The sequence below is a fragment of the Klebsiella sp. LTGPAF-6F genome (assembly GCF_001753185.1).
Taxonomy (GTDB): Bacteria; Pseudomonadota; Gammaproteobacteria; order Enterobacterales; family Enterobacteriaceae; genus Klebsiella; species Klebsiella michiganensis.
This window is the reverse complement of sequence record NZ_CP017450.1, coordinates 5,729,282-5,959,967: the sequence shown is the minus strand read 5'-3', so window position 1 is coordinate 5,959,967 and position 230,686 is coordinate 5,729,282. Positions and strand designations below refer to the sequence as shown.

The 230,686-nt window shown below is 57.1% G+C and carries 198 protein-coding genes, 1 tRNA gene, 1 other RNA gene, 2 pseudogenes and 1 riboswitch (1 of these 203 only partly in view); of the genes and pseudogenes, 104 read left to right on the top strand and 98 right to left on the bottom strand.

Annotated elements, in window-relative coordinates; genetic code table 11:
• Positions 1–376 precede the first annotated feature (376 nt).
• The 5 genes from BJF97_RS27915 to selB all read left to right on the top strand — a co-directional run bounded on the left by BJF97_RS27915 (position 377) and on the right by selB (position 5,910).
• Entirely contained in the window at positions 377–748 is a 372-nt protein-coding gene (locus tag BJF97_RS27915) for a DUF3302 domain-containing protein (RefSeq protein ID WP_032692970.1), read from the top strand.
• A gap of 3 nt (positions 749–751) precedes the next feature.
• Positions 752–1,888: an HlyD family secretion protein gene (locus BJF97_RS27910; protein ID WP_032692969.1), complete on the top strand. Its 1,137-nt coding sequence runs from the start codon at positions 752–754 to the stop codon at positions 1,886–1,888.
• A 91-nt stretch (positions 1,889–1,979) separates the two neighbouring features.
• Positions 1,980–2,588 carry a glutathione S-transferase gene (locus tag BJF97_RS27905; protein WP_014227226.1) on the top strand — a complete coding sequence of 203 codons (609 nt, stop codon included), beginning with the start codon at positions 1,980–1,982 and terminating at the stop codon, positions 2,586–2,588.
• A 95-nt stretch (positions 2,589–2,683) separates the two neighbouring features.
• A complete protein-coding gene (gene selA, locus BJF97_RS27900; RefSeq protein WP_032692968.1) occupies positions 2,684–4,072 on the top strand; it encodes an L-seryl-tRNA(Sec) selenium transferase in 1,389 nt (462 codons plus the stop codon).
• Entirely contained in the window at positions 4,069–5,910 is a 1,842-nt protein-coding gene (gene selB, locus BJF97_RS27895) for a selenocysteine-specific translation elongation factor (protein WP_014227224.1), read from the top strand. Before selA ends, selB begins: the two co-directional genes overlap by 4 nt.
• 113 nt (positions 5,911–6,023) lie before the next feature.
• On the opposite strand, the gene BJF97_RS27890 is transcribed toward selB, so the two are convergent.
• Positions 6,024–7,985 carry a glycoside hydrolase family 127 protein gene (locus BJF97_RS27890; RefSeq protein WP_032692967.1) on the bottom strand — a complete coding sequence of 654 codons (1,962 nt, stop codon included), beginning with the start codon at positions 7,983–7,985 and terminating at the stop codon, positions 6,024–6,026.
• Positions 7,986–7,995: 10 nt separating this feature from the next.
• Positions 7,996–9,396 (bottom strand): MFS transporter, encoded by a 1,401-nt coding sequence (locus BJF97_RS27885; RefSeq protein ID WP_014839776.1) that lies wholly within the window; start codon positions 9,394–9,396, stop codon positions 7,996–7,998.
• Between the two features lie 252 nt (positions 9,397–9,648).
• Between BJF97_RS27885 and BJF97_RS27880 the strand changes: the two genes are divergently transcribed.
• Positions 9,649–10,464, top strand: coding sequence for a helix-turn-helix domain-containing protein (locus tag BJF97_RS27880; RefSeq protein WP_014227222.1), 816 nt, complete (start codon positions 9,649–9,651; stop codon positions 10,462–10,464).
• Positions 10,465–11,010: 546 nt separating this feature from the next.
• On the opposite strand, the gene araD is transcribed toward BJF97_RS27880, so the two are convergent.
• From araD to yiaK, 8 genes are all read right to left on the bottom strand, one after another.
• Entirely contained in the window at positions 11,011–11,709 is a 699-nt protein-coding gene (gene araD, locus BJF97_RS27875) for an L-ribulose-5-phosphate 4-epimerase (protein ID WP_014839773.1), read from the bottom strand.
• Complete coding sequence (locus tag BJF97_RS27870; protein WP_032692966.1) at positions 11,703–12,563, bottom strand: L-ribulose-5-phosphate 3-epimerase; 861 nt, start codon at positions 12,561–12,563, stop codon at positions 11,703–11,705. Before BJF97_RS27870 ends, araD begins: the two co-directional genes overlap by 7 nt.
• Entirely contained in the window at positions 12,556–13,218 is a 663-nt protein-coding gene (ulaD, locus tag BJF97_RS27865; RefSeq protein WP_014227219.1) for a 3-keto-L-gulonate-6-phosphate decarboxylase UlaD, read from the bottom strand. Before ulaD ends, BJF97_RS27870 begins: the two co-directional genes overlap by 8 nt.
• Positions 13,215–14,720, bottom strand: a complete 1,506-nt coding sequence (locus tag BJF97_RS27860; RefSeq protein WP_032692964.1) for an FGGY-family carbohydrate kinase — start codon at positions 14,718–14,720, stop codon at positions 13,215–13,217. The genes ulaD and BJF97_RS27860 overlap by 4 nt, the downstream gene beginning before the upstream one ends.
• 77 nt (positions 14,721–14,797) lie before the next feature.
• Positions 14,798–16,117 carry an MFS transporter gene (locus tag BJF97_RS27855; protein WP_032692963.1) on the bottom strand — a complete coding sequence of 440 codons (1,320 nt, stop codon included), beginning with the start codon at positions 16,115–16,117 and terminating at the stop codon, positions 14,798–14,800.
• 52 nt (positions 16,118–16,169) lie between these two features.
• Positions 16,170–17,099, bottom strand: coding sequence for a DUF4862 family protein (locus BJF97_RS27850; RefSeq protein WP_032692961.1), 930 nt, complete (start codon positions 17,097–17,099; stop codon positions 16,170–16,172).
• 13 nt (positions 17,100–17,112) lie between these two features.
• Positions 17,113–17,577 (bottom strand): YhcH/YjgK/YiaL family protein, encoded by a 465-nt coding sequence (locus BJF97_RS27845; protein WP_014839767.1) that lies wholly within the window; start codon positions 17,575–17,577, stop codon positions 17,113–17,115.
• A gap of 11 nt (positions 17,578–17,588) precedes the next feature.
• The gene (gene yiaK, locus BJF97_RS27840; protein ID WP_014227214.1) at positions 17,589–18,587 is read right to left on the bottom strand and encodes a 3-dehydro-L-gulonate 2-dehydrogenase; all 999 of its coding nucleotides are present in this window, start codon (positions 18,585–18,587) and stop codon (positions 17,589–17,591) included.
• A gap of 218 nt (positions 18,588–18,805) precedes the next feature.
• Between yiaK and yiaJ the strand changes: the two genes are divergently transcribed.
• A complete protein-coding gene (gene yiaJ / locus BJF97_RS27835; RefSeq protein ID WP_014839765.1) occupies positions 18,806–19,624 on the top strand; it encodes an IclR family transcriptional regulator YiaJ in 819 nt (272 codons plus the stop codon).
• A 118-nt stretch (positions 19,625–19,742) separates the two neighbouring features.
• A complete protein-coding gene (locus BJF97_RS27830; RefSeq protein ID WP_025106779.1) occupies positions 19,743–20,231 on the top strand; it encodes a 4Fe-4S dicluster domain-containing protein in 489 nt (162 codons plus the stop codon).
• A gap of 150 nt (positions 20,232–20,381) precedes the next feature.
• On the opposite strand, the gene avtA is transcribed toward BJF97_RS27830, so the two are convergent.
• Together avtA and BJF97_RS27820 are read right to left on the bottom strand one after the other, a co-directional pair.
• A complete protein-coding gene (gene avtA / locus BJF97_RS27825; RefSeq protein ID WP_025106780.1) occupies positions 20,382–21,638 on the bottom strand; it encodes a valine--pyruvate transaminase in 1,257 nt (418 codons plus the stop codon).
• Between the two features lie 174 nt (positions 21,639–21,812).
• Complete coding sequence (locus BJF97_RS27820) at positions 21,813–23,843, bottom strand: alpha-amylase (protein WP_032692960.1); 2,031 nt, start codon at positions 23,841–23,843, stop codon at positions 21,813–21,815.
• A 315-nt stretch (positions 23,844–24,158) separates the two neighbouring features.
• On the opposite strand from BJF97_RS27820, the gene BJF97_RS27815 reads away from it, so the two are divergent.
• Entirely contained in the window at positions 24,159–24,986 is an 828-nt protein-coding gene (locus BJF97_RS27815; RefSeq protein WP_071881704.1) for a protein bax, read from the top strand.
• A 60-nt stretch (positions 24,987–25,046) separates the two neighbouring features.
• Here the strand turns inward: BJF97_RS27815 and xylR are convergent, their stop codons facing one another.
• From xylR to xylF, 4 genes are all read right to left on the bottom strand, one after another.
• Complete coding sequence (xylR, locus tag BJF97_RS27810; protein WP_004126484.1) at positions 25,047–26,225, bottom strand: D-xylose utilization transcriptional activator XylR; 1,179 nt, start codon at positions 26,223–26,225, stop codon at positions 25,047–25,049.
• Between the two features lie 122 nt (positions 26,226–26,347).
• The gene (gene xylH, locus BJF97_RS27805) at positions 26,348–27,529 is read right to left on the bottom strand and encodes a xylose ABC transporter permease XylH (RefSeq protein ID WP_014227207.1); all 1,182 of its coding nucleotides are present in this window, start codon (positions 27,527–27,529) and stop codon (positions 26,348–26,350) included.
• Entirely contained in the window at positions 27,507–29,048 is a 1,542-nt protein-coding gene (locus BJF97_RS27800; protein WP_032692959.1) for a xylose ABC transporter ATP-binding protein, read from the bottom strand. Before BJF97_RS27800 ends, xylH begins: the two co-directional genes overlap by 23 nt.
• Positions 29,049–29,112: 64 nt before the next feature.
• Complete coding sequence (xylF, locus tag BJF97_RS27795) at positions 29,113–30,105, bottom strand: D-xylose ABC transporter substrate-binding protein (RefSeq protein ID WP_014227205.1); 993 nt, start codon at positions 30,103–30,105, stop codon at positions 29,113–29,115.
• A gap of 374 nt (positions 30,106–30,479) precedes the next feature.
• Between xylF and xylA the strand changes: the two genes are divergently transcribed.
• The 3 genes from xylA to yiaB all read left to right on the top strand — a co-directional run bounded on the left by xylA (position 30,480) and on the right by yiaB (position 33,896).
• Positions 30,480–31,802: a xylose isomerase gene (gene xylA, locus BJF97_RS27790; protein WP_025106783.1), complete on the top strand. Its 1,323-nt coding sequence runs from the start codon at positions 30,480–30,482 to the stop codon at positions 31,800–31,802.
• 96 nt (positions 31,803–31,898) lie between these two features.
• Complete coding sequence (xylB, locus tag BJF97_RS27785; RefSeq protein WP_014227203.1) at positions 31,899–33,353, top strand: xylulokinase; 1,455 nt, start codon at positions 31,899–31,901, stop codon at positions 33,351–33,353.
• Positions 33,354–33,521: 168 nt separating this feature from the next.
• Entirely contained in the window at positions 33,522–33,896 is a 375-nt protein-coding gene (gene yiaB / locus BJF97_RS27780) for an inner membrane protein YiaB (RefSeq protein ID WP_025106785.1), read from the top strand.
• A gap of 93 nt (positions 33,897–33,989) precedes the next feature.
• Here the strand turns inward: yiaB and BJF97_RS27775 are convergent, their stop codons facing one another.
• On the bottom strand, positions 33,990–34,985 hold the full coding sequence (locus tag BJF97_RS27775) for an acyltransferase (RefSeq protein ID WP_032692958.1): 996 nt from the start codon (positions 34,983–34,985) through the stop codon (positions 33,990–33,992).
• A 180-nt stretch (positions 34,986–35,165) separates the two neighbouring features.
• On the opposite strand from BJF97_RS27775, the gene BJF97_RS27770 reads away from it, so the two are divergent.
• The 5 genes from BJF97_RS27770 to BJF97_RS27750 all read left to right on the top strand — a co-directional run bounded on the left by BJF97_RS27770 (position 35,166) and on the right by BJF97_RS27750 (position 40,992).
• Positions 35,166–35,471 carry a YsaB family lipoprotein gene (locus BJF97_RS27770; RefSeq protein WP_014227200.1) on the top strand — a complete coding sequence of 102 codons (306 nt, stop codon included), beginning with the start codon at positions 35,166–35,168 and terminating at the stop codon, positions 35,469–35,471.
• A gap of 127 nt (positions 35,472–35,598) precedes the next feature.
• A complete protein-coding gene (glyQ, locus tag BJF97_RS27765; RefSeq protein WP_004126458.1) occupies positions 35,599–36,510 on the top strand; it encodes a glycine--tRNA ligase subunit alpha in 912 nt (303 codons plus the stop codon).
• A 9-nt stretch (positions 36,511–36,519) separates the two neighbouring features.
• Entirely contained in the window at positions 36,520–38,589 is a 2,070-nt protein-coding gene (gene glyS / locus BJF97_RS27760) for a glycine--tRNA ligase subunit beta (RefSeq protein WP_025106788.1), read from the top strand.
• A 327-nt stretch (positions 38,590–38,916) separates the two neighbouring features.
• Positions 38,917–39,069 carry a type I toxin-antitoxin system toxin HokA gene (gene hokA, locus BJF97_RS27755; RefSeq protein ID WP_004106778.1) on the top strand — a complete coding sequence of 51 codons (153 nt, stop codon included), beginning with the start codon at positions 38,917–38,919 and terminating at the stop codon, positions 39,067–39,069.
• 303 nt (positions 39,070–39,372) lie between these two features.
• Positions 39,373–40,992, top strand: a complete 1,620-nt coding sequence (locus tag BJF97_RS27750; protein ID WP_014227198.1) for an ATP-binding cassette domain-containing protein — start codon at positions 39,373–39,375, stop codon at positions 40,990–40,992.
• A 99-nt stretch (positions 40,993–41,091) separates the two neighbouring features.
• Here BJF97_RS27750 and cspE read toward each other — a convergent pair whose 3' ends face one another.
• The 3 genes from cspE to BJF97_RS27735 form a co-directional block, all read right to left on the bottom strand.
• Positions 41,092–41,304, bottom strand: coding sequence for a transcription antiterminator/RNA stability regulator CspE (gene cspE / locus BJF97_RS27745; RefSeq protein WP_004126446.1), 213 nt, complete (start codon positions 41,302–41,304; stop codon positions 41,092–41,094).
• 260 nt (positions 41,305–41,564) lie between these two features.
• Entirely contained in the window at positions 41,565–41,858 is a 294-nt protein-coding gene (locus BJF97_RS27740; RefSeq protein WP_004106774.1) for an HTH-type transcriptional regulator, read from the bottom strand.
• A gap of 236 nt (positions 41,859–42,094) precedes the next feature.
• A complete protein-coding gene (locus BJF97_RS27735) occupies positions 42,095–43,453 on the bottom strand; it encodes an MFS transporter (protein ID WP_032692957.1) in 1,359 nt (452 codons plus the stop codon).
• Between the two features lie 441 nt (positions 43,454–43,894).
• On the opposite strand from BJF97_RS27735, the gene BJF97_RS27730 reads away from it, so the two are divergent.
• Positions 43,895–44,605 carry a DUF3053 domain-containing protein gene (locus BJF97_RS27730; protein WP_004126443.1) on the top strand — a complete coding sequence of 237 codons (711 nt, stop codon included), beginning with the start codon at positions 43,895–43,897 and terminating at the stop codon, positions 44,603–44,605.
• Between the two features lie 57 nt (positions 44,606–44,662).
• Here the strand turns inward: BJF97_RS27730 and ghrB are convergent, their stop codons facing one another.
• The 6 genes from ghrB to BJF97_RS27700 form a co-directional block, all read right to left on the bottom strand.
• On the bottom strand, positions 44,663–45,634 hold the full coding sequence (ghrB, locus tag BJF97_RS27725; RefSeq protein ID WP_009652700.1) for a glyoxylate/hydroxypyruvate reductase GhrB: 972 nt from the start codon (positions 45,632–45,634) through the stop codon (positions 44,663–44,665).
• A 24-nt stretch (positions 45,635–45,658) separates the two neighbouring features.
• Entirely contained in the window at positions 45,659–46,939 is a 1,281-nt protein-coding gene (locus tag BJF97_RS27720; RefSeq protein WP_004855346.1) for an MFS transporter, read from the bottom strand.
• Between the two features lie 101 nt (positions 46,940–47,040).
• A complete protein-coding gene (locus BJF97_RS27715) occupies positions 47,041–47,979 on the bottom strand; it encodes a sugar kinase (protein ID WP_032692954.1) in 939 nt (312 codons plus the stop codon).
• Positions 47,980–47,982: 3 nt separating this feature from the next.
• Positions 47,983–48,732, bottom strand: coding sequence for a sugar phosphate isomerase/epimerase family protein (locus tag BJF97_RS27710; RefSeq protein WP_004855342.1), 750 nt, complete (start codon positions 48,730–48,732; stop codon positions 47,983–47,985).
• 108 nt (positions 48,733–48,840) lie between these two features.
• Positions 48,841–49,857, bottom strand: a complete 1,017-nt coding sequence (locus BJF97_RS27705; protein WP_004855337.1) for a LacI family DNA-binding transcriptional regulator — start codon at positions 49,855–49,857, stop codon at positions 48,841–48,843.
• Positions 49,858–49,950: 93 nt separating this feature from the next.
• Positions 49,951–50,613 (bottom strand): OmpA family lipoprotein, encoded by a 663-nt coding sequence (locus tag BJF97_RS27700; RefSeq protein WP_004855336.1) that lies wholly within the window; start codon positions 50,611–50,613, stop codon positions 49,951–49,953.
• Positions 50,614–50,780: 167 nt separating this feature from the next.
• Here BJF97_RS27700 and BJF97_RS27695 point away from each other — a divergent pair, with 167 nt between their 5' ends.
• A complete protein-coding gene (locus tag BJF97_RS27695; protein WP_032692953.1) occupies positions 50,781–53,111 on the top strand; it encodes a molybdopterin guanine dinucleotide-containing S/N-oxide reductase in 2,331 nt (776 codons plus the stop codon).
• On the opposite strand, the gene BJF97_RS27690 is transcribed toward BJF97_RS27695, so the two are convergent.
• Both BJF97_RS27690 and tag read right to left on the bottom strand, forming a co-directional pair.
• Positions 53,074–53,520, bottom strand: a complete 447-nt coding sequence (locus tag BJF97_RS27690) for an N-acetyltransferase (protein ID WP_004137819.1) — start codon at positions 53,518–53,520, stop codon at positions 53,074–53,076. The two genes, BJF97_RS27695 and BJF97_RS27690, sit on opposite strands and share 38 nt — an antisense overlap.
• Entirely contained in the window at positions 53,510–54,079 is a 570-nt protein-coding gene (tag, locus tag BJF97_RS27685) for a DNA-3-methyladenine glycosylase I (RefSeq protein WP_032692952.1), read from the bottom strand. The genes BJF97_RS27690 and tag overlap by 11 nt, the downstream gene beginning before the upstream one ends.
• Before the next feature lie 160 nt (positions 54,080–54,239).
• Here tag and BJF97_RS27680 point away from each other — a divergent pair, with 160 nt between their 5' ends.
• The 19 genes and pseudogenes from BJF97_RS27680 (at position 54,240) to BJF97_RS27590 (ending at position 78,352) form a co-directional block, all read left to right on the top strand.
• Complete coding sequence (locus BJF97_RS27680; protein ID WP_032692951.1) at positions 54,240–54,884, top strand: hypothetical protein; 645 nt, start codon at positions 54,240–54,242, stop codon at positions 54,882–54,884.
• 342 nt (positions 54,885–55,226) lie between these two features.
• Entirely contained in the window at positions 55,227–56,429 is a 1,203-nt protein-coding gene (locus BJF97_RS27675; RefSeq protein ID WP_014227191.1) for an L-lactate MFS transporter, read from the top strand.
• Positions 56,430–56,670: 241 nt separating this feature from the next.
• Positions 56,671–58,359 (top strand): kdo(2)-lipid A phosphoethanolamine 7''-transferase, encoded by a 1,689-nt coding sequence (gene eptB, locus BJF97_RS27670; RefSeq protein ID WP_014227190.1) that lies wholly within the window; start codon positions 56,671–56,673, stop codon positions 58,357–58,359.
• A gap of 89 nt (positions 58,360–58,448) precedes the next feature.
• Positions 58,449–58,525: transfer RNA gene (locus BJF97_RS27665), tRNA-Pro, on the top strand.
• Between the two features lie 34 nt (positions 58,526–58,559).
• Positions 58,560–58,691: non-coding RNA, RtT sRNA (locus BJF97_RS27660), on the top strand.
• Between the two features lie 1,001 nt (positions 58,692–59,692).
• A complete protein-coding gene (gene dppA / locus BJF97_RS27655; protein ID WP_032694177.1) occupies positions 59,693–61,300 on the top strand; it encodes a dipeptide ABC transporter periplasmic-binding protein DppA in 1,608 nt (535 codons plus the stop codon).
• A gap of 107 nt (positions 61,301–61,407) precedes the next feature.
• Positions 61,408–62,427 (top strand): dipeptide ABC transporter permease DppB, encoded by a 1,020-nt coding sequence (gene dppB, locus BJF97_RS27650; RefSeq protein ID WP_014227188.1) that lies wholly within the window; start codon positions 61,408–61,410, stop codon positions 62,425–62,427.
• Positions 62,428–62,436: 9 nt separating this feature from the next.
• A complete protein-coding gene (gene dppC, locus BJF97_RS27645; RefSeq protein WP_032694178.1) occupies positions 62,437–63,339 on the top strand; it encodes a dipeptide ABC transporter permease DppC in 903 nt (300 codons plus the stop codon).
• A gap of 10 nt (positions 63,340–63,349) precedes the next feature.
• Positions 63,350–64,333 (top strand): dipeptide ABC transporter ATP-binding protein, encoded by a 984-nt coding sequence (gene dppD / locus BJF97_RS27640; protein ID WP_032694179.1) that lies wholly within the window; start codon positions 63,350–63,352, stop codon positions 64,331–64,333.
• Positions 64,330–65,343: a dipeptide ABC transporter ATP-binding subunit DppF gene (gene dppF, locus BJF97_RS27635; protein ID WP_014227185.1), complete on the top strand. Its 1,014-nt coding sequence runs from the start codon at positions 64,330–64,332 to the stop codon at positions 65,341–65,343. The genes dppD and dppF overlap by 4 nt, the downstream gene beginning before the upstream one ends.
• A gap of 713 nt (positions 65,344–66,056) precedes the next feature.
• Positions 66,057–66,635 carry a cellulose biosynthesis protein BcsO gene (gene bcsO, locus BJF97_RS27630; RefSeq protein ID WP_032694180.1) on the top strand — a complete coding sequence of 193 codons (579 nt, stop codon included), beginning with the start codon at positions 66,057–66,059 and terminating at the stop codon, positions 66,633–66,635.
• Between the two features lies 1 nt (position 66,636).
• Positions 66,637–67,429: pseudogene (gene bcsQ, locus BJF97_RS27625) on the top strand (cellulose biosynthesis protein BcsQ).
• A gap of 20 nt (positions 67,430–67,449) precedes the next feature.
• Complete coding sequence (gene bcsA, locus BJF97_RS27620; protein WP_050595143.1) at positions 67,450–69,561, top strand: UDP-forming cellulose synthase catalytic subunit; 2,112 nt, start codon at positions 67,450–67,452, stop codon at positions 69,559–69,561.
• Entirely contained in the window at positions 69,558–71,966 is a 2,409-nt protein-coding gene (gene bcsB, locus BJF97_RS27615) for a cellulose biosynthesis cyclic di-GMP-binding regulatory protein BcsB (protein WP_032694181.1), read from the top strand. Before bcsA (BJF97_RS27620) ends, bcsB (BJF97_RS27615) begins: the two co-directional genes overlap by 4 nt.
• Complete coding sequence (locus tag BJF97_RS27610; RefSeq protein WP_032694182.1) at positions 71,963–76,015, top strand: cellulose biosynthesis protein BcsC; 4,053 nt, start codon at positions 71,963–71,965, stop codon at positions 76,013–76,015. Before bcsB (BJF97_RS27615) ends, BJF97_RS27610 begins: the two co-directional genes overlap by 4 nt.
• Positions 76,015–76,491, top strand: coding sequence for a cellulose biosynthesis protein BcsD (bcsD, locus tag BJF97_RS27605; protein ID WP_032694183.1), 477 nt, complete (start codon positions 76,015–76,017; stop codon positions 76,489–76,491). Before BJF97_RS27610 ends, bcsD begins: the two co-directional genes overlap by 1 nt.
• A gap of 11 nt (positions 76,492–76,502) precedes the next feature.
• Positions 76,503–77,501, top strand: a complete 999-nt coding sequence (locus BJF97_RS27600; RefSeq protein WP_032694184.1) for a glycosyl hydrolase family 8 — start codon at positions 76,503–76,505, stop codon at positions 77,499–77,501.
• Between the two features lie 265 nt (positions 77,502–77,766).
• Positions 77,767–77,874 (top strand): type I toxin-antitoxin system toxin Ldr family protein, encoded by a 108-nt coding sequence (locus BJF97_RS34455; RefSeq protein ID WP_004855299.1) that lies wholly within the window; start codon positions 77,767–77,769, stop codon positions 77,872–77,874.
• 370 nt (positions 77,875–78,244) lie between these two features.
• The gene (locus BJF97_RS27590) at positions 78,245–78,352 is read left to right on the top strand and encodes a type I toxin-antitoxin system toxin Ldr family protein (protein ID WP_014227177.1); all 108 of its coding nucleotides are present in this window, start codon (positions 78,245–78,247) and stop codon (positions 78,350–78,352) included.
• An 83-nt stretch (positions 78,353–78,435) separates the two neighbouring features.
• Here BJF97_RS27590 and bcsG read toward each other — a convergent pair whose 3' ends face one another.
• From bcsG to bcsE, 3 genes are read right to left on the bottom strand one after another with little or no spacing between them, the layout of a single operon-like run.
• On the bottom strand, positions 78,436–80,112 hold the full coding sequence (bcsG, locus tag BJF97_RS27585; protein WP_032694185.1) for a cellulose biosynthesis protein BcsG: 1,677 nt from the start codon (positions 80,110–80,112) through the stop codon (positions 78,436–78,438).
• Positions 80,109–80,306, bottom strand: a complete 198-nt coding sequence (gene bcsF, locus BJF97_RS27580) for a cellulose biosynthesis protein BcsF (RefSeq protein WP_014227175.1) — start codon at positions 80,304–80,306, stop codon at positions 80,109–80,111. Before bcsF ends, bcsG begins: the two co-directional genes overlap by 4 nt.
• A complete protein-coding gene (bcsE, locus tag BJF97_RS27575) occupies positions 80,303–81,859 on the bottom strand; it encodes a cellulose biosynthesis protein BcsE (RefSeq protein WP_032694186.1) in 1,557 nt (518 codons plus the stop codon). The genes bcsF and bcsE overlap by 4 nt, the downstream gene beginning before the upstream one ends.
• Positions 81,860–82,026: 167 nt before the next feature.
• Here bcsE and bcsR point away from each other — a divergent pair, with 167 nt between their 5' ends.
• Genes bcsR through bcsA (BJF97_RS27560) form a run of 3 tightly spaced genes read left to right on the top strand, consistent with a single transcriptional unit; the run spans position 82,027 to position 85,582 of the window.
• Positions 82,027–82,215 carry a cellulose biosynthesis protein BcsR gene (bcsR, locus tag BJF97_RS27570; protein WP_004855289.1) on the top strand — a complete coding sequence of 63 codons (189 nt, stop codon included), beginning with the start codon at positions 82,027–82,029 and terminating at the stop codon, positions 82,213–82,215.
• Positions 82,216–82,226: 11 nt separating this feature from the next.
• The gene (gene bcsQ / locus BJF97_RS27565) at positions 82,227–82,964 is read left to right on the top strand and encodes a cellulose biosynthesis protein BcsQ (protein ID WP_032694187.1); all 738 of its coding nucleotides are present in this window, start codon (positions 82,227–82,229) and stop codon (positions 82,962–82,964) included.
• Entirely contained in the window at positions 82,961–85,582 is a 2,622-nt protein-coding gene (gene bcsA / locus BJF97_RS27560) for a UDP-forming cellulose synthase catalytic subunit (RefSeq protein ID WP_032694188.1), read from the top strand. The genes bcsQ (BJF97_RS27565) and bcsA (BJF97_RS27560) overlap by 4 nt, the downstream gene beginning before the upstream one ends.
• 79 nt (positions 85,583–85,661) lie before the next feature.
• Here the strand turns inward: bcsA (BJF97_RS27560) and BJF97_RS27555 are convergent, their stop codons facing one another.
• Positions 85,662–86,774: an RNA-guided endonuclease InsQ/TnpB family protein gene (locus BJF97_RS27555; protein WP_032694189.1), complete on the bottom strand. Its 1,113-nt coding sequence runs from the start codon at positions 86,772–86,774 to the stop codon at positions 85,662–85,664.
• Positions 86,775–86,901: 127 nt separating this feature from the next.
• On the opposite strand from BJF97_RS27555, the gene bcsB (BJF97_RS27550) reads away from it, so the two are divergent.
• From bcsB (BJF97_RS27550) to BJF97_RS27525, 6 genes are all read left to right on the top strand, one after another.
• Positions 86,902–89,244, top strand: coding sequence for a cellulose biosynthesis cyclic di-GMP-binding regulatory protein BcsB (gene bcsB, locus BJF97_RS27550; RefSeq protein WP_032694190.1), 2,343 nt, complete (start codon positions 86,902–86,904; stop codon positions 89,242–89,244).
• A gap of 3 nt (positions 89,245–89,247) precedes the next feature.
• A complete protein-coding gene (bcsZ, locus tag BJF97_RS27545; RefSeq protein WP_032694191.1) occupies positions 89,248–90,357 on the top strand; it encodes a cellulose synthase complex periplasmic endoglucanase BcsZ in 1,110 nt (369 codons plus the stop codon).
• Entirely contained in the window at positions 90,339–93,824 is a 3,486-nt protein-coding gene (bcsC, locus tag BJF97_RS27540) for a cellulose synthase complex outer membrane protein BcsC (protein WP_032694192.1), read from the top strand. Before bcsZ ends, bcsC begins: the two co-directional genes overlap by 19 nt.
• 613 nt (positions 93,825–94,437) lie before the next feature.
• Entirely contained in the window at positions 94,438–96,444 is a 2,007-nt protein-coding gene (hmsP, locus tag BJF97_RS27535; RefSeq protein WP_032694193.1) for a biofilm formation regulator HmsP, read from the top strand.
• A gap of 154 nt (positions 96,445–96,598) precedes the next feature.
• Positions 96,599–97,885, top strand: a complete 1,287-nt coding sequence (gene dctA / locus BJF97_RS27530) for a C4-dicarboxylate transporter DctC (RefSeq protein WP_014227166.1) — start codon at positions 96,599–96,601, stop codon at positions 97,883–97,885.
• 221 nt (positions 97,886–98,106) lie between these two features.
• Entirely contained in the window at positions 98,107–99,612 is a 1,506-nt protein-coding gene (locus BJF97_RS27525) for a M16 family metallopeptidase (protein WP_032694194.1), read from the top strand.
• Positions 99,613–99,806: 194 nt separating this feature from the next.
• Here the strand turns inward: BJF97_RS27525 and BJF97_RS27520 are convergent, their stop codons facing one another.
• Positions 99,807–100,736, bottom strand: a complete 930-nt coding sequence (locus BJF97_RS27520) for a sugar kinase (RefSeq protein ID WP_032694195.1) — start codon at positions 100,734–100,736, stop codon at positions 99,807–99,809.
• 196 nt (positions 100,737–100,932) lie between these two features.
• Between BJF97_RS27520 and BJF97_RS27515 the strand changes: the two genes are divergently transcribed.
• Positions 100,933–102,984: an AsmA family protein gene (locus BJF97_RS27515; RefSeq protein ID WP_032694196.1), complete on the top strand. Its 2,052-nt coding sequence runs from the start codon at positions 100,933–100,935 to the stop codon at positions 102,982–102,984.
• Between the two features lie 49 nt (positions 102,985–103,033).
• Here BJF97_RS27515 and BJF97_RS27510 read toward each other — a convergent pair whose 3' ends face one another.
• The 3 genes from BJF97_RS27510 to BJF97_RS27500 all read right to left on the bottom strand — a co-directional run bounded on the left by BJF97_RS27510 (position 103,034) and on the right by BJF97_RS27500 (position 106,827).
• A complete protein-coding gene (locus BJF97_RS27510) occupies positions 103,034–104,356 on the bottom strand; it encodes an MFS transporter (RefSeq protein ID WP_004126314.1) in 1,323 nt (440 codons plus the stop codon).
• Between the two features lie 270 nt (positions 104,357–104,626).
• Complete coding sequence (gene yhjD, locus BJF97_RS27505) at positions 104,627–105,658, bottom strand: inner membrane protein YhjD (protein ID WP_004134249.1); 1,032 nt, start codon at positions 105,656–105,658, stop codon at positions 104,627–104,629.
• Positions 105,659–105,927: 269 nt separating this feature from the next.
• Entirely contained in the window at positions 105,928–106,827 is a 900-nt protein-coding gene (locus tag BJF97_RS27500; RefSeq protein WP_032694198.1) for a LysR family transcriptional regulator, read from the bottom strand.
• Positions 106,828–106,946: 119 nt separating this feature from the next.
• On the opposite strand from BJF97_RS27500, the gene BJF97_RS27495 reads away from it, so the two are divergent.
• Both BJF97_RS27495 and BJF97_RS27490 read left to right on the top strand, forming a co-directional pair.
• Entirely contained in the window at positions 106,947–107,705 is a 759-nt protein-coding gene (locus BJF97_RS27495) for an SDR family NAD(P)-dependent oxidoreductase (RefSeq protein WP_032694199.1), read from the top strand.
• 348 nt (positions 107,706–108,053) lie between these two features.
• Positions 108,054–108,662 carry a response regulator transcription factor gene (locus BJF97_RS27490; protein ID WP_032694200.1) on the top strand — a complete coding sequence of 203 codons (609 nt, stop codon included), beginning with the start codon at positions 108,054–108,056 and terminating at the stop codon, positions 108,660–108,662.
• Here BJF97_RS27490 and BJF97_RS27485 read toward each other — a convergent pair.
• From BJF97_RS27485 to BJF97_RS27470, 4 genes are all read right to left on the bottom strand, one after another.
• A complete protein-coding gene (locus tag BJF97_RS27485; RefSeq protein WP_032694201.1) occupies positions 108,659–109,087 on the bottom strand; it encodes a lysozyme in 429 nt (142 codons plus the stop codon). The two genes, BJF97_RS27490 and BJF97_RS27485, sit on opposite strands and share 4 nt — an antisense overlap.
• Before the next feature lie 53 nt (positions 109,088–109,140).
• Positions 109,141–109,689, bottom strand: a complete 549-nt coding sequence (locus BJF97_RS27480; RefSeq protein ID WP_032694202.1) for a GNAT family N-acetyltransferase — start codon at positions 109,687–109,689, stop codon at positions 109,141–109,143.
• Between the two features lie 68 nt (positions 109,690–109,757).
• On the bottom strand, positions 109,758–111,410 hold the full coding sequence (locus BJF97_RS27475) for an alpha,alpha-trehalase (protein ID WP_014227158.1): 1,653 nt from the start codon (positions 111,408–111,410) through the stop codon (positions 109,758–109,760).
• A 266-nt stretch (positions 111,411–111,676) separates the two neighbouring features.
• On the bottom strand, positions 111,677–112,825 hold the full coding sequence (locus BJF97_RS27470; protein ID WP_032694203.1) for an iron-containing alcohol dehydrogenase: 1,149 nt from the start codon (positions 112,823–112,825) through the stop codon (positions 111,677–111,679).
• A gap of 121 nt (positions 112,826–112,946) precedes the next feature.
• Here BJF97_RS27470 and BJF97_RS27465 point away from each other — a divergent pair, with 121 nt between their 5' ends.
• Positions 112,947–113,570, top strand: a complete 624-nt coding sequence (locus BJF97_RS27465) for a glutathione S-transferase family protein (protein WP_014839737.1) — start codon at positions 112,947–112,949, stop codon at positions 113,568–113,570.
• Between the two features lie 52 nt (positions 113,571–113,622).
• Here BJF97_RS27465 and gorA read toward each other — a convergent pair whose 3' ends face one another.
• The gene (gene gorA / locus BJF97_RS27460; RefSeq protein WP_032694204.1) at positions 113,623–114,975 is read right to left on the bottom strand and encodes a glutathione-disulfide reductase; all 1,353 of its coding nucleotides are present in this window, start codon (positions 114,973–114,975) and stop codon (positions 113,623–113,625) included.
• A gap of 71 nt (positions 114,976–115,046) precedes the next feature.
• Positions 115,047–115,889, bottom strand: a complete 843-nt coding sequence (locus BJF97_RS27455) for a 23S rRNA (adenine(2030)-N(6))-methyltransferase RlmJ (protein WP_032694205.1) — start codon at positions 115,887–115,889, stop codon at positions 115,047–115,049.
• A gap of 309 nt (positions 115,890–116,198) precedes the next feature.
• On the opposite strand from BJF97_RS27455, the gene BJF97_RS27450 reads away from it, so the two are divergent.
• Positions 116,199–117,470 carry an acid phosphatase gene (locus BJF97_RS27450; protein WP_032694206.1) on the top strand — a complete coding sequence of 424 codons (1,272 nt, stop codon included), beginning with the start codon at positions 116,199–116,201 and terminating at the stop codon, positions 117,468–117,470.
• A gap of 111 nt (positions 117,471–117,581) precedes the next feature.
• Here the strand turns inward: BJF97_RS27450 and envZ are convergent, their stop codons facing one another.
• Both envZ and ompR read right to left on the bottom strand, forming a co-directional pair.
• Positions 117,582–118,943 (bottom strand): two-component system sensor histidine kinase EnvZ, encoded by a 1,362-nt coding sequence (envZ, locus tag BJF97_RS27445; RefSeq protein ID WP_004855221.1) that lies wholly within the window; start codon positions 118,941–118,943, stop codon positions 117,582–117,584.
• On the bottom strand, positions 118,940–119,659 hold the full coding sequence (ompR, locus tag BJF97_RS27440; RefSeq protein ID WP_001157751.1) for an osmolarity response regulator transcription factor OmpR: 720 nt from the start codon (positions 119,657–119,659) through the stop codon (positions 118,940–118,942). Before ompR ends, envZ begins: the two co-directional genes overlap by 4 nt.
• Before the next feature lie 237 nt (positions 119,660–119,896).
• On the opposite strand from ompR, the gene greB reads away from it, so the two are divergent.
• The 5 genes from greB to feoC all read left to right on the top strand — a co-directional run bounded on the left by greB (position 119,897) and on the right by feoC (position 126,039).
• A complete protein-coding gene (greB, locus tag BJF97_RS27435) occupies positions 119,897–120,376 on the top strand; it encodes a transcription elongation factor GreB (protein ID WP_004106676.1) in 480 nt (159 codons plus the stop codon).
• A gap of 101 nt (positions 120,377–120,477) precedes the next feature.
• Entirely contained in the window at positions 120,478–122,808 is a 2,331-nt protein-coding gene (locus BJF97_RS27430) for a Tex family protein (protein WP_014227151.1), read from the top strand.
• A 411-nt stretch (positions 122,809–123,219) separates the two neighbouring features.
• On the top strand, positions 123,220–123,447 hold the full coding sequence (feoA, locus tag BJF97_RS27425) for a ferrous iron transporter A (RefSeq protein ID WP_004126281.1): 228 nt from the start codon (positions 123,220–123,222) through the stop codon (positions 123,445–123,447).
• A 27-nt stretch (positions 123,448–123,474) separates the two neighbouring features.
• On the top strand, positions 123,475–125,793 hold the full coding sequence (gene feoB / locus BJF97_RS27420) for a Fe(2+) transporter permease subunit FeoB (protein WP_032694240.1): 2,319 nt from the start codon (positions 123,475–123,477) through the stop codon (positions 125,791–125,793).
• Between the two features lie 9 nt (positions 125,794–125,802).
• A complete protein-coding gene (feoC, locus tag BJF97_RS27415; RefSeq protein WP_014227148.1) occupies positions 125,803–126,039 on the top strand; it encodes a [Fe-S]-dependent transcriptional repressor FeoC in 237 nt (78 codons plus the stop codon).
• 232 nt (positions 126,040–126,271) lie between these two features.
• Here feoC and BJF97_RS27410 read toward each other — a convergent pair whose 3' ends face one another.
• Positions 126,272–126,541: a YdgH/BhsA/McbA-like domain containing protein gene (locus BJF97_RS27410; RefSeq protein WP_014227147.1), complete on the bottom strand. Its 270-nt coding sequence runs from the start codon at positions 126,539–126,541 to the stop codon at positions 126,272–126,274.
• Between the two features lie 109 nt (positions 126,542–126,650).
• The gene (bioH, locus tag BJF97_RS27405; protein ID WP_032694207.1) at positions 126,651–127,433 is read right to left on the bottom strand and encodes a pimeloyl-ACP methyl ester esterase BioH; all 783 of its coding nucleotides are present in this window, start codon (positions 127,431–127,433) and stop codon (positions 126,651–126,653) included.
• Positions 127,434–127,471: 38 nt separating this feature from the next.
• On the opposite strand from bioH, the gene gntX reads away from it, so the two are divergent.
• The 5 genes from gntX to rsmJ all read left to right on the top strand — a co-directional run bounded on the left by gntX (position 127,472) and on the right by rsmJ (position 133,453).
• On the top strand, positions 127,472–128,146 hold the full coding sequence (gntX, locus tag BJF97_RS27400; protein WP_032694208.1) for a DNA utilization protein GntX: 675 nt from the start codon (positions 127,472–127,474) through the stop codon (positions 128,144–128,146).
• Positions 128,147–128,204: 58 nt separating this feature from the next.
• Positions 128,205–128,780, top strand: a complete 576-nt coding sequence (nfuA, locus tag BJF97_RS27395) for a Fe-S biogenesis protein NfuA (RefSeq protein ID WP_004106660.1) — start codon at positions 128,205–128,207, stop codon at positions 128,778–128,780.
• Between the two features lie 332 nt (positions 128,781–129,112).
• Positions 129,113–130,429, top strand: coding sequence for a gluconate transporter (gene gntT, locus BJF97_RS27390; protein ID WP_004134706.1), 1,317 nt, complete (start codon positions 129,113–129,115; stop codon positions 130,427–130,429).
• Between the two features lie 209 nt (positions 130,430–130,638).
• Positions 130,639–132,681 (top strand): oligopeptidase A, encoded by a 2,043-nt coding sequence (gene prlC / locus BJF97_RS27385; RefSeq protein WP_032694209.1) that lies wholly within the window; start codon positions 130,639–130,641, stop codon positions 132,679–132,681.
• Positions 132,682–132,688: 7 nt separating this feature from the next.
• Positions 132,689–133,453, top strand: coding sequence for a 16S rRNA (guanine(1516)-N(2))-methyltransferase RsmJ (gene rsmJ, locus BJF97_RS27380; protein ID WP_004855183.1), 765 nt, complete (start codon positions 132,689–132,691; stop codon positions 133,451–133,453).
• A 138-nt stretch (positions 133,454–133,591) separates the two neighbouring features.
• On the opposite strand, the gene dtpB is transcribed toward rsmJ, so the two are convergent.
• On the bottom strand, positions 133,592–135,058 hold the full coding sequence (gene dtpB / locus BJF97_RS27375; RefSeq protein ID WP_025106828.1) for a dipeptide/tripeptide permease DtpB: 1,467 nt from the start codon (positions 135,056–135,058) through the stop codon (positions 133,592–133,594).
• 72 nt (positions 135,059–135,130) lie between these two features.
• On the opposite strand from dtpB, the gene BJF97_RS34845 reads away from it, so the two are divergent.
• A complete protein-coding gene (locus BJF97_RS34845) occupies positions 135,131–135,304 on the top strand; it encodes a hypothetical protein (protein ID WP_155774232.1) in 174 nt (57 codons plus the stop codon).
• A gap of 12 nt (positions 135,305–135,316) precedes the next feature.
• Here the strand turns inward: BJF97_RS34845 and uspA are convergent, their stop codons facing one another.
• Entirely contained in the window at positions 135,317–135,754 is a 438-nt protein-coding gene (gene uspA, locus BJF97_RS27370; protein ID WP_004126268.1) for a universal stress protein UspA, read from the bottom strand.
• A gap of 380 nt (positions 135,755–136,134) precedes the next feature.
• Here uspA and uspB point away from each other — a divergent pair, with 380 nt between their 5' ends.
• Positions 136,135–136,470, top strand: a complete 336-nt coding sequence (gene uspB / locus BJF97_RS27365; protein ID WP_004855171.1) for a universal stress protein UspB — start codon at positions 136,135–136,137, stop codon at positions 136,468–136,470.
• A 66-nt stretch (positions 136,471–136,536) separates the two neighbouring features.
• Here uspB and pitA read toward each other — a convergent pair whose 3' ends face one another.
• Positions 136,537–138,033, bottom strand: a complete 1,497-nt coding sequence (pitA, locus tag BJF97_RS27360) for an inorganic phosphate transporter PitA (protein ID WP_014227140.1) — start codon at positions 138,031–138,033, stop codon at positions 136,537–136,539.
• Positions 138,034–138,262: 229 nt separating this feature from the next.
• Here pitA and BJF97_RS27355 point away from each other — a divergent pair, with 229 nt between their 5' ends.
• The gene (locus BJF97_RS27355; protein WP_032694210.1) at positions 138,263–139,459 is read left to right on the top strand and encodes an NAD(P)/FAD-dependent oxidoreductase; all 1,197 of its coding nucleotides are present in this window, start codon (positions 138,263–138,265) and stop codon (positions 139,457–139,459) included.
• Positions 139,460–139,493: 34 nt separating this feature from the next.
• Here BJF97_RS27355 and BJF97_RS27350 read toward each other — a convergent pair whose 3' ends face one another.
• The 5 genes from BJF97_RS27350 to BJF97_RS27330 all read right to left on the bottom strand — a co-directional run bounded on the left by BJF97_RS27350 (position 139,494) and on the right by BJF97_RS27330 (position 145,819).
• Positions 139,494–141,377, bottom strand: coding sequence for a sigma-54-dependent Fis family transcriptional regulator (locus tag BJF97_RS27350; RefSeq protein WP_014227138.1), 1,884 nt, complete (start codon positions 141,375–141,377; stop codon positions 139,494–139,496).
• 142 nt (positions 141,378–141,519) lie between these two features.
• Positions 141,520–142,683, bottom strand: coding sequence for a metallo-dependent hydrolase (locus tag BJF97_RS27345; protein WP_014227137.1), 1,164 nt, complete (start codon positions 142,681–142,683; stop codon positions 141,520–141,522).
• A 12-nt stretch (positions 142,684–142,695) separates the two neighbouring features.
• Positions 142,696–144,090 carry a DASS family sodium-coupled anion symporter gene (locus BJF97_RS27340; RefSeq protein ID WP_004126262.1) on the bottom strand — a complete coding sequence of 465 codons (1,395 nt, stop codon included), beginning with the start codon at positions 144,088–144,090 and terminating at the stop codon, positions 142,696–142,698.
• Positions 144,091–144,156: 66 nt separating this feature from the next.
• Positions 144,157–144,855 (bottom strand): RraA family protein, encoded by a 699-nt coding sequence (locus BJF97_RS27335; protein ID WP_032694211.1) that lies wholly within the window; start codon positions 144,853–144,855, stop codon positions 144,157–144,159.
• Between the two features lie 10 nt (positions 144,856–144,865).
• Positions 144,866–145,819 carry a hydroxyacid dehydrogenase gene (locus tag BJF97_RS27330; protein ID WP_025106833.1) on the bottom strand — a complete coding sequence of 318 codons (954 nt, stop codon included), beginning with the start codon at positions 145,817–145,819 and terminating at the stop codon, positions 144,866–144,868.
• Between the two features lie 332 nt (positions 145,820–146,151).
• On the opposite strand from BJF97_RS27330, the gene BJF97_RS33160 reads away from it, so the two are divergent.
• A complete protein-coding gene (locus BJF97_RS33160; protein ID WP_032694212.1) occupies positions 146,152–146,484 on the top strand; it encodes a LysR family transcriptional regulator in 333 nt (110 codons plus the stop codon).
• On the opposite strand, the gene BJF97_RS27325 is transcribed toward BJF97_RS33160, so the two are convergent.
• On the bottom strand, positions 146,450–147,463 hold the full coding sequence (locus BJF97_RS27325) for a magnesium transporter (RefSeq protein WP_004855147.1): 1,014 nt from the start codon (positions 147,461–147,463) through the stop codon (positions 146,450–146,452). The two genes, BJF97_RS33160 and BJF97_RS27325, sit on opposite strands and share 35 nt — an antisense overlap.
• 56 nt (positions 147,464–147,519) lie before the next feature.
• Positions 147,520–147,703, bottom strand: a riboswitch (M-box (ykoK) riboswitch).
• Between the two features lie 253 nt (positions 147,704–147,956).
• Between BJF97_RS27325 and BJF97_RS27320 the strand changes: the two genes are divergently transcribed.
• On the top strand, positions 147,957–148,514 hold the full coding sequence (locus BJF97_RS27320) for a YagU family protein (protein WP_025106835.1): 558 nt from the start codon (positions 147,957–147,959) through the stop codon (positions 148,512–148,514).
• Positions 148,515–148,564: 50 nt separating this feature from the next.
• On the opposite strand, the gene nikR is transcribed toward BJF97_RS27320, so the two are convergent.
• The 7 genes from nikR to BJF97_RS27280 form a co-directional block, all read right to left on the bottom strand.
• A complete protein-coding gene (gene nikR / locus BJF97_RS27315; RefSeq protein WP_025106836.1) occupies positions 148,565–148,981 on the bottom strand; it encodes a nickel-responsive transcriptional regulator NikR in 417 nt (138 codons plus the stop codon).
• Between the two features lie 5 nt (positions 148,982–148,986).
• The gene (gene nikE, locus BJF97_RS27310; protein ID WP_032694213.1) at positions 148,987–149,757 is read right to left on the bottom strand and encodes a nickel import ATP-binding protein NikE; all 771 of its coding nucleotides are present in this window, start codon (positions 149,755–149,757) and stop codon (positions 148,987–148,989) included.
• Entirely contained in the window at positions 149,757–150,518 is a 762-nt protein-coding gene (gene nikD, locus BJF97_RS27305) for a nickel import ATP-binding protein NikD (RefSeq protein ID WP_032694214.1), read from the bottom strand. The genes nikE and nikD overlap by 1 nt, the downstream gene beginning before the upstream one ends.
• The gene (gene nikC / locus BJF97_RS27300) at positions 150,518–151,351 is read right to left on the bottom strand and encodes a nickel ABC transporter permease subunit NikC (RefSeq protein ID WP_004855132.1); all 834 of its coding nucleotides are present in this window, start codon (positions 151,349–151,351) and stop codon (positions 150,518–150,520) included. Before nikC ends, nikD begins: the two co-directional genes overlap by 1 nt.
• Positions 151,348–152,292 (bottom strand): nickel ABC transporter permease subunit NikB, encoded by a 945-nt coding sequence (nikB, locus tag BJF97_RS27295; protein ID WP_032694215.1) that lies wholly within the window; start codon positions 152,290–152,292, stop codon positions 151,348–151,350. The genes nikC and nikB overlap by 4 nt, the downstream gene beginning before the upstream one ends.
• Positions 152,292–153,860 carry a nickel ABC transporter substrate-binding protein gene (gene nikA, locus BJF97_RS27290; protein WP_032694216.1) on the bottom strand — a complete coding sequence of 523 codons (1,569 nt, stop codon included), beginning with the start codon at positions 153,858–153,860 and terminating at the stop codon, positions 152,292–152,294. Before nikA ends, nikB begins: the two co-directional genes overlap by 1 nt.
• A gap of 586 nt (positions 153,861–154,446) precedes the next feature.
• Positions 154,447–155,307 (bottom strand): LysR family transcriptional regulator, encoded by an 861-nt coding sequence (locus BJF97_RS27280; RefSeq protein WP_014227126.1) that lies wholly within the window; start codon positions 155,305–155,307, stop codon positions 154,447–154,449.
• Positions 155,308–155,404: 97 nt separating this feature from the next.
• On the opposite strand from BJF97_RS27280, the gene BJF97_RS27275 reads away from it, so the two are divergent.
• The 8 genes from BJF97_RS27275 (at position 155,405) to arnF (ending at position 163,689) form a co-directional block, all read left to right on the top strand.
• Positions 155,405–155,911, top strand: a complete 507-nt coding sequence (locus tag BJF97_RS27275) for a phenolic acid decarboxylase (RefSeq protein ID WP_025106840.1) — start codon at positions 155,405–155,407, stop codon at positions 155,909–155,911.
• A gap of 399 nt (positions 155,912–156,310) precedes the next feature.
• Positions 156,311–157,450, top strand: a complete 1,140-nt coding sequence (gene arnB / locus BJF97_RS27270) for a UDP-4-amino-4-deoxy-L-arabinose aminotransferase (RefSeq protein WP_004855110.1) — start codon at positions 156,311–156,313, stop codon at positions 157,448–157,450.
• 1 nt (position 157,451) lies between these two features.
• Positions 157,452–158,435, top strand: coding sequence for an undecaprenyl-phosphate 4-deoxy-4-formamido-L-arabinose transferase (gene arnC, locus BJF97_RS27265; protein WP_004126208.1), 984 nt, complete (start codon positions 157,452–157,454; stop codon positions 158,433–158,435).
• Positions 158,432–160,417, top strand: a complete 1,986-nt coding sequence (arnA, locus tag BJF97_RS27260) for a bifunctional UDP-4-amino-4-deoxy-L-arabinose formyltransferase/UDP-glucuronic acid oxidase ArnA (RefSeq protein ID WP_032694218.1) — start codon at positions 158,432–158,434, stop codon at positions 160,415–160,417. The genes arnC and arnA overlap by 4 nt, the downstream gene beginning before the upstream one ends.
• A complete protein-coding gene (gene arnD, locus BJF97_RS27255; RefSeq protein ID WP_014227123.1) occupies positions 160,414–161,316 on the top strand; it encodes a 4-deoxy-4-formamido-L-arabinose-phosphoundecaprenol deformylase in 903 nt (300 codons plus the stop codon). Before arnA ends, arnD begins: the two co-directional genes overlap by 4 nt.
• The gene (gene arnT, locus BJF97_RS27250) at positions 161,316–162,971 is read left to right on the top strand and encodes a lipid IV(A) 4-amino-4-deoxy-L-arabinosyltransferase (protein ID WP_032694219.1); all 1,656 of its coding nucleotides are present in this window, start codon (positions 161,316–161,318) and stop codon (positions 162,969–162,971) included. The genes arnD and arnT overlap by 1 nt, the downstream gene beginning before the upstream one ends.
• Positions 162,968–163,306 carry a 4-amino-4-deoxy-L-arabinose-phosphoundecaprenol flippase subunit ArnE gene (gene arnE / locus BJF97_RS27245; RefSeq protein WP_014227121.1) on the top strand — a complete coding sequence of 113 codons (339 nt, stop codon included), beginning with the start codon at positions 162,968–162,970 and terminating at the stop codon, positions 163,304–163,306. The genes arnT and arnE overlap by 4 nt, the downstream gene beginning before the upstream one ends.
• Complete coding sequence (gene arnF, locus BJF97_RS27240) at positions 163,306–163,689, top strand: 4-amino-4-deoxy-L-arabinose-phosphoundecaprenol flippase subunit ArnF (protein WP_014227120.1); 384 nt, start codon at positions 163,306–163,308, stop codon at positions 163,687–163,689. Before arnE ends, arnF begins: the two co-directional genes overlap by 1 nt.
• Positions 163,690–163,902: 213 nt before the next feature.
• Here the strand turns inward: arnF and acpT are convergent, their stop codons facing one another.
• The 20 genes from acpT to BJF97_RS27140 form a co-directional block, all read right to left on the bottom strand.
• A complete protein-coding gene (acpT, locus tag BJF97_RS27235; protein WP_014227119.1) occupies positions 163,903–164,484 on the bottom strand; it encodes a 4'-phosphopantetheinyl transferase AcpT in 582 nt (193 codons plus the stop codon).
• A gap of 1 nt (position 164,485) precedes the next feature.
• On the bottom strand, positions 164,486–165,715 hold the full coding sequence (locus tag BJF97_RS27230; protein WP_014227118.1) for a beta-ketoacyl-ACP synthase: 1,230 nt from the start codon (positions 165,713–165,715) through the stop codon (positions 164,486–164,488).
• Positions 165,712–166,443 carry a 3-ketoacyl-ACP reductase FabG2 gene (locus BJF97_RS27225; protein WP_014227117.1) on the bottom strand — a complete coding sequence of 244 codons (732 nt, stop codon included), beginning with the start codon at positions 166,441–166,443 and terminating at the stop codon, positions 165,712–165,714. Before BJF97_RS27225 ends, BJF97_RS27230 begins: the two co-directional genes overlap by 4 nt.
• Positions 166,440–166,916: an ApeP family dehydratase gene (locus BJF97_RS27220; protein ID WP_014227116.1), complete on the bottom strand. Its 477-nt coding sequence runs from the start codon at positions 166,914–166,916 to the stop codon at positions 166,440–166,442. Before BJF97_RS27220 ends, BJF97_RS27225 begins: the two co-directional genes overlap by 4 nt.
• Positions 166,913–168,082 (bottom strand): beta-ketoacyl-[acyl-carrier-protein] synthase family protein, encoded by a 1,170-nt coding sequence (locus tag BJF97_RS27215; protein WP_014227115.1) that lies wholly within the window; start codon positions 168,080–168,082, stop codon positions 166,913–166,915. The genes BJF97_RS27220 and BJF97_RS27215 overlap by 4 nt, the downstream gene beginning before the upstream one ends.
• 1 nt (position 168,083) lies before the next feature.
• Positions 168,084–168,668, bottom strand: a complete 585-nt coding sequence (locus BJF97_RS27210) for a DUF3261 domain-containing protein (RefSeq protein ID WP_014227114.1) — start codon at positions 168,666–168,668, stop codon at positions 168,084–168,086.
• Positions 168,661–170,982: an MMPL family transporter gene (locus tag BJF97_RS27205; RefSeq protein WP_032694220.1), complete on the bottom strand. Its 2,322-nt coding sequence runs from the start codon at positions 170,980–170,982 to the stop codon at positions 168,661–168,663. The genes BJF97_RS27210 and BJF97_RS27205 overlap by 8 nt, the downstream gene beginning before the upstream one ends.
• Positions 170,951–171,556 (bottom strand): LolA family protein, encoded by a 606-nt coding sequence (locus tag BJF97_RS27200; RefSeq protein WP_014227112.1) that lies wholly within the window; start codon positions 171,554–171,556, stop codon positions 170,951–170,953. The genes BJF97_RS27205 and BJF97_RS27200 overlap by 32 nt, the downstream gene beginning before the upstream one ends.
• The gene (locus tag BJF97_RS27195; RefSeq protein WP_014227111.1) at positions 171,553–171,975 is read right to left on the bottom strand and encodes an acyl-CoA thioesterase; all 423 of its coding nucleotides are present in this window, start codon (positions 171,973–171,975) and stop codon (positions 171,553–171,555) included. The genes BJF97_RS27200 and BJF97_RS27195 overlap by 4 nt, the downstream gene beginning before the upstream one ends.
• Before the next feature lie 3 nt (positions 171,976–171,978).
• A complete protein-coding gene (locus BJF97_RS27190) occupies positions 171,979–173,670 on the bottom strand; it encodes a glycosyltransferase family 2 protein (protein ID WP_014227110.1) in 1,692 nt (563 codons plus the stop codon).
• Entirely contained in the window at positions 173,661–174,014 is a 354-nt protein-coding gene (locus tag BJF97_RS27185) for an ApeI family dehydratase (protein ID WP_032694221.1), read from the bottom strand. The genes BJF97_RS27190 and BJF97_RS27185 overlap by 10 nt, the downstream gene beginning before the upstream one ends.
• Complete coding sequence (locus tag BJF97_RS27180; RefSeq protein ID WP_032694222.1) at positions 174,001–175,350, bottom strand: AMP-binding protein; 1,350 nt, start codon at positions 175,348–175,350, stop codon at positions 174,001–174,003. The genes BJF97_RS27185 and BJF97_RS27180 overlap by 14 nt, the downstream gene beginning before the upstream one ends.
• Complete coding sequence (locus BJF97_RS27175) at positions 175,347–175,928, bottom strand: hypothetical protein (RefSeq protein ID WP_032694223.1); 582 nt, start codon at positions 175,926–175,928, stop codon at positions 175,347–175,349. The genes BJF97_RS27180 and BJF97_RS27175 overlap by 4 nt, the downstream gene beginning before the upstream one ends.
• Positions 175,929–175,934: 6 nt before the next feature.
• Positions 175,935–176,186, bottom strand: a complete 252-nt coding sequence (locus tag BJF97_RS27170) for an acyl carrier protein (RefSeq protein ID WP_014227106.1) — start codon at positions 176,184–176,186, stop codon at positions 175,935–175,937.
• A gap of 12 nt (positions 176,187–176,198) precedes the next feature.
• Positions 176,199–176,456 carry a phosphopantetheine-binding protein gene (locus tag BJF97_RS27165; RefSeq protein ID WP_014227105.1) on the bottom strand — a complete coding sequence of 86 codons (258 nt, stop codon included), beginning with the start codon at positions 176,454–176,456 and terminating at the stop codon, positions 176,199–176,201.
• Positions 176,437–177,252: a lysophospholipid acyltransferase family protein gene (locus BJF97_RS27160; protein WP_032694224.1), complete on the bottom strand. Its 816-nt coding sequence runs from the start codon at positions 177,250–177,252 to the stop codon at positions 176,437–176,439. Before BJF97_RS27160 ends, BJF97_RS27165 begins: the two co-directional genes overlap by 20 nt.
• A complete protein-coding gene (locus BJF97_RS27155; RefSeq protein ID WP_032694225.1) occupies positions 177,249–177,971 on the bottom strand; it encodes a beta-ketoacyl synthase chain length factor in 723 nt (240 codons plus the stop codon). The genes BJF97_RS27160 and BJF97_RS27155 overlap by 4 nt, the downstream gene beginning before the upstream one ends.
• A 76-nt stretch (positions 177,972–178,047) precedes the next feature.
• Entirely contained in the window at positions 178,048–179,109 is a 1,062-nt protein-coding gene (locus BJF97_RS27150; protein ID WP_014227102.1) for a class I SAM-dependent methyltransferase, read from the bottom strand.
• Between the two features lie 63 nt (positions 179,110–179,172).
• Positions 179,173–179,562: an LptM family lipoprotein gene (locus BJF97_RS27145; RefSeq protein ID WP_014227101.1), complete on the bottom strand. Its 390-nt coding sequence runs from the start codon at positions 179,560–179,562 to the stop codon at positions 179,173–179,175.
• Positions 179,563–179,975: 413 nt separating this feature from the next.
• Positions 179,976–181,025 carry an AI-2E family transporter gene (locus tag BJF97_RS27140; protein ID WP_009654337.1) on the bottom strand — a complete coding sequence of 350 codons (1,050 nt, stop codon included), beginning with the start codon at positions 181,023–181,025 and terminating at the stop codon, positions 179,976–179,978.
• 132 nt (positions 181,026–181,157) lie between these two features.
• Between BJF97_RS27140 and BJF97_RS27135 the strand changes: the two genes are divergently transcribed.
• Complete coding sequence (locus BJF97_RS27135; protein WP_032694226.1) at positions 181,158–182,378, top strand: MFS transporter; 1,221 nt, start codon at positions 181,158–181,160, stop codon at positions 182,376–182,378.
• Here BJF97_RS27135 and BJF97_RS27130 read toward each other — a convergent pair whose 3' ends face one another.
• Together BJF97_RS27130 and BJF97_RS27125 are read right to left on the bottom strand one after the other, a co-directional pair.
• Positions 182,379–182,936 (bottom strand): DcrB family lipoprotein, encoded by a 558-nt coding sequence (locus tag BJF97_RS27130; RefSeq protein WP_004855087.1) that lies wholly within the window; start codon positions 182,934–182,936, stop codon positions 182,379–182,381.
• 73 nt (positions 182,937–183,009) lie between these two features.
• On the bottom strand, positions 183,010–183,675 hold the full coding sequence (locus BJF97_RS27125; RefSeq protein ID WP_004126198.1) for a 7-cyano-7-deazaguanine/7-aminomethyl-7-deazaguanine transporter: 666 nt from the start codon (positions 183,673–183,675) through the stop codon (positions 183,010–183,012).
• Between the two features lie 166 nt (positions 183,676–183,841).
• On the opposite strand from BJF97_RS27125, the gene tusA reads away from it, so the two are divergent.
• On the top strand, positions 183,842–184,087 hold the full coding sequence (gene tusA / locus BJF97_RS27120; protein WP_004106582.1) for a sulfurtransferase TusA: 246 nt from the start codon (positions 183,842–183,844) through the stop codon (positions 184,085–184,087).
• Positions 184,088–184,165: 78 nt separating this feature from the next.
• Here the strand turns inward: tusA and zntA are convergent, their stop codons facing one another.
• Positions 184,166–186,370, bottom strand: a complete 2,205-nt coding sequence (gene zntA / locus BJF97_RS27115) for a Zn(II)/Cd(II)/Pb(II) translocating P-type ATPase ZntA (protein WP_032694227.1) — start codon at positions 186,368–186,370, stop codon at positions 184,166–184,168.
• A gap of 78 nt (positions 186,371–186,448) precedes the next feature.
• Positions 186,449–187,075: a lysoplasmalogenase gene (locus BJF97_RS27110; RefSeq protein ID WP_004855080.1), complete on the bottom strand. Its 627-nt coding sequence runs from the start codon at positions 187,073–187,075 to the stop codon at positions 186,449–186,451.
• Positions 187,076–187,217: 142 nt separating this feature from the next.
• Between BJF97_RS27110 and BJF97_RS27105 the strand changes: the two genes are divergently transcribed.
• Positions 187,218–187,577: a DUF2500 domain-containing protein gene (locus BJF97_RS27105; protein WP_004855078.1), complete on the top strand. Its 360-nt coding sequence runs from the start codon at positions 187,218–187,220 to the stop codon at positions 187,575–187,577.
• A gap of 14 nt (positions 187,578–187,591) precedes the next feature.
• Here BJF97_RS27105 and BJF97_RS27100 read toward each other — a convergent pair whose 3' ends face one another.
• Positions 187,592–187,870 carry a DUF1145 family protein gene (locus tag BJF97_RS27100; protein WP_004106574.1) on the bottom strand — a complete coding sequence of 93 codons (279 nt, stop codon included), beginning with the start codon at positions 187,868–187,870 and terminating at the stop codon, positions 187,592–187,594.
• Positions 187,860–188,456, bottom strand: a complete 597-nt coding sequence (gene rsmD, locus BJF97_RS27095) for a 16S rRNA (guanine(966)-N(2))-methyltransferase (protein ID WP_014227097.1) — start codon at positions 188,454–188,456, stop codon at positions 187,860–187,862. Before rsmD ends, BJF97_RS27100 begins: the two co-directional genes overlap by 11 nt.
• A gap of 192 nt (positions 188,457–188,648) precedes the next feature.
• Here rsmD and ftsY point away from each other — a divergent pair, with 192 nt between their 5' ends.
• The 4 genes from ftsY to rpoH all read left to right on the top strand — a co-directional run bounded on the left by ftsY (position 188,649) and on the right by rpoH (position 192,999).
• On the top strand, positions 188,649–190,166 hold the full coding sequence (gene ftsY / locus BJF97_RS27090) for a signal recognition particle-docking protein FtsY (protein WP_025106847.1): 1,518 nt from the start codon (positions 188,649–188,651) through the stop codon (positions 190,164–190,166).
• Positions 190,167–190,168: 2 nt separating this feature from the next.
• Positions 190,169–190,837, top strand: a complete 669-nt coding sequence (gene ftsE, locus BJF97_RS27085) for a cell division ATP-binding protein FtsE (RefSeq protein ID WP_004106557.1) — start codon at positions 190,169–190,171, stop codon at positions 190,835–190,837.
• Positions 190,830–191,888: a permease-like cell division protein FtsX gene (ftsX, locus tag BJF97_RS27080; protein ID WP_025106848.1), complete on the top strand. Its 1,059-nt coding sequence runs from the start codon at positions 190,830–190,832 to the stop codon at positions 191,886–191,888. The genes ftsE and ftsX overlap by 8 nt, the downstream gene beginning before the upstream one ends.
• 256 nt (positions 191,889–192,144) lie before the next feature.
• Entirely contained in the window at positions 192,145–192,999 is an 855-nt protein-coding gene (gene rpoH, locus BJF97_RS27075; RefSeq protein WP_004106554.1) for an RNA polymerase sigma factor RpoH, read from the top strand.
• A 32-nt stretch (positions 193,000–193,031) separates the two neighbouring features.
• On the opposite strand, the gene pdxR is transcribed toward rpoH, so the two are convergent.
• The gene (gene pdxR / locus BJF97_RS27070) at positions 193,032–194,546 is read right to left on the bottom strand and encodes a MocR-like pyridoxine biosynthesis transcription factor PdxR (protein ID WP_014839712.1); all 1,515 of its coding nucleotides are present in this window, start codon (positions 194,544–194,546) and stop codon (positions 193,032–193,034) included.
• A 117-nt stretch (positions 194,547–194,663) separates the two neighbouring features.
• On the opposite strand from pdxR, the gene BJF97_RS27065 reads away from it, so the two are divergent.
• A complete protein-coding gene (locus tag BJF97_RS27065) occupies positions 194,664–195,929 on the top strand; it encodes a 4-aminobutyrate--2-oxoglutarate transaminase (RefSeq protein WP_014839711.1) in 1,266 nt (421 codons plus the stop codon).
• A 398-nt stretch (positions 195,930–196,327) separates the two neighbouring features.
• Here the strand turns inward: BJF97_RS27065 and BJF97_RS27060 are convergent.
• Positions 196,328–197,331 (bottom strand): annotated as a pseudogene (locus tag BJF97_RS27060) (IS110-like element IS4321 family transposase).
• Positions 197,332–197,404: 73 nt separating this feature from the next.
• Here BJF97_RS27060 and BJF97_RS27055 point away from each other — a divergent pair.
• Positions 197,405–198,649, top strand: a complete 1,245-nt coding sequence (locus BJF97_RS27055) for an aromatic amino acid transport family protein (protein ID WP_032694228.1) — start codon at positions 197,405–197,407, stop codon at positions 198,647–198,649.
• Positions 198,650–198,905: 256 nt separating this feature from the next.
• Positions 198,906–200,009 carry a branched-chain amino acid ABC transporter substrate-binding protein gene (locus tag BJF97_RS27050; RefSeq protein WP_145974713.1) on the top strand — a complete coding sequence of 368 codons (1,104 nt, stop codon included), beginning with the start codon at positions 198,906–198,908 and terminating at the stop codon, positions 200,007–200,009.
• Positions 200,010–201,012: 1,003 nt separating this feature from the next.
• Here BJF97_RS27050 and panM read toward each other — a convergent pair.
• Positions 201,013–201,399: an aspartate 1-decarboxylase autocleavage activator PanM gene (gene panM / locus BJF97_RS27045; RefSeq protein WP_025107865.1), complete on the bottom strand. Its 387-nt coding sequence runs from the start codon at positions 201,397–201,399 to the stop codon at positions 201,013–201,015.
• Between the two features lie 420 nt (positions 201,400–201,819).
• On the opposite strand from panM, the gene livK reads away from it, so the two are divergent.
• The 5 genes from livK to livF are packed head-to-tail and all read left to right on the top strand — an operon-like array spanning position 201,820 to position 206,688.
• Entirely contained in the window at positions 201,820–202,929 is a 1,110-nt protein-coding gene (gene livK, locus BJF97_RS27040; RefSeq protein ID WP_032694230.1) for a high-affinity branched-chain amino acid ABC transporter substrate-binding protein LivK, read from the top strand.
• A gap of 60 nt (positions 202,930–202,989) precedes the next feature.
• Entirely contained in the window at positions 202,990–203,916 is a 927-nt protein-coding gene (livH, locus tag BJF97_RS27035) for a high-affinity branched-chain amino acid ABC transporter permease LivH (protein ID WP_014227088.1), read from the top strand.
• A complete protein-coding gene (gene livM / locus BJF97_RS27030) occupies positions 203,913–205,193 on the top strand; it encodes a branched chain amino acid ABC transporter permease LivM (RefSeq protein WP_014227087.1) in 1,281 nt (426 codons plus the stop codon). Before livH ends, livM begins: the two co-directional genes overlap by 4 nt.
• Positions 205,190–205,957, top strand: coding sequence for a high-affinity branched-chain amino acid ABC transporter ATP-binding protein LivG (gene livG, locus BJF97_RS27025; protein ID WP_004855045.1), 768 nt, complete (start codon positions 205,190–205,192; stop codon positions 205,955–205,957). Before livM ends, livG begins: the two co-directional genes overlap by 4 nt.
• 17 nt (positions 205,958–205,974) lie before the next feature.
• Positions 205,975–206,688 (top strand): high-affinity branched-chain amino acid ABC transporter ATP-binding protein LivF, encoded by a 714-nt coding sequence (gene livF, locus BJF97_RS27020; RefSeq protein ID WP_004126158.1) that lies wholly within the window; start codon positions 205,975–205,977, stop codon positions 206,686–206,688.
• Positions 206,689–206,732: 44 nt separating this feature from the next.
• On the opposite strand, the gene BJF97_RS27015 is transcribed toward livF, so the two are convergent.
• The 4 genes from BJF97_RS27015 to BJF97_RS27000 form a co-directional block, all read right to left on the bottom strand.
• Positions 206,733–208,328 carry a UxaA family hydrolase gene (locus tag BJF97_RS27015; RefSeq protein ID WP_032694231.1) on the bottom strand — a complete coding sequence of 532 codons (1,596 nt, stop codon included), beginning with the start codon at positions 208,326–208,328 and terminating at the stop codon, positions 206,733–206,735.
• Between the two features lie 33 nt (positions 208,329–208,361).
• A complete protein-coding gene (locus BJF97_RS27010) occupies positions 208,362–209,672 on the bottom strand; it encodes an MFS transporter (protein WP_009654269.1) in 1,311 nt (436 codons plus the stop codon).
• 18 nt (positions 209,673–209,690) lie between these two features.
• Complete coding sequence (locus BJF97_RS27005; RefSeq protein WP_032694232.1) at positions 209,691–210,590, bottom strand: dihydrodipicolinate synthase family protein; 900 nt, start codon at positions 210,588–210,590, stop codon at positions 209,691–209,693.
• Between the two features lie 228 nt (positions 210,591–210,818).
• Positions 210,819–211,586 carry an IclR family transcriptional regulator gene (locus BJF97_RS27000; protein WP_014839703.1) on the bottom strand — a complete coding sequence of 256 codons (768 nt, stop codon included), beginning with the start codon at positions 211,584–211,586 and terminating at the stop codon, positions 210,819–210,821.
• A gap of 271 nt (positions 211,587–211,857) precedes the next feature.
• On the opposite strand from BJF97_RS27000, the gene ugpB reads away from it, so the two are divergent.
• The 5 genes from ugpB (at position 211,858) to ugpQ (ending at position 216,835) form a co-directional block, all read left to right on the top strand.
• Entirely contained in the window at positions 211,858–213,174 is a 1,317-nt protein-coding gene (gene ugpB, locus BJF97_RS26995) for a sn-glycerol-3-phosphate ABC transporter substrate-binding protein UgpB (protein ID WP_004855028.1), read from the top strand.
• A gap of 122 nt (positions 213,175–213,296) precedes the next feature.
• Positions 213,297–214,184, top strand: a complete 888-nt coding sequence (gene ugpA / locus BJF97_RS26990) for a sn-glycerol-3-phosphate ABC transporter permease UgpA (protein ID WP_004126134.1) — start codon at positions 213,297–213,299, stop codon at positions 214,182–214,184.
• Complete coding sequence (gene ugpE, locus BJF97_RS26985) at positions 214,181–215,026, top strand: sn-glycerol-3-phosphate ABC transporter permease UgpE (RefSeq protein ID WP_004116045.1); 846 nt, start codon at positions 214,181–214,183, stop codon at positions 215,024–215,026. Before ugpA ends, ugpE begins: the two co-directional genes overlap by 4 nt.
• Before the next feature lies 1 nt (position 215,027).
• A complete protein-coding gene (locus tag BJF97_RS26980) occupies positions 215,028–216,098 on the top strand; it encodes a sn-glycerol-3-phosphate import ATP-binding protein UgpC (RefSeq protein ID WP_025107858.1) in 1,071 nt (356 codons plus the stop codon).
• Complete coding sequence (ugpQ, locus tag BJF97_RS26975; RefSeq protein ID WP_014227082.1) at positions 216,095–216,835, top strand: glycerophosphodiester phosphodiesterase; 741 nt, start codon at positions 216,095–216,097, stop codon at positions 216,833–216,835. Before BJF97_RS26980 ends, ugpQ begins: the two co-directional genes overlap by 4 nt.
• A 23-nt stretch (positions 216,836–216,858) precedes the next feature.
• Here the strand turns inward: ugpQ and BJF97_RS26970 are convergent, their stop codons facing one another.
• Positions 216,859–217,179 (bottom strand): DUF2756 family protein, encoded by a 321-nt coding sequence (locus BJF97_RS26970; protein ID WP_004855016.1) that lies wholly within the window; start codon positions 217,177–217,179, stop codon positions 216,859–216,861.
• 120 nt (positions 217,180–217,299) lie between these two features.
• Here BJF97_RS26970 and ggt point away from each other — a divergent pair, with 120 nt between their 5' ends.
• Positions 217,300–219,042, top strand: a complete 1,743-nt coding sequence (ggt, locus tag BJF97_RS26965) for a gamma-glutamyltransferase (RefSeq protein WP_032694233.1) — start codon at positions 217,300–217,302, stop codon at positions 219,040–219,042.
• Between the two features lie 50 nt (positions 219,043–219,092).
• Here ggt and yhhY read toward each other — a convergent pair whose 3' ends face one another.
• Both yhhY and BJF97_RS26955 read right to left on the bottom strand, forming a co-directional pair.
• Entirely contained in the window at positions 219,093–219,584 is a 492-nt protein-coding gene (yhhY, locus tag BJF97_RS26960) for an N-acetyltransferase (protein WP_032694234.1), read from the bottom strand.
• A gap of 246 nt (positions 219,585–219,830) precedes the next feature.
• Positions 219,831–220,469, bottom strand: coding sequence for a bactofilin family protein (locus BJF97_RS26955; RefSeq protein ID WP_032694235.1), 639 nt, complete (start codon positions 220,467–220,469; stop codon positions 219,831–219,833).
• A 253-nt stretch (positions 220,470–220,722) separates the two neighbouring features.
• On the opposite strand from BJF97_RS26955, the gene BJF97_RS26950 reads away from it, so the two are divergent.
• From BJF97_RS26950 to glgX, 8 genes are all read left to right on the top strand, one after another.
• Positions 220,723–221,760, top strand: a complete 1,038-nt coding sequence (locus BJF97_RS26950; RefSeq protein ID WP_014227077.1) for an oxidoreductase — start codon at positions 220,723–220,725, stop codon at positions 221,758–221,760.
• Positions 221,761–221,881: 121 nt separating this feature from the next.
• Complete coding sequence (locus BJF97_RS26945) at positions 221,882–222,577, top strand: pirin family protein (RefSeq protein ID WP_025107853.1); 696 nt, start codon at positions 221,882–221,884, stop codon at positions 222,575–222,577.
• A gap of 114 nt (positions 222,578–222,691) precedes the next feature.
• On the top strand, positions 222,692–223,687 hold the full coding sequence (gntR, locus tag BJF97_RS26940; protein ID WP_004106498.1) for a gluconate operon transcriptional repressor GntR: 996 nt from the start codon (positions 222,692–222,694) through the stop codon (positions 223,685–223,687).
• 181 nt (positions 223,688–223,868) lie between these two features.
• Entirely contained in the window at positions 223,869–224,399 is a 531-nt protein-coding gene (gene gntK / locus BJF97_RS26935; protein WP_032694236.1) for a gluconokinase, read from the top strand.
• Complete coding sequence (gene gntU, locus BJF97_RS26930) at positions 224,399–225,739, top strand: gluconate transporter (protein WP_014227075.1); 1,341 nt, start codon at positions 224,399–224,401, stop codon at positions 225,737–225,739. The genes gntK and gntU overlap by 1 nt, the downstream gene beginning before the upstream one ends.
• A 452-nt stretch (positions 225,740–226,191) precedes the next feature.
• A complete protein-coding gene (gene asd / locus BJF97_RS26925) occupies positions 226,192–227,298 on the top strand; it encodes an aspartate-semialdehyde dehydrogenase (protein ID WP_004854992.1) in 1,107 nt (368 codons plus the stop codon).
• A 248-nt stretch (positions 227,299–227,546) separates the two neighbouring features.
• The gene (gene glgB / locus BJF97_RS26920; RefSeq protein ID WP_014227074.1) at positions 227,547–229,733 is read left to right on the top strand and encodes a 1,4-alpha-glucan branching enzyme; all 2,187 of its coding nucleotides are present in this window, start codon (positions 227,547–227,549) and stop codon (positions 229,731–229,733) included.
• Positions 229,730–230,686, top strand: partial view of a glycogen debranching protein GlgX gene (gene glgX / locus BJF97_RS26915; RefSeq protein WP_032694237.1) — the 5' portion only. The gene runs 1,020 nt beyond the window's last position; 957 of the gene's 1,977 nt are visible here — the first part of the coding sequence; the start codon lies at positions 229,730–229,732; its stop codon lies beyond the right edge, outside the window. Before glgB ends, glgX begins: the two co-directional genes overlap by 4 nt.

Genomic DNA, 230,686 nt, shown 5'->3' with positions numbered 1-230,686 from the left:
CATGAATATAGGGCGGTGATGGTCTTTTGTAGTGATCTCCATCACAAAATGGATGTGTAAAAAAACAACAGACCGGGTTTTAAGGGGGGATAATGCATTTTTATGTGATGAAAATCACAAATTTACTTTGACGTTTTGTTATTTGTTTGTGATGTTCATCACAAAATATTTTCACCAGGATTTAGCCCGGTGTGATCTCGCGCAGGTTATGCCGCGTTCCGCTTGCTGATACGTCACTCAGTAACGCAATCGCTTAAAGAACATTTTAGTCGTCAATGGCGAAAATGATACGGGTGAATTATGCTCATTTTGTCGGCCTTTTTTCATCCGGCCCGGCACACATCCTGAAAATAATTAGCGTAAATCCGAGGAAATTATGTTTCTCAATTATTTTGCGCTCGGCGTTCTGATCTTTGTATTTCTGGTGATTTTTTATGGAATCATCATTCTCCATGATATTCCTTACCTGATCGCGAAGAAACGTAATCACCCGCATGCCGATGCGATTCACGTCGCGGGCTGGGTGAGCCTTTTTACGCTGCACGTCATTTGGCCGTTTTTATGGATCTGGGCCACGCTTTACCGGCCAGAACGCGGCTGGGGCATGCAGCATCGGCGGGACGAGAGGCCGTCTGAGGCGGCGGAAGAGGGGGACGACATCAGCGAACTGCGCCAGCGGGTTATCGCGCTCGAGCAGCAAATAACCGGTCTCAGACCGTCAGCTCAACCTCCTTCGGTGGAGAAATAACTCATGGATCTGCTGATTATTTTGACCTATGTGGCGATTGCCTGGTCGATATTTAAAATATTTAAGATCCCGGTAAATAAATGGACGGTTCCCACCGCGGCGCTGGGCGGCGTATTTATTGTTAGCGCGCTTATCTTATTAATGAACTACAACCACCCGTATACCTTTACCGCACAAAAAGCGGTTATTTCTATTCCTATTACGCCGCAGGTTACCGGGGTGGTCAGCAGCGTCACGGATAAAGCCAATCAACGGGTTAAAAAGGGCGAGGTGCTGTTTACCATCGATCCGGTGCGTTATCAGGCTCGGGTGGACCGGCTACAGGCCGACCTTGTTACCGCGCTGCACAGTATCAATACCCTTAAAGCCCAGCTTTCTGAGGCTCAGGCCAACACCACGCGCGTTTCGGCGGAGCGCGACCGTCTGTATAAGGATTATCAGCGCTACCTGAAAGGAAGCCAGGCGCGGGTCAATCCGTTTTCGGAAAGCGATATCGATAATGCCCGGCAAAACTACCTCGCCCAGGATGCGATGGTGAAAGGATCGGTGGCGGAGCAGGCGCAAATTCAGAGCCAGCTCGACAGCATGATAAACGGCGAACAGTCGCAGGTGGTAAGCCTGCGCGCGCAGCTGGCGGAGGCGAAATATAACCTCGAGCAGACGACCGTGCGCGCGCCCAGCGATGGCTATATCACCCAGGTGTTAATTCGTCCTGGGACCTATGCCGCCTCGCTGCCGCTGCGTCCGGTGATGGTCTTTATCCCCCAGCAAAAACGGCTGATTGTGGCGCAGTTCCGGCAAAATTCGCTGCTCAGGCTGGAGAAGGGCGACGATGCTGAAGCGGTGTTCAACGCGCTGCCGGGACAGGTCTTTCGCGGCAAGCTGGTGAGCATCCTGCCAGTCGTACCGGGGGGAACATACCAGGCGCAGGGCACGCTGCAGGCGCTGACGGTGACGCCGGGCACCGACGGCGTGCTGGCGACCATTGAGCTGGAGCCCGATGCCGCCGTAGACGCCCTGCCTGACGGCATTTACGCCCAGGTGGCGGTCTACTCCGATCATTTCACCCACGTTTCGGTGATGCGCAAGGTGCTGCTGCGGATGACCAGCTGGATGCATTATCTCTATCTGGACCATTAGCGGGGTCGGTCCGGCATGAGGTGATTTCTCTCTCTGCTATTTGCCTGCGCCTGCGCCATACTTACTACTTTGTTGGCGAAAGGAGCAGGCAATGAAACTGATCGGCAGCTACACCAGTCCCTTTGTGCGCAAAATTTCCGTCATACTGCTGGAAAAAGCGATTCCCTTCGAGTTCGTCAACGAATTCCCGTACCACGAGACCAACGGCGTGGCGCAGTACAATCCGCTGGGAAAAGTCCCCGCGCTGGTCACCGACGACGGTGAATGCTGGTACGACTCGCCCATTATTGCGCAATATCTGGAGCTGCTCGGCATCGCGCCGGATATGCTGCCTGCGGCGCCGAAGGCTGCGCTGAAATTGCGTCAAATTGAAGCGCTGGCTGATGGCGTGATGGAGGCTGCGCAAACGCTGGTACGGGAGAAAACGCGCCCGGCGGCCCAGCAGTCGGAAAGCGAACTGCTGCGCCAGCGTGAAAAAATTGCGCGCGGGCTTGATGCGCTGGAAGGGTATGCCAGTGACGGGACATTACGTCCTGATGAGGTCAATCTGGCAACCATTTCCGCAGCCTGCGCCATTGCTTATCTCAATTTCCGCCGCGTCGCGCCGGGCTGGTGCGCCACCCGACCGAAGCTGGTGCGCCTGGTGGATTCTCTCTTTCAGCGCGCCAGCTTTGCGCGCACTGAACCGCCGGTGAGTTGACCCAGACAGGTAACAGTTTTTGCGCGGAGGCATTACAATTGCTGCTCATTTGTTGACTCCCTCTCCCGTCGGGAGGGGGGAAAATAGGTTCATTCATGACTAGCGAAATTCGTGCGCTTTATACCCGGCTTCCGGCCATCGACCGTTTACTCCGCGACCCCGCATTTTCACCGCTGTTGATGCAATACGGTCACGCCCAGACGGTGGCGCAGCTGCGTCAGATGCTGGACGAGGCGCGGGAATACATCCGCCTGAACCAGACGCTGCCGGACTGGTGCGAAGCGTGGCTAATGGAGACCTCGCGTCGTTTGACGCAGCGACAGCAGAGCGCGCTGCGCCCGGTGTTCAACCTGACCGGTACCGTGCTGCACACCAACCTTGGGCGGGCGATTCAGGCGGAAGCGGCGGTAGAGGCGGTGACCCAGGCGATGCGCGCGCCGGTGACGCTGGAATACGATCTTGACGATGCCGGACGCGGCCACCGCGATCGCGCGCTGGCCGACCTGCTTTGCCAGATCACCGGCGCGGAAGACGCCTGTATCGTCAACAATAACGCGGCGGCGGTGCTGCTGATGCTGGCGGCAACCGCCGGCGGCCGTGAGGTGGTGGTGTCGCGCGGCGAGCTGGTGGAGATCGGCGGCGCGTTTCGTATTCCCGACGTGATGCGCCAGGCGGGCTGCGTTCTGCATGAAGTCGGGACCACTAACCGCACCCACGCGAAAGATTATCGTCAGGCGGTGAATGACAATACCGGCCTGCTGATGAAGGTGCACACCAGCAACTACAGTATTGAGGGCTTTACTAAAGCGGTCGATGAAGCGGCGCTGGCGGAGATTGGCCGCGAACTCAATATCCCGGTGGTGGCCGATCTCGGCAGCGGCTCGCTGGTGGATTTAAGCCAGTACGGCCTGCCGAAAGAGCCGATGCCGCAGGAGATGATTGCCGCCGGCGTCAGCCTGGTAAGCTTCTCCGGCGATAAACTGCTGGGCGGCCCGCAGGCGGGAATTATCGTCGGTAAAAAAGCGCTGATCGCGCGTTTGCAGAGCCATCCGCTTAAGCGCGCCCTGCGGGCGGATAAAATGACCCTCGCGGCGCTGGAGGCCACGCTGCGCCTCTATCTGCATCCGGAAAAGCTGGCCGCTGAACTGCCGACCCTGCGTCTGCTGACTCGCCAGGCGGACGAGATCCGCCTGCAGGGCGAGCGCATGCGGGCCGCGCTGGCTGCACATTATGCTGATTTTGACCTGCGGGTCGAGCCATGCCTGTCGCAGATCGGCAGCGGCTCGCTGCCGGTGGACCGCTTGCCCAGCGCGGCGTTGACGTTGACTCCGCGCGATGGGCGCGGCAGTCGGCTGGAAGCTCTGGCGGCACGCTGGCGTCAGTTGCCCGTGCCGGTTATTGGCAGGATCTACGATGGCCGCCTGTGGCTGGACCTGCGCTGTCTTGAGGATGAATCCCGGTTTATGGAGATGTTATTGAGATGATTATTGCCACCGCCGGACACGTTGACCACGGCAAAACCACGCTGCTGCAGGCGATTACCGGTATCAACGCCGATCGCCTGCCGGAAGAGAAAGCGCGCGGGATGACTATCGACCTCGGCTACGCCTACTGGCCGCAGCCCGATGGGCGGGTGCTGGGTTTTATCGACGTTCCCGGCCACGAAAAGTTTTTGTCCAATATGCTGGCCGGCGTCGGCGGTATCGATCACGCGCTGCTGGTGGTGGCCTGCGATGATGGCGTGATGGCGCAAACCCGCGAACATCTGGCGATCCTCCAGCTTACCGGGCAGCCAACGCTAACCGTGGCGCTGACCAAAGCGGACCGCGTAGAAGCGGCGCGGATTGAGGAGGTGGAGGCGGAAATCGACGCGGTGCTGGCGGAGTTCGGCTTTACCGGCGCGACCCTGTTTGCCGTCGCGGCGACGGAAGGACGGGGCATCGCCGAGCTGCGCGAGCATCTCCTGCAGCTCTCCGCGCGCGCGCACCCGCAGCATCAGCGCTTTCGCCTGGCCATCGACCGGGCATTTACCGTCAAAGGCGCGGGGCTGGTGGTTACCGGGACCGCGTTATCCGGCGAGGTCAACGTTGGCGATACGCTGTGGCTGACCGGCGTGGATAAACCGATGCGCGTGCGCGGTTTGCACGCGCAGAATCAGCCGGTTGAGCAGGCCTGGGCCGGCCAGCGCATTGCCCTGAATATTGCCGGCGATGCGCAAAAAGAGGAGCTCAACCGCGGCGACTGGCTGCTGGCGGTACCGCCGCCGGAAGCCTCTGAGCGGGTCATCGTTGAACTGCAGTGCCATACGCCGCTTAGCCAGTGGCAGCCGCTGCATATCCACCACGCCGCCAGCCATATTACCGGCCGCGTGTCGCTGCTCGAAGGCGCGCTGGCGGAGCTGGTTCTCGATACGCCGCTGCGGCTGGCGGATAACGACCGTCTGGTGCTGCGCGATATTTCCGCGCGCCTGACGCTGGCCGGTGCGCGAGTGGTGACCCTCAATCCGCCGCGCCGGGGCAAGCGTAAGCCGGAGTATTTACAGTGGCTGCACGCGCTGGCCGCCGCGCAGGGCGATGACGTCCAGGCGCTGGATATTCACCTTCAGCGCGATGCGGTGCGCCTCGATGATTTCGCCTGGGCGCGTCAGCTCAGCCGCGATGGCCTCAACGCGCTGATTCACCGCCCTGACTATCTGCAGGCGGGAAATAGCCTGCTGAGCGCCCCGCTCGCCGCGCGCTGGCAGCGGAAGCTGCTCGATGCCCTGGCGCGCTATCACGATCAGCATCGCGATGAGCCAGGACCGGGCCGCGAACGCCTGCGGCGTATTGCGCTGCCGATGGAAGATGAAGCGCTGGTGCTGCTGTTGATTGAGCAGATGCGCGAAAGCGGCATTGTTCACAGCCACCACGGCTGGCTGCATCTGCCGGAGCATAAAGCGGGCTTTACCGACGAGCAGCAGGCCATCTGGCAGCGGGTTGCCGGGCTGTTTGCCGATGAGCCATGGTGGGTGCGCGATCTGGCGCGTGAAGCCAACGTAGAAGAGTCGTTAATGCGGGCGGTATTACGCCAGGCGGCGCAGCAGGGGATGATTACCGCGATCGTGAAAGATCGCTACTATCGCAACGATCGGATTGTGGCGTTTGCCAAAATGATCCGCGATTTGGATCTGGAAAGGGGCTCAACCTGCGCGGCGGATTTCCGCGATACGCTGAACGTCGGTCGCAAGCTGGCGATTCAGATCCTCGAATATTTCGACCGCATCGGTTTTACCCGCCGTCGCGGCAACGATCATATTCTGCGCGATAAGGCATTGTTCCTTTAGCATAAGCAGGTAGTCCCGGGTCGCGGCGTGAACGCCTTACCCGGGCTACGATAACGCACAAACCTTGTCGCCCCGGTAAGCGCAGCGCCACCGGGGAATGCTCACACTCACATTTACGCTTCCGCTTCGTTCACCCAGATGCGCATCTCGCCTTCGCCGCGGTTGGCCCAGCTAAACCACGGAATAAAGGTTAATACTTGCGGCTGGCGGGAGGACGGCGCGCGGTCATAGTGCCATAGGGCCTGGTTTTCGGCATCCTTCGCCGTTTGCTTATAGCCCGGCGCCTGGAGAAGTATCTTGCGGGCAAAAATCCCTTTGCCTTCGACAGCGCTAAACCGGGCGTCGCGCGGCAGCTGCAGGTTATGCAATTGCTCGCCGTTATCCGCCTGCTCCAGGCAGTAAACCAGCGGACCGCGCTGGACGGCGACCTGGCCTGCCTGGTGGCGCACCAGCGGGTTACCGTAAATGCGGCGCACCGGCATCGGCAGGGTTAACTGTAGCGTGTCGCCCTCCTGCCAGAGCTGGCTGATGTGCAGATACCCTTTGCGCACGTCCTGCGTAACCGGCGCGCCGTTGAGCGTGACCTGCGGCTTATCGCACCAGTCCGGCAGACGCAGCGCCAGGGTATGATTAACAGGTGAAGATGAATCGATGACTATCTTCACCTGTTCCTGCCACGGATAGTTGCCGCTGATGCGCAGGCGTAGCGCCTCATTGCCCACCGGGATCTCCACGCTGTTGCCGACATACAGGTTGATGTACAGGACGTCGTCGTGCGGCGTGTAGATATAGTGCCCCAGCGAGGTCAGCACCCGTGCGATATTCGGTGGACAGCAGGCGCAGCCGAACCAGCGCTGACGGACGGGCTTAACGTGATCGTAAATATGGTTGAATTTTAAGGATTTTGGATGCACTTCCAGCGGATTGACGTAGAAGAAGTGCTTGCCGTCGAGCGCCATTCCACCCAGCACGGTGTTATACAGCGCGCGCTCCATCACGTCGGCATATTGGCTGTCGGTTTCCATCTCCAGCATCCGGCGGGCAAACATCATCAGGCCAATGGAAGCACAGCTTTCGGCATAGACCGTGTCGTTTGGCAGGTCATAGTCGCTGCTGAAGGCCTCCCCGCTGCTCTGCGAACCGATTCCGCCGGTGATATACAGCTGACGCCGGGCCATATTTTTCCACAGGCGCAGGCAATCCCGGCGCTTGCCCTCGTCCTGACTTAAACGGGCGAGGTGGGCAACGCCGGTCATCAGATAGACGAAACGCACCGCGTGGCCGATGGCGACCGGCTGTTCGGAAATCGGCTGATGCGCCTGGCTGTAGGGTTTATCCATCACCATCCACGCCGGACCGTAGGTGTTCCAGTAGGAGGTTTTGCCGCGCTTCTCGTATTCGATATCGTAAAAATGCGGCTGCGTTCCGCGCGCCTCAACGAAGTACTTCACCAGCGCGATATAGCGCGGCTCCTGAGTGACGTCATACAGGCGCATTAACGCCAGCTCGATTTCCGGATGGCCAGGGTAGCCGTGCAGCTGGTTATCTCCGGGGCCAAACACGCTATCGATGTGGTCAGCGAGGCGGCAGACGACATCCAGCAGACGACGTTTGCCGGTGGCCTGGAAGAAGGCGACACCCGCTTCAATCATGTGCCCGGCGCAGTACAGTTCGTGGCATTCGGCGAGGTTGGTCCAGCGCTCCTCTGGCGCTTTGACCGTGAAATATGTATTCAGATAGCCATCTTCACACTGGGCGGCCGCGACCAGTTCAATCACCTCATCGGCGGTTTTTTCCAGCCCGGGGTCCGGCTTCTGACACAGCGACCAGGCCACCGCCTCCAGCCATTTCGCCACGTCGCTGTCCTGAAAGACCATGCCGTAGAATTCGCCCTCCTGTCGCCCGGCGGCGATGCGGAAGTTCTCTATCGCATGGCTCGGGTCCGCCTCCTCGATACGGTCGTTAAGCGCATCCCACTGATAAGGGATCACCACATCGCGCACCAGCTGCTGGTACTGGCCGAGGAACGGGTCGTTGATTTTCAGTTTGTGCAGATCGACTTCCATAACAGACATGGCGGACTCCTTAAGGCTGAACGTGACGCGTGCGCAGGTCGCTGGCAATGCGCGCCATCATAGAATTGTTGAGCTTGCAGGCGCGAATAGTGAAGGCCAGCAGCAGATGGAACAGGGCGGGCAGCAGGGTCTCCATGGAGGCGATACCCGCCAGTGATGATGCCGTTTGGTTTTCCACGCCCGGCTGATAGGCCACGTAGATAAACACGAGGCTGATAATGCCGGCGCTGGAGGCCCACGCCAGCTTGATAAAGAACAGGTTAAAGGCGAAGTTCATCCCGGAAGAACGCACGCCGGTTTTCCATTCGCCGTAGTCGTCGGAGAAGGCCATCAGCGAAAAGTGCAGCGGCAGGGTAAAGCCGAGAATAATGCCGTTGCCGAGGATGACGACCAGCCACAGGGTCTGGTACGCCTGCCCGGTTGGCAAAAACCACATCGCCACGGCCAGAGCGGCCAGCACCAGGTTGGTGTAGTAGTAGAGTTTGACGGTATCAAAGCGGCGCGAGAGCAGGTTGATGATGACGGAGCCCGTAATCGAGGCGAAGGTTACCATAGTGAAGAATAGCGAGGTGTAGCCGGTGGAGCCGCCCAGCACGTAGGTGATGAAGTACATGTAGCCGCCGCCGCGGATATTGAAGACGTTGATAAGCAGAAATGACATCACCAGCATCAGCAGCAGCTGGTCGTTTTTACGCAGCCCGGCGATGTGCTCGCGCAGGGTAAATTTCCCCATGACATCCAGCGAGACGCGTTCGCGAACCCAGAAGAAGCAGCACAGGAACATCGCCACCGCGATGGCGCAGAGTACGCCGACGCCGTACTGATACCCCTGTGCGGTATCGCCCTGGCCGAGCGCTTTTACCATCCACGGCAGCCCAACGGAGACTAAGAATCCCGCCACGCCGCACAGGACAAAGCGCCATGCCTGGCACGAGATAACCTCGCTATGACGCGTGGTCATCGTGTTGATCAGCGCGCAGTAGGGGACGTTTATCGCGGTGTAGCTCACCGACAGCAGCAGATAGGTGCCGAACGCCCAGGCGATTTTTACCCCCATGCTGGCGTCGGGCACGGTAAACGTCAGGACGCCGATAACGCCGATCGGCACGGCAATCCACAGCTGCCAGGGACGAAAGCGTCCCCAGCGGCTTTGGGTACGGTCGGCCAGCACGCCCATAATCGGGTCGGAAACGGCGTCGAAAACGCGCAGGGCCAGAAACAGGGTCCCGACCAGCGCGGGCGTCAGGCCGAAGACATCGGTATAGAAAAAAGTTAAAAAGTTCATGATCAGGCAGGTAATCACCGTCCCGCCCGCGTCGCCCAATCCGTAGCCTATTTTTTCCCGAAGGGATAATTTGTCGTCCTGGGCACGCTGTGCCAAATCAGTTGTGGTAATCGGAGCCGAAGTCATAAATAACTCCCGGAGATGATGTGCGAATAATATCCCGCTGAAGTGCGGGCTTTAATTGTGTTATTTGCAAATTACGTTATTTATTCTGCACTAAATGTTGGGGGCAACAAGGGAAGGAAAAAGTATAAAAAGAGGACGATTCCGACCTGATGGTAAAAATGTGATTTTGATCCAGCAGACGGCTATTTTATCGTGAATAATCAAAGGTAACAGGGGTTATTAATGCTATTAAAAGCGGAATATTGAATGTCTATGCTTGAATTGTCCATGTCACTTCCGATTAAGGTGCAAAATGGTGGATTGTTTATTTCCCGAGGCATCGGCAGCCATCCGGCTCGTCAGCTTCACTCCTGGGAAATAATCTTTGTGGAAAAAGGAACATTAACGATCCGCGAAAACAACGAGATTTTTAGCGTCAACGCCGGGGAAAGTTTATTGCTCTGGCCGCGGCGTTTACACGTCGGAATCGGGCAATTTCCGGCAGATTTAAAATTCTACTGGCTGCATTTTGAAGTGACCTCAGGTGAAAACGTTTCGCTGCCTGAGGCGCTGCTGTCGATTCCGCAGCACACGCGCGTCAGCGAGCCGCAGTATATTATTTCGTTGTTCCGCCAATTCTTACGCGAGCAGGAAAATATTCATCGTAGCGTGGCGCTGGAGCTGATCCTGCTGCTGATTCTGCAGCAAGTTTCGGCGGCAGCGGGCGAACAGCCCGCCGACAGCCCCGGCAACGCGCTGGCGTGGAGAGCGCAGCAAATCATTCGTACCCGGTTTCATTTGCCCCTTTCCGCATCCACGCTGGCGCAGGAGCTGCACTGCAACGCCGATTATCTGGGGCGGATTTATCGCCATGTTTTCCGGCTGACCTTAACCGAAGCGCTGCACCGTCAGCGGGTGAGGGCGGCGGAAAAGCTGCTTATCAGCGATTCCCTGTCGCTCACCGAGGTGGCGATGAAATGCGGATTTAACGATGTCGGCTATTTTCGCAAGATTTTCCGTAAGCATACCAGCCTGACGCCCGCGGCGTGGAAGCGTCGTTACTGCAAGGAACATATTAATTCGGCGTAGGGTTGATGGGTTTTCCCGCCGGGGAAGAGCAGCCCGGACAGATGCGCAGCATCGCCTCCGGGAAAATTCTGCAACATCCTGCACGTTTCCCCCGGGGGCGGCGCAAAGCGCCTGCCCGGGCTACGGGACCGCAGACCGCCGGGGACGCGTAGCCCGGACAGATGCGCAGCATCGCCTCCGGGAAAATTCTGCAACATCCTGCACGTTTCCCCCGGGGGCGGCGCAAAGCGCCTGCCCGGGCTACGGGACCGCAGACCGCCGGGGACGGGCAGCCCGGACAGATGCGCAGCATCGCCTCCGGGAGAATTCTGCAACATCCTGCACGCTTTCCCCGGGGGCGGCGCAAAGCGCCTGCCCGGGCTACGGGACCGCAGACCGCCGGGGATGCGTAGCCCGGACAGATGCGCAGCATCGCCTCCGGGAAAATTCTGCAACATCCTGCACGCTTCCCCCGGGGGCGGCGCAAAGCGCCTGCCCGGGCTACGGGACCGCAGACCGCCGGTAGCCCGGATAAGGCGTTAGCCGCCATCCGGGAGTCCCGCGGTGTTAGTTTTGCCCGTAATAGGCATTCGCGCCGTGTTTACGCAGGTAGTGTTTATCGAGCAGTTCAGACTGCATATCCGGCAGCTGTGGCGCCAGCTGGCGCGAGAACAGGCCCATATAGGCGCACTCTTCAAGTACCACGGCGTTATGTACGGCGTCGGCCGCATCTTTACCCCAGGCAAACGGGCCGTGCGAATGGACTAATACCGCCGGGATTTGCGCCGGATCCAGACCGCGCTGTTCAAAGGTTTTGATAATCACTTCGCCGGTCTGATACTCATACTCCCCGTTAATCTCCTCAACGGTCATCGGCCGGGTGCAGGGAATGGCGCCATAAAAATAGTCGGCGTGGGTGGTGCCCCAGGCAGGGAGATCGAGACCGGCCTGCGACCAGATCGTCGCATGGCGGGAGTGGGTATGCACGATCCCGCCGATCTGCGGATAGCGACGATAAAGGGCCAGATGCGTTGGCGTATCCGAAGAGGGTTTTTTAGCGCCTTCAACGATCTTACCGCTGGCGATCTCTACGACCACCATATCGTCGGCGGTCATCACCTCATATTCGACGCCGGAGGGCTTAATGACCATCAGACGGCGCGTTTCATCCACCGCGCTGACGTTGCCCCAGGTAAAGGTGACCAGCCGGTGCGCCGGGAGCGCCAGGTTTGCCGCCAGCACCTCGGCTTTCAGTTGCTCTAACATGTGAAACCTCCTTCCTGCATCCGTGATTCAATCCAGCGCCGGGCCTGGATAATCTCCAGCACCGGTTCGCTGGCCTTCTCCGTCCACATCTCAATCAGAAACGAACCGCGGTAGTTCAGCTCATGCAGCGTCTTAAAGATGCCGACAAAATCAACGCATCCTTCACCGAACGGCACGTCGCGGAACTGGCCCGGGCTATCGTCGGTCACGGGCAGCGTGTCCTTCAGGTGGATGGCGGCGATACGATCGATACCCAGTTTCAGCTCGGCGGTGACGTCGTTCCCCCAGGCGCTGAGGTTGCCGACGTCCGGATAGACGGTAAACCACGGTGACGAAAGCCTCTCGTCCCACTTTTTCCATTTGCTGATGGAGTTCATAAAGTCGGTGTCCATGATCTCCACCGCCAGCATCACCTGCGCGGCGGCGGCCTGTTCTACCGCCCAGGCCAGCCCTTCGGCAAAACGCTGCCGGGTGCCTTCATCGTGCTCTTCGTAATAGACGTCGTAACCCGCCAGCTGAATAGTACGAATCCCCAGATCGCGCGCCAGGCGGATGGCTTTGGTCATAATCTCCCGCGCCCGCTCGCGTACCGCCTCGTCGCGGCTGCCAAAGGGGAAACGGCGATGGGCGGACAGGCACATTGAGGGAATAGCGACGCCGGTTTCCAGCATCGCGCTCACCAGCGATGCCCGCTGGGCCGATGTCCACTCCAGGCGCGAAAGGCGTTCGTCGGTCTCGTCCACCGACATTTCGACAAAATCAAAACCGCAGCTTTTGGCCAGCACCAGCCGCTCAGGCCAGCTGAGATCCTTCGCCAGCGCTTTTTCATAAATACCTAACGGGTGGTTACGCATGCTGTTCTCCCCAGATAGCGTCGATTTGCGCGTGGAATTCGGCGGCAACCCGTGCCGGATGGGCAGCGCCTGCCAGCGCGCGCCCGGCAATAAACGCTTTGACGTTGATATCCTTGAACAGCGGCAGATCGGCCGGGGTAATCCCGCCGGTGATCGATAGCTCAAGGCCAATGTCGGAGAGCGCTTTCATGCGCGCCAGATCCGCCTCCCCCCACTGCTGCCCGCTGGCCTGGGCATCGCGCCCGCGATGGTAAATTGCCTGATGGACGCCGGTACGGTACCAGGCGCGGGCGTCATCCAGCGTCCAGTTGCCGAACAGCTCCATCTGAATTTCACCGCCGCAGGCCTGGGCCACGGCGTGGCTTTTCTCGACCGTAGCGAGCGGCGCGGCGCAGATGATGGTCATCCAGTTGGCGCCAGCGCCAAAGGCCTGCTGCGCCAGGGTTTCACCGGCGTCGGCGACTTTCCAGTCGGCGACGATGATCTTCTGCGGACACTGGGCGCGCAGGGCTGTAACTGCGTTAAGCCCCTCGGTCAAACAGAGGATGGTCCCCGCCTCCACGATATCAACGTGATCCTGTAGCAGGGCGACATCGCGCTGCGCAGCCTGAAGGCTGGTGTGGTCGAGCGCCAGCTGCAGTAATGGTCGGCTCATAATGCGTGCTCCTTAATACGGGCGTGATAGCCCTGTAGTGCTTCAATCAAATCCTGGTAGTGGCGGTATTTGCGCTGATAGCGCGCGTGGGCGGTCATATCGGGCAGCAGCGTGCGTACCGGGTGCAGCAGGGCGCGCCGGGCTTCGCTAAAGCTGCGGTATACGCCGGTGCCGACGCGCGCCGCGAGGGCAGCGCCAAAGCAGCCGGTCTCTTCCACCTGCGGCAGTTCAACGCGTAAGCCGCTGACGTCCGCCAGCATTTGCATCCAGACGTCGGAGTGCGCCGGGCCGCCGGTGACGCGCAGGGCCTGAACGCTTGTAAAGCGTTCGCGCATACGGTTGAGATGGGTCATATGGCTGAATACCACGCCTTCATAAACCGCCTGCAGCAGGTGCGCGCGGGTATGCAGCGCCTGCATGCCGTAAAAGCCGCAGGTCATCTCCAGCCCGGCGTTGCTGCCGTAGAGAAACGGCAGAAAAAACAGCTCGCTCCCGGCTTTCGGCAAACTGGCTACGGCCTGATTGATCTCATCAAACGAGAGATCGCCCCACTGGGCGGTAAACCATTCGAGGTTGCCGGATGAGGTCGGGCTGGCTTCGTGAACGATATACTGGCCGTCATTGACGTAGCGGCCATAGACGTAAGGGTGAGCCTCATGTTCGCGCAGACCGTGAGCGATACCGCTGGTGACGGCCCAGGTTCCCATCACCGCATTGAGGGTCGACTCATCCTCAATCCCGGCGCAAAGGGCGGTGGAGACCACGTCAAACAGGCCGCCAACGACGGGAGTACCCGCCGCCAGACCGGTTAAAGCGGCTGCCTGAGCGGTGATCTCCCCGCATATTTCGGCTGACCCTACAACGGGGGGCAGCGCGCTATCCACTTCGCCGATCCCCAGCCATTGGGTCAGACACGGGTCGTACTGGCCCGTGGACATGTTGTAGAGGTTGGACTCGGAGATGTTGCTCTCCTCGCAGCCTTTCACGCCGGTTAGGCACCAGCGCAGATAGTCATGCCCCATCATCACGCAGCCAATTTGCGCGTAGCGCTGGGGGTCATTCTCTTTGACCCAGCGCAGCAGAGAAGCCGGATGCCCGGTCCATAGCGTCTGGCGGGTAACGGGATAGAGCCGTTCGGGAATACGGTCCCGCTGCCAGCGCTGAACGATATTCAGCGCCCGACGATCGGACGAGAGGATGGCGTTACCCAGCGGCCGATCCTGCTTATCGAGGAGAAAGAGACCCTTACCCTGAGCGGAGATGCCCACGCCTTTAATTTGTTCACCGGATACCCCTGCCCGTTGTAATAGTCCGGCAATGGTTGCCGCGCAGTGTTGCCAGAGCTGATGCATGTCGCGTTCGGCGTAACCCGGCAGGGGCGACATCGTCTGTAGCGCTTGCCGCACAATGCCATGTTCATGACCTTCGGCATCATATAAACCGGCTTTCAGATACGTGCCGCCACAATCAATACCCAGCCAGAAGGCCTGTTTCTTGCTCATCTTTCGCATCTCATTCTTGCCGGGAGGACCCGGCATATTTCGCAGGCCCGGCAGGCGCAGCGCCGCCGGGCTCGATTTTACGCAGTGCGTTTATGTGGGTTTATCGTCTTTACCGGCGCAGCACCGGCATCGCATTTCGCCGGCAGCAGCAGCGCCATCAGCGCGGCCAGCGCCAGGGAGATCGCCAGGCAATAAACGCCGGCGTCTTTGCTGTACAGCGTGATCAGAACCCCGACCGCATAAGGACCACAAAATCCGCCGAGGTTGCCAAGCGCGTTGATAACCCCGCGCGCGCCGCCCGCCATTTCAGCGCTGAACAGACGTGCCGGGATGGTCCAGAACACGCCAGCCGCCGATTGCAGGAAGAATCCGCAGCCGACCAGCGCGGCATAGGAGAGCCATATTTGATTTTTCAGCGCCACCGACAGGAACATGCACAGAGCGAAGCCAATCAGCGGCAGGCAGACGAACAGCTTGCGTTTACCGGTTCGGTCTGAAAGAGAAGAGAACAGGAACATCCCGGCAATGGCGCCGACGTACGGCAGAATGGCGAGCATCCCGACCTGCCCCATGCTGCTGTGGGTTAATTCTTTCAGAATGGTGGGCAGCCACAGGGTGTAGCCGTAAATGCCGGTCTGGTAGAAGAAGTTCAGGGCGATAAGCTGCCACATGGTTTTGTCGGAGAGAACGGCGCTCAGAGAGGCGTTTTTCACTTCGGTGCCGGCAATGGCCCGTTGCTCTGCGGCCAGCGTCTCGACCAGATAGTTCTGCTCTGCTTTAGAGATCCAGCGCGCTTCCTGCGGACGGTCATAGATGGTGTAGGCCCACAGAACCAAAACAACCAGCGAGAGCAAACCTTCGATAATAAACAGCCAGCGCCAGTCGAGTACCGTGATGATCCAGCCTGAAAGCGGGGCGGTGATAATCCCGGCAATCGGCACGAACATAATGACAATCGCGTTGGCGCGACCGCGTTCCGCATCAGGGAACCAGTTACTGATCATGGTGAGAACAACCGGCAGCATGCCGCCTTCCGCCACGCCTAGTAAGAAGCGCAGGGCCAGCAGCTGGTACTGATTGGTAATTAACCCCGTCAGCACGGAGATAACCGCCCAGGCGACCAGCGACCAGCCGATAAATTTCTTACCGCTGCCGTGAACGGCAATTTTCCCGCCGGGAACCTGTAAAAATAGATAACCGATAAAGAAAATACCGCCCGCCAGCCCCGCCATAGTGGCGGAAATACCTAAGTCGGCGTCCATGCCGCCGGGCATGGCAAAGGCAATATTGACCCGGTCCATATAAGAAATAATACAGGTGATCAGTATTGGGGGAATAATTCTTAACCAGCGCTGGCGCGGTATATCTTTGGGTGTAGAGTTAGAGGTTATATTCATCTTTATAGTCTCGTAATATTAAAAAATATTCTGGCGATGAAGGTGGTTATTATTATTGTGCTTGTTTTAGTGCTGAGATGCCGTCGCGTAATATCGCGATGCGATGGTCAACGTTTGCGCTGGCAGTGATTTCCAGTAATTTGATACCTGAGAATTGCAGGGGATCGGCTCCTGCGCAGGCAAATAATTCACGAGCGTGGTCGGTGGTCATCAGGCTCTGCGGGCAGAAAGGCGCGAACGGCGCGTGTAAATCCTGCCATTCGCCGTACTCGCCGGTTTGCGTCGTGCCGGAAAACATCAGCGCGCCGAGCTTCCCTGCCCGTTTTGCCTGCTGCGTATGGGTGAGCGGTAGAACGGTATTCCGCCCTTCAATAGCAGAGCGCGCCCAGTTGATACAGATGCTGATGTCGTAGTCGGCAATGGCTTCCAGCACATTTTCTAACGGCAAAAATCCTTTGCGCGGCGCGGTGCCGGTCATCGCGTCGCAGTGCTCCAGAACCAGCTCGCAGGACCAGTCCCAGCGGGTAATCTCTTTTAATGAACGAGCAAAGGCGTCGGTAGCCTGCTCCACGTTGGCATTGCCCGCCAGCGGGGCGGCGTGAAGCTCAAGGGCAATGACCTTTCCGGCGGTCTTACCATTGATTTTAGCGATCTTCTGCTGCAGGTGACGATAGTACTCCACGCAGGCTTTGCGCTGCTCTTCGTCGCTGGATGCCAGCCCAAAGCCGCCGTTTTCACCGCGGCGGCGCATGGTTTCCATGATGGCGGTAACGACAATCTGCCAGTGTCCCGGGGTATGGCGCAATAACCACTCGTCGCCGAGCGGATGAAGATGTTCAAGGCAGGGTTGCTCCAGCCCGCGAATATCCGGGGTGTCGGAGAGCTGCCGCCAGAATTCCGTCTCTTCCTCTTCACTCTTTTGGTGAAATGAGGGTGCACAGGGGTACGCACCGATAATGTAACCGGTATTATTCGAATTCATTTTGTGCTCCTTATTATAAAACTGAAATAGCGACCTTAACGACTATTTTGCGGATCGGGGTGGCTACAGTTTTATTACATCCAGGACGATGCACATCTTGCGGGAAAAATATCGCATAGTTGCCTGGCGTCATTTCAAAGAACGATTCATGTTCGCTGTCGTGATAGAAAATAATATCGCGCTGTTCTAACAACGATTCGCTGATTTGATTATTGCCGGTATCAATGGCGATACCGATTTTTTCTTCACCCCACGCCAGAAACTGGATATCCAGATAGCGACGGTGAACCTCCGGACGATTGTCAGCGGCATCGCGGGTGGTTAAGTCAATAATCTGCGCGAAGATGTTCTTGCCGTCGATTTCCACGACGCCGGGTTCCAGCGCGTGAAAATCCGTCGTGCGCAGGAAATCAAGCGCCTGTTCAATGGCCGCGGGCAGACGACACGGATTCGGTTGAGCAATATGGCCAAAAATCATGGGTGAGCTCCTTACAGCGCCTGAATTTTGGCCCATACGCTGTCATCGACGGTGATACCGTTGCGGCGGTTTTCATCCAGCAGTCGGGTAAATTCATGGCCGGGCAGGCGGACCGCCACATTTTCATCGGCGCGTTCGGCGGTGGTGATGAAATCCATAATTCGCTGCAGTTTGGCGTCGCGGGTTGCGCCATCGATCAGCTTATCCACTTCTATGGCGATGAAGATCTGCGAAACGCCATATTCATCGCTGTTTTCCTGAGTCACTTCGGCAACGGAAGAGCCGTTGGAAAGCAGGGTGGCAATCATATCCAGCACAATCGACAGGCCGGAACCTTTCCAGTAGCCCATCGGCAAAATACGGCGGTTTTTCTCGATAACCCCCGGTTCTTTGGTCAAATGACCTTCATCGTCGAATCCGCCGTCCACGGGCAGCTCGCGGCCGGCAAGGCGGTTAACTTCCAGCATGCCGTAGGAGAACATCGACATCGACATATCCACCATGGTGATCGGCGTTGACGGAATGGCGACGATCAGCGGATTGGTGCCGATACGGCACTCCTTAGCGCCCCACGGCGGCATAACGGCGATGGAGTTGGTCCAGCAGATGCCGATGTAGCCTTTTTCCGCCGCCTGCCAGCCATAGCTGCCGCCGCGCATCCAGTGGTTGGCGTTACGTAACGCCACCAGGCCGATACCGTGATCGGAAGCCAGTTCGATGGCCCGGTCCATCATCTTTTTCGCCGTCAGGTTGCCGATGGAGCGCTGGGCATCCCACTGCTCGATGGCGCCGAGGCTGGTTACCCGCTGCGGTTTAGCCTCGGGGATGATGTCGCCGTTGTCCAGCTGCTGGATGAAGCGAGGAAAGCGGTTCACGCCGTGAGAATAGACGCCGGATTCGGTGGTGCGGGCAAACATTTCTGCGCAGGCATCGGCGGTTTCTGCGGTGATACCCCGTGCCAGCAGTACTCGATTGAATGCCTCTTTTAACTGCTCAAACGTTACTTTCATTCCTGTTTTCCTGGTCAGGGTTGATCGCTTTTTTATCTATAAATTTCACTATGCGAAATCTGATTTCAAATATAGCGATCAATTTTTATCAGATCAACGGGCAGCGTTATTTTTAAAAATCATAAAAATCATAAAGTTGTGTTTTTTCGGTTCAGATCGTGAACTGAAACACACTTTGCGCTACCATCTGAACGCGACAAAAACGGGGAGCGGAAACGATGGGCACAAAAGAGAGCGATGTAACGCAAGACAAGGAGAGGCCTGCCGGAAGCCAGAGCCTTTTTCGTGGGTTGATGCTGATTGAGATCCTGAGTAATTACCCAAACGGATGCCCGCTGGCGCATCTGTCGGAACTGGCGGGCCTGAACAAAAGCACCGTTCATCGCTTATTGCAGGGGCTGCAATCCTGCGGCTACGTGACGCCAGCCCCGGCGGCGGGGAGCTATCGTCTGACGACAAAGTTTATCGCCGTTGGCCAAAAGGCTTTGTCGTCGCTCAACATCATCCACGTCGCGGCGCCGCATCTTGAGGCGCTCAACCTGGCCACCGGCGAGACGGTGAACTTCTCCAGCCGTGAAGATGACCACGCTATCCTGATTTATAAGCTGGAGCCGACCACCGGCATGCTGCGTACGCGCGCCTATATTGGCCAGCATATGCCGCTGTACTGCTCGGCAATGGGCAAGATTTATATGGCGTTTGGCCATCCTGACTACGTTGAGAGCTACTGGAATTCACACCAGGATATTATTCAGCCGCTGACCCGGAATACCATTACCGGCTTACCTGCGATGCATGATGAGCTGGCGCAGATCCGCGAGCGTAATATGGCGATGGACAGGGAAGAGAACGAGTTGGGCGTGTCCTGCCTGGCGGTCCCGGTTTTCGATATTCATGGACGCGTGCCTTATGCCATTTCTATCTCCTTATCAACATCGCGCCTCAAGCAGGTAGGAGAGAAGAATTTACTCAAGCCGCTGCGCGATACGGCAGAGGCGATTTCCCGCGAACTGGGCTTTTCCGTGCGGGAAGGGTAAGGCAGATGACCAAATTGTCCCGGGCATCTGAGAGAAAACGCCGCTGACTCCATTCAGGATCAAGGCGCGGAAGCGGTTTTTTCTGGCACTCTGCGTTTTTATCCCCAGTGGAGCAAGGATGAACCGGTTTATTATCGCGGATGCGCAAAAGTGCATCGGCTGCCGTACCTGTGAAGTCGCCTGCGTGGTATCCCATCAGCGGGACCAGGACTGTTCTGGCGTTTCCGCCATGCGCTTTGCGCCGCGGATCCGCGTGGTGAAAAATGACGAACTCTCGACGGCGACGCTTTGCCGCCAGTGTGAAGATGCGCCCTGCGCCAACGTCTGCCCCGAGGGCGCTATCCGCCGGGAAAATTCGGTCTGGCGCGTGGATCAGCGCCGCTGCATCGGCTGCAAAAGCTGCATGGTGGCGTGCCCCTATGGCGCGATGACGGTGATGCGGGTGGAGGAGGGCGTACAGGCGCTGAAGTGCGATTTGTGCAGCCATCGTGAAGAAGGCCCGGCCTGCGTGGCGGCATGCCCGACGCAGGCGCTGCGCTGCATCGAACCGATGGAGCTGGAGAGAATAGCCGCTGAACGTCGCCAGCGGATGGCGCTGGCGATGTAGCGATGATGCCTTCTTACGGCGTGTTCCCGGAGGCGGCGCTGGCGCGCCTTGTCCGGGCTGTCTGTCCGCAGAACGCTGGAAGCCTGTAGCCCGGCTGAGCGCAGCGCGAGCCGGGAATATATCTGGATTATTCGGGATTCTGGTGCCCGTTTACGCGCCCTGTTCACCCCATGCGCGTTCAACTTCTTCGGCGAGAATCTTCACGCCTGCTTCAATCTTCTCCGGGTCCGGCACATAGTTCATGCGCATGCACTGATGCGTGTGCGGCCACGGCTTATCCAGGCCAGGGAAGAAATAGTCGCCCGGCACCATCAGAACGCCGCGCTTTTTCAGGCGCTGGTACAGCAGCTCGGTAGAAATCGGCAGATCCTTAAACCATAGCCAGAGAAAAATCGCGCCTTCCGGTTTATGAATCAGGCAGCGATCTTCCGGCAAATAGCGACGAATAATGGCGATAGTCTCCTGAACGCGCTGGTAGTAGAACGGCTTAATCACCGTTTCCGACAGGCGCAGAAGATCGTTGCGTTTAATCATCTCGCACATCATGGCCGGCCCCATTCCGCCGGGGGCGAGGCTGATAATGCCGTTCATATTGCTGATGGCGGTGATGATTTTTTCGTTAGCGATGATAATCCCGCAGCGGCTACCCGGCAGGCCCAGCTTGGAGAGGCTCATGCACAGGACGATATTCGGATTCCACAGCGGCCTGGCGTCGCTGAAAATAATCCCCGGGAACGGAACGCCGTAGGCGTTATCAATCACCAACGGGATGCCGTGCTGGTTGGCCAGCGCATCCAGCTTGATCAGCTCATCGTCGGTGATCACGTTGCCCGTTGGGTTGGTGGGGCGGGAAACGCAGATCATTCCCGTCTCGTCCGTGACCTGCAAATGTTCGAAATCCACGTGGTATTTAAACTGGCCTTCCGGCAGCAGTTCAATGTTCGGGCGAGTGGCGACAAACAGATCTTCTTCAAGGCCGGCATCGGCGTAGCCGATGTACTCGGGCGTCAACGGAAACAGCACTTTACGGGTGGTTCCATCCGCGCGACGGCCTGCGAAGAGGTTAAACAAGTAGAAAAACGCGCTCTGACTGCCGTTTGTTAGTGCAATATTCTGTGGTTCGATCTCCCAACCCAGTTCATCACGCAGCATCTGCGCCAGCAGGGCCAGCAGCTCGCTTTTACCCTGCGGACCGTCATAATTACAAAGCGCATCAAGGGCTTTACCGCTGTTCAGCATGTCGGCCAGCAGGCTATGGAAGTAATCATTCATTTCCGGAATCTGCGCGGGATTGCCGCCGCCCAGCATGATGGCGCCCGGGGTACGCAGGCCGTCATTGAGGTCTTCCATCAAGCGGGTGATGCCCGAATGACGGGTAAATTTGTCGCCAAAAAGTGAAAATGTCATCGCGATTAGTCTGTCGGTATTCCAGGAAAGTGGGTAACCATAACGCCAGCGCAGACAGGGTGCAAATCGAGGTATCAGTGAGATATTTTGTTTTTATGCTGATAAAGGAAGAGATTTTGGATTTTTGTTCTGAAGCGGCTCCCCCGAGTGTCAGGGGAGCCTTGGGTCAGAAGGCTACTGCTGACCAGCCCATACCACCATCACTTTGTCATCGCCGTTCTCGCGAATAAAGCCGTAGCCTTTCGCCATCGATAGGGTGGTTTGTTTACCCATGCCAATCGCCGGATGACGGGCGCGGAACTGGCCCAGTTTCTCCCAGTGGGTCACGCTGCGCGCGGCTTTGCCGCTGACGTCCTGCCAGTTCATATCTGAGCGCGTCCCCTGAAGCGGATCGGAGCCGGTCGGGCCGAACGGTCGCGAGGATTCATCGCCGTAGAAGATCTGCACTGCGCCAGGCGCGAGCAGCAGCAATTCCGCCGCCGTGCTGCCGCCTTCGCGGAACAGGCTGGTATCGTGCGAGGAGAGATAGCTTAACACATTGAAATCCTGAAGCTTCTCTGCCATATGTTGCCAGGTCAGGTCGATATTCGCCAGGCAGCTTGTCGCTTTCGCCGCCTGATCCTGATAATCAAAATTCAGCATTGCGTCAAAACCGTGGCGATAGTAGTCGCTCTGCATCACTCCGTGGCCCCAGGCCTCGCCGGTCATCCAGAACGGCGCGTTATCCAGCGCTTTATCCGGATTGGCTTTTTTCCATTCCGCCAGCGCTTCAGTGGCCTGGGTTTTTAACTGCAGCCAGGCGGCCTGCTCGACGTGCTTGGCGGTATCGACGCGGAAGCCGTCGATGCCGTAGTCGCGCACCCATTGGCTCAGCCAGTGGGTCAGATAATCGCGCGGCGTATAGCCGGGGATCGCTTTGGCCGCGGTATCCGGCTTATGGCGATAGAAGTTTGGCAGGCCGGATGGCGCCGTGGATTCGGTTTTCAGATCCGGCAGGAAGGCCAGCGACATCGTCAGGTCATCAAATCCGGGGTTGTCGTAATCGCCAATATCGGTGCGGATCCACTTTTTACCCCACCATTTTTCCCAACCGGCTTTGTCGCTGAAGTTAATGTAGTCGTTAAAGCTGTGCCAGCTTTGTCCCGCGCGGGGCTTCCAGTCGGTCCAGCGCTCTCCGAGGGTCTTTTTCAGCTCATCGCCCTGGATGTACAGCGAGCCAAACTGAAACTCCTGCATATCGGCCAGGGTCGCGTAGCCGGTATGGTTCATCACCACGTCGAACAGAATGCGGATCCCGCGCTTGTGGGCCTCATCAACGAGGCGGCGCAGATCGTCTTCCGTTCCCATATTGGCATCCAGCTTCGTCCAGTCCTGGGTGTAATAGCCGTGATAGGCGTAGTGCGGGAAATCGCCTTTCGTACCGCCGCCGACCCAGCCGTGGATTTGTTCCAGCGGCGAACTGATCCAGAGCGCGTTAACCCCGAGCTGCTGGATGTAATCCAGTTTGCTGGTCAGGCCCTGCAGGTCGCCGCCGTGGAAGGTGCCAATTTCCTGCATGCCGTCTTTGTGGCGGCCATAGCTATTGTCGTTGGCCGGGTTGCCGTTGACAAAGCGATCGGTCAGGACGAAATAGACGGTGGCGTTATGCCAGTTGAACGGCGCGGCGGCTTCCGTTTCCGCGCGTTCAAGCAGCAGCAGACCATTGCTGTTAAACGCCGGCTGGAGGGTAACTTTACCGCCGCTGACGGTCGCGATATTACCGCTATAGAAATCGCGAACTTTACTACCTTCGGCGAAGGATTTGCTGACGTCAATGGTAAGCGGCTTGCCATCCCATTTCGGACACTGCTTCATCTGCGGCGCGGCGGCGGCGGTCTGTTTCTCCTCCAGAGAGACCATCATGGTTGGCGTACCTGAACGGGTATCGACTTCCAGGGTATAGCGGCCATCGCGGAATACGCGCCACTGCGGCGCCGGATCGCGGCAAGGTTCCATAGACAGCATCTGGTTGAGCTTGATCGCGCCGGCAGGCTGCCAGCACTGTTGGTCAAAATTAATCCGCAGAGGGCGCGTACCCTTTGCTACCTCGTTTTGACTGATAAATCTGCCGGTGCCTTCTTCGGTAAAGGCGGGGAAATCTGCGGTAGTCCAGGCGGCGAAGGCCATCCCAGGCAACAGCAGCGACGCAAGCGCAGCGAGTTTCATTCCGGAGTCCTGTGTACGGTTTTTTGTTCAGTTTGCGCGTCTGGCTGTCTAATGAACTCATCCCACCGGCGCTTTTCCAGGGAGGATGAAAAAGGGTGAGTGATCGCGTTCAAAAAACAAGCAAAAAATGCGAGGGCTGTCGCATTTTTGTACTGTTGTCATGGGGCGGAAACCGATTTCAGATGACAGCTTTTCGGAATTGGACTATTTCTGTGGGTGCGTCATCTGGGTATTTTTGATACTATTCGCGATTCAACTATCGATTTTTTGTGAAAAACAAGGCGTTGGAATGATTGCATCCGACCAGGAGACCTAATGATATCGACTCCCATTCGACGATATGGGGCCGCGATACTCATGTTACTTACCTGCATATTTTCAGGTAGTGTGCTGGCAACAACACACACAGCAACAACGAGTCATAAAGCCCCAATAGTTAAGAAGAAAAGCACCGTTAAAGTAAGCAAGGTAAGCAGTAAACAAGAGTATTCTCGCAATAGTGTAAAGAGCAGTTCACTTCCTGATTTGCGAAAATACCCTTCCGGGACACCAAGGAAAAAAGCGTTTCTCCGGACGGTAATGCCTTACATTACGAAACAGAATCAGGTGATTACCGCCGATCGTAACTGGCTTGTTTCCAAGCAGTACGATGCGCGTTGGTCGCCGAGCGAGCGTACGCGGCTGAAAGAGATCGCCTCTCGCTATAAAGTGAAGTGGTCCGGCAATACTCGCCATATTCCATGGAATTCGCTGCTTGAGCGCGTCGACATTATCCCGAATAGCATGGTCGCTACCATGGCAGCGGCGGAAAGCGGCTGGGGAACGTCAAAGCTGGCGCGGGTGAACAACAATTTATTTGGTATGAAGTGTGGCGGTGGAAACTGCCGTGGTGCGATGAAGGGCTACTCCCAGTTTGATTCGGTGGAAGAGTCCGTTCAGGCCTATGTCCGAAATCTGAATACGCATCCGGCCTATTCGTCGTTCCGTAAATCGCGTGCGCAGCTGCGTAAAGCCGATCAGGAAGTGACCGCCAGCACGATGATTCATAAGCTGAAGGGCTATTCGACCAAAGGGTCGAGCTATAACAACTATCTCTTCGCGATGTATCAGGATAACCAGCGGTTGATAGCCGCGCACATGTAATTGCTCTTACATGTCATCATTGATGCCCGGTGCGTAAGCCCGGGCATTTTTCTTTGCGCGCTACATCATGACTTCGCTGTGCCGGTCGCGGTACTCCTTCGGCGTCACGTCGTACTCTTTCTTAAACACTGAATAGAAATACTGCAGCGAGGGATAGCCGCACATCTGGGAGATTTCGTTAATCGATAGGGTGGTTGATACCAGCAGACTGCGCGCTTTTTCCAGCTTCTCGCTGTGGATCACCGTATGAATGGTTTCGCCGACTTCCTCTTTGAAGCGCTTTTCCAGATTCGAGCGGGAAATACCCACGGCGTCCAGCACCTGCTCAACTTTAATCCCTTTACAGGCGTGGTTACGGATATAGTGCATCGCCTGAATGACCGAAGGATCGGTGAGCGAACGGTAGTCGGTGGAGCGGCGTTCTACCACGCGCATCGGCGGGATAAGCTGACGCTGAAGCGGCAGCTCTTCATTCTCCAGCAGGCGATGCAGCAGCTTTGCCGCCTGGTAGCCCATCTGACGGGTGCCCTGCGCAACGGAGGAGAGCGCCACGCGCGACAGGTAGCGGGTAAGCTCTTCGTTATCTATGCCGATAACGCACAGCTTTTCCGGGACGGGGATATGCAGCCGCTCGCAGGCCTGTAATACGTGGCGCGCGCGGGCATCGGTAACGGCGATGATGCCGGTTTGCGGCGGCAGGGTTTGCAGCCAGTCGGCGAGGCGGTTTTGCGCATGCTGCCAGTTTTCCGGCGCCGTCTCGAGACCCTGATAGACCACGCCGCGATATTTCTCTCTGGCGACCAGCTGGCAAAACGCGTGTTCGCGCTCGGCGGCCCAGCCTTTACAGCTGGAAGCGGGCAGGCCGTAAAAGGCGAAGCGGTTAATGCCTTTTTCCTTCAGATGCAGGAAGGCGCTCTCAACCAGCGCGGCGTTGTCGGTGGCGATATAGTGAACCGGCGGATAGCACTCCGGGCGGTGGAAGGAGCCGCCGACGCCGACAATCGGAACATTCACGTCGATCAGCAGGTTTTCAATTTCCGGGTCGTCGTAATCGGCAATAACGCCGTCGCCTAACCACTCTTTGATGTTTTCAATTCGTGCCCGAAAATCTTCCTCAATGAAGATATCCCATTCCAGTTGCGATGCTTGTAAATATTCGCCGACGCCCTCAACGACCTGGCGATCGTAGGCTTTGTTGGCATTGAATAACAGCGTAATACGGTGACGCTTTTCAAACATAGTGTTGTTCCTGGTCTCTCTTGCAGGCCATACAATACCGGCCAATGCCCGGATTTTTTCAAGCTACTTGTGCCTAAGTTTGGCGGTAGCGCAAATAATTCGGGCATTTTTTTTCACAGCCCTCAGCTTCGGCGTTTCGTGGCGGAATCCATCCATACCGCGAGCAATAAAATGACCCCTTTAACGATGTACTGCCAGAAGGTGGCGACGTCCATCATGCTCATGCCGTTGTCCAGCGCGGACATGATAAAAGCGCCCATGACCGCGCCCGCGACGCTGCCGACGCCGCCGGCGAGGCTGGTACCGCCGATCACGCAGGCGGCGATGGCGTCCAGTTCGGCGATGTTGCCGGCGGAAGGGGAACCGGCGCCAAGACGCGAGCTGAGAATCAACCCGGCAATCGCCACCATCAGGCCATTAATGGCGAACACCGCCAGCTTGGTGCGTTCCACGCTGATGCCGGATAGACGCGCGGCCTCCAGGTTGCCGCCGATGGCGTAGATGCGGCGCCCAAACGCGGTACGGGTGGCCATAAACATGCCCGCCAGCAGCAGCGCGGCGAGAATCAGTACCGGCGTCGGGACGCCGCGATAGTCGTTTAACAGCCAGATGGCGCCCAGTACAATAACGGCGGTAATCGTCTGGCGGCCAACGGCTGAAGCGGAGGCGGGCGTGGAGAGGCCGAGAGCCTGACGTCGCATACGGCCGCGCCACTGCCAGATGATAAAGGCCGCCATGCCCGCCACGCCGATACCAAAGCCAACGCCATCAGGCAGATAGCTCTGGCCGATTTGCGACATTGCCGGGCTGGTGGGAGAGACGGTGGTCCCGTTGGTAATGCCTATCAAAATACCGCGAAATGCCAGCATGCCGGCGAGCGTCACGATAAACGAGGGGACTTTACGATAGGCAACCCACCAACCGTTCCAGGCCCCCAGCAGCAGGCCAAGCGCCAGGGTGACCACAATGGTCAGCGGTAGCGGCCAGCCCAGCCAGACATCAAATATTGCCGCTGCGCCGCCGAGCAGCCCCATCATTGAGCCGACGGAGAGATCGATCTCGGCGGAAATAATCACAAACACCATGCCGACCGCGAGAATGCCGGTAATGGCGGTCTGGCGCAGCAGGTTGGAGATATTACGCGCGCTCAGATAAGCGCCTTCGGTGGTCCAGGTGAAAAACAGCATAATGGCCACGATAGCGGCGATCATCACGAATACCTGGAGGTTCATCCCCTTCAGCCCCGATAGCGCGCCAGCGGCAGGTGGGGTGAGTTTCATTTCAGACGACGTGTTCTTCGACATGGCGTTCGCTCCTCAGTGCGGCTTCCATCACCTGTTCCTGGGTCAGACCCTGGTTGATCAAATTAGCCTTCAATTTACCTTCATGCATCACCAGCACCCGGTCGCTTAGCCCCAGCACTTCGGGCAGTTCGGATGAAATGACAATGACGGCGATCCCCTGCTGCACCAGCTGATTAATCAGCTTGTAGATTTCGTACTTGGCGCCGATGTCAATGCCGCGGGTGGGCTCATCGAGTATCAGAATGCGCGGGTTCAGCAGCAGGCAGCGGGCGAGGATCGCCTTTTGCTGATTGCCGCCGCTCAGGCGACCGATCGCCAGCTCCGGCGATGAGGTTTTGATCTTCAAACGCTGGATGGATTGCTGAATACAGTGCTGCTCTCCGGCATCGTCAAGGCTGCTCAGCGGACCGGTAAACTGGTTTAACGCGGCGAGGGTGATGTTTTTACCCACCGCCATGACCGGCACAATACCGTCTTTCTTTCTGTCTTCCGGTACCATGGCGATGCCCTGCGCAATAGCCTGCTGGCAGCTGTGAATCGTCACCTGCTGGCCATCAATAAAGATTTTTCCCTGCCAGCGGCCCGGCCAGACGCCGAACAGGCACTGGACCGCTTCGGTACGGCCCGCGCCGACCAGCCCGGCGATCCCTAGTATTTCACCGCGCCGCAGCGAAAAGGAGACGTCATTGACCCGCTTAATATGGCGATTCACCGGGTGCCAGGCCGTCAGGTTTTCCACCCGCAGGATTTCCTCGCCGCAGCTGTGGGCTTCGCTCGGATAGAGGGCGGTAAGCTCGCGGCCGACCATCATGGTGATAATGTCATCTTCGTTCATGCCGTCAGCGTTACGGGTACCGATATGCTGCCCATCGCGGATCACGCAGATGGTGTCGGAGATGGCTTTGACTTCATTGAGCTTGTGGGAAATGTAAATACAGGCAATACCGTGATTTTGCAGATCGCGAATAATATTCAGCAGAATTGCCGTCTCCTGCTCCGTTAACGAGGCGGTGGGTTCGTCGAGAATTAACAACCGTACCTGTTTATTCAGCGCTTTTGCTATTTCGACCAGCTGCTGCTGGCCAAGGCCCAAATCGCCGACGCGGGTATCGGGTGATATGGCTAAATTGACCTGGGCCAGCAGCTTTTCGCAGCGTAAGGTCATGGTTTCGTAATCCAGCAGACCGCGGCGGGAGATCTCCGCGCCGAGAAAAATATTCTCCAGAACGGTCAGATGTTTTACCAGCGCCAGCTCCTGATGAATGATGGCAATCCCTTTGCGCTCGGTATCGCGTATATGGCCCGGCCGCAACGTTTCCCCGGAAAAAATAATCTCTCCCTCATAGCTACCGTGCGGATATATTCCGCAAAGGACCTTCATGAGCGTGGATTTACCGGAGCCGTTTTCGCCGCACAGCGAGACCACTTCTCCGGCGTTAAGCCGCAGACTGACATTATCAATCGCCTTCACCGTACCGAAGGTTTTAGTAATGTTTTTCATTTCGAGTAACCAGGACATAGAGACTCCACATAAGCGATATCCGGCTGGATGGGGCAACGCCCCCGGGAGAGGGCGTCAGAGATTACAGCTCGCTTTTTTTGTGGAAACCGTCTTTGATCACCGTCTGGTCAATGTTGTCTTTATTGACCTCAATGGGCGTCAGCAGCCGGGAAGGCACATCTTTGAGGCCGTTGTTGAGCGTGGCGTCGGCCTTCGGCTGCTTATCGTTGCCCAGTTCGACGGCGATCTCTGCTGCGGTGGTGGCAAGGTCAGCGATCGGTTTGTAAACGGTCATCGTCTGAGTGCCAGCGATAATGCGCTTCACGCCGGCGAGGTCGGCATCCTGCCCGGAAATCGCCACTTTGCCTGCGAGCCCCTGGGCGCTTAACGCCTGAATGGCGCCGCCGGCGGTGGCATCGTTAGAGGCGACGACCGCATCAATTTTGTTATTGTTGGCGGTCAGGGCGTTTTCCATAATCTTCAACGCATTTTCTGGCAGCCATCCGTCGACCCACTGATCGCCGACGACTTTAATTTTTCCTTCATCAATATAGGGCTTAAGAACTTTCATTTGGCCGGCGCGGAAAAGCTTGGCGTTATTGTCTACCGGCGAGCCGCCCATTAAGAAATAGTTGCCCTGAGGCACTTTATTGACCAGGCTTTGCGCCTGCATTTCGCCAACTTTCTCATTATTAAAAGAAATATAGAAATCAATATCGGCGTTATTGATGAGACGATCGTAGGCGAGAACTTTAATTCCCTCCTGTTTAGCCTCTTTTATCACATTACTCAGCACCTGACCGTTATAGGGAATAATAACCAGAACGTCGACGCCGCGATTAATCATATTTTCGATTTGCGACATTTGCGTTTCTTCGTTGCCATTGGCTGACTGGACGAATACTTTTGCACCTAATGATTCAGCTTTATTGACAAAAATATCGCGATCTTTTTGCCAGCGCTCAAGGCGCAGGTCGTCAATCGCCATGCCAATTTTGACTTCTTTCGCAATGCCCGACAGGCTGGTGAGGAGGAGTGAAGCACAGAGCGTTAGGCAAAGGTTCTTTATCTTCATAATAATAACACCTTTTTTGTAAAGTGCAGGATAAGACGAACGATAAAAATAAACGGCCTGATACGTAGCAGATTTTTAACGCGGAAAGGAGCGCTGGCAATTATCTATGCTTATTTTGCCGTTATGAAATTTTGTTTATTTGTTAATTTATGACCGCGATCGTACTTTAATAATTAGTTCTCATCGTATTTCATTGATCTCTCGTGGCGTAAGCAGCGAAGTGAGGGCGTTGTTCTATTGTTTTTGCGACCTGGCGCACGTTTGTGGATTCTCTCAATCACAGTGTGAAATAACGTAATTGAGGAAACTAAAAAGAGAATTCTATATTGGCTTATGACTTATTACTCGCCGCATCCCTGAATATGGAGTTCATTATGCAGACCTATTTTGATCAGCTCGATCGCGTTCGTTATGAAGGCCCGAAATCCGCTAACCCACTGGCTTTCCGTCATTACAATCCGGATGAGCTGGTCCTGGGCAAACGGATGGAAGAGCACCTGCGCTTTGCGGCCTGCTACTGGCATACCTTCTGCTGGAACGGCGCTGATATGTTCGGCGTGGGCTCCTTTAACCGCCCGTGGCAGCAGCCGGGCGAAGCGCTGGAAATGGCGAAACGCAAAGCCGATGTCGCGTTTGAGTTTTTCCACAAACTGAACGTACCGTACTACTGCTTCCACGACGTTGACGTTTCTCCGGAAGGGGCGTCGTTGAAAGAGTATGCCAATAACTTCGCGCAGATGGTGGATGTGCTGGCGGAAAAACAGCAGCAGAGCGGCGTCAAGCTGCTGTGGGGTACGGCAAACTGCTTTACGAACCCGCGTTACGGTGCCGGTGCGGCAACCAACCCGGATCCGGAAGTGTTCAGCTGGGCGGCCACTCAGGTGGTGACCGCGATGGATGCGACCCACAAACTGGGCGGGGAAAACTACGTCCTGTGGGGCGGCCGCGAAGGCTATGAAACTCTGCTCAATACCGACCTGCGCCAGGAGCGCGAGCAGATTGGCCGCTTTATGCAGCTGGTCGTGGAGCATAAACATAAAATCGGCTTCCAGGGCACGCTGCTGATTGAACCTAAACCGCAGGAGCCAACCAAGCATCAGTACGATTACGACGCGTCTACCGTCTATGGCTTCCTGAAACAGTTCGGCCTGGAAAAAGAGATCAAACTGAACATCGAAGCGAACCACGCGACGCTGGCCGGCCACACTTTCCACCACGAAATTGCGACCGCCATTGCTCTGGGTCTGTTTGGTTCCGTTGATGCTAACCGCGGCGACCCGCAGCTGGGCTGGGATACCGACCAATTCCCGAACAGCGTTGAAGAGAATGCGCTGGTGATGTACGAAATCCTGAAAGCGGGCGGCTTCACCACCGGCGGCCTGAACTTTGATGCTAAAGTGCGTCGTCAGAGCACCGACAAATACGACCTGTTCTACGGCCACATTGGCGCGATGGACACCATGGCGCTGGCGTTAAAAGTCGCTGCTCGTATGATTGAAGACGGCGAGCTGGATAAACGCGTCGCCAGGCGCTATGCCGGCTGGAACGGCGAGCTGGGTCAGCAGATCCTGAAAGGCCAGATGAACCTGGCGGACATTGCCCAGTATGCCACTCAGCATAACCTGGCGCCGGAGCACCAGAGCGGCCATCAGGAACTGCTGGAAAACGTGGTTAACCGTTACCTCTTTGATCGCTAATGAGGGCGATGATGCCCGGCGAGCCCGGGCATTGGCGATAACCGATGCTTTATTCGCGCCACGCTTAGCCGTGGCGCGTTAGTAAGGAGAGGCTGTATGTATATCGGGATTGATCTGGGCACCTCGGGCGTCAAGGCTATTCTGCTCAACGAGCAAGGCGAGGTCGTGGCTTCGCATACCGAAAAGCTCAACGTGTCGCGTCCGCACCCTTTATGGTCTGAACAAGATCCTGAGCACTGGTGGCTGGCGACGGACCGCGCGATGAAAGCGCTGGGCGCGCAGCACTCGCTGCGCGAAGTCAAAGCGTTAGGTATTGCGGGCCAGATGCACGGCGCGACGCTGCTGGATAAGCAACAGCGCGTCCTGCGCCCGGCGATTTTATGGAATGATGGCCGCTGCGGTGAAGAGTGCGCGCTGCTGGAAGAGAACGTCAGCCGTTCGCGGCAGATAACCGGCAACCTGATGATGCCGGGATTTACCGCGCCGAAGCTGCTGTGGGTACAACGTCACGAGCCTGAGATCTTCAAACAGGTCGATAAAGTCCTGCTGCCAAAAGATTATTTACGTTTGCGCATGACCGGTGAGTTCGCCAGCGATATGTCCGATGCCGCCGGAACGATGTGGATGGACGTGGCGCGCCGCGACTGGAGCGATGAGATGCTCGCCGCCTGCGGTCTGAGCCGCGATAACATGCCGGCGCTGTTCGAAGGATGTGAAGTGACGGGTTCGCTGCGCCCGGCCGTCGCGCAGTCGTGGAATATGCCGGAAGCGCTGGTGGTGGCCGGCGGCGGCGACAACGCGGCGGGGGCGGTGGGTGTTGGCATGGCGGATGCGGGCCAGGCGATGCTGTCGCTGGGGACCTCCGGCGTCTACTTTGCCGTCAGCGACGGCTTTCTGAGCAAGCCGGAAAGCGCCGTACACAGTTTCTGCCACGCGCTGCCCGGGCGCTGGCATCTGATGTCGGTCATGCTGAGCGCGGCTTCCTGCCTCGATTGGGCGGCGACATTAACCGGCCTCGGCACGGTTCCGGCGCTGATTGCGGCGGCGGAAGCGGCGAACGACGATGCCGATCCGGTCTGGTTCCTGCCCTATCTCTCCGGTGAACGTACGCCGCACAATAATCCGCAGGCCAAAGGCGTCTTTTTCGGCCTGACTCATCAACATGGTCCGGCGGAACTGGCGCGGGCGGTGCTGGAGGGCGTCGGTTATGCGCTGGCGGACGGTATGGATGTGGTTCACGCCTGCGGCGTGAAGCCCGAGAGCGTCACGCTTATCGGCGGCGGCGCGCGCAGCGCCTACTGGCGGCAAATGCTGGCGGATATTAGCGGCCAGCAGCTGGATTTCCGCACCGGCGGTGACGTCGGCCCCGCGCTTGGCGCGGCGCGGCTGGCCCAGCTGGCGTTGCATCAAAATATCGCGTTTTCCGATCTACTTCCTCAGCTCCCGCTGGAACAGGCTCATCGTCCTGATGCCGAGCGCTTTGCTCGTTACGCCCCTCGCCGGGAAACCTTCCGCCAGATTTATCAGCAGCTTTTACCGCTGATGTCCTGATTCTTTCGCCCCTGTCGATGGGGCGAATTCATCTCATGAATAATTTTAAATTCATGTAGTTATCGAGTGTATTTATATATTCTGAATTTATCGTTTCAGGGACGAAAAGTACGGATAAACGCGTTCTGCCAGTCCACAATGGGGCCTGTCTTATGCCAGGGAGGCACCATGAAAAACAATCTTATTGCAAGGCTGTTGATGTCTATTGGCGCACTGGTTTATCTGGTGGGAATCTGGCGAACCTGCCCATTATTTAGCGGTAAAGGCTATTTTCTGGGCGTTCTGGTCATGGGGATGTTTGCTGTGCTCACGCATCAGCGAACGGCGCAAGAAGCACAGCGAGACGGCGATTTTATCTCTCTGTGCCGGCTGGTGGTGCTGCTGTCGGCGGGATTGCTGCTGGTCGGCGCCTGGTTTGTCCCGGCTCCGTGGCGTGAAAAAAGTATTTACGTGATGGCGTGGTTTGTCTGTATGTACGGCGCGTCGGCAACGCCTTATCCCGCTAAAGTCACGGATAAAGCTCGCAATAACTCAGTGGAATAAGCTGTCAGCGGACAGCGAAGAGAGGTCGGCGCAGTCACGGAAGAGCCCGCTGAGTAAACGACGGCGCCGGCGTTGAACCGCAGGCGCCGTTTTTCAGCTCACCAGCCGGCGGCTGTCAATTCGCTGTACCAACATTGATAGCGCCAGGCTACCCAGCAGCGCAGCGCTGAATATCCAGGCAATATCCAACATTGGCCAGCGGGTCAGCTCCAGTCCGCTGGCGCGCAGCGCGTGAATAATCAGCGCATGAAATCCGTAAATGCCTAACGAATGGCGCGCAATAAGCGCAATAAACGGCAACTGACGCGTATTGAGCGTATTTTTTACCAGCGTCAGCAGGGCGAGCGCGCAGACAAAAACCGCGGGGCCGCAGTATAAATACCAGGTATCACCAAAATCGCCGCGCCAGCGCAGTTCGTGCAGCGTGCCGCGTGATATTACCCATACTCCCGTGATGAATAGCCCAGCGCAGAGCGCAGTCAGCCATTTTTTATCGGTATCCAGCGTGCCGATTGCCCGCCCTAATACGCCGTACATCACGTAGTAGAACGTATCGCCATTGATATAGAGATTGACCGGCAGCCATTCAACGCCTGCGGCTTTCACCGGGACCATATTGGGGTTTGCCAGAATACCCAGCACCAGCATCAGCGCCAGCAGCATCCTGCCGCTCACCTGTTTAACCTGCACCAGCGGAGAAAGCAGGTAAATGACTACGATAGCGAAGAAGAACCACAGATGGTAGAACACCGGTTTCTGCAGCAAATTTCTCAGCGACAGTTCAACGTTGATGTGGGTAAACAAGGTGATATAGAGCAGCGACAGCGCGCTATAAAAGAGAATGCACAGCGCGATACGCAGAAAATGGCGGGGCTGGGCGCTGCGCTCGCCGAAAAACAGATAGCCTGAAATCATGAAAAACAGGGGGACGCTGACGCGAGATGCAGAGTTGAGGATATTGGCGAGATCCCACTCCAGCAGGCTGATGGTGTGCGGATGCGTGATATACCAGGTGGTACTATGAATCATGACCACCATCATGCAGGCAATGCCGCGCAAATGAGTAATCCAGTGAATTTTTTCCTGCATCAGTGCCTCTGTTTCTCCTTCTCAGAAAGGGTCTGACCGCCCTTATACGCTGGTATCGCAGTGGAATAATCCGAGTTTTTCGGCATAGACTTGTCGAGGTGTGGCCCAATTCGCACAATGTGCCGATTATTTAACGTAACCTGCACGATAACAATTTACTAACAAGGCGGTCGAGAAAAAATGGTGATGAAATATGTGTTTTCTGGACTACTGCTGTGCCTGCTGGCGGGCTGTAGCGCGACGCCGTCTCCGCCAGTGCAGAAGGCGCAGAAAGCACGGATAACGCCGCAGGCTACCCTCAATATGGCGCAGCTTTGCAAGGATAATGCCGCCGTTCGTTATAGTACAGGCGTGCGCCAGGTTGACATCAGCCATTTCGAGCAGTTTCAGGGTAGCTACGAGCTTTCGGGCAAGACTGCGCGGAATGAACGTTTTATCTGTTCTTTTGACCCGGACGGACAGTTTTTGCATCTTTCCATGCGCTAAACGCGCCCACGGCGGCGCTTATTTCCGCAATTTTCCCTAAACAATCCCGTTTCATACTGTATATCTCGCAGCCAGCGGGTATACTGGCTCCTTCCTTTAAATCCACACGTATCCAGCACGAAATCATATGCAAAAGTTTGATACCAGGACCTTCCAGGGCCTGATCCTGACCTTACAGGATTACTGGGCTCGCCAGGGCTGCACCATTGTTCAACCACTGGACATGGAAGTCGGCGCAGGCACCTCTCACCCGATGACCTGCTTACGCGCATTGGGTCCCGAGCCGATGGCGACCGCCTACGTGCAGCCTTCCCGCCGTCCGACCGATGGTCGCTACGGTGAAAACCCGAACCGTTTACAGCACTACTATCAGTTCCAGGTGGTGATAAAACCCTCTCCGGATAATATCCAGGAGCTGTACCTTGGGTCTCTGAAAGAGCTGGGTATGGATCCGACCATCCACGACATTCGCTTCGTCGAAGACAACTGGGAAAACCCGACGCTGGGCGCCTGGGGTCTGGGTTGGGAAGTGTGGCTGAACGGTATGGAAGTCACGCAGTTCACCTACTTCCAGCAGGTTGGCGGTCTGGAGTGTAAGCCGGTCACCGGCGAGATCACCTACGGTCTGGAACGTCTGGCGATGTATATCCAGGGTGTCGACAGCGTTTACGATCTGGTCTGGAGCGATGGCCCGCTGGGTAAAACGACCTACGGCGACGTGTTCCATCAGAACGAAGTGGAGCAATCCACCTATAACTTCGAATATGCCGACGTGGACTTCCTGTTCTCCTGCTTCGAGCAGTATGAGAAAGAAGCCCAGCAGCTGCTGGCGCTGGAAAACCCGCTGCCGCTGCCTGCCTACGAGCGCATTCTGAAAGCCGCCCATAGCTTTAACCTGCTGGACGCGCGTAAAGCCATCTCCGTCACCGAGCGTCAGCGCTATATCCTGCGCATTCGCACCCTGACCAAAGCAGTGGCTGAAGCTTACTATGCTTCCCGTGAAGCCCTGGGCTTCCCGATGTGCAACAAGAATAAATAAGAGGCGGCCATGTCTGAGAAAACTTTCCTGGTGGAAATCGGCACTGAAGAGCTGCCACCAAAAGCACTGCGCAGCCTGGCTGAATCCTTTGCTGCGAACGTGACCGCAGAGCTGGATAACGCTGGCCTCGCGCACGGTAAAGTTGAATGGTTTGCCGCACCGCGCCGTCTGGCGCTGAAAGTGGCGAATCTGGCGGCTGCGCAGGCAGACCGTGAAGTTGAAAAACGCGGCCCGGCGATTGCCCAGGCGTTTGACGCCAGCGGCCACCCGAGCAAAGCGGCCGAAGGCTGGGCGCGCGGCTGCGGTATCACCGTCGATCAGGCTGAACGTCTGACGACCGATAAAGGCGAATGGCTGCTGTATCGTGCCCACGTGAAAGGCGAGAGCACCGAAGCGCTGCTGCCGAACATGATCGCGACCTCGCTGGCGAAGCTGCCGATCCCGAAACTGATGCGCTGGGGCGCGTCCGACGTCCACTTCGTGCGTCCGGTTCATACCGTGACCCTGCTGCTGGGCGACAAAGTAATCCCGGCCACCATTCTGGGCGTGCAGTCCGATCGCGTTATTCGCGGCCACCGCTTTATGGGTGAGGCGGAGTTCACTATCGACAATGCCGATCAGTATCCGCAGATCCTGCTGGAGCGCGGTAAAGTCATCGCCGATTACGAACAGCGTAAAGCCAAAATTAAAGCCGATGCGGAAGAAGCGGCGCGTAAAATTGGCGGCAACGCCGATCTGAGCGAAAGCCTGCTGGAAGAGGTGACTTCACTGGTTGAATGGCCGGTGGTCCTCACCGCGAAGTTCGAAGAAAAATTCCTTGCGGTGCCTGCCGAAGCGCTGGTTTACACCATGAAAGGGGACCAGAAGTACTTCCCGGTTTACGACAACGCGGGCAAGCTGCTGCCGAATTTTATCTTCGTCGCCAACATCGAATCGAAAGATCCGACCCAGATTATTTCCGGTAACGAAAAAGTGGTGCGTCCGCGTCTGGCGGACGCTGAGTTCTTCTTCAATACCGACCGTAAAAAACGTCTGGAAGATAACCTTCCGCGCCTGCAAACCGTGCTGTTCCAGCAGCAGCTGGGTACGCTGCGCGATAAGACCGATCGTATTCAGGCGCTGGCCGGCTGGATCGCTGAGCAGATTGGCGCGGACGTCAATCACGCTACCCGCGCGGGCCTGCTCTCCAAGTGCGATCTGATGACCAACATGGTCTTCGAGTTCACCGACACGCAGGGCGTGATGGGGATGCACTACGCGCGCCATGATGGCGAAGCGGAAGACGTTGCCGTTGCCCTGAACGAGCAGTATCAGCCGCGTTTTGCCGGCGATGACCTGCCGTCTAACCCGGTGGCCTGCGCCGTGGCGATTGCCGATAAGATGGACACCCTGGCGGGTATCTTCGGTATCGGTCAGCATCCGAAAGGCGATAAAGACCCGTTTGCGCTGCGTCGTGCCGCGCTGGGCGTGCTGCGTATCATCGTTGAGAAGAACCTGAATCTGGATCTGCAAACGCTGACTGAAGAAGCGGTGCGTCTGTACGGCGACAAGCTGACGAATGGCAACGTGGTCGACGATGTTATCGACTTCATGCTGGGACGCTTCCGCGCCTGGTATCAGGATGAAGGCTATACCGTCGACACGATTCAGGCGGTACTGGCGCGTCGTCCAACCCGTCCGGCAGACTTCGATGCGCGTATGAAGGCGGTTTCCCACTTCCGTACCCTCGAAGAGTCCTCTGCCCTGGCGGCGGCGAACAAGCGTGTATCCAACATTCTGGCGAAATCAGACGTGACGCTGAACGATATCGTTCACGCCTCCGTACTGAAAGAAGCGGCTGAAATCAAGCTGGCAGGCAATTTAGTCGTGCTGCGCGATAAGCTGCAGCCGTACTTCGCCGAAGGGCGTTACCAGGATGCGCTGATTGAGCTGGCGTCCCTGCGCGAGCCGGTGGATGAGTTCTTCGAGAACGTGATGGTGAACGCAGAAGACCAGGATGTGCGCGTAAACCGACTGACGCTGCTGTCCAAGCTGCGCGATCTGTTCCTGCAGGTAGCGGATATTTCCCTGCTGCAGTAAGTGAATGGGTAATAATAAAAAACCTGCCTGCGGGCAGGTTTTTTTATACTAAAAATATAAGTAAGTGAACCATTAATAATTCGCTGATTGATATTTTCTTTATTTTCATTGATTGCCGGGAATTATTTTAGGAATATGCCAACGTAGTCTGGTCAGATATTTACGGTAGAATGCTGACGGGTGCTTGAGACTGTTTGTCTCAGGCGTTCAGCGGGAGACAAACAGAGAAAAGCCCCACCTGATGATAAATCAAAGTGAGGCTCCCCTATGCATGAACACCATAAGAGTAGCCTCTTACCTGTTGAAAATCAACACGGGAGGCGAGGAATGCCGCAAAAGTATCTGTTGTTTAGCTTAATAGTGATTTGCTTCACTATTTTATTATTTACCTGGATGGTGCGTGATTCGCTGTGTGAATTACAGCTCAGGCAGGGGAATATTGAGCTGGTGGCGTTCTTAGCCTGTGGGATTAAAACGTAAGAGACGGTGGCGGAGAGCGATCTCCGCCATTCTTACGGCGTTAAGCATTCTTATAGCACCCTGTTTTTTTCATGAAATCATTTATTTCGCCTCCTGAAACCAGGAGGCTTTTTTTCCGGATTCATGGCCTGTCGAAAAAACAGGCTTGAAATGTATACCGGGGTATGGCTATCCTATGGCCCGACGAATCCCTCGTCTCACCGGAGAGCACGCGCCAAATGAACAAACACGACTGATGAATTTCACGCCTTGCTTCGCGCTATTTGCGAGCAGGGGAGGTATTGATTTCATTCAGGAGTGCTTATGGCTCATTGTGCCCGGTCCCCCTCTTTTCTTTTGCATCAGGTCACCTGTCAGTTAGCGACGGGAGATACGCTTTTTGGTCCGCTGAATTTATCGCTGGAAGGCACCCTCTGCGGGCTTGTCGGGCGCAATGGCGTCGGTAAAACCCGATTATTGCGTTTGCTGGCGGGCCTGGACTCGCCGTCGAGCGGCCATATCGAACGTGTGGCTTCGGTGAGCTACGTTGCTCAGCAGCATGTCATGTTTCCTGATACGACGCTGGCGGAATGGCTTGGTGTCGAATTCGTTTTTTCTGCTCTGGCTCGTCTTGAACGGGGCGAAGGGCGAGCCGACGATCTTGAACGTCTTGATGGCTTTTGGGATCTCCCGGAGCGCCTGAATGCAGGATTCCAGGCCGCTGGCTTAGGAGAGTTTTCCCCCGGACGGCTCGCCTCTTCGCTGAGCGGCGGGGAAAGAGTGAAGGCGCAGCTGTGCGGAGCGTTCCTGTCCGACGCGGATTTCCTCCTGCTTGACGAACCCACCAACCATCTCGACCGACAAGGCCGCGCGTGGCTATATCAGCAGCTTGAGCAATGGCGCGGAGGGGCGTTGATCGCCAGCCACGATCGGGAGCTACTGACCCAAATGCCGCGCATCCTCGAGCTGGCATCCGCGGCTTTGCGCAGCTACGGCGGCAATTATGCGGATTATCAGCAGCAGCGTGAGCTGGAGCAGCAGGCGGCTCGCGCCGCGCTGGAGCATGCGGTTACTGAAAGGCGACGAACCCGGGCGCGGATGCAAAAAGAGCACGATGCCTGCCGGCGCCGCTCGGCGCAGACGTTGCGCACTATCGACACGCTCAATATCGCTTCATTTGAGCGTGTTGCCTGGAAAGGGGCGGCAAAAGAGCGTCCCGGCACCCTTAAGCGCCAGCATCGTGAACAAAGCAGCATCCTCAACGATGCGATAGAGCAGGCGCGTGAGCGGGTAGAGGAAGACAACCCGGTGATGTTTACTCTGCCCGGTAGCCAGGTCGCTGCGGGAAAGCAGGTGCTGGAGCTGGACGCGCTGCGGCTGACCCATTCACCGATGGCAGCGCTGGACTGGCGTATAGATGGGCCGATGCGCGTGGCGCTGCGCGGCCCTAACGGCTGCGGTAAAACAACGTTGCTTAAAACGCTGCTGGGCCTGCAGCCGCCGCTCTCAGGAAGCTGCCGCTTATCGGTCAACGCGGCGTATCTGGATCAGCATCTGAGCCAGCTGGACCTGTCATTGTCCATCATGGCGCACCTGAATCTCGGTGATACGCCCTTAGAAGAAGGTGTGCTGCGCAGCCAGCTGGCGCAGCTACAGCTGGGGGCGGACAAAGTCCATCTACCGCTATCGGTTCTGAGCGGAGGCGAAAGATTAAAAGCGGCGCTGGCCTGCGTGCTCTGGCGACGGGAGGCTACGCAGCTGCTGCTGTTGGATGAGCCCACTAACCATCTTGACCTGGCGTCCACTCTGGCGATTGAAAAAGCGCTGGCACAGTTTCCCGGCGCGATGCTGGTGGTGTCGCATGATGAAGCCTTTTTACGGGCGCTGAAGCTGACCCATTGCCTGGCATGGCGGGAAGAGGGCTGGAGCGTTGAGAGGCTATAAATGCAAAAAACCGCCATCGATGGATGGCGGTGACTTAAGGCGCAAATAAAAAAATCCCCGCCGTTTGGCAGGGACTTAATAATTTTGAGCTTTTTAAGCTTACAGGCTGGTTACGTTGCCAGCTGCCGGGCCTTTAGCGCCGCTTTCGATGGTGAAGGAAACTTTCTGACCTTCGTCCAGAGATTTGTAGCCTTCGTTCTGGATAGCAGAGAAGTGTACGAACACGTCTTTAGAACCATCGTCAGGAGTGATGAAGCCAAAGCCTTTGTCAGCGTTGAACCATTTTACGATACCAGTCATTTTACCGGACATAGTGAATTACCTTTAAAAAAATAAATGAGCCTTGCGGCGTTACGGTCTGGACTACAGATTTAAAGCGATAAAGGGAAAGTTCACTACCGGGGTATCAACGGATAACCTTTGAAGGACTGCTCTATTCGAATGCTCTGTGGTCTTTACTTCAAACCTGCGAGCATTAACGCATGTTCACGTTGTGATAGCAAACTTTTTTTTCGTTGGCATGAAAACGGTCCTTTGGCAGGACCGCTAGCCGAAACCCATAAACGCTAAAATTATGAATCAATAAGCTGTCTTGAAAGCTGCGGATTCGCCTGGATCAGGCGCATCAGCTTAAGCTCTGTGGGAGAAGGCCTTACGCGTCTCGATTCCCACTCTTGTACCATTGCTACGCTGACGCCCATGGCGTTGGCAAAATCATCTATTTTCAGCCCGGTACCTTTACGTAGCTGGTCAAATTCAATGCATGCGGCGGGCTTACGCGTCAGCGAGGCCGCCTGAGCCTGATCTTTAAAAATAATTTGTTCAAGGTTGCTCAGCAGTTCAAATGCAGGATCTTTATATTCCATTGAGAACTCCTCTCTTTCATACGGCGGAGGGTGAATTATGTAGAGCCTCTTAAGAATAGTCGGAAAAAAAGGCCAGGAATGCTTACCCTGATAATTATTTATCACCCGAGGTTCTTTCGCGCCGCGTCGGACGATATAACATGCTGAAAAGTAATAGAGAGAGCCGATAAGCAAATTATTGTAAACAGATAAGAAGAAAAGCGGAAAAGGCCAGCGCGCGCCCGCTGGCCGGTGTATTACGCCTTTTGGAGCTTCTCCACTTCACCCTGGGCCGCCGGAGGTTGCCGTTGGCCAAGCTTATATTTGACCAGCAGCGCGGTGGCCGACAGGAAGGCCGGGATTGCCAGCAAGGAGAAAATCGTTTCGAAAGAGAGCTGGGCCTGCATCAGGAACGCGCCGCTAAAGGCGCCGAGAATGCCGCCAAAGCGACCAATCCCTAACATCCAGGCCACGCCGGTCGCGCGTCCCTGGGTGGGATAGAAACCGGCGGCCAGCGCAGGCATTGATGATTGCGCGCCGTTCATAATGCTGCCGGCGATAAATACCATTATCCCCATCAGCAGCAGGTTATGGGTCGAGAAACCAACCAGACAAACGAACACGCCGGTCAGCAGCCAGCCCACGGCCACCACTTTGTTTGGGTTGAACTTATCCATCAGCGCGCCGAGGATAAGTACGCCAATCCCGCCACCCAGCGGGAACAGCGCGGTGATAATAGAGGCCTGGCTCATCGTCGCACCGGTTTCGCGGATGAGCAGCGGCAGCCAGCTGGTCAGCAAATAGAAGATCAGCAGGCCCATAAAGTAGGTCAGGCACAGCATGACGGTGCCGACGGCGTAGCGCGGTGAGAAAATCACGCCGATGGACGATTTCTCCTTTACCTGGCCCGCTTCGCGTAGTTCAAATTCCGCCTGCTCGGGAACAGGCGCGATGTGGCGCAGGATCGCGGCGATACGCTGGGCAGGCTGGCGTTTAACCACCATATAGCGCGCGGATTCCGGCAGAAGAAAGATCAGCACTACCGCCAGCAGCAGCGGCATCACGCCGCCAAGCACCAGCACGCTTTGCCAGCCGTAATGGGGGATCATCCAGGCGGAGAGGAAGCCGCCCAGCGAGGAGCCCATCGGAAAGCCGACGAACATCAGGTTAACCATCAGCGCCCTACGCCGCTCTGGGGCGTATTCGCTCATCAGCGTCGCGGCGTTCGGCATGGCGGCGCCCAGCCCAAGGCCGGTAAGAAAACGCAGCAGCGTCAGCTGGTTAAGGCTGGTAGCAAAGGCGGTCAGCAGGCTGAAGCCACCGAAAACCACGATGGACATAATCAGAACTTTTTTCCGCCCAACGCGGTCGGCGAGCGGTCCGGCGGTCAGCGCACCGACCGCGAGCCCGACTAAGGCGGCGCTCATAACCGGGCCTAACGCCGATTTTTCGACGCCCCATTCCTGCACCAGGTCAGAGGCGATAAAGCCGATTATCGCGGTATCGAATCCGTCCATCGCGACGGTGATAAAACATAAGGCCAGAATCATCCACTGGTATTTCGTGAAGGGATGTTCATTGATAAAAGCCTGAATATCGATGGTTGTTTTCTTCATGCGGCATTCCTGGCTGGCAGAGCGGGGGACAGAGATAGATTATTGTTATCTCCCTCGCGGTCGTTGATGTTGTTTGTGCGATTATCGAACAAAAAGCCGTTAATCGCTCATTTAATAAAATCATCGAACGGCGGTTCAGGCAATGCAGGCGAAAAGGGAAGCGTGCGATTATCGTCCACTTTGCGACCCGCGCAGAAGAGAGAATAGATTAATAATAACAAAATCAATTTGTTAAGCGTTTCAGCCGAATACCGGATGATAGCGGTAATTGTGATGAACTTAACAGCCGACGCGACTGGCCGCTAAAACGCTAAAAAACCGGCTTTCAGGGAGGAAGATTGTCAGGAAAAGGTATCCTGCAAGGCCGACCTGGACTATCCTTGTCAGCGTCTGGCACGTGTGTGTCTGTTTGCGCTTTTTTTGGCTGAAAGGAGTAAAAAAATGGCGACAGGAAAGTCCTGCTCTCGCTGGTTTGCGGCTATTGCGGCCCTGTTAATGGTGGTTAGCCTGAGTGGGTGTTTTGATAAAGAAGGCGATCAGCGCAAAGCGTTTATCGACTTCCTGCAAAATACGGCAATGCGTAGCGGCGAACGTCTGCCGACGCTGACCGCCGATCAGAAAAAACAGTTCGGACCTTTCGTTTCCGATTACGCGGTGATTTACGGCTATTCACAGCAGGTAAGCCAGGCGATGGATGCGGGTTTGCGTCCGGTGGTTGATAGCGTGAACGCGATCCGCGTACCGCAGGATTATGTTACCCAGCGCGAGCCGCTGCGTCAGGCAAACGGCGCTTTAGGCGTACTGAGCCAGCAGCTGGAGAACGCAAAAATACAGGCGGATGCCGCCCACGGCGCGCTGAAACAGGGCGACGATCTCAAGCCGGTCTTCGACCAGGTCTATAACAAAGTCGTGACGGCGCCGGCGAATGCGCTACAGCCCTTAATTCCGGCAGCGCAGGTATTTACCCAACAGCTGGTGCAGGTGGGTGATTTTATCGCTCAGCAAGAAACCCAGGTCAGCTTTGTGGCGAACGGTATTCAGTTCCCGACTTCGCAGCAGGCCAGTCAGTACAATACGCTGATTGGGCCGCTGGCCGCTCAGCACCAGGCCTTTAATCAGGCGTGGACCGCGGCCGTTAACGCGACGCGTTAACGGCTCTGACAGCCCGGGCAAGGCTTCACCTTAGCCCGGGTTTTCTTTTTTCACTTCTCACTTCACCTGCGGATTCACGCAGTTCTTCTCAACGTTGCCGTTCAGGGCATCAATCAGATTATCCACCGCGCAGGCCGCCATGTTATAGCGGGTTTCATGCGTGGCTGAGCCAATATGCGGCACGGCGACCACGTTTGGCATATTCAGCAGCGGGGAGTCTTTCGCCAGCGGCTCTTGTTCGAAAACGTCGAGGCCGGCGGCATGAATTTCACCTTCCTGCAGTGCGGCAATCAGCGCCTTCTCATCCACCACCGGGCCGCGCCCGGCGTTAATAAAGATGGCCGAGGGCTTCATTTTGGCAAACTGCGCTTTGCCGAACAGATGATGAGTCTCGTCGGTCAGCGGCAGGATCAGACAGACAAAATCCGCTTCCTCCAGCAGGGTATCGAGATCGCAGTAGCGGGCGTTAAAGCGCTCTTCTGCCTGAGGGTGCTGGCGGCGGGCGTTGTAGAGGATCGGCATACCAAAGCCCGCGTGGGCGCGCTGGGCAAGCGCCATCCCGATACGCCCCATACCGACGATACCGAGGGTTTTATGGTGCACATCGTTGCCAAACCAGTCCGGACCGATGCTTTTGGTCCACTCGCCGGCCTTCACGCGGTTAGCCACCTCAACCACCCGACGCGCGGTGCTCAATACCAGCGCCATCACGGTATCGGCGACGGTCTCGGTCAGTACCGTCGGGGTGTGCATCAGCAGCACTTTACGCGCATTCAGCGCATCGACGTCGAAGTTGTCATAGCCGACGGAGATGGTCGAGGTCGCACGAAGCTTGGGCATTTTCTCCAGTAACGCGGTATCGACTTTTTCGCTGGAACCCAGCAGACCTACCGCTTCAGCGAACGCGTCGGCGTGCTGTGAAACGGTCTCCGGACGCAGGTTTTTCACCTGGGTGACGGTAAAGTGTTGTTCCAGACGCTGTTGCAGGTCGTCGGGAAGCGTTTTGTAGAGAATGACTGACGGCTTCATGCGGTTCTCCGTTGCGTTAAGGTTTCAGGCGTGACGTGCGCCGAGCGGAAGTTTTTGATTATTAGCAGGCTTAACAATCAAAGTAAGCCATACCGAGACGAAAAGCGCCACTCCCATGAAAATGTACGAGGCTGCGGGGCTGCCGGTGGTGCCGTTCAGGTAACCGACAAACCATGAGCCGAAGAACGAACCCAGCGCGCCCATGCTGTTAATCAGGGCCATGGCGCCTCCGGCGACGTTGCGCGGCAGCATCTCAGGAATGATGGCGAAGAACGGTCCGTAGGGGGCGTACATCGCCGCGCCGGCAATCACCAGCAGGGTATAAGAGACCCAGAAATGGTTGGCGCCAACGGCCCAGGAACCAATAAAGGCGAAGGCGGCAATCAGCAGCAGCGGCCAGACAAACAGCTTGCGGTTCTGCATTTTATCGGAGGCCCAGGAGACCACGATCATCGCGATGGTCGCCGCCAGATAGGGGACGGATGAGAGCCAGCCGACCTCGACCATGCCCATATTCTCGCCGCCGCTGCGGATAATTGACGGCAGCCACAGAACGAAACCGTAAACCCCGATGCTCCAGGCGAAATACTGCATGCACAGCAGGACAACGTTGCGCGAGCGGAAGGCTTCGCCGTAGTTGCGCACCGGTTTGATTCCCTGCTGTTCACGCTCCAGCTGCTCCTGCAACGCGGCTTTTTCGCTTTCCGCCAGCCAGTTGACCTGCGAAGGTTTGTCTTTTACCAGCACCCACCAGCAGAAGGCCCAAATCACCGCCGGAACGCCTTCGATAATAAACATTTCCCGCCAGCCGAAGGCCTGAATCAGGTAACCGGACACCACCGACATCCACAGCACCGTCACCGGGTTGCCGAGGATCAGGAAGGTATTGGCGCGAGAGCGTTCAGATTTAGTAAACCAGTTGCTGATGTAAATCAGCATCGCCGGCATGACCGCGGCCTCGACGACGCCGAGAATAAAGCGAATCGCCGCCAGCGCGGGAATATTGTGCACCATCCCGGTCAGCGAGGCGCAGGCGCCCCACAGGATCAGGCAGATAAAAATGAGTTTGCGTACGCTGCGGCGTTCGGCGTAAATCGCGCCGGGGATCTGAAAGAAGAAGTAGCCGAGGAAGAACAGCGCCCCCAGCAGGGAGGAGATACCTTTGGTGATCCCCAGATCTTCAGTAATACCGGCCGCCGAAGCGAAGCTGAAGTTAGCGCGGTCGAGATATGCCAGGCTATACGTGATAAACACGATAGGCATGATGTACCACCAGCGTTTTGTTGCATTCGTCGAACTATTCATAGGTTTGCCTCTGTGAGTGAGGTGACGCTCATCATAGAAAAGATCCGTTACGCCGCGCTGCATGTAGGGTACAGAACGGCCTGACGTTGTGCTGAATCTGCTTACTCGCCCAGCGCCTCACGCGTGGGTAAGCCTTCGCTATCGCCCTGGACCTGAATGGCCAGTGAGCCGATTTTGTTTCCGCGTTTCACCGCCTGCGGCAGCGGTTTTCCTTCCAGCAGGGCGCTAATCACCCCGACGGCAAAGCCATCGCCGGCGCCAACGGTATCGACGACGTTATCCACTTTTATCGCCGCAACGGCCCCCTGTTCGCCGTCGGCGGTTTTATACCAGGCGCCGTCGGAGCCGGTTTTTATGATGACCGCGCGAACGCCGTGGCTGAGATAAAAGTCCGCAATGGCTTCCGGCGTTTGCTGGCCGGTCAGAATCATGCCTTCTTTCAACCCTGGCAGAACCCAGTCGGCCTGAAACGCAAGGCGGTTAAGCTTCTCGACCATCTCGGCTTCGCTTTTCCACAGCGTGGGCCGCAGGTTGGGGTCGAACGAAATCGTTTTTCCCTGCGCTTTCATGGTACGCGCCGCGCGGTCCAGCAGGGCGTATGAGCTTTCCGACAGCGCGGCGGCCACGCCGCTTAAGTGCAGGTGACGGGCGCTGGCGAAGTATGATTCGTTAAAATCATCCGGCGACAGATGGCTGGCGGCGGAGCCTTTGCGAAAATATTCCACGATGGGATCGGTTCCATTTTCGACTTTAGATTTCAGCTGAAAGCCGGTAGCGTAGCGGCCATCGGTGCTCACGCCGCGGGCGTCGATCCCCTCTTTCGTCAGCGCGGTGAGGACGAAGCGGCCAAAGCTGTCCGCGCCGACGCGGCTTACCCAGCCGACGCTTAAGCCGAGGCGGGCCAGCCCGGTCGCGACGTTCAGTTCCGCGCCCGCCACGCGCTTCATAAAATGTTCTACTTCAGCCAGTTCGCCGGTTTCGGTGGCGACAAACATCGCCATGGCTTCGCCTATTGTGATGACATCTAACGCTTTTTTCATAACTTAATCCTCGCGTAACAGGTTGACGTAGCGGCGGGTCACGGCCGTCAGGTCATGGCCAGTCAGCGGAAATTCGATCCCGCGCGGGGCGTCTGCGGGCAGATTGTCGAGCAGCGCCAGCCAGCGCCCGGACGCTTCATCCGGCGGTACGGCGCGAAACTGCGAATGGTGCGGCTCAGCCGCCTTTACATGAATATAGCTGACGGCAGGCGCCAGGTGGCGCGCGGCCTCTTCCGGCGAGTCGCCAACCCACAGCCAGTTGCCCATATCAAAGGTGAGGGTGATCGGCAGCTGGTTAACCCGACAGGCGGCCTTGAAGCGCTGCATCGGCGCCAGCTGGCCGCAGTCGGTTTGATCGTTTTCCACCACCAGCGCCATGCCGCTCTCGCGCAGGATATCGCGCAGGGTGTCCAGATCGTTTTGGTGGGTAAAGCGGCCCAGCGAGAGCTTCAGCCACAATGCGTTAAGGGTTTGCGCTTCCTGCAAAAAGTCGGCGAGGCGCGGGTTGAGCGAGCCGTCTGCGGTAAACAGGGCTTCCGGCGCGGAATAGCAAACCAGCAGGCCGCGGCGCTCAATATCGGCGGCCAGTTCCGGCAGGCGGTTCAGCTCATCCGCGCTGAACAGTTCCCGGCGGATCTCTACGCCGTCGGCGCCGGAGCCGGCGATAAACGGCAGGACGGCGGACTGCCCGCCCAGCGCTTTAACATGGTCATTCCCGTACGCGGCGGTAACGACAATAATCTTTCTGGCCATCCCAATACTCCCGACGATAATCTGATGCGTTGTTTATTACGCTAGATGGTATCGGTTCCAAAGCAAAGGCCAGGATGTCTAATTTATGATCGCCATCACGAAGGATCGTTAGCGGGAGGTGGAGCCTCTGACGATCAGCTCGCCGGAAAACACCCGTTCGCAGACCGGGTCGTTGCTGCCTTCAATCCGACGCACCACCTGCTCGACGGCGGCGAAGCCAATCTGCCAGGTCGGCTGTTTGAGCGTGGTGATCCCCACGCCCGCCAGCTCGGCCCACTCCAGTTCATCGAAGCCCAGCAGGCCGATATCGCTGCCCCAAATCAGGCCAACGCGTTTAAGGGAGCGTGCCACTTGCAGGGTCAGCGCGCCGTTGGCGGAAATCACCGCCTTGCGCATGCCGCGATGGTGGGAGTGGAAGTGACGCAGGACGTTATCCAGCATCGCGCCATCGTTCAACGGTACTTCGGCGTTTTCCGCGACAATACCGGTATGGCGCAGGAGGGTCTGGCGAAACGCGCTCAGGCGCTCGCGGCGGGTATTGACCGAGCCGAGGGGTTCGCTAAGGAACAGCAGGGCTTCGAAGCCCTTTTCCACCAGGTGTTCGGTGGCGGTGGTGGCGGCCTGGGTATTATCGAGGCCGACGACATCGCAGGCGAATTCCGGAATTTTGCGGTCGATAAGCACCATCGGCAGCGCCGACTGCTGCAGGCGGTTGAGGCCGTCCTCGCGCATCCCGACCGCGTTGACCACGATCCCCTCCACCTGATAGCTGCGCAGCAGGTCGAGATAGTGCAGCTCCTGGTCCAGCTCATTGTTGGTATTACATACCAGCAGGGTAAATCCTTTTTCGCGACAGGCGGCTTCAATGCCGCTGAGCACGTTGACGGAGTAGGGGTTGGTGATATCGGCGATGATCAGGCCGATCAGCCGGGTGCGGCCATGCTTCAGGCCGCGGGCCATCAGGCTGGGACGATAGTCGAGCTCGGCAATGGCTTTTTCAATGCGCCCCAGCAGATCGTCGGAAAGCAGATGCTTCTCGCCGTTCAGATAGCGTGAAATGCTGGTTTTGCCGGTCTTTGCGGCTTTCGCCACATCGCTAATGGTTGCTCGCGCCGCTTTCGCCATGGTGGCTTCCTTTGCTGAAATCTGCACACACCTTAGCGCGAAAATTCGCTATATCAAGCATTTTGCCCGGCGAGTCGCCGGGCAAAGAGGGCATTACTGCAGCGGGCTGAGGGTAATTTCAACGCGGCGGTTCTGCGCTTTGCCTTCCGCCGTGCTGTTGCTGGCGATCGGGTTTGCCGGGCCCATACCGGTTGTGCGGATGCGATTAGCCGCCACGCCCTGGGTAATAAGCGCGCTGGCGACGCTCTCCGCGCGCTGCTGAGAGAGGCGCATGTTCAGATCCTGGCTGCCGGTGCTGTCGGTATAACCCACTACGTTAACGGCGGTTTTCTCATACTCTTTCAGCACCATCGCCACGCCGGTGAGGGTATTGGCGCCCGCGGGTTTCAGGTTGGCGCTGCTGCTGTCGAAAGTCACATTGTTCGGCATGTTCAGCACGATATTGTCGCCGTTTCGCGTCACGCTTACGCCGGTTCCCTGCATTTTCTCGCGCAGCTTCGCTTCCTGCACGTCCATATAGTAACCGATACCGCCGCCCAGCGCCGCGCCGGCCGCTGCGCCGATCAGCGCGCCTTTGCCGCGGTCATGTTTGGAAGAGGAGAGCGCCCCAACGCCTGCGCCGACTAACGAACCAATGCCCGCGCCGATCCCGGATTTACCCGCTTCGCGCTCCCCGGTATAGGGATTGGTGGTACAGCCAGAAATGGCCAGTGCGCCGCTAACGACAGCCGCAATCATGAGTACGCGTTTTTTCATCTTATTTCCTTAATCCTTTTTATTCTTTGCCACAGCGACCGTGACGGTTGATTATGACGCCCGAAACCGGAGAAAATTCCGCAGAGAGCATCTCAATTTGTAAATAACATTGAACGGCTGAATAACGTGCCGTCACCACACCTGCTATCGCTGACCAGGAGCCCGCATTGCCAACCTCATCTGCTACCAAAACTATCCTGACCGCAGCCCATTGGGGGCCAATGCTGGTCGAAACCGATGGCGAGAACGTCATCTCTTCGCGCGGGGCGCTTGATACCCCTTTCCCCAACTCGCTGCAAACCGCAGTGCGCGATCAGGTGCATAGCAAAACCCGCGTACGTTATCCGATGGTGCGTAAGGGATTTCTCGCCTCGCCAGAAAGCCCACAAGGCGTGCGCGGGCAGGATGAGTTTGTGCGGGTGAGCTGGGAGCAGGCGCTGGATCTGATTCACGCCCAGCACCGGCGCATTCGCGAAAGCTACGGCCCGGCGTCGATTTTTGCGGGCTCCTACGGCTGGCGCTCAAATGGCGTGCTGCACAAAGCGGCGACGCTGCTCCAGCGCTATATGAGCCTGGCGGGCGGCTATACCGGGCATCTGGGCGATTATTCCACCGGCGCGGCCCAGGCGATCATGCCGTACGTGGTTGGCGGTAATGAGGTTTATCAGCAGCAGACCAGCTGGCCAATGGTGTTGGAACATAGCGATGTCGTGGTGCTGTGGAGCGCTAACCCATTAAATACGCTAAAAATTGCCTGGAACGCTTCCGATGAGCAGGGCATCCCGTGGTTCGATCGTCTGCGTCAGAGCGGGAAGCGGGTGATCTGCATCGATCCCATGCGATCGGAAACGGCGGAATTCTTTGGCGACGCGGCGGAGTGGATCGCCCCGCATATGGGCACCGACGTGGCGCTGATGCTCGGTATCGCCCATACGCTGGTGGAAAACGGCTGGCAGGATGACGCGTTTTTGGCCCACTGCACCAGCGGCTATGACGTTTTCGCCCGCTATCTGACCGGGGAGAGCGACGGAACGGCAAAAACGGCGGAATGGGCGGCGGCGATCTGCGGCATTAGCGCGGAGAAAATTCGCGAACTGGCACAACTTTTCCACGAAAACACCACCATGTTGATGTCCGGCTGGGGAATGCAGCGCCAGCAGTTTGGCGAACAAAAACACTGGATGCTGGTGACCCTTGCCGCCATGCTCGGCCAGATAGGCACCCAGGGCGGGGGCTTTGGCCTTTCCTATCACTTTGCCAACGGCGGCAACCCTACGCGCCGCGCGGCGGTGCTGGCCTCAATGCAGGGCAGCGTGGCGGGCGGGACCGATGCAGTGGAAAAAATCCCGGTCGCGCGTATCGTTGAAGCGCTGGAAAACCCCGGAGCGTCTTATCAACATAACGGTATGGAACGCCGCTTCCCGGATATCCGCTTTATCTGGTGGGCGGGCGGCGCCAACTTTACCCACCATCAGGATACCAACCGGCTGATCCGCGCCTGGCAAAAACCGGAGCTTATCGTCATTTCCGAATGCTTCTGGACCGCCGCGGCGCGCCATGCCGATATCGTGCTGCCCGCGACGACCTCATTTGAACGCAACGATATGACCATGACCGGCGACTACAGCAACCAGCATCTGGTGCCGATGAAGCGGGTGGTCGCGCCGCGCGATGAAGCGCGCGATGATTTCGAGGTCTTCGCCGACCTCAGCGAGCGCTGGGAAGCGGGCGGGCGGGAGCGCTTCACCGAGGGTAAAAACGATCTGCAGTGGCTGGAGACGTTTTACCAGATTGCCGCCCAGCGCGGGGCGGCGCAGCAGGTTACGCTGCCGCCGTTCGCCCGGTTCTGGCAGGATAATCAGCTGATTGAAATGCCGGAGAACCCCGAAAACGCGCGCTTCGCCCGCTTTGCCGCCTTCAGGGCCGATCCGCAGGCGAATCCGCTGAAAACCGCCAGCGGTAAAATTGAGATACACTCGCCGACCATCGCCGGGTTTGCTTATCCGGATTGCCCGCCGCACCCGATGTGGCTGGAGCCGGATGAATGGCACGGCAATGCGCAGGAAGGCCAGCTCCAGGTGCTGTCAGCGCATCCGGCGCACCGCCTCCACAGCCAGCTCAACCATACGCCGCTGCGCGAACAGTACGCGGTGGCGGGTCGTGAACCGTTAACCCTTCATCCGCGCGATGCGCAGGCGCGCAATATCGCCGATGGCGATCTGGTGCGGGTATGGAATTCACGCGGCCAGGTGCTGGCCGGCGCGGTAGTGACCGACGGCATTCGTCCCGGGGTTATCTGCTTGCACGAAGGAGCATGGCCCGATCTCGACCCTCAGGCGGGAATTTGCAAAAACGGTGCGGTGAACGTGCTGACCAAAGATATTCCGACATCGCGGCTGGGTAACGGCTGCGCCGGAAATACGGCGCTGGCCTGGCTGGAAAAGTATACCGGGCCCGAGCTTACGCTGACGGCATTTGATCCGCCGACCAATGCATAATCCAGGTCGGATGCTGGGTTTCATCCTGCCATGCGCAGTCTTCAATGCGGAAGCCCTGCGCATGGTAGAAATTCACCGCCTGAACGTTTTTCTGGTATACCTCAAGGGTTAGCCAACCGTAGTGTTTTTTGACTTCGCCGATCAGCGCGCTGCCGATGCCCTGCCTGGCGGCATCCGGCGCGACGAACAGCGCGCCGATGAAGCGTGACTCCATCACGCTGATAAAACCCTTCAGCACGCCGTCCTGCTCCCATACCCAGGTTTGCGCGGAGGGCAAGTAAACGTCGCGCACTATCGCCAGGCTGTCATGCCAGTAGCTTTCGGCGATAAACGGATGCGCGTGGATCGTACTCTCAAGCCACAGCTCGAGCAGCGGGCCGGTTTCGTTAGCGTCCCAGTTACGAATCATCCTGGCCTCCTGAGCGACAGAAACAGTCGATGACGTGGTCGTTGACCAGACCGCAGGCCTGCATAAAGGAGTAGCAGATAGTGGAGCCGACAAACTTAAAGCCCCGTTTTTTCAGCGCTTTCGACAATGCGTCAGAAGCCGGGGTGGTTGTCGGGATCTCCGCCAGCGTGGCGGCGGCCGTCACCTGGGGGTGATTATCGACGAATGACCAGACGAAATCTGCGAAAGGTTCGCCATTTTTTTCCATCGCCAGGAAGGCGCGGGCGTTGCCGATGATGGCCTGAATTTTACCGCGATGGCGAATAATACCGGCGTCGAGAACCAGACGTTGAATGTCTTCTTCGTCCATTGCCGCGACGCGAACCGGATCAAACTGGTGAAAAGCGCGGCGGTAGTTTTCACGCTTTTTCAGCACGGTGATCCACGACAGTCCGGCCTGCTGGCCTTCGAGACAAATCATCTCAAACAGCTTGCGGGGATTCTTTTCAGCAACGCCCCACTCCTTATCGTGGTACTCAATGTATAAAGGATCCTGACTGACCCATCCGCAACGTTGCATCTGTCTCTCCCTTTTGTGATAAAAACTCAGTCGTTCAACTTGACGGCTGAAAGATAAAGATAATAGTTAATACAGGGTTATTATTCCCCAAGCAGGGATAGGACACCCATAAAAAAAACACAGCAACCTTGCCGTTTCGGCTCTTTTTGGAGTCGCATTAATGATAATAAAGAAATGCAATGGCCTCCGGGTATTCCTGGTCCCGGCGTGCGTATCCGTCTGGGCGTTGTGTGTTGCCGGGGCGAATGCCTGGCAACAGGAATATATCGCTATCGATACAAAAAGTAATACTGCGGAACGCTATACATGGGACAGCGATCACCAACCGCGCTATGAAGATATTCTCGCGGAGCGGATAAATGCGTCCGACGATCCTTCCGGACTGGCGTTTAATCAGGCGGTCTCTCCGGTGGATAGCGCACGCGGTATGAGCGTCGGCTGGAATTTCTCTCTGACCGAGGGGATGACGTCCGGCCCGGTCGCCAGTTTACATTCCGATCTGACGTCGCCGCCGCTTACCCGCAATGCGGCCGGAACCGGCTACGTGAATACGCTGGGCTGGCGGGTCGATTATCAGAAGCTATGGGGCGTACATCCGTGGGCTCAGGTGAGCTATAACCAGGAGTTGACGACGGATTTCGGCGGGGCGAACCGCGCGCAGGACGGTGCCTGGCGTGACGTGACGCTGGGCGCAGATATGTCGCTCAACTCTCATCTTGCCGCCTGGGCGGCGCTATCCCAGGCGGACAATTTACCCACCGGGGCAAACTATCTCTATTTAATGGGCGTGAGCGCCAATTTTTAATTTATTGCGGATACGCTGGCGGCGCTTGTGATTCGGCTCATCCCTGAGCCTCACCCGGATGGGGCTGCGGCATGCCGCCATTTGCCACTCGAGTTATTCAGGCTAAATATGTAGCATAGTTGATACGTTTAATTTACTTTATCATTACAGTAATGACGCATCTTCCAGCGGTAGCGGGCACTAACTTTCCGATAAATCGTTAAGGCGTGAATGTTTTGCAATGTCATTCATTCCGCCTTTAATGCATTTCATTCCGCGGTAGCGGCAGCTCATGCCTTTTTTCCCCAGACTTACAGGGGACTTCGTTATGGTGGCGGCAGTTAATTATTCAGGACAACTGCTATGAACGCTGCAAACCGTCAATACACCCGCTGGCTTACGCTGCTCGGCACTATCATTACGCAATTTGCGCTGGGATCGGTTTATACATGGAGTTTGTTCAATAGTTCGCTTTCCGCCAAGCTGGACGAACCGGTAAGCCAGGTGGCGTTTTCATTCGGCCTGTTAAGCCTCGGCCTGGCGCTCTCTTCATCCGTGGCAGGTAAATTACAGGAACGTTTCGGCGTTAAACGCGTCACCATGGCTTCCGGCGTCCTGCTGGGCCTCGGATTTTTCCTTACCGCGCATTCAAACAGCCTGATGATGCTGTGGCTGAGCGCGGGTCTGCTGGTTGGGCTGGCCGACGGTGCTGGCTATTTGCTGACGCTGTCGAACTGCGTCAAATGGTTCCCGGAACGTAAGGGACTGATTTCGGCTTTTTCCATCGGTGCTTACGGGCTTGGCAGCCTGGGTTTTAAATTTATTGACTCCCATCTGCTGGCGACGGTCGGCCTGGAAAAAACCTTTATTATCTGGGGCGCTATCGTGCTGGTGATGATCGTTTTTGGCGCGACGCTGATGACAGACGCGCCGAACCACACCGCTACCGCCAACAACGGCGTCGTCGAAAATGACTTCACCCTCGCCGAATCGATGCGTAAACCTCAGTACTGGATGCTGGCGGTGATGTTCCTGACCGCCTGCATGAGCGGCCTGTACGTGATTGGCGTGGCGAAAGATATCGCCCAGGGGATGGTGCATCTCGATGTTGCGACGGCCGCCAACGCGGTGACGGTGATCTCTATCGCTAACCTGAGCGGGCGCCTGGTTCTGGGCATTCTGTCCGATAAAATGTCCCGCATCCGGGTGATTACCATCGGACAGGTTGTCTCGCTTATCGGTATGGCGGCGCTGCTGTTCGCTCCGCTGAACGCCATGACGTTCTTCGCCGCTATCGCCTGCGTGGCCTTTAACTTCGGCGGTACGATTACCGTCTTCCCGTCGCTGGTCAGCGAGTTCTTTGGCCTCAATAACCTGGCGAAAAACTACGGCGTGATTTATCTCGGCTTTGGTATCGGCAGCATCTGCGGTTCGCTGATTGCTTCCCTGTTCGGCGGTTTCTACGTGACCTTCTGCGTCATCTTTGCGCTGCTGATTCTCTCTCTGGCGCTTTCGACAACGATTCGTCAGCCGAAAAGTGAAATTTACCACCAGGCTCACGCCTGAAACCGGGTGTTATCCCGGCCCCGATGATTAATTACCTAAGCTAATAGTGCCAATCCAACCAAATGTTTTGTAAATGTTTGGTTGGATCACATTCCCTCCTGATACTTTTTCCTTCCGCTGTGGTCTACTTATCGCGCTTTGTAGAGGTTTCTTATAACCAAGCTAAACGCACTTTATTAACCTGCTTACTTATATCGCTTAAGTCGGGCGGTTTTATCTCTTCGTTTTCCAGGTTTTTTGCATGAAATACATTAAAACGATGACGCAGCTGAAGCTCAGTATCTGGCTGGCGCTGTACATCGGCTGGTTTATGAACGCTGCCGTATTCTTCCGCCGCTTCGAGGGGTACGCTCAGGAGTTTACCATCTGGAAAGGACTCTCAGGTGCAGTTGAGCTGATAGGGACCTTTCTGGTCACCTTCTTTCTGCTGCGTATTTTGTCGCTGTTTGGCCGCCGGGTCTGGCGTATTCTCGCGACCATCGTCGTACTCTTCTCCGCCGCCGCCAGCTATTACATGACCTTCCTGAACGTGGTGATCGGCTACGGGATTATTGCCTCGGTGATGACCACTGACATCGACTTGTCCAGAGAGGTTATCGGCTGGCACCTGATTCTCTGGCTGGTGCTGATGAGCGCGCTGCCGCTGGTGCTTATCTGGAGCAACCGCTGTCGCTTCACCCTGCTGCGTCAAATTCGTACGCCCGGCCAGCGGATGAAGAATATTACTATCGTGCTGCTGGCTGGCCTGATGGTCTGGGGGCCTATTCGCTTGCTGGAGGTTCGTCAGAAGAACTTTGAGCGCAGTTCCGAAGTCGATCTGCCAAGCTATGGCGGGGTGGTGGCTAACTCCTATCTGCCGTCTAACTGGCTATCAGCGTTGGGGCTTTACGCGTGGGCGCAGGTGGACGAGTCTTCCGATAATAAATCCCTGATCAATCCGGCGAAAAAATTCACCTACGTTGAGCCGCAAGGGCTGGATGATACTTACGTGGTGTTTATCATCGGCGAAACCACCCGCTGGGACCATATGGGCATCCTGGGCTATAGCCGCAATACCACGCCTAAGCTGGCGCAGGAGAAAAACCTGGTCGCTTTCCGCGGATACTCCTGCGATACCGCTACTAAGCTGTCGCTGCGCTGTATGTTCGTTCGTCAGGGCGGGGCGGATGATAACCCGCAGCGGACGCTGAAAGAACAGAACGTCTTTGCCGTCCTGCACCAGCTCGGCTTTAGCGGCAACCTGTACGCCATGCAGAGCGAGATGTGGTTCTACAGCAACACGATGGCGAACAATATCGCCTATCGCGAGCAGATTGGCGCTGAGCCGAGTAACCGCGGCAAGAGCGTAGACGATATGCTGCTGGTGGATGAGATGAAGCGCGGTCTGGCGAAGAATCCCAATGGTAAACACCTGATTATTCTGCATACCAAAGGATCGCACTTTAACTATACCCAGCGCTATCCGCGCAGCTTTGCGCAGTGGAAGCCGGAGTGCGTCGGCGTCGATAATAAATGCTCGAAGGCTGAGCTGATTAACTCGTACGATAACAGCGTGACCTACGTCGATCACTTTATCGTCAGCGTGCTGGATCAGCTGCGGGACAAGAAGGCGATTGTTTTCTATGCGGCCGACCACGGCGAGTCCATCAACGAGCGCGAACACCTGCACGGTACGCCGCGCAAGATGGCGCCGCCGGAGCAGTTCCGCGTGCCGATGCTGGTGTGGATGTCGGATAAGTATCTGGCGTCGCCCGACCACGCAGCTTCTTTTGCGCACCTGAAGCAGCAGGCGGCCATGAAGGTGCCGCGTCGTCACGTAGAGCTGTATGACACTATTATGGGCTGCCTTGGCTATACTTCGCCGGACGGCGGGATTAACCAATATAACAACTGGTGCCACGTTCCTGACGCTGCGGCGAAGAAGGAGTAGCAGAGTGGCGAGTTTCTCGCCGCTTGAGCGACTTTTTCATAATAAGGCATTGACGGGTGTGTATCGCAGCAGTAAGATGCGCCCGCATTCGGTGATTGGCGCAGCCTGGTAGCGCACTTCGTTCGGGACGAAGGGGTCGGAGGTTCGAATCCTCTATCACCGACCAAATTCGAAAAGCCTGCTCAACGAGCAGGCTTTTTTGCATCTGAGGTTTGTGAGGATGAGAACCTCCGGGGGTAGAGGTTCGACTCGAGCGGAGCGAGAGAACGTTGCGTCAGCAACGGCCCGCAGGGCGAGCCACGTAGTGGCGAGTTATCCTCTATCACCGACCAAATTCGAAAAGCCTGCTCAACGAGCAGGCTTTTTTGTTTTTGTCGTCCTTACTGATATGCAGCATCGTTTCCGGGAAATCCAGCCGTACTGCACACCGCTCCCGGGGGCGGCGCAAAGCGCCTTGCCCGGGCTACGGGTTCAGCGTTGTCTGCGGGCCGGTAGCCCGGACAGATGCGCAGCATCGCCTCCGGGAAATTCAGCCGCACCGCACACCGCTCCCGGGGGCGGCGCAAAGCGCCTTGCCCGGGCTACGGGTTCAGCGTTGTCTGCGGGCCGGTAGCCCGGACAGATGCGCCAGCATCGCCTCCGGGAAAATACGCTGCTTGCTAAGAGTGTAAGAAAACGCCTCCACCCTCATTTCCTGGCGCCAATTCCCTATTTTGTGACATCTTCCATTGTATTTTTTTATATATACTCCGATCTTTTTTCGCGAAGCTTATGGATAACTTCAGCATTTTCCGCTGTGCGTTTTAACGTTCACGCTATTTATCGCTCACATATTGGTCACATCGCAAGAAATTTTTACCATTTACCATAATTGCTTATCACTGGCTGCTGGAAAATATTAAGGCGTTTATTCTGTCTATTGGCCGCTAGCATAAATTTCTCTGCTGGAAATAGCGCTTTGCACTTTTTTTAATCTTTGCCCGCCAATTCTCACACCGGATGTAAAACCAGGTTGGCTGTATTGACGTTTCCCCATTCTGTTGACAGATTGTAGGGCATGAGGGGCATTTCATGGAGAATCCGTACTGCAACTCAGTCGTTTTTGTGAAAGGAATCCCCATCTCTCTCAACGCTTTCGGGCACCACCGACCGGACCGGGTATATTCTAAATAGTTCGAGCTGCGGGAAGGCGGCAAGCGTGAGAATCTCCGGGAGCATATGTGACCGGGGTTATCGAGCGCAGCCAACGCATCCGTAGTTCGCAATATGACGAATAAAAATAAATAAAGGTCTGGCGGATATATGCAAACAACATCACATTTGGAGCAGAATAATGAGTATTTCCTTGAAGAAATCAGGGATGCTGAAGCTTGGTCTGAGCCTGGTTGCCATGACCGTCGCAGCAAGCGTACAAGCGAAGACCCTGGTTTATTGTTCAGAAGGTTCGCCGGAAGGCTTTAACCCGCAGCTCTTCACCTCTGGTACCACCTATGACGCCAGCTCAGTGCCGATTTATAACCGCCTGGTGGAATTTAAAACCGGCACCACGGAAGTCATTCCGGGCCTGGCTGAAAAATGGGAAGTTAGCGAAGACGGGAAAACCTATACCTTCCATCTGCGTAAAGACGTGAAGTGGCAGGATAATAAAGATTTTAAACCGACCCGCACGCTGAACGCCGATGACGTTGTCTTCTCCTTCGACAGACAAAAAAATACCAATAACCCGTACCATAAAGTGTCTGGCGGCAGCTATGAATACTTTGAAGGGATGGGATTACCTGACCTGATTAGCGAAGTGAAGAAAGTGGACGATAACACCGTCCAGTTCGTGCTGACCCGTCCGGAATCGCCGTTCCTTGCCGATCTCGCCATGGACTTCGCCTCTATTCTGTCAAAAGAGTATGCCGACAACATGCTGAAAGCCGGTACGCCGGAGAAAGTGGACCTCAACCCAATCGGTACCGGCCCGTTCCAGCTGCTGCAGTACCAGAAAGACTCCCGCATTCTCTATAAAGCCTTCCCGGGCTACTGGGGCATCAAGCCGAAAATCGATCGCCTGGTCTTCTCCATTACCCCTGATGCTTCCGTGCGCTACGCTAAGCTGCAGAAAAACGAATGCCAGATTATGCCGTACCCGAACCCGGCAGATATCGCGCGCATGAAGGAAGACAAAAACATCACGCTGCTGGAACAGCCGGGCCTGAACGTCGGCTACCTCTCTTTCAACACCGAGAAGAAGCCGCTGGATGATGTCAAAGTTCGCCAGGCGCTGACCTACGCGGTAAACAAAGAAGCGATTATCAAAGCCGTTTACCAGGGCGCAGGCCAGGCCGCGAAGAACCTGATCCCGCCGACCATGTGGGGCTATAACGACGACGTTAAAGACTACACCTACGATCCAGAGAAAGCGAAAGCGCTGCTGAAAGAAGCAGGCCTGGAAAAAGGCTTCACCATCGACCTGTGGGCGATGCCGGTACAGCGTCCGTATAACCCGAACGCGCGCCGTATGGCTGAGATGATTCAGGCCGACTGGGCGAAAGTCGGCGTCCAGGCCAAGATCGTGACCTACGAGTGGGGTGAATACCTCAAGCGCGCGAAAGCGGGCGAGCATCAGACCGTCATGATGGGCTGGACCGGCGACAACGGGGATCCGGATAACTTCTTCGCCACCCTGTTCAGCTGCGCGGCGGCAAAAGACGGTTCTAACTACTCCCGCTGGTGCTACAAGCCGTTTGAAGACCTGATTCAGCCGGCTCGCGCCACCGATGACCACAACAAACGCATTGAGCTGTATAAGCAGGCTCAGGTTGTGATGCACGATCAGGCTCCGGCGCTGATCGTCGCCCACTCCACCGTCTATGAGCCGGTGCGTAAAGAGGTCAAAGGCTACGTGGTCGATCCATTAGGTAAACACCACTTCGATAACGTCTCTATCGAATAATAACAGCGTGTTTCCCCTCTCCCCGCCTTGGGGAGAGGGAATTGACATTTGTGAGCAATACAGACGTCCTGTCACCAGGCGGGCCGTCTCCAGAGAGAATCCGGGTTATGTTGCAGTTCATTCTCCGACGTTTGGGACTTGTCATCCCAACATTTATCGGTATTACCCTTCTCACTTTTGCCTTCGTTCATATGATCCCCGGCGACCCGGTGATGATTATGGCGGGCGAACGTGGTATTTCCCCTGAACGTCACGCGCAGCTGCTGGCCGAAATGGGCCTCGATAAACCGATGTGGCAGCAGTACGTCAACTATATTTGGGGCGTTATGCACGGCGATTTGGGCATCTCGCTGAAAAGCCGAATTCCCGTTTGGCAAGAGTTTGTGCCGCGCTTTAAGGCCACGATGGAGCTGGGCGTCTGCGCGATGATTTTTGCCGTCATCGTCGGGATCCCGGTGGGCGTGCTGGCGGCGGTTAAACGCGGCTCTATCTTCGACCACACCTCCGTGGGCCTCGCGCTGACAGGCTACTCTATGCCCATCTTCTGGTGGGGCATGATGCTGATCATGCTGGTGTCGGTACAGCTTAACCTGACGCCGGTTTCCGGGCGCATCAGCGATACCGTCTTCCTTGACGATACCCTGCCGCTGACCGGATTTATGCTGATCGATACCGCGATTTGGGGCGAGCCGGGCGACTTTATTGATGCGGTAATGCATATGATCCTGCCCGCCGTGGTGCTGGGGACGATTCCCCTGGCGGTGATCGTGCGTATGACCCGTTCATCAATGCTGGAAGTTCTGGGCGAGGATTATATCCGTACCGCGCGCGCGAAAGGCCTGACGCGGATGCGGGTGATCATCGTTCATGCGTTGCGTAACGCGATGCTGCCGGTGGTCACGGTGATCGGTCTGCAGGTCGGTACGCTGCTGGCGGGGGCCATCCTGACCGAAACCATTTTCTCCTGGCCGGGCCTTGGCCGCTGGCTGATTGACGCGCTGCAGCGCCGCGACTATCCGGTGGTGCAGGGCGGGGTGCTGCTGGTGGCGACGATGATTATTCTCGTCAACCTGCTGGTCGACCTGTTGTACGGCGTGGTGAACCCGCGTATCCGGCATAAGAAGTAAGGGGCCATCATGTCACAAGTTACTGAAAATAAAGTTGTCGCCGCGCCGGTGCCAATGACCCCTCTGCAGGAGTTCTGGCACTATTTTAAACGCAACAAAGGCGCCGTCGTGGGGCTGGCCTATGTCGTGGTGATGATTATCATCGCCATCTTCGCCAACTTCCTCGCGCCCTATAATCCGGCGGATCAGTTCCGCGATGCGCTGCTGGCTCCGCCGTTCTGGCAGGAGGGGGGCAGCGTGAGCCACCTGCTCGGCACCGATGACGTCGGCCGCGATATCCTGTCGCGCCTGATGTACGGCGCGCGCCTGTCGCTGCTGGTCGGCTGTCTGGTGGTGGTACTGTCGCTGATCCTTGGCGTGGTGCTCGGCCTTGTCTCGGGCTACTTTGGCGGCGTGGTTGACTCGGTCATTATGCGCGTTGTCGATATTATGCTGGCGCTGCCGAGCCTGCTGCTGGCGCTGGTGCTGGTGGCCATCTTCGGTCCGTCGATCGTCAATGCCTCAATAGCGCTGACCTTTGTCGCCCTGCCGCACTACGTGCGTCTGACCCGCGCCGCGGTGCTGGTGGAGGTAAACCGCGACTACGTGACCGCTTCCCGCGTGGCGGGGGCAGGCGCGATGCGTCAGATGTTCATCAACATTCTTCCTAACTGCCTTGCGCCGCTGATTGTTCAGGCGTCGCTGGGCTTCTCTAACGCCATTCTCGATATGGCCGCTCTTGGCTTCCTTGGCATGGGTGCGCAGCCGCCGACACCGGAGTGGGGCACGATGCTCTCCGACGTGCTGCAGTTCGCGCAGAGCGCCTGGTGGGTCGTCACCTTTCCGGGTGTCGCTATCCTGCTGACGGTGCTGGCATTTAACCTGATGGGTGACGGTCTGCGTGACGCGCTCGATCCCAAACTGAAGCAGTAAGAGGTTCGAGATGGCGTTATTAAAAGTAGATAAACTCTCGGTGCACTTCGGCGACGAAGGGACGCCGTTCCGCGCCGTAGATCGCGTAAGCTACAGCGTAAATCAGGGCGAAGTGGTCGGTATCGTCGGCGAGTCCGGCTCGGGTAAATCGGTCAGCTCGCTGGCGATTATGGGGCTGATTGACTATCCCGGCCGGGTGATGGCTGAAAAGCTGGAGTTTAACGGTCGCGACCTGAAGCGCATTTCCGAAAAAGAGCGCCGCCAGCTGGTGGGCGCGGAAGTGGCGATGATCTTCCAGGACCCGATGACCAGCCTGAATCCGTGCTATACCGTCGGTTACCAGATTATGGAAGCCATTAAGGTGCACCAGGGCGGCAACAAGAAAACCCGCGTGCAGCGGGCGATTGACCTGCTGACGCTGGTGGGGATCCCCGATCCGGCTTCGCGTCTTGACGTCTATCCGCACCAGCTTTCCGGCGGTATGAGCCAGCGCGTGATGATCGCGATGGCCATCGCCTGTCGGCCAAAGCTGCTGATTGCCGATGAGCCCACGACGGCGCTGGATGTGACCATCCAGGCGCAGATCATCGAGCTGCTGCTGGAGCTGCAGCAGAAAGAGAATATGGCGCTGATCCTGATTACCCACGATCTGGCGCTGGTGGCCGAAGCGGCACACAAAATTATCGTCATGTACGCGGGGCAGGTGGTGGAAACCGGCGATGCGGAGGATATCTTCCGCGCGCCTCGCCACCCCTATACGCAGGCGCTGCTGCGCGCGCTGCCGGAGTTCGCTCAGGATAAAGCGCGTCTTGCCTCGCTGCCGGGCGTGGTGCCGGGCAAATACGACCGTCCGAGCGGCTGTCTGCTCAACCCGCGCTGCCCCTATGCGACCGACAAATGCCGCAGCGAAGAACCTGAGCTGAACCTGCTTAACGGCGGTCGCCAGTCGAAATGTCATTACCCACTTGATGATGCCGGGAGGCCTGGGCTATGAGTACGCATGAGGCCACCACGCAACAGCCTCTGTTGCTGGCCACCGATTTGAAAAAATACTATCCGGTGAAGAAGGGGCTCTTCACGCCGGAACGCCTGGTCAAGGCGCTGGACGGCGTCTCGTTTACCCTTGAACGCGGTAAAACGCTGGCGGTAGTGGGGGAGTCCGGCTGCGGTAAATCCACGCTCGGTCGTCTGCTGACGATGATTGAAATCCCCACCGGCGGCGAGCTCTATTACCAGGGACAGGACCTGCTTAAGCACGATCCGCAGGCGCAGAAGCTGCGCCGGCAGAAAATCCAGATTGTGTTCCAGAACCCCTACGGTTCGCTGAACCCGCGTAAAAAGGTGGGGCAGATTCTGGAAGAGCCGCTGCAGATCAACACCAGCTTGAGCAAAGAGCAGCGCCGGGAGAAGGCGCTGGCGATGATGGCCAAAGTGGGCCTGAAAACCGAGCACTACGACCGCTATCCGCATATGTTCTCCGGCGGCCAGCGTCAGCGTATCGCCATTGCCCGCGGTCTGATGCTTGACCCGGACGTGGTGATCGCCGACGAACCGGTTTCCGCGCTGGACGTTTCGGTGCGCGCGCAGGTGCTGAACCTGATGATGGATTTACAGCAGGATCTGGGGCTTTCTTACGTCTTTATCTCCCACGATCTGTCGGTTGTGGAGCATATCGCTGATGAAGTGATGGTGATGTATTTAGGCCGCTGCGTGGAGAAAGGGACGAAAGATCAAATCTTCAACAACCCGCAGCATCCGTACACGCAGGCGCTGCTGTCGGCAACGCCGCGTCTGAATCCGGATGACCGCCGCGAGCGCATCAAGCTCACCGGCGAGCTGCCGAGCCCGCTGAATCCGCCGCCGGGCTGCGCGTTTAACGCCCGCTGCCGTCGCCGTTTCGGCCCGTGCACCCAGCTTCAGCCGCAGCTGAAGGACTACGGCGGCCAGCTGGTAGCCTGCTTTGCGGTCGACCAGGATCAGAACGGCGAGAAGCCCCTGAGCTGATTCAGGCAATAGATAATCAAAGCCGAAGCCTGTGCTTCGGCTTTTTTTTAACCATAACTCAGCACTGTTGGAACAACCGACAACGAACAATACCGGCATTTTACGCCACAACCATTGCTATCCCGGGAGTCCGGGATAACTACATGAATGTATTTTACTTTATCTTGATTGTTTCTTTAGCCGGAGCAAATTAACAGCAAAAGCGATGCATAAAACTGTTCCTTGTTGTTCGGTCAACGCTTTATATTCCTGGTTTTTGGCTAACATCCTGAGCTATTTATTTTGGACGGGAACACTATTTTATTATTTTAATTAAGCGCGGTGAGTGATTTCTAAACGCCTTAAAAAATATTAAAATGTATTCTCTTTAGCCTTCCCCTGGCGTGTATTACGCCGTTTTTTAAAATGCAGACAGTATAAAAAACTACGATCTGCTAATAGCCTGGCAGGCTGCGGGGGGATTGACGGCGCAGCCGCCCAAAAAATGGGGCTATCATTTTGAAAAATAGCTGTTAGTGTAACCGCACTGCCACTATGGAATTACACCAGCCTGACCTATCCAAAATAATCAAAACGCGACTAAAGTTAGCGTATTGTGACGGCCGTAACGCCGGGTAAATGCCCAAAAAACAACAAATTAAACTACGCTTTAGTGGCGTGGGATGACAATTAAAACAGATTAAATATGACGTATTTAAATCATGAGGTTATCTATGAACCATTATGATGATTTGCAGCGCTTCAAGGAAAAGACGCGGACACACAGTCTAAAATTCAAGGACCTTTCATCAGAAGCCGCTGCCGGTGAAAAAGGGGATTGGGTTATTCTCAATCAACTTATTCCGGCGGAGGAAGCGTCTTCTTTGGCCATGGGTGGGTCAGTTTCCTTACCTCTGCCGCAGCGGGTTCCTGCCGATATGTTTCACAAGGTGGAGCCTGCGGTCGTTCATGCTCCACCGGCGCCCTCTTTGGCTACACCGTCCCTGATTATCCCGCCCTCCGCGCCGCAGCCCGCCCCCGTGACGGACATGACTGCTGCGGTGGCCGTAGAGCCTGCGCTGCCGCAAAGCCTGGCAGCGGCTGCGCCCGCCCCCCAGCCGGCGGTTTCTCAGGCTGCTGCGCAGCCGGTACCGGCCAGCGTCCCTGCTCCGGCAGTCAGGCCTCGTCCGGCGGCCGCGCCGACGACGGAGGGTTTTGCCCATCTTTTTGCGGCCAAAACCGCGGAGCCGGTAGCAAAAGATAAAGATCAGTCACTGAAATCACTCCTGGAGAGGATTGCGACATGCCGTTGATCTGCGTGTGTTCACCGAAAGGCGGCGTAGGAAAAACGACCCTGGCGGCAAATCTGGCCTGGGCGCTGGCCCGTGCAGGCAGTAAAGTTCTGGCCCTCGATTTTGATGTGCAGAACGCCCTGCGCCTGCATTTTGGCGTCCCCCTCAGCGACGAGCGTGGCTATGTCGCGAAAGCGCTGGAGCTCCATGACTGGAGCCAGTGCGTATTAAGCGCCGGCAGCAATATTTTCGTCTTGCCCTACGGCGACGTGAGCGACGCGCAGCGACAGGCCTTCGATGAACGCCTGAGCCATGACGAGCATTTCCTGACCCGCGGCCTGGCGGCATTACTCAATTATCCGGGACTGATTACGATTGCCGACCTGCCGCCGGGCCCTTCGCCCGCGCTAAAGGCGCTCACTTCGCTTGCCGATATGCATCTGGTACCGCTGCTGGCGGATACCGCCTCGATGTCCGCGCTGGCGCCCGTGGAAAAGCTGCGTCTGACCGGGGGCGAACTCAACCATAAACTCGGACACTATTTTGTGATCAACCAGAGCGATAACCGTCGCCAGGTCAGCCGCGATGTTACGGCGTTAATGGAAGAAAAGCTGGGCGATCGTCTGCTGGGAATCATCCATCGTGATGAAAGCGTGGTGGAAGCGAATGCTTCCCAGAAGTCTATCCTGGACTTTAACTCCTCCTCCGCAGCCGCCTTTGATATTGAAATTATTGCCAAAAAAATCTCTGCGCAGTTGGGTATCAATATTGGTGACGGCAAGGTGCATAGCCAGCCTCGCAGGTCAGGGCTTTAATTTAATTGCAGGGCTGCTGAATGAAAAAGACGCTTTTCTGGTTGCTGGTACTGGTACTTTCGCCCATTGCCGTGCTGGTGGTGATCACGCCGATGGACAGCCAAAAGCAGTATATTTTTGGCCTGCTGAGCATCGGTATTCTCTTTGTGATGGGGTTCAGTAAAAACCGCAGCGTTTCCGTCATCATGGTGGTGACATCGCTGCTGATGTCGACCCGATATATGTATTTCCGTCTGACGCAGACCCTGCATTTTAACTCCACAATCGAAGCGATTCTGGGGATGGGGCTGTTTCTGGCGGAAGTCTATATCTGGGTGATGCTGCTGCTTAACTACCTGCAAACGGTCTGGCCGCTAAAGCGTGAAATTGTCCCACTGCCGGATGATATGAGCAAGTGGCCGACGGTAGATATCTATATTCCCAGCTATAACGAACCGCTTGAGGTGGTGCGTGATACGGTGCTGGCTGCGCAGTGTATTGATTATCCAAAAGATAAATTAAAAATCTATTTGCTGGATGACGGTAAGCGCAATGAATTCGCGGTATTCGCCGCCGACGTTGGGGTTGGGTATATCACCCGTAACGATAACAAACACGCCAAGGCGGGCAACCTCAACCACGCGATGACGTTGACCAACGGCGAGCTTATCTGCGTTTTTGATTGCGATCACGTGGCAACCCGCGTCTTTTTGCAGGCGACGGTGGGCGGATTCCTCAACGATCCGATGCTGGCGCTGGTGCAGACGCCGCACTACTTCTATTCGCCGGACCCCTTTGAGCGCAACCTCTCCGTGGGCCGCAATATTCCTAACGAAGGGATGCTGTTTTATGGCCCGATTCAGCAGGGGAACGACAACTGGAACGCGACCTTTTTCTGCGGCTCCTGCGCCGTCATTCGCCGCGCCGCGCTGGAGCAGATCGGCGGCTTTGCGGTAGAGACCGTGACCGAAGATGCCCATACCGCGCTGAAGTTCCAGCGCCTGGGCTGGAAGTCGGCGTTCCTGGATATTCCTCTGGCGGCCGGCTTAGCCACCGAACGTCTGGTGGTGCACGTGATTCAGCGTACCCGCTGGGCGCGCGGGATGACGCAAATATTCCGTCTGGATAACCCGCTGCTGGGCCGTGGGCTGACGTTCCAGCAGCGCCTGTGCTATCTCAGCGCCATGCTCTATTATCAGTTCGCCCTGCCGCGGGTGGTCTTTGTCACCGCACCGCTGGCCTACCTGCTGTTCAACCTGAATATCATCTACTCCTCGGCCAGCCTGATTGTCTCCTACGCGCTGCCGCATCTGTTCCTCGCGATCTATGTCGGCTCGCGCATGAACGGCCGCTATCGCTACAGCTTCTGGGGCGAAATCTACGATATCGTGCTGGCGTTCCACCTGGTGCTGCCGACGCTGGTGACCATGATTTTCCCCAAACGCGGGAAATTCAACGTGACCGATAAAGGCGGCCTGCTGGACGTGGGCTACTTCGACTTTACCGTCGTCAGACCGCACCTGGTCGTCGCCTGTCTGCTGGGCCTGGGGGTGGTGGTCGGTATCGTCCGCGCCATCGGTCACGACTACTTTGGCTCAGACCCGAACGTTATCGCGCTGAACGTCGGCTGGGGGATTTACAGCCTGATCTTCCTGCTGGCCGCCATTGCCGTGGCGCGCGAAACCCGTCAGGTGCGAAAAACGATTCGTATTGATGTCGATATTCCGGTACTGATCCACTACACCAGCGGCATTGTCTCCCGCAGCCACACCGCGGACCTGTCCATGGGCGGCTGCCGCGTAAGCGCGCCGGATAAGCGTCACCTGCAGGATGAAATCGAAGAGATTGAGCTGATTCTCCAGTCCGGCGCGATTTCGATCCCGGTGCGCCAGGTCACCGCTGACGACCAGTTTATTCGTCTGCAATTTGATGAAAATATTCAGCTCTCCCGCCGCCGCGAGCTGGTGCGCGTGGTGCTGGCCCGCGCCGATGCGTGGATTAACCCGCCGCGCCCGCAGGACAACCCGCTCCGCTCTTTTGCCACCATTTTGCGCTGCGTATTCGAACTGTTCTGGCTGACGTGGAAGACGCGCCGTAGCCAGCGTCGTCAGCCGCCTGCGGCGAATCCCGCGCAGGAGGATGGCAGCCTATGAAACGTTTAACGACGCTTGCGCTGCTGGCCGGTATGCTCTCTGCGCCAGCGCTGCATAGCGAGGAAACGCCCTCTGACGCATTGCCGCCGCTTAATTTTCCGCTACCTGATGCGGAAGCCAGCGGCGCGTCGGCGCCTGCCAGCGAAGCGAATTCGCCCGCCACGACCGAGCCCGCGCCGGCAAATGTCCCTCAGCCGGCTTCGCTACCCGCGATGCCGTCGCCGGTTGCCTCTGGGGTCGCTGATACGGTGCCGCTAACGCCGATTGTCGGCGGAGACCTGAACCTCATGCAGATGGGCATGCCGGACGGCATCATCCTTAGCGGTGGACAAAACCAGGGCGGCGCCAGCTTTACGCTGCCCTCCGATCAGGTGGTCACCCATGCCCAGCTGATGCTGGATGTTAAGGTCTCGCCGGAGATGGCGTCCCGCAACGCCACGCTGCAGTTAATGCTCAACGGCCAGCCGCTCGGCACGCTACCGCTGGGCGCGGACGGCGAGGAGATCTCGCACTATCAGCTGGATATTCCGGCGGCGCTGATGGTCTCCAGCAACAACCTGAGCTTTAAGATTAACGACGGCGATGCAATGCAGTGCCGGCTCGATATTCACGACACCTCGCGGGTGACCATTTTGCCCGCCTCCCACTTTAGCTGGGAGAGCCAGCAGCTTAATATCAGCAACGATTTAGGCCATTTCCCGCGCCCGTTTTTCGACAGCATGCAGATGACGCCGGCGGATATCGCTATCGCGTATCCGGAGAAACCAACGGCGGATATCTTCAGCGCAGCGGCGCTGGTGTCGTCATGGCTGGGTATTCAGGCCGATTATCGCGGTATCGCTTTTGACGCGCTGCGCGATCGCCTGCCCGAGAAGCACGGTATTATCATCGGCCACCCCGGCGATCGGGTGGGCGGCCTGACGCTGCCGCAAACCGACAGGCCGCTGCTGCGGATCGTTGAGAACCCCGGCAATCCGGCCTATAAGCTGCTGCTCATCGTCGGCCAGAACGACGCGGCGCTGCGGATGGCCGCCTGGCGCCTGACCCGCGGCGATTTCGCCCCGCAGACGGCCAGCATGGATGTTGATCCGCAGACGATAGCCGTCAGCAAGCCGTACGATGCCCCGCGCTGGATCGCCACCGATCGGCCGGTAAAAATCAGCGAGCTGATCCGCCAGGATCAAAGTATGACCGTCAGCGGCGTATGGCATGAACCGCTACGCGTGGCCTTCCGCGCCGCGCCGGACCTCTACCTGTGGGATGGCGAAACCATACCCCTGCAGATCGGCTACCGTTTCCCGTCGGAGAGCTGGATTAACGAGGATAAGTCGCTGCTGAGCGTGACGCTCAACAACACCTTCCTCAACAACCTGCCGATGAATAAACAGGGTCCGCTGGAGAAGCTCTGGCGTCACCTGGGCGGCGACGCGCGTCAGGAGCGGTTCACTATCCCGCTGGCGCCGTATCTGATTTACGGCGATAACCAGCTCTCGCTCTATTTCAATCTGGTGCCGAAGGACAGCGCGCCCTGTTCGGTCCTGCTGAACAGCACGATTAAGAGCCGCATCACCGACGACTCGTGGATCGATTTGAGCGGTACGCGGCACTTCTCGCTGCTGCCGAATCTTTCCTATTTTGTCGGCGCGTCGTTCCCGTTCTCCCGGTTGGCGGATTATTCGCAAACCACGCTGCTGCTGCCGGAACAGCCTTCGGAAACGCAGGTCGCGACGATGCTGAATCTGGCCGCCCGTTCGGGTAATTCGACCGGTAAAGCGCTTGCCAATAACCGCGTGATGCTGGGCGTTCCTGACGACGGCGCGAATGCGCTGTTCCTGCGCGATCGAGATGTCCTGGCGGTGAGCGCCCTCGATCAGAAAGCGTTTAATCAGCGCCTGCTGGCCGATTCTCCCTATCAACCGGTCGATAACCTGCTGAGCGTACGTGAACCGGCGCTATGGACAAAAATTCAGCGCAGGCTGAGCGGCGACTGGGCCTCCGACGGCGTGGATGCCGATCGCTATTTCTCTTCCAGCAGCGCCTGGCGCGGGTTTATTAGCTATCGCTCGCCGTGGAACCCGCAGCGGGTGGTCGTGGTGGCGATGGCCAGCAGCGACGATCAGCTGGCGAAACTGGAAGACGATCTTAATTCACCGCGCATCAATGCCGGTATTCGCGGCGATACGGCGGTGATTACCAGCGATAACGGCGTGCGTAGCTTCCAGGTCAGTACGCCGTTCCCCAGCGGCCAGATGCCGTGGTACATGATGGCGGTGTGGTATGCCAACCAGCACTCCGGCCTGCTGGCGGTGCTGGGGTTAATCGCCACGTCCATTCTGGGTCTGGCGCTGACCGCGATGTTCAAACGTCATGCCCGCAAGCGCCTGGAGTCGGGAGATAGCCAATGAAAAGAGTCAGTAAAATGAATACGAAGGCGGCCCGTCAATTTTCCACGCTGTGCCTGTCCGGCGCGCTGACGCTCGGCGCCTTCGGCGAGGCGCAGGCGGCGGGTAACGATGCGGCGCTGCAGGCGCTGTTTGCGCAGGCCAACTACTGGCACGAAAAATCGCACGACGAGCTGGCGATGGAATCGCTGCAAAAAGTGTTATCGGTGGATGCCAACAACGCTCAGGCGCTGTACCTGATGGCGCTGTGGGCGCAGCAGGGGGGCAACCTGCAGGCCGCGGCCCAGTGGCGGGCGCGACTGGAGAAAGCGGCGCCCAACAGTCCCGGCTTGCAGGATCTGGATAGCGCCAAAAAAATGGCGCAGGTCCCGCAGGGGCAGCTCAACCTGGCCAGACAGCAGGCGCGCAGCGGCAACGTGCCTGCCGCGCTGGCGACCTGGCGGAGTATGTTCAACGGCAGCGTTCCGCCTTCCGGACTGGCGGCGGAATACTACATGACGATGGCCAGCGACAAATCGCTCTATCCGCAGGCGTTGAGCGAACTGCGTCAGTATGTCGCTCAGCATCCGCAGGAGAACGGGCCGCGCGTGGCCCTCGGCAAGGCGCTGACCTGGCGCGAAGAGACCCGCCGGGAAGGGATCGCCATGCTGGAGCCGATGGCCAGCGGCAGTAAAGAAGCCGATGCGGGACTGCGTCAGGCGCTGCTGTGGATGGGGCCGCAGCCGGGAGATGAGCCGTTTTACGATACCTGGATGCAGCGCCACCCGCAGGATAGCGAAGTGCAGAACTACTTCCGCGAACGGCGCAGCGGCCAGGCGCGCGGTCAGGGTTACGCTGACCTGAACAGCGGCAATACCGCCGCGGCGAAGCAGCAGTTTGAACAGGTCCTGCAAACCAATCCGCAGGATGCTGACGCGCTTGCCGGGATGGGCTATATCGCCCAGCGCAGCGGCGATTTTCAGGCGGCCTCTCAGTATTTGGGCCGGGCGGCGGATCTCGGCGGCGAGGGCTCTGAAACCCGGCGTCAGCAGGCGGGGGATGCGCTGTTCTACGGCCAGCTTGCTCAGGCGCAGCAGGCCTATAAGCAAGGCAACATTAGCCAGGCGCTGGCGCTCTCCGCGCCGCTGGCGCAGCAGAGCGGGACGCAGGGCTCGGCGGCGAAGCTGTTCCGCGCCGACGTTCTGCGCCACAACAAAGACCTGCCCCAGGCCGAACAAACGCTGCGGGCGCTGCTCAACGAGCAGCCGCAAAATGGCCCCGCCCGGGAGAATCTCTATTACGTTCTGCGTGAACAGAATAAAACTGCGGAAGCCCAGTCGATGCTGCGAACGCTGCCGGAAAGCCTGCAGCAAAAGCTGCAGCCGCGCGTGGTCACCGGGACGCCGGGAGACTCCCTGCGTCGACAGGCCCAGGAGCAGGCCAGCGGCGGTAACGTGTCCGGGGCTATCGCCACGCTGCGCCAGGGCGTTTCTCGCTATCCGGACGATGCGTGGATGCGCCTCGATCTGGCCCGACTGCTGCAAAAATCCGGTAACGACGGCGAGGCGAATGCGATGATGGGCGCCGCGTATCGTCCCGGCGCCAGCAGCAGCTCGCTGTACGCCGCCGCCCTTTTCGCCAGCGAGAACGGCGGCTGGCAGCAGGCGCAAACGCTGCTGGCAAGAATTCCCCCCGCCAGCCAGACCAGCCAGATGCGCGATTTGCACCAGCGGGTGAACTACAACCTGCAGCTGGCGACGGCCGAGGGGTATCTGGCGCAGGGTAATTCCGTCGCGGCGTCCAATACGCTGAGGGCGATGGCCGCGACGCCGCCAAAAGCCCCGGCGGATGTCGGTAAACTGGCGCGCCTGCTGGCCCAGAGCGGCGATGTCACTACCGCGGTATCGCTGGTGCGTAACAATATTAACGGCGGTATCTCCGGCAACGCCGGGGATTACGCCGATCAGGTGACGGTGCTTAACCAGGCTGGCCTGACCAACGAAGCGCAGAGGCTGCTCACTAATCCGCAGCTGCAGGCAAGCAGTACGCCGACGCAGCTGGCCAGCATTCGCAACGGCTATGTGATTAACGACGCGGATCGCCTGCGCGAGCAGGGTAACTACGCGGCGGCGTATGACAAGCTGATGGGCGCCATGCAGAGCGACCCGCAAAATACCGACCTGATGTTCGCCATGGCGCGTCTCTATCAGAGCGGCAAAATGAATAAAGAGGCCGGGGTCGTCTATGACTACCTGATGACCCGCGATACGCCGACCCAGGACGCGCGCAGCGGGGCTATTGATGTCGCGCTGTCGGCGGGCGATAACGACCGGGCGGCGCAGCTGGCAGGCGGGCTGCGCCCGGATAATTCGCCGGAGCGTTTGCTGCTGCTGGCGCGCGTGGCTGAATCGCAGGGCCATCATCAGCAGGCGATGGCCTATCTGCGCAGCGCTCGCGGCAGGCTGCTGGGATTACAGAGCAGCAACGGCACGCAAACGCCGACCGTGGGCGGCGTGCTGGCGGCGGATAATCCGTTCGTCGGCGTCTCGCGCACGCCGGCGGCGACGCGTACCGCTTCCACCTACGGGCAATATATGCCGTGGCAGGTTTCACAGGTATCGACGGGCGATGGCAGCACGCTGCCGGGGATCCAGCGCACCGATCTGCCGGTCGAAACCGCGCAGACCCGGATGCTGCGCCAGGTGGATACCATGATGGAGACGTTGCAGGAAAAAACCGGCACCTGGCTGCAGGGGGGCATGGAGGTTCGCGGCCGCGATGGCGAATCCGGCACCAGCAAGCTGACCGAAATCAAAACCCCGCTGACCTGGTCCTCCTCGCCGTTCGGTGATTCGCGTTTCGACTTTACCGTGACGCCGATTACGTTGAACGCAGGGACGGCAACCGGGGACGCCTGGCGGCGCTATGGCGCGAATCCGCTATCAAACGCGGTCTCCAATATGATCTCCACCGCCACCAGCGAGCAGGCGGCGATTGCGGCGATGACCGATACCGAGCGCACGACGTACTTTGCCAACAATCCGGGGGCGGAGACCTTGAGCGGTCTCGGCACGCTGAATGCTTCAGACTTTAACGCCACCACCAGCAGCGGCATGGAGAACCTGGCGAAGCTGGGCGCTTACGACTCCGGGCAGGTCGCCAGCTATCTGGCTTCCTCAAATCTGAAACCTAACGTTGATCGGGCCAGCGGCTCAACCGATTCGCAAAAAGCCAACGGCGTGGCGCTGGCGCTGGCGCTGAGCGGCGACGAATATCGCGTCGATATCGGCAGCACGCCGCTGGGTCAGGATCTGAATACCGTGGTGGGCGGCGTGAAGTGGTCGCCGAAGCTGACTAACTATCTGTCGCTGATTTTTACCGGCGAGCGTCGTTCGCTGACCGACAGCCTGCTCTCCTGGGTGGGGTTGAAGGATTCCTACTCCGGCAAAACCTGGGGTCAGGTGACCAAAAACGGCGGTACCCTGCAGCTCAGCTACGACGACGGCGATGCCGGTTTCTACGTCGGCGGCGGGGGCTATAGCTACCTGGGACAAAACGTCGCCAGCAATACCAGCATCAACGCCAACGCCGGAGTTTATCTGCGGCCTTACCACGATGAGTATCGTCAGCTGCAGACCGGGCTGAGTATGAGCTACATGGATTACTCGAAAAACCTGAGCTACTTCACCTACGGGCAAGGGGGCTACTTCAGCCCGCAGAACTACGTCAGCGTGTCGCTGCCGGTAAGCCTGACGGAGAAATATGATAACTGGACGATGAAGCTTGGCGGTTCGGTGGGGTATCAATCTTACAGCCAGGATAAGAGCGCCTATTTCCCGACCAACGCCGAGTGGCAGCAAACGCTCGAGACCGCTGTGAGCAACGGTTTTGCCAAAGAGGCCTACTATTCAGCCACCTCGAAGAGCGGCATCGGCTATACCCTGCGCGCCGGCGCGGATTACAAAGTCAATAAACAGATGACGCTCGGCGGCCAGGTGGGTTATGACACCTTCGGCGATTACAACGAGAGCACCGCCGGCCTCTATATCCGCTACATGCTGGGAGATCGCTGATCGTGACGGACAATAATAATGCGCTGGTAATGGCCTGGTTTCAGCAGCAGCAAACCCCTGCCGGGTGGTTCGATCTGCTGCTGATTATGGTTGATGGTATGGTCAATAACGCGGGCGAGCTGGAGAGCCAGCCCTTTCTGCGGCAAATGGGCGAGGCGCTGGCCGATGAGCATCCACTACCGGCGTCGGAAACGCTCGGTGAGCTGGAAGCCAATATGAATGCGCAGCTAAGCCGGTTTCAGTGGGGCGTAGTGAGCGTTGAGGTTAGCGATGACGGCCTGCGGTTACGCCATCAGGCGCTGCCGGTGAGCCGCGATGAAGCGCGCCGCGTCCGCTGGTGTAATGCGTTTTGTGCCATACTCGAGGGGCTTTATTCCCGCTGGCTACAGGGACAGGGCGGCGCGGCGCACGTGGTGTTACAGCGCGAGCGGCTGTTTTCGGTCTCTGACGTTCAGTTTCTTTACTTCCATCCCTGAAGGGTGAATTTATGTCCTTGCGTGCTTTAGCGACAGTCGTGGTGACGACGGTGATGATGCTTCCCCACGCGTGGGCCGATACGGCGTGGGAAAGCTATAAATCGCGTTTTATGATGCCGGACGGACGCATTATTGATACCGGCAACGGCAACGTCTCCCATACCGAAGGGCAAGGTTTTGCCATGCTGTTAGCGGTGGCCAATAACGATCGCCCCGCCTTTGACAAGCTATGGCAGTGGACCGATAAAACCCTACGTAACAAAGATAACGGGTTGTTTTACTGGCGATATAACCCGGTGGCACCCAATCCGGTGGCGGACAAAAACGATGCCACCGATGGTGATACCCTGATTGCCTGGGCGCTGCTGCGCGCGCAGCAGCAGTGGCATGAAAAATCCTACGGCAGCGCGTCGGATGCGATAACCGCTTCGCTCCTGAAGTCTACGGTGGTCACGTTTGCCGGTCGTCAGGTGATGCTTCCGGGCGCAAAGGGATTCTATCTCAACGACCACCTGAATCTTAACCCCTCCTACTTTATCTTTCCGGCGTGGCAGGCCTTCGCCGCGCGTACGCATCTAACCGCCTGGAGAAAGCTGCAGAGCGATGGCCAGGCGCTGCTGGGAAACATGGCGTGGGGGAAATCGCAGCTTCCCAGCGACTGGGTGGCCTTAAGAGCGGACGGTAAGATGGAGCCGGCAAAAGAGTGGCCGACGCGAATGAGCTTCGATGCGATCCGTATTCCACTGTATGTCTACTGGAGTGACCCAAAAAGCAGCCTGCTGACGCCGTGGAAAAACTGGTTCCAGCGCTATCCGCGTCTGCAGACGCCGGCGTGGATAAACGTGAATACCGATGAAGTGGCGCCGTGGTTTATGACCGGCGGGCTGCTGGCGGTACGCGATTTAACCCTTGGCGAAGCGCAGGCCGATCCGCAGATTACGCCGCAGGACGACTATTACTCCGCCAGCCTGAAGCTGCTGGTATGGCTGGCAAATAAAGACCAGGCGTAAACTATGGAATGCGCCTCGAATAACGCAGTCGAGCCGGGTGCTGAAATCTGAAGGGCGCCGTAGAATCGTCGGCAAGCCGGGCTTGCCCGGTGAGGCGCAATGTTGCGGGGGCTTGAACCCCGGCGGCAGAGATGAATTGGTTGCTGGAAAGAGAAAACCCCCGCACGTTGTTTGGTATCAACCTGGCAACGTATCGGGGGCTACTCTCAAACCTGAACAATTTGAGGATAGCCGCGAACGGTTGCCATTGCAACAAGGCGGCTGTATGACGCTCGCTCAGTTGGGCCTGGTGCTGTGGGACGATCTGGCGGCTCCGGTGATTGCTGGCATTCTGGTCAGCATTATCGTGAGCCGGATGGATAACCGGAAGTAGCCGGCCGGTGGGTATCTGCCTGCCTTAGTGGCAGCATGCGCCCGAACGGGGCCGCAGGGGTAACAACCTGCGGCCTTTTTCGTTGTATTGCTGCAACAAAAAAGTTTCCTGGAATGCGTCTCGCACCGCGCGTAATGGCGGAGTGCGGGTACTCGATCGGGCCAGTAGAATCGTCAGCAAGCCGGGCTCGCCCGGTGAGGCGCAATGTTGCGGGGGCTTGAACCCCGGCGGCATCGATGGATGGGTTGCTGGAAAGAGAAATCCCCCGCACGTTGTTTGGTATCAACCTGGCAACGTATCGGGGGCTAATCTCGAACCTCAACAATTCGAGAATAGCCGCGAACGGTTGCCATTGCAACAAGGCGGCTGTATGACGCTCGCTCAGTTGGGCCTGCTGCTGTGGGACGATCTGGCGGCTCCGGTGATTGCTGGCATTCTGGTCAGCATTATCGTGAGCCGGATGGATAACCGGAAGTAGCCGGCCGGTGGGTATCTGCCTGCCTTAGTGGCAGCATGCGCCCGAACGGGGCCGCAGGGGTAACATCCTGCGGCCTTTTTCGTTTATTGCGGATAAGGGACCCAGCTGCCGCCGTTCAGCTGAACATACGGTTTCCCCTGGTATTGAATGACGATGGCGTTGGAGTTTTCCGACACCGCCGCGCTCTGCGGCAGGTTGGCAATATACTGCTGCCAGTTGATGTCGTTTTCGTCAAACATCTTGCCGTCGAGGGCGCGGACCACCAGCTCAGAAATCGCCAGGTAGCTGCTTGGCTGGTTAATGATAATCGGCGCATCGGGGTGTCTTGCCTTAATGCCGAAGAATTTCACCGCCGCCGGTACGTTGGTAATGGATGGGCTGGGAATATCGCGCAGGCCGGAAACCTGCATTTTGTCGCCTTTCAATGCCGCACCGTGTTCCGGTACGACGATGACCAGCACCTTACGCCCCGATTTCTCCAGTTCGGTGAAGAAATTATCCAGCTCATCGAAGAACTTCTGCGCACGGGCTTTATAGTCCGCGGTTTTGCTCTGGCCCGGATAGTGGTTACCGTCATGCAGCGGCAGCGTGTTGTAGAAGGTCGCCGTGCGCGGCGTATTCAGCTTATCCAGCGTCTGCAGCCAGCGGTTCAGCGTTGCCTGGTCGTCATAGACCGGTGAGCCGTCAAAACCCTGCAAAATCACCGGCAGGCCGCTTTGATCCATCAGCGGGCTCTGGATCCCGCCCAGCGAGCGAAGCTCCTTCAGGAAGTCGCCGAAGATACCGTTGTGGCCGAGCATCAACTGCTGCGTGAAGCCCAGCTTCGCCAGGTTTTCAAACAGATAGCATTCGCTGCCCGATGGCTGATAAAGGTTCGCATGAGAGAGCTGGCCGCAGCTGGCGCGCAGCAGACGCGCCGCCGCCGGCCCGCTGTAAGAGGTCGCCGAGTTAAAGTTTTTGAACAGCAGGTCGAAATGCTTCCACAGCGGATGATCCATCAGCCCGGCCGCTTCAATATCCGACCATGAGAGCGAGCAGATGTTGATTATCAGCACATCAAACGGCTGGGCATCGGCCGGAAGCGCATCCGGGAAAGTGGTTTTACGTTTTTGCTCGGAAGCGTAAAAGGCATTCAGCCAGTTGGTCAGATTGGCCGACGTCGGCGGCTCGGTTTGCGGCGGAATATAGTTATTCGCCGGTGCAGTATTGGTCGCGATGGCCGTTCCACCGCCCGTATTAACGGCGGTGTTCGCCGCCGCGGTCGTCGGCTGACCTGCCGGCCACAGGGTGAAAGAGGGCATCAGCGGGCTGACAACCAGCCAGACCACGATCGCTGAAACGAAAACCGTCACTCGTAGCCACTGGCTGATAAACAGCCACAGGACCAGCAGCACGAAGAACGCGCCGACCATATTCCAGTTAATAAAGCGGGTCACCAGATCCCAGATATAGTCGGCGCTGAAGCCGGCAATCTGCGAGCCCTGGCTGGCAATGCTTTCCGGGCCGGGCAGCCAAGTGTCGTGCCAGAACAACATAAAACCCAGCGGGATTGCTATCCAGTGGCGGATGCGGTGCAGCTTATACTGCGGAATTGGCACCAGCAGGAAGGCCAGAAACACCAGGTTTAACATGGGATGAAAATTGAGGTATCCGCCCCATAGCAATGCGAACTTCACCAGAAAGTAGAAGTTCCAGCCAGATAAGCCTCGCCAGTACCGCCAGAGCGGAAGCGACGCGGTGGGTGTTTTGGGTTTGGTCATTTCGTTGATTTGCCTTGCCTGGATGTCGCTTCCCGGCGCAGCACGCCAGCCGGTTTGACATAACGGGGTTTAAAGAACATCAGTCTTAATGTGGTGCGAATACGCCGCTGGTAGTGGCGCGTCAGGTATCCCAGCGGGAAGAACAGCAGGGCGCACAGGACGACCAGCTGAATAATATCGGCGATAGACATCATAAGGTTGGCTCCCCATCAATGGACAGACGGTGCGCCTCGGGGTTGCGCCGCCAGCTTCGCCCGTCGTGGGTGGCGTTGATGGTTTCATTTTTGCCAAGCGAAATGGGCAGCGGCGTGTTCCAGTTCTCCGGCAGAATCCCGCGCATCTGCATGATTTCAGCCGTTATTTGCTTATCTTCAAACCAAATCATACGGTTAGAAAAAATATCGCCGGTTGGTAAAGGGAAAATATGGTTTAACGCGGTATCCAGGTCGTTCACCCGGCAAAATGACAGAAACAGCACCAGGCGATTGTTGCCGATGGTCATAATGTCGCCCATACGGTTGGGCTTACACAGCGTCAGCGCCTGCTCTACGCGCAGGCCGGGCGCCGGGCGCAGCGCCACCATCACCCCTTTGCCATCGGCGGGCAGCATGGTGTTGGCCATAATATTGTGCACCGCTTCGCAGAAGTCCCCCCATTTCTGATAGCCGCGCAGTTTTAGCGGCTGGCTCCAGGTCAGCAGAGTATTAAAATCTTCCGGAATATGGCGAGTAAATTGCTGTTTCTGAACGCTTTCTATAAGCGTGAGGCAGCGGGATAACGGCGCGCCGCTGGGAATAACCATATTGGCGCCGCTGCTCAGCAGCAGGCGTTCATCGGTGGCGCGCAGGCTCGGCGTTTGTTCGCGGACGACGATTTTTAACGCGCTGCCGCGCTGGCGGCGCAGGGTATGGATGTAGCGTCCCAGCTGTTCAATCTGTTCGTTCTGGGTAATGGAGAAGATCAGCGTTGCCGCCTGCGCCATCCTCCCGGCGTTGAAAACGGCGTCGTTGGTATCGAACAGCGTCCAGTATTCGGATAGCGCGGGGGCACCTTCCAGTACGCGCAGATTGCTAAGAATGACTCTTTCGTCGCTGCGCGGTTGCACCACCGTTTCTTCATCCTGCGCCAGCCGCCAGCCGTTTTCATCCTGAAGAACAATGAGCTGCTGCCGGGCGCTGATGCCTTTTTCACTCCCCCACCAGGCGATATCGAACAGGTGGTTATCCCCCAGGTAACGAATACTTGCCAGACCGGAAAGCGAGCGGTACTCGCGTAATAAAGGGGAAAGTTGCTTATCGATATCGTGCCCGGAATTAAGTACTAGTAATGAACAACGATGATAATTAGTCCATCGATACGATTTCTCAACCCAATTGCATAAATCATCGCTTTTTATATTCTGCCAGGCATTTTCAGCGCATAGCAGAATAAACAAATAATTGCCAGGTTCGAGGGAACAAACTAAATCGCGGTGCATTTCTTGCAGCCCCTCAGCACGGTTCGGCATGCTAAATAACGCGATCTTTTCTGGCCCGCGATTTTTTTCTAGTTCAATGATTTTATTTGGGTTATCACCCATGACTATCGCCGCAACCTGGCTCTGTTTATCCTGGGCAGCCAGCGTATGGTTGAGCAGGCTTACCGCGTCGGCATAGCGGTCGACATTCAGCCACCATACTCCACCCACGGGCATATGACGTACTTCGTCCCATAATGATGAAATACCCAAAGAATATACGATATCCACGGCGTCCCTCGTGAGACTTGATTTACACTTGATTAGTTTACTAGCGAAAGCGTCAGAGTAAACCTAACATTGAAATTAAAGGACATCAGTTTTAGCATGTAAACATATTTTAAGGATGATCTTACGCCTCTCGGTTTAATTTATTGTATTTTCCAACGGACAGAGAAATGCCAGCAAAAGAGCCTGCTGTACCCACCGATGCGACTTTGGGCTACACGTTTCAAAATGATTTCCTGGCGTTAAGCCGGGCATTTTCCCTGCCTGATATTCACTACCACGATATTTCCCGACGCGAGCAGTTAACCGCGGCGCTAAAACGCTGGCCATTACTGGCTGAATTAGCAGAGAAAAAGTAAGGAAGCCGTCGATGGCGATTCTGGGATTACAGGGCGTGCGCGGCGGTACCGGCACCACGTCGATTACCGCTGCGCTGGCCTGGGCGCTGCAATTACTCGGTGAAACCGTACTGGTGGTGGACGCCAGCCCGGACAACATGTTGCGCTTTTTTTTCAACGTCGATTTCAGCCACAAAGCGGGCTGGGCGCGCGCCACGATCGACGGCAGCGACTGGCGCGACGCCGGTTTGCGCTACACCTCGCATATCGATCTTTTGCCCTTTGGTCAGCTGACGCCGGGCGAGCGCGCGAACATTGACCAGCTTCAGCCGACGCTGGCGCCGATGGCCGGGATGGTGCAGAAGCTCCATCAGCAGGGCGATCACCGCTGGCTGCTGATTGACCTGCCGGACGGTTACTCGCCGCTGACCCGCTCCCTCATTGACGTCTGCGACCGCACGCTGGTCATCGTGCATCCGGACGGCAACAGCCATATTCGCCTGCATCAGCAGGCGCTGCCGGTCAATAGCGATATTTTGATTAACGATCTGCGCGTCGGCAGCCAGCTGCAGGAGGATTTGTATCAGCTGTGGCTGGAGAGCCAGCGCCGCATTCTGCCGGTGACCATCCATCGTGATGAGGCGATGGCGGAGTGTCTGGCGGCGAAGCAGCCGCTCGGCGAGTACCGGCAGGACTCTCTGGCGGCGGAGGAGATACTGACGCTGGCCAACTGGTGTCTGCTGCACTACGCCGGGAAGGGGGCGGAATGATTCGCCTGAGCACCCTACTGCTGGCGCCGCCGGTCGGGAAACGGCTGAACGAGCGCTATCGCGACTATCGCCAGCACGGCGCGTCGTGGCTGTCGGCCGCGCTGGGCTGCCTGTGGGCATCTCTGGCATGGGCGTTTATGCCGCTGGAAACGCCTCGCTGGCAGGCTATTCGCGAACGTCACGGCGAGTTTTTCCCGCATATTAATCCGCATCGGCCGCGCCCGTTGGACCCGATTCGCTACCTGCTGCAGTGCGTGTGGCTGCTGGCGACGCGGGTGCCGGAGCCGGATAAAAAGATCAACTGGCGTTCGCTGGCGGCGCTGGAGGGCGTCCAGGGGCGCTATGCCCAGTGGCTGGAAAAGCTGCCGGAAAAGGTTAACGCCCGCACCGGTCACCTGGATAAACATAAAGAGCTGGCTCACCTGTCGCCAAAGCTGCGGCGGCTTATTCTGGGCACGATAACCTTTTTCTCGCTAATCCTCGCGCTGCTCTGTATTACCCAGCCGTTTAATCCGCTCTCGCAGTTTATTTTCCTGCTGCTGCTGTGGGGCGTGGCGCTGCTGGTGCGCCGCATTCCGGGACGCTTTTCGGCCCTGATGCTGATCGTGCTGTCGCTGACCGTCTCCTGCCGCTACATCTGGTGGCGCTACACCTCGACGCTCAACTGGGATGATCCCGTGAGCCTCGTGTGCGGGATAATTCTGCTGTTCGCCGAAACCTACGCCTGGGTGGTGCTGGTGCTGGGGTATTTCCAGGTCGTCTGGCCGCTGAACCGTCAGCCGGTCCCGCTGCCGGAGGATATGGCGCAGTGGCCGACGGTCGATATTTTCGTGCCGACCTACAACGAAGACCTCAACGTGGTGAAAAACACCATTTACGCTTCCCAGGGGATCGACTGGCCGAAGGACAAGCTCAATATCTGGATCCTCGACGACGGCGGGCGCGAAGAGTTCCGCCAGTTCGCCAAAGACGTCGGGGTGCACTACATCGCGCGCACCACCCATGAACACGCGAAAGCCGGGAATATCAACAACGCCCTGAAGTACGCCAAGGGCGAGTTCGTGTCGATTTTTGACTGCGACCACGTGCCGACCCGCTCGTTCCTGCAGATGACCATGGGCTGGTTCCTGAAAGAGAAAGAGTTGGCGATGATGCAGACGCCGCACCACTTCTTCTCCCCGGACCCGTTTGAGCGCAACCTGGGACGATTCCGCAAAACGCCGAACGAAGGCACGCTGTTTTATGGCCTGGTGCAGGACGGGAACGACATGTGGGACGCGACCTTCTTCTGCGGCTCCTGCGCGGTGATCCGCCGCGGCCCGCTGGATGAAATCGGCGGCATTGCCGTGGAAACGGTGACTGAAGATGCCCACACTTCTCTGCGCCTGCACCGTCGCGGGCACACTTCAGCCTACATGCGTATCCCGCAGGCGGCCGGTCTGGCGACGGAGAGCCTGTCGGCGCATATTGGCCAGCGCATCCGCTGGGCCCGCGGGATGGTACAAATTTTCCGCCTTGATAACCCCTTGTTTGGCAAAGGGCTGAAGCTGGCGCAGCGCATCTGCTACGTCAACGCGATGCTGCACTTTCTATCCGGTATTCCGCGGCTGATCTTCCTGACCGCGCCGCTGGCGTTTCTGCTGCTGCACGCCTATATCATCTATGCGCCAGCGCTGATGATCGCCCTGTTCGTGCTACCGCATATGATTCACGCCAGCCTGACCAACTCGAAGATTCAGGGCAAATACCGCCACTCTTTCTGGAGCGAGATCTATGAAACGGTGCTGGCGTGGTATATCGCGCCGCCGACCTTTGTCGCGTTGATTAACCCGCATAAGGGCAAATTCAACGTGACGGCAAAAGGCGGACTGGTGGAGGACGAGTATGTCGACTGGGTGATCTCTCGTCCCTATATCTACCTCGTGCTGCTGAACCTGGTCGGCGTCGGGGTGGGGATCTGGCGCTTTATGTACGGCCCGGAAAACGAAATCCTGACCGTCTGGGTGAGCATTATCTGGGTGTTCTATAACCTGATTATTCTCGGCGGCGCGGTGGCGGTCTCGGTTGAAAGCAAGCAGGTGCGGCGATCGCACCGCGTGGAGATGTCGATGCCGGCGGCGATTGCCCGCGATGACGGGCACCTGTTCTCCTGTACCGTCCATGATTACTCAGACGGGGGCCTTGGGGTCAAGATTCACGGCGAGGCGCAGGTGCTGGAAAGCCAGCACGTCAAGCTGTTGCTGAAACGCGGGCAGCAGGAGTACGCCTTCCCGGTGCGGGTCGCGCGGGTCAACGGCAGCGAGGTTGGGCTACAGCTGCTGCCGTTAAGCAATCAACAGCATATTGATTTTGTACAGTGTACGTTTGCCCGCGCAGATACGTGGGCGCTTTGGCAGGATAGCTTCCCGGAAGATAAGCCGATGGAAAGCCTGCTGGATATCCTGAAGCTGGGGTTCCGTGGATATCGTCACCTGGCGGAGTTTTCTCCGCCGTCGGTGAAGGTTATTTTCCGCTCGCTCACCATGCTGGTGGCCTGGTTTGTCTCGTTTATTCCGCGCCGTCCGGAACGCGCAGCGGCGACACTCTCGGCAGAACCGGCGATGGCTCAACAATGTTGACGTATTCCCCCACCTTTGCGTTGACTCGACTCAGGAGCGGGATTCTTGCTTCACGGTGGTGACCTTAGCCCCAGGGGGGTTAAGGATTTACAGCCACTCCACAAGCTAACACGGCAAGCCCTGCCGCTTTGATATTACGGGCCGCGTTAATGTCGCGATCATGGTCTGCCCCGCATTCCGGGCAGGACCATTTACGAACATCCAGAGGCATCTTTTTCATGGTGAAACCGCAACAGCTACAGCGTTTTGAAGACGGGAAAAACCGGTCGATTGCGACCACTGAACGCCCGGCCCATTCGCCTTTGTACCGGAGCTGGCGCGTGAATTCACCCCAGCCTGCGTCTGCTATCGCTTTGGACAACGACGGGTTGCGGAGCATGTTCTTCACCTTCAGAGATTCGACGCAAACAACTTGGTTCTCGTTTATCAGTTTGCGGGATGCTTTGTGCAGGGCATCCAGACGGCAATCGGCTATTTTCGCGTGGAGTCGGGCCACCTTTAAGCGGGCTTTGGCACGGTTCTTTGAGCCTCTGGCTTTTTTGCTTAAACGGCGCTGGAGCTGCGCCAGGCGGGCCGCGTATTTAGCAGTATGGCGGGGATTGCCGGATTTAAATCCGGTATCAGTGACGAACAAATCTTTTAAACCCACATCAATTCCGACCGTTTTAGCGGTGATCGGCAGTGATACGGGCTCAAGCTCGCAGAGACAGGAGACGAAATATCGCCCGGCGACGTCTCTGGAAAGGGTGACGGTAGATGGAGTAGACGGCAATTCACGGCTCCAGCGCACGTCTAAAGGCGCTTTACTCTTTGCCATATACAGCTTGCCATTGCGATATTTGAATGCGCTGGCGGTCAATTCAGCGGCTTGTTTATGGCGCTTACTTTTGAATGCCGGGTATGCGGCACGCCCGGCGAAAAAGTTAGTAAAGGCGGTCTGTTGGTGGCGCAGCGACTGCTGTAGCGGCACGCAGGAAACATCATTGAGCCAGGCAAATTCCGGCTCTTTTTTTAGGGCCGTTAACCGGGCGCTGGCCTGGACGTAGCCCATTTTCTCCTTCCGTTCGTTGTAGGCATCAATGCGCCAGCGAAGGATTGAATTGTAGACGAAACGCACACAGCCGAACGTCCGGGCCAGAAGCTCAGCCTGCTCGGGCGTTGGATAGAATCGAAATTTATATGCGCGTTTCATGGTTTCGCAAGATACGCACAATTATGCGAGGGTTATTGATAGTGATCAAATATACAGTATTCATGCACGAAAACCGCCTCCACTCCTCTCTCACCTCCATAGGTGGGGGGATCCTGGGGGCATATTGATGAACAGAAAACTCTCTTTGATTTGTGCAGTAGCGGTGGGTATTAGCGGATGGTCTCCCTTCGCTTCGTATGCGGAACCGACGGCGGCGGCGACTCAGGCCGGGCCGACGACGATGGTCCCCGGTATCGCGGGTACGGTGGCGGACAGCCAGCCCACGGCGACGCTTGCCGATCCGGCAGCGCCGGTGGTGGTGCTGGATAACGCTCCGACCCGCGACGTGAAGCTGACCTTCGCCAAAATCGCCCCGCCTCCGGGCAGCATGGTGCTGCGCGGCGCGCGCCCTGAGGGGTCGGTAGAGTTCGGTATGCGCAGCGATGAAGTGGTGGCAAAAGCGCTGCTGAATCTCGACTACACGCCCTCTCCGTCGCTGCTGCCGGTGCAGTCGCAGCTGAAGGTGTATCTTAACGATGAGCTGATGGGCGTGCTGCCGGTAACCAAAGAGCAGCTGGGTAAAAAAGTCAGCGCGCAGATCCCTATCGATCCGCTCTATATCACCGACTTTAACCGCGTGCGCCTTGAGTTTGTCGGCCACTATCGCGATGTCTGTGAAAACCCGGCCAGCAGCACCTTGTGGCTGGACGTCGGTCGCGAAAGCTATCTGGATTTAACCTACCAGTCGCTGAACGTGCGCAACGATCTTTCGCATTTCCCGGTACCGTTCTACGATTCGCGCGATAACCGCCAACTGACGCTACCGATGGTCTTTGCCTCCGCGCCGGGTGTCCTGCAGCAGCAGGCGGCGGCCATCGTCGCCTCCTGGTTCGGCAGCAAGGCGGGCTGGCGCGGCCAGCAGTTCCCGGTGCAGTTCAACCAACTGCCGGACCGTAACGCCATTGTGTTTGCGACCAACGATAAGCGCCCTGACTTCCTGCGCGAGCATCCGCCGGTTAAGGCGCCGACGATTGAAATGATCGACCACCCGGATAATCCGTACGTCAAGCTGCTGGTGGTCTTCGGGCGGGATGACAAAGACCTGCTGCAGGCGGCGAAGGGGATAGCCCAGGGCAATATTCTGTTCCGCGGCAGCAGCGTGACGGTTGACGATGTCAAACAGCTGCAGGCGCGTAAACCCTACGATGCGCCGAACTGGGTGCGTACCGATCGGGCGGTGACCTTTGCCGAGCTGAAAACCTACGAACAGCAGCTGCAATCCAGCGGCCTGGTGCCGGATTCCATCAACGTGGCGCTGAACCTGCCGCCGGACCTCTACCTGCTGCGCGCCAACGGCATCGATATGAACCTGAACTATCGCTACACCATGCCGCCTATCAAGGACAGCTCGCGCATGGATATTAGCCTTAACGATCGGTTCTTACAGTCCTTCAGCCTCAACAGCTCGCAGGATGTGAATAAGCTGATACTACGCCTGCCGGTGCTTCAGGGGCTGCTGGACGGCAAAACGGAAGTGACGATCCCGGCATTGCGCCTCGGCGCCATGAATCAGCTGCGCTTCGACTTCCAGTATATGAACCCGATGCCGGGCGGTTCTATCGATAACTGTATTACCTTCCAGCCGGTACAGAACCACGTGGTGATAGGCGACGACTCGACCATCGATTTCTCGAAGTACTATCACTTTATGGCGATGCCGGATCTGCGCGTATTTGCTAACGCGGGCTTCCCGTACAGCCGGATGGCCGATCTCGCCGATACCCTGGTCGTGGTGCCCAAATCGCCGACCGAGGGCCAGGTTGCCACGCTGCTGGAGACGGCCGGCGGCATTGGCGCGCAAACCGGCCTGGCGGCCATTAACCTGCGCATGACCGACGACGGCAGCCAGATTAAGGACAAAGACGCCGACCTGCTGCTGATTGGCTCCATTCCGCAGGCGCTGAAGGACGACACGAAAATCAACCTGCTGGTTGACGCGACCAAAAGCTGGGTGAAAACGCCGATGCGCCACTACGATCTGGCCAGCATCTATCCTGATACCGAGGCCAGAACGCCGAATACCCGCACCGACGTCACGTCGACCGGGCCGATGGCGGCGATTATTGGCTTCCAGTCGCCGTACAACGATCAGCGCAGCGTCGTGGCGCTGCTGGCCGACAGCCCGCGCGGCAACGAACTGCTGACCCAGGCGCTTAACGACAGCGGTAAACGCGCGGCGATGTTTGGTTCCGTTGCGGTGATTCGTGAGTCGGGCGTCAACAGCCTGAGGGTGGGCGATATTTACTATATCGGGCACCTTCCGTGGTTCGAACGTATCTGGTTTGCGCTCTCCAGCCATCCGGTGCTGTTGGCGATTCTGGCGGCGGTCAGCATTGTTCTGCTGGCATGGGTGCTATGGCGCATGCTGCGTATTATCAGCCGCCGTCGCCTCCACCTTGATGATGAGTAATTGATGATGAACGCGGTGCGCGGTGTGGTGTTATCGGTATTGATGCTGGCGGCGGCGCAGGTGAGCGCCGCCTGCCAGTGGCCGGCCTGGGAGCAGTTTAAAAAAGAGTATATCAGCGCCGAAGGGCGAATTATCGACCCCAGCGATGCGCGAAAAATCACCACCTCGGAAGGGCAAAGCTACGGGCTGTTCTTTGCTCTGGCGGCTAACGATCGCGATGGCTTCCGCAAGCTGTTCGAGTGGACGCAAAACAACCTTGCCGAGGGCGATTTGCGCGCGCATCTCCCGGGCTGGCTGTGGGGGAAAAAGAGCGATGACGAATGGACGGTGCTGGACAACAATTCAGCCTCGGACTCCGATTTGTGGATAGCCTGGGCACTGCTGGAGGCCGGACGTCTGTGGGACACGCCTCAGTACACCGAGGTAGGCAAGGCGCTGCTGGCGCGCATTGCCGACGAAGAGGTCGCCACCGTACCGGGGCTGGGGCCGATGATTCTGCCGGGGAGAGTCGGCTTCGTCGATGACCGCGGCTGGCGTTTTAATCCCAGCTATCTGCCGCCGCAGCTGGCGACCTACTTTGCCGCGTTTGGCGCTCCCTGGCCGAAGATACGCGACGGCAATCTGCGTCTGCTGCTGGAAACCGCGCCGAAAGGTTTTTCGCCTGACTGGGTGCGTTACGAAAAAAGCAAAGGCTGGCAGCTGAAAGCGGATAAACCCATTATCGGCAGCTATGACGCCATTCGCGTCTATCTGTGGGTCGGTATGCTCGATGACGGCGATAAGCAAAAAGCTCGCCTGCTGGCGCGCTTTAAACCGATGGCGACCCGGACGATTGACCAGGGCGTGCCGCCGGAAAAAACCAACATCGCGACCGGTAAAACTACCGGCAACGGTCCGGTTGGCTTCTCCGCTGCGCTACTGCCTTTCTTGCAGAAGGAAGATGCACGCGCCATTCAGCGCCAGCGCGTCGCCGATAACTATCCCGGCGCGGATGCTTACTACAGCGCGGTCCTGACCCTTTTCGGCCAGGGATGGGATCAACACCGTTTTCGCTTCACCGCCGGTGGCGAATTACGGCCTGACTGGAACCAGGAATGCACAAGTTCTCACTAAGCTTATTCACCCTCTCCTTAGGCGTCGCGCTGATGCCGCTGGCGCACGCCGCGGCTACGCCTGTTCAGGAACATCTACTGGAGCAGGTCCGCCTCGGCGAGGCCAGCAAACGTGAGGATTTGGTGCGCCAGTCGCTCTATCGCCTGGAATTGATCGACCCGAATAACCCGGACGTTGTTGCCGCGCGGATGCGCTATCTTCTCCGCCAGGGCGATACCGCCGGCGCGAAGCAGCAGCTGGAGCGTCTGGCGAAGCTGGCGCCGGAATCGCCCGAGCTGAAAGCCTCGCGTGACGAAATGAAAAGCAGCACCGGCGACGGCCGCCAGGAACTGCAGCAGGCTCGTCTGCTGGGCGTGGCCGGGAAGGTTGATGAGGCCATCGCCGCTTACGAGAAGCTGTTTAACGGCGTTCCTGATGATGATGACGCGGCGATTGAGTACTGGACGCTGGTGGCGCGGCTGCCCGCCCGTCATAACGAAGGCATCAATCAGCTGAAAAAACTCAACGCCCGCTTGCCGGGCAACGTCCCGCTGCAAACGGCGCTGGCGAAACAGATGTTTGGCGATAATAAGCCGGAAGAGGGATTTGCTTATCTGGAGCAGATGTCCCGCTCGGCGGCGGGGCGCGGTATCGCGGCGGACATCTGGTTTAACGAAGTGAAAAGTATGCCGGTCAGCCGGGCCAGCGTGCAGGCGCTGCAGCGCTTTCTCATGCAGTTTCCCACCGGTTCCACCTCGGCGAATGCCCGCGTCTTGCTCGCTCAGCAGCAGACGCAGCTAAAAGACCCGACGTTCCGCGATCGCGCGGAGGGGCTGGCGGCGGTGAAGGCCGGGAAAGGTTCGGTGGCCGTGGCCGATTTGCAGCAGGCTGTGCGGGCGGATGCCAAAGACAGCGACGCGGTTGGCGCATTGGGGCAGGCGTACTCCCAGCGCGGCGATCGGGCGCGGGCGGTTGCCCAGTTGAGTAAAGCCATCAAAATGGACCCGGATAGCCCGAGCCGCGATAAGTGGGACAGCCTGCTCAAGACTAACCGCTACTGGCTGCTGATTAAGCAGGGCGATAGCGCCCTCAAAAGCGGCCAGCTGGCGCAGGCGCAAAATCATTACGCCCAGGCGCAGCGCATAGACAATACCGACAGCTATGCGGTGCTGGGGCTGGGGGACGTGGCGGCGGCGTGGAAAGAAAACGCGGCGGCGGAGCGCTACTACCAGCGCGCGCTGCGAATGGATCGCGGCAACAGCCTGGCGGTGCGCGGTCTGGCGAATCTGTATCGCGCCGAATCGCCGGAAAAAGCCAGCGCGTACATCGCCAGCCTGTCGCCGGGCCAGCGGCGCAGTATTGATGATATCGAACGCAGCCTGACGAACGATCGGCTGGAGAAACAGGCCGAAGCGCTGGAGAGCCAGGGCAACTGGGCGCAGGCGGCGGAAGTGCAGCGCAGACGGCTGGCGCTGGATCCGGATAGCGTGTGGATCGCCTACCGCCTGTCGCGGGATCTGGTCAGCGCGGGTAGCCGCAGCGAAGCCGATGCGATTATGCGCGCGATGGTCAACCGCCAGCCCGGCGATGCCGACCGGGTTTACGCCTACGGCCTCTATCTATCCGGGAATAATCAGGATGAGATGGCGCTGGCGCAGATTAACGCCCTGCCGCGCGGGCAGTGGACGGACAATATTCGCGAGCTGGAGGCGCGCCTGCAAAGCGATAACGTGTTGCGCCAGGCGAATCAGCTGCGCGATAGCGGCCAGGAAGCCCGGGCGATCGCGCTGATTAACCAGCAGCCGACGTCGGTGCGCTACGCGCTCACGCTGGCGGACTGGGCGCAGCAGCGCGGCGACAGCCAGACGGCGATTGCTGAATATCAGCGGGTGCTGGGGCAGCAGCCTGACAACGGCGATGCGCGTCTGGGCCTGGCGGAAGTGTATCTTGCCGATGGCGATAAAAACGCCGCCCGCGCCCAGGTGGCGCAGCTCAAGGGCGACGACATCGATTCTATCAATATGCAGCGGCGTATCGCCCAGGCGCAGGCCGGGTTGGGCGATCGCGCTCAGGCGCAGCAAACCTTCGTCCGCATCGTTCCGCAGGCGAAAGCGCGGCCGCCGTCAATGGAAAGCGCGCTGGTGCTGCGCGACGCCGCGCGTTTCCAGGCGCAGAACGGCGAGCCGCAGCAGGCGCTGGAAGGCTATAAAGATGCAATGGTGGCCTCCGGCGTCGCCCGCGAGCGCCCGCAGGATAACGACACGTTTACGCGGCTGACGCGTAACGACAGCAGCGATGACTGGCTGAAGCGCGGGATCCGCAGCGACGCGGCGGATCTTTATCGTCAGCAGGATCTTAACGTCACCCTCGAACATGATTACTGGGGCTCCAGCGGTACCGGCGGCTATTCCGACCTGAAAGCCCATACCACGATGCTGCATGTGGATGCGCCGCTGGCCGACGGGCGAATGTTCTTCCGTACCGATCTGGTTAATATGGATGCCGGGAGTTTTTCGACGAACAGCGACGGCAGCTATTCGCCGAGCTGGGGCACCTGCGGTGAAATCGCCTGTAGCGGCGGCAGCAAACATCAGAGCGATAGCGGCGCCAGCGTCGCGGTGGGCTGGAAGAACGATACCTGGAGCGGCGATATCGGCACCACGCCGATGGGCTTTAACGTCGTTGATGTGGTGGGCGGCCTGAGCTACAGCAGCGACGTTGGTCCGCTGGGCTACACCGTGAACCTCCATCGACGCCCCATCTCCAGCTCGCTGCTGGCCTTTGGCGGGCAGAAAGACAACCCTAACGACGGCCATACCGGCAAGACCTGGGGCGGGGTGCGCGCCGACGGCGGCGGTCTGAGTCTGAGCTACGATAAAGGCGAGGCCAACGGCGTCTGGTCTTCGCTGGGCGTCGACCAGTTGACCGGGAAAAACGTCGCCGACAACTGGCGCGTGCGCTGGATGACCGGCTACTACTATAAAGTGATTAACGAAGATAACCGCCGGGTCACCGTCGGCCTGAACAATATGCTCTGGCACTACGATAAGGATCTCAGCGGCTATACGCTGGGTCAGGGCGGTTACTACAGTCCGCAGGAATATGTCTCCTTCTCGGTGCCGGTTACCTGGCGTCAGCGGACGGCGAACTGGTCATGGGAGCTGGGGGGCTCGGTGTCGTGGTCCCACTCGCGCACCAAAACCGAGGCGCGCTATCCGCTGCTCAATTTGATCCCTTCGCAGTATCGTCATGATGCCAGCCAGCTCACGGAAGAAGGCAGCAGCAGTTCTGGCGTCGGCTATACCGCGCGGGCGCTGATTGAACGACGGGTGACCAGCAACTGGTTTGTCGGGGCGGCGGTGGATATCCAGCAGGCGAAGGATTACACCCCGAGCCATGCGCTGCTGTACGTTCGCTATTCGGCTTCCGGCTGGCAGGGCGATATGGATATGCCGCCGCAGCCGTTGGTTCCTTATGCCGACTGGTAGCGGATTAGGCTGAATTATGCGACAGGGCGCCACTCCGCGGCGCTCTTCGCGTATACTCGTTGCCTCCGGCCAGGCAGCCCGATTTCCCCTCCGGTGGTGCGGAAGCAGCGTAGCGCGCTGCATCCCGGAGGCGGCGCCAGGGGCGCCTTGTCCGGGCTACCGGCCCGATGGCGGTTGTGAGCGTGTAGCCCGGGTAAGGCGTCAGCCGCCACCCGGGAATGTTCCCCGGTCGCGCTGTGCTTACCGGGGCTACCGGCCCGCGCTGCCTGCGGATTTTGTAGCCCGGACAGGCGCATTGCGCCGCCTCCGGGAAAGCGTCCCGATGGCGGCTGTGAATGTGTAGGCCGGGCAATTTCTTAGCCCGGGTAAGGCGTTAGCCGCCACCCGGGAATGTTCCCCGGTCGCGCTATGCTTACCGGGGCTACAGGTCGGTGCTGCCTGCGGATTTTGTAGCCCGGACAGGCGCATTGCGCCGCCTCCGGGAAAGCGTCCCGATGGCATTGCTTCGCGCCTTGCGGGCGTGAGCGAACAATTTGAGTATATAATCAGCCTGATAACGATCGGTGAGAGGGACCTATACCCGATATGCGTTCAGTTTCAGTGGAGAACCCCGTTGCGCGTCAGCCGTTCACTTACAATTAAACAGATGGCGATGGTCGCGAGCGTGTCCATGGCGTTTGTACTGGTCTTCTGTTCTATTCTGCTGTTCCACTTTGTTCAGCAGAGTCGCTTTACCACGGCCACGCAGTTAGAAAGCATCGCGCGCTCCGTTCGCGAACCGCTGTCAGCGGCTATCCTGAAAGCCGATATCCCTGAGGCGGAAGCCATTCTGAGCCGTATTCAACCCGCAGGCATCGTCAGCCGGGCGGATGTTGTCCTGCCCAATCAGTTCCAGGCGCTGCGGATGCGCTTTATCCCCGAGCGCCCGGTACCGGTAACCATCACCCGTATGTTTGAACTGCCGGTACAGATTTCGCTGCCTATCTACTCCCTTGAACGGCCCGCTAACCCACAGCCGCTGGCCTATCTGGTGCTCCAGGCCGACTCATACCGCATGTATAAATTCGTCATGAGCGCGCTGGCGACGTTAGTGACCGCTTACTTGCTTCTGGTGCTGATGCTGACGGTGGCGATCACCTGGTGCATCAACCGTCTGATGGTACGACCGCTGCGTAAAATCGCCCGTGAGCTAAACGATGTCCCGCAGCACGAGCGTTTGGGCCATCAGCTCACGCTGCCGCGTCTCCATCATGACGATGAAATCGGCATGCTGGTGCGCAGCTACAACCGTAATCAGCAGACGCTGCTGCGCCTGCACGACGAACTCTCTTTGCAATCGACCCGTTTTCCGGTATCCGAGCTGCCGAACAAAGCCTTTCTAATGGCCATGCTGGAGCAAACCGTCGCGCGACCGCAGGCCTCGGCGCTGCTGATTATCGCCTGCGAAACGCTACAGGATACCGCTGGCGTACTGAAAGAGACGCAGCGTGAAATGCTACTGCTAACCCTGGTTGAAAAGCTGCGGGCGATTATCCCGGCGCAGATGGTGCTGGCTCAGGTGAGCGGCTACGACTTCGCGATTCTGGCCCACGGTATTGACGAACCCTGGCAGGCGGTGACGTTAAGTAAGCAAGTACTCACTGTCTTAAATGAACGTTTGCCGCTGCACGGCATCCAGCTGCGCCCCTGCGCCAGCGTCGGTATCGCGATGTTTAACGGCGAAATTAACGCCGAACAGCTCTACCGGCGGGCGTTTTCCGCCGCCGTAACCGCGCGTCGTAAAGGGAAAAACCAGATTGAGTTCTTCGATCCGCAGCAGATGGAAAAGGCGCAGCGCCGCTTAATGGAAGAGCACGATATTCTGACGGCGCTTGATAACCAGCAGTTTGCCATCTGGCTGCAGCCGCAGGTGGATACCCACAGCGGCGAGGTGTGCGGTGCGGAAGTGCTGCTGCGTCAGCGTCAGGCGGACGGCAGCTGGTCGCTGCCGGGCGATCTGATTGAGCGTATCGAAGCCTGCGGGCTGATGGTGCCGGTCGGCTACTGGGTGATGGAAGAGGCCTGCCGGCAGCTTGCCGCCTGGCAAAATCAGGGGATTATGTTGCCGCTGTCGGTCAACGTGTCGTTGCTGCAGCTGCTGCATCACGATCGCGGCGAGGAGATGCTGGCGCTGCTCGCGCGCTATCGTATCGCGCCGGGCACGCTGGTACTGGAAGTCACCGAAAGCCGTCGGATTGACGACCCGCAGGCGATTATTTCCCTGCTGCGTCCGCTGCGTGAAGCGGGCGTGCGGATTGCCCTCGATGACTTTGGTATGGGCTACGCCGGCCTGCGCCAGCTGCAGCATATTAAATCGCTGCCGGTAGACATCCTGAAAATCGATAAAGTCTTTATCGATATGCTGCCCGATGACATCAGCATGATGCCCGCGATTATCCAGCTGGCGCGGGGGTTGAATCTGCACATTGTCGCGGAGGGCGTCGAAACCGATACCCAGTATCGCTGGCTGCAGGAGGCGGGCGTCGAGACGGTGCAAGGGTATCTTTTTGGCTGCGCCATGCCGCCTGAGGTTTTTATGGCCCGTTTTTTACCCGGTGATGTTGAGGATGCAAGTTTGTAACAACATTGTTAGCTTATGCGAGTCAGTTCAAATAAATTAACAATTGCATTGCAATTTCATCACTCGTTATTTCTGAAATGTTTCATGGGTGTTATTTTTAAGCCACGGACGCAATATCCCCTCAAAGTCTGTGGTTATCTCCAAAGGACACCCTATGAAAATCTCTTTCTTTAAAAGCCTCTATGTCCAGGTTCTCTCGGCCATAGCGATCGGTATTCTGCTGGGCCATTTTTACCCGGAACTGGGTGCGCAGATGAAACCCCTCGGCGATGCCTTCGTTAAGCTGATTAAAATGATTATTGCCCCGGTTATCTTCTGTACCGTCGTGACGGGGATTGCCGGGATGGAGAGCATGAAAGCCGTCGGCCGCACCGGGGCGGTGGCGCTGCTCTACTTTGAAATCGTGAGCACAATTGCGCTGATCATCGGCCTGATCATTGTAAACGTGGTGCAGCCCGGCGCGGGAATGAACGTTGACCCGGCGACCCTCGACGCGAAGGCCGTGGCGGTTTACGCCGAACAGGCGAAAGATCAGGGCATCGTAGCGTTCCTGCTCGATATTATCCCCGGCAGCGTAATTGGCGCTTTTGCCAGCGGCAACATTCTGCAGGTGCTGATGTTTGCGGTGCTGTTTGGTTTCGCGCTGCATCGCCTCGGCAGCAAAGGCCAGCTGATTTTTAACGTTATCGAAAGCTTCTCGCAGGTGATCTTCGGCATCATCAATATGATCATGCGCCTGGCGCCGATTGGCGCGTTCGGGGCCATGGCCTTTACCATTGGGAAATACGGCGTCGGTACGCTGGTGCAGCTTGGCCAACTGATCGTCTGCTTCTACATCACCTGCATCCTGTTTGTGGTGGTAGTGCTGGGGTCGATCGCCAAAGCCACCGGCTTCAGCATCTTTAAATTTATCCGCTATATCCGCGAAGAGCTGCTGATTGTCCTGGGAACGTCTTCATCCGAGTCGGCGCTGCCGCGTATGCTCGATAAGATGGAGAAGCTGGGCTGCCGCAAGTCGGTGGTGGGGCTGGTGATCCCGACGGGGTACTCCTTTAACCTCGATGGCACCTCAATATACCTGACGATGGCGGCGGTGTTTATCGCCCAGGCGACGAACAGCCATATGGATATTTTCCATCAGATCACCCTGCTGGTGGTGCTGCTGCTCTCCTCAAAAGGCGCGGCGGGGGTGACGGGTAGCGGCTTTATCGTCCTTGCGGCGACGATTTCCGCCGTCGGGCACCTGCCGGTCGCCGGTCTGGCGCTCATTCTTGGCATCGACCGCTTTATGTCCGAGGCGCGCGCGCTGACCAACCTGGTGGGTAACGGCGTCGCGACCATCGTTGTCGCTAAATGGGTCAAAGAGCTGGACGCGAAACAGCTGGATGATGTGCTGAACAACCGTACTCCGGTAAGCAAATCGCACGAATTATCCTCATAAATCCATCTGTTAGGCCCGTTGTCCCTTGCTGGACTACGGGCTCCTGCGCATAATTAGGGGTCACTGTCGCTTGCGCGGCGGTGACCCTTATGTTTATTTCACGTCAACATGCGACATTTTCATCTCCGTGTGGTCTAACCGACGTACTTAACTCACCATATTTTTTCGGCGGCCCTCCCGTGGGCCGCTGTTGTAACCAGGATTGTTCATCAGGGGTTCACATGCAGGGCACAAAAATTCGACTCTTAACCGGTGGTTTGCTGATGATGGCGACGGTCGGTTATGTGCAGGCAGAAGCGCTCCAGCCGGACCCGGCCTGGCAACAGGGGACACTGGCGAATGGGTTTCAGTGGCAGGTTTTAGCCACCCCGCAGCGTCCCAGCGATCGTATCGAAGTTCGCCTGTCCGTGAATATTGGCTCGCTGAGCGAAAGCACTCAGCAGAGCGGCTTTAGCCACTTTATCCCGCGCCTCGCGCTGACGCAAAACGGTGGCCTCCCGACCATGCAGGCCCGTTCGCTATGGCAGCAGAGTATTGACCCGAAGCGTCCTCTGCCGCCCGCCATCGTCTCTTATGACTACAGTTTGTTTAACCTGAGCATACCGAATAACCGTAACGACCTGCTGAAAGAGGCGCTGAGCTGGCTGGCCAGCGCCAGCGGTAAAATGCCGATCTCCCCGGAAACCGTCAACCACGCGCTGCAGGGCGAAGACATGGTGGCAACCTGGCCTGCGGATACCAAAGAAGGCTGGTGGCGCTATCGGCTGAAAGGCTCCACCATGCTGGGGCACGATCCGGCGGCGCCGCTGAAGCAGCCGGTGGATATTGCTCAGCTAAAAGAGTATTACCACAAGTGGTACACGCCGGATGCCATGACCCTGATTGTGGTCGGCAACGTGGATAGCCGCAGCGTCGCGGAACAAATCAACAAAACTTTCGGCGGCCTGAAGGGCAAGCGCGAAACGCCGGTGGCGGTTCCTACGCTGTCGCCGCTGCCGACGACGCCGGTCAGCATCATGACCGATGCGGTGCGCCAGGATAAGCTGTCGCTGATGTGGGATGCGCCGTGGCAGCCGATCCGCGACTCGGTCGCGCTGCAGCGCTACTGGCGCGACGATCTTGCTCGGGAAGCGCTGTTCTGGCACGTACAGCAGAATCTGAGCAAAAGTAATATCAAGGATATCGGCCTTGGCTTTGACTGCCGCGTGCTCTACCAGCGCGCCCAGTGCGCGATCAATATCGAATCGCCGGGCGAGCGCCTGAACGCCAACTTAACGACCGTGGCGCGCGAGCTGGCGAAAGTCCGCGATCGCGGCCTGCCGCAGGAGGAGTTTGATGCCCTGATCGCGCAGAAAAACCTCGAACTGCAGAAGCTGTTTGCCACCTATGCGCGCACCGATACGTACATCCTGATTAGCCAGCGGATGCGTTCGTTGCAAAATCAGGTGGTGGATATCGCGCCCGAGCAGTATCAGAAACTGCGCCAGGAGTTTCTCAATTCGCTGACGGTCGACATGCTGAATCAGTACCTGCGTCAGCAGCTGTCGCAGGATATGGCGCTGGTGTTGCAGCAGCCGCAGGGTGAGCCGGAATACAACATGAAGGAACTGCAGGCGACGTGGGAAAAGCTGATGGCGCCCGCGCCAGCGGCCGCAGCGGCGTCGAGCGGCGCCGGTGATGTTGCGGAAGGGCGTAACGAAGCGACGGATATCCCGCCAGCGCAGTAAAGCAAAACCGGATAGCGTGGCTATCCGGTGAGGTTTATGGCTAATCTGTTTTACGTATTGCTGGGTTGGCCCGGTGATTTTCCCGGAGGCGGCGCTGGCGCGCCTTGTCCGGTCTAATGCCAGCGCCAGACAGTAGCCCGGCTACGCGCAGCGCAAACCGGGATTCTCGCAGGCGGGCGTAACGCAATCGAAAATTACTGCGGCATCGCCTCGCGCGGGATAATCGCGCCGCGATACTGGATCACCGTGCTGGCGGTCAGGTGTCCGCGTTTTGCCGCAGATTCGGCGTCGCCGCCGGTCAGGCGTACGGCCAGGTAGCCGGCGCTGAACGAATCGCCCGCCGCCGTGGTATCAACCACTTTCTCTTTCGGCAGCTTAACGGCCGGGACTTCCCGCAGCGGCTGGCCGGCAATCGCCACCAGGCAGGAGTCTGCGCCGCGCTTAACCACCACTTCTTCAACGCCGGCGGCGTGGGTGCGGGCAATCACTTCCGCAACCGGCTTCTCGCCCCACAGCGCGTCTTCGTCATCGAGGGTCAGGAACGCGATGTCGGTGCAGGCCAGCATCTGCTGATAAACCCGCTGCGTCTCCTCTTTGCTGCTCCACAGACGCGGACGATAGTTATTATCAAAGATAACCTTGCCGCCGTTCGCCCGGCATTCCCGCAGCAGGGTCAGCAGCTTCTCGCGGCTGGTCGGGCTGAGGATCGCCAGGCTGATGCCGCTAAGATACAGATAATCAAAGGTCGCCAGCTCTTCGCAGATGGCCGCAGACTGCTCGCTCTCCAGCCAGAACTTCGCCGCGGCTTCGTTGCGCCAGTAGTAAAAGGTGCGCTCGCCGCTCTCGTCGGTTTCGATGTAGTAGAGGCCCGGTAAACGGTCGGCCATGCGCTGAATCAGGTCAGTCTGAACGTTCTCGCTCTGCCAGGATTCGAGCATCTGCTGGCTGAAGGTGTCCGTGCCCAGGGCGGTAACGTAGTGCACGCCCAGCGCGCTGGCGTCGGTCTGGCGAGCGATGTAGACGGAAGTGTTTAAGGTGTCGCCGCCAAAGCCGCGATTAACCGCTGCGCCTTTCTCTGACAGCTCAATCATGCATTCGCCAATGACGGCAATTTTCTTCGACATAGTGATGACCTGAAATTAAATCAATATTAACCCTAGTGTGCGCTGGGGCGCTTTGATGGTCAATGATATTAAAACAACGTTCCATTATTTTTTTTGACCTGACGCGGATTATGTGACGAAAACCTCATTCGGCGGAGCAAATGGCGTTTCTCAACTATATTCAGGAGTGACGAGACGCAAAAGGAGTGCAGAAGGGATGAGCAGAACCCGAAAAACCGTGGCTATTATCCTGGGAACGATTGTCGTACTGATCGTTCTGTTTTTTATCGTGCTGGCGACCTTTGACTGGAACCGCCTGAAGCCGACGATCAACCAGAAAGTCTCTGCCGAGCTGAACCGCCCGTTCGCGATTCGCGGCGATCTGGGCGTCGTCTGGGAACGCCAGCCCGGCGAGAGCGGCTGGCGAAGCTGGATCCCCTGGCCGCACGTTCATGCCGAAGATATCGTCCTTGGCAACCCCCCTGATATCCCGCAGGTCACAATGGTCCACCTGCCGCGCGTTGAGGCGACTCTCGCCCCGCTGGTGCTGCTCAGCAAAACGGTCTATCTGCCGTGGATTAAGCTTGAACAGCCTGACGCGCGGCTGATCCGACTGTCGGAGAAGACCAACAACTGGACTTTCGACCTGGCTTCGGCGGGGTCGTCGGAGAAAGATGCGGCGCCTTCCAGCTGGTCTTTCCGCCTCGACAATATTCTTTTCGATCGCGGCAAGATTGCCGTTGATGACAAAGTGTCGCGCGCTGACGTGACGATCGTGGTTGATCCGCTCGGTAAGCCGCTGGCGTTCAGTGAAGTGACCGGCGAGAAGGGGAAAGGGCAGCCGCAGAAAGTGGGCGATTACGTCTTCGGCCTGCAGGCGAAAGGGAGCTACAACGGACAGCCGCTCTCCGGTAGCGGCAAAATCGGCGGCATGCTGGCGCTGCGCAGCGAAGGGACGCCGTTCCCCCTGCAGGGGGATTTTCGTTCCGGCAATACCCGGGTCGCGTTTACCGGCACGGTCAGCGATCCGCTTAACCTCGGCGGCGTCGATCTGCGGCTGAAGTTTTCCGGGGACTCGCTGGGCGATCTCTATGACCTGACCGGCGTGCTGCTGCCGGATACGCCGGCCTTTTCGACCGACGGGCATCTGCGGGCCACCTTCAAGGAGAAAAACGGTTCACGCTTCGCCTATCAGGATTTTAATGGCCGCATCGGCGAGAGCGATATCCACGGCTCGCTGACCTACACCACCGGTAAACCCCGGCCTAAGCTGGAGGGCGACCTTGAGTCCAGACAGCTAAGGCTGGCGGATCTGGGGCCGCTGATTGGCGTCGACTCCGGCGGTAAAGGCAGCCAGACCGAACGGCGCAAAGGCGAGACCTCCCCGCAGCCGGCCGGAAAAGTGTTGCCATATGACCGCTTTGAAACCGATAAGTGGCAGGTGATGGATGCCGATGTGCGCTTTAAAGGACGGCGCATTGAGCACGGCGGCACGCTCCCCATCAGCGACCTCTCCACCCACGTGATCCTCGAACGGGGCGACCTGCGCCTGCAGCCGCTGCGTCTGGGGCTGGCCAACGGCACGATTGCCGGCAGCATTCATCTTGAAGGGGATAAAAAACCGCTGCAGGGGACGGCGAACCTGCAGGCGCGCCGCCTGAAGCTGAAAGCGCTGATGCCAAACGTGGAGATGATGCAGAAAACCCTCGGCGAAATGAACGGCGATGTGCAGCTTCGCGGCACCGGCAACTCCGTCGCCGCGCTGCTGGGCAACAGTAACGGTAACCTGAAGCTGCTGATGAACGACGGTTTAATTAGCCGCAACCTGATGGAGATCCTCGGCCTGAACGTCGGTAACTTTATCATCGGGCAGATCTTTGGCGATGATGAGGTGCGGGTGAACTGCGCGGCGGCCAATATCGACGTGGTCAACGGCGTCGCCCGGCCGCAGGTGTTTGCCTTTGATACGGAAAACGCGTTGATCAACGTCACCGGTACCGCCAGCTTTGCCTCAGAGCAGCTGGACCTCACTATCGATCCGGAGAGTAAGGGCTTTCGCATTATCACCCTGCGTTCACCGCTCTACGTGCGCGGCACCTTTAAGTCGCCGAATGCGGGCGTGAAGGCGGGGCCGCTGATTGCCCGCGGCGCGGTAGCGGCAGCGCTGGCGACCCTGGTGACGCCGGCCGCCGCGCTGCTGGCGCTGATCTCACCCGCCGAAGGCGAGGCGAACCAGTGTCGGGCAATTCTGTCGCAGATGAAAAAATAGTCGGCAAGGAGACGCCCCTCGCCGGATGGCCAGGGGCGTGGAGGGAGAGTTACAGCGATTGGTGACGCGTTTCGTGAGTCAGCAGCAGCGCGATCATCGTCAGCGCCGCCATGGCGGCCAGATAGAGCCCTACCGCAGGCAGACCGTAGTTGCCCTGCAGCCAGGCGGCGATATACGGCGCCACGGACGCCCCGAGGATCGACGAGACGTTATAGGAGAACGATGCGCCGGTATAGCGAACTTCCGTCGGGAACAGCTCCGGCAGCAGCGCGCCCATGGGGCCAAAGGTCAGCCCCATCAGGCTCAGGCCAATCAGCAGGAAGGCAAAGACCAGCAGCGGGTTGCCGGAGCCGAGCAGCGGTTTAAAGGCAAACAGCGCGAAGAGGATGATCAGGGTCGTAATCACGACCATGCTCTTACGACGGCCGAATGCATCCGCCAGCAGGCCCGCCACCGGTACCATCACGCCAAAACCGATAACCGCCATCATCAGCATCCACAGCACTTCGTTACGCGGCAAGCCGAGGCCAATCGGCGCGGCGGCGGTGCTGAAGGTCATGGAGTAGACGGTCATGATGTAAAACAGCGTATAGGTCGCCAGCATGATAAAGGTGCCGAGAACGGTGACGCGCACGTGTTTGGTCAGCAGCGTGCCCAGCGGGATTTTGACCTGTTTTTTCGCGGCGGCTACCTTAGCGAACACCGGCGACTCGTGCAGCGAAACGCGGACGTACAGGCCGATAATGACCAGCACGGCGGAGAAGATAAACGGCATACGCCAGCCCCATTCCATAAACTGCTGGTCGGTCAGCAGCCAGGAGAGCAGCAGGAAGGTGCCGTTTGCGAAGAAGAAGCCGATAGGCGCGCCCAGCTGCGGAAATGAGCCATACAGCGCGCGCTTGCGCGGCGGGGCGTTTTCCGTTGCCAGCAGCGCCGCGCCGCCCCATTCGCCGCCAAGGCCGAGCCCCTGACCAAAGCGCGCCAGCGCCAGCAGCACCGGTGCCATAATGCCAATGGTTTCATAGCCGGGCAGCAGGCCGATAACCACGGTGGAGATCCCCATCGTCAGCAGCGAGGCGACGAGGGTCGCTTTACGGCCTACGCGGTCGCCGAAGTGGCCAAAGACCGCTGAACCGATAGGGCGCGCAATAAAGGCGATAGCGAAGGTCGCCAGCGATTGTAGCGTCGCGGCGGCGGGATCGCCCTGCGGGAAGAAAATGTGCGGGAATACGATAACCGCCGCGGTGGCATAGATGTAGAAGTCGAAGAACTCGATGGCGGTACCAATGAGTGAGGCGACGACGACTTTATTGCGTGAGTTAACCGGAACGGTGTCCTGCGCGTTGTCGAGTGTTGTGGCTGTGGCTTGCATAGATCTTTCTTATTTTTTGCGAACGAAAGGCCATATAGCCACAGCCTTGGGGACATTTCAATCTGTAACAAGGGGCGAGAGAGGCGAAAAAAGAAGCAAAAAGTGAATAATTTCTGTGCCAGAAAAATAACTTCTATGAAATGCTTCACAAAATTCAAATAATGGTCGATAAAACCAGGTTTAGGTTAAATAAAAGTTACATGTTGGATTTATATGCTGAAATGCCAGGTTGGGCTGAATTTTGCGTCTTTTATTCAGCCCAGTGATGGTTTAGTCGTGGGCTTTGCCCGGCATCCGGCGGTCGTCTTTATATTCGGCGGTGGCAATCCATGCGGCGCAGAACAGCGTCAGGCGGGCGAAAAAATAGAAGAAGGCCATTATCCCCAACACCGAACCGAATGCCGCCCCGGATGGGGATTTCACCAGCGCCGGTAGCGTCCAGGTCATAATGATTTTGATTATCTCAAAGCCGACGGCCGCAATCAGGGTGCCGCGAATCAGCGCCTTACGGCGAGGGCGGTGGCGCGGGAGCCGCCAGAAAATCCAGAAAAACAGCAGATAGTTGGCGAAGATGGAAATCGCGAGGCCAATCAGCCGCCACGCCGGTTTCAGCCACTCGATATAATCAAGATAAAGCGCCGAGATAATCATCTGCTGGGCCGAGCCGGCGATAGAGGTGATCGACAAGGTAATGACCAGCGCAACCAGCAGGCCGATCAGCGAGATAAAGTCGCGGAAATACTTAACCCAAATTTTCTCCTGATCCTGCGGCGTGCGTTCCCAGACGTCGCGCGACTGGGCGCGAATGGCCTCACGCAGGTTGCCCATCCAGTTAATGCCGGAGTAGAGCGCCACCAGCAGACCCACAATACCGACGGCGGTACGCTGCTGTACGGCGGTATTGATGGTATTTTTCAGCGTTGCCGCCAGCGTCGGGTCGCTAACGTTAAGCAGGATTTTATCGAAGATGTCCTGTAGCAGCGTGGGATGCGAGGCGAGAACAAAACCGGCGGCCGCAAAAGAGACCATCAGGATTGGGATCATCGATAAAAACGAGAAGTAGGTGATTGCCGCGCCAAACTGATTACCCAGCCTGTCGTTAAAGCGCTCCGCGGCGCGGATGATATGGGCGACCATATGGTTACGCTGAACTTTTTCCGCCGTTCCGGTGACGCTTTTCAGCGCCTGGTTGGCTTTTTTCGCCACGGTAGAGTCGTTTATCGCAGCCATCGCGCTTTTGTTTTTATCCGGCTGCTGGCCCGGATCCTCGGTTGGGCGTTGAGCGTCGTTTTCCGGCGTCATAAATTATTTCTTCCTTTTTTACAGCGATATTCTTCAAAAATTATATACGCAAAATCACGGATGGGGCGTATCGGGGGTATCGGGCGTCGGAATCTGCGAATCACTGAAGCGCTTTCTTGTGTTATTCCCCGGCTGCGCTGCGTTTGTATCGGCCTGGGAGAATTTGATAATGGCATGATATTGTTGGTTTTTACGCCATGCAAAGCGTCAGCCAGCACCCGGCAGGGAATATCGGCACGCTCTCAAATACAGATTTTTCATTATTCGGCCTAATCAACGTAGTTTTTCATTAAGCCGCCCAGCCACTCCATAAACAGATGTACCCGGCGCGAGAGATTACGCCGGTGCGGATAAATGAGCGACACCGGCAGCGGCTCGGCGCGGTAGTGGGGCAGAATTTCTATCAGCTCGCCGGTGCGCAGCCATTCCCGAACCCCCACCCGCGGCACCTGAATAATGCCCAGCCCCGCCAGGCACGACGCCTGATAGGTCTCGGTGCTGTTCACCGTCAAGACGCCGCCGGTTTTGATCCAGCGGACGGCGCCCTCGCTGACCACTTCGAATCCCAGCGGGCGCACCCCGAGGCTGCTTGCGTAGTGGATCAGCGCATGATCGGCGAGATCGTCCAGCGATTGCGGATAGCCGAAGCGCGTCAGGTACTGCGGGCTGGCGCAGTTGATTTGCGTTAGCTTGCCCAGCGGCCGCGCGATGAGCCCGGAATCTTTCAGCGTACCGACGCGCACCACGCAGTCAAAGCCCTCGCGAACCACGTCGACTAACCGATCGCTGCTGCTGAGCTCCAGTTCGATGCCGGGATACTTCTGCAGAAATGCCGGCAGCTGTGGAATGACCAGCTTTTTCGCTACGGCGACGGGCATATCAACCCGCAGACGCCCGCTGATGCTGGAGGGGTCAAGCTGAAACATGCCGTCCAGCTCTTCAAGATTGCTGAGCAGGTCTCTGGCGCGTTCGTAATAAACCATACCGTCCTGCGTCAGCTGTACCCGGCGGGTTGTGCGATGCAGCAGACGAACCCCAAGGTGGCTCTCCAGCGCCTGAATCTGGCGCGAGACGCTTCCTTTCGGCAGGCCAAGCGTATCCGCGGCGCGGGAAAAACTTTCCAGCTCCGCGACTCTGATGAACAGCTGCATTGCGTGAATTTTATCCATGCCGGCGGCCTATTGTTGTTTTTACTGAAACAGTAAAACGTAATTTGCCATATTTATTGTTTTTATAGCAGCTAATAAGCTCTTCAACGATGCAAACGCAACCAAGAAGGGGTTTTCTGATGACGCAACGTATCGCTTTAGTCACCGGCGGTAGCCGTGGACTGGGAAAAAACGCCGCATTGAAGCTGGCGGCAAAGGGAACCGATATTATTCTGACCTGGCACAGTAACCCGCAGGCGGCGCTGGACGTGGTGGCTGAAATTGAGCAAAAAGGCGTGAAAGCCGCGGCATTACCGCTAAACGTCGGTGATGTTGGCAGTTTCGACAGTTTTGCTCAGAAGGTAAGAGAAGTGCTTCAGCAGCGCTGGCAGCGGGAGACCTTCGACTATTTATTGAACAATGCCGGAATTGGCCTGAATATTCCCTTTGCTGAAACCAGCGAGGCGCAGTTTGATGAATTAATGAACATCCAGTTTAAGGGACCGTTTTTCCTTACCCAACGCCTGCTGCCGTTATTGCAGGACGGGGGGCGGATCCTCAACGTTTCCAGCGGACTGGCGCGTTTCGCGCTGCCGGGCTATGCGGCCTACGCCTCAATGAAAGGCGCGATGGAGGTGCTGACGCGCTACCAGGCGAAGGAGCTGGGAGAACGCGGAATTTCGGTCAATATTATTGCGCCCGGCGCGATTGAAACCGATTTTGGCGGCGGTGTGGTCAGGGATAACGCGCAGGTGAATCAGCATATTGCCGCGCAAACGGCGCTCGGAAGAGTGGGGCTGCCGGATGATATTGGCGATGCCATCGCCGCGCTGCTTAGCGATGAGTTGCGCTGGATGAACGCCCAGCGCGTAGAAGTCTCCGGTGGGATGTTCTTGTAATCCCGCGCCCCTCCATAGAGTATGGAGGGGCTAACGTATTTCATGCGCTTTCTTATTTCGTAACAGACTTTCCTCATTTCGCCATCGCCTGCGTTTCCGGCTTCGTTTAAACTAGAAAATTAGTATTATTTTATTTTTCCTTGCCCGCATAATTAAGGATTTCCTTAATTCAAATGTAATAAATATTGTGGATAAGTAATGGGGCCAATAAGCCCTGTAACTATTCATTGTTATGATATTTCGTTCATCTCCCCTATCGGTAAAATGCCCCAGGCCAAACGGCGCGTTGTTATTTATTTTGGCTGATGTTGCCCTTTCGTCGGGCATTTATTTATTGGAGCGAAACCCATGCAGGTACTCATGTTTGACAGGCAGTCGATATTTATTCATGGAATGAAAATTGGCCTCCAGCAATACATTCCAGAGATTGATATTTTTGGCACCTGTCAGGCTGAACAGCTCTGGCAGAAGCTGACGGCGCATCCTGAAGCGCTGCTCATGCTGGACGGGGATATGCACGGTGAGTTTTGCTGTTGGCTGCTGGAGGAAAAACAGCGTCGCTTTCCGCACGCTCAGGTCCTGCTGATCGTTTCTGACGATAATAAGGGCTGGCTACAGCGCGCGCTGTCTTATAATGTGCGGGCCATCGTGCAGCGCGAGGAAAGTTTGCCCACTTTCGCTCAGACTATCAATTGTCTCCGGCGGGGGCTGCCCTGCTTGCCGGACGATGGATTAATAATGGCGGAGGTGAGCGATAATAAACGGGTTCATTTGAGCCAGCGCCAGCGTGAGATTTTGCAGCTGCTGGCCGCCGGTGACTCTAATAAACAGATTAGCCGGACGTTAAATATCAGCACCGGCACGGTAAAGGCCCATCTTGAGTCGCTGTACCGTCGGCTGGACGTGAAGAATCGTACCCAGGCGGCGATGGTTTTTCATCGCGTCAGCGAAACTTAATCAGCTCTGGTTTTGAATTTTGCGCACTCTTCGCGCCGCTGTTCGCGGCCGCTGCAAATATTTTCCCATGCGCTCAGCGCGTCAGCGAACCGCTGATGGTTAAGATGGGTCAGGACGGTATCAAGCGCCGGAGACGCCGCCCCGCAGCTAAAGGCTAACGAGACCAGCGCATCATATTGCGCTTGATTAAGCGTGACCTGGAGCCTGCGCTTAAGTTCGCGCTGGCACTGCAGAAGGTCGACGATAAGCAGAGTCTCCGCGATCTCGCGCGTGAAGTGAGGGAACGATTCGTAATCATTGAGAACGTGGCCGTAGCCAATCACGCGCAGGCCGCTTTCGTCCCGATAGGGGGCGAGCGCTAACCCCTGCATTCGCTTAATAAACTCCAGCCCGTGCAGGCTTAGCGGCGGTATGGTTGGGGACATTTATCGCTTCCTCTGTTGTCGGCCTGCAGTGTAGAGGAAAAGCGCGTCGCGCCCTATTCGCCAGATGGCCCAGGCTGGTGGTAATCGCGGCGCAGCAGTCCAAACAGCCAATCGTTGTGCCAGCGACCGTTGAGCCAGTAGCAGTCGCGCAGCTCGCCCTCCTGGTGAAAACCGACCTTTTGCAGCAGATTTTTTGACGCCAGATTGCCCGCGGTGACGGTTGCCGTCAGCCGCCGGATGCCGCCGGCGGAGAAAGCGTAATCGCACAGCGCGCGCAGAGACTCATAGCCGTAACCTTTGCCCTGCGCCCGGGGAGCAAACAGAAAACCCGCTTCAGCGCTATCGGCAGCGTGATGCTGATAGCCGGTGAGGCCCAGGGGAGCGTGGGTGTAGCGGTCGCGCACTACCAGGCACAGCCAGTGGGCCGCGCCCGGCGACCACGCGGGAAGCCGGGCATCAAAAGCGTCGCGAATGTCCGCTACCGGGCGGGGATCCGCGACGTAAAGCATCACCTGGGGGTCTTGCTGTAAGCTGAGAAAAAAGGGCCAGTCGTCAAGCTGCAGCGGCGAGCAGCGCAGACGTGGGGTAACCAGTTCAGGCATAGCTGGGCTTCCGGCGAAAGTCGATGCCATGAACATAGCAGGACATCGACCGCGGGAATAGTCCGCTTTTACAACGGTTCGCCGTACAGGCCGATAAGCCGGCGCACCACGCCATTCGTCCAGCCAAAGCCATCCTGGAGCGGATATTCACCGCCTCCGCCTTCATGGGGCGTGGCGCTGGCGATATGGTACTTTTCAATCAGCTTATAGTGCTGTTTATAGAAATGATTCACCGTTTGCAGCCAGCTTTGGGCTATCTCATCGCCCAGCGGATCCTGGCCGTACATTTTAAAACCCTGTACCGCCATCCACTGCAGCGGCGCCCAGCCGTTGGGCTTATCCCACTGCTCACCGCTTTGATATTCCGTCGCCATAATACCGCCGGGGGTGAGCAGGCGGGCGCGTACCGCGTCGGCGAGCCTGTCGGCCTGTTCATGGGTCGCCATGCCGACATACAGCGCGACAAGGCTGGCGGCGGAAAACAGCGCCAGCTGCTCGCGGCGCCAGTCGTAATCGCGGAAACAGCCGCTTTCGTCATCCCACAGATAGCGGGTTACCGCCGCCCTGCGCTCGCTGGCCTTCTGGCGAAAAGCGGCCTCTGTTTCCCGGTCGCCCTTCAGGCCGGAGAGGTTGGCGATGGTGTTCTCCAGCTTGAACAGGAAGGCGTTCAAATCAATGGGGATAAACTGGGTGGTACGGATGCTCGCCAGCCGGGTGATATCCCGCAGCCAGCGGCTGGAGTAATCCCAGCCGGACTCCGCCCCGGCGCGCAGGTCGCGATAGACCTCGTTCGGCGGGCGCCCGGAGTGCTTCGCCGTTTCGACATCTTCCCGCCATGACTCATCGCGCGGCGTATCGCGATCGTCCCAGTAGCGGTTCAGCAGCGAGCCGTCCGGCATCCGCACCACGTGACGGTAGGCCTGGTTGGGGATCAGCGATTCCGCGCCGTCCATCCAGAAGCTGTACTCCATCCGCAGATGGTCAAGGTATCGTTTGGCGCCGCGAACCCCATCCTCTTCAAACAGTTCGACCATCAGGGCAAACACCGGCGGCTGCGAGCGGCTGAGATAGTAGGTGCGGTTGCCGTTAGGAATATGGCCGTAGATTTCAATCATCCACGCGAAGTTGTCGGCCATGCATTTCAGCAGGTCTTCGCGGCCGCTTTCCGCCAGCCCCAGCATGGTGAAGTAGGAATCCCAGTAGTAGGTTTCGCTAAACCGCCCGCCAGGCACAATATAAGACTGCGGCAGCGCCAGCAGCGACGACCAGGGAATATGATCCTGCGGCTCGCGGGTCAGGACGGGCCACAGATTATCAATATGCTCCTTTAACGATCGCGTGGGATCGGAGACGTAATCCTCGGCGCGGTTTTCCGGCAGCCAGAAGTGGTCTTCAACAAACTGACGGAGATCGAATCCGGGGGTGCGCCGGACGCGACGGTAGTGAATCAAAATATCCAGCGGGTCCTGCTTCGGCGCGCAGTCGGGGAAGGTTTTGCTATCGGCGAAAATTCGCGACTTCTGGACGTGAGCGAACAGTTCCAGATAGCGATCGGCAGGGGTCAGGGCATCCGAGGCGGGCAGCCCTTCGATGATCTCCGGTTCGGGTTCGGCGTCGAACATTTCATCCAGCTTTAACTCATACGGATCGGCTTCGTAGCACGGATCGATTTCGATCCTGAGCTCATCGTCATCAACGTTGCGTAATTTCTGGCTGAACATAGTGGTACGGACCTCCGGATTGCGTCAGTAGAGGATGCCGGGCGCGCCCGACCTGTCTATTAAGCTTAGACATTCGCAGCGGGAAACGAAAAGAGAAGTGTGCGGTAGATCACGCTTTGTTCTAAACCGTCAGCCCGGGGTTTCTGCTTTAACTCGTTGACCTGGCGCGTTAAAACCGTTTTAACCGCTTCGTATTGTGCCGAAAAATTCGGAGATTTCGTTTTGCAACAAAATCTAAATTTCCGGGCGCTTTAGCGATTAAGCCATTACTCCCACGCGGCCTCCAGCATTTCCAGCAGCTGCTCGCTGGTGAGCATAACCGGGTTAGCCTTCATGGAGGATGAGCTGCTGGCGGCGAGGGCCGCGGGTTCCAGCGCTTCGCGGGGGACGCCGAGCTCGCGCAGATTGCCCAGACCGGATCGCTGGCTCCACTCGCGCAGGCTCTCCCAGGCGCTGTTTGGATCGGCGTCCAGCCCGGCGGCCAGCCACTGGCGTACGTCGGCAAAACGCTGGCGGAGGCGTTCGTCGCTAATTTGCGTTTCATTGAGCGCCAGGCCGAAGGGAAGCAGGCTGCCGCAAAGCGCGCCGTGGGGGGCGTTGCTCAGACCGCCTAATGGACCCGCAAGACCGTGAATGACGCCGAGACCGGCGTTGGCTAACGCCAGCCCGCCGCACAGGCTGACCCATGCCATCTCATCGCGGCTATCCGGACACTCTTTGGCCATCAGCGTTCTGAGCGCTTTGATGCCGCGCGGGATCGCCTCCCGGCAGAGAGCGTCGGTAAAAGGATTCGCCCGGGCGCACAGCCAGGGCTCAATCACCTGGGTGAGGGCATCCAGGCCGGAAGCGAGGGTCACCGCGCGCGGGGTGTTGTCGGTGAGCGACGGGTCGACAATCGCCAGGTCCGGCAGCATGCGGTCGTCGCGCAGGCTGACCTTGCGCTGCTGCTCGGGGACGTTGATCACCGCGTTCTTTGTGACTTCCGCCCCGGTACCGGCCGTGGTGGGGATGGCGACGAACGGCAGCGGATTGGCTTCTAACAGGCGCCCGGTACCCACCACTTCCAGATACTCGATCGCGGGTCCCTGCGCGGGAACCAGCGCCGCAATCGCTTTGCCGGCATCTATCACCGCGCCGCCGCCGAGGCTGACCACCGCGCCGACGCCTTTTTCCCGCGCCAGACGAACGCCCCGTTCAATATCCTGCAGGTCGGGTTCATGGGCGATAGACAGCGTGGTGACGTTCAGCTGGTGAGCGTGGAGTTCGCTTAATAAGAACGCCGCGCGCTGCAGGCTGGCGCCGTGAATCAGCAGTATCTGTGCGGAGCGGGCGGCGAGCCAGGGGGCAGCGCTGCGAGCAAGGCCGCGTCCAAAGCGGATATTGCCCGGTGTTAAAACGTTAAAAGAGGTCAACATGTCGGGTAACCTGTCCTGGAGAAAAATCGTGCAATCCACTATACACATTATCCGGCTGTACATGCGCCGCCGATGCAGTATTGTGAAACAACCATCTCTTTTGATTGAGGAATTGCTGACAATGCTAAAAATACTGGGCAAACGCTCATCAATTAACGTGCGCAAAGTGCTGTGGACCTGCGAAGAGGCGGGGCTTGAATATCAGCAGGAGGATTACGGCAGCGGGTTCCAGTCGATTGAGACCCCGGAGTTTCGCGCCCTTAATCCGAACAGCCTGGTGCCCGTGCTGCGGGATGACGACTTTGTGTTATGGGAGTCGAACAGCATCTGCCGCTATCTGGCGCGCAAAGCCGGGCGGGAAGACCTGCTCCCCACGGCGCCGCGGGCTGCCGCCGAGGTTGAGCACTGGATGGACTGGCAGGCGACGGAATTTAATACTGCCTGGCGCTATGCCTTTATGGGACTGGTACGCAAGGACCCGCGCTTTCAGGATCCGACGGCTATCAAAGAGAGCATTGCCGCCTGGACCCGCTGCGTGCAGATCGTCAATACGCAGCTGCAGCAAACCGGGGCATGGGTCGCCGGTAGCGAGTTTACGCTGGCGGATATTGTCCTTGGCCTGTCGGTGCATCGCTGGAAAATGACGCCGTTCGCCCATCCTGAAATGGCGGAAGTGGAGCGCTGGTATATGGCGCTGAATCAGCGGCCGGCGTTTAAGCGTCACGGGAATAACGGCGTGGCGTAGAGGCAAAAAAAAGAAGCTCCGGAGAGCTTCTTTTTCAGGCATGGTGCGCGTCTTACCGCATCGTCACAAACTCTTCCGCGGCGGTTGGGTGGATCGCCACGGTATTGTCGAAGTCTTTCTTGGTTGCGCCCATCTTCAGCGCCACCGCGAAGCCCTGCAGCATCTCGTCCATCCCGAAGCCGATACCGTGAATACCGACAATCTTCTCTTCCGGGCCGACGCAGACCAGCTTCATGCGGCACGGCTGGCGGTGTGAGGTCACGGCGGTATACATGGCGGTGAAAGAGGATTTATACACTTTCACCGCTTCATCGCCGTACTGCTCGCGCGCCTGCGGCTCGGTTAAGCCGACGGTGCCGATAGGCGGATGGCTGAACACCACGGTCGGGATATTGCGGTAGTCCAGATGTTCGTCCGGCTTGTTGTTAAACAGACGCTCGGAGAGACGACGGCCTGCGGCAACGGCGACCGGGGTCAGCTCGACGGCGCCGGTATTATCGCCGACGGCGTAAATACCCGGAACGTTGGTGTTCTGGAATTTATCGACGACGATATAGCCTTTATCGTTGGTTTCCACTCCGGTCGCGGCGAGGTTGAAGTTATCGGTTGCCGGTTCGCGACCGATCGCCCAAATCAGGCAGTCCACGGTCTGGCTGCGGCCATCTTCCAGTTCCAGGGTCAGGCTGCCGTCGGCGTTCTTCACAACCGCTTTCGGAATGGCATGGGTATGCAGCTGCGGGCCTTCGGCGTTCATTACCTCAACCAGCGTTTCCACGATCAGCGGATCGAAGCTACGCAGCGGCGCGTGTTTACGCACGAACAGGTGCGTCTCCGCGCCCAGGCCGTTAATCACGCCCGCCAGCTCAACGGCGATATAGCCCGCGCCGACAACCGCAACGCGTTTCGGCAGCGCCGGCAGTTCGAAGAAACCATCGGAATCAATGCCGTATTCGACGCCGGGGATATTCGGATGGCTCGGGCGGCCGCCGGTGGCGATCAGAATATGATCGGCGGTTATCGTCTCGCCATTAACTTCGATGGTTTTCGCATCGACAAAACGGGCGAAGCCTTTAATCACATCGACCTTATTTTTGCCCAGCACGTTATCGTAGGAGGTGTGGATACGATCGATATAGGCGCTACGGCTGGCGATCAGTTTGTCCCAGTCGAAGTGATTGATAGTGGTATCAAAACCGTAATCCGGACCATACAGATGGATGGCTTCACGGATCTGCGCCGCATGCCACATGACTTTTTTCGGCACGCAGCCGACGTTCACGCAGGTACCGCCCAGGTCTTTGGCTTCAATCAGCGCGCACTTCTGGCCGTACATAGCGGCACGGTTAATGGAGGCGATACCGCCGCTGCCGCCGCCAATGGCGATATAGTCATAATGCTTGCTCATGAGTCTTATCCTTAATGTCTGATTGGCGCGATTGTATACCTGAAATCAATAGTTTCCACCGATGACTGCGATTACTCAGGCACGATCCAGCTGACGGTGGTATGGCCGATGCCGGTCGGCACCAGCTTTTTATGCAGCCACGGCAGAACGTTGTTCATCTGCTGCTCCAGCTTCCACGGCGGGTTGATGACGATCATCCCGGAGGCGGTCATCCCGCGCTGGTCGCTGTCCGGACGTACCGCCAGCTCGATTTGCAGAATTTTGCGAATGCCGGTGGCCTCTAACTCTTTGATCATGCGCTTAATCTGCGCCCGTAACACCACCGGATACCACAGCGCGTAGGTGCCGGTAGCAAAGCGTTTGTAGCCTTCATAAATACCGGTCACGACCGCCTGGTAGTCGCTTTTGATTTCGTAAGGCGGGTCGATCAGCACCAGTCCACGACGAGAAACCGGCGGCAGCTTCGACTTCAGCTGCTGATAGCCATCGGTTTTTTCAACCCGGGCGCGGTCGTCTTTCTGGAACTCAGCGCGCAGCAGCGGAAAATCGCTGGGATGCAGTTCGGTCATCTGCAGGCTGTCCTGCTCGCGCAGCAGCTGGCGGGCAATCAACGGCGAGCCGGGGTAGTAGCGCAGCTGGCCGCTACGGTTGAAGTGCTGAACGACGGAGATATACGGCTCCAGCTCGGCGGGCAGGTCATCCTGCTGCCAGATGCGGGCGATGCCTTCGAGATATTCACCGGTACGCTCGGCGTGTTCGCTGCTCAGCTGATAGCGGCCTGCGCCGGCGTGGGTGTCCAGATAGAGAAACGGTTTTTCTTTCTCTTTGAGCGATTCAATGATCAGGCTCTGAACGGTGTGTTTAAGAACGTCGGCGTGGTTGCCTGCGTGAAAGCTATGACGATAACTGAGCATGGATACGGTGATTCCGGGATTGAGACAAGATGACCGATAGTTTACCGCAGATCGGCCTGGATTACCGCCGCGCTGTTTCCATTCCGCTTAAAGCGTTGCAAAACATAACCGTGTCATAAAAGCGTCAAACAGAAGGGCTAGCGTCACGTAAAGGCAAGGTAATGGTTTGAATTTACCCGTCATACTTCAAGCTGCTTATGTGTTGGCTACGTTCGCTCACCCCGGTCACATAGTTATCTATGCTCCCGGGGACTCACTCCCTTGCCGCCTTTAAGCAACTCGAATTATTTAGGGTATAAAAGGAAAATAATGAAACTGCACATCACGCTTCTCGCATCGGCGCTCGTGCTGGCGCTGCCGGTTCTGGCGAAAGAGGTTCCTTTGAATCAGGCGGCGGCAATCGCCAACGGCGTGACGCCAGCCGCCGCCAGTCCGGCGTTTGACGCTCTGGAGAGCCAAAGCCTGTCGCAGCTGCGCAACGCGCTGAAGGGCGATGCGGCAACCCTGACTCGCGACCAGCTTGAACACGCCAGACAGAATAAAACACAGGCGGATACCGCGTGGCTGAAGGCCAGCGGTTATGATTTCCAGACAAAAGCCAACCAGCAGGCGGGAATCGAGCTGCTCTCAGCGTTCAGCGCGCTGCCGAAGGCGGTCATACAGCAAAACCTGGCGACGGTCACCGCCATCAACCGCGATGCCGTACAGACCTCCCGCCATCAGGCGCTGGCGGATGCCGAGGGCATCAGCTATCTCTACTTCCTCAGCGATGCGCTGGGGCCGCGTCTCGGCAAAGCGTTCCTCGCCGCCTACGACAAAGGCGAGCTCGGTAAGGCGGCGGCGCTGATCAAAGCTTCTGAAGTGAGTACCGGGGCGGCGAAAAAGCACTTTAACAACCCGCGCCCGTTCCTGATTCAGGGCAATACCATCCATCTGGTGCCGGACGATGTGGTCGTTAAGGACAATAAACCCTATACCGCCGACGGCGGCTCGTTTCCGAGCGGGCACACCAACACCGGCTATACCGACGCTCTGCTAATGGCGGAGATGATCCCGGAGCGCTTCGACGCGCTGGTGACGCGCGGCGCACGCTATGGCTATTCGCGCATCGTGCTGGGCGTGCACTATCCGCTGGACGTGATGGGGTCGCGGATGGTGGCGCAGCGCAATGTCGCCCACTACCTGAATGACGCGAAGTATCGCGGGCTGTTTAATGAGGCCCGCGACCAGCTGCGTACCGCGCTGGAGAAAGAGTGCGGCACGACGCTGGCGGAGTGCGCGAAAGTGCCTGCGAAAGACGATCCGTATCGCGACCCGGCGATGGTCGCGTTTTATCGCTTTACCATGACCTACGATCTGCCGCAGCAGAAGGGCGAAAAACAGAGCCTGAAGGTGCCGCAAGGGGCTGAAGTGCTGCTGGAGGCTGCGCTGCCGAATCTGTCCGCCGCGCAGCGTCGGGCGCTGATGGTCAAAACGGCGTTGCCCGCAGGGTATCCGCTTTCCGGTGATAATGACGCGCAGCAGTTCTGGCAGCGGCTGAATTTGCCAGCGGCGTATGCGATGGCGAATAAAGCGCATTAAACCTGGTGCAGTCCGGAGGCGGTGCTGGCGCACCTCTCCGGGATACAAGGGCAATGCGGCGGCGTACAGCGTGGCGCCGCCGGGCGTTTTAATGCGGGCGTACCGGCAGTACTAGCTCTCTTTGGCGGGCTTTATCGCGGGCAGGGCGCGCTGCATCGGCACCGGCAGCCAGGCGCGAATTAATAATCCGCCGCGTTCGCTGGAGCCAAGTTCCAGCTTACCGTTATGGTTATCGATAATGCGCTGAACGATAGCCAGGCCGAGGCCGGTCCCGCTAATCGTACGGGCGCTATCGCCGCGCACGAACGGCTGGAACAAATGCTCACGCTGCTCCGGTTTAATTCCCGGACCGTCATCTTCCACCTGGAACCAGGCCCGGTTCCCCTCGCTGCCGCTGCTGACTTTAATCCAGCCGTTGCCGTAGCGGGCGGCGTTGACCACCATATTCGCCAGCGCGCGCTTGATGGAGAGCGGATGCACGCGCAGCGGGATCTCGCCCGGCTGCAGGTCGGTGGCGATTTCTCGCTCGTAGCCGCTTTCCGCCGCAATCACTTCCCCCAGCACCGCATTAAGGTCCGTCAGCTCCATCGGCATCTCCTGGCCGGTGCGCAGGTAGTCGATAAACTGCTCGATAATGGCGTTACACTCTTCAATATCTTTATTAATCGACTCGGCGAGGTAGCCGTCCTCTTCGCCCATCATCTCCGTCGCCAGGCGGATACGCGTAAGGGGAGTGCGTAAATCATGGCTCACCCCGGCCATCAGCAGCGTGCGGTCATCCGCCAGCTGCTTCACGCCAGCCGCCATGTGGTTAAAGGCGCGGGTCACCGATCGCACTTCCGACGCGCCGTATTCGCGCAGCGGCGGGGGAATAATCCCTCGCCCGACCTGAAGCGCCGCGTGCTCCAGGTCGACCAGCGGTCGGTTCTGAATACGAATAAAGAGCCAGGCGCCGCCAATCGCCAGCAGCATGATCGCCAGGGTGTAGCGGAACAGCGGCGAGAAATCGCCCTGGTGGATTTCGGTCAGCGGTACGCGCACCCAGATATTGGGAGAAAGCCAGGTTTTCAGCCACACCACGGGGGAGCTTTTGTTTACCTCGACCCGCACTTCGGTTGGCCCGCCGAGCTGGTGCGCCATCTGCTGACTTAAGAATTCATAATGCTGCGCCCAGCGCAGGCCTGCGTCTTCCGCCGCTTCGTTGGAATAGAGCGAAATGCCCAGCTCGCGGTAAATCTCGCGGCGAAACGCCGGCGGCACCACCAGTTGAGTGCCGTCTTCCAGCTGGAGTTTATCGGTCATCAGCATACGCACTTCGTAGGCCAGAACCTTATTAAACTGCTGGAGACTGGGCAGGATCGCGAAATTCAGCACCACTAAATAGGTCGTCACCAGGCTGGCGAACAGCAGGGTGACGATCAGTAACAGGGTGCGGGCAAACGAGCTTCGCGGCGAAAAGCGCACGCGTTTCATGCCTTAGAGCCGTCCGGGACGAAAACGTAGCCCAGGCCCCAAACGGTCTGGATATAGCGCGGATGCGCCGGATCTTCTTCCACCATGCGGCGCAGGCGGGAGATTTGTACGTCGATGGAGCGCTCCATGGCCGAATATTCACGGCCGCGAGCGAGGTTCATCAGCTTATCGCGGGATAATGGTTCGCGCGGATGGCTCACCAGCGCTTTCAGTACCGCGAATTCACCGCTGGTCAGCGGCATAGGCTCATCTTCGCGGAACATCTCGCGGGTGCCGAGGTTCAGCTTGAACTTACCAAAGGCGATAACCGCTTCTTCCTGCGAAGGCGCGCCCGGCAGTTCGTTAGCCTGACGGCGCAGTACGGCGCGGATACGGGCCAGCAGCTCGCGCGGGTTGAACGGTTTTGGGATGTAGTCGTCGGCGCCGATTTCCAGGCCCACGATACGGTCAACTTCTTCCCCTTTCGCCGTGACCATAATGATCGGCATCGGGTTGCTCTGGCTGCGCAGGCGGCGGCAAATGGACAGGCCATCTTCGCCCGGCAGCATCAGATCCAGCACCATCAGGTGGAAGGATTCACGGGTCAGCAGGCGATCCATCTGTTCAGCGTTCGCCACGCTACGAACCTGGAAGCCCTGCTCGGTCAGATAACGTTCGAGTAGCGCACGCAGGCGCATGTCGTCATCGACAACCAGAATCTTATAATTCTCTTGCATTGTTTATACTCCCAAAGGTTCACTGCAATTGTCAGTACGTATTCTCAAAAAAGCCCGGGTCGCCCACCAGCGAAATCTGGTATATATTCCAGGCTAAATTGTTACAAAGCATATTTAACAGCAGCTTAAGTATACATTTAAGCATAAGACACATTATTTATCCTGTTGGTATGATGACGTGCGACGAATTGTGCGCAGCATTGCACAAAGATCTGTAATCAGGAGCCGGAACCTTCGATGAAAACGCCGCTGATCACCCGTGAAGGGTATGAAAAACTGAAGAAAGAGATGGATACCCTGTGGCGCGAAGAACGTCCGGAAGTCACCAAAAAGGTGACCTGGGCGGCGAGCCTCGGCGACCGCAGTGAAAACGCCGATTACCAATACAATAAAAAGCGCCTGCGTGAAATCGACCGCCGGGTGCGCTACCTGACCAAGTGCCTTGAGCAGCTGAAAATCGTCGATTATTCGCCGCAGCAGGAGGGTAAGGTCTTTTTCGGCGCGTGGGTGGAGATTGAAAACGATGCGGGCGAGACGAAGCGCTTCCGGATTGTCGGCTACGATGAAATCTTTGGCCGCAACGACTACATCTCCATTGATTCGCCAATGGCGCGCGCGCTGCTGAAAAAAGAGGTCGGTGATTTAGCTATCGTGAACACCCCCGCGGGCGAGGCGGCCTGGTACGTGAACGAAATTGAATACGTCAAAGCCAAATAGGTCCGGAACATTCCGAGAGGCTTGGGTCGCGGCTGGCATTTTAGCGTGCCAGTCCGTATAACTATCCCCCTGATTTTTGATCCTAAAGATGAATTAAACCGATGATGAATGATTCGCTCTGCCGCATTATTGCGGGTGAACTTCAGGCCAGGGCTGAACAGGTAGAAGCTGCCGTTCGCCTGCTTGATGAAGGGAATACCGTGCCGTTTATCGCACGCTATCGTAAAGAAGTCACCGGCGGTCTGGATGACACGCAGCTGCGTAATCTGGAAACCCGCCTGGGCTATCTGCGTGAACTTGAAGACCGTCGTCAGGCGATCCTGAAGTCCATCGGCGAGCAGGGCAAGCTGACCGAGGCGCTGGAAAAAGCCATCAACGGGACGTTGAGTAAAACCGAGCTCGAAGATCTCTATCTGCCGTACAAGCCGAAGCGCCGCACGCGCGGGCAGATCGCCATTGAGGCCGGGCTGGAACCGCTGGCCGATCTGCTGTGGAACGAACCCTCTCACGACCCGGAAACCGAAGCCGCTAAATATATCGACGCCGACAACGGCGTAGCGGACACAAAAGCCGCTCTCGACGGCGCGCGCTATATCCTGATGGAGCGCTTTGCGGAAGACGCCGCCCTGCTGGCAAAAGTGCGCGACTATCTGTGGAAAAACGCCCACCTGGTGGCGACCGTCGTCAGCGGTAAGGAAGAGGAAGGGGCGAAATTCCGCGACTACTTCGACCATCACGAACCGATCGCCACCGTGCCGTCGCACCGCGCGCTGGCGATGTTCCGCGGCCGCAACGAAGGCGTGCTGCAGCTCTCTTTAAATGCCGACCCGCAGTTCGACGAGCCGCCGAAAGAGAGCCATGGCGAGCAAATCATTATCGACCATCTCGGCCTGCGCCTGAACAACGCCCCGGCGGACGGCTGGCGTAAGGGCGTGGTGAGCTGGACGTGGCGTATCAAGGTGCTGATGCACCTCGAAACCGAGCTGATGGGGACCGTGCGCGAACGCGCGGAAGACGAAGCCATTAACGTCTTTGCCCGCAACCTGCACGACCTGCTGATGGCCGCGCCGGCCGGGCTGCGCGCCACCATGGGCCTCGATCCGGGCCTGCGCACCGGCGTCAAAGTCGCCGTCGTTGACGGTACCGGCAAGCTGGTGGCTACCGATACCATCTACCCGCATACCGGCCAGGCCGCAAAAGCGGCGGTGGCGGTTGCCGCGCTGTGTGAAAAGTACAACGTTGAGCTGGTGGCGATTGGCAACGGTACCGCCTCGCGTGAAACCGAGCGCTTCTTCCTCGACGTGCAGAAGCAGTTCCCGAAAGTGACCGCGCAGAAGGTCATCGTCAGCGAAGCGGGCGCGTCCGTGTACTCCGCCTCCGAGCTGGCGGCGCTGGAGTTCCCGGATCTCGACGTTTCCCTGCGCGGCGCGGTCTCTATCGCCCGTCGTCTCCAGGACCCGCTGGCCGAGCTGGTGAAAATCGATCCGAAATCCATTGGCGTCGGCCAGTATCAGCACGATGTCAGCCAGACCCAGCTGGCGCGTAAGCTGGACGCGGTGGTGGAAGACTGCGTAAACGCCGTTGGCGTCGATCTGAATACCGCTTCCGTCCCGCTGCTTACCCGCGTCGCCGGTCTGACCCGCATGATGGCGCAGAATATCGTCTCCTGGCGCGATGAGAACGGCCAGTTCCAGAATCGCCAGCAGCTGCTGAAGGTCAGCCGTCTGGGGCCGAAGGCCTTTGAACAGTGCGCGGGCTTCCTGCGTATCAACCACGGCGACAACCCGCTGGACGCCTCAACCGTGCACCCGGAAGCGTATCCGGTGGTGGAGCGCATTCTGGCGGCGACTCAGCAGGCGCTGAAAGATTTGATGGGCAACAGCAGCGAGCTGCGTCATCTGAAAGCCGCTGACTTCACCGATGAGAAATTCGGCGTGCCGACGGTGACCGACATCATCAAAGAGCTGGAGAAACCGGGCCGCGACCCGCGCCCTGAGTTTAAAACCGCCCAGTTCGCCGATGGCGTAGAGACGATGAACGACCTGCTGCCGGGAATGATCCTCGAAGGCGCGGTGACCAACGTCACCAACTTCGGCGCGTTCGTTGATATCGGCGTTCATCAGGACGGCCTGGTGCATATCTCTTCCCTGTCGAATAAGTTCGTTGAAGACCCGCACACGGTGGTCAAAGCGGGCGATATCGTGAAGGTGAAAGTGATGGAAGTCGACCTGCCGCGTAAGCGCATCGCGCTGACGATGCGTCTGGACGAACAGCCAGGCGACAGCAACGCGCGCCGCGGCGGCGGTAACGATCGTCCTCAGGGCAACCGCCCGGCGGCGAAGGCCGCTAAACCTCGCGGTCGCGAGGCGCAGCCTGCGGGCAACAGCGCGATGATGGATGCGCTGGCGGCGGCAATGGGTAAAAAACGTTAATTCTTTCCGGCCCCTTTTGCTAAGGGGCCGCATTTCTTCCGGCATTCGCCATATTGTGCAAACAAGCATCAGTATTTTCTTATAACGTCGTAATAAGCGCGAATTACGGACGGCGATATTATTATTTTCATTTCGTTAACTATAGAAACTTTAATTAAACATTTAGTCATTAAGAATAATCATCACCTCCGCGACGGCGACAAAATAGAGTTTGCTCAATATCAACAAAAGCTCAATTTTCTCTTTAAAAAGCGAAACGGCCGCATTATATGTATTGATGATAAAAACTATTCTCATTATCATTATTTGCATTGAGTATTTTTTCTTCTTCGTTAGCTACGGTCCCTGGCGCCGCGTCTCCGGCGCATACGGAAAACTCTCTTTTCAGTTGGCGATAAACAAGTAGGTCCTATGCAATTTACACCTGATAGTGCGTGGAAAATCACCGGTTTCTCCCGCGATATTAGTCCGGCGTATCGGCAGAAGCTGCTGTCCCTCGGGATGCTGCCGGGTTCTTCTTTCAATGTGGTTCGCGTGGCGCCGCTCGGCGACCCTATTCATATTGAAACCCGACGCGTTAGCCTGGTATTACGTAAAAAGGATCTTGCGTTAATTGAGCTGGAAGCGGTTGCACAATAATGCCTGACCGGCACTAAGAGTATGAATATGAAAAAATTAACCCTTGGCTTAATTGGTAATCCTAATTCCGGTAAAACCACGCTGTTCAACCAGCTCACCGGCGCGCGCCAGCGCGTCGGTAACTGGGCGGGAGTGACCGTTGAACGCAAAGAGGGTGGTTTCAACACCACCGATCATCAGGTCACGCTGGTAGACCTTCCGGGCACGTATTCCCTGACCACCATCTCCTCGCAAACCTCGCTGGATGAGCAGATTGCCTGCCACTATATTCTCAGCGGCGACGCCGACATGCTGATTAACGTGGTCGATGCGTCCAATCTGGAACGTAACCTCTATCTGACGCTGCAGCTGCTGGAGCTTGGCATCCCCTGCGTGGTCGCGCTGAATATGCTCGATATCGCGGAAAAACAGAAGATCCGCATCGATGTCGACGCGCTGGCCGCGCGTCTCGGGTGCCCGGTGATCCCGCTGGTTTCCACCCGCGGGCGCGGTATCGAGGCCTTAAAAATGGCGATCGATCGCCATCAGCAGAACCAGGCTATTGAACTGGTGCACTATCCGCAGCCGCTGCTGCGGGAGGCGGACAAGCTGGCGCAGGCCATGGCCGCGGATATTCCGCAGCGCCAGCGTCGCTGGCTGGGTTTACAGATGCTTGAAGGCGATATTTACAGCCGCGCCTACGCCGGTGACGCTGCCCACAAGCTGGACGTGTCCCTGGCGCACCTGAGCGAAGAGATGGATGACCCCGCGCTGCATATCGCCGATGCCCGTTACCAAAGTATTGCCGCCATTTGCGATGCGGTCAGTAACACCCTTACCGCCGAGCCAAGCCGCTTTACCGCGGCGATGGATAAAGTGATCCTCAACCGCTTCCTCGGCCTGCCGGTCTTCCTGTTCGTTATGTACCTGATGTTCTTGCTGGCGATTAATATCGGCGGCGCGCTGCAGCCCATTTTTGATGCCGGTTCCGTGGCTATCTTTATCCACGGTATTCAGTGGGTTGGCTATACCCTGCATTTCCCGGACTGGCTGACGGTGTTCCTCGCCCAGGGGATTGGCGGCGGTATCAATACCGTACTGCCGCTGGTACCGCAGATCGGCATGATGTACCTGTTCCTCTCTTTCCTTGAAGACTCTGGCTATATGGCGCGGGCGGCGTTTGTGATGGACCGCCTGATGCAGGCGCTGGGGCTACCGGGGAAATCCTTCGTGCCGTTAATCGTCGGTTTTGGCTGTAACGTTCCGTCGGTGATGGGCGCGCGTACGCTTGATGCGCCGCGCGAACGTTTGATGACCATTATGATGGCGCCGTTTATGTCCTGCGGCGCGCGGCTGGCGATTTTCGCCGTCTTCGCCGCCGCCTTTTTCGGCCAGAACGGCGCGCTGGCGGTCTTCTCGCTGTACGTACTGGGGATCGTGATGGCGATTGCGACCGGACTGATGCTGAAGCATACCATTATGCGCGGCGAAGCGTCGCCGTTCGTGATGGAGCTGCCGGTGTATCACGTTCCGCACGTGAAGAGTCTGATTATCCAGACCTGGCAGCGTCTGAAAGGCTTCGTCCTGCGCGCGGGTAAAGTGATCGTTATCGTCAGTATCTTCCTCAGCGCGCTGAACAGCTTCTCGCTGAGCGGTAAGATCGTCGATAACATCAACGACTCGGCGCTGGCGTCGGTCAGCCGGGTGATCACCCCGGTATTTAAACCGATTGGCGTACATGAGGATAACTGGCAGGCGACCGTCGGGCTGTTCACCGGCGCGATGGCCAAGGAAGTGGTGGTGGGGACGCTGAACACCCTCTACACCGCTGAAGATATCCAGAACGAAGCGTTTAATCCGCAGACGTTTAGCCTCGGCGATGAGCTGCTGGCCGCGGTAGACGAGACCTGGCAGAGTCTGAAAGATACGTTCAGCCTGAGCGTGCTGGCCAACCCTATCGAAGCCAGTAAAGGCGACGGCGAAATGGCAACCGGCGCGATGGGCGTCATGGGCAGCAAATTCGGTAGCGCCGCTGCGGCGTACAGCTACCTGATTTTTGTCCTGCTCTATATTCCCTGCATCTCGGTAATGGGGGCGATTGCCCGCGAGTCGAGCCGCGGCTGGATGATGTTCTCCGTCCTGTGGGGGCTGAATATCGCCTATTCACTTTCTACGCTGTACTACCAGACCGTCAGCTTTAGCCAGCATCCGCGCTATAGCCTGGTGTGCATTCTGGCGGTGGTGCTGTTCAATATCGTGATCTTTGGCCTGCTGCGCAGAGCGCGTAGCCGGGTGGACGTCTCGCTGCTGGCGACGCGCAAAACGCCGTCCACCTGCTGCCAGAGTCCGGCGGGCGATTGCCACTAAGGAGCGATGATGGCGTCATTAATTGAAGTCCGCGATATGCTGGCCCTGCAGGGGAGGATGGAGGCAAAGCAGCTCAGCGTCCGCCTGAATACGCCGCAGCCGCTGATTGACGCCATGCTGGGCCGCCTGCAAGCGATGGGGAAAGCGGTGAAAGTGACCGAAGATGCCGATGGCTGCCTCTCCGGCAGCTGTAAAAGCTGCCCGGAAGGCAAAGCCTGCCTGCGGGAGTGGTGGTCGCTGCGCTGATTGGACTGTGAAGGCAGGTTTCCCGGATTGCGGCTAACGCCTTATCCGGGCTACGAGTTTGTGCGGTTTTGGGTTTGGTAACCCGGGTAAGGCGTTTACGCCGCGACCCGGGAGATTCGACCACAGATTTGTACGGTTCTGGGGGGGGGGAGCCCGGACAGGCGCAACGCGCCGCTTCCGGGAACCGACTGCGGCATATACCGCAAGCGGGTCCTGAGACCCGCTTTCTGGCTTACTTGTAGACGTCCGCGTTAGCGTGAACCGTTTTCTCGTTCTTCTCGCCTGCAATCACCACAAAATAGGTGCCGCCCAGTTCATCCGCTTTTTTCGACAGATCGCGCTTTGCATCCATCGGAGAGGTTGTTCTGGAGGTGGTAATCGAACCAATTTTGGTCAGGTTCAACTTAGCCACTTCGTCTTTTTGAATTTCCTTGGCGGCGAACGCGCCGAAGGACAGGGAGCCAATCACCAGAGATGCAACAATTCCTGTAACAAGTTTCATAGCCTCTACTCTCCATTAGGTTTTTTTTTAGGTCACGGGGCCAGCGTGAAATAGTCAACCCCCGCAACAACCTAAGTATTGCTGCACCCTGCGTTTTTACCACGTCCCGCTAAAAAAATTTATCGATCTCACGCTTCAGCTCAATCAGCGGAGCGCAAAACGCCTGCGGATGTGAAATGAACGGCGCATGGGCGGCTTTATCGAAGACAATCGACGTGCTTTTGGGCCACAGCGCATCGAGAAGCGGAATGATTTTACGCGGTACCAGACCGTCCAGCCGACCGTACAGGCGCAAAAACGGCATGGCGAGGGCGGTCAACGGCTGGCGTAAATCGGCGGTTTTGAGGATCTCCAGCCCGCCGTTTAAAACGTCCGGCGACGGCATCGGTAGCGACAGCACCGTGCTCTTCAGCGCTCTCGCATCCTGACGCGCGCTTTCGGTACCCAGGGTTTGCAGCGCCAGAAAGCGTTCGACAGTGCGTTGAAAATCTTCGCTCAGCTGCTGCTGAAATCCGCTCAGCACGTCGGGCTTAATCCCGGGCCAGCTGTCGTGAGCGCTAAAGCAGGGGGAAGAGGCCACGGTGACCAGCGCCTGCACGCGATCGGGATGGGATAACGCGACCTGGCTGGCCACCAGCCCGCCGAGGCTCCAGCCTAGCCACATAGCTCGCTCCGGCGCGTTTTCCAGCACCCGCTGGGCCATCTCTTCCAGCGACATCGCGCCAAAGCCGCCGCTGCGGCCATAGCCAGGCAGGTCGACGAGGTGCAGCGTAAAATGCGAAGCCAGCTGCGGCGTGATGCAATCCCACACTTTGGCATTCAGCCCCCATCCGTGCAGCAGCACAAGATGACAATTTCCTTCGCCCGTGGTTTGCCACGCGATCGTTTTCATCAGTTACTGTTCTCTTTCCACCAATACGAGGGGGAAATATGCTAACAGCACACAGCTTATGCTGGCTATGCCAAATGCCGCTGGCCATCGCCAGCTGGGGGATCTGCTCGCGATGCGCGTCGGCGCTGCTGGCGTCTGAACCGTTGTGCCCGCAGTGCGGCCTGCCGGCCCAATCAAGCACGCTGCCCTGCGGGCGCTGCCTGCAAAAACCGCCGCCGTGGCAGCGGCTGGTGACGGTGAATGACTATCGACCGCCGCTGAGCGGCCTGATTCACCAGCTGAAATTCAATAAGCGGCCCGAGCTGGCCCCGGCGCTGGCGCGTCTGCTGCTGTTGCGCATTCGCCAGCGTCGGGATCTTCCCCGCCCGGACCGGATAATTAGCGTGCCGCTCTGGCAGCGTCGTCAGTGGAAGAGGGGATTTAATCAGAGCGATCTGCTGTGCCGACCGCTCTCCCGCTGGCTGGACTGCGCCTGGCGCAGCGATGCGCTAACCCGCCGGCGCCGCACCGCCACCCAGCATCAGCTCAGCGCCAGATTGCGCAAACGGAACCTGAAAAACGCCTTCCAGCTTGAATTGTCGCTCCAGGGCCACCATATCGCCATTGTGGATGATGTCGTCACAACCGGAAGCACCGTCGCCGAGATATCCCGCCTGCTTTTGCGAAACGGCGCCGCGACGGTTCAGGTATGGTGTATATGCCGTACCTTGTAGACCCCTGCTGATGGGCGTATAATAACCCAGTAAAATAGTCAACTATTAGGCCAACGCTATGATCCGTATTTCCGATGCTGCACAAGCGCACTTTGCCAAACTGCTGGCAAATCAGGAAGAAGGGACACAAATTCGCGTATTTGTGATCAATCCCGGCACCCCTAACGCCGAGTGCGGCGTGTCCTACTGCCCACCGGATGCGGTGGAAGATTCCGATACCGCGCTGAAGTTTGAGCAACTCACCGCCTACGTCGATGAGCTTAGCGCGCCGTACCTGGAAGACGCTGAAATCGATTTTGTTACCGACCAGCTGGGCTCCCAGCTGACGCTGAAAGCGCCAAACGCCAAGATGCGCAAAGTGTCCGACGATGCCCCGCTCATGGAGCGCGTTGAGTACCTGCTGCAGTCGCAGATTAACCCGCAGCTGGCCGGCCACGGCGGGCGCGTCACGTTGATGGAAATCACCGACGATGGCCTGGCGATTCTGCAATTCGGCGGCGGCTGCAACGGCTGTTCGATGGTTGACGTGACGCTGAAAGAGGGGATCGAGAAGCAGATGCTGAACGAGTTCCCGGAACTGAAAGGCGTACGCGATCTGACTGAACACCAGCGCGGCGAGCACTCCTACTACTGATTTCCCCGCCCGGCAGCCTTTTCGCGGCCGGGCGACTCCCCTCATGTTCCCGCGCAACATTTCCCGCTAAGCGACCCGGCAGAAACCCGGGAAAGAGTATGACTTAAGTCTCATATTTGAAATTTTCACCGCCCAGGTGATTCTCAAACTTCATATGTTACCCGTATCATTCACTTCAGGCGCCACAGATAAAAAAATAGCCAGCTATCCTTTCTCTGGGTAAGGATAAAGCCAGCTTCTACGGCGTCAGACATTTTTTGTTCCGGTCGGAACGGATGAAGTCAATGTTGAAACTATGACGTTACCCATAACAAATTAAGGCCAGGTAAATCATGCCATTAGTCATCGTTGCTATCGGGGTTGCCCTGTTATTGTTGCTGATGATCCGTTTCAAGCTGAACGGGTTTATCGCTCTGGTTCTGGTGGCACTTGCCGTCGGGCTCATGCAGGGTATGCCTCTGGATAAAGTTATCGTCTCCATCAAAAACGGCGTTGGGGGGACCCTCGGCAGCCTCGCGCTGATCATGGGCTTCGGCGCGATGCTCGGTAAAATGCTGGCGGACTGCGGCGGCGCGCAGCGTATCGCCACCACGCTGATTGCCAAATTTGGTAAACAACATATTCAATGGGCGGTTGTGCTCACCGGCTTTACCGTCGGCTTCGCCCTGTTCTATGAAGTGGGCTTCGTACTGATGCTGCCGCTGGTCTTTACCATCGCCGCATCCGCCGGTATCCCGCTGCTCTATATCGGCGTCCCGATGGCGGCCGCGCTCTCCGTCACGCACGGTTTCCTGCCTCCGCACCCGGGCCCGACGGCCATTGCCACTATTTTCCATGCCGACATGGGTAAAACCCTGCTGTTCGGTACGATTCTGGCGATCCCGACGGTTATCCTCGCGGGGCCGGTTTACGCACGCTTCCTGAAAGGTATCGATAAGCCGATTCCGGAAGGCCTGCATAACCCGAAAACGTTCACTGAGGAAGAGATGCCGGGCTTCGGCGTCAGCGTCTGGACCTCTCTGGTACCGGTTATTCTGATGGCCATGCGCGCCGTGGCCGAAATGGTTCTGCCGAAAGGTCATGCCTTCCTGCCGATCGCGGAATTCTTCGGCGACCCGGTCATGGCCACGCTGATCGCGGTACTGATCGCCATGTTCACCTTCGGTCTTAACCGCGGTCGTTCCATGGAGCAGATTAACGATACGCTGACCTCCTCGATCAAAATTATCGCCATGATGCTGCTTATCATCGGCGGCGGCGGCGCCTTCAAGCAGGTGCTGGTCGATAGCGGCATGGATAAATACATTGCTTCTATCATGCATGAATCCAATATGTCCCCGCTGTTTATGGCATGGTCGATTGCTGCGGTACTGCGTATTGCGCTGGGTTCCGCCACCGTTGCGGCGATCACCGCGGGCGGTATCGCCGCGCCGCTGATCGCCACCACCGGCGTGAGCCCGGAACTGATGGTGATCGCCGTTGGCTCCGGCAGCGTTATCTTCTCTCACGTTAACGACCCGGGCTTCTGGCTGTTTAAGGAATACTTCAACCTGACCATCGGCGAGACCATTAAGTCGTGGTCGGTGCTGGAAACCATTATCTCAGTGTGCGGCCTGGTAGGCTGTCTGCTGCTGGGGATGGTGGTATAAGCTGCTTGTCCGCCTAAAACGAGCCGGGTCGCCGCGAGGCGAACCCGGCTTTTTTATGCGCTCTGGCCACAACGGCCAGACTTATCGCAGTAATACCCGCCTGCGCGCGGCGCCTGACATTGAAATTCAGCAAACTATCCCCCATTCTAGATCTCATGCTATAGCGCCGGACGCGCGCTTCATTCACCCAATTCAACAGGACTGCGCATATGACCAATCCATTACTGACGCCTTTTTCATTACCGCCATTCTCTGCCATCAAACCCGAGCACGTGGTCCCCGCGGTCACTAAAGCGCTGGATGATTGCCGGGCGGCGGTAGAGCGCGCGGTGGCGCAAGGGGCGCCGTATACCTGGGAAAATCTTTGCCAGCCGCTGGCGGAAGTAGACGACGTGCTGGGGCGTATTTTTTCCCCGGTCAGCCATCTGAACTCGGTCAAAAACAGTCCGGAACTGCGCGAAGCCTACGAGCAGACCCTGCCGCTGCTTTCGGAGTACAGCACCTGGGTTGGGCAGCATGAAGGCCTGTACAAAGCGTACCGCGACCTGCGCGACGGCGACCATTACGCCACCCTGAATACCGCGCAGAAAAAAGCGGTGGATAACGCGCTGCGCGATTTTGAACTCTCCGGTATTGGCCTGGCGAAAGAGCAGCAGAAACGCTACGGCGAAATCGCCGCCCGCCTCTCCGAGCTGGGCAATCAGTACAGCAACAACGTGCTCGACGCGACCATGGGCTGGACCAAGCTGGTCACCGATGAATCTGAGCTCTCCGGCATGCCGGAAAGCGCGCTTGCCGCAGCGAAAGCCCAGGCTGAAGCCAAAGAGCAGGAAGGGTTTCTGCTGACCCTGGATATCCCGAGCTATCTGCCGGTAATGACCTACTGCGACAATCAGGCGCTGCGTGAAGAGCTGTATCGCGCCTATTCCACCCGCGCCTCCGACCAGGGGCCGAACGCCGGAAAATGGGACAACAGCCCGGTAATGGCCGAAATCCTCGCCCTGCGCCACGAGCTGGCGCAGCTGCTGGGCTTTGACAGCTTTGCCGACAAGTCGCTGGCGACCAAAATGGCCGAAAATCCGCAGCAGGTGCTCGACTTCCTGACCGACCTGGCGAAACGCGCCCGTCCGCAGGGTGAGAAAGAGCTGGCCCAGCTGCGCGCCTTCGCCAAAGCCGAATTCGGCGTGGATGAACTGCAGCCGTGGGATATCGCTTACTACAGCGAAAAACAGAAGCAGCATCTTTACAGCATAAGCGATGAACAGCTGCGCCCCTACTTCCCGGAAAACAAAGCGGTTAACGGCCTGTTCGAGGTGGTTAAGCGTATTTACGGTATTACCGCGAAAGAGCGTACCGATGTGGACGTCTGGCATCCGGAGGTGCGCTTCTTCGAGCTTTACGATGAAAAAAATGAACTACGCGGTAGCTTCTATCTCGATCTCTACGCTCGCGAACATAAACGCGGCGGGGCGTGGATGGATGACTGCGTTGGCCAGATGCGCAAGCTTGACGGCTCGCTGCAAAAGCCGGTCGCTTATCTGACCTGTAACTTTAACCGTCCCGTCAACGGTAAGCCGGCGCTGTTCACCCACGATGAAGTGATCACCCTGTTCCACGAGTTTGGCCACGGTCTGCACCATATGCTGACCCGTATCGACACCGCCGGCGTGTCCGGCATCAGCGGGGTACCGTGGGATGCGGTCGAGCTGCCGAGCCAGTTTATGGAAAACTGGTGCTGGGAGCCGGAAGCGCTGGCCTTTATCTCCGGCCACTATGAAACCGGCGAACCGCTGCCGCAGGAATTGCTGGAGAAAATGCTGGCGGCGAAAAACTACCAGGCGGCGATGTTTATTCTGCGCCAGCTGGAGTTCGGCCTGTTCGACTTCCGCCTGCATGCGGAGTTCAGCCCGCAGCAGGGCGCGAAAATCCTCGAAACGCTGGCGGAAATTAAGCAGCAGGTGGCGCTGATCTCCGGGCCGTCGTGGGGCCGTTTCCCGCACGCCTTCAGCCATATTTTCGCCGGCGGATACGCAGCGGGTTATTACAGCTATCTGTGGGCCGACGTCCTGGCGGCGGATGCCTTCTCGCGCTTCGAAGAGGAGGGTATCTTCAATCGCGAAACCGGCCAGTCGTTCCTCGACAACATCCTTAGCCGCGGCGGTTCGGAAGAGCCAATGGTCCTGTTCAAACGCTTCCGCGGTCGCGAGCCGCAGCTGGACGCGATGCTTGAGCATTACGGCATTAAGAGTTAATCCTGTTGTGAAAATTTGTTTAATTGATGAAACGGGCGCCGGAGACGGCGCCTTATCTGTTCTGGCTGACCGCTGGGGGCTGGAGCAGGATGAGGACAACCCGATGGCGCTGGTGATGACGCCGGCGCATCTTGAGCTGCGCAAGCGCGATGAACCGAAGCTTGGCGGCATCTTTGTTGATTTTGTCGGCGGGACCATGGCCCACCGGCGCAGGTTCGGCGGCGGCCGCGGCGAGGCGGTGGCAAAAGCGGTGGGAATCAAAGGTGACTATCTGCCGGATGTGGTCGATGCGACCGCCGGTCTGGGAAGGGATGCCTTTGTTCTTGCCTCCGTGGGCTGTCGCGTGCGGATGCTGGAGCGTAACCCGGTGGTTGCCGCGCTGCTCGACGATGGCCTGGCGCGCGGCTACGCCGACGCTGAAATCGGCCCCTGGTTACAGGAGCGTTTGCGGCTGATTCACGCTTCCAGCCTGACGGCGCTGACCGATATCACCCCGCGTCCGCAGGTGGTCTATCTCGACCCGATGTTTCCGCATAAGCAGAAAAGCGCGCTGGTGAAGAAAGAGATGCGGGTATTTCAGTCGCTGGTGGGGCCGGATTTAGACGCCGACGGTCTGCTGGCGCCGGCGCGTCAGCTGGCGACCAAACGGGTGGTGGTTAAGCGCCCGGACTACGCGCCGCCGCTGGCGGATGTCGCGACGCCTAACGCGGTGGTGACCAAAGGCCACCGTTTTGATATCTATGCCGGAACGGCGGTTGAGCCGCAGGGGTAAGCAACCTGCGTCAGGGCCCTTTCCCCGGGGGCGGCGCGATGCGCCTTGCCCGGGCTACGGGTTCTTGCGATCTGGGGGTTCTGTAGCCCGGATAAGGCGTTAGCCGCAATCCGGGAAACCTCGTCGACCGCTCCGTTTTTACGCGCTTTTTGTATTAATCATCCTGTTCAGCCACGGCACCATGATCGCCATGACCACCGTTACGCCCAGGGTCACCAGGCCAATTTTGCTGAAGACATCGGTATAAATCGGCAGCGTCTGTAGCGGGTCGGTAATATTATCCGGTACGGCGGTGAAGGTCGCCACGTAGCCGCCCAGCAGGAACGCGGCCGCCTGGGTTAAAAACCACATCCCAAGAATAAAGCCCATCAGATGCTGCGGCACCAGCGCGGCAACCATCGCCAGCCCCAGGGCGCTAATCAGCAGTTCCCCCAGACTCTGGAACAGATAGACCAGCACGATAAACCACGGCGAGGTCAGCCCCTGGGCGTCGGCAAACCACATTCCCGCCGCGGCTGCCGTGAGAAAGCCCAGCGCGCACAGGAACATGCCAAGGGTAAACTTCATCGGCATAGTCAGGTCTTTGCCCTTATTGCCCAAACGCGTGTAGATAGCGGCGAGGATCGGGCTGGCCACCACCACCCAGAACGGGTTTAGCGCCTGAAAGCTCACCGGGTTAATCGCGAAACCAAGTATTTCATGGTGAACGTTATTGATAGCAAAGAAGTTGAGCGAGGTGGGCATCTGCGCGTACAGAATATAAAACAGCACCGCTTCCAGCATCAGGATAAAGGCGACGAACATTTTGTTGCGCCCGGTTTTATCCAGCTTGAAGGCCTCGCGGAAGAAGAAAATCGTCACCACCACTGAGAGGATAATCAGCACCAGATTGGCGATTTTGACATTATGCATTAGCCAGGCGCAGAGAAATATCATGACCACAGTACCGGCCAGCACGTACAGTAAATTGCGCAGGCTCAGCGGTTTGTGGTCCGGCTCAGAGCCGATATCTTTCACCATACCCCGACAGGCGAAGTAAACCAGCAGGGCGACGATCAGACCGGCGCCGCACAGGTTGTAGGTTACCGCATAGCCGAACTTGTCGGCAATCACCGGCGCCAGCGACAGCGACAGCAGCGAACCGATATTGATCGACATATAAAACAGCGTGAAGGCGCCATCCAGGCGGGCATCTTTTGGCGGATAGCATTTGGACAGCAGGCTTGCCGGGTTAGCTTTAAACAGGCCGTTACCCACCGCAATGGTCCCCAGCGCGATGAAAATCAGATTGGGTTTGAGCAGCGACAGGCCGGTCATAAAGTAGCCTGCGGCAAGCACAATCGCGCCCAGAACCAGCGTACGTTTCGTACCCAGCAGGTGATCGCCGACATAGCCGCCGATGGAGATAAGGCCATATACCAGCGCGGCAAACGCGCCAAAGGTAATAAACGCCTGCTCCTGAGAAAAACCGAGCTGTTTAACAAAGAAAACGGCCAGGATCCCCTGAACGCCGTAATAGCCAAATCGCTCCCATAGTTCCACAAAGAAGATCATGAAGAATGGGCGAGGTTGCTGCAGCAAGCCTGTCGGTGCGGTTGAATTCATCTTTCTTCGCCTTTAAGTCCTGTCCGGAAAAGTATGAACGCGTATGCCAAAACGCGCTGAAAAAGGTTAATTTTGCGTAATGATATGATGTTTATCTATTTTGGCGAATTATTATATGGCTATATTGCTTTTGAAATGGTTGATCAACCTGGCATTGTGGCGATTATTTGGATTTATATGCTTTTTGCGGCGGGTGGGGGAAATAAAAACGCCCGCGTTGGCGGGCGTTGGTCATCAGCGAAATGAAATAACGTCCTGTTATTCGTCTTCTTCGTCGCGCAGCGGGACAATCAGCATATCCACGTGAACGGTGTTGATGAGCTGACGAGCCGAGGACATCAGTTTGCTCCAGAAGTCCTGATGGTGACCGCAAACCACGAGGTCCATATCATACTTTTTAATCGCATCAACCAGCACCTGGCCGAGATCGCCGCTGCCGCTCAGGGTCTCAGTGATCGGATAGCCAGCGTTGGTGGACAGCTCGCTTAACGCGTGGTGAGTCTCTTCGGAGATGCGTTTCTGCATGTCGCCCAGATTGACGTCAATAAGGCCGGTGTAGAGATCGGAGTAATTCACATCCACGTGGATCAGGGAAACTTTTGCATTGTAGGGGCGGGCCATAGAAACGGCTTTTTCTACCAGTACTTTGCTTTCCGGGGACAGGTCTACTGCAATGAGAATATGTTTGTAAGCCATGGTGTTACTCCTTCCATAAGTTGTCGATGACCGTTGGACCTGACAGCCAGCGCTGCCGCTTCGCCCGCGTCCTGCGTGCTACATTCGCGGGGGGGAGTCCTTAAGGACCTAATTGTAGAAGATATTTCTACCTTATAGCGCCCCTCGCGATCCGTCAATCCACCTTGTTCAGCGAATAGTTAAACAAATATATCCGACTTATGCATTGATAATGATTAACGTTGTGGTAAAAAAATTAACTGATCTCCTACACTATTTAATGAGCCGGTCGGATAAATAAACGTGATCGGAATCGCACTCTTTCACAGTACAGTCGGTTTGATATTGGGGAGCGGTAGTCCCGGAGGGAGCCTCCGAGGACGGGTCGCCGGGGAGGAGGTATGATCAGCACTGTTGCGCTGTTTTGGGCCCTGTGTATCGTATGTGTAGTGAATATGGCACGCTACTTCTCGTCGCTGCGTGCATTGCTTGTTGTGCTACGTGGTTGTGACCCTTTGCTCTATCAATATGTCGACGGCGGCGGTTTTTTTACGTCGCACGGGCAGCCCGGCAAACAGGTGCGCCTGGTGTGGTACATCTACGCCCAGCGCTACCGCGATCACCACGACGATGAATTTATCCGCCGCTGCGAGCGGGTTCGTCGGCAGTTTATTCTCACCAGCGCGCTATGCGGCCTGGTGGTGGTCAGCATGATTGCTCTGGCTATCTGGCACTAGCTTCACGATACAAAAAAAACGGGCCAGTTTCCTGACCCGTTTATCTTTCTTGTTTCTGATATTCGCTTAGATAATCTGCAGCGAGAGCCAGTACAGCGCGCCGGACAGCAGAATCGCCGCGGGCAGGGTCAGTACCCAGGCCATCAGGATGCTGGTGACGGTTTTCTTCTGCAGACCGCCGCCATCAACGAGCATCGTCCCCGCTACCGAGGAGGAGAGCACGTGGGTGGTGGAAACCGGCATACCGGTATAGCTCGCCAGACCAATCGATACGGCGGCGGTCATCTGAGCTGACATACCTTGTGCGTAGGTCATCCCTTTCTTACCGATTTTCTCGCCGATGGTGGTCGCCACGCGACGCCAGCCGATCATGGTGCCGATACCCAGCGCCAGCGCAACCGCCATAATAATCCAGATTGGCGCGTACTCGATGGTGCTCAGCATATCGGTTTTCAGCTTCTTCAGCAGACGCTTATCGTCAGCATTCACTTCCGGCAGCTTAGCCACTTTGTCAGTGGTGTCGGAGATGCAGAGCATAATACGGCGCAGATGGCTACGCTGTTCCACGGAGAGCGTGTCGTAGCTTTCGGTACCGGTCAGCATCGTCTTCACGCGGTCAAGCGCGTTGATGGTGTTTGCCGGGTGGCAGTGGAACTCGCCGTTTGCGGCAGCCCCTGCGTCCGGAGACGGGATGAGCTGCTCGGCGCCGGTCGCTTTTTTCAACAGCTCAGGACGCTGCTGGAAGAAGGTTTCCACGTTGTTGACCGCATCGCGGGTACGGGTGATTTCGTAGCCGGAAGCGTTCATATTGACCACGAAGCCAGCCGGAGCCACGCCGATCAGCACCAGCATCACCAGGCCAATGCCTTTCTGACCATCGTTCGCGCCGTGGGAGAACGCGACCCCAATGGCGGACAAAATCAGCGCAATACGCGTCCAGAACGGCGGCTTTTTCTTGCCGTCTTTCTTTTCACGCTCGGCTGGAGTCAGGTGGATACGGGCGCGTTTTTTGGTTCCGCTCCAGTAGCGACGCAGAATGAAAATCAGGCCGCCCGCCACGACCAGGCCAACGATTGGCGAGACGATCAGCGAGCCAAAAATACCCATGACTTTCGGGATGTTCAGCGCGTCCACCACCGACGTACCGGTCATCAGGGCATTGGTTAAACCAATACCGATGATCGCGCCGATCAGGGTGTGCGAGCTGGAGGCCGGAAGGCCGAAGTACCAGGTGCCGAGGTTCCAGATAATTGCCGCCAGCAGCATGGAAAAGACCATGGCGAGGCCATGTGCTGAACCCATGTTAAGCAGCAGGTCGGTCGGCAACATATGCACGATGGCATAGGCTACGCTGAGACCGCCCAACAGAACGCCGAAGAAGTTAAAAAGAGCCGCCATCGCCACAGCAAGCTGCGACCGCATTGCGCGAGTGTAAATCACCGTTGCAACCGCGTTTGCGGTATCATGAAAACCATTGATCGCTTCGTAAAAAAGCACGAAAGCCAGAGCAAGCAATAACAGTAATCCGGTATGTAAATCCAGACCGGCAAATAAATGTACCATAGGACGTTACGCCATTTTGAGGACATGAACGCGGCGCATTATCAGTGACTTTCGCGGCGCGGGCAAAGTGAAATATAGACTTTTTTTGATTTTCTTCCTGTTTAAGTTTTACCTTGTTGGGAGTATTCCTATATCTTTCAATGAGGTACGCAAATCTGTTTTTTTCAGTCTGGTGCGACCAGAATGAAAAATTTACAATTCCCGACAATCGGGATATGAGGAATGTTGTGTGGAAAGGTTTGATGCCATCGTAATCGGCGCCGGAGCGGCGGGAATGTTTTGTGCAGCGCAGGCGGGGCAGGCAGGCTGTCGGGTGCTGCTGCTCGATAACGGCAAAAAGCCCGGGCGGAAGATCCTGATGTCTGGCGGTGGCCGCTGCAACTTTACTAACATGTATATCGAACCCGCGGCATATCTCAGCCAAAACCCGCATTTTTGCAAATCTGCGCTGGCGCGCTACACCCAGTGGGACTTTATCGATCTGGTTAGCAAACACGGTATCGCCTGGCATGAGAAAACCCTGGGCCAGCTTTTCTGCGATGATTCCGCCGAGCAAATCGTTAACCTGCTGCTGGCCGAGTGCGAAAAAGGCGGCGTACACATTCGCCTGCGTAGCGAAATTATCAGCGTAGAGCGGGATGATGAGGGCTATACGCTACAGCTTAACGGCGAGACGGTGGCGGCGAAAAAGCTGGTGGTTGCCTCCGGCGGGCTATCCATGCCCGGCCTGGGCGCCTCGCCGTTTGGCTATAAGCTCGCCGAGCAGTTTGGCCTGAAGGTGCTGCCGACCCGCGCGGGCCTGGTGCCGTTTACCTTGCATAAGCCGCTGCTCGAACAGCTGCAGGTGCTTTCCGGGGTGTCGGTGCCGTCCACCATCACGGCGGAAAACGGGACCGTCTTCCGGGAAAATCTGCTCTTTACCCACCGCGGGCTGTCCGGGCCGGCGGTACTGCAAATTTCCAGCTACTGGCAGCCGGGAGAGTTCGTCAGCATCAATCTGCTGCCGGATTGCCATCTTGATGACTTCCTCAACGAGCAGCGCGCGGCGCATCCCAATCAGAGCCTGAAGAACACCCTGGCAATGCAGCTGCCAAAGCGGCTGGTCGAGTGCCTGCAGCAGCTGGGGCAACTGCCGGACGTCACCCTGAAACAGCTTAACATTCGCGAGCAGCAGGCGCTGGTTGAGACGCTGACCGCGTGGCGCGTCCAGCCGAATGGCACCGAAGGCTATCGCACGGCGGAAGTGACCCTCGGCGGTGTCGACACCAACGAACTCTCTTCGCGCACCATGGAGGCCCGCAAGGTGCCCGGTCTGTACTTTATCGGCGAAGTGATGGACGTCACCGGCTGGCTGGGAGGCTATAACTTCCAGTGGGCGTGGGCGTCAGCCTGGGCATGCGCGCAGGCTTTAGCGGAACAGAAATAACCGCCTGCTCTGTATCAGCGGACCCGGCTCCGCCTTATCCGCTGATATTGTGCTGCTTTAATTTGCGCCACAGGGTCGTGGGGCTGATGCCGAGCATCACCGATGCTTTGGTCCTGTCCCCGTCGGTTTTTTCTATGACATGGGTAATCAGCCGTTTCTCTTGTTTCTTTAATAAATCGGTTTCATCTGATGCCACGCCCGCGGCCGGGAAGTGAGAGCTCTCGTTGGCGTCATCCGGTGAAATTTGACCGATCTGCAGCAAAACGTCTTTGCTCACTCGATCGATGTCCAGCAGGACGATGAGCCGGTAGATAACCGCCTGAAGTTCACGAATGTTGCCAGGCCAGCTATAGCGATGCAAAAAATCCACCGCGTCGGGGGTAAATGTGATTTGCCTACCTTGCTGATAAAGCAGGTGCTGAATCAACAACATGATATCGCCCGGTCGTTGGCGTAAGGCCGGTAGACTCAACTCAAGAATATTTATTCTATAGTACAGATCCTGCCTGAACTCACCGCTGGCGACGAGCTGGCGCAGATCTTTATTGCTGGCGGTGATCAGGCGAAAATCGGCGGTGATCAGCGTATCGCCGCCGAGACGAGAGAATTGCTTCTCTTGTAACACGCGCAGCAGCTTAACCTGTACCGATAACGGCGCTTCGCTGATTTCATCGATAAACACCGTGCCGTTCATCGCCATTTCAAACACCCCCGGTTTTCCGCCCTTGCGCGCGCTGGTAAATGCGCCGTCGGCATAGCCAAAGAGTTCACTTTCCAGAATGCTCTCGGGAATGGCCGCGCAGTTAATCGCGATAAAAGGGCCGTGGCTTCTGGCGCTATGGTTATGAATACTCTGAGCGAAAAGCTCTTTACCTGTGCCGGTATCGCCCAAAATATGAATGGGAAGTTCGTGGCGGGCGCACAGTTTAGCTTTTTTTATTACATCGCGTATCGCCGGAGACTGGCCAATAATGTCGTCGAAAGACCAGGTTGTGGAAAAACCGCGGAGTTTACTTTTTTTGCTGATACTATTTTGCCAAAGCGAACTTTCCTGGTTTAATCCTGTAATAATGCTATAAGATGTTTGGCGGTTGGAAAAATGACGTATGGAAATGTAAATAGTTTGGCCGTTAATATCAATGGCCTGTTCTTTAATATCTAATTCGTTAATAATGCTGGGGTAAATATCTTTAAATGCCTCTTTTTTGAATATTTTATCTCCGACATGACACTGGAATAAGCTCAGGCCGATAGCATTAATATTGATGATCTCACCCAACTGATCAATACACATGATGCCCTCACGTGCTTGATTCAGCGCGGCGTGGCTCATGATGAGCTTGGTATTTTCTCGGTTGAGATATTTTAATAGGCTATCGGCTTCATTGATGGCCTGCTCAATCGAAATATTATCGGTGTCTCCCATAATAGCATTGAGGTTATATTTTTTAGCCATTTCAGCAACCGTAAGGCCGCCGATGACCGTATGGTAATCGTTCTCTGAAAGATTTTTTATAACGTTTTCAATATCATTGTGGTTGTATACCTGGCAAATTTTAAACTCTTCGTTAGTCATGTTCTGATAATGACGTAAGGCATTACAAAATTGGGGGAAACCAACCGCGGCGATTTTTTGTGATTTGATTTTGGCCTGTTGTAAAATGCGATAAACGCCGTGAAAATCATGGGCGATCTCAATGACCGGGATACTAATATTGTTACGCAGGAGGGCGGCGGTGCCGCCTCGGCTAATAATTATCTTAGCGCCGGACTGGATCATCTCATTCGCTTTATCGAGAACGTCAGAATAACGAAATTCATATACCGGAACATCGAGCTTCCTCTCAATAAGAACATTCATGATGCGTTGGGTTATTGTTTTGGAAACTGAAAAAATGACAATTTCATTATTCTTCATATATTATTCGCTCAGGTGTTCTGGGTTTGCAATGTTTATTATATGGTGAGCACAGGGAGAATCAATGAGGGTGGTCATATAATACGATATTAAGAATAAAAGCCTTACGCATAGCAAATGCGTAAGGCTAAGTTTTTAGTGATTAGAAACGCAGGCGGCGGTAGACAATTTGACCGTTGCATAAGGTAGCGCAGTTATCGATATAACGGTCACCTTCGAGTTTGACCCCGTGGGTATCTTCAAAAATGACGTTCTCTTTTCGCAGCTTAACAATCGAAATATCAGCACTGGCGCCGGGCGCCAGGGTACCAATTTGCCCCTGCATTTTCATTAAGCGGGCCGGCGTGGCGGTTACCGCGCGAACGATATCGAAGAAGGACATTCCCATATTGAGATATTTCGACATGACGTGGAGCAGACTGTAGACCTTATCCGTCCGTAAGCTATTTCTCAGGGTGAGATCGGTGCTGATGATATCGGGATAAAATCCCTGCTCCATGGCGGTTCTGGCAACGTGAAAATCAAAGTGGGCCACGCCGTTTGAACAGTCGAAGATAACCCCTCTGGTCTGCGCCTCTTTTATTGCCGCATAGACCTCGCCCTGTTCATTGAGAATCGAGTGGCCGGTACCGTGGAAGCAGTGGGCGTAAATATCATCGGCATTAAAATAGCGGATCAGTTCATCGGCGCAGAGAAGAGAGTCCGTGACGTGAACGCAAATCGTGGTATCCAGTTTACGCGCCAGGGAGACGGTAGAGAGAAGAGGGTCGCTGGCGTACTGTTTCCCTTTGGCGATATCCTGGCTGTAGCGTAGTTTCAATCCCAGAATATTGTCTCTGTTGCTATTCAGCGTTTGGGCGATTTTCTCCTCGTTGTAATTCGCCGGATTGGTATTTTCCAGATACCCGGTCGGCCCGCCCCCGAGGGTGGAAAGCCCGACGTTGACCACGTTCAAATAGCTTTTGATTTTCACCATGGCAGGATGAATCACGCTATTGCGAAAAAGCGGATAATTCACCCAGCCGCTGCTGCCGGCATCGACCATGCTGGTGACCCCGTTGGGCAAGCATACGATGTCAGGGTTGACGCTGATGGCGGTCCCGCCGTGAAAAACATGACCATGGAAGTCGATTAAGCCAGGCAGCACGATACAACCCGCGGCATCAATCACCGTTTCGGCCTGCAAATCGTCAACGGTATTTAAGTCCACGATGCGATCGCCGATAACGCCAATATTACGATTAATATAATCATGACCTTCGGGATCGGCGACCAGACCGTTTTTAATCAGAATATCCAGTTTCATTTTATGCTCCCGTTAAATGCCGATAAATTTCCAGTAGGGAATACCGATCAGGAAGAAGATTAATACGTTGACCACCACCATGATGGTGCCCAGCATCCAGAACGTTTTTTGCGGGACGTAGCCGCTGGAGAACGTAAATACGCCCGCGCCGTTGCCGTAGTGCGTCAGCAGTGCGCCATAGCCTGCGGAGAAAGCCAGAGAAAGCGCCACGTACATCGGGTGCGCCTGGGTCGTCATTCCCAGGGTAAAGAGTACCGGATAGAAAGAGACGACGAACGCGCTGTTCGAGACAAAGAAATAGCGGACGGCAAGGCTGATAAAGACCAGCACGGCAATCGCGCTGATTTCATTGAGATGCGACAGGTCGAGATAGTTTTTGATAACGTCCACCAGAAAGACGTAGAACCCGCCTTTTGATAGGGCAACCGCACAGCCATAAAACGCGCCATACCAGACGAAGGTCTGCCAGGCCGATTTTTCGCTCACCACGTCATTCCAGCTCAGCACGCCGAAAAGCAGCAGACAGGCGAGGAACGCCAGGCCGACGGGAATAAAGGCGATGCCGGTGATGGAACCGGTCATCCAGCCGAGCACGCCCAGGACAAAGAACACGATCAGCAGCTTCTCTTCACGTTTTACCGGACCCAGCTCACGCAGGCCCTTCTCGGCAATTTCATTGACGTTATCGATAACTTTCAGTTCCGGCGCGTAGATTTTATACAGTATCCACGGCGCGAGCAGCAGCACCAGTCCGGCTGGCACCACGGCGGCTTTAAACCAGGTCATCCATTCGAGATTCACCTTCATGATCTCGTTGGCCAGCGAGACGGTAATTGAGTTGGTCGCCATCCCCGTCAGAAACAGGCTGGAGGTTCCCATTGAGACGACGTACATCAGGATGGTCAGATAGGCGCCGATTTTGCGGCTACCGTCGTCGGGCTTCGAGCCCAGCGCTTCGGCGATGTTCCTGAAGATGGGATAGGTAATGCCTCCCGAACGGGACATATTTGAACCCGTTGCCGGGGCCAGTACGGTATCCGTCACCATCATCAGATAACCCAGGGTGAGGGTATTTTTTCCATAGCGTTTTAGCAGCAGATAGGCGATACGTTTACCCAGTCCGGTAATAACAAACGCTTTGCAAATAATAAAGGCGCTGATAATAAACCAGACCATAGGGCTGCCAAAACCGGCAAACAGGGGAGCGGGGTCGAGAACCAGAGAGGCAAACCCGAGAATAATCAGCATAATGACCGCATCGGTAAACGGGCGCAAAACCAGCCCGCACAGCATCGCCAGATAGATGCCAACCATATGCCAGGTCGGTGCGGAGACGCCTTCCGGGTGCGGTATTATCCAAAATAAAACGGGGAAAAAGATAATGGGCAAGAGTTTTAAATAAAGCATTTTTATTACCTTTGCTTTAAAGCCACGGCCCGTCAGGACGCCGCGGCCTGATATTATTTAATCAAATTAACGATACACGTCGTCGATAAACTCAACGCCGGTCTCATCCAGTGATTTTTTGACCCAAAGGCGATTCGCGGTGCCGTTTTTGGCGGCCTCTACTTTGCTGGCATCGAATTTTGCATACTCTTTGGCTTTATTCAGTACGGCTTCTGCGTCGCCGAGGGGAATAACTATCACGCCATCCGCGTCGCCGACGATCAGGTCGCCCGGACAAACCGCGACGCCGCCAACGGCGATCGGCGTGTTCACCTCCCCTGGACCTTGTTTAAACGGGCCTGCGGGGTTGGAGCCGGTAGCGAACAGCGGAAAATCGAGAACCGACAGCGCATCGATATCGCGGATAGGCCCGTCCAGCACGATACCGGCGATTTTTTTCATGCAGTGGGCATAGGCCACCATGATTTCGCCCATTAATGCCCGCGAACGGTCGCCTTCGTTGGAGACCACAATCACATCGTTCTCACCCGCCATATCCAGCGCGGCGTGCAGCATCAGGTTATCGCCCGCGCGGACTTTCACGGTGATGGCGAACCCCGCCATAATCGGCTTTTTCGGCGAAGAGATACGTTTAATGCCGTTACCCAGAACGGCAATACGGTTCATGGTGTCAGCAATATTCGCCGCCGGGAGCTGTTCAAATTCTTTAAGAAGATCGACGCTGCTGGTCGGACGCTTTAAAAAAATACGGTTACCAATAGTCATTTTTTTCTCCTTAAAAACCCGGGACCGGCCAGGACGGTTTCTTACCGGATAAGACTTCATCAATGCCAATCGCGGAATGGAGCGAGGCTCTGTCGGTCGCTTCAATGGTGGCGGCGCCAATATGCGGGGCAATCACGATATTGCTTAGCGAGAAAATCGGGTCGTTGGCATCAAACGGCTCTTTCTTTAAAACATCCACGCCCGCCCCGGCGATAGCGTGGGTGCTCAAGGCGTGATACAGCGCTTTTTCATCAACCAGCTTTCCGCGCGCGGTATTAATGAAATAGGCGGTAGGCTTCATCATGGAAAACTGTTTCTCTCCGACAAAATCGGTGGTTTCCGCCGTCGTCGGACAGTGCAGAGAAACGAAGTCGCTCTCTTTGAAAATACGGTCAAAATCGTTGGTAAGCTCTACGCCTTCGGGGATCTGCTGCTGGGTTTTATACGGGTCATAGGCGATAACTTTCATATTAAAGCCATGCAGCGCTTTGATTGCCACGCGTGAACCGATATTCCCGACGCCAATTAAACCCAGCGTTTTTCCATCCAGCTCCACTTTTGGCGTGCGCAGTTTTGCCCAGTAATAATCTTCAAGCATCTTTTCCTGTACCAGCTTGAAATTACGCGAGCAGTGCAGCATATAAAATATGGCCAGTTCGGCAACGGACATGCTGTTAGCAATTGGCGCATTTAATACCACGACGCCGTGACGTTTAGCCGACGCCAGATCGACCGTATCGTAACCGGCACCGTGACGCGCAACGACTTTCAGCTTTTTAGCCGCTTCAAATACGCGGTCGGACATTTTTGAAAGGCGGACGATAATACCGTCGCAATCGACGATGTCGCGAATGATATCTTCTTCTTCCATCCCTGAGCCGTTAATCAGTTGATAACCGCGACTTTCCAGATATTCTCTCCCTTCTGCCATGATTTCCTGCGGGAGTAAAATTTTGTACGTCATTTAACTATCTCCAGTGTTGATTACGTGGAGGTAATTGCATGGCGTGTGCCATACATTCATGCAAGATGAGTATTTTTTGTAATGCTTTGATATATATGTGTATTTTGTTTTTGTGGTCAACGAGTTGTGGTGATGTTCTTCACATACCTGAACGCCGGAGTGAGGCCGGTTATTTAATTATGAAATGGTTGAAATGCATAATTAAATGTGCGAATGGCGAGCTTCACATTTTATTTTATTTATATACGGAGAGCATTTTCTTGTAGCGATTGACATTGCCCGGTGGACAACTTAAAACGTAAGCCAAAGGTTAATCGGGAGAGGTTTCGGCAATGAATAAATCACAGGTGGAGATATTCATGCTTATGGTTCGGGAGGGGAATGTTCATTTTGTATCGCAGCGGCTGAGTATTGCGCCTTCGTTGATAACAACCAGCGTATGTGCGCTTGAAAATGAACTGGGTTTCAACCTGATTAAGCGCGGCAGGAATATCAGAAAAGTTATCTTAACGGAAAAAGGACACGCTTTTTATCGGCTTGCTCCAGAGTTACTGAGATTGCTTAATGCGATTGCGGATATTCGGGCGGGAATAAAACAGCCCGGCAAGTCCTTCCCGCCGGGCAAAATAATCAGTTCAGCCCCAGGAAATACTGGGCAATTTTGAAGTAGATAATCAGTCCGGTACCGTCGATAAGGGTGGCGATAAACGGCGCTGAAACTACAGCCGGGTCGATGCCGACGCGTTTGAGCGTCAGGGGGATCACCGACGACACCACCGCGCTCCACAGGGTAATGCATACCAGCGTCAGGCTGACAATCAGGGTGATCTCCATGCCGATGCCCATCATCCAGGCGCGCAGGCAGCCCGCCAGGCCGAGCGTAATGGCAATCAGCAGCGAGGTTGAGACCTCTTTACGGATTACGCGTCCCATATCGCGCAGCCGCACCTCGCCGAGCGCCATGGAACGCACGAGGGTGGAGGTGATCTGCGTCCCGCTATTGCCGCCGGTACCAATCAACAGCGGAATGAAAAAGGCCAGCGCAATCGCCGACTCCAGCGCTTCCTCAAAATGCTGCAACACGCTGCTGGTATAGGCTTCGGCGACAAACAGCAGCAGCAGCCATACCGAACGTTTTTTCCACAGCGCCCACGGGCTGGTTTCCAGGTAGGGCTTTTCCAGCGGCAGCGTCGCGCCCTGACGCTGAGCATCCTCGGTCACGTCATCTTCCAGCAGATGCGCGATCTCTTTTTCCATCAGGCAGCCGACCAGCTCGCCTTTTTCGACCACCGGCACGAGGTCGAGCCCGCGCTCGGCCAGTTCGGCGACCACCTGCGGCCGCGGGTCGTCAGGCCTGACGCGAAACAGGCAGCTATCCATTAAATAACGAATGGACTGGGCGGTATCGCTCTCCTGCAGCAGCTTTTTAATCGATAAACTGCCGCGCAGTTTTTTCCCGGCGACGACAAAAACCTGGCCGGGGATCTCATCGCTGGCCAGCTGAGAAACGAACAGCTCACGCGCTTCATGAACGCTGAAATGTTCCGGCAGGGTAATGAAATCGGTACGCATGTACTGGGCGATCGCGTCGCCGTCGAACGCTGCGGTAGCCTGATGTGCGGCGCACAGTTGAATGGAAGACATGGTGTAATTCCCTATAAAAAATCACTCATAGGGGCGAACAAGACAGGATGAGCACAGGCAGATCCCTACGTCCTGGTTTTAGCACTGCACAACGTATCTGCCCGGCATGAACGCCGTCAGAAGTTACCTTGGCAACACCTTGATTCGATGGAAGCCTGTATTTCCCTGAGTGGTCTCTCTCGATACCAACAGGGCGGTAACTTATGTTTATGCAGGAGCCTCGCCATAACGAGATCGTTAAATGAGGCCTGATTATTCGCGAAGAGAGATGATTAACCAAGCATATAATTCATGTGGTTTATTAATTGTTGAGAAAAGGCGAAAGTTTATTGCGATCAGGGCGATACGGGGATTTTTCCCTCTTAGGGTGAACAAAATTTTTTCAAACTATACTTAGCAATGGATGCGTTATAAATGCTATTTCCCGCGAGATTGTTGGTTGAAAAAACTGAGGTGACCCATCGTATAAGCGATATTTAAGAGGAACGCTGTTATGTTGAAAAACAGGATTAATCTTCAGGTTATTATCTGGACGACGCTCATTGGAGGGTTCATCAGCTCTCTGGTGAAGTCGGGAACGGAAGCTAATATGCCGCCCCGCGTGGCGGGCGAGATATCGCCCCCGGCGGCGCATATCGACGCCTGGCTCGGCTGGCTTGGCATTAATTCACACTCGCTGGACTACGTTTATCAGGGGGTGACAATCCCCGGCGCCGTCATGCTTTACCACTGGCTGTTCAGCTTTGCTTTTGCCTTTCTCTATGTCTTCATTTCCGCATACTGGCCGAAAATCCGGCTTTGGTACGGCGCGGCCTATGGTCTGATTATTACTCTCGTTATGCACGGCTTCCTCATTCCCGCGCTGGGCTTCAGGCATCCCGCCTATTTAAACGGGGAAACCGGGTGGCTGTGGAACCTGAATGGCTACGAGCTGTGGAGCGAAACCCTCGGACATATTTGCTGGTCGTTTTCGATTGAAATCAGCATGATTGCCGTTCTTGCACTGCTGGCAAAACCGATACGAGGCGCATGGGCCAACGAGTCGCCATAATGGCGTTAGCCCCGATCGCGCGTTAAAGAGTCATTTATCGCATCCCACTGCTATGAGTGGGGTGACTCCTTCTCCGTTGGCAAACACTGCAAATGGCCGTGGCGCACGCCGCGCTGGGCGATAACGTCATCGGCAAAATGCTGAACGTCGCCCATATCGCCTTTCAGCACGGCGATTTCCAGACAGTCGTCATGGTTGATATGTACGTGGAGGGTGGCGACGGAGAGGTCGTGGTGGTGATGCTGGGTGGAAACTAAACGGCTGGCTAAATCGCGCTTCTCATGTTCATAAACATAGGAGAGTACCGCGAAGCCCTGGGTGCCGTGCTCCTGAGCGCTTTCCTGGGCCAGCGCGCCGCGCAGAATATCGCGGATGGCTTCGGAGCGATTATGATAGCCGCGGCGCTGGCTCAGGCTATCCAGCGTGTCGAGTAAATCGTCATCAAGAGTAATCGTGATACGTTGCATCTGTTTTAAACCTTATTACGGCGCACGGGAAAGGCGGGAAGTACCGCATTTTGTAACACGCGACCGGCGTGGGAAGAAAACGTTAATTTGTCGCCCACGACCTGCGTCTCAACGATTTGCCCCTCATCCATCACCATCACCCGCTGGCAAAAACGCTCCACCAGACGTAAGTCGTGGGTGATAAACAGACAGGCGGTGCCAAACTGTCGCTGAAGCTTTTTGAGCAGACCAATGACGCCCGCCTGGAGCACCAGGTCGAGGTTAGACACCGCCTCATCAAGGATCAGCAACTGCGGCTCAACCGACAGCGCGCGCGCCAGGCAGACGCGCTGTAGCTGTCCGCCGCTCAGCTGCGGGGGGCGCTTATCGAGCACGCTATTATCGAGATCCACCGCCCTGAGCATGTCGCTTGCCCGGGCCAGCTGTTCCGCTTTCGTCAATGACAGCAGATGTCGCATGGGTTCACGCAAAATCTCGCGTACCGTTTTACGCGGATTCACCGCGCTGATGGCGTCCTGAAACACCATCTGAATATCCCGACGGAACGCCTTTTGCTTGGTGCGATTGAGCCGGGAGAGCGGTTCTCCCCGCCAGCAGACGCTGCCCTGAGTGGGGGATTCCAGGCCAACGAGCAGGCGCGCCAGGGTGCTTTTCCCGCAGCCGCTGCGTCCCAGCAGGGCAACGGTTTCACCGCTTTTTAGCGCTAAAGAGACCTCTTTTAGCACCGTTGAATCGGTATATAGATGGGTTATCGCGGATACGCTCAGTAATGTCATCAGGCCAGCTCCAGTCCGTAGAGGGCGAGATGCGCCGCCACCAGGCTGCGGGTGATGCTGTGCTGCGGAGCGTTGAACAGGCTTTCGACATCCCCCTGTTCCACAATGCAGCCGCTATCCATCACCGCCACATCGTCCGCCAGCCGCGCCACGACGCCCATATCGTGAGTGACCAGCAGCATCCCGGGCCCACGGTTTTGCATAACACCTGCCAGTAGATCGAGAATGCGCGCCTGGGCCACGGCGTCCAGGTCGGTGGTGGGTTCATCGGCAATGATAAACGGCGCCTCGCACAGCAGCGCCATGGCAATCATCATCCGCTGCAGCATGCCGCCGCTCATCTCGAACGGATAAAGCTTCAGGACGCGCTGCGCCTCCTCCAGCCCAACGGCTTCCAGTACCGCCGTAAGCGTGGCGTCGTCTGCGGGTTTACCCAATGCCCGGCAGGTTTCCCGCGCGTGGGTCGCCATGGTGTGCAGCGGATTAAAGGCGCTGCGCGGGTTCTGCATAATGGTGGCGATTTTGCTGCCGCGCAGCTCGCCGGGGGAGACCGGCTGGCCGTCGGCGAGGATCATCCCCGCCGTTTGCCGTACGCCGGAAGGCAAAATGCCCAGCGCCGCCGCGCAGGTTAGCGATTTTCCGCTGCCGCTGCCGCCAACCAGCGCCAGCACGCGCCCGCGTTTGAGCGTCAATGATACGCCGTGCACCAGCGGACGTTCGACCTGTAAGACGATGTTTTGCAGTGTAATTTGTTGCGGCATTAGTGGGCGTGCTCCGCGATCAGATGAGGATCCAGGCGATCGCGCAGCGCGTCGCCCACCATATTAAAGGCCATGACGGTGATAAACAGCGCCAGTCCCGGCCAGAACATTTGCAGCGGCTGGGTCCAGATATACTGGCGGGCGTCGTTAATCATCACCCCCCACTCGGCGGTTGGCGCGGTGACGCCGAGGCCGAGAAACGACATTCCGGCGACGTGCAGCATCATATGCCCGATATCCAGGGTCGCCAGTACCAGCAGCGACGGAATGACCGCGCCGGCCAGATGGTCGACGAATACCCGCACGTGTCCCGCGCCGGAAAGCCGCGCGGCGAGCACAAATTCGCGCTGGCGCAGGGAGATTGTCAGGCTGCGCACCATCCGCGCATACCACGCCCAGTGCGACAGGGCGATGGCGATAATTACGTTGGTCAGCCCGGTTCCCAGTACCCCCACCATAAAGAAAGAGAGGATTGAGGTCGGGAAGGTCATAAACAGATCCGCGACGCGCATGGTGGCCTGATCGACGCGGCCGCCGATAAGCCCGGCGCAGCCCCCGACGAGGAGTCCCAGCGCCAGCACCAGCAGCAGGCAGGCCATCACCGAGCCGAGCGATACGCGGGTCGCCGCCAGCAGACGCGAGAAGATATCGCGCCCCAGATGATCGGTACCGAGCCAGTGCTGGCTGCCGGGCGGCAGCAGGCGCGAAGGCAGATCGATCGCCTGCGGATCGTACGGCAGCCACCACTGGCTGGTGAGCGCAACGACCGCCAGCAGGGCGATGATAAGCAAAGAAATGCGGACGGACCCGCGTGAAGAGAGGAAAAAGTTCACGAGCGCGCTCCTTCATGGCGGCGAATGCGCGGGTCCAGCGCGGCGTTCAGCAGATCAACCATCAGGTTACAGACCACAAAAACGATCACCATCATCAGGGTGAAACACTGAATCACCGGATAATCGCGATTAAAAATCGCCGAGACGGCGTAGCGGCCCACGCCGGGCCAGGCAAAGATATTCTCGATAATCATCGTGCCGCCAATCAGCTCGCCGATATGCATCCCCACGGCGGTAATCATCGGCAGCGAGGCGTTGCGCAGAATATGGCGGCGCTCGGTTTGCCTGTCGTTCAGGCCGCGCAGTCTGGCCCAGGTTACGTGACGCTGCCCGGCGACTTCCAGCATGCTGGCGCGCAGCAGGCGGGCGTTGATCGCCAGCGACATAAAGGCGATCGACACCGCCGGCAGAATGATGTGCTGCCAGCCGCCATAGCCCATCGCCGGCAGCCATTGCAGATAAACCGAAAAGAACATCACCAGCAGGAAAGCCAGCCAGAAGTTGGGCATCGACACGCCGAGAAAAGCGATGATCCGCACAATAAAATCCGGCAGGCGGTCGCGGTGCCGCGCCGCCCAGATGCCCAGCGGTACGGAAGTGAGGAGGATCAGCACCAGCGCGGCGCCGGCCAGCTGCAGCGTGGCGGGCAGAAAGCTCAGCATGTCATCCAGTACCGGACGCTGGGTGGCGAACGAAACGCCAAAATCCAGATGCAGCGCCTGCCACAGCCAGCTGCCGTACTGGACGATAAGCGGCCGCTCCAGCCCCAGCATCGCGCGGGTTGAGGCCACCATCTCCGGCGTCGGCGGCAGGTTTGACAGGCGCAAATAGTCCAGCGCCGGGTCACCGGTGCCCAGGCGCAGCATTAAAAAGATAATCACCGAGGCGGCGAAGATCATCGGTATCAGCAGCGCGACCCGCCGCAGCGCGTAACGTAACATCAGGGTTTCACCGGCTTAATCTGTTCAAACGGAATTTCAGACGCGATCGGCGCGTAGGGAATCGCCCCCAGCTCCGGTCTGGCGACCACCATCATCGAGACGTAGCTGATGGGCAGATAGACCGCATCGTTGTGCAGTCGGGTCAGCAGGTCTTTGTACAGCGCCTGACGCTGCGTTTCGTCGGTGGTTTTCAGCACTTCGCCGATTTCTTTATCAATAATCGGTTTGTCGGCTAATCCCAGCTGCGCCTGAAAATCGGCGTGCGACGGTACGCGCATCGAACTCATAAAGGCGTGCGGATCGTAGGGGGCGCCCCAGGTACGGTTGAAAATCATGCCGAAGCGACTATCGCGCTGGCGGGCATAAATACTGCTCTCTTCCTCGCCGACCAGCGCCACGTCCACGCCAACCTGGCGCATATCGGCCTGAATGATTTCCGCCATCGATTTGCTTAGCGCGTCGGTACCGATAAACGACAGCTCAACGCGCAGCGGCAGGCCGTTTTTCTCGCGAATATCCTTACCCGCAGGCAGGACCCAACCCGCGTTTTCCAGCAGCGCCTTCGCCTGCTGCGGATCGTACCGGCGCGGCGTCAGGCCAATATCGGCATAGGGCACGGTGGGGGCGAACAGCGTATCGGCCACCTGCTGAGTGCCGTACAGGGCGTTATCAATCAGCGATTTTTTATTCACCGCAAAGTTCAGCGCTTCGCGCACCGCTAGCTCGTTGGTGGGGGCTTTGGCGGAGTTCAGCGCCAGCATCACCGTCTCTATCGGGCGGGAAAGCTGGGTACGGTAGGCCGGGTTGTGGCTGAAGCGGTCGAAGGTGTCGAGCGGCAGCAGCCCTTCGTTGCCGTAGAGCAGGTCAATATCGCCGGTTTCAAAGGCCACCGCGCGGGTCGTCGGGTCCGGGATCACCTTGACGGTAATTTTTTCAATCTGCGGCTTTTCGCCCCAGTAGCGCTCGTTACGCACCAGCACGTCGTACTGATTGAGTTTTGATTCCTTCAGCACCCACGGACCGGTGCCAATCGGCGCTTTAATGCCGTGCAGGGTCTCATTGTCTTTGAACTGCGACGGGGCGATAAAGCGGAAAGGGCGCGGCAGCGCCAGCTCCTGTAAGAACGGGTAATAGGCGCTTTTCAGGGTGATTTGCAGCTGGTTTTTGTCGAGCGCGTTGACCTCGACGATCTGATTGACCAGCTCCAGCCAGGCGTGGCGCTGGCGGTTATCGAGCACCACGCGGAAGTTCTCCGCGGCGGCATGGGCGTCAAACGCTTCGCCGTTGGAAAATGTCACGTCATCGCGCAGGGTGAAGGTCCAGACTTTGCCGTCCGCCGAGTGGGTCCAGCTTTTTGCCAGCCAGGGTTTTACCGAGCCATCCGCCTGATACTTTACCAGCGGCTCATAGACCATGCTCTGGGCGTACATCTGGTTGGGCGTATAGAGGTGCGGGTTGAGCGGCCCCACGTTGACCGGCCAGGCGGTGGTGATTTCATTGGACGCGGCGCAGGCCAGCAAAGGGGCGCAGGCGAATAGCGCCAGCAGGGTGGTGCGGATAATAGACAAGGCTTTTTCTCAGCGACAGGAAAGTATGACGATTTTAAAGATTCATCATACTTTCGGCGTAAGCTGGATCAATATCGGGCCTGAAAGTATAAGAAAACGGTATATCTCTTTTGGCTGTATGAGCTTACGAACCCGCCTGCAGCCCGGCTAAACGCAGCGCAAGCCGGGAAGCATCAGCTTCGGCACATTTCCCGGAGGCGATGCTGCGCATCTGTCCGGGCTACCGGCTCGCAGACGGCGGGGAACCCGTAGCCCGGGCAAGGCGCGTTAAGCGCCGCCCCCGGGAGCAGACCGCAGAGAGGCTGAATTTCCCGGAGGCGATGCTGCGCATCTGTCCGGGCTACCAGACCACAGACGGTAGGGAACCTGTAGCCCGGGCAAGGCGCGATAAGCGCCGCCCCCGGGAGCAGCGCGCAGAGAGGCTGAATTTCCCGGAGGCGATGCTGCGCATCTGTCCGGGCTACCAGACCACAGACGGCAGGGAACCTGTAGCCCGGGCAAGGCGCGATAAGCGCCGCCCCCGGGAGCAGACCGCAGTGATTCTGTAGCCCGGCTAAGCGCAGCGCGAGCCGGGTAAACAAGCCCATCAGGGCGCTCTGAACAGATCCAGCAGCGTGGCGACCTGCTCATCAATAGGTGTTAAATCACGCTTAACGATCAGGTGCAGCGGCGTTGCCCGCCGCGCGCCGTGTCCCAGCGGCAGCGCCTTCAGCACCCCTTGTTGAAGCTGTGGGCCAATGCGCTCTTCCGGCAGCCAGCCAAACCCGACCTGATACAGCACCGCATCGATGGCGGCATCAATAGTGGAAAACGTCCATGCATCGCGGGAAGATTGCGGGTCGTTGCTGCGGTCGGCGATGCGCACCAGCGGCCAGGGGGCCAGCGCGCTGTCGTCCAGCGGCCCCGCCAGCGCGGAGAGTGGATGATCGCGATGGGCGACGGCGACAAAATCAATGTTCATCAGCCATTCGCCGCGGCCGGTAATATCCTGACGGCGGGTCAGCACCATCACGTCCGCCTCGGTGCGGGCCGGATGCTCTTCCTCAACGTTTTCCAGCACTTCGGTCAACCTGACCTGAGTTTGCGGGTAGCGCTGTTGAAACTGGCGCAGAATGGCGAACAGCCGCTGGCGTGGGAAAATGCTGTCGACCACCAGATCCAGCCGGGTCCGGGCGCCGTCTCGCAGGGTGGCGGCATGGGTTTCGACATAAGAGAAGGCCTGCAGCAGCGGCTTAACCTGGCCGAGCAGCAGCTCGCCTGCCGGGGTCAGCACCGCGCGACGGCCCGATGGCGTCAGCAGCGTGACGCCCAGCCGCTCCTGCAACAGCGCGAGATTATAGCTCACCGACGACTGGCTGCGGTGGGTCTCGTCCGCCGCCTTCGCGAAGCTACCCAGCTCGACAACTTTCTCCAGCAGCGCCCATTGTTCCAGCGTAGTCTTGTGCATAATCCATCTAAAAAGTGAATGGGTTTAATCCAAACATAGCGTTATTCATCCATTTTTTAAAGCAGTATGCTTGTTCTCAACAAACAGAGGAGAACAGATTATGAGCACATTCGACAAACATGACCTGAGCGGTTTTATCGGTAAACATCTGGTTTATACCTATGATAATGGCTGGAACTACGAAATTTACGTTAAAAACGGCACCACCCTGGATTATCGCATTCACAGCGGTATCGTGGCGAATCGTTGGGTGAAAGATCAGCAGGCTTACATCGTTCGCGTCGGCGAAAGCATCTACAAAATTTCCTGGACCGAACCGACCGGTACCGACGTGAGCCTGATCGTTAACCTCGGCGATAAGCTGTTTCACGGCACCATCTTTTTCCCGCGCTGGGTAATGAATAACCCGGAGAAAACCGTCTGCTTCCAGAACGATCATATTCCGCTGATGGTCTCTTATCGTGAAGCCGGTCCGGCTTATCCGACAGAAGTGATTGATGAGTTTGCCACCATCACTTTTGTGCGCGATTGCGGCGCGGATAATGACGAAGTGATTAATTGCCCGGCTAATGAATTACCTGACAACTTTCCTGCCAACCTGTAATCATTTTGAAATAGTTTCGTGATTCGACTGGATTTTTTATATTTGCTGAACGATGTTTAAAGATAGCTTATTGGAATCTGGTTGAGCATCCGTTTACTTTTCGCCAATGCGTTCCCGCTATTTCTCCGTCAAGCGGGAACGCTATAGCGCCTTTTTCTGCAATAAATTCCAACCTATCTCAATGATTTTTAACAAAATCATCATGCATATCTAATTAATATTAATTTCTTAATATTATCCTAAGCAAAGCTGACTAAATTTAATAACATCTGAATACAAAATAATGAAATGCGCCATCGGACTGATTTCGCTTTCATTTTCATTTTGTTTAGGTCAGCAGGTGCAGGATATTTCTTATCGACCCGTTTTTTCGCGGGTCATTCACAGAACAGGAACATGATGAGCGATTTTTTGCCGTTTTCGCGCCCGTCGATGGGCGACGCAGAGCTGGCTGCGCTGCGTGAAGTTTTGCAATCGGGCTGGATCACCACTGGACCGAAAAATCAGGCGCTGGAAGAGGCGTTCTGCACGTTAACCGGCAACCGTCACGCCATCGCCGTCAGTTCGGCGACCGGCGGCATGCACGTCACGCTGATGGGGCTGGGTATCGGTGCGGGTGATGAAGTGATCACCCCTTCCCAGACCTGGGTCTCCACGCTGAACATGATCTGCCTGCTCGGCGCGACCCCGGTGATGATCGATGTCGATCCCGATAATCTGATGATTACCCCCGAAGCGGTTGAAGCGGCAATCACCCCGCGAACCAAAGCCATTATCCCTGTGCACTATGCTGGCGCACCGGCGGATATTGACGCCATTCGCGCGATTGGCGAGCGTCACGCTATTCCGGTGATTGAAGATGCCGCCCACGCGGCGGGGACGTACTACAAAGGCCGCCACGTCGGGTGGCGCGGTACCGCCATTTTTTCATTCCATGCGATCAAGAATATGACCTGCGCCGAAGGCGGGCTGGTGGTAACCGACGATGACGAGCTGGCCGCGCGCATTCGCAGCCTGAAGTTCCACGGCCTCGGCGTTGACGCTTATGACCGCCAGACCCTGGGCCGCGCGCCGCAGGCGGAGGTGATTTCGCCGGGCTTTAAATACAATCTCGCGGATATCAACGCCGCGCTGGCGCTGGTGCAGCTGGATAAGCTCGCCCACGCCAATCAGCGCCGCGCCGCCATTGCGCAACGCTATCTGCGCGAGCTGGCGGATACGCCCTTCAGGCCGCTGGTGGCGCCGTCGTGGGAGCATCAGCACGCCTGGCACCTGTTTATTATCCGCGTTGACGAAGCCGCCTGCGGCATCAGCCGCGATGCGCTGATGGAAAGACTGAAGGCCATGGGCATTGGCACCGGCCTGCACTTCCGCGCGGCCCATACGCAAAAGTATTACCGCGAGCGTTTCCCTGAAGTTTCATTACCGCATACGGAATGGAACAGCGCGCGCATTTGTTCCATTCCGTTGTTCCCGGATATGACCGATGACGATGTCACTCGGGTCATTTCCGCACTGCACCAGCTGTCAGGACGTTGATATGTTTAGCTACCCTCCCGTGAAAAAGGTCTCGGTCGTTATTCCTGTGTATAACGAACAGGAGAGCCTGCCGGAGCTTATCCGCCGCACCGACACCGCCTGCGCGACGCTCGGACGGCAATATGAAATTCTGCTGGTCGACGACGGCAGCAGCGACGACTCGGCGCGAATGCTCACCGAAGCCGCCGAGGCCGAAGGCAGCCACGTGGTGGCGGTCCTGTTGAACCGCAACTATGGTCAGCACTCGGCGATTATGGCGGGCTTCAGCCACGTTACCGGTGACCTGATCATTACCCTTGATGCCGACCTGCAAAACCCGCCGGAAGAGATCCCGCGCCTGGTCGAGAAGGCCGATGAGGGCTACGACGTGGTCGGTACCGTGCGCCAGAACCGCCAGGACACCTTCTTCCGTAAAAGCGCCTCGAAGATGATCAACCGCCTAATCCAGCGCACCACCGGTAAAGCGATGGGCGACTATGGCTGCATGCTGCGCGCCTATCGCCGCCATATCATCGACGCGATGCTCAACTGCCATGAGCGCAGTACGTTTATCCCGATTCTGGCGAACACTTTTGCCCGCCGGGCGGTTGAGATCCCGGTGATGCACGCCGAGCGCGAATTCGGCGATTCTAAATACAGCTTTATGCGCCTGATTAACCTGATGTACGACCTGGTGACCTGCCTGACCACCACGCCGCTGCGCCTGCTGAGCCTGTTCGGCAGCGTCATCGCTCTGCTGGGCTTCGCCTTCGGCCTGATGCTGGTAGTGCTGCGTCTGGTGTTTGGTCCCCAGTGGGCGGCGGAAGGGGTGTTCATGCTGTTCGCGGTGCTGTTCATGTTTATCGGCGCCCAGTTCGTCGGGATGGGCCTGCTCGGGGAGTATATCGGCCGCATCTATAACGATGTCCGCGCCCGCCCTCGCTACTTTATTCAACGTGTTGTTCGCCAGCCGGAAACGGCATCTCAAGAGGAAGATCGTTCATGAAAGCCGTAGTCTTCGCTTATCACGATATGGGTTGTGCAGGTATTCAGTCTCTGCTGGATGCCGGTTATGACATCGCCGCTATTTTTACCCATCCGGATAACCCTGGCGAAAACCATTTTTTTGGCTCCGTGGCGCGTATTGCCGCTGAGCAAGGCATCCCGGTATGGGCGCCGGAAGATGCGAATCATCCGCTGTGGATCGAACGTATTCGTGAGATTAAACCGGACGTGCTGTTCTCGTTCTACTACCGCAACCTGCTGTGCGATGACATTTTGAATATTGCGCCGCAGGGGGCTTTTAACCTGCATGGTTCACTGCTGCCAAAATACCGCGGCCGCGCGCCGCTGAACTGGGTGCTGGTGAACGGCGAAAGCGAAACCGGCGTGACGCTGCACCGTATGGTTAACCGCGCCGATGCCGGCAATATCGTGGCGCAGAAAAGCGTCGCGATCGGCGCGGATGACGCGGCGCTGGCGCTGCACCGTAAGCTCTGTTCCGCGGCGTCGGAACTTTTGGCTCAGGCGCTGCCCGCCATCCGCGACGGCAAAACCGAAGAGCGCGCCCAGGATGAAAGCCAGGCGACTTACGTCGGTCGCCGTACGCCGGAAGACGGTCGCCTCGACTGGGAACGCTCGGCCCAGACGCTGCACAACCTCGTCCGTGCGGTCTCCGATCCGTGGCCGGGCGCGTTCGGCTACGCCGGCGCGAACAAGTTTATCGTCTGGAAATCCCGCGTGCGCCACGATCTGGCCGCCGCCAAAGCGGGGACGGTGATCTCCGTTGCGCCGCTGGTGGTCGCCTGCCAGGAAGGGGCGTTAGAAATCGTTACCGGGCAGACCGAGCGCGGCGTTTATATGCAGGGTACGCAGCTGGCGCAGGCGCTTGGCCTGGTTGCCTGCGCGGTGCTGAGCAGCAAACCGGTGGTGGCGATTAAGCGCCGTACCCGCGTGCTGATCCTCGGGGTGAACGGCTTTATCGGCAACCACCTGACCGAGCGTCTGCTGCAGGACGACAACTACGAGATTTACGGCCTGGACATTGGCTCCGACGCTATCAGCCGCTTCCTCGACAACCCGCGCTTCCACTTCGTTGAAGGCGATATCAGCATCCACTCCGAGTGGATCGAGTACCACATTAAGAAGTGCGACGTGGTCCTGCCGCTGGTGGCGATTGCCACGCCAATCGAATATACCCGCAACCCGCTGCGCGTGTTTGAGCTGGATTTCGAAGAGAACCTGAAGATTATCCGCGACTGCGTGAAATACGATAAGCGCATCATCTTCCCGTCGACCTCGGAAGTGTACGGCATGTGCACCGACAATAACTTCGATGAAGATACCTCCAATCTGGTGGTCGGGCCGATTAACAAACAGCGCTGGATCTACTCGGTCTCCAAGCAGCTGCTGGACCGCGTGATCTGGGCCTACGGCGATAAGAACGGCCTGAAGTTTACCCTGTTCCGTCCGTTTAACTGGATGGGGCCGCGCCTCGATAACCTCAACGCCGCGCGCATCGGTAGCTCTCGCGCCATCACCCAGCTGATCCTGAACCTGGTTGAAGGTTCGCCGATCAAGCTGATTGAGGGCGGTAAGCAGAAGCGCTGTTTTACCGATATCAGCGATGGTATCGAAGCGCTGTTCCGCATCATTGAGAACAAAGACGGCCGCTGCGACGGGCAGATCATCAACATCGGCAACCCGGATAACGAAGCGAGTATCAAAGAGCTGGCGGAAATGCTGCTGGCCTGCTTTGAACGCCATCCGCTGCGCGACCGCTTCCCGCCGTTTGCCGGGTTCCGCGAAGTGGAAAGCAGCGATTACTACGGTAAAGGCTACCAGGACGTCGAACATCGTAAGCCGAGCATTCGCAACGCGAAGCGCTGCCTGAACTGGGTGCCAACGGTGGAAATGGAAGAGACCGTGGAACACACCCTGGACTTCTTCCTGCGCACGGTTGAGCTGACGGACAGCGGAAAATCATGAAACAGGTCGGCTTACGCATAGATGTCGATACCTTTCGCGGCACGCGGGACGGGGTCCCGCGGCTGCTGGCTCTGCTGAGCCAGCACGGGATTCAGGCAAGCTTCTTTTTCAGCGTCGGGCCGGACAACATGGGGCGCCATATCTGGCGCCTGATAAAACCGAAGTTTCTGTGGAAGATGCTGCGCTCAAAGGCCGCGTCGCTGTACGGCTGGGATATCCTGCTGGCCGGTACCGCCTGGCCAGGGCGCAGGATCGGCGCCGGGAATGAGGACGTTATCCGCGCCGCCGCGCAGGAGCATGAAGTCGGCCTGCACGCCTGGGATCACTATAGCTGGCAGGCGTGGAGCGGGGTCTGGCCGCAGGAAAGGCTGACGCTGGAGGTTGAACGCGGGCTGCTGGAGCTGGAGCGGATTATCGGTCGCCCGGTCACCTGTTCCGCCGTTGCCGGCTGGCGTGCCGATCAGCGGGTGATCAAAGCCAAAGAGGCTTTCGATTTCCTCTATAACAGCGACTGCCGGGGGACCGGGCCTTTTCTGCCGCAGCTGGGGAACGGCGCGCCGGGAACCGTGCAGATCCCGGTAACCTTACCGACCTGGGATGAAGTGGTGGGCAACGCGGTGGATAGTGCGGGCTTCAACCGCTATCTGCTGGACTGCATCCATCGCGACGCGGGGACGCCGGTCTATACCATCCATGCCGAAGTGGAAGGCATCGCCTTCGCGGAGCAGTTTGATGAACTGCTGACCATGGCCGCACAGGAAGAGATCCGGTTTTGCCCGCTAAGCCAGCTGCTGCCCGCCGATTTTAGCGTGCTGCCGCGAGGTAAAGTGGTTCGTGGTGAACTGGCCGGCCGGGAAGGCTGGCTTGGACGTGAACAATTACTCAATTCGGGTGTTTGATGAAAAGCATTCGCTACGGCGCCTCTCTGGTCGCCCTTTTTGTCCTCTACTATTTACTGCCGCTTAACTTCCGCCTGCTCTGGCAGCCTGATGAAACCCGCTACGCGGAGATCAGCCGCGAAATGCTGGCGACCGGCGACTGGGTGGTGCCGCATTTCCTCGGGCTGCGCTACTTTGAAAAGCCCATTGCCGGCTACTGGATCAACAGCATCGGCCAGTGGCTATTCGGCCACAATAATTTTGCCGTCCGCTTTGGGGTGGTGTTTTCCATTACCGTCACCGCTCTGCTGGTCGCCTGGCTGGCATGGCGTCTTTTCCGCGATAAACGCGTCGCGATCCTGTCTCCGGCGATCTTCCTGACCGCGCTGCTGGTCTACGGTATCGGCACCTACGCGGTGCTCGACCCGATGATCACCATGTGGATGGCGCTGGCGATGTGCAGCTTCTGGTGCGCGGCGCAGGCCCAAAGCCACGGCGGCAAAATTCTCGGCTATGTTTTACTCGGCGTGGCCTGCGGGATGGGGGTGATGACCAAAGGCTTCCTCGCGCTGGCGGTGCCGGTGGTCGGGGTACTGCCGTGGGTGATTGCGCGTAAGCGCTGGCGCGAAGTGTTGACTTACGGCTGGCTGGCGGTGGGCGTCTGCGCGCTGGTGGTGCTGCCGTGGGGTCTTGCCATCGCCAAACGCGAGCCGGACTTCTGGCGCTACTTCTTCTGGGTGGAGCATATCCAGCGTTTCGCGGAAAAAGATGCCCAGCATAAAGCGCCGTTCTGGTACTACATTCCGTTCCTGATTGCCGGCAGCCTGCCGTGGCTGGCGCTGCTGCCGGGTGCGCTCAAGCGCGGCTGGACCGAACGCGATGAGTCGCGCGGTGCGCTCTATTTGCTCGGATGGGTGGCGATGCCGTTCCTGTTCTTCAGCATTGCTAAGGGTAAACTCCCAACCTATATCCTGCCCTGTTTTGCTCCCCTGTCGATTCTGATGGCGCGCTACGCGCTGGACGCGGCGAAGGCGGGGGCGAAGGCGCTGAAAATTAACGGCGCGATCAACCTGGCCTTTGGCCTGATTGGCCTGGTCGCCGTGCTGGTGGTTTCGCCGTGGGGCTTTATGCACAAGCCGGTATGGAGCCATATTGAGCTCTATAAGTGCCTGCTGGCGGCGCTGATATTTGGCTGCTGGGCGCTGATGGGCTGGATGGCGATGAAGGACAACGGCCGCCGCTGGACCCTCGCCGCCTGCTGCCCGCTCGGGCTGGCGCTGCTGGTGGGCTTCGCTATCCCGGATCGGGTGATCGACAGCAAGCAGCCGCAGTTCCTGGTGGATATCGTCAGCGAATCGCTGACCCCGAGCCGCTACGTGTTGACCAATAACGTCGGTATCGCCGGCGGGCTGTCGTGGGAGCTCAAGCGCAGCGATATCATTCTGTTCGACAAGCAGGGCGAGCTGAAGTACGGTCTCTCCTGGCCGGACGCGCAGCACCAGTTTGTCGATCAAGCCCATTTTGCTGACTGGCTAGCGACGCACCGCCAACAGGGCCCCGTCTCGCTGGTTCTGCTGATGGATAAAGGAGAAAGTATGGCTGATTTAGCGCTACCGAAACCGGATAGCTCCTACGAGCTTGGGCGCGTGGTGTATATCCAGTATCTGCCGCAATGAGCGTCTGGATCTGTCTGGTTTTCGCCAGCCTGCTGAGCTGCGCCGGACAGCTGTGCCAGAAACAGGCGACCCGCCCGTCCAAATCCGGGCGGCGCGGGTACCATATCCTTGGCTGGCTGGGGCTCGCGCTGCTCTCTCTCGGCTGCAGCATGCTGCTGTGGCTTAGCGTGCTGCAGTCGATCCCAGTCAGCATCGCCTATCCCATGCTGAGCCTGAACTTCGTCTGGGTGACGCTGGCGGCGTGGGGGATCTGGCGCGAGCCGGTCGCGCGTCGCCACTGGCTTGGCGTGGGACTCATCGTCGTTGGGATCGTTATTCTCGGGAGCCGTATCTGATGGGCTTAATCTGGGCGTTATTCAGCGTCGGCCTGGCGAGCGGCGCGCAGCTGCTGCTGCGCAGCGCGATGGTCGAGCTCCCGCCGCTGACGGAGATATTCACCTTCCTCAACCATCTGCTGCATCTGCGGGCGGGCACGTTTGGCCTGGCGTTCGGGCTTATGGGTTACCTGCTGTCGATGGTCTGCTGGTACTTCGCTCTGCATCAACTGCCGCTGGCGAAAGCCTACGCGCTGCTGAGCCTGAGCTACATCCTGGTATGGGCCGCCGCCATCTGGCTCCCCGGCTGGCATGAACCTTTCCACTGGCAATCGCTGCTGGGCGTGCTGCTGATTGTCGCCGGGGTGCTGACGATCTTCTGGCCGGTGAAGCGGCTCAATTAGCCTGGCTAATATCACTGTTTCTTCCCGGTGGCGCTGCGCCGCTCGGGCTGCGGAGTTGAGCCGGCTGCTGGCCGGTAGCCCGGACAGATGCGCAGCATCGCCTCCGGAAAGTGTGGCGGGGCTGATGATTGGCATTGAATCTTTCCGGTGGTGCAGTGTTGACCGCGCTACGGGAGCGTGCAGTCTGGTGCCGGTTGCCCGCAGGGCTTGATTTTACGAGCGAACCCGGCTGATGTTCGCAGTGGTCAAAAGAAATGGTGTTGGCGTGCAGACCGCGAGGCTGAGCGATCCTATCTGAATCTGGCTCACCGACAGCGCGGAGGGCTGCGTGCTGTCGATACTGCGCATTTGCCAGGCGCTTCCGCCGTACTGCTTGATGATGGCTTCTTTGCGTGTCCAGATCCGCCAGAAGGCAGCTATCTGCCGTTCCGGGGGGATAGCCTCGATCTCAGCCTGTTCGCGGGGGCTAAAAACCGCGCTTACCAACGCGCGCCAGTTATCGCGCTGGCGTACAACTTCGATATCGCAACCCACTTCACCTTCGTCGCTCAGCAGTAACGCGATATCGTCGTTGCTGTGGCTCAGATTGAACCACAGTGGCGTACCGGCCGAGAAAGCAGGTTTGCCCTGTTCGCTATAGATAATTTCCGGCAGTGGCGAAACGGCATGGGAAAGCAGGGCACGCCCGGCCAGCCAGCGAGTTTGGCCGGCGCCCTGAGGCGCGCAGGAGATCAATGCAGACGGCAGATCGCCTGCGCTTAAGGCCGACACGTTTCCCAGAAAAAGCCGGTACATTTCAGGGCCAGCGCTGGATGATAATAGAGGTGTTAATGCCGCCAAAGGCAAAGTTGTTGCTTTGCAGAAACTCACAGTCAATTTTGCGGGCTTCACCCATGATGTAATCCAGTGCGCCGCAGTTGGCATCCGGATGATGCAGGTTCAACGTTGGCGCAAACCAGCCTTCGCGCATCATATGCAGGCTCATCCAGGCTTCCAGCGCACCGCAGGCACCCAGGGTATGGCCAAAATAACTTTTCAGGGAAGAGAAGGGGACGTTGTTGCCATAAATCGCCTCTGTTGCCAGGCTTTCTGCAATATCACCGCGATCGGTCGCCGTTCCGTGAGCGGAAATATAGCCAATATCCAGAGCACTCAGGCCTGCTATTTTCAGTGACTGCTCCATGCATATCTGCATGGTTTCTCGCTGCGGTTGGGTTATATGCGCCGCGTCGCAGTTGGTGGCGAAACCGATAATCTCACCGTAGATGGTCGCACCGCGCGCTTTGGCGTGCTCCAGTTCTTCCAGGATCAGCGTGCCTGCGCCTTCGCCAATCACCAGACCATCGCGTTGTTCATCGAACGGGGAAGGGGTGGTTTTGGGGGCATCATTACGCTGGCTGGTGGCGAATAAGGTATCAAACACTGCCGCTTCCGACGGACATAGCTCTTCTGCGCCGCCAGCCACCATTACTGTTTGATATCCGTGACGAATCGCTTCCCATGCGTAACCAATCGCCTGGCTGCCTGAGGTACAGGCACTGGATGTGGGGATAACGCGACCGCGCAATCCGAAAAACAGCCCGGTGTTGACGGCGGTGGTATGCGGCATCATCTGTACGTAGGTGGTGCCGGTGATGTTATTGGTGTGTTTTTCGGTCAGCATAGTGGCGAATTCACTCACTGGTCCGGTGCTGCCGGTTGAGGAGCCATAGGCGATACCAGTTTCGCCGTTGGTTAGCACTGCCTCGCCAATTAGCCCTGCCTGCTCCAGCGCCAGTTCAGTGGCGCGAGTGGACATCAGCGATACGCGGCCCATGGAGCGAATACGCTTACGGGTATAATGCTCCGGTGGGGTGAAATCATCGACCGGCGCGCCCAGCAGCGTATGCAGGCCGTCATAAACCTGCCACTCCGGCATTTTGCGTACTGCGTTCTCGTAGTCAAGCAGTCTGGTGGAAACGGCCTGCCAGCTTTCTCCAAAGGCGGTGACACCGCCCATGCCTGTAATCACCACTCTACGCGTCATAACATCCCTCCATTGATGGAAATCACCTGACGGGTCACGTAGCCCGCCACATCCGACATTAAATAGCTGGCAAGCCCGGCCACTTCGTCCGCATGGCCCATCCGTTTCATGGGGATCATCGACATCGCCTCTTTAAGCGCGGCCTCTTCCATTTCGATCATCCCGGTGTCGATAAGCCCCGGTGCGATGCAGTTGACGGTAATTTTGCGTTTTGCCAGCTCAGTTGCCAGCGCTTTCGTCGCCCCGATAATCCCCGCTTTGGCCGCGCTGTAGTTAACCTGGCCCCGATTGCCCATTACGCCGGAAACCGAAGAAAGCGTAATGATTCGCCCGCCCTTACGCGCGCTAATCATTGGCATGATGCACGGCTGAATAACGTTGTAGAAGCTATCCAGATTGGTGTGGATCACCGTATCCCAGTCGTTATCGCTGAGCGCCGGGAAGGCCGCATCGCGTGTGATACCAGCATTGCTCACCACGCCGTACCACGCGCTATGTGCCTCGATATCCTGCTCTAACACCTTGCGGCACTGCTCGCGGTTGGCGACGTCAAACGTCAGCAGGCGGCCAGCGCCGCCTGCGGCGAGAATCGCATCCAGCGTCTCCTGCGCGCCCTGCGCATCGCGATGATAATGGACGCCAACAATAAAGCCGTCCGCTGCCAGTTGGAGGGCGATAGCGCGACCGATTCCCTTGCTGGAGCCGGTAACCAAAACTGAACGATTCATGCGGACGCTCCTTGTTGAAATAGGGTGTTAAGTTCTTCAGATGTTGGCTGGAAGGTGTTAACCCTGCCAGTAGCCAACGTCTCTTCGCCAGCGGCGATCGTGCATTCAAAGCTGCCGAAGCGCTCATCCTGCATCAGCAACGTGACGGAGACATTCAGCGTTAATCCGGCGGGAACAATCCCCGCCGCGCAGACCAGTTCACGCGCGCCGAGTACCATACCTAAGGAAATACTCTCTTGTCCCTGCCGGTGGCGGTGCCAGCCTGACCAGACGCCAACGGTTTGCGCCATAAGCTCCAGGGCAAACCAGCCGGGGAGATGGCCTTCTGCATCGAGAAAGGGGGCCAGCGTGCCATTGGCCGATACCGTGACTCGGCAGAGGGTGGAGTCGTCCGTCACATTTACCACTTCATCAAGCAGCAGCATTGGCTCGTCGTGCGGCAGGTATTCGCCGGGGGGTAAATAGTCGCTCATGAGATCCTCCCGAGCAGAATACTGGCGTTATTGCCGCCAAAGGCAAACGAGTTTGACAGGATAACTGGACGTTCAAGCGGCTGCGGCTGCTCGATGATACCGCAGGGCGGCAGCGTTTCGTCGCGTGGCGAGGAGCTAAAATTCTGCGGCGGTAGTGGCAGGTTGCGTTGCAAAATTAGCATACCGATCGCCGCTTCGGTGATCCCTGCCGCACCCAGCGTGTGGCCGGTTAGGTGTTTAGTGGAACTGCATGGCACCGTTTCGCCGAACAGTTCGTGCACCACTCTGGATTCAATCTGGTCGTTAAGCGGCGTGGCGGTACCGTGCAGATTGATGTAGCCCACCTGCTCTGGCGTGATTCCTGCGTCGTGCAGCGCCTGATGAATGGCGCGGATCGCTCCTTCACCTTGTGGATGCGGCGCTGAAATATGGTATGCGTCGCTCGACTCGCCCACGCCCAGTAAAGCAATAGGCTGCGGTTCACGAGTCAGCAGCATCAACGCGGCACCTTCACCAATAGTAATGCCATTGCGGTCACGACCGAACGGCTGGCACAGCGTTGGGGAGAGGGATTCCAGACTGTGGAAGCCATTGATCGGCATTCGGCTCAGCGTATCCGCACCGCCGACAATCGCGACGTCCGCTAGCCCGGCTTCAAGCAGGCGGCGTCCGCTAATTATTGCCCGGGCGCTGGAAGAGCAGGCGGTTGACAGCGTGAATGCCGGGCCAGCCAGTGCCAGCCAGCGGCTAAGAAAGCGCGATGGGTCTCCCAGCTCTTGTTGCGGGTACTGCCAGGCCGCGCTTTCCTGTCCGTTAAGCGTCAGATTAACGTGCGTATCGCCTTCATCAAGTCCAGAGGTACTGGTACCCAGTATCACGGCAATCCTGTCCCGTCCGTACTGCGTAATAGCCTTATCGACCTGCGGCTGAATGTGTTTAAGCGCCGCCAGTAGTAATTGATTATTGCGCGAACGATGGGCGCTGAACTCATCGGGAATGACCGGCAGTTCGCCATCTACACCGGCTAATACCGCGTGCGGATGTCCCCGAAGCCAGCCCGAACGAGGGCGCATACCGGGTGCCACGCCGCGCATCAGGTTGGCGGCAATTTCATTGTTATCGCTACCCAGCGCGTTGATCATGCCGACGGCAGAAATATAGATCATTTCAGTCACCCAGATATTGAATGGTGATGTGGTATTTAAAGACATGTTGTTCGATGCTGATCGGCTCACGCTTGCCTTTGCGATTCAGATAGATGATTTCGGTGACCAGCTTACCGCTGGCGTTGCGCAGTTCGCGCTTATCGCCGCAGTCGATCAATGTCCAGCCTTTTGGCAACTGCGACTCCCAGGCGTGAATTGGCCAGTGGCTGAGCATGACATCAGCCAGCACCTGGCTTGCTGGCGGCAACTGCGGTACCACGATTGACTGTTCGCTGTGCAGCCCTTTTTCATCGTAGGTCACAAGGAACAGGCGAATGCCGACAGAGGAGAGTCCTGCCAACGTGAGATTTTTATCGTCAGCATTGAGCAGTACCAGCAGCGACTGGGTTTTGCCGTTAAAGCTGCCGGTGAGTAGTTGCTGTGAATTAATCGGCGGAGAGATGTCCGGTAAAGGCAGTGTGACGCGCGTGCCCGGCTCGAGCCAGGCCTGAGGGCGCCCTTGTTGTTCCGGCTGCGAGCTGCTGCATCCGGCCAGTATCAGCGTTGCGATCAGAGCGATGGCGCGCCAGAACGTCGGTTTAATCATTATCTTTTTTTCTCTTTTTCGCGGGCATCGCCAGTGGTGAAAGCAGAAACGCGGTGAAAATACCGCTTACTAGTACAATGCCAAAACTGCTGATAGCCTGGGTGGCGCTAAAAACCAGCATGCCCAAGGTCAAGATCGTAGTTAGCATCGCCAGCGTAATCGCCAGTAGCGACGTCAGCGGAGTGCCGTGCGGATTGCTAAAAAACAGCGTGTAGTTAATGCCAATTCCGAGCACCAGCACCAGCGCCAGTAGCGAGAACAGGTTTACCGTATGACCGCTCAGCGAAAGTACGGCCAGCCCGCAGCCAAGGGATAACATCGACGGCACCAGGCTAATTAGCCCTTTTCGCCACCCAAGCCGAATCATCGCCCCGCAGGCAATCACCGCTAGCGCAACGCACAGCAGGCCGGTCAGGATATGACGATAAAGTGTGAACAGCTCGTCGAAGCTGCTTTTGCGATCCACCCACGCAACACCAACATATCTTGTGCTGAGAGCATTTAGCGCTGCGCTATTGTTCACGCCTTCTACTGGCACTAGTACGCCGCTTTCTCCATCTGCCAGCGTTATCCACAATAGCCGCCACCCTTCGCTAGCCGGGCTGGCAAGCCAGGCATCAACCGTTACCTGCATGGCGTTGAGGTCGGGATTTACTGCCGCTAGTCCGGCGTTATTCAGGGCTGCGGTAACGGTGGGCGCAGCATTTTTCAACAAACTAAGATCCTGCTGCTGTCGGGTGAGCGAATTTAGCGGAATGGTGCGATACCCGCTGAGCCATCCTTCTGTTTTCGCTTGCTCCAGCTCGGGGGTAAAGCGTTCCAGCCGCTCCAGGGTTTGCTGGGCAGATTTGCCATAAACTACGAACCATTTCTGGTCGACGCTTTGTCCGGTGAGCGCGGTAATGGCTTTTTCCTGGGCCAGGATGTCCTGCGGCAGCGTTTGTAGCTGTGATATATCATCATCAACGCGCAGCGTGGCAAGACCTGCCAGCGAGAACAGCGCCAGCACCACAGGCAAACCGATGGAAAGCTTTTTATTGCGTCGCCATGCGGCAAGCCAGCGCAGCATTTGTACCATGGACGGAACAGGACGGACGGGCAGACCACGACATAGCCACGGATGCCAGAAAATCACCGTTAAACAGGAGGCGCTTAACCCCATCACCGCGAAGACCGCCATCTGACGAATACCGGGGAAGGGGGCGAGCATCATAATCAGGTACGCCGCTACGGTAGTCAGTAGCGCCAGCAGCAGCGCATTCCGCACTTTAGCGAGGCTTTGCCACGGTGACATTTGTGCACCGTGCACCATCCGTTCGGTCAGATAATAGAGCGTATAGTCAGCGGAAATTCCGATAATGCTCATGCTCATCACCAGCGTCATCAGATGCAGCTCGCCGAAAATAAGCAGCGTCACGACCGTGCCCGCCAGCGCGCCAATAGCAATGGATATCAGACACAAAAGCAGCGGGCGCAGCGAGCGGAATACCGCCATAATCAGCAGAATCACGCCGAACAGAGTCGCCACGCCGAGGGTGGAGATATCCTGTTTCGCCTGCTGGCTGGCGTAATCGCTGTAAAAGAGCGTGCCGCGAGACAGCAACTGTGCCTGCGGATATTGCGCTTTAAGTTCACCTTCCAGCGTTTTTAGCGTGGTGACCAACCGATGCGTCTGCTGCATGTCAAACGAGGAACCGGCCAGCTCGCCATGCATCAGATACCAGTAGTTGCCCTGTTTATCCTGAGTCACCAGCCAGCCGTCCATCAGCCGCAGGCGTTGGCCGTTTTTGGCCATTGCCAGCTGCGAGCCGCGCATCAGCATCAACGGATCGTTTTGCAACTCTTTGCCGCTAACGCCGGAGAATGCCGAGTAGAGTTGGGAAAGTATCCATTGCGCCTGCGCCTCGCCGCCGTTTTGCAAACGCGCACGGGTGTCGCTATCGATTAGTCCGTTGCGATGCTGCCAAAAAAAAGCTCCCCACGCTTGCTGGCTGTTGGCGTCCATTGGGCCTTTCACTTCAGCCAGCGCCTGCGATTTTTGCAATCGCATCAGCCAGTCGTGGGCTACCGCCGGATCGGCTTTCTTACCAGGACTTACCAACCAGACCAACTGTCGGTCGAGACGCTGCATGAAACCGTCGTTCAGGCTCGGAGGGGTCTTCCCCAGTGTTTGCTTTGGCAGCATCGCCAGCACGCTACTGTTTAGCCGCGCCTGAGGCAGCTGCGTTAGCAGAACGCCCAGCAGGATCAGGCAGGCGATTCCCCATAGCAACGCAGGGCGTTTACTGGGCGGCAAAACGTTGGCGTTCGTCATCGGTCAGTTGCGCTGGCGTGAGTTGATGTTGGGAAAGTGCGATATCGGTACGATCGCCCTGCTTGTCGTTGAGTTGAATGCTCTCCAGATACGTTTTTCCGGCTAAATCAATGGTCGCGAAAATCTTATCCAGCGGCGTGGTGATGGGGGTCAGGCGCAGCGTCCAGCGTCCTTCGCCTAAGTCTACAAACTCTACGCGGAAATTCTCTTCCAGCACTTTACGATCGGCCTGGAACAGCGCGCGCAGCAGATGGTTGAACTGGAACATCTGAGGGTTGTTCTCGGCGGTGATGGTTTGCGGCGGCTGGCCGTTAATCACTTGCACCATCCGCTTGTCATCCAGCAGCAACTGCATCGGGAAAGGGCTGGTTTGATCCCATAGTAAACCCTGGTCGCGGGCGATCAGCATCTTCCCCTGAGATCGCAACGGCTGCGGCAGATCCTTAATCGTTCTGGTTTGATCGAAATGCGCCCGGACCACCGGCTGTTCGGTAAAGCGCTGTTGCAGATTATCAAGCGTCAGGGCGCTGACTATGGGACTGATGAACAGCGCCAGCAGTGGTAAGAATCTCATGGCGTAACTCCCATACGTTCAAACAGAATCGTGGGGCTGACAAAGCACAGTTCGCGACTCTTTTCTTCAACCGCTACCTGAATGGTGTAGCCAGTCGTTGCCCGCTTTCCTGTTTCGGCATCGAAAATTTCATAACCGATGCGCAGGCGGTTTTCGAACTCCTCTATACGCGCGCGGACGCGAATGCGCTGCTCAAAGGTCAGGGGATTACGGTACTTTACCCGCGCATCAACCACGGGCCACAGGTAACCTGAGGCTTTCATCTGTCGGTACCCGTAGTCGAACTGGTTCAGAAGCGCTTCACGGGCAATCTCAAAGTAGCGGAAGTAGTTGCCGTGCCACGCCACGCCCATCATATCAACGTCGTGGAACGGGATAGCCAGCTCGACTTCAGCCGTAAAGCGGGGATCGTTCAGCACCTTTTATTCCTTGTGTTTGGTGTCCGGCAGTTGCCAGAAATCGAAAAAGTTAAACCAGTCCAGCGGCGACTGGAGCGCATAGTGCTCGAGGCGTTCGGCGTAGCGCTCGATAGTTTTCTGCAAGGCATCCTGACGTTCGGCGCGCGGCAGCAGCAGCGGATTGGCGAACGGTTCGCAGTGAATACGCAGCGTTCCCTGCTGGCGCAGGGCGAAAATCAGATCCACCTGACAACCTAAAATCGAGGCGAGAATGAACGGCCCCTGTGGAAACGGAGCGGGTTGGCCCATAAAGCGGCTCCAGCAGACGCGCCATTCGCCGCCGCGCTGGGGATTAACCGCAATGCGATCGCCGACAATGGCAATCCACTCGCCGCGCTCTAGCTTCTCTTTAAGCTGGATGGCGGTCTCCGGGCCGATGTCGGTGACCGGCATCAGGTTGAGTCCAGCCTGCGGAGCCATTTCCTGCATAATTTGCTTAAAGCGCTGGGCATTGTCGCTGAATACCAGCGCGTTGATGATTTTGCTGCCCTGTAATTGCGCTAGCGCGCGGCAGGCTTCAACATCGCCCAGATGTGATGCAAGCAGCAGCTTGCCGTACGGTGAGTTGACGTTGAGGGCTTCTTCCGCGCCAGGCGAAAATACCACATCGCGGCCCAACCGCAGCTCGCCGCGCCAACTGGCAATTTTATCGAGCATTGCATTTCCGAAGCGCAGAAAGTGCTGGTAGCTGGTGAGCGAAGGGGGGACCGGCATCAGACGCTCGGAGAGCTGTTCGCGTACGCGAGCTATCCAGTTCCGCGAAGCTTTACGAGCAGTGGAAGCCGTGAGCCAGTAAACGGCGACCACTGGATAGAGTAGCAGAGTAAATGCCTTGCGCCCTAGCAGGCGCCATACCAGAAGCATCACACGCATTCCCCACAATCCCCTGACCTCCTGCTGATGCGCCCAGTGTGGCGATGTGTGGCGGAACAACAGCGATGGGATGCGCGGCAGCATGCCGAAGAACAGTCGCGTGTGCATCCGTGAGATACGCAGGTTATCTTTGAAGGCGTCGAAATGAGATAGCCCGTCCAGCGGATAGGTAACGCGGGTTGGGATAAAATAACTGGTACTACCCTGCCAGTAGAGACGCACCATAACTTCAGTATCGAAGTCCATCCGCTTACCTAGCGCCACGCGCTGCGCTAGCCGCAGCGTTGGCGCAACCGGATAGACCCGAAAGCCACACATGCTGTCTTTCAATTTAAGCGAAAGCGTTTCGATCCACACCCAGACGTGGGTCACCCAGCGCCCATACAGGCGCGAGCGGGGAATGGAATCGTCGTAAATAGGCTGTCCGGAAATCAGCGCCGTCGGGTGTTCCTCGGCCAGGGCAAGCAGTTTGGGAATGTCTTCAAGAGCATGCTGGCCGTCGGCATCAACCTGGACGGCATGACTAAAGCCAGCTTCCGCTGCCGTCTGCATGCCGCGAATAACCGCTGCGCCTTTACCTGAGTTAATCGGCAGGCGAATTAAAGTCATATTTGCAGATGCTGCCGCTAATCGTTCGAGTTCCTGTTGCGTACGGAAATCGCTGCCATCATCAACTACGATGCAGTGCAGGCCAAACGGCTGAAGACGCGCCAGCACGCGCGACATCATCGCGCCGTGGTTATAGCAGGGGATCAGCACGCACGGGGAAAAATTTAACGGCATAAACGGATCTTCCCGCTGCTGGCTGTGTGTCGCGCTTCGCCGTCGTGGCGCTGATAGCTAAAGGTGAGTATTTGCCGTTCTTCCTGCCAGAGTACGGTGAGCGTAACGGCTGTCTCCGGCAATAGCGGCGCCTGGAACTTCACGTTCTGAACACTATGAAAACGCCAGCCGGGCGCGAGTAGGGTGGTAGCGTAATGCATCACCCAATCTATCTGCGCAACGCCCGGGAGCAGCGGCTGGACGGCAAAATGCCCGCGAAACCAGAACAGCGTGGGGTCGAGATATAAATCGATTTGAATCTGATGAGGTTGTGCTTGATGGCGCTCAATTTCATGGGGTTTCATGAAATAACTCCTGTAATTGCGCATAGACACGCTTGTTCATACTGTTTACCGGAATTTCATCAATCACCCGCCAGTAGCGGGGAACGGCGACCGGCTCCAGCCATGAGCTCAACGCTTTCCGCCATGTTAATTCCTGGGTTTTACCCCAGCGCTTTCGCGCGTTGTTATCCAGGACCAGCAAGGCGCCCACGCTTTGACGGCTGCCGCGTGTTACCGTTAATACCGCTGCATCAAGGATGCCGTCCAACATCAGCAGGCGCTGCTCCACTTCGCTGAGCGAAATGCGCTTCTCTTCAATTTTGACCACCCGCCCCCGGCGTCCAATCAGGCCGAACTGCCCATTTTTTGAAAATTGCAGAATATCATCGAGTAAAAAGCCATCAACACCTGCAATTAGCGGTGAAATAACGCGAAATGAACCATTTTCCTGATGGATGCTGATGCCAGGAAAAGGCAACCATTTCGCATCATCTTGTTGGTAATCGCGGCAGGCGATAACGCCGGTTTCAGTACTGCCGTAGATTTCATCCACCCAAACGTTCAGCCAGCTAGCTGCTCGCGCGGCATCTGACCAGGAGAGCACACCACCCGCGGACAGGATCATCTCTACCGGTGGGGGAGCGAGCTGGCCGTCGAGGCGTTTGAGGAATGCAGGGCTGCTGATAAACGCGTACCGATATTTATGGCTCAGAGCCGCCAACTGCTCTGCGTACCAGAGCATCCCTGCGTGGAGAGGCAGACCTAAGGCCATCGGCAGGAAGATACGGAATGTCAGGCCGTACAGGTGTTGAGGTGTGACTGAAGCGACTATGCGGCAATTTGCAAGACGATCGGCAAAGCGCGTTGCCAGCAGCTGTGCTTCGTTGTTGAGAAGGCGTATTGGTTTGTTCACACGTTTTGGCTGACCAGTCGATCCGGAGGTAAACAGCTCAATATATGCATCGTTGTCGATTGCTGGAAAGGCGAAGGATTCAGTGGCGAGCGTCATGGCGGAACTGACCACCCGCAGCGAGCCCTGCCAGTCCAGCGCTTTATCGCTCAATAGACCGTCAAATAGGGTGTGCTGCTCACTCAATAATGTTACGCGGCAGTGTCCAGGGAGCACCGGTATTTTACCTGCATGCAGCGTTGCCAGCAGCGCGACGATGAACAAATAGCTGTTTTCAAAACATAGCGCCCAGCGATCGCCTTCCTGCTGTTGCAGGTATTCAAGCAGATGACCGACATCCTTGCGCAGATGCCCAAGTGTCCAGGTATGTCCTTCCTGCCATGCAATCGACGTGTCGACCGGGCGAGGGGCGTTGAGCCACTGGGCCAGAGTGAGGATCGGCTTCATTGATTATCTCTTTTCATTACCCGCCGGCGTACTAACCACTCACCGGCCATCAGCATGCCCATCAACAGATAAGAGAGCATCCCGTTCCACGCCGTCCAAATAGACATGTCGCCGTGCAGCGCGGTTAAGAGCGCAATGCTGCCGTTGAAGATGAAAAATGCGCACCAAATTTGTGTCACACGGCGTGTATAACGAACGGCAGTTTCTGGAAGGTCTGGTTCTCGCAGTCGTGCCAGGCGTTCGATAATCGGCATAGCTGACCACAGCGAACCGCCAAAAACCGCTAGCATGACGCTGTTCACTACCACCGGGTAAAACAGTAGCAGTTGGTGAGTTTTGAGCAGATAGCTGGCAGAGCACAGCGTGATGCCTGCGGCAGCAACGATCTGTGTGACGATGCGTAGTGGCCCCGCCTGTCGTCGGATCTGACGACAGCGTAAAAACAGCAAGAGTGCAATTAGCGGCAGCAGCCAGCGCAGGCCGTTATGCGCCAGACCAAACCAGATCAAAAATGGCCAGGTCAGCAGCAATAAACCTGTCAGCAGGGTGATGACCGGCAGCGACCGTGCGCCTGACACGGAGAATTATGCTTCTTTGAGCAGGCGTTCTACCGCATCGACGACATCCTGCACGGTACGAACGGCTTTAAACTCTTCCGGCTTGATTTTCTTACCGGTTTTCTTTTGAAGATGTACGATCATGTCGACTGCGTCGATGCTATCCAGCTCCAGATCCTCGTACAGGCGCGCTTCAGGTTGAATTGCCTGCGCGTCGACTTCGAACAGCTTAATCAGCAGCGCGGAGACTTCTTCGTAAATGGCGTTTTGTGCGGTCATAACGGCGTCTCCTCAGGTACGTTGCGCGTGAATGAAAGATGCCAGCGTGGCAACGGAGAAAAAGTGCTGACGCATCTCTTCACTCTCGGCGGACAGCACCACACCGTACTGGTTTTTCACTGCCAGACCCAGTTCCAGAGCATCGATTGAGTCCAGGCCCAAACCATCGCCAAACAGCGCCGCTTCGGTTTCGATATCGTCAACGGACAGTTCGTCCAGGTTCAGTGTATTTATGATCAGATTTTTAATTTCAAGATAGAGCGCTTGCATCATTAATTCCTGTGCCAGGCGTAGTACCTGATTGTAATTTAAGCAAAATATGCCGGTTTAACTGCCTTGCCGCCAGCGCCGGTTCTTGTAAGTTTGCATCGTAAAATTGGTTGATTTGTAGCCGCTCACCAACCGCAATGGTAAAGCGTGGTTTCGTTGGCGGAGCATCATACCACTTGCTCTGTTTGCCCAGCATATGCTCGGTACAGCGGATAACGACTACGCGCAAATCGCTACCGCAGCGAACCGCGATATTGGCCGCACCGCGCTGTAGTGTCATTTTTTCGCCAGGTAACGTGCGCGTTCCCTCGGGAAAAATCAAAATGGTGTCACCCTGTTGTAAACGCTGGCTGCTGGCCGGAAGCAGGGCATCAGCCTGATCGTTAATCAGATAATCCGCCGCGCGAATCACGCCGCTGAGAAACGGATTTTTCAGCAGCGCGCTCTTCACCAGGCAGTCTGTTTCGGGCATTACTGAAGCGAGCATGACATAATCGATCAGGCTAGGGTGGTTGGCGACGATCAAGCAACCGCGCTCCTGGCGCAAAACGTCGCCGCCTTCAATGCGAAAATCGAGTACACCAACGGCTTTTACCACGGTGAGAAAGAATCGGAAACTGGCTGAAATGCTGCGCCGTGCGAGTCGACGGCGACGGGCTTTGTCGCGAATCGTTGCCAGCAGCAGATTAAACCAGACAAGCGAGAGCAGCAGCCCGCCAAGCCCGAAAAGCGCGAAACAAAAGCCGGTCATTGCCGCTCGCCAAAGACGGTTTAGCTTGGGTAGCATACTATTCATGAGCGGCACCACTGCCACTGCACGCGCTCACCGGGGATGGTGAATGTGCTGGTATTCTGCAAATAGTGTTGTAAAAACAGCAAACTTTGCGGTAGCTCGCTCTCCTCGCCAACCTCGCAGCGTTGGGTTTTACACTGCCATTCGCTACCAGCCTCAATAATCCACGCCGTTGCATAGGGCCAGGTGGGCATCAAAGGTGGTAGCTGCGGGTGATAAAAAACAGGCAGGAAACCGTCGAAATCGACTATTAAAATACGCTGGTACCCCGCATTCAGCAGACCCATGACTTCATACAATCCCTGCTGGAAAGTATCGCGGCCGGCGGAGAGCGACGATGAAACGATCGGCTTTTTCGCGGCGATAGTCAGATTACCTACGGCGGAGTTATGCACGGATAAGGCGAAATCGGTTGGAGAGAGCGCCTGCTCTGTCGCCAGCGCGTGCAGGATCCGGTAGTTACGCTCCAGCTCTCCGTGGCGGCTGGTGTACACAACGGCATCTATCTCATGGCGACGGAGTATTGCCAGCCCGCACTCGACTGCCAGCTTACTACCGGAGCTGAGCCGGCGGGCCGTCATCATTGGCAGTTCGCTGAGCTTAGCCAACGGTGCCGTGGGGTCGATGGCGTGCAAATGCCGTGACCACTTTTGCCACTGTTCGGTGCCACTGACCCCAGGAGCCATGGCTTGCCAGTCAATTATGTTAAATGAAAATGTCATCCGCTCGCGTCCGCGATCAATCAATGATTTTGCTGGCGTTAAATTGAACGCCAAAACAGCGAGTAACGCTGCTTTGTTATTTTATTTTCTGGCATATCAATAAGGTATGCCCAACGCCTAAATTATCCTGACGTTGTTCTACCTGGAATCCTGCCATTTCCAGATAGCGATAAAACTTGTCGACGCTGTAGAACCGGCTGTAACCGTTGGCCATGCAGGTAAAATAGAGCGAAGACGCATTCAGGCTGAAAGATGCAGCTTCAAATTTCTGCGCGTCCCAGAACAGTTCCAGAATGCACAGGCGAGCGCCGGGTTTCATCACGCGCGCCACGTTACTGAGCATGGTGATAATTTGTTCTGGTGAAAAGCAGTCAAGAAATTGACTCATCCACCAGACATCCGCTTCCCCGGGAAGGTGCGCGTCGCTCAGCATATCCACAGCATGGAAATCGATGCGGTGGGTAAGGCCTGCATTTTCTATATTTTCACGAGCCAGTGCAATTTGTTGAGGCAAATCTAATAACGTTACCGCGATATTTTCATCATACTGACAGCAGCGTAAAGCCCACTTTCCGGTATTTCCGCCTACATCGTACAGGGTTGCGGGCTGGCTGGCGAATACATACGGCAGTGCAGCATTGAATGCCCCGTCAGAATAGTAATGATCAAAAGCGAACCAGCTTTTACGCGCCGCCTGCGGTAACTGTGCCAGGGCTGGATAAATCGTGGGCCAGTCGCCAAATACTTTTAACCCGGTTGGCTTTCCTTCCTGGAGCGCATTTTCCAGAAAAAACAATCCCTGATAACAAACATCCTGTGTGAAATCCATATTTACCCGGGTCATTGTATCATGAAGTAAGAAATGTCCTACTTTAGCGAGATAATAGCACTCTCCTTTATGAGTAAGGATACGTCCACTTAATCCCATATCCAGCAATACGCTGACGGCGTATTCATTTACCTCGCAATGCTCACAAATAGCCTCCAGCGTCGCACCGAGTTTACCTTGATGGTCGAGGTAATCTAGTACGCCTGAGTTGCGTAGGCATAATGCAGTTTGAAAAAGCATGGGGGCAAAAGCAATCCGCTGCGCTTCGGTAATAGCATCCAGTGCGCTGAGAGTGTCCTTTTTGTACACGATTGACACAGCCTTTACAGTTTAGTGGGGGAACGGGCCGTTATTGGCCCAAAGAGAGTTCATTTACCGAGCTGAGTCCGCAGCAAGGGTAATTTGAATATCTTTATCAAGGTTGTGCACCCAGCGGTTATAGTTTCTATGAATTTTTCCACCGGAGGCCATCAGGTTAATGCTGCTGGCATAGTTGATGGAATAGCTGGTTGCGGAATAGTTAATTTTAATTTCAGCAATATGGTCGCGTATTTGTTGGCGGGCATTGATCACCCCCGGCCCAGCGTCTGACATAATCCATTCTCTCTGGGCACCTGCCTTGATGATTGCATTTTTAACCTCGGCTTCGGTATGGCCTGCGCTTACTGTTGTATGGATTTGTTCAATGGGCGCTGTACGGGCACAGCCTGCCAGAGCACCGATAATCGTTGCGGCGGCAACCCAGCGAATTATTTTTTTCATGAATACTCCCTATCATTTTATTGGTTAAAAAAATAATATATCGTGTTGGAAATATTGATACGTAGATGTTATGCGGCTATCGTTTTTATTCTACATTAATTCGTGTGTTTGTCTGCTTTTAAGTCGTTCAGATAGATGGAGACTCTGATGTTAATGGTTTTTTATTGTCAAGACGAATAATGGAGGCCGCTTGTTAGAGGCCGGTGCAAAAGTATAATTAAATTAATATGCTCTATCAATGAATATAATCAAAGGAGGGATGTTTCTGCTCTGTAGCGAAAAAGTTGAAAATAAATAGCAGGTGAATAGTGTTCTGTTGTGATTTATCTATGAAGCTTATCTGAATAACGTATTTCCCGCATACCCGCTTTTTTAAATACGGGTATACGGATGCATTGATACGACAAGATCAGCTAGCCCGGTAGCCTGCTTTTGGGGCGCCCGGGCCCGAGCAGGATGGCTAACTTACTGCCGCCCCTGGTGGTCTCCATCCATATTTTACACACGCTGGTTAACGGTACCGACAGCAGCATTCCCACCGGGCCAAGCAGCCATCCCCAGACCAGCAACGAGAGGAAAACCACCAGCGTAGACATGCCCAGCCGGTGGCCCATCATGCGGGGTTCGAGAATATTGCCGATAATCATGTGCACGACTAAAAAGAGTGCGCCGACCAGCAGGCATTCATAATATCCGTTAAAAAGTAACGCCTGGATCATCGGCGGGACGGCGGAAATCACCGAGCCAATGTTAGGCACATAGTTCAGCAGAAAAGCCAGCACGCCCCACATCAGCGCAAACTGCACCCCCATTAGCATCAGCCCTAACCAGATAATCACCCCGGTCCACAGGCTGAGCAGCGTTTTCAGCGCCAGATAATGCGAAACGCCTTTTAACGCCCGATGAAGACCGGCGATGTGGATTTGCGGGTTGTTGAGGGCAAAACGGAGTTTATAGGGCACATGCCGGACTTCAAAAAGCATAAATACCACCGTCATAACCAGCAGAACGACGCTGGCCATGGCGCCGGACAGCCCGGTCATCAGGGTGGTCGTGAACGTCATCAGCTTGTCGGAGTCTATGCGTTGCAGCATACGCTCCGGGGACATATGAATATGCAAAAAGGGCAGCGCCTCCTGCAGCCGCAGGACTTTTGCCGTCAGCTCTTTATTATATTTTGGCATCATGGCGACAAATTCGTTAACCGACGCGGCCAGTACGCCAATTAACGCGGTGAGCACGATCAGCATCACCACCACTACGATAGTAATGGCGACCGGGCGACGCACGCCGCGGCGAATAAACCAGGTGACCAGAGGGTTGAGGACAATGGCGAAGAACAGCGCCAGTAATAGTTGCACGATGATATCTGCCGCGGCGTGAATACCGGCGAGGATAACCACCAGTGACGCCAGTTTGAGCAGAATATGCATGCCCGTTTTATCGGGCTGAGGGGTTGTCATTCACTCTTCCTTTCTATGATTTTCATTAAGTGTAGCGGCTGGCTTGCTGCCAGGAATCCTAATCTGGCTGCTGATTTATAACGTGCGGCGTGGTAGAAATGAAACACAGTTGTAAAAATCTGGTGGAACCCGATGCCCGAAACCGTCGCCGAACCGGCGCTTAATGGATTGCGCCTCAATCTGCGGATTGTCTCTGTCGTGATTTTTAACTTTGCCAGCTACCTGACCATTGGCCTGCCGCTGGCGGTATTGCCAGGCTACGTTCATGATGTGATGGGGTTTAGCGCCTTTTGGGCCGGGCTGGTGATTAGCCTCCAGTACTTCGCTACGCTGCTCAGCCGCCCTCACGCCGGGCGCTATGCCGATCTGCTGGGGCCAAAAAAGATCGTCATTTTCGGCCTGTGCGGCTGCTTTCTTAGCGGACTCGGCTATCTGCTGGCGGCGCTCTTCGGCGGCTTGCCCGTGGTTAGCCTGGCGCTGCTGTGCCTTGGCCGGATTATCCTCGGCATCGGGCAGAGCTTCGCGGGAACCGGCTCCACGCTGTGGGGCGTCGGGGTAGTCGGTTCGCTGCATATCGGGCGAGTTATCTCCTGGAACGGCATTGTCACCTACGGAGCGATGGCGATGGGCGCGCCGCTCGGCGTGCTCTGTTACTCGCTGATTGGCCTGCACGGGCTGGCGTTGACCATTATGGCGGTCGCGCTGGTGGCCGTGCTGTGCGCGTTGCCGCGGGCGGCGGTCAAAGCGGGCAAGGGTAAAGCGATGTCGTTTCGCGCGGTGCTGGGGCGCGTCTGGCTCTACGGCATGGCGCTGGCGCTGGCTTCGGCGGGTTTTGGCGTTATCGCCACCTTTATCACTCTGTTTTATGATGCTAAAGGCTGGGACGGCGCGGCCTTCGCCCTGACGCTGTTTAGCTGCGCCTTTGTCGGCACCCGGCTGCTGTTCCCCAACGGAATTAACCGCCTCGGCGGGCTGAACGTGGCGATGCTCTGTTTTGTCGTCGAAATTATTGGGCTGCTGTTAGTGGGCCTGGCGGAGACGCCGCTGATGGCGAAAATCGGCACTTTCTTTGCCGGAGCCGGTTTTTCGCTGGTGTTCCCGGCGCTTGGCGTGGTGGCGGTGAAGGCCGTACCGCAGCAGAACCAGGGGTCGGCGCTGGCAACCTACACGGTATTTATGGATCTCTCGCTGGGGATCACCGGTCCGCTTGCCGGGCTGCTGATGGCGTGGGCGGGCATTTCATCGATCTATCTGGCGACGGCGGGGCTGGTTGCGGTGGCGCTGCTGCTGGGATGGCGGTTAAAAAAACGGCCCCCGGTCGGTGAACCGGAGGCCGCGGCGTCAGGCCAGTAGTTACTGGATGACGAGGGTGTTGATAATGTTTTCCGCTTCGGTCTGCGCCTGCTGCTGGTTATCCGCTGGCAATGTGATTTGCAGCGTCAGCAGTTTGTCATCAACCTTGCCGAGAAGGACGGAAGACCAGGCGGTCTGACCCTTAGCGGAGATGATGCTGTCCAGCTGTTGCAGCGTGTGGCCTTTGATCTCAATGGATTTATTGCTCACGACCTGCAGCTGCGGGTCGCGGCTGCGCTGCTGCTCTTCCAGACGCTGGCTCATCACCGCCAGCTCCTCGTTGGTATTGTCACCCACAATCACGATCACCGCTTTCTGGCCGGTGGCATCAGAATAGACGTGCATATTGTTGGCCTGGGTGCCCAGCTTGCCGCTCTGGTCGGTCATACCGGCTGGCAGGGAGAAGCTCAGTTTGCCATCCAGCAGACTAATAGGTTGCCCGCTGGCGTTGCTTTCCGCAGCAGCCCCGGCAGTCGGCGTTTTTGTATCGCTGTTATCACAGGCCGCAAGACCCACAACCAGCAGGCCAATACCGACATATTTAACCAAATTGCGCATTGACATCTTCCTTTCGATAAACGGCCATTAACGGCTCATTCGCTTATCTTATCACATCGTTTCGTGAGTACTCTTAACCTGGCTGCAATGCGGATAAATCAGATTTATCTGCCAGTTTTTTCAGCAGCATATTCAACAACATGCCGTACATCGGCAGGAAAAATACGATGCTAATCAGCACCTTGAAGCAGTAGTCGACGATGGCGATTTCACCCCAGTGCGCCGCCATAAACGGGTCCGGGCTGCGCCAGAAGGCGATAAAGAAGAAGGCCAGCGTATCGCTGACGTTACCAAAAAGGGTGGATGCCGTGGGCGCCAGCCACCAGCGGCGGTTTTGACGCAGGCGGTTAAAGACGTGGACGTCGAGGATTTGCCCCAGCGCGTAGGCCATAAAGCTGGCGGCGGCGATACGGGCGACAAACAGGTTAAAGCTGGTTAATGCGGCAAACCCCTGCCACTCGCCCATATAGAACAGCGCGGAAACCCCGTAGGAGATAAGCAGCGCCGGGATCATCACCGCGAGGATAATGCGTCGCGCCAGCGGAGCGCCGAAAATCCGCACCGTCAGGTCGGTGGCGAGGAAAATAAACGGAAAGCTGAACGCGCCCCAGGTGGTATGAAAACCAAAGATGGAGATCGGCAGCTGCACCAGATAGTTACTGGAAGTGATGACCAGCAGATGGAAAAGCGATAGCCAGATCAGCGCTTTTTTACGCTGTACGGTAGTAAACGGACTCATATTGTGACCTTTTTAGTGGTTGGGGTGAGGGAACCCAATAAAAACGGCTGCATGATACTGCGTTGCGAGCGTATTGCAATGGTTGTTTTTCGCGCAAACGTTAACCTGGCTTGCGTACTGGCGAACTGGGGGTAAACTAGGGCCGTTTTGTTAATGTGAGATGAAAATGAGCGAACTTTTCTCCAGCCCTGACCATACGCTTGATGCGCAGGGGCTTCGTTGCCCGGAACCGGTGATGATGGTGCGCAAGACCGTGCGTACGATGCCGGTGGGCGAGACGCTGCTAATCGTGGCCGACGATCCGGCGACGACCCGCGATATTCCCGGTTTCTGCCGCTTTATGGAGCATGAGCTGCTGGCGCAGGAAACCGAGGCGCTGCCGTACCGCTATCTGATCCGTAAAAGCCACTGATCCAGGCTACAAAAAACCAGACCGCACTAATCCGTAGCCCGGGCAAGGCGCGTCAAGCGCCGCCCCCGGGTATTGTCCCTACTTCTTACGTAGCAGCCGCAGCGCGTTAGCGGTGACCAGCACCGTCGCCCCGGTATCCGCCAGCACCGCCAGCCACAGGCCGGTGAGGCCAAGCAGGGTGGTGACGAGGAAAATCCCCTTCAGACCCAGCGCGATAGCGATATTCTGCCGGATATTGGCGTGAGTGGCGCGCGCCAGCGAAATCATCTGCGCCAGTCCGGTGAGGCGATTGTGGGTCAATGCCGCATCGGCAGTCTCCAGAGCGACGTCGGTGCCGCTGCCCATCGCGATGCCAATGGTCGCCGCTTTCATCGCCGGCGCATCGTTGATCCCGTCGCCGACCATGGCCAGCGGCGACTGGGCATTAAGCGCCATCACCGCCTGCACTTTATCCGCAGGCAGCAGCCCGGCGCGGAACGCCAGCCCCAGTTCGCTGGCAATAGCCGCCGCCGCGCGCGGATTGTCGCCGGTCAGTATGATTCCCTGAACGCCTAACTGATGGAGTTCATCCACCGCCTGGCGAGCATCATCGCGTAGCGTATCGCGCAGCGCCACAATCCCCAGCAGCGCCTCATCGCGCATCACCAGCACCACGGTTTGCCCCGCGCTCTCCAGCTGCTGAATAGGTTCATCGTACTGTGGATCGCGATTTTTACCCGCGGCGCAAATCAGCACCTGACGTCCTTCAACCTGCGCCTCAATGCCGGAGCCGGCCAGCGCGCGCTGGCCGCTTGCCGGCGGAATGACCAGCTGGCGCTGCTCCGCCTCACGTACGACGGCCTGGGCTAACGGGTGGCTGGAGCCTTGCTCCACGGCGGCCGCCAGCGCCAGCAGATCGTTTTCGCCGATGTCTGCGGTCGTCATCACCGCGGTGACGCGCGGCTGGCCGATGGTCAGGGTGCCGGTTTTATCAAACGCCACCTGGCGCACGCGGCCCAGCTGCTCCAGCGCCGCGCCGCCTTTAATCAGCGCGCCGCGACGCGCCGCCACCGCCAGCCCGGAGGTAATCGCCGCCGGGGTTGAGATCACCAGCGCGCACGGACAGCCAATCAGCAGCAGCGTTAAACCTTTATAGATCCACGGCAGCCATGCGCCCGCAAACAGCAGCGGCGGAACAATGGCCACCAGCAGCGCGACGACCATAATCGCCGGGGTATAGATGCGGCTAAAGCGATCGATAAAGCGCTCAATCGGCGCGCGGCGCTCTTCCGCTTCTTCAATCAGCTTAAGGATACGATCGATAGCGCTGTCGCCCGGTTCGGAGATCACCGTCAGCTGTACCAGACGATCGACGCTGGTCGCGCCGGCCGCCACGCGTTCCCCGGCGTTACGCTCCACCGGTACGGATTCACCGGTTAGCGCGCTCTCATCGAAGCTGGCGAAGGGCGAGAGCAGCTGGCCATCGGCGGGCAGGCGGCCTCCGGCGGCGACTTCAATCACGTCGCCGGGGCGCAGGTCGCGCTGGGCTACGGTTTCACGCACGCCGTCGCGCACGCGGATTGCCGTGTCGGGTTTCAACGCCATCAAGGCGCTGACGCCTTGCCGCGCGCGGCTGGCGGCCCAGCCCTCAAGACGTTCGCCGATTAAGAACAGCAGCAGGACCATCGCCGCTTCGGCGGTGGCGCCGATAAACAGCGCGCCGATGGCTGCGACGCTCATCAGGGTTTCAATGGCGAACCAGCTTCCGCTTTTGATCAGGCGTATTGCTTGCCGGGCGACCGGCCACAGGCCGACCAGCGTGGTTGCGATGAAGGCGATTTCGCCCAGAGGCGGGCTGAACTGCTCCAGCCCCCAGCTTAGTCCCATCATGATGACCAGCGTGATGAGCGGCAGATTCTCGCGCAGCCACGAGGTGGACTCCTCTGCCCGTGGCGCGTTTTCATCACGCAGCTGATAGCCCGCGGCGCGCACGGCGCTTTCGATTTGCGGGCGGACATTGCCCTCGGCGTTGACCAGCAGCTTTTCGGTGGCGAACAGTACCTGCACCTGGCTGACCCCCGGTACCTGGCGAACGGCGGTTTCGACCTTGCGCGCGCAGGCTGCGCAATCCATGCCTTCTACCAGCCAGCTAAAGCGTGCGTGCCTCAGAGCCTCGTTTTCAGCGGCGGTTTCGCTGCTGCAGGCGTGGTCCGCGCAGCAGCTTTCCGCCGGCTGCGCGGCAGGGGTAAATTTTAACGATGAGAAGTGTGGGACTTTTTTATCCTGCGATTCTGGAGCCGACATAGGACCCTCCGGGTAATGATAATTTTCTCATTACCCGCAGGATACACTCTGGAGTCGACTCCAGAGTCAAGCGCTTAATTACAAATAGAGCGCGCGGACGATCAGGAAGTGCCCGGCGAAGTAAAATGCCGAGGAGATCGCGTTGTCAGCGCGGAAGCGGCGGCGATAATGGCTGATGAGCCAGACCGCGTTGCCGAGCAGCAGGGATGCCGCGCCAGCGAAGCCGGACAGGGCGGTATCCGTCGGGCGGGCGAACCACAGCTCACCGGCCAGCCAGACCATCACCAGCGTCATCGCGATAAAGGTAAACACCGGCATCCGCATCTCTTCCAGACGCGTCCAGATAATCGCCAGCAGCAGCGCGCCGAGGATCAGCAGCACCAGCGGCAGCGGCCAGAAGAAAGATAGCGTCAGCTGGCTGGCAAACCAGATGGTGTAGAGCAGATGCGAGAGAAAGAACGCCCCCACGGCGTACATTACCCGCTGCCGCGGCAGCAGGGTCAGCGCATCGCCGACCAGCGAGGCGCAAAGCCCGGCCAGCACCAGATAGCTGATGGCGTTAAACATCGGCGCTTGCCAGGCCAGTAACAGAAGCAGGATCAGCGTGACGGGTTTAAACACCCAGCGACGCCAGGCAGGCCCACGATAGGACGCATCGACGTAAAGCCATGCGGAGAAACAGACAGCAATAAATGACCAAAGCATAGTAAGTCCCTGTATCTGTTATCATTACGTAAGTGATTGTACTTACAGTACTGAATCTCAGTGTAGTGGTTTGCAGAGGAAGATGACAATGATAATCAAGCCACAGTATGCTTATTCCTGATAATTCCTGGGGGCAAGGTGAATGAGTAAAGTTCCGCTGTTTTTTATGGTTGCCGTTGCCATCATTGCGGTTGCCGCGTCGTATCGCTATGTGCAGCAGCGTCGGGAAAAAATGGATAACGATGCCGCACCGCTGTTGCAAAAACGGGTGGTGGTGAGCAATAAGCGGGAGAAGGTGATTAACGATCGCCGTTCGCGCCAGCAGACGGTGACGCCTGCCGGCAGCGAAATGCGTTATGAAGCAAGCTTCAGGCCGGAAAGCGGCGGGCTGGAAGTGGTTTTTCGTCTGCAGGCGCCGCAGTATCATGCGCTAAGCGTCGGCGATAAGGGCGTCCTGAGCTATAAAGGTTCGCGGTTTATGGGCTTTACGCCAGACCCCTGAACCTTTTCCTGGCATTACTTCTTCTTCAGGGTCGCCTTGAGCTTTTTCTGCCAGGCGACCAGTTCGAACACGCCGAAGATGAAAATACGAATCTGCTCGAAGCGCCCCAGCGGCGGCATCTCTTTCGTCTGCGTCGCCTTGAGCAGCGTCAGCTGCAGGCCGTGCATCAGAATCATAAAGATCAGCGCTACGTTAACGAAGATGTTCAGCGGTTTTGGGAACGGTTGAAACAGGTTCAGCAATAAAAACGCCCACACGCACAGCATCAGCAAGCGGCCAAAATTAATCAGCATGGTTTTCTCCTTGGGCCTCACGTTGATAGAGACGGTAGGCGACCTGTCCGGCCACTTTTTCACGATAGACGTGCCAGTTCATCGGCACCGGCGGTAAACCGTTTTCGACTTCACTCTCAATGTAGACAAGCGCTTCATCGCTAAGCCAGCCGTTGTTTTCCAGCAGCTTTAGCGTCTCTTCAAGCAGTCCTTTACGAAACGGTGGATCGACAAACACGATGTGATGCGGCGTGCCCGCCTGAGCAAGAAACGCTAAAGTATTGGTATTGACCACTTTAGCGTTGCTGGCTTTGAGGGTCGCCAGATTTTTTTGCAGCTGCTGCGCGACGCCGCGTTCCATTTCCAGCAGCGTGGCGCTGGCCGCATAGCGGGAGAGGGCTTCAAGGCCCAGCGCGCCGCTGCCGGCGAAGCAGTCGAGGCAGTTCGCGTCAACGATCGACGGCGCCAGCCAGTTAAATAGCGTTTCGCGCACCCGGTCGGTGGTCGGGCGCAGACCCGGGCTCTCCGGCACCGGGAGTTTACGGCCCCGCCATTGCCCGCCGATAATACGGATCTGGCCGCTGCCCGCGTGGTTTGGTTTCTTCATCTCTTTGCTCAAGTCTCAACTTCCGGGCTGCTATTCTAACGATCGGCGGCGGTTGACGAAACCTTAATCCGGGGGCGGTGATGCGAGTTAAGTTAAGTGGTAGACTATCCGACTAATTTCATCATTTTTCAGCTTCCGCTACCTACTGGCCGAAGCTGTGCCATGAATTAACAGCGAGGAGTGTAGTCGCAAATGGCGAAAGACAAAAAACGTGGCTTCTTTTCCTGGCTGGGCTTTGGTCAAAAAGAACAGGCGCAGGAAAGCGAAACAGAACAAAAAGTAGAAGCCCAGCAAGAGGTTGAAGAACCGGCTCAGGAAAGCGAAGCGCCTGCGGTTGCGCCGGAAACGGTCGACGCCACTGCGACAGAGAAACAGGATGCCGAAGCCTTTGCCGCCGAGGTGGTTGAGGTGACCGAGCAGGTTGTGGAGAGCGAACAGCCGCAGGCGGTTGTCGAATCCCCGGCGGTTGAGGAGATAGCGGAGCAGCCCGCGGTTGAAGAGACGGTCGCTGAGCCGCTGGTGGAAGAGGTCATCGCCGAGCCGGTAGTGGCTGAAGCCGTCGCTGAACAGACGCCGGAAGAGGTCATTACCGAACCGGAAACGGCAGTTATTGAAGAAACCGCCGTTGACCAGCCGGAACCAGACGAAACGGTAGAAGAGGCTGAGGCCGATATCACCGATGAAGAGCTGGAAGCACAGGCTCTGGCGGCGGCCGATGCGGCAGAAAACGCCGTTGAAGTGGTGCCGGACGAAACCGTCGTGACGCCGTTAGAGCAGGAAAAACCGACCAAAGAAGGTTTCTTCGCCCGCCTCAAACGCAGCCTGGTAAAAACCAAACAGAACCTCGGTTCCGGATTTATCAGTCTGTTCCGCGGTAAGAAAATCGACGATGATCTGTTTGAAGAGCTGGAAGAGCAGCTGCTGATTGCCGATGTCGGCGTGGAAACCACGCGTAAGATCATCACGCGTCTTACCAACGACGCCAGCCGCAAGCAGCTGCGCGACGCTGAGGCGCTGTACGGCCTGCTGAAAGAAGAGATGGGCGATATTCTGGCGAAAGTGGATGAGCCGCTGAACGTAGAAGGCAAAACGCCGTTTGTGATTCTGATGGTCGGCGTCAACGGCGTCGGTAAAACCACCACCATCGGCAAGCTGGCGCGTCAGTTCGAGCAGCAGGGCAAGTCGGTGATGCTGGCGGCGGGGGATACCTTCCGCGCGGCGGCGGTTGAGCAGCTCCAGGTTTGGGGGCAGCGCAACAATATTCCGGTGATTGCCCAGCACACCGGCGCGGATTCGGCATCGGTCATTTTCGACGCCATCCAGGCGGCGAAGGCGCGCAATATTGACGTCCTGATTGCCGATACCGCGGGTCGTCTGCAGAATAAATCGCACCTGATGGAAGAGCTGAAGAAGATTGTCCGCGTCATGAAAAAACTCGATGTCGATGCGCCGCATGAAGTTATGCTGACCATTGACGCCAGCACCGGGCAGAACGCGATTAGCCAGGCCAAACTGTTCCATGAGGCGGTTGGACTGACCGGTATTACCTTGACTAAGCTGGATGGGACCGCCAAGGGCGGGGTTATCTTCTCGGTTGCCGATCAGTTCGGTATTCCGATTCGCTACATCGGTGTTGGCGAACGTATTGAAGATCTGCGTCCGTTTAATGCGGGCGACTTTATTGAGGCACTTTTTGCCCGAGAGGATTAAAAATGATTCGCTTTGAACAAGTCAGCAAAGCCTATCTCGGTGGGAGACAAGCGCTGCAGGGGGTGACTTTCCATCTGCAGGCGGGCGAGATGGCGTTTCTGACCGGCCATTCCGGCGCGGGGAAAAGTACCCTGCTGAAGCTTATCTGCGGTATCGAACGGCCCAGCGCCGGCAAAATCCTTTTCGGCGGCCATGATATTAGCCGCCTGAAGAGCCGCGAGGTGCCGTTTTTGCGCCGTCAGATTGGCATGATTTTCCAGGACCACCATCTGCTGATGGACCGAACCGTTTACGATAATGTAGCGATCCCGCTGATTATCGCCGGCGCCAGCGGGGATGACATCCGTCGCCGCGTCTCGGCGGCGCTGGATAAAGTCGGGCTGCTGGACAAAGCGAAAAACCTGCCGATTCAGCTTTCAGGCGGGGAACAACAGCGCGTGGGCATCGCCCGCGCGGTGGTGAACAAACCTGCGGTCCTGCTGGCGGATGAACCGACCGGTAACCTCGACGAGGCGCTGTCGGAAGGGATCTTACGTCTGTTTGAAGAGTTTAACCGCGTTGGGGTGACGGTGCTGATGGCGACGCATGACCTGGGGCTTATCTCCAGTCGTCCGTACCGCGTCCTGTCCCTCAGCGAGGGGCATATGCATGGAGGCCACATCGGTGAATAAGCGCGAGGCAATGAACCACATTCGCCGATTCGGCAATCGATTCGACCGTTTCCGCAATGCGGGCGGAGCGGGCGGTAGCGGCGGGCGCAATGCGTCGAAGCGGCCAAAAGCGGCGCCGAATCCGGCTTCCCGCAAGAGCAACGTATTCAATGAACAGGTGCGCTACGCCTGGCACGGCGCGGTACAGGATCTGAAAAGCACGCCGCTGGCGACGTTTCTGACGGTGATGGTGATCGCCATTTCGTTGACCCTGCCAAGCGTGTGCTACATGGTCTACAAAAACGTCAGCACCGCGGCGTCGCAGTATTATCCCACGCCGCAAATCACTGTTTATCTGGAAAAAACGCTGGATGACGATGCGGCTGCCCGGGTAGTCGGCCAGCTGCAGGCGGAGCAGGGCGTCGAGAAGGTTAACTATCTGTCGCGCGATGAAGCCCTTGGCGAATTCCGCAACTGGTCAGGCTTCGGCGGCGCGCTGGATATGCTGGAAGAGAACCCGCTGCCGGCGGTGGCGATCGTGGTGCCGAAGATTGATTTCCAGAGCGTTGAAGCGCTGAACACGCTGCGCGACCGCGTGAGCCACGTTCAGGGCGTTGATGAAGTGCGTATGGATGACAGCTGGTTTGCGCGGCTCTCGTCGCTGACCGGGCTGGTCGGACGCGTTTCGGCGATGATCGGCGTACTGATGGTGGCGGCGGTCTTCCTGGTGATCGGCAACAGCGTGCGTCTGAGCATCTTCGCCCGCCGCGATACCATTAACGTGCAGAAACTGATTGGCGCGACCGACGGCTTTATTCTGCGTCCGTTCCTTTACGGTGGGGCGCTGCTGGGGTTCTCCGGCGCGTTTCTGTCGCTGATCCTGTCGGAAATTATGGTCATGCGCCTGTCGTCGGCGGTCACCGAAGTGGCGAAAGTCTTCGGCACGCAGTTTGAACTCAGCGGCTTAGGCTTTGACGAGTGCCTGCTGATGCTGATTGTTTGCTCGATGATTGGCTGGGTCGCCGCCTGGCTGGCAACCGTTCAACATTTACGTCACTTTACTCCCGAGTAGTAAAAATCTGGTATAATCTTTCCCTGCACTGAATATCTCTCTGCAGGGAAAGAGTCCCTGTCGACGCTTCCCTAAACTTCATAACCATGTCACATTTTGTGCGTAATCTATTCACATCATTGCATGGAACTTGTGGATAAAATCACTGTCTGATACTAATGTGAGTGATATTCTCGTTGCTCATCAATGCTGGCATGTTTGTTGCTCCGTTGTGAGGACAGAAAGATGCCAGAAGATATCGATTGAGAGGATTTGAATGACCAAAGATATGCAAACTTTAGCCTTAGCCCCCGTTGGTAACCTGGAATCGTACATCCGGGCTGCTAACACTTGGCCGATGTTATCGGCTGATGAAGAGCGGGAGCTTGCTGAAAAGCTGCATTACCAGGGCGATCTGGAAGCAGCGAAAAAGCTGATCCTGTCTCACCTGCGCTTTGTTGTTCATATTGCTCGTAACTACTCGGGCTATGGCCTGCCGCAGGCGGATCTGATTCAGGAAGGCAACATTGGCCTGATGAAAGCCGTGCGCCGTTTTAACCCGGAAGTGGGCGTGCGTCTGGTTTCCTTCGCCGTGCACTGGATCAAAGCGGAAATTCATGAATACGTGCTGCGTAACTGGCGTATCGTGAAGGTCGCGACCACGAAAGCACAGCGTAAGCTGTTCTTTAACCTGCGCAAAACCAAGCAGCGTCTGGGCTGGTTTAACCAGGATGAAGTCGAAATGGTGGCCCGCGAGCTGGGCGTGTCGAGCAAAGACGTGCGTGAGATGGAGTCACGTATGGCGGCGCAGGACATGACCTTCGACATGTCGTCGGATGATGAGTCCGATAGCCAGCCGATGGCGCCGGTGCTCTATCTGCAGGATAAAACGTCTAACTTTGCCGACGGCATTGAAGACGATAACTGGGAAGAGCAGGCGGCAAACAAGCTGACCGACGCGATGCAGGGTCTTGACGAACGTAGCCAGGACATCATCCGCGCCCGCTGGCTGGACGAAGACAACAAGTCCACGCTGCAGGAGCTGGCAGACCGCTACGGCGTGTCGGCTGAACGTGTACGTCAGCTTGAAAAGAACGCCATGAAAAAACTGCGCGCCGCTATCGAAGCCTAATCTGAGCGCCAGTCCCCCGATAACGCCCCACATTACGATGGGGCGTTTTGTTTTTCTGCCTCCGCCAGCGCCTGCGGGCAGTGCATTTTCAGACACTCAAGCAGGACGTTGAACGCCGGTTCCATCTGCGTTTCCGGCTGCGAAGCAAAACCCATCAACAGCCCTTTCTTCCGCTGCGCCGTCAGGTAATAGCGCGACAGCGGACGCACCAAAATATGGCGCGCGTTGGCATCGCGGGCAATCGCCACGTCATCCGCCTCATCCGGCAAATTCAGGATCAAATGCAGTCCGGCATTATCGCTGAAGTCCGACAGCGCGTGCGGCCCGCAGTGCCGCTGAATCAGCTCGGTCAAAAAGACGCGACGGCGGCTGTAGAGCAGGCGCATGCGGCGAATATGCGCCGAGTAATGACCGGCGTTGATAAATTCCGCCAGCGCCAGCTGAATAAGCGAATGGCCGCCGCGGTAGAGCTCGGCGTGGGCGTTTTTGAGTTCAGCCGCCAGCGGGCGAGGCAGCACGACGTAGCCCAGCCGCAGCCCCGGGTAGAGCGTTTTACTGAACGTACCGACGTAGACCACCGGCGCTTCGGGGACTAAGCCCTGTAGCGCCGGGATCGGCTGGCCGGAAAAGCGAAACTCGCTGTCGTAATCATCTTCCACAATCCAGCTGCCGTGCTGATGGGCCAGGGTGAGCAGGCGCTGTCGGCGCTCAAGGCTCATTACCGCGCCAAGGGGGTACTGATGGGATGGCGTAACGAAGATCAGCCGCGGCGCTTCGGCTATGCTTTCGGGCGGACACAGGCCGCTGGCATCAACCACTACGGGCTCGGCCCGCACTTCATTCATCGCCAGCACATGGCGAATGCCCCAGTAGGACGGCTCCTCCACCCAGGCGAGATCGCCGCGGTCGCACAGCATGCGGGTGATCAGGTCGATAGCCTGGTGGATCCCTTCAGTAATAAGAATTTGATCTGCCTGGCACTGAACGCCGCGCGCTACTCTCAGATAGTCCACCAACGCGTGCTGCAGCTCGGCCGTTCCGCCGTTACAGCTATAGCTGAGCTGTTCGGGTTTTGGACGGCGGCTGATACGCGCCTGGATTTTACTGAACAGCGGGTGGGGAAACGCATTGACGTCCGGTACGCCGGGGATAAACGCCCCCCACTGACGCGGACTGGCGCTGATGTGCCCCAGCAGATGCTGGCCGCGCCGGGAGATGGGCGCGCTGGCTGCTGGCGCAGGGCTGCTTTCACTGGCGCTGCTGGCGGGAAGAAACATATCGGGCAGCGTTTTCGCGACGAATGTTCCGCTGCCGCGACGGGACACGACGTACCCTTCAGCCAGCAATTGTTCGTAAACTGTTAAAATTGTGTTGCGCGACATTCTCAGCTCTCCCGCCAGATCCCGTGAAGGGGGCAGGCGGCTATGGGGCGGGAGAGAACCATCCAGAATGGCGTGGCGAATCGCCTTGTAAAGGCGCTTGTGCAGGAGCGGGTCGGTTTCTTTCTGCAATCTGACCAGCACCAGGTCTGCGATAAGCGAACGCAATTGGATCCCTCAGATAATCTGAATTGGTACTCGATTATAGGGCCAAATCCTGTGTAAATAAACGACATAGTTTCGGATTTGTTGCGATAACGTGACACACATGACAGGAGATTCTCGGTGAAAAGTTCAGAACTGAATCAGCGTCGCCAGCAGGCGACTCCGCGCGGCGTAGGGGTGATGTGCAGCTACTTTGTTGAGAAAGCGGAGAACGCTACGCTGTGGGATATTGAAGGGAATGAGGTGATCGATTTCGCCGCCGGCATCGCGGTGCTGAATACCGGCCATCGCCACCCCAAAATCGTTGCCGCCGTTGAACAGCAGCTGCAGGCCTTTACCCACACGGCTTACCAGATTGTCCCGTACGAAAGCTATGTCACGCTGGCCGAGCGGATTAACGAACTGGCGCCGATTGACGGTCCGGCAAAAACGGCGTTCTTTACCACCGGGGCGGAAGCCGTTGAAAACGCGGTGAAAATCGCGCGCGCTTATACCGGTCGTCCGGGGTTGATTACCTTCGGCGGCGGCTTCCACGGCCGTACGTTTATGACCATGGCGCTGACCGGCAAAGTGGCGCCTTACAAGATTGGTTTCGGCCCGTTCCCGGGCTCGGTTTATCACGCCGTCTACCCTAACGCCGCCCATGGCATTACCACCGCCGATGCGATGAAGAGCCTGGAGCGCATTTTCAAAGCGGATATCGCGGCCGATCAGGTGGCGGCGATTGTGCTGGAGCCGATTCAGGGGGAAGGCGGCTTTAACGTTGCCCCGCCTGAGTTTATGCAGGCGCTGCGCGCGCTGTGCGATACCCACGGCATTCTGCTGATTGCCGATGAAGTACAAACCGGCTTTGCGCGCACCGGCAAGCTATTTGCGATGCAGCACTATGATGTGAAGCCTGACCTGATGACGATGGCCAAAAGCCTGGCCGGCGGTTTCCCGCTCTCCGGCGTGGTAGGTCGCGCCGAGGTGATGGATGCGCCTGCGCCGGGCGGTCTGGGCGGCACCTATGCCGGTAACCCGCTGGCGGTCGCGGCCGCGCATGCGGTGCTGGACGTGATCGAAGAAGAACAGCTGTGCCAGCGCGCTGAGCGCTTAGGCAGCCATCTGAAAGAGGTGCTGAATCAGGCGCGTCAAAGCTGCCCGGCGATTGCTGACGTACGAGGCCAGGGGTCGATGGTGGCGGTAGAGTTTAACGATCCGCAAACCGGCGAGCCGTCGGCGGAGATCACCCGTCAAATCCAGCAACAAGCCCAGGAGAACGGCCTGCTGCTGCTGAGCTGCGGCGTCTATGGCAACGTCATTCGCTTCCTCTATCCGTTAACGATTCCGGATGCGCAGTTTACGAAAGCGCTGGATATTCTGGCCCGCGTGCTGAAGGGCTAGTCAGTCTTACATCCAGTTGCGGCGGCAGGGAAGCCCAACAGAAACAGGAAGCCGCAGTCTGGTTATTCATGCTCAGCGTGAGTGGTATTTCACCCTGATATCACCTTTTTTCCGGCGGCGCACGCTGCCGGAATAAAACGGAATCTATGGTCACTCCCGTTTTTGCAACACCGATTTTGACGACAAGTTGGCTTGCTTGAATCTATCCGGCGTCTGAATGGGATTTTATTCCCGCGCCTTGATGAGTTCCGCGCCTGATGAACCTCCAGAAAATATACGGCTTCAATGAGCCTTTCCGTTTTACAGGTTCCTCAACAGGCCGGTGGGCCGTTAGTATCATCAATATCAGTATTCGCAAAACCAGATCAGTAATTCTTTAAACCGGTGTATTTCTGCCGTTATGCTACATAAGTTTGCTGTCGTGCCGTTAGGGCCCAGGCTATTCTGGCCAGCTTGTTTGCCAGAGCACAAGTGACGACAAAGTTGCTTTTCCGGCACAGTAAATCCCTGACCCAATCGGCCAATTTGCCAGACTGGTGTTCCAGTTTTTGTATGAATACCCTGGCACATTGAACCAACAAAGTTCGGATCTTTTTATTACCTCGCTTACTAATTCCCAGCAATGTCGTCCTACCTCCCGTACTGTACTGCCGAGGTACAAGCCCTGTTGCCGCCGCAAAGTCACGGCTGCTGGCGTACTGCTTCCCGTCGCCAATCTCAGTTGAAATAGTACTCGCTGTCAGTGTTCCGACGCAGGGAATGCTCAGCAAGCGCTGTCCAACCTCATCTTCGTCCAACTTTCGTTTCAACTGGGATTCCAAATCTTTAATCTGCTCAACAAGATAGTGATAATGCTGTTGTAATTTCAGCAATAACTGGCTGAGGTAAAGAGGCAAACTATTATCCTCAAGAATGGTACTCAGTCGGCTAATAACGGCAGCTCCTCGGGGAACGCTAATGCCAAATTCCAGCAGAAAAGCATGCATTTGATTGGTTGTTTTTACCTTATCCTGAACCAGGGATTCACGGACACGATGCAGAGCCCGCATTGCCTGCTGAGATTCCGTTCTGGGCTGCACAAAACGCATAGACGGACGCGATGCAGCTTCACAAATAGCTTCGGCGTCGACAAAGTCGTTTTTATTGCTTTTAACGAACGGGCGGACAAATTGTGGTGATATCAGCTTTGGGGAATGCCCCAACCCTTCCAACTTGCGTGCCATAAAGTGAGAACCGCCACAGGCTTCCATTGCGATGGTTGTAGCGGGGCATGTCGCCAAAAATTCGATCAACTTTGGCCGGGTAAATTTTTACGGTAAACAGCCTTCCCGCGACGATCCTGGCAATGAATATGGAAAGAGTTTTTACCCAGATCGATACCAATGAGCGCAATGTTTTCCATGATAGTTCTCCGAATGAAAGCCTGTCCTCAGCATAGTACCGGGAAGGAGGGAGTGACCATCTCATTAAATATTATGTCTGACAACTCCACCTTTTCTCCGGCTCTGACGAGCCGGGAGCGTACCGCTGTACCTGCAAAATCCCTCAGTTTCATTGAAGGCGTGTCGATGATCGTCGGCACCAATATCGGCGCTGGGGTGCTATCCATCGCCTATGCCTCCAGCAAAGCGGGCTTTCTGCCGCTGCTGTTTTGGCTGATTGTGGTCGGTAGCCTGACGACCATCACCATGCTCTACGTGGCGGAATCGACGCTGCGCACGCGTAAGCATCTGCAGCTTAGCGGCCTGTCGCAGCGCTACGTCGGCCGCTTTGGCGCGCTGATGATGTTCCTCTCCGTTTGCGTCAACAGCGTCGGCGCGCTGACGGCTTATATGACCGGCAGCGGAAAATTATTGCATTCGTTATTCGGCATCTCGCCGGCCCTGGGCAGCGCGCTGTTTTTTATTCCGGCGGCCGGGGTGCTTTATCTTGGCCTGAAGGCGATTGGCAGGGGTGAGAAATTCATCAGTATCGGCATGGTCGTTATGATAACCATTTTGGTTGCCGCGACGTTGCTGAAAGAAACCGCGAGCGTGAGTTATTTACTTGAAGGTAACTGGCTGTATATGGTGCCAGTGTTTAATGTGGTCGCGTTCTGCTTCTCCGCGCAGTATATCGTGCCGGAAATGGCGCGCGGTTTCGCCGATAAACCGGAGAAGCTGCCGAAGGCTATTATGGTGGGGATGTTATTAACCTTTTGCCTGCTGGCGCTGGTCCCGCTTTCGGTGATTGCATTAAGCGGGCTGGATAATATTTCTGATGTGGCAACCATTTCCTGGGGCAGGGCGCTCGGCGAGTGGGCTTTCTTCTCGGCAAATCTTTTTGCGCTCTGCGCGATGCTGACCTCCTATTGGGGGCTGGGCGGAAGCTTCCTGACCAATATTTTCGATCAGTTTCGCCTGGGTAACGACGAGCAGCCGTTCAAACGCTTTAAGGTGCTGTTAGTGGTCGCCGTGCCGCCTTTTATTCTGGCCTATAGCGGGATGGTGTCCTTCGTGAACGCGCTCTATTTTGCCGGAGTATTTAGCGGGGTGATTTTATCTATCATGCCGATCCTGATCCTCAAAGGCTCGCGTCGGCAGGGTGACATCACCCCCGGCTGGACCTGCCCGGCGCTAATCACGCATCCCTTAATCCAGATCTTCATCGTATTGCTCTATCTTTGCAGCGCCGCCTACGCCATCGCTTCGGCCTTTGGCTACCTGCCTGCGGGCTGGTAGTCGCGTTGCTCATGCCACCGCGTTCGGTTTATTCCGGCGCGGGTTTTTATTTGTCACTTATCTGTTACATACTCCGCAATTTTATCGTTTCCAATTCTCCTGAATGACGGTATGTTTAGCATAGTGTGCTGCAAAAGCGCAGGCGGCAGACCCTAATCTAACTATCATATGCTTTTCTTATGTGTCTAATTAGAATAATGCGCTAATAAACAACATCACAACAAATGCAAAAACCATAATAATGGGGAGCCTCAGGATGAATATGAAGGGTAAAGCGTTACTGGCAGGATGTATTGCCTTAATCATGAGCGGTGCGGCAATGGCCGAAGATATCAAAGTCGCCGTCGTTGGCGCGATGTCCGGTCCGGTAGCGCAGTACGGTGACCAGGAGTTTACTGGCGCAGAGCAGGCCATTGCCGATATCAACGCCAAAGGCGGTATCAAAGGCAATAAGCTGCAGATGGTAAAATACGACGACGCCTGTGACCCGAAACAAGCGGTTGCCGTCGCTAACAAAGTGATTAACGACGGTATCAAATACGTTATCGGCCACCTGTGCTCTTCTTCCACCCAGCCGGCGTCTGATATCTATGAAGATGAAGGCGTGCTGATGATCACCCCGGCGGCCACCGCGCCGGAGCTGACGGCTCGCGGCTATCATCTGATTCTGCGCACCACCGGTCTGGACTCCGATCAGGGGCCAACCGCTGCCAAATACATCCTGGAAAAAGTGAAGCCGCAGCGCATCGCGATTGTCCACGACAAACAGCAGTATGGCGAGGGCCTGGCCCGCGCGGTACAGGATAACCTGAAGAAGGGCGGCGCTAACGTGGTGTTCTTTGACGGTATCACCGCCGGTGAGAAAGACTTCTCTACCCTGGTGGCGCGTCTGAAGAAAGAGAATATCGACTTCGTCTACTACGGCGGCTACCACCCGGAGATGGGGCAGATCCTGCGTCAGTCTCGCGCCGCTGGCCTGAAAACGCAGTTTATGGGGCCGGAAGGGGTAGCGAACGTGTCCCTGTCTAATATCGCGGGCGCTTCTGCGGAAGGTATGCTGGTCACCAAGCCGAAAAACTACGACCAGGTTCCGGCGAACAAACCGATTGTGGATGCGATCAAAGCGAAGAAACAGGATCCAAGCGGCGCGTTCGTGTGGACCACCTATGCCGCGCTGCAGTCGCTGGAAGCGGGCCTGAATCAGTCAGAAGATCCGACTGAAATCGCTAAATACCTGAAGGGCGCAACGGTCGACACCGTAATGGGGCCGCTCACCTGGAACGAGAAGGGCGATCTGAAGGGCTTCGAGTTCGGCGTGTTTACCTGGCATGCTAATGGTACGGCGACCGACGCCAAATAATTTAACCTGCGCCTTTCACGCCGCAGATGCGTTGTCTGCGCCCCTCAACCCCGGTCACTTACCGATGTAAGCTCCCGGGGATTTCGGGTCTTGACGCCTTTCTGCAACGCGAAATGCTGGGTTAAATGAAAGGGGCCTTTCACGCCGCAGATGCGTTGTCTGCGCCCCTCAACCCCGGTCACTGACTGATGTAAGCTCCCGGGGATTTCGGGTCTTGACGCCTTTCTGCAACGCGAAATGCTGGGTTAAATGAAAGGGGCCTTTCACGCCGCAGATGCGTTGTCTGCGCCTCTCAACCCCGGTCACTTACTGATGTAAGCTCCCGGGGATTTCGGGTCTTGACGCCTTTCTGCAACGCGAAATTCTTGGTTAAATCAGTTGATCCTTGCCTCTTCGCATAGGCGAGGAGAAAGGTAAAAGCAAAAAGGCAACGTAAGTTGCCTTTTTTAGTCGGTAGCCCGGGTAAGGCGTTACGCCGCAACCCGGGGAATGCGCCGGAGTTGATGCATTGATGCGGTTTCTTCCCGGGTCGCGCTGCGCTTACCCGGGCTACAGGCTGGTGCGGTCTGGTTTTTTGTAGCCCGGGTAAGGCGTTACGCCGCAACCCGGGGAATGCGCCGGGGTTGATGCATTGGTGCGGTTTCTTCCCGGGTCGCGCTGCGCTTACCCGGGCTACAGGCTGGTGCGGTCTGGTTTTTTGTAGCCCGGGTAAGGCGTTACGCCGCAACCCGGGGAATGCGCCGGGGTTGATGCATTGGTGCGGTTTCTTCCCGGGTCGCGCTGCGCTTACCCGGGCTACAGGCTGGTGCGGTCTGGTTTTTTGTAGCCCGGGTAAGGCGTTACGCCGCAACCCGGGGAATGCGCCGGAGTTGATGCATTGGTGCGGTTTCTTCCCGGGTCGCGCTGCGCTTACCCGGGCTACAGGCTGGTGCGGTCTGGTTTTTTGTAGCCCGGATAAGGCGTTACGCCGCAATCCGGGAATGTTCAGCCTTCTTTCGCCGATTTATTGCTTTTTTACCCAACCGCCGGTTTGCGCGTTAAAGCCCAGCGCCTGCATAAACGCCGCCATCACGCCGCGGTCTTCCACGTCGGCATCCGCGATGCGCCAGCTGCCGATCTCTGGATTATCCCTTAGCACCTCTTCCACTAAATACTGTCCGACGCCGCGACGGCGGGTCACTTCACGCACGCACAGCGCGCTGAGTTCGCCCTCAACGCCGTTTAGCGTTACGCGAACCGCGGCCAGCAGGCGCTCATTGAAGCGGGCGGCATAAATACGATGGCTTTCATCCAGAGCCAGCGCCGCAAGATCCTGCGACGGCCAGATTTTACCTAAGTCGATGCGATCCTGATCGCTGAAGTGCTGTAAACGAATAATGGTCAGTTTCATACGCGAGGGTCCAGTCAAAACAGAGGCGTTAGTGTATCCAAATTCCCTGCCAGGCGGAGCGCCGTTTTTTGCCTGTTCATCAGGGGATTCGTTTTCCTGGAAGGAGCAGGGTAGAGCAATTCATCATGGATCGAAAAATAAGCAGAATTTTAACCTGATATGTAGCGTTTTATTCCGCCTTATGTATCGTTATTTTATGCTGTTTACTGGACTTTTTTTGTTTATCTTCCAGCAAATACAGAATATTATCTTTGCTTAATCGCCTGAAAAATAGAGATTTTACTCTGTATTCAGGCAAAAAACCTCGCTAAACCATTAAAGATAATGGTAAAAGTAGCGTTGTTTAATAAAAGTACAGAATGCTTTTTAACCATAAAAATACAAAATATTTACACCACATCACGAACGGGGTTCTGCAGCATGAAAAGGAACGCGAAAACGGTTATCGCGGGGTTAGTCGCACTGGCGATGTCCCAGGCGGCTTTTGCCAAAGATATTAAGGTCGCCGTTGTTGGCGCGATGTCTGGCCCGGTAGCCCAGTGGGGCGATATGGAATTCAACGGCGCGCGCCAGGCGATCAAAGATATTAATGCCCAGGGCGGCATCAAGGGCGATAAGCTGGTTGCCGTGGAGTACGATGACGCCTGCGACCCGAAACAGGCCGTTGCGGTGGCGAACAAAATCGTCAATGACGGCATTCAGTACGTTATCGGCCACCTCTGCTCTTCTTCCACCCAGCCGGCATCCGATATCTATGAAGATGAAGGCATTCTGATGATCTCCCCGGGCGCGACCAACCCGGAGCTGACCCAGCGCGGCTATCAGTACATCATGCGTACCGCCGGTCTGGACTCTTCGCAGGGGCCAACCGCCGCAAAATACATCATGGAAACCGTCAAGCCGCAGCGTATTGCTATCATTCATGATAAGCAGCAGTACGGCGAAGGCCTTGCGCGTTCTGTCCAGGAGAGCCTGAAAAAAGGCGGCGCGAATATCGTCTTCTTCGACGGCATTACCGCCGGTGAAAAAGACTTCTCCGCGCTGCTGGCGCGCCTGAAAAAAGAGAATATCGACTTCGTTTACTACGGCGGCTACTACCCGGAAATGGGCCAGATGCTGCGCCAGGCGCGCTCCGTGGGCCTGAAAACCGTGTTTATGGGCCCGGAAGGCGTGGGTAACGCGTCGCTGTCCAACATCGCGGGCGATGCGGCGGAAGGCATGCTGGTGACGATGCCAAAACGCTATGACCAGGACCCGGCCAACAGCGCTATCGTTGACGCGCTCAAAGCCGAGAAGAAAGACCCGAGTGGTCCGTATGTCTGGATCACCTACGCCGCCGTGCAGTCGCTGGCGCAGGCGATGGACCGGGCCGGAAGCCAGGAGCCGCTGGATTTAATCAAAGATCTAAAAGCTCACGGCGCGAAAACCGTGATTGGGTCGCTGAATTGGGACGAAAAAGGCGATTTGAAGGGATTTGAATTTGGTGTCTTCCAGTGGCACGCGGACGGGTCATCCACCCTCGCGAAATAAGCCATAAGACAAGTTATCCCACCGCCCGTGCAAAGCGGGCGGGTAGAAAAAGGTTACCTTATGTCCGAGCAGTTTCTCTATTTTCTGCAGCAGATGTTTAACGGCGTCACGCTGGGAAGCACCTATGCGCTGATTGCCATCGGCTATACCATGGTGTACGGCATTATCGGCATGATCAACTTCGCCCACGGCGAGGTCTATATGATTGGCAGCTACGTCTCCTTCATGATCATTGCCGCCCTGATGATGATGGGTATCGATACCAGCTGGCTGCTGGTTGCCGCCGGATTCGTCGGCGCTATCGTGATTGCCAGCGCCTACGGCTGGAGTATCGAACGCGTGGCCTACCGGCCGGTGCGCAGCTCAAAACGCCTGATTGCGCTGATCTCCGCCATCGGGATGTCCATCTTCCTGCAAAACTACGTCAGCCTGACGGAAGGTTCGCGCGATGTCGCGCTGCCGAGCCTGTTCAACGGCCAGTGGACGGTAGGCAGCAGCGATAACTTCACCGCCACTATCACCACCATGCAGCTGGTTATCTGGGTGGTGACGTTTATCGCCATGCTGGCGCTGACGCTGTTTATCCGCTATTCCCGCATGGGGCGCGCCTGCCGCGCCTGCGCTGAAGACCTGAAAATGGCCAGCCTGCTCGGCATCAACACCGACCGGGTGATTGCGCTGACGTTTGTGATCGGCGCGGCAATGGCGGCGGTTGCCGGCGTTCTGCTCGGCCAGTTCTACGGCGTAATCAACCCGTACATCGGCTTTATGGCCGGGATGAAGGCCTTCACCGCCGCGGTGTTGGGCGGCATCGGCAGCATTCCCGGGGCGATGATCGGCGGGCTGATCCTCGGTATCGCCGAAGCGCTCTCTTCTGCCTATCTCAGTACGGAATATAAAGACGTGGTCTCCTTCGCGCTGCTGATCCTGGTTCTGCTGGTGATGCCTACCGGTATCCTGGGCCGTCCGGAGGTAGAAAAAGTATGAAACCGATGCATTTTGCGATGGCGCTGCTGTCCGCGGTGATGTTCTTTATCCTGGCGGGCGTCTTTATGGGCGTGCAGCTGGAGCTGGACGGCACGAAGCTGGTGGTGGATACCGCCGCCGATATCCGCTGGCAGTGGATCTTTATCGGAACCGCAGTGGTCTTCTTCTTCCAGCTGCTGCGTCCCGTTTTCCAGAAAACCATGAAGAACGTCTCCGGGCCGAAGTTTATTCTGCCGGCTATCGACGGTTCGACGGTAAAACAGAAGCTGTTCCTGATCGCCCTGCTGGTTATCGCCGTGGCGTGGCCGTTTATGGTGTCGCGCGGAACGGTGGATATCGCTACCCTGACGATGATCTATATCATCCTCGGCCTGGGCCTTAACGTGGTGGTGGGGCTTTCCGGCCTGCTGGTGCTGGGCTACGGCGGTTTCTACGCCATCGGCGCCTACACCTTCGCGCTGCTGAACCACTATTACGGTCTGGGCTTCTGGACCTGCCTGCCGCTGGCGGGGCTGGTTTCTGCGGCGGCGGGCTTCCTGCTTGGCTTCCCGGTCCTGCGCCTGCGCGGCGACTATCTGGCGATTGTCACGCTTGGCTTTGGCGAAATCGTGCGCATCCTGCTGCTTAACAACACCGAAATAACCGGTGGCCCGAACGGCATCAGCCAGATCCCGAAACCGACGCTGTTCGGCCTTGAATTTAGCCGCAGCGCCCGCGAAGGCGGCTGGGATACGTTCAGCAACTTCTTCGGCGTGAAGTACGATCCCTCCGATCGCGTGATTTTCCTCTACCTGGTCGCTCTGCTGCTGGTGGTGTTAAGCCTGTTCGTGATTAACCGCCTGCTGCGTATGCCGCTGGGCCGCGCGTGGGAAGCGCTGCGCGAAGATGAGATTGCCTGCCGCTCGCTGGGCCTCAGCCCGACGCGCATCAAGCTGACCGCCTTTACCATCAGCGCCGCGTTTGCCGGTTTTGCCGGCACCCTGTTCGCCGCCCGGCAGGGCTTCGTCAGTCCGGAATCCTTTACCTTCGCCGAGTCGGCCTTTGTGCTGGCGATTGTGGTTCTCGGCGGTATGGGCTCCCAGTTCGCGGTGATCCTGGCGGCGGTTCTGCTGGTCGTTTCGCGCGAGCTGATGCGTGATTTCAATGAATACAGCATGCTGATGCTGGGTGCGCTGATGGTACTGATGATGATCTGGCGTCCGCAGGGGCTTCTGCCGATGACCCGTCCGCAGCTGAAGCTGAAAAATGGGCAGGCCAAAGAAGGAGAGCAGGCATGAGTCAGCCATTATTATCCGTAAACGGTCTGATGATGCGTTTTGGCGGCCTGCTGGCGGTCAACAACGTGTCGCTGGAGCTGCGCGAGCGGGAAATCGTTTCGCTTATCGGCCCTAACGGCGCGGGCAAAACCACCGTCTTCAACTGCCTGACCGGCTTCTATAAGCCAACCGGCGGTACCATTATGCTGCGCGACCAGCATCTGGAAGGGCTGCCGGGCCAGCAGATTGCCCGTATGGGCGTGGTGCGAACGTTCCAGCACGTGCGTCTGTTCCGCGAAATGACGGTGATTGAAAACCTGCTGGTGGCGCAGCATCAGCAGCTGAAAACCGGGGTTTTCTCCGGCCTGCTGAAGACGCCGTCCTTCCGCCGCGCCCAGAGCGAAGCGCTGGACCGCGCCGCGACCTGGCTTGAACGTATTGGCCTGCTTGAGCACGCCAACCGGCAGGCCAGTAACCTGGCCTACGGCGACCAGCGCCGTCTGGAGATTGCCCGCTGTATGGTGACCCAGCCGGAAATCCTGATGCTTGATGAGCCCGCGGCGGGGCTGAACCCGAAAGAGACCAAAGAGCTGGACGAGCTGATCGTCGAGCTGCGCAGCCATCACAACACCACCATCCTGCTGATTGAGCACGATATGAAGCTGGTGATGGGCATTTCCGACCGTATTTACGTGGTAAACCAGGGCACGCCGCTGGCCAACGGTACGCCGGAAGAGATCCGCAACAACCCGGACGTGATCCGCGCCTATTTAGGTGAAGCATAATGGTGGTGACGCATAAGATGGAAAAAGTGATGTTATCTTTTGACAACGTCAGCGCGCATTACGGCAAAATCCAGGCGCTGCACAACGTCAGTCTGCATATCAATCAGGGAGAGATTGTCACCCTGATTGGCGCCAACGGCGCGGGGAAAACCACGCTACTGGGTACCCTGTGCGGCGACCCGCGCGCCTCCAGCGGCCGCGTGGTTTTCGACGGTAAAGATATTACCGACTGGCAGACGGCGAAAATCATGCGCGAAGCGGTGGCGATCGTGCCGGAAGGGCGCCGCGTTTTCTCGCGGATGACGGTGGAAGAGAACCTGGCGATGGGCGGTTTTTTTGCCGACCGCGACCAGTTCCAGACCCGCATCAAATGGGTGTATGAGCTGTTTCCGCGCCTGCATGAGCGCCGGGTTCAGCGGGCGGGCACCATGTCCGGCGGCGAGCAGCAGATGCTGGCTATCGGGCGCGCGCTGATGAGCCAGCCGCGCCTGCTGCTGCTGGATGAGCCTTCGCTCGGTCTGGCGCCGATTATCATTCAGCAAATCTTCGATACCATCGAACAGCTGCGCGAGCAGGGAATGACCATCTTCCTCGTCGAGCAGAACGCCAACCAGGCGCTGAAGCTGGCCGACCGCGGCTACGTGCTGGAAAACGGTCACGTGGTGCTTGAGGATACCGGCGACGCGCTGCTGGCGAATGAAGCGGTACGCAGCGCCTATCTGGGCGGGTAGCGAAGACAAAACGCCCGGCATCTGCCGGGCGTTTTACTTGATTCCTACAGCTCCAGAGAGCGTTTCCACAGCATAAAATCATACTGTTCGAGCGCATCCGCTTTGGTGCGCCAGGTCCCACTGGCGGTAGCGATGATTTTCTCAAACAGGCCGTCGGCGATGTCCGCCAGCGGCGTGCCTTCGATAATCGGCCCGCAGTCATAATCGATAATATCCGGCATCTTTTTCGCCAGCGCGGAGTTGGTTGAAACCTTAAGCACCGGAACGATAGGGTTCCCCGTCGGCGTACCCAACCCGGTTGAGAAGATCACCACGTTGCACCCCGCCGCGACCAGGCCCGTTACCGCGTCCACATCGTTGCCCGGCGTGCAGACCAGCGAAAGGCCGCTTTCTCCCATCGGTTCGGCGTAGTCGCATACCGCGCTTACCGGCGCTCTGCCGCCTTTTTTCGCCGCGCCGGCGGATTTGATGGCGTCAGTGATCAGCCCATCGGCAATGTTTCCCGGGCTGGGGTTATCGGCGATGGTGGTGCCGAAGAAGTTCGCGACATGCTCATAGTTTTTCATCAGCGACAAAAACTTCTCTTTCAGCTCGCGGGTCGCGCAGCGTTGCACGATATCCCCTTCCGCGCCGCACAGCTCGGGGAATTCCGCCAGCCCCGACGCGCCGCCGAGGGCGACAAGACGATCCGACACTTCGCCCATCGCCGGGTTAGCGCTGATCCCCGAGAACCCGTCAGAAGCGCCGCACTTCACGCCGATTTTGAGGTGGGAGAGCGGGACGTCCTGCCGCTCGGCGACGGGGGCTTCGCGGATCGCGTTATAGGTTTCGGTCAACGCATCCTGCATCATTTTTTCTTCGCTACTCCAGTCCTGCTGCCTGAAGTAAATAATCGGTTTGTTGAAATTCGGGTTGCGCTTCGCCAGCGCGGCGTTGAAATCAACAATTCGCGCTTTTTCACAGCCGAGGGCGAAGACCGTCACGCCAAGAACGTTAGGATGATCGGAATAGGCGGCCAGCACGTCGCACATCGTCATGCTGTCCGAGGTGGCGCCGCCGCAGCCGGAATTGACGGTAATACAGCGGATGCCGTCAAGATGCGGGAAGGGCAGATGCCGGGTATCGTTTAATGCTCCTGCCGACGTCACCTGGCGAGCAAAATTTTTCAGGCCGTTATTGGCGTAGCCGAGGGCGTCGTTCAGCGCATCGGTGACGCGCTGAACGTTGCGGTTTTCACAGAATACCAGCGGAATGACCAGCCAGTAGTTCGCGGTGGCGACCCGGCCATCTTCGCGCACGATCCCCTTGAAAGACCGCTGCTGCCAGGCGGAAACATCCGGCTGCTGCCAGTCATAGGGCGCGACGTCGTCAAGAGAAACCGGGGCCGCGTAGTGTTTGATATTCTCAGTGGTAATGGCTTCGCCGCGGGTGATGGGGCGCGTCGCTTTGCCGACCGGTACGCCGTACAGCGACACGATATCGCCGGGCGCAATATCCTCGGTGGCGAATTTATGTTTGGCTTTGACATCGCTACGCAGAACGTAGGCTTCATCGTTCCAGTGAACCCGCTGCTCTTTGCGTAAGTCCTGCAGCGCAACGATCAGGTTATCGGTAGGGTCAATTTTTAAGATGGTCTGCATGTTCATTATCCTTTGTTATAAGCGCATCAGGACTTAGTGATGGGGGACCGCGACGCCGTTTGTCGCTTTTCTGCCGGCAAGGGCGGCAATCAGCAGCGCGCAGCAGACGGTGATGAGCGACAGGGCGACCAGACCCGCCGAATCGTTGCCGAAGAAGGCATCGACCTCAACGCGAATCAGCGGCGCGAGGAAGCTGCAAAATGCGCCCATGGTGGTGCAAAAGCCGATACTGGCGGCCAGCGCCGAGCCTGACACAATCTGCGCCGGGAAAGTCCAGAAGATAGGTTGCACGGAGAGAAAGCCGATGGCCGACAGCGAGAGCGCGGCAATGGCGAGTACCGGGCCGGACCAGGCAGAAACAAACAGCCCCAGCGCCGCCGCCAGCATACAGATAACTGAAATCAGCACCCGACGGGCCGGCATTTTGTCCGCCAGACGCGGAATGTAATAGACGCCGACGGCGGAGCAGGCCCACGGAATGGCGGCGACCAGCGACTCCTTAAAGCCGAGCGTGGAGCCCATTAGCGAGGCGACTTGCGAAGGCAGGAAGAACATCAGCCCGTAAACGCTGATCTGGATGGTGCCGTAGATCAGCGCCAGGTGCCAGACTTTCAGGCTTTTCAGGGCGGTGCCGACGCTGCTGGTTTCCGTCTGCCGCTGCTCCTGCTGAAGCTGAGCAATCAGCGCCTTTTTCTCTTCGTCGTTCAGGAATCGCGCTTTGGCCGGCGTATCATCAAGCCAGAACCAGGCGAAGATCCCCATGATGACCGCCGGAATGCCTTCGATAAAGAACATCCAGAACCAGCCGGGTTTGCCGAGGAAGCCGTGCATTTCCAGAAGCGCCCCGGAGATGGGCGAGCCTAAGGTTAATGCCAGCGGCACGCCGAGCACGAAGATACCGACGACGGAGGCGCGAACTTTATTGGGAAAGTAGATTGAGGCCAGCAGCAGAATACCGGGATAAAAACCGGCTTCGCCTAACCCCAGTAAAAAGCGCAGAACAATAAACTGGGTTTCCGTCTGCACCAGTCCGGTGAGGGCAGAGAGAACGCCCCACAGCGCGGTGGTGATGCTTAACCATTTTTGCGCGCCGATTTTATTCAGAATCAGGTTAGCGGGAATACCAAACAGCGCATAGGCGGCGAAAAAGATCCCCGCGCCGAGGGCGAAGGCGGAATTGGAGAGCCCAATATCCACCTGCATCGCCTCTTTGGCGAATCCCACGTTCACCCTGTCGATAAAGGCGATGAAGTACAAAATAAACATCAGTGGCACCAGGCGCTTCCATGATTTGGTAATCGCGGAATTGAGGGCCGGATTGTCGTAAGCTGTGATGGTTTTCATAATACCTCCGCGTGGGGGTCAGGCATTAATTTCAATACCAGCGCGGGAAAGTATCCGCAGAATACTTTCGGTCTGGCAGGTGGCGAGCGAGCTAAACGGTGGCGTGCAGCGGTCGGACTGAATAATTCCGCGCAGCTGTAACGCTTTTTTAAATGTTGGAATGAACGGATCGTTAACCGCGTAAATATCCATTAACCCATCCACTTTTTGCTGATACCGCGAAATTTGCTGCACATTGTTATCGTTAAATGCCTGCATCCAGTCGCGGAATATTTCAGGGCAAATATTGGATAACCCGCCAATACATCCATCGCCCCCCGCCAGGACATTGTGCGCGAAGTTATTGTCATAACCGGCATAGACTTCAAAATACGGTAGTTCAGATTTTACCTGGCGAATCACCTGCGACGTGTGATTGGTGTCCGGAATGGTGTCTTTAAGACCGACAATGTTTGGGAACTCGCTGGCGAGTCGTAAACAGACCTCCGGCGAGACGGAATAGCCGGTGCGCTCCGGAAAGTTATAGATGAATATTTTGGCGGCGGTGCGGCGGGCAATCTGGCTATAAAATGTATAAATGCCTTCATCAGTCAGGCGGAAGTACCACGGGCTGATAATCATGACGCCATCCAGCCCGCACTCATCTGCATAGTTTGCCAGCTCTACGCACTCGTCAATATCCATGCGGCTGGTACCCGCATAGGCCTTTATTCCCTCGCGCGGGAACTCTGCCGCCATTTGAATTATCTGACGGGATGTTTTCATATCCAGCGAGAAAAACTCGCCGGTACTGCCCATGACGACAAATCCCGATACGCTGTTTTTAATAAAATCGTACAGGCGAAAATTTCCGTCAGGATCCAGCCTGCCCTGCTCATCAAAAACCGTTATTGCCGGGGTGATGTAACGACTTTGCATATTCAACCTCTTTGTTGTTCGTATATACAAACACTGTTTGTATTTGCGATTAAGCATAAGTAAACACGCCATCGACGTGAAGTCAAATGGCGCCAAAGTCGTGCGGATAATTGATTAAATCAATGAATAGATGGGGAATTATGCAGAAGAGACGGGCGTCACGGCGGATCATTAAATATCGGTATTGTGTGGGTAATCACAATTCCGACGGCATCGTGGGCGAATAAATCAGTAATTTTTAATATCAGGCAGCTTATTCAGCACGCTTTCGATACGACCCTTTGCCTCTTTTAACGCGCGAATAACCTGCTGCGTTTTTTCATCGCTGGCGCGGAAAGAGGGCAATGAGACGCTGATCGCCGCCAGAATAATGCCTTTCTGCAGCAGGGGGACGGCAAAGCAGATGGTATCGTCGTTGATTTCCCGATCGTCCATGGCATAACCGTTGGCGGCGACCCATTCCAGCTGCTGACGAAGCTGAGCCATATTCGTTACGCTGCGGGCGGTAACGGAAGGAAAACCCTGCGGATAGAGCTCCAGGATCTCTTCGTCGCGGTGCTTATGCAGCAGCGCCTTGCCCAGGGCAGAGCAGATCGCCGGAAGGCGAGTCCCTACCTTAGAGACCAGCTGCACGGTTTGGTCGCCCTGAACTTTATCAACATAGAGCACCCAGGCGTCATCCAGAATGCCGAGCTGGCAAACTTCATTGCATTCATTGACCACCGCGTGCATTTCGCTATTGATCGTTTTCAGCCAGAACTCTTTTTCCACCGTTGAGCTGGCCAGAACCGCGCATGAGATCCCCAGCGTATATATGCCGTTGCGATCGTCGTGGCTGATATATTTCCGGTACTGCAGCGATTTGAGGATCGGGAAAATGGTTCCCTTTGAAATATCCGTTTTGAGCGATAGCTCGGAAAGCGTCATTCCGTCCGCGTTGGCTAAGGTTTCCAGAATGAGTAAAACGCGTTCGGTAGGTTTATGAAGCGTCTTCATATTTTTCCTTATGACGGCTCGCCGGAGAGTGCTGTTTAACGCCCCCTATTTAACTACAGATCCCCGCTTATCTGTAGCCTGCGCCGCCTCTCTTTTTCGCTTTGCCATTTCCCTGCCACTTTTTTTTCACCGTTTCATCATGTTTTTGCCAATTTATTGTAATATTTTTGTAATGCAATAGTTATTTTTCTGTCATTCGAGCATGTCATGTTACCCCCGCGAACATAAAACGCGTGAAATCGCGCATCCGGAACAACAAGAGAGATAACCGATGATATCGTTACGACATACAGCTTTAGGACTGGCGCTCAGCCTGGCATTTGCCGGACAAGCCCTGGCGGTAACCACTATCCCGTTCTGGCACTCGATGGAAGGGGAGTTGGGTAAAGAAGTTGATTCACTGGCGCAACGTTTCAACGCAGCCAACCCGGACTACAAAATTGTTCCGGTGTATAAAGGCAACTATGAGCAGAGCCTGAGCGCCGGCATCGCCGCCTTCCGTACCGGCAACGCCCCGGCTATTCTGCAGGTTTACGAAGTCGGCACCGCGACGATGATGGCCTCGAAGGCGATTAAGCCGGTCTATCAGGTGTTCAGCGATGCGGGCATTCAGTTTGATGAAACGCAGTTCGTGCCAACCGTCTCCGGTTATTACACCGACTCGAAAACCGGCCATCTGCTCTCCCAGCCGTTTAACAGCTCCACGCCGGTGCTGTACTACAACAAAGACGCCTTTAAAAAAGCCGGATTAGATCCGGAACAGCCGCCGAAAACCTGGCAGGATCTGGCGGCATATACCGCAAAGCTGAAAGCTGCCGGGATGAAATGCGGCTACGCCAGCGGCTGGCAGGGCTGGATTCAGATTGAAAACTTCAGCGCCTGGCACGGCCTGCCGGTGGCGACCAAAAACAACGGCTTCGACGGTACCGATGCGGTACTGGAGTTCAACAAGCCAGAGCAGGTGAAGCATATCGCTCTGCTCGAAGAACTGAACAAGAAAGGCGACTTCAGCTACTTCGGGCGTAAAGACGAATCCACCGAGAAGTTCTATAACGGCGACTGCGCCATTACCACCGCCTCTTCCGGCTCCCTCGCGGATATTCGCCAGTACGCGAAGTTCAACTATGGCGTAGGGATGATGCCGTACGACGCCGACGTGAAAGGCGCGCCGCAAAACGCCATTATCGGCGGGGCCAGCCTGTGGGTGATGCAGGGTAAAGACAAAGAAACCTATACCGGCGTCGCCAAATTCCTCGATTTCCTGACCAAGCCGGAAAACGCCGCCGAATGGCATCAGAAAACCGGCTATCTGCCGATTACCACCGCCGCTTACAACCTGACCCGCGAACAGGGCTTCTATGATAAGAACCCCGGTGCCGATATCGCGACGCGCCAGATGCTGAACAAGCCGCCGCTGCCGTTCACCAAAGGTCTGCGCCTGGGCAATATGCCGCAGATTCGTACCATCGTGGATGAAGAACTGGAAAGCGTATGGACCGGGAAGAAAACGCCTCAGCAGGCGCTGGACGCCGCGGTTGAGCGCGGTAATCAGCTGCTGCGCCGTTTCGAGCAGTCAACCAGGTCGTAATCTTATAGCCAGCCCCTCACCCTCTCCCCGTCGGGGAGAGGGGATCGCCCGGAGCCGTCTTTTCATCCTCGTCCGTTTAGGGAGAGGGCCGGGATGAGGGGAAACCAACTCAGAGTTTAACTATGTCATCATCCCGTCCGGTGTTCCGCTCGCGTTGGCTGCCCTATGTGCTGGTCGCGCCGCAGCTGGTTATCACCGTCATCTTTTTTATCTGGCCCGCGGGCGAAGCGCTGTGGTATTCACTGCAGAGCGTCGATCCGTTTGGGCTCTCCAGCCAGTTTGTTGGCCTGGATAACTTTTTAGCCCTCTTCCAGGACCCGTACTACCTGGACTCCTTCTGGACCACCATTAAGTTCAGCACGATGGTTACCGTCAGCGGCCTGCTGATCTCGCTGTTTTTCGCCGCGCTGGTGGATTACGTGGTGCGCGGCAGCCGCTTCTATCAGACGCTGATGCTCCTGCCCTATGCCGTTGCGCCCGCGGTGGCGGCGGTGCTATGGATCTTCTTGTTCAACCCCGGACGCGGGCTGATTACGCATCTCCTCGGTGAGATGGGCTACGACTGGAACCACGCGCAGAACAGCGGTCAGGCGATGTTCCTTGTGGTTTTCGCCTCGGTCTGGAAGCAGATTAGTTACAACTTCCTGTTCTTCTTTGCCGCGCTGCAATCGATTCCCCGCTCGCTGGTAGAAGCCGCCGCGATTGACGGCGCCGGCCCGGTTCGCCGCTTCTTCAGACTGGCGCTACCGCTGATCGCCCCGGTGAGCTTCTTCCTGCTGGTGGTGAACCTGGTATACGCCTTCTTCGATACCTTCCCGGTTATCGATGCCGCAACCGGCGGCGGGCCGGTTCAGGCGACGACAACGCTGATTTATAAGATCTATCGTGAAGGTTTTGCCGGGCTCGACCTTTCCGCTTCCGCCGCCCAGTCGGTGGTGCTGATGTTCCTCGTCATTATTCTGACGGTGGTGCAGTTCCGCTACGTTGAACGAAAGGTGCGCTACCAATGATTGAGAATCGACGCGGGCTGACGATTTTCAGCCACACCATGCTGATTTTAGGGATCGCGGTCATTCTGTTCCCGCTGTATGTCGCCTTTGTCGCGGCGACGCTGGACAGTAAAGCGGTTTTTGATACGCCGATGACGCTGATTCCCGGCGGGCATCTGCTCGAAAATATGAAATTTATCTGGGTGAACGGCGTAGGGGCCAATAGCGCGCCGTTCTGGCTAATGATGCTCAACAGCTTCATCATGGCCTTCGGCATCACGGTAGGCAAAATTACGGTCTCGATGCTCTCCGCTTTCGCCATCGTCTGGTTTCGTTTTCCGCTGCGTAACCTGTTCTTCTGGATGATTTTCATCACGCTGATGCTGCCGGTTGAGGTGCGTATTTTCCCGACGGTGGAAGTGATCGCCAACCTGAAAATGCTCGACAGCTATGCCGGGCTCACGCTGCCGCTGATGGCCTCGGCGACCGCCACCTTCCTGTTCCGCCAGTTCTTTATGACCCTGCCGGACGAGCTGATAGAGGCCGCACGTATCGACGGCGCGTCGCCGATGCGCTTCTTCCGCGACATCGTGCTGCCGCTGTCGAAAACCAACCTGGCGGCGCTGTTCGTCATCACCTTTATCTACGGCTGGAACCAGTATCTGTGGCCGCTGCTGATCATTACCGACGTGAATCTCGGCACGGCGGTCGCGGGCATCAAAGGGATGATCGCCATCGGCCAGGGTACCACGCAGTGGAATCAGGTGATGGCGGCGATGCTGCTCACGCTGATTCCTCCGGTTGTCATCGTTTTAGCCATGCAGCGCGCGTTTGTGCGTGGTTTAGTGGATAGTGAGAAATAAAATGGCAGGACTTAAGCTACAGGCAGTAACCAAAAGCTGGGATGGCAAAACCCAGGTGATCCAGCCGCTGACGCTGGACGTCGCGGACGGCGAATTTATTGTGATGGTGGGCCCCTCGGGCTGCGGAAAATCAACCCTGCTGCGCATGGTGGCGGGCCTGGAGCGGGTCACCAGCGGCGATATCTGGATCGACCGCAAGCGCGTCACCGAAATGGAACCGAAAGATCGCGGTATTGCGATGGTGTTCCAGAACTACGCCCTCTACCCGCATATGAGCGTGGAAGAGAATATGGCGTGGGGTCTGAAAATTCGCGGTTTAGGTAAAGGATTAATTGCCGAACGTGTCCAGGAAGCGGCGCGCATTCTGGAGCTGGATGGCCTGCTGAAGCGCCGTCCGCGCGAACTCTCCGGCGGCCAGCGCCAGCGCGTGGCGATGGGGCGGGCTATCGTGCGCGACCCGGCGGTATTCCTGTTTGATGAGCCGCTCTCCAACCTCGATGCCAAACTGCGCGTGCAGATGCGTCTGGAGCTGCAGCAGCTGCACCGTCGGCTGAAAACCACCTCGCTGTACGTGACGCACGATCAGGTGGAAGCCATGACCCTCGCGCAGCGGGTGATGGTGATGAATAAAGGTATCGCCGAGCAGATTGGTACGCCGGTCGAGGTCTACGAAAAACCGGCCAGCCGCTTTGTGGCGAGCTTTATCGGCAGCCCGGCAATGAACCTGCTGGAAGGCCGGGTCAGCGACGACGGTAGCCGCTTCGAGCTTGAGGGCGGGATGCTTTTACCCATCAACAGCGAGCATCGCCGCTATGCCGGGCGTAAGATGACCCTGGGTATCCGTCCGGAACATTTTGCATTAAGCTCCGAGGCGGAAGGTGGCGTACCGCTGGTGATGGATACGCTGGAAATTTTAGGTGCCGATAACCTCGCCCACGGGCGCTGGGGCGAGCAAAAGCTGGTGGTCCGGCTGCCGCACCAGCAGCGTCCGCAGGCGGGCAGCACCCTGTGGCTGCATCTGCCGCAGGAAAGTCTGCATCTTTTTGATAGTGAAACAGGACAACGCGCATGAGTCACTGGCCTTATCCTCATATCGTCGCCCACCGCGGCGGCGGTAAACTGGCCCCGGAAAATACCCTGGCGGCCATCGATACCGGCGCTCGTTACGGCCATACGATGATTGAGTTTGACGCTAAGTTATCGAAAGACGGGCAGATTTTTTTACTGCACGATGACAATCTCGAACGCACCAGCAACGGCTGGGGCGTGGCGGGCGAACTGGCGTGGAACGATCTGCTAAAAGTGGATGCCGGCAGCTGGTACAGCGGTGAGTTCAAAGGCGAGCCGCTGCCGCTGCTGAGCGAGGTGGCCGACCGCTGCCGTCAGCACGGCATGATGGCCAATATCGAAATTAAACCGACCACCGGCACCGGGCCGCTGACCGGTAAAGCGGTGGCGCTGGCGGCGCGTGAGCTGTGGCAGGGGATGACGCCGCCGCTGCTCTCATCGTTTGACGTCGATGCGCTGGAAGCCGCGCAGGAGGCGGTGCCCGAACTGCCGCGCGGGCTGCTGCTGGATGAGTGGCGCAACGACTGGCGCGAACTGACCGCGCGTCTCGGCTGCGTCTCTATTCACCTCAACCATAAGCTGCTGGATGAAGCGCGCGTGGCGAGCCTGAAGGCCGCGGGCCTGCATATTCTGGTCTATACCGTTAACAAACCGCAGCGCGCCGCCGAGCTGCTGCGTTGGGGCGTGGACAGCATCTGCACCGATGCGATTGACGTCATCGGCCCCAACTTCCCGGCGTAACCCGCTTCTGCGTCAGGCGGCCCTTACGGGGTCGTCTGGCGCTGCAGCATCCCACCGTTGGTGTTAGGGAGAGGCTGCTCACGGGTCAGATTGTTATTCTGCTGTACCCGCTGCCGATCGTTATTCAACTGCGTCTGAAGATGCTGCTGCTGCGCGCGCGACTGGCTTTGAATACCCTGCTTAAGATTGTTTTGCTGCTGCATTTGCTGGGTCTGCATCTGATTTTGCATCCGCTGCTGGCTGGGAACCACGTACCCCGGCTGATTGGGGTTATTGTCGATATTGATCGGCTGCGCCATGACGCTCAGCGGCAGCAGCGCCGCCAGATATAACATTGCTTTCATTGTTCTCTCCTCACTTCGTGGGATCGCTTAAGTTTACTCCCTTTCCGGCGCAACAATGATTTTTTAAGACTTATCATCCAGGATTATGGGTAAATAAAAACATCATTCAGGAGTATGACAATGATAAAAACAACGCTCTGGCGTCAGGTGGTCATCGCTGCGTTGCTGGCGGGCGGCAGTTTTACCGTTGCGGCAGATCCCGCCCCTCCGCCGGTATCTTATGGCGTAGAGGAAGATGTATTTCACCCGGTCCGCGCTCAGCAGGGGATGGTGGCCTCGGTGGACGCGCTGGCAACGAAGGTAGGCGTGGATATTCTGCGTCAGGGCGGCAACGCGGTCGATGCCGCCGTGGCGGTGGGCTACGCGCTGGCGGTCACCCATCCGCAGGCCGGTAATATCGGCGGCGGCGGGTTTATGATGCTGCGGACCAAAGACGGTAATACCACGGCGATCGACTTCCGCGAGATGGCCCCGGAACAGGCCACCCGGGATATGTTTCTCGACGATCAGGGCAACCCGGACAGCAAGAAATCGCTGACCTCGCATCTGGCTTCCGGCACGCCGGGCACCGTCGCCGGGTTCTCCCTCGCGCTGGAAAAATACGGCACAATGCCGCTCAACAAAGTGATTCGCCCGGCGATTAAGCTGGCCGAAGAGGGCTTCACGGTAAATGATGCGCTGGCCGACGACCTGAAAACCTACGGCAGCGAAGTGATCCCCGACCATGCCAACAGCCGGGCTATCTTCTGGAAAAACGGCGAGCCGCTGAAAAAGGGCGATAAGCTGGTGCAAAAACAGCTGGGGAAAAGCCTGGAGCTGATTGCCGAGCTGGGGCCGGATGCCTTCTATAAAGGCGCGATTGCCGACCAGATTGCCGCTGAGATGAAGAATAACGGCGGGCTTATCACCAAAGCAGATCTGGCGAATTACAAAGCGGTCGAACGTACGCCGGTGAGCGGCGAGTATCGCGGCTATCAGGTGTTCTCGATGCCGCCCCCATCGTCCGGGGGAATTCATATCGTGCAGATCCTCAATATCCTCGAAAACTTCGATATGCATAAGTACGGCTTCGGCAGCGCCGACGCCATGCAGGTGATGGCGGAAGCCGAAAAGCACGCCTATGCCGACCGTTCGGAATACCTTGGCGATCCGGACTTCGTCAAGGTGCCGTGGCAGGCGCTGACCAGCAAAGCGTACGCCAAATCGATCGCTGAGCAGATTGATATCAATAAGGCGAAGCCGTCGAGCCAGATTCGCCCCGGTAAGCTGGCGCCGTATGAAAGCAATCAGACCACCCATTTCTCGGTGGTGGATAAGGACGGTAACGCCGTTGCCGTGACCTATACGCTGAATACGACCTTTGGAACCGGCATCGTGGCGGGGAACTCCGGCATTCTGCTGAATAATCAGATGGATGATTTCTCAGCTAAACCCGGCGTGCCAAACGTCTACGGGCTGGTGGGCGGTGACGCCAACGCCGTCGAGCCGAAAAAACGTCCGCTGTCGTCGATGTCGCCAACGATTGTGGTGAAAGATGGCAAAACCTGGCTGGTGACCGGTAGCCCCGGCGGCAGCCGCATCATCACCACCGTCCTGCAGATGGTGGTGAATACCATTGATTTCGGAATGAACGTCGCGGAAGCCACCAACGCCCCGCGCTTCCATCATCAATGGCTGCCGGACGAACTGCGTGTAGAGAAGGGATTTAGCCCGGATACGCTGAAGCTGCTGGAGAGCAAAGGGCAGAAAGTGGCGGTGAAAGAGGCGATGGGCAGCACCCAGAGTATTATGGTTGGCCCGGACGGCACGCTGTACGGCGCATCCGATCCGCGTTCCCCGGATGATTTAACGGCAGGGTATTAGGTTTACCCTCACTCCGACCCTCTCCCTGCCGGGAGAGGGTTAGTTGAGCGTCACCCCTTCAGCCGCGCCATAAAGTAGGCATCGGCATATTCGCCGTTGCGCAGGGCATACTTTCTCCCCGTCCCTTCAATTTCAAAGCCTAATTTCTGATACACCGCCACCGCGGGAGCGTTATCCACAAACACCGTCAACTCAATACGGTCAACGCGGAGCCAGTTGTCGCACATGTCGATCATGGTGCGAATCAGCTCACTGGCAACGCCGCGATTGTGCCATCGTGAATCCACGCAAATGCCGAAATCGGCGACGTGGCTCCGGCGCGGGCGCTGGATAACCTCAATGGCGAGGTGTCCCACGACCTGGTCATCTATGCTGGCGACCAGCTGTTTGACGCCCGGTCGGTCGGTTAGTCGCTCGTGCCACATATGGCTGGAAGGATGAGGAACCTGTAGCGTATTGTGATATACCTCCGGCTGAGCATGGATCTGATGGATTGCGTCGTAATCTTTGGCTTCGGCATGGCGTATCACTATGTCGCTCATTCTTCATTTACCTTTTTGGGTTAATCGTCCCCTTAAAGATCGCTGACTTTAAAAAAGGGAGCAACGCCTATTTTTTGCAAAAAGAGGTGGACAAGTGCGAATGAGAATGATTATTATTGCTCTGCATTCAGGGAGACCCTTGCGGAAAGCCTGAAAGCACGACATTGCTCACATTGCTTCCAGTATTACTTTAGCCAGCCGGGTGCTGGCTTTTTTTTTGCTTTTTTCCGCCGCCCCGGATGGCAGTTACTGCGCCTCAACCTTATCTTTGGTTTCAATAGCGGTATCGGCGATAAACCCCACCACGTTGCTCTTTTCTGCCGCAGGCAGCAGCTCTGCCTGGCCGGAAAAAACGCCGCCCTTGTTAATGGCCAGCGTGCGGTAGGCCAACGTACCGGTGACCTGGCCGTTCTTATCGATTTCAATCGTCTCGCTGCGGCACTGACCGAGGATGCAGCCGTCGATAATCAGCTCGCGGCAGGTGATATTTCCCTCGACCAGGCCTCCGGCCATAATCTTAATCTGGCTGTCTTCGGCGTCGATATTGCCGCTTACGGTACCGTAAATATCGACATCTCCCTCGGCGATAATATTGCCGTCAAAGCGGATGCCGCTGGCGATAACCGTGGCGGCAGGTTTGCGGGAAACGGCTAACGGGGATGCGCTGTTGAGTACCGGCGTAGCCGCCGTCTGTGGCGTCGCTTCAATGTTTTTATTCTTTTTAAACATATGGTTAATCCGATGATATTGAAAATGAAAAACGAAAGATGACAAGGAGAAAGAGCCCGATAGCCAGGCCAGATACGTGGATTCGCAGCACCAGGCCATCAGGCCAAGCAGCCAAAAGAGAAGGGCGCTATTCAGGGCAATATACTTGCTTTCCATACGAACGAGATGGCTACTCCTTTAGTCATCGTGTTTTGGGAAACGGCGAGCGCGATACGGCGTCATGCTCCCACGCGCTGGATAAAAAACGTTCTTTTCCCGAGGGCCCTCTTATCCAGAATTTAGGCCGTAGGGTCAATGAATTTGAGCGTTAAATTTTACATTTAAGAATTTGGCACACTTATTGAAGGGGTTAAGTTCGCAGCCAGCTTGCGCTATGGTTAATAGCAGAGACCTAACAAAGGACCGCGTTATGACTTTGCACTGCGCATTTATTGGATTCGGCAAAAGCACCACCCGCTACCATCTTCCCTATGTCCTGCACCGAAAAGACCGCTGGCACGTGGCGCATATCTTTCGCCGCAGCGCAAAGCCAGAGGAACAGGCACCGGCATACTCGCATATTCACTTCACCAGCGACCTCGACGAAGTGCTTAACGATCCGCAGGTCAAGCTGGTGATTGTGTGCACCCACGCGGACAGTCATTTTGCCTATGCCAAAAGGGCGCTGGAGGCGGGCAAAAATGTACTGGTCGAAAAGCCCTTTACCCCGACCCTTGATGAGGCAAAAACGCTATTCGCCCTGGCGAAAAGCAAGGGATTGACGGTCACGCCGTACCAGAATCGTCGCTTCGACTCCTGCTTCCTGACCACGAAGAAAGTGATTGAGAGCGGAAAGCTGGGCGAGATCGTCGAGATTGAAAACCATTTTGACAACTATCGCCCGGTAGATGGAGGGAAACCCGGCCTGCCTCAGGACGGCACGTTTTACGGCCTGGGCGTCCATACCCTGGACCAAATTATCTCCCTGTTCGGTCGCCCTGACCATGTCTCTTACGACATCCGTAGCCTGCGCAACAAGGCCAATCCGGACGATACCTTTGAGGCCCAGCTGTTCTACGGCAACCTGAAGGCGATTGTCAAAACCAGCCATCTGGTGAAGCTGCCCTATCCAAAATTCATCGTCCATGGTCATAAAGGGTCGTTTATTAAATACGGTATCGACCAGCAGGAGACCAGCCTGAAGGCCAATATTATGCCGGGCGAGCCGGGATTCGGCGCGGACGAGACGGTTGGTCTGCTGGAGTACGTCAATGAGGCGGGCGAAACCGTACGGGAAGAGATCCCGCTTGAAACCGGCGACTATGGGCGGGTCTATGATTCGCTGTATGAAACCCTCGTTAACGGCCAGTCAAATTTCGTCAAGGAATCTGACGTTCTCACGAATCTGGAGATCCTTGAACGCGGCTTTGAACAGCCATCTCCGGCCACGATTACCCTTACCCGATAAGCCCTCATGGCTCCTCTGTACTCGTTCATATTTTTTGAACAGAGGAGTCAATTTTCACCCTCTATGATCGCCAGGGGATTGGGTCCACACTTATCCCATCGAAAACATACGGGGGTGCAACATGATCTACTTACGCAAAGCTAACGAACGCGGCCACGCTAACCACGGCTGGCTGGATTCCTGGCATACTTTCTCTTTCGCTAACTATTACGACCCTAACTTTATGGGCTTCTCGGCGCTGCGGGTGATCAATGACGACGTGATTGATGCAGGCCAGGGCTTCGGTACCCATCCGCATAAAGATATGGAAATTCTGACCTACGTGCTGGAAGGGGCCGTTGAGCACCAGGACAGCATGGGGAATAAAGAGCAGGTGCCGGCGGGTGAGTTCCAGATCATGAGCGCGGGTACCGGGATTCGTCACTCGGAGTACAACCCAAGCAACACGGAAAAACTGCATCTGTACCAGATCTGGATTATGCCGGAAAAAAATGGCATCACGCCGCGCTACGAACAGCGCCGCTTTGACGCCGCGCAGGGCAAGCAGCTGGTGCTGTCGCCGGATGCCCGCGAAGGTTCGCTGAAGGTGTACCAGGATATGGAACTGTACCGCTGGGCGCTGCTGAAAGACGAGCAGTCGGTGCATCAGATTGCCGCTGAACGGCGGGTGTGGATCCAGGTGGTGAAAGGTGACGTCACCATCAACGGAACGAAGGCCACCACCAGCGATGGCCTGGCCATTTGGGACGAGCAGGCGATTTCCGTACACGCCGACGGCGATAGCGAAATTCTGCTGTTCGATCTGCCGCCCGTCTGATCGTTCTCCGATCGGGTCTAAATAAATTGCGCAACCTTCCCTGATGTTAGGGAAGGTTGCGCTTTGTCCGTGATAAACTGAGAAAATGTTTCCCCGTTGATCGCAGTCAGGACGATGAAAAAGAAAAGACCCGTACTTCAGGATGTAGCCGATCTTGTCGGCGTGACCAAAATGACGGTCAGTCGCTACTTACGTAACCCGGAACAGGTTTCCGAAGCGCTGCGTGGCAAGATAGCCGTTGCTCTCGATGAACTGGGTTATATTCCTAATCGCGCCCCCGACATCCTCTCGAATGCCACCAGCCGCGCTATTGGCGTGCTGCTGCCCTCGTTAACTAACCAGGTTTTCTCAGAAGTGCTGCGCGGTATTGAAAGCGTGACCGACTCTTTCGGTTACCAGACGATGCTGGCGCACTACGGCTATAAGCCGGAAATGGAAGAAAAACGCCTGGAATCCATGCTTTCCTGGAATATTGACGGCCTGATCCTTACCGAACGAACCCATACGCCGCGCACCCTGAAGATGATTGAAGTGGCGGGTATCCCGGTTGTGGAGCTGATGGACAGCCAGTCGCCGTGCCTCGATATCGCCGTCGGCTTTGATAACTTTGAAGCGGCCCGGCAGATGACCGCGGCGATTATCAATCATGGCCATCGTCACGTTGCCTATCTTGGCGCACGTCTTGATGAACGTACTATCATCAAACAGAAGGGGTATGAGCAGGCGATGCTTGATGCCGGAATGACGCCCTACAGCGTGATGGTTGAGCAGTCTTCCTCTTATTCATCGGGGATTGAGCTGATGCGCCAGGCGCGTCGCGAATATCCGCAGCTTGACGGCATTTTCTGTACCAACGATGACCTTGCGGTCGGCGCGGCGTTTGAGTGCCAGCGGCTGGGGCTTAAAATCCCTGACGATATGGCGATTGCCGGTTTCCACGGCCACGATATCGGCCAGGTGATGGAGCCGCGCCTGGCCAGCGTGCTGACGCCGCGCGAGCGGATGGGGCGGATTGGCGCTGAACGTCTGCTGGCGCGTATTCGCGGTGAAGCGGTGACGCCTAAGATGTTAGATTTAGGTTTCACATTGTCACCGGGCGGATCTATTTAAACTGACAAATTTGAAGTAGATCACACATATTCACATCTGGCACGAATGGTTATTGCTTCTCCACAACTCCGGCATGACAATGTTACCGATAACAGTTACCCGTAACAATTAACCTGTACGCCAGTATTCCACGCCGTTAAACGCTGCCAGGCTGCGCGTATGTGTCCAGTGGGAGGAAGCTTTGAGCACGACTAACCATGATCACCACATCTATGTCCTGATGGGCGTTTCCGGCAGCGGCAAATCCGCTGTCGCCAGCGAAGTGGCGCATCAACTGCACGCCGCGTTTCTCGACGGCGACTTTCTGCATCCGCGCAGCAACATCAACAAGATGGCTTCCGGCGAACCGTTAAATGACGATGACCGCACCCCGTGGCTGCAGGCGCTGAACGATGCCGCGTTTGCCATGCAGCGTACCAATAAAGTGTCGCTGATTGTCTGCTCCGCGCTGAAAAAGAGCTACCGCGACATCCTGCGTAAAGGTAACCCGAACCTCTCATTTATCTACCTGAAAGGCGACTTCGCGGTTATCGAACAACGTCTGAAGGCGCGTAAAGGCCACTTCTTTAAAACCCAGATGCTGGTCACGCAGTTTGAAACGCTGCAGGAACCGGGCGCGGATGAAAACGATGTTTTAATCGTCGATATCGACCAGTCATTGGAAGGCGTGGTCGCCAGCACCATTGAGGTGATCAACAAAGGCAGTAAATAGTGAGTACATTAACGCTTGTTTTAACAGCAGTCGGCTCCGTTTTGCTGCTGCTGTTTTTAGTGATGAAGGCGCGTATGCATGCCTTCGTGGCTTTGATGGTGGTTTCTATTGGAGCAGGGCTTTTTTCCGGAATGCCGTTGGACAAGATCGCGGCGACGATGGAAAAAGGCATGGGCGGCACGCTGGGCTTTCTGGCTATCGTCGTCGCGCTGGGGGCTATGTTCGGTAAGATCCTGCATGAAACCGGCGCGGTCGACCAGATTGCCGTTAAGATGCTGAAATCTTTCGGCCACAATCGCGCCCACTATGCGATAGGCCTGGCCGGACTTATCTGCGCGCTGCCGCTGTTTTTCGAAGTGGCGATCGTGCTGCTGATCAGCGTGGCTTTCTCAATGGCGCGCCACACCGGCACCAACCTGGTGAAGCTGGTGATCCCGCTGTTTGCTGGCGTAGCCGCTGCGGCCGCGTTCCTGCTGCCGGGGCCCGCGCCGATGCTGCTGGCCTCGCAGATGCACGCCGACTTTGGCTGGATGATCCTGATTGGCCTGTGCGCCGCGATCCCGGGGATGATTATCGCCGGACCGCTGTGGGGTAACTTTATCAGCCGTTACGTTGAGCTGCATATTCCGGACGATATTAGCGAGCCGCACCTCGGCGAAGGCAAAATGCCGTCATTCGGCTTCAGCCTGTCGCTGATTCTGCTGCCGCTGGTGCTGGTTGGTCTGAAAACCATCGCCGCGCGCTTTGTGCCGGAAGGCTCTACCGCCTACGAATGGTTTGAGTTTATCGGCCATCCGTTTACCGCGATTCTGGTGGCGTGCCTGGTGGCTATCTATGGCCTGGCGGTACGTCAGGGGATGGCCAAAGATCGGGTGATGGAGATTTGCGGTCATGCGCTCCAGCCTGCGGGAATTATCCTGCTGGTCATCGGTGCGGGCGGCGTGTTCAAACAGGTGCTGGTCGACTCTGGCGTCGGTCCTGCCCTCGGCGAAGCGTTGACCGGTATGGGCCTGCCGATTGCCATCACCTGCTTCGTGCTGGCGGCGGCGGTGCGTATTATTCAGGGCTCCGCGACCGTTGCCTGTCTGACGGCCGTTGGGCTGGTGATGCCGGTTATCGAACAGCTGCACTACAGCGGCGCGCAGATGGCGGCGCTCTCTATCTGCATCGCCGGCGGCTCTATTGTCGTCAGCCACGTTAACGACGCGGGCTTCTGGCTGTTCGGTAAGTTTACCGGCGCGACCGAAGCGCAAACGCTGAAGACCTGGACGATGATGGAAACCATCCTCGGCACCGTCGGGGCGATTGTCGGCATGATTGCGTTTACGCTGTTGAGTTAAAAGACAAAGTGAAACACCCGGCGGAGCGAGGCGATGCCGGGTTAATTCTTCCGCTCTACTTATATCGAAAACCCTTAGCTTTACCCCTCTCCCGATCTGCCACTATCAGAAATACGATAAACGTCATACGGCTCACAAAGCCGCGCCACGCCTGGCTTTAACCGGTTAGGTTAGCAAGAGTAAAGCAACCGAATTTCTGCCGTAATCCATAATCCTGATCAATAAAATAGCGGCGGAAAATATTTCCTTCGCGATATAAATTCCCTGATAATTATTAGGGTATTCCGGGGGGCCAGCGACGGCTGCCGCTATGCAAAATTAGTTACGTTACTGATTGCCTGGCAATCATTGATTAATTTCACTTGCGACTTTAGCTGCATTTTGTAATGTGAAGGACTAACCAGTAGGAAACTGGCCTGGAACAAACAGCACACACCTCGCAGGAATACGTTATGAAAAATGTTGGTTTTATCGGCTGGCGCGGAATGGTCGGCTCTGTCCTCATGCAACGCATGGTTGAAGAGCGCGATTTTGATGCCATTCGCCCTGTTTTTTTCTCCACCTCCCAGCTGGGGCAGCCTGCTCCATCTTTTGGTGGCAGTACCGGTGGCACGCTTCAGGATGCATTCGATCTGGAAGCACTGAAGGCGCTGGACATTATTGTCACGTGTCAGGGCGGCGATTACACCAACGATATTTACCCGAAGCTGCGTGAAAGCGGCTGGCAGGGCTACTGGATTGACGCCGCCTCTTCGCTGCGCATGAAAGACGACGCCATCATCATTCTCGACCCGGTGAACCAGGACGTTATCACCGCAGGTCTGAACAACGGCGTTAAAACCTTTGTCGGCGGCAACTGTACCGTCAGCCTGATGCTGATGTCTCTCGGCGGCCTGTTTGCTCAGGATCTGGTTGAGTGGGTTAGCGTGGCGACTTATCAGGCGGCTTCCGGCGGCGGTGCGCGGCATATGCGCGAGCTGCTGACCCAGATGGGCCAGCTGCACAGCCATGTTGCGGCTGAGCTGGCGGATCCGGCTTCCGCGATCCTGGATATTGAACGCAAGGTCACCTCGTTGACCCGCAGCGGCGAGCTGGCGGTAGACAACTTTGGCGTTCCTCTGGCGGGCAGCCTGATCCCATGGATCGACAAACAGCTGGATAACGGCCAGAGCCGTGAAGAGTGGAAAGGCCAGGCGGAGACCAACAAAATTCTCGCGACCGCCTCACCGATTCCGGTAGACGGCCTGTGCGTTCGCGTTGGCGCGCTGCGCTGCCATAGCCAGGCGTTCACCATCAAGCTGAAAAAAGATGTTTCTATTCCGACCGTTGAGGAACTGCTGGCCGCGCATAACCCGTGGGCCAAAGTGGTACCGAACGATCGTGATATCACCATGCGTGAGCTGACTCCGGCTGCCGTTACCGGCACCCTTACCACCCCGGTGGGTCGCCTGCGTAAACTGAACATGGGGCCGGAGTATCTGTCGGCCTTCACCGTTGGTGACCAGCTGCTGTGGGGGGCCGCCGAGCCGCTCCGCCGCATGCTAAGACAGCTGGCGTAGTCGTCACAAGATGAGAAAAGGGGTGTTGAAACACCCCTTTTTTTTGCGTAATACAAGGAGTAAACGCGAATGTTAGATTTTTCCCAACGGAGGTAACTCAGCCTTGGCTATGCTTTAAGTAAGGAGTCACGATGTCTCCTTACCTGAAGGTGGGACGGAGCAGGGGGACGCATAACGTGCTGCGCCGTTCAGGTCAAAAAAAAGTCGCCGGATACAGGAAAGGGCGACACCTACAACAGGATGAAACCATGTCTAATCGTATTGATAAGGACGTGATTAATGCGCTTATCGCCGGCCATTTTGCGGATCCTTTTTCCGTGCTTGGCATGCATTACACCGACGCCGGGCTGGAAGTTCGTGCATTATTACCCGATGCCACCGATGTGTGGGTCATTGAACCAAAAACCGGACGCAAAGTCGGCAAGCTGGAATGCCTCGACTCGCGCGGTTTCTTCAGCGGCGTTCTGCCGCGTCGTAAAAATCCTTTTCGCTATCAGCTGGCCGTCACCTGGCACGGGCAGCAGAACCTGATTGATGACCCGTACCGTTTTGGTCCGCTGCTGCAGGATCTTGATGTCTGGCTGCTGTCGGAAGGCACGCATCTGCGTCCTTATGAAACGCTGGGCGCGCATGCCGATACCATGGACGGCGTGGTCGGTACGCGTTTCTCCGTATGGGCGCCGAATGCCCGCCGGGTATCGGTCGTCGGCCAGTTTAACTACTGGGACGGCCGCCGCCACCCGATGCGCCTGCGTAAAGAGTCCGGCATCTGGGAGCTGTTTGTTCCCGGCGCGCTGAACGGCCAGCTGTATAAATTCGAGCTTATCGATGCCCACGGCAACCTGCGGGTGAAGTCCGACCCTTACGCTTTTGAAGCGCAAATGCGCCCGGAGAGCGCCTCGCTCATCTGCGGGCTGCCGGAAAAGGTCGCACAGCCGCCGGAGCGCAAGCAGGCTAACCAGTTTGATGCGCCGATCTCGATTTATGAAGTACATCTCGGCTCCTGGCGCCGCCACACCGATAATAACTTCTGGCTGAGCTATCGCGAGCTTGCCGACCAGCTGGTCCCGTATGCCAAATGGATGGGCTTTACCCACCTCGAACTGCTGCCGGTTAACGAGCATCCGTTTGACGGCAGCTGGGGCTATCAGCCGACCGGGCTGTACGCGCCCACCCGTCGCTTCGGTACCCGGGAGGATTTCCGCTACTTTATCAACGCCGCGCACGCCGCGGGGCTTAACGTTATTCTGGATTGGGTGCCTGGCCATTTTCCGGCGGATGATTTTGCGCTCGCCTCGTTTGACGGCACCTCGCTGTATGAACACAGCGACCCGCGCGAAGGCTACCATCAGGACTGGAACACCCTGATTTACAACTACGGCCGCCGCGAGGTCAGCAATTACCTGGTCGGCAATGCGCTGTACTGGATCGAACGCTTCGGCATTGACGCGCTGCGGGTTGATGCGGTGGCGTCGATGATTTATCGCGATTACAGCCGCAAGCAGGGCGAGTGGGTGCCGAACGAATTCGGCGGTCGGGAAAACCTTGAAGCGATTGAGTTTCTGCGCAATACCAACCGCGTGCTGGGCGAACAGACGCCGGGCGCGGTAACCATGGCGGAAGAGTCGACCGATTTTCCCGGCGTTTCCCGTCCTTCCTCCACCGGCGGGCTGGGTTTCTGGTTCAAGTGGAACCTCGGCTGGATGCACGACACCCTCGACTACATGAAGCTGGACCCGGTGCATCGCCGTCATCATCACGACAAGATGACCTTCGGTATGCTCTACAACTACACCGAAAACTTTGTCCTGCCGCTCTCTCATGATGAAGTGGTGCACGGCAAAAAATCGATACTCGACCGCATGCCGGGCGACGCCTGGCAGAAGTTCGCTAACCTGCGCGCCTACTACGGCTGGCTGTTTGCCTTCCCGGGTAAAAAGCTGCTGTTTATGGGCAATGAGTTTGCTCAGGGGCGCGAATGGAACCACGACGCAAGCCTCGACTGGCATCTGCTGGAAGGCGGCGATAACTGGCACCACGGCGTCCAGCGGCTGGTGCGCGACCTCAACCATACCTATCGTCACCATAAAGCGCTGCACGAGCTGGATTTCGATCCCTACGGCTTCGAATGGCTGGTGGTGGACGACCATGAGCGTTCGGTATTTATCTTTGTTCGTCGCGACAGGGCGGGCAATGAAATTATCGTCGCCAGCAACTTCACCCCGGTCCCGCGTCATGAGTATCGCTTTGGCATCAACCAGCCCGGCCGCTGGCGTGAAGAGCTCAACACCGACTCCATGCATTACCACGGCAGCAACACCGGCAACGGCGGCGTCGTTGAGAGCGACCCGATCGCCAGCCACGGTCGTGAACACTCCCTCTCCATTACGCTGCCGCCGCTGGCGACGGTGTGGCTGGTGCGGGAGGCGCAATGATCGCACTCACGGCAGGAAAGCCCGCGCCTTTAGGGGCCAGCTACGACGGTAAGGGCGTGAATTTCGCGCTCTTTTCCGCCCATGCGGAGCGGGTGGAACTCTGCGTGTTTGACGAGCAGGGCAATGAGCGACGCGTCGACCTGCCCGCGCGCAGCGGCGATATCTGGCACGGCTGGCTCGCCGATGTCGGTCCTGGCCTGCGCTACGGCTACCGCGTCCACGGGCCCTGGGACCCAGCGCAAGGGCACCGCTTCAACTCGGCGAAGCTGCTGCTTGACCCCTGCTGCCATCAGGTAGACGGCGGGTTGCCTGACGATGAACGTCTCCACGGCGGCGATCGCGTTCCCGATCGTCGCGACAGCGCGGCGATAGCGCCGAAGTCGCGGGTGATCGACCTGCATTACGACTGGCGCGGCGATAAGCCGCCGCGCACGCCGTGGGGCCAGACGGTGATTTATGAAGCCCACGTCAAGGGGCTGACGTATCTGCACCCCGATCTGCCGGAGAATATCCGCGGCACCTATAAAGCGCTTGGTCATCCGGTGATGATCGATTACTTCCGCATGCTGGGCATTACTGCACTAGAGTTAATGCCGGTGGCGCAGTTCGCCAGCGAACCGCGCCTTCAGCGGATGGGGTTAAGCAACTATTGGGGCTACAACCCGCTGGCGATTTTCGCCCTCGACACGCGCTACGCCAGCGCGCCGGAGCAGGCGTTAAACGAGTTTCGCGATGCGGTAAAAGCGCTACATGCGGCGGGCATCGAAGTGATCCTTGACGTGGTGCTGAACCATAGCGCGGAGATAGACCTGGAAGGGCCGACCTTCTCCCTGCGCGGAATCGATAACCGTAGCTATTATTGGATCAGGGAAGACGGCGATTACCACAACTGGACCGGCTGCGGGAACACCCTCAACCTCAGCCACCCCGGCGTGGTGGAGTATGCCCGCCAG

Excerpts from the sequence above, each read along its gene's own strand:
- BJF97_RS27915 (WP_032692970.1), top strand. The coding sequence starts at position 377 with ATGTTTCTCAATTATTTTGCGCTCGGCGTTCTGATCTTTGTATTTCTG.
- BJF97_RS27910 (WP_032692969.1), top strand. The coding sequence starts at position 752 with ATGGATCTGCTGATTATTTTGACCTATGTGGCGATTGCCTGGTCGATA.
- BJF97_RS27905 (WP_014227226.1), top strand. The coding sequence starts at position 1,980 with ATGAAACTGATCGGCAGCTACACCAGTCCCTTTGTGCGCAAAATTTCC.
- selA (WP_032692968.1), top strand. The coding sequence starts at position 2,684 with ATGACTAGCGAAATTCGTGCGCTTTATACCCGGCTTCCGGCCATCGAC.
- selB (WP_014227224.1), top strand. The coding sequence starts at position 4,069 with ATGATTATTGCCACCGCCGGACACGTTGACCACGGCAAAACCACGCTG.
- BJF97_RS27890 (WP_032692967.1), bottom strand. The coding sequence starts at position 7,985 with ATGTCTGTTATGGAAGTCGATCTGCACAAACTGAAAATCAACGACCCG.
- BJF97_RS27885 (WP_014839776.1), bottom strand. The coding sequence starts at position 9,396 with ATGACTTCGGCTCCGATTACCACAACTGATTTGGCACAGCGTGCCCAG.
- BJF97_RS27880 (WP_014227222.1), top strand. The coding sequence starts at position 9,649 with ATGCTTGAATTGTCCATGTCACTTCCGATTAAGGTGCAAAATGGTGGA.
- araD (WP_014839773.1), bottom strand. The coding sequence starts at position 11,709 with ATGTTAGAGCAACTGAAAGCCGAGGTGCTGGCGGCAAACCTGGCGCTC.
- BJF97_RS27870 (WP_032692966.1), bottom strand. The coding sequence starts at position 12,563 with ATGCGTAACCACCCGTTAGGTATTTATGAAAAAGCGCTGGCGAAGGAT.
- ulaD (WP_014227219.1), bottom strand. The coding sequence starts at position 13,218 with ATGAGCCGACCATTACTGCAGCTGGCGCTCGACCACACCAGCCTTCAG.
- BJF97_RS27860 (WP_032692964.1), bottom strand. The coding sequence starts at position 14,720 with ATGAGCAAGAAACAGGCCTTCTGGCTGGGTATTGATTGTGGCGGCACG.
- BJF97_RS27855 (WP_032692963.1), bottom strand. The coding sequence starts at position 16,117 with ATGAATATAACCTCTAACTCTACACCCAAAGATATACCGCGCCAGCGC.
- BJF97_RS27850 (WP_032692961.1), bottom strand. The coding sequence starts at position 17,099 with ATGAATTCGAATAATACCGGTTACATTATCGGTGCGTACCCCTGTGCA.
- BJF97_RS27845 (WP_014839767.1), bottom strand. The coding sequence starts at position 17,577 with ATGATTTTTGGCCATATTGCTCAACCGAATCCGTGTCGTCTGCCCGCG.
- yiaK (WP_014227214.1), bottom strand. The coding sequence starts at position 18,587 with ATGAAAGTAACGTTTGAGCAGTTAAAAGAGGCATTCAATCGAGTACTG.
- yiaJ (WP_014839765.1), top strand. The coding sequence starts at position 18,806 with ATGGGCACAAAAGAGAGCGATGTAACGCAAGACAAGGAGAGGCCTGCC.
- BJF97_RS27830 (WP_025106779.1), top strand. The coding sequence starts at position 19,743 with ATGAACCGGTTTATTATCGCGGATGCGCAAAAGTGCATCGGCTGCCGT.
- avtA (WP_025106780.1), bottom strand. The coding sequence starts at position 21,638 with ATGACATTTTCACTTTTTGGCGACAAATTTACCCGTCATTCGGGCATC.
- BJF97_RS27820 (WP_032692960.1), bottom strand. The coding sequence starts at position 23,843 with ATGAAACTCGCTGCGCTTGCGTCGCTGCTGTTGCCTGGGATGGCCTTC.
- BJF97_RS27815 (WP_071881704.1), top strand. The coding sequence starts at position 24,159 with ATGATATCGACTCCCATTCGACGATATGGGGCCGCGATACTCATGTTA.
- xylR (WP_004126484.1), bottom strand. The coding sequence starts at position 26,225 with ATGTTTGAAAAGCGTCACCGTATTACGCTGTTATTCAATGCCAACAAA.
- xylH (WP_014227207.1), bottom strand. The coding sequence starts at position 27,529 with ATGTCGAAGAACACGTCGTCTGAAATGAAACTCACCCCACCTGCCGCT.
- BJF97_RS27800 (WP_032692959.1), bottom strand. The coding sequence starts at position 29,048 with ATGTCCTGGTTACTCGAAATGAAAAACATTACTAAAACCTTCGGTACG.
- xylF (WP_014227205.1), bottom strand. The coding sequence starts at position 30,105 with ATGAAGATAAAGAACCTTTGCCTAACGCTCTGTGCTTCACTCCTCCTC.
- xylA (WP_025106783.1), top strand. The coding sequence starts at position 30,480 with ATGCAGACCTATTTTGATCAGCTCGATCGCGTTCGTTATGAAGGCCCG.
- xylB (WP_014227203.1), top strand. The coding sequence starts at position 31,899 with ATGTATATCGGGATTGATCTGGGCACCTCGGGCGTCAAGGCTATTCTG.
- yiaB (WP_025106785.1), top strand. The coding sequence starts at position 33,522 with ATGAAAAACAATCTTATTGCAAGGCTGTTGATGTCTATTGGCGCACTG.
- BJF97_RS27775 (WP_032692958.1), bottom strand. The coding sequence starts at position 34,985 with ATGCAGGAAAAAATTCACTGGATTACTCATTTGCGCGGCATTGCCTGC.
- BJF97_RS27770 (WP_014227200.1), top strand. The coding sequence starts at position 35,166 with ATGGTGATGAAATATGTGTTTTCTGGACTACTGCTGTGCCTGCTGGCG.
- glyQ (WP_004126458.1), top strand. The coding sequence starts at position 35,599 with ATGCAAAAGTTTGATACCAGGACCTTCCAGGGCCTGATCCTGACCTTA.
- glyS (WP_025106788.1), top strand. The coding sequence starts at position 36,520 with ATGTCTGAGAAAACTTTCCTGGTGGAAATCGGCACTGAAGAGCTGCCA.
- hokA (WP_004106778.1), top strand. The coding sequence starts at position 38,917 with ATGCCGCAAAAGTATCTGTTGTTTAGCTTAATAGTGATTTGCTTCACT.
- BJF97_RS27750 (WP_014227198.1), top strand. The coding sequence starts at position 39,373 with ATGGCTCATTGTGCCCGGTCCCCCTCTTTTCTTTTGCATCAGGTCACC.
- cspE (WP_004126446.1), bottom strand. The coding sequence starts at position 41,304 with ATGTCCGGTAAAATGACTGGTATCGTAAAATGGTTCAACGCTGACAAA.
- BJF97_RS27740 (WP_004106774.1), bottom strand. The coding sequence starts at position 41,858 with ATGGAATATAAAGATCCTGCATTTGAACTGCTGAGCAACCTTGAACAA.
- BJF97_RS27735 (WP_032692957.1), bottom strand. The coding sequence starts at position 43,453 with ATGAAGAAAACAACCATCGATATTCAGGCTTTTATCAATGAACATCCC.
- BJF97_RS27730 (WP_004126443.1), top strand. The coding sequence starts at position 43,895 with ATGGCGACAGGAAAGTCCTGCTCTCGCTGGTTTGCGGCTATTGCGGCC.
- ghrB (WP_009652700.1), bottom strand. The coding sequence starts at position 45,634 with ATGAAGCCGTCAGTCATTCTCTACAAAACGCTTCCCGACGACCTGCAA.
- BJF97_RS27720 (WP_004855346.1), bottom strand. The coding sequence starts at position 46,939 with ATGAATAGTTCGACGAATGCAACAAAACGCTGGTGGTACATCATGCCT.
- BJF97_RS27715 (WP_032692954.1), bottom strand. The coding sequence starts at position 47,979 with ATGAAAAAAGCGTTAGATGTCATCACAATAGGCGAAGCCATGGCGATG.
- BJF97_RS27710 (WP_004855342.1), bottom strand. The coding sequence starts at position 48,732 with ATGGCCAGAAAGATTATTGTCGTTACCGCCGCGTACGGGAATGACCAT.
- BJF97_RS27705 (WP_004855337.1), bottom strand. The coding sequence starts at position 49,857 with ATGGCGAAAGCGGCGCGAGCAACCATTAGCGATGTGGCGAAAGCCGCA.
- BJF97_RS27700 (WP_004855336.1), bottom strand. The coding sequence starts at position 50,613 with ATGAAAAAACGCGTACTCATGATTGCGGCTGTCGTTAGCGGCGCACTG.
- BJF97_RS27690 (WP_004137819.1), bottom strand. The coding sequence starts at position 53,520 with ATGATTCGTAACTGGGACGCTAACGAAACCGGCCCGCTGCTCGAGCTG.
- tag (WP_032692952.1), bottom strand. The coding sequence starts at position 54,079 with ATGCAACGTTGCGGATGGGTCAGTCAGGATCCTTTATACATTGAGTAC.
- BJF97_RS27680 (WP_032692951.1), top strand. The coding sequence starts at position 54,240 with ATGATAATAAAGAAATGCAATGGCCTCCGGGTATTCCTGGTCCCGGCG.
- BJF97_RS27675 (WP_014227191.1), top strand. The coding sequence starts at position 55,227 with ATGAACGCTGCAAACCGTCAATACACCCGCTGGCTTACGCTGCTCGGC.
- eptB (WP_014227190.1), top strand. The coding sequence starts at position 56,671 with ATGAAATACATTAAAACGATGACGCAGCTGAAGCTCAGTATCTGGCTG.
- dppA (WP_032694177.1), top strand. The coding sequence starts at position 59,693 with ATGAGTATTTCCTTGAAGAAATCAGGGATGCTGAAGCTTGGTCTGAGC.
- dppB (WP_014227188.1), top strand. The coding sequence starts at position 61,408 with ATGTTGCAGTTCATTCTCCGACGTTTGGGACTTGTCATCCCAACATTT.
- dppC (WP_032694178.1), top strand. The coding sequence starts at position 62,437 with ATGTCACAAGTTACTGAAAATAAAGTTGTCGCCGCGCCGGTGCCAATG.
- dppD (WP_032694179.1), top strand. The coding sequence starts at position 63,350 with ATGGCGTTATTAAAAGTAGATAAACTCTCGGTGCACTTCGGCGACGAA.
- dppF (WP_014227185.1), top strand. The coding sequence starts at position 64,330 with ATGAGTACGCATGAGGCCACCACGCAACAGCCTCTGTTGCTGGCCACC.
- bcsO (WP_032694180.1), top strand. The coding sequence starts at position 66,057 with ATGAACCATTATGATGATTTGCAGCGCTTCAAGGAAAAGACGCGGACA.
- bcsA (WP_050595143.1), top strand. The coding sequence starts at position 67,450 with ATGAAAAAGACGCTTTTCTGGTTGCTGGTACTGGTACTTTCGCCCATT.
- bcsB (WP_032694181.1), top strand. The coding sequence starts at position 69,558 with ATGAAACGTTTAACGACGCTTGCGCTGCTGGCCGGTATGCTCTCTGCG.
- BJF97_RS27610 (WP_032694182.1), top strand. The coding sequence starts at position 71,963 with ATGAAAAGAGTCAGTAAAATGAATACGAAGGCGGCCCGTCAATTTTCC.
- BJF97_RS27600 (WP_032694184.1), top strand. The coding sequence starts at position 76,503 with ATGTCCTTGCGTGCTTTAGCGACAGTCGTGGTGACGACGGTGATGATG.
- BJF97_RS34455 (WP_004855299.1), top strand. The coding sequence starts at position 77,767 with ATGACGCTCGCTCAGTTGGGCCTGGTGCTGTGGGACGATCTGGCGGCT.
- BJF97_RS27590 (WP_014227177.1), top strand. The coding sequence starts at position 78,245 with ATGACGCTCGCTCAGTTGGGCCTGCTGCTGTGGGACGATCTGGCGGCT.
- bcsG (WP_032694185.1), bottom strand. The coding sequence starts at position 80,112 with ATGACCAAACCCAAAACACCCACCGCGTCGCTTCCGCTCTGGCGGTAC.
- bcsF (WP_014227175.1), bottom strand. The coding sequence starts at position 80,306 with ATGATGTCTATCGCCGATATTATTCAGCTGGTCGTCCTGTGCGCCCTG.
- bcsR (WP_004855289.1), top strand. The coding sequence starts at position 82,027 with ATGCCAGCAAAAGAGCCTGCTGTACCCACCGATGCGACTTTGGGCTAC.
- bcsQ (WP_032694187.1), top strand. The coding sequence starts at position 82,227 with ATGGCGATTCTGGGATTACAGGGCGTGCGCGGCGGTACCGGCACCACG.
- bcsA (WP_032694188.1), top strand. The coding sequence starts at position 82,961 with ATGATTCGCCTGAGCACCCTACTGCTGGCGCCGCCGGTCGGGAAACGG.
- BJF97_RS27555 (WP_032694189.1), bottom strand. The coding sequence starts at position 86,774 with ATGAAACGCGCATATAAATTTCGATTCTATCCAACGCCCGAGCAGGCT.
- bcsB (WP_032694190.1), top strand. The coding sequence starts at position 86,902 with ATGAACAGAAAACTCTCTTTGATTTGTGCAGTAGCGGTGGGTATTAGC.
- bcsZ (WP_032694191.1), top strand. The coding sequence starts at position 89,248 with ATGATGAACGCGGTGCGCGGTGTGGTGTTATCGGTATTGATGCTGGCG.
- bcsC (WP_032694192.1), top strand. The coding sequence starts at position 90,339 with ATGCACAAGTTCTCACTAAGCTTATTCACCCTCTCCTTAGGCGTCGCG.
- dctA (WP_014227166.1), top strand. The coding sequence starts at position 96,599 with ATGAAAATCTCTTTCTTTAAAAGCCTCTATGTCCAGGTTCTCTCGGCC.
- BJF97_RS27525 (WP_032694194.1), top strand. The coding sequence starts at position 98,107 with ATGCAGGGCACAAAAATTCGACTCTTAACCGGTGGTTTGCTGATGATG.
- BJF97_RS27520 (WP_032694195.1), bottom strand. The coding sequence starts at position 100,736 with ATGTCGAAGAAAATTGCCGTCATTGGCGAATGCATGATTGAGCTGTCA.
- BJF97_RS27515 (WP_032694196.1), top strand. The coding sequence starts at position 100,933 with ATGAGCAGAACCCGAAAAACCGTGGCTATTATCCTGGGAACGATTGTC.
- BJF97_RS27510 (WP_004126314.1), bottom strand. The coding sequence starts at position 104,356 with ATGCAAGCCACAGCCACAACACTCGACAACGCGCAGGACACCGTTCCG.
- yhjD (WP_004134249.1), bottom strand. The coding sequence starts at position 105,658 with ATGACGCCGGAAAACGACGCTCAACGCCCAACCGAGGATCCGGGCCAG.
- BJF97_RS27500 (WP_032694198.1), bottom strand. The coding sequence starts at position 106,827 with ATGGATAAAATTCACGCAATGCAGCTGTTCATCAGAGTCGCGGAGCTG.
- BJF97_RS27495 (WP_032694199.1), top strand. The coding sequence starts at position 106,947 with ATGACGCAACGTATCGCTTTAGTCACCGGCGGTAGCCGTGGACTGGGA.
- BJF97_RS27490 (WP_032694200.1), top strand. The coding sequence starts at position 108,054 with ATGCAGGTACTCATGTTTGACAGGCAGTCGATATTTATTCATGGAATG.
- BJF97_RS27485 (WP_032694201.1), bottom strand. The coding sequence starts at position 109,087 with ATGTCCCCAACCATACCGCCGCTAAGCCTGCACGGGCTGGAGTTTATT.
- BJF97_RS27480 (WP_032694202.1), bottom strand. The coding sequence starts at position 109,689 with ATGCCTGAACTGGTTACCCCACGTCTGCGCTGCTCGCCGCTGCAGCTT.
- BJF97_RS27475 (WP_014227158.1), bottom strand. The coding sequence starts at position 111,410 with ATGTTCAGCCAGAAATTACGCAACGTTGATGACGATGAGCTCAGGATC.
- BJF97_RS27470 (WP_032694203.1), bottom strand. The coding sequence starts at position 112,825 with ATGTTGACCTCTTTTAACGTTTTAACACCGGGCAATATCCGCTTTGGA.
- BJF97_RS27465 (WP_014839737.1), top strand. The coding sequence starts at position 112,947 with ATGCTAAAAATACTGGGCAAACGCTCATCAATTAACGTGCGCAAAGTG.
- gorA (WP_032694204.1), bottom strand. The coding sequence starts at position 114,975 with ATGAGCAAGCATTATGACTATATCGCCATTGGCGGCGGCAGCGGCGGT.
- BJF97_RS27455 (WP_032694205.1), bottom strand. The coding sequence starts at position 115,889 with ATGCTCAGTTATCGTCATAGCTTTCACGCAGGCAACCACGCCGACGTT.
- BJF97_RS27450 (WP_032694206.1), top strand. The coding sequence starts at position 116,199 with ATGAAACTGCACATCACGCTTCTCGCATCGGCGCTCGTGCTGGCGCTG.
- envZ (WP_004855221.1), bottom strand. The coding sequence starts at position 118,943 with ATGAAACGCGTGCGCTTTTCGCCGCGAAGCTCGTTTGCCCGCACCCTG.
- ompR (WP_001157751.1), bottom strand. The coding sequence starts at position 119,659 with ATGCAAGAGAATTATAAGATTCTGGTTGTCGATGACGACATGCGCCTG.
- greB (WP_004106676.1), top strand. The coding sequence starts at position 119,897 with ATGAAAACGCCGCTGATCACCCGTGAAGGGTATGAAAAACTGAAGAAA.
- BJF97_RS27430 (WP_014227151.1), top strand. The coding sequence starts at position 120,478 with ATGATGAATGATTCGCTCTGCCGCATTATTGCGGGTGAACTTCAGGCC.
- feoA (WP_004126281.1), top strand. The coding sequence starts at position 123,220 with ATGCAATTTACACCTGATAGTGCGTGGAAAATCACCGGTTTCTCCCGC.
- feoB (WP_032694240.1), top strand. The coding sequence starts at position 123,475 with ATGAAAAAATTAACCCTTGGCTTAATTGGTAATCCTAATTCCGGTAAA.
- feoC (WP_014227148.1), top strand. The coding sequence starts at position 125,803 with ATGGCGTCATTAATTGAAGTCCGCGATATGCTGGCCCTGCAGGGGAGG.
- BJF97_RS27410 (WP_014227147.1), bottom strand. The coding sequence starts at position 126,541 with ATGAAACTTGTTACAGGAATTGTTGCATCTCTGGTGATTGGCTCCCTG.
- bioH (WP_032694207.1), bottom strand. The coding sequence starts at position 127,433 with ATGAAAACGATCGCGTGGCAAACCACGGGCGAAGGAAATTGTCATCTT.
- gntX (WP_032694208.1), top strand. The coding sequence starts at position 127,472 with ATGCTAACAGCACACAGCTTATGCTGGCTATGCCAAATGCCGCTGGCC.
- nfuA (WP_004106660.1), top strand. The coding sequence starts at position 128,205 with ATGATCCGTATTTCCGATGCTGCACAAGCGCACTTTGCCAAACTGCTG.
- gntT (WP_004134706.1), top strand. The coding sequence starts at position 129,113 with ATGCCATTAGTCATCGTTGCTATCGGGGTTGCCCTGTTATTGTTGCTG.
- prlC (WP_032694209.1), top strand. The coding sequence starts at position 130,639 with ATGACCAATCCATTACTGACGCCTTTTTCATTACCGCCATTCTCTGCC.
- dtpB (WP_025106828.1), bottom strand. The coding sequence starts at position 135,058 with ATGAATTCAACCGCACCGACAGGCTTGCTGCAGCAACCTCGCCCATTC.
- uspA (WP_004126268.1), bottom strand. The coding sequence starts at position 135,754 with ATGGCTTACAAACATATTCTCATTGCAGTAGACCTGTCCCCGGAAAGC.
- uspB (WP_004855171.1), top strand. The coding sequence starts at position 136,135 with ATGATCAGCACTGTTGCGCTGTTTTGGGCCCTGTGTATCGTATGTGTA.
- pitA (WP_014227140.1), bottom strand. The coding sequence starts at position 138,033 with ATGGTACATTTATTTGCCGGTCTGGATTTACATACCGGATTACTGTTA.
- BJF97_RS27350 (WP_014227138.1), bottom strand. The coding sequence starts at position 141,377 with ATGAAGAATAATGAAATTGTCATTTTTTCAGTTTCCAAAACAATAACC.
- BJF97_RS27345 (WP_014227137.1), bottom strand. The coding sequence starts at position 142,683 with ATGAAACTGGATATTCTGATTAAAAACGGTCTGGTCGCCGATCCCGAA.
- BJF97_RS27340 (WP_004126262.1), bottom strand. The coding sequence starts at position 144,090 with ATGCTTTATTTAAAACTCTTGCCCATTATCTTTTTCCCCGTTTTATTT.
- BJF97_RS27335 (WP_032694211.1), bottom strand. The coding sequence starts at position 144,855 with ATGACTATTGGTAACCGTATTTTTTTAAAGCGTCCGACCAGCAGCGTC.
- BJF97_RS27330 (WP_025106833.1), bottom strand. The coding sequence starts at position 145,819 with ATGACGTACAAAATTTTACTCCCGCAGGAAATCATGGCAGAAGGGAGA.
- BJF97_RS33160 (WP_032694212.1), top strand. The coding sequence starts at position 146,152 with ATGAATAAATCACAGGTGGAGATATTCATGCTTATGGTTCGGGAGGGG.
- BJF97_RS27325 (WP_004855147.1), bottom strand. The coding sequence starts at position 147,463 with ATGTCTTCCATTCAACTGTGCGCCGCACATCAGGCTACCGCAGCGTTC.
- BJF97_RS27320 (WP_025106835.1), top strand. The coding sequence starts at position 147,957 with ATGTTGAAAAACAGGATTAATCTTCAGGTTATTATCTGGACGACGCTC.
- nikR (WP_025106836.1), bottom strand. The coding sequence starts at position 148,981 with ATGCAACGTATCACGATTACTCTTGATGACGATTTACTCGACACGCTG.
- nikE (WP_032694213.1), bottom strand. The coding sequence starts at position 149,757 with ATGACATTACTGAGCGTATCCGCGATAACCCATCTATATACCGATTCA.
- nikD (WP_032694214.1), bottom strand. The coding sequence starts at position 150,518 with ATGCCGCAACAAATTACACTGCAAAACATCGTCTTACAGGTCGAACGT.
- nikB (WP_032694215.1), bottom strand. The coding sequence starts at position 152,292 with ATGTTACGTTACGCGCTGCGGCGGGTCGCGCTGCTGATACCGATGATC.
- BJF97_RS27280 (WP_014227126.1), bottom strand. The coding sequence starts at position 155,307 with ATGCACAAGACTACGCTGGAACAATGGGCGCTGCTGGAGAAAGTTGTC.
- arnB (WP_004855110.1), top strand. The coding sequence starts at position 156,311 with ATGAGCGATTTTTTGCCGTTTTCGCGCCCGTCGATGGGCGACGCAGAG.
- arnC (WP_004126208.1), top strand. The coding sequence starts at position 157,452 with ATGTTTAGCTACCCTCCCGTGAAAAAGGTCTCGGTCGTTATTCCTGTG.
- arnA (WP_032694218.1), top strand. The coding sequence starts at position 158,432 with ATGAAAGCCGTAGTCTTCGCTTATCACGATATGGGTTGTGCAGGTATT.
- arnD (WP_014227123.1), top strand. The coding sequence starts at position 160,414 with ATGAAACAGGTCGGCTTACGCATAGATGTCGATACCTTTCGCGGCACG.
- arnT (WP_032694219.1), top strand. The coding sequence starts at position 161,316 with ATGAAAAGCATTCGCTACGGCGCCTCTCTGGTCGCCCTTTTTGTCCTC.
- arnE (WP_014227121.1), top strand. The coding sequence starts at position 162,968 with ATGAGCGTCTGGATCTGTCTGGTTTTCGCCAGCCTGCTGAGCTGCGCC.
- arnF (WP_014227120.1), top strand. The coding sequence starts at position 163,306 with ATGGGCTTAATCTGGGCGTTATTCAGCGTCGGCCTGGCGAGCGGCGCG.
- acpT (WP_014227119.1), bottom strand. The coding sequence starts at position 164,484 with ATGTACCGGCTTTTTCTGGGAAACGTGTCGGCCTTAAGCGCAGGCGAT.
- BJF97_RS27230 (WP_014227118.1), bottom strand. The coding sequence starts at position 165,715 with ATGACGCGTAGAGTGGTGATTACAGGCATGGGCGGTGTCACCGCCTTT.
- BJF97_RS27225 (WP_014227117.1), bottom strand. The coding sequence starts at position 166,443 with ATGAATCGTTCAGTTTTGGTTACCGGCTCCAGCAAGGGAATCGGTCGC.
- BJF97_RS27220 (WP_014227116.1), bottom strand. The coding sequence starts at position 166,916 with ATGAGCGACTATTTACCCCCCGGCGAATACCTGCCGCACGACGAGCCA.
- BJF97_RS27215 (WP_014227115.1), bottom strand. The coding sequence starts at position 168,082 with ATGATCTATATTTCTGCCGTCGGCATGATCAACGCGCTGGGTAGCGAT.
- BJF97_RS27210 (WP_014227114.1), bottom strand. The coding sequence starts at position 168,668 with ATGATTAAACCGACGTTCTGGCGCGCCATCGCTCTGATCGCAACGCTG.
- BJF97_RS27205 (WP_032694220.1), bottom strand. The coding sequence starts at position 170,982 with ATGACGAACGCCAACGTTTTGCCGCCCAGTAAACGCCCTGCGTTGCTA.
- BJF97_RS27200 (WP_014227112.1), bottom strand. The coding sequence starts at position 171,556 with ATGAGATTCTTACCACTGCTGGCGCTGTTCATCAGTCCCATAGTCAGC.
- BJF97_RS27190 (WP_014227110.1), bottom strand. The coding sequence starts at position 173,670 with ATGCCGTTAAATTTTTCCCCGTGCGTGCTGATCCCCTGCTATAACCAC.
- BJF97_RS27185 (WP_032694221.1), bottom strand. The coding sequence starts at position 174,014 with ATGAAACCCCATGAAATTGAGCGCCATCAAGCACAACCTCATCAGATT.
- BJF97_RS27180 (WP_032694222.1), bottom strand. The coding sequence starts at position 175,350 with ATGAAGCCGATCCTCACTCTGGCCCAGTGGCTCAACGCCCCTCGCCCG.
- BJF97_RS27170 (WP_014227106.1), bottom strand. The coding sequence starts at position 176,186 with ATGACCGCACAAAACGCCATTTACGAAGAAGTCTCCGCGCTGCTGATT.
- BJF97_RS27165 (WP_014227105.1), bottom strand. The coding sequence starts at position 176,456 with ATGCAAGCGCTCTATCTTGAAATTAAAAATCTGATCATAAATACACTG.
- BJF97_RS27160 (WP_032694224.1), bottom strand. The coding sequence starts at position 177,252 with ATGAATAGTATGCTACCCAAGCTAAACCGTCTTTGGCGAGCGGCAATG.
- BJF97_RS27155 (WP_032694225.1), bottom strand. The coding sequence starts at position 177,971 with ATGACATTTTCATTTAACATAATTGACTGGCAAGCCATGGCTCCTGGG.
- BJF97_RS27145 (WP_014227101.1), bottom strand. The coding sequence starts at position 179,562 with ATGAAAAAAATAATTCGCTGGGTTGCCGCCGCAACGATTATCGGTGCT.
- BJF97_RS27140 (WP_009654337.1), bottom strand. The coding sequence starts at position 181,025 with ATGACAACCCCTCAGCCCGATAAAACGGGCATGCATATTCTGCTCAAA.
- BJF97_RS27135 (WP_032694226.1), top strand. The coding sequence starts at position 181,158 with ATGCCCGAAACCGTCGCCGAACCGGCGCTTAATGGATTGCGCCTCAAT.
- BJF97_RS27130 (WP_004855087.1), bottom strand. The coding sequence starts at position 182,936 with ATGCGCAATTTGGTTAAATATGTCGGTATTGGCCTGCTGGTTGTGGGT.
- BJF97_RS27125 (WP_004126198.1), bottom strand. The coding sequence starts at position 183,675 with ATGAGTCCGTTTACTACCGTACAGCGTAAAAAAGCGCTGATCTGGCTA.
- tusA (WP_004106582.1), top strand. The coding sequence starts at position 183,842 with ATGAGCGAACTTTTCTCCAGCCCTGACCATACGCTTGATGCGCAGGGG.
- zntA (WP_032694227.1), bottom strand. The coding sequence starts at position 186,370 with ATGTCGGCTCCAGAATCGCAGGATAAAAAAGTCCCACACTTCTCATCG.
- BJF97_RS27110 (WP_004855080.1), bottom strand. The coding sequence starts at position 187,075 with ATGCTTTGGTCATTTATTGCTGTCTGTTTCTCCGCATGGCTTTACGTC.
- BJF97_RS27105 (WP_004855078.1), top strand. The coding sequence starts at position 187,218 with ATGAGTAAAGTTCCGCTGTTTTTTATGGTTGCCGTTGCCATCATTGCG.
- BJF97_RS27100 (WP_004106574.1), bottom strand. The coding sequence starts at position 187,870 with ATGCTGATTAATTTTGGCCGCTTGCTGATGCTGTGCGTGTGGGCGTTT.
- rsmD (WP_014227097.1), bottom strand. The coding sequence starts at position 188,456 with ATGAAGAAACCAAACCACGCGGGCAGCGGCCAGATCCGTATTATCGGC.
- ftsY (WP_025106847.1), top strand. The coding sequence starts at position 188,649 with ATGGCGAAAGACAAAAAACGTGGCTTCTTTTCCTGGCTGGGCTTTGGT.
- ftsE (WP_004106557.1), top strand. The coding sequence starts at position 190,169 with ATGATTCGCTTTGAACAAGTCAGCAAAGCCTATCTCGGTGGGAGACAA.
- rpoH (WP_004106554.1), top strand. The coding sequence starts at position 192,145 with ATGACCAAAGATATGCAAACTTTAGCCTTAGCCCCCGTTGGTAACCTG.
- BJF97_RS27055 (WP_032694228.1), top strand. The coding sequence starts at position 197,405 with ATGTCTGACAACTCCACCTTTTCTCCGGCTCTGACGAGCCGGGAGCGT.
- BJF97_RS27050 (WP_145974713.1), top strand. The coding sequence starts at position 198,906 with ATGAATATGAAGGGTAAAGCGTTACTGGCAGGATGTATTGCCTTAATC.
- panM (WP_025107865.1), bottom strand. The coding sequence starts at position 201,399 with ATGAAACTGACCATTATTCGTTTACAGCACTTCAGCGATCAGGATCGC.
- livK (WP_032694230.1), top strand. The coding sequence starts at position 201,820 with ATGAAAAGGAACGCGAAAACGGTTATCGCGGGGTTAGTCGCACTGGCG.
- livH (WP_014227088.1), top strand. The coding sequence starts at position 202,990 with ATGTCCGAGCAGTTTCTCTATTTTCTGCAGCAGATGTTTAACGGCGTC.
- livM (WP_014227087.1), top strand. The coding sequence starts at position 203,913 with ATGAAACCGATGCATTTTGCGATGGCGCTGCTGTCCGCGGTGATGTTC.
- livG (WP_004855045.1), top strand. The coding sequence starts at position 205,190 with ATGAGTCAGCCATTATTATCCGTAAACGGTCTGATGATGCGTTTTGGC.
- livF (WP_004126158.1), top strand. The coding sequence starts at position 205,975 with ATGGAAAAAGTGATGTTATCTTTTGACAACGTCAGCGCGCATTACGGC.
- BJF97_RS27015 (WP_032694231.1), bottom strand. The coding sequence starts at position 208,328 with ATGCAGACCATCTTAAAAATTGACCCTACCGATAACCTGATCGTTGCG.
- BJF97_RS27010 (WP_009654269.1), bottom strand. The coding sequence starts at position 209,672 with ATGAAAACCATCACAGCTTACGACAATCCGGCCCTCAATTCCGCGATT.
- BJF97_RS27005 (WP_032694232.1), bottom strand. The coding sequence starts at position 210,590 with ATGCAAAGTCGTTACATCACCCCGGCAATAACGGTTTTTGATGAGCAG.
- BJF97_RS27000 (WP_014839703.1), bottom strand. The coding sequence starts at position 211,586 with ATGAAGACGCTTCATAAACCTACCGAACGCGTTTTACTCATTCTGGAA.
- ugpB (WP_004855028.1), top strand. The coding sequence starts at position 211,858 with ATGATATCGTTACGACATACAGCTTTAGGACTGGCGCTCAGCCTGGCA.
- ugpA (WP_004126134.1), top strand. The coding sequence starts at position 213,297 with ATGTCATCATCCCGTCCGGTGTTCCGCTCGCGTTGGCTGCCCTATGTG.
- ugpE (WP_004116045.1), top strand. The coding sequence starts at position 214,181 with ATGATTGAGAATCGACGCGGGCTGACGATTTTCAGCCACACCATGCTG.
- BJF97_RS26980 (WP_025107858.1), top strand. The coding sequence starts at position 215,028 with ATGGCAGGACTTAAGCTACAGGCAGTAACCAAAAGCTGGGATGGCAAA.
- ugpQ (WP_014227082.1), top strand. The coding sequence starts at position 216,095 with ATGAGTCACTGGCCTTATCCTCATATCGTCGCCCACCGCGGCGGCGGT.
- BJF97_RS26970 (WP_004855016.1), bottom strand. The coding sequence starts at position 217,179 with ATGAAAGCAATGTTATATCTGGCGGCGCTGCTGCCGCTGAGCGTCATG.
- ggt (WP_032694233.1), top strand. The coding sequence starts at position 217,300 with ATGATAAAAACAACGCTCTGGCGTCAGGTGGTCATCGCTGCGTTGCTG.
- yhhY (WP_032694234.1), bottom strand. The coding sequence starts at position 219,584 with ATGAGCGACATAGTGATACGCCATGCCGAAGCCAAAGATTACGACGCA.
- BJF97_RS26955 (WP_032694235.1), bottom strand. The coding sequence starts at position 220,469 with ATGGAAAGCAAGTATATTGCCCTGAATAGCGCCCTTCTCTTTTGGCTG.
- BJF97_RS26950 (WP_014227077.1), top strand. The coding sequence starts at position 220,723 with ATGACTTTGCACTGCGCATTTATTGGATTCGGCAAAAGCACCACCCGC.
- BJF97_RS26945 (WP_025107853.1), top strand. The coding sequence starts at position 221,882 with ATGATCTACTTACGCAAAGCTAACGAACGCGGCCACGCTAACCACGGC.
- gntR (WP_004106498.1), top strand. The coding sequence starts at position 222,692 with ATGAAAAAGAAAAGACCCGTACTTCAGGATGTAGCCGATCTTGTCGGC.
- asd (WP_004854992.1), top strand. The coding sequence starts at position 226,192 with ATGAAAAATGTTGGTTTTATCGGCTGGCGCGGAATGGTCGGCTCTGTC.
- glgB (WP_014227074.1), top strand. The coding sequence starts at position 227,547 with ATGTCTAATCGTATTGATAAGGACGTGATTAATGCGCTTATCGCCGGC.